Here is a 229,803-nt window from a genome sequence, read left to right as displayed (position 1 = left end):
CCTCGGTGCCCAGCGCCGCGATGCCGTTGCAGTCCGGGTGCTGCTGGTTCATGACGAACTGCAGGCCCGTGGGCTCCTCCTGGATCGCCGCGTCCTTGCAGTCGGCGCCGAGCGTGGTCAGGCAGATGCTGCGGTTGGAGCGCGCCTGGCTGAAGAAGCGCACCTCGTCGATGGCGCCCTGGAAGGAGCCCTCGCCATTGGCCGGGCACGCCTGCGTGTCCAGGTTGGGGCCCGCGCCGACGAACAGGTCCCCCGTGCCGAGCTTGAAGGTGCCCGGCGCCGTGGGCAGCGCGCGGCTCGTCTTCACGCCGTTGATGTACTCGCCGAACTCGCCCGACACCCCGTCCCAGGTGTAGGCCAGGTGCGTCCACTTGCCCTTGGGCAGGGCCTGGCTGAAGCCCATGCGCACCCGGGTGCCGTTGATGACGAAGGACATGTTCACCGCGCCGTTGGCCTCGTAGATGAGATCCAACGCGCCCGGCTTGGCCAGGAGGTAGCGGTAGGGATTGCCGCCGCAGCCCTGGTTGACGGTGGCGTCCGGCCGCAGGGCGAGCTGGACCGAGAAGCCCCGGACGGCGGCGCCCACGCCGGGCACGGTGTTGGACGCGTCCGCCAGGCCCACGCGCAGGGCACCCCCGCCGGGCAGCGTGAGCGCCTTGCCCTTGCCGTGCGGCTCCCACAGCGAGCCCGTGGTGGACTGGGTGACGGCGTTGCCCGGGGAGATGCTGGCGGTGCCCACGAGCGTGCCCGTGTAGAAGTGGCCCGAGGTGTCCGGCGTGCGCGTGAGATCGTACGTGCCCGCGCGCGTGACCAGCTCGTTCATGGGCAGGGTGAGCACCTGGAAGGGATGGCTCAACTCGCCCAGGTCCACCTCGTTGTAGTCCGACGTGTTGCTGCCGAAGAGCGACAGCACGTCATGCGTCTTGGTGACGGGCAGGTAGCGCGTCTCGTTGCTCGCGCCCGGGGGGAAGTTCTGCTTGGGCGAGCGCTCCTGCTCGAAGTTCCACATGGGCCCCGAGTAGAAGAGGTGCGCGAGGTCCTGCCGGTCCGTGTTGATGCTGCCGTCGACGTGGTGGGCCGTCCACCCGGTGTCCGCGCCCACGAGGCTCACGGCCTCGCGTCGGCCGCCGGCCGCGCCCGAGAAGCCCACGGCCATGAAGAGCACGTTGCGGCCCTCGTGGTCCACCCACGGGTAGGCGCCGCGCACGATGTCGCCGGTGAGCGTGTCCCCGAAGTCCTCGCCCGTGGCGGCCTTGAGCCGCTTCCAGGCCAGCGGGTAGCGTTTCACGCCCGAGGTGGTGTCGTTGTACATCATCGACAGCGGGCGCGGCGTGCTCCACCCCGTGGCCGCGCACGGCGTGGGGTTGTAGCTGTACATGATGCGGTCGATGGCGCCGTCGTTCTGGGGGCCGCCCTGGTAGAGCAGCAGCCGCCCGTCGGACGTCATCGTGGGCTCGATGCCAAAAATGCCCGCGCCCGTCACCGTCGTCAGCGTCTCCAGCGCGCCGGTGGTGAACGCGGCGACTTCCGCCTGGGTCGTGAAGGGCTGGCTGACGCGCGCCTCCATCGTGCGGCGACGGAAGCGGTTGGGCCCGTTGAACATCATCGAGTCGAAGACGTAGGGCTGGTAGACGGCCACGCCGCTCGCGAGCGTGTAGGGCTGGGCGGGGTTGGGAAAGCAGAGCGCCAGCGCGTTCTCGCCGTTCTTCACCTGGGTCGTCTTGCCCGGGGAGAAGGCCGCGCCGAAGCCCGGCTTGCCCTCGGTGTCATAGGTGACGGCCTCGGGCTTGAACACCCGGGCGCGCCAGGTGGTCGTCGTGGTGGCGTGATCCTCGCCCACGTTGCCGATGAACAGCCGCCCGTCGATGCTCGACGCGTGGCCGTTGGCGCCAAAGGGCGTGGCGATGCGCGTGTTGACCAGCGACGGGCGGGGCGTGGCCGCGTCCGCGCCGCCCGCGGCCAGGACACAGCCGAGCAGGGACGCCAGGGGCCAGGATCTCTCGGGGTGCGGCATGCATGCTCCTGAAATGAGGGAAAACGATGATAACCCGTTTTCCTGCTTCAGGGCAGGCCACCCGCGCGGCGGGCGTCAGCTCGCGACGGCGCGCACCTCGTCGCCCTCGAGCACGAGGCGCACGGTGGACACCTCGGGCGCGCCGAAGTGCTCGTAGGCCACGCGCTCCAGCTGGGGCACGAGCGCGGCGCGCAGGCCGCGGGCGCCCGTCTCGCGCTTGAGCGCCCGGGTCACCACCCACTCGCGCACGGAGGGCTCCACCACCAGCTCCAGCCCCTCGTGGGAGAACTCGCGCGCGTAGCCGCGCAGCACGTTGTCCTCGAGGATGTCCGCGAGCGTCACCGCGTCCAGGGGCGAGAAGGAGACGATGCGGTTGAAGCGGCCGATGAGCTCCGGGATGAAGCCGTAGCGCGCGAAGGCCGACGTCTGCTCGAGCTGCTCGTCCGTCACGCGCTCGGCGATGGCCACCTCGCGCTTGCGCACGTCGCGGCCGAAGCCCAGGCGCTCCTTCGGGCCGCCCGTCTCCTCCGCCGTGCCCTTGAGGCCGCTGAAGGCCCCGCACGCGATGAAGGTGAGCGTCGACAGCTCCATGGGCAGGGGCGGGGTGCGGCTGGTGAAGCCGAAGTCCGGGGGGAAGTCCGCGCGCGCGGCGCTCAAGAGGTTGAGCAGGCTTCGCTGCACGCCAAAGCCGCTCACGTCCTTGGTGGTCTGCTGCCCGGCGAAGCGCGCATCGGAGCGGCTGGTGGCGAGCTTGTCGAACTCGTCCATGCAGATGGCGCCACAGGCGGCCCACGCCGCGTCGCCGTCCGCGGCCTCGTACAGGCGCGAGAGCATGGTGCGCACGTCATCGCCCACGTAGCCCGTCTCGGAGAACTGCGTGGCGTCCACCACCACGGCGGGCACGCCCAGCACCTCGCGGAAGAGCAGCTCCACGAGGAACGTCTTGCCCGAGCCCGTGGGGCCCAGGAACAGACAGTTCTCGCGCGCGCCGGGCTCGGTCGCCAGGCCCTCCAGGTGCACGCGCCGCAGCCGCTGCACGTGGCGGTAGGCCAGCACCGCCGCCGCGCGCCGTGCCTCCGTCTGGCCCCGGTAGCCCAGCTCCGTGAGCCGCTGGTCGATCTGCCTCGGGGAGAGCACCTCCAACGCGGCGACCCGCTCGCGGATGGATTCACTGGGCTCGAAGGGAAGGGAGTGGAGCAGATCGGGACGTGGGCTCATGCGGTGCCCATCATCTTTCCGGTTTCGCGCCCCGGGCGACAAGCACCTCGTGTTTCCGGCTCCGGTGCCCGGCCGCTCTCGGAGGGGGCATCCCGTACCGGAGACCGGCTGACTGGTGAACATCTGCCGCGGGAGCGGAAGGCACGGTGCCCCCCACGCGCGGTGAGGGTGGCTAAGTAGGCGCCATGGAACAAGCCAAGACGGCGAGAGGTCAGGCCCCGCGGTTGGGCGCCTGGGTGGAAGAGGGCGTGGGTGTGCGCTGGCGGGTCTGGGCCCCCACCCATCAGAAGGTGGAGGTGGTGTTACACGGGCAGGACGGGCAGCCAGGCGACGTGGTGCCCTTGAAGGACGAGGGCCAGGGCTTCTTCACCGGCTCGCTCGCCGGCCGGGGCGCGGGGGTGCGCTACAAGCTGCGCGTGGATGGCGAGGGCCCCTTCCCGGACCCCTGGAGCCGCGCCCAGCCCGAGGGCGTGCACGGCCCGTCCGAGGTGGTGGTGGCGGACTTCGCCTGGACGGACAAGGACTGGAAGGGCGTGGACCCCAAGGCCCAGGTCATCTACGAGGTGCACGTGGGCACGGTCACGCCCGAGGGCACCTTCGACGCGCTCATCTCCCGGCTGGACGCCATCAAGGACCTGGGCGCCACCACGCTGGAACTGCTGCCGCTGTCGAGCTGGCCGGGCACGCGCAACTGGGGCTACGACGGCGTGGCGCTCTTCGCGCCGCCGGCCGTGTACGGCGGCCCCGAGGGCCTCAGGCGCCTCATCGACGCGGCGCACGCGCGGGGGCTCGGGGTGCTCATCGACGCCGTGTACAATCACTTCGGGCCGGACGGGAACTACCTGCGCTGCTTCTCGCCGCACTACTTCACCGGCAAGCACCACACGCCCTGGGGCGAGGCCATCAACTACGACGGCGAGGGCTCGGACGTGGTGCGCGAGCTGGTGCTCTCCAACGTGGACATGTGGATCCGCGACTACCACGCGGACGGCCTGCGCCTGGACGCGGCCCACGCCATCATCGACGACTCGCGGCCGCACCTGCTCACGCGGATCGCCGAGCGCGCCCGGGCCGCCGCCGGCGAGCGCACCGTCACCGTCATCGCCGAGGACGATCGCAACGACACGAAGCTCGTGGGCCCGCCCGAGCGCGACGGCCACGCGCTGGACGGCGTCTGGGCGGATGACCTGCACCACCAGCTGCGCCGCGCCTTCGCGGGCGACAGCGAGGGCTACTACGCCGACTACACGGGGAGCGTGGCGGACATCGCGCGCACGCTGCGCCAGGGCTGGTTCTACGAGGGCCAGCAGTCCCAGGTGCACAAGAAGCCGCGCGGCACGCCCGCCTCCTCGGTGGAGCCGTGGCACTTCGTGCACTGCATCCAGAACCACGATCAGATCGGCAACCGGGCCCAGGGCGAGCGCCTGGGCGCGGACGTCACCCCGGCGGCCTTCCGCGCCATGAGCACCGTGCTCCTGCTCTCCCCGTACACGCCCTTGCTCTTCCAGGGCCAGGAGTGGAACGCGAGCTCGCCCTTCATCTTCTTCACGGACCACAACGCGGAGCTGGGCAAGCTGGTGACGGAGGGCCGGCGCAAGGAGTTCGCGGGCTTCTCCAAGTTCTCCGGGGACACGGTGCCGGACCCGCAGGCGAGCGAGACGTTCGAGCGCTCCAAGCTCGACTGGAGCGAGGCGGACAAGCCCGAGCACGCCGGGGTGCGTGCCCTCTACAAGGAGCTGTTGCACCTGCGCGCCACCGAGCCCTCGCTACAGCCCCGGGGCCGCGGCTCCTACGACGCCCGGCCGCTGGGCGACAACGGCTTGCTGCTCGAGCGTCAGGGTCCCGAGGACTCCTTCCAGGTCATCGTGGCCGTGAAGGGCCCCCTGGAGTACCCGCTGCCCGAGACAGCCCGGCTGGTGCTCTGGAGCGAGGCGGCGCGTTTTGGCGGCGCGGACGAGAAGTCGCCCCTGACGGCGGGCGTGCTCAAGCTCCAGGGCCCGTCGGCCGTGGTCGTGCGACTGACGAAGTAGGGCGAGCCTCGGCGGGCGCCAAAGGCATACATGGGGAGGCATGGACTCAGGGCCATGCCCCCGTGGCTGGGATGAAACGAAAGGGAGAGGAATTGTCCTCTCCCTTTTGTGTTTCGAAAGCCACCCCATGGAAGGCGCTTCAGGCCTTCCCCTCCCCAAGGACCCCCGATTGAATCTCGTGTCTTCGCGCCGCGGACGGCTGTCCGCCCTGGGTGTTTGTTGTCTCGCTTCCCTCACCGCCGCGCCCGTGCTCGCCGCGGGAGGCTTCGTGTCCGCCACGGCGAGCGGGCATGACGGCAACACGCCCGCCCAGGCCATCGATGGGGTGCTCTCCACGCGCTGGTCCGCCGACGGCAAGGGCCAATGGCTGCAAGCGGATCTGGGCCGCGCGCAATCCCTCTCCGGCCTGGAGATCGCGTGGTACCGGGGGGACGAGCGCTCCTCGCGCTTCACCCTCGCGACGTCCACGGATGGCAAGTCCTTCACGACCGTCTACGCGGGCGCCTCCGTGAAGCAGAAGGCCGCCGAGCGCTACGCCTTCCCGGCCCACACCGCGCGCTACGTGCGGGTGACGGTGAACGGCAATACCCAGAACGCCTGGGCGAGCATCTCCGAGCTGGCCGCCATCCTGGGCGGCTCCACGCCCCCGCCCCCGGCGCCGGAGCCCACGCCCGAGCCGACGCCGGAACCCTCTCCGGACGCGGATGCGTTCGGCGTCACCCAGCTCTACCCCACGCGCGCGGGCGGCGAGGCGTGGGTGCTCTCCGAGGGGGTCCTGGCGGACAAGCGCTTCGATCCGCAAAACCCCATCAGCCGCAACACCGACGGCTCCTGGAAGATGAAGAGCGACAAGGTGCGCATGAGTGTCTTCACCTCCACGGGGTATGACTCCAAGCTCATCCCCACGTATGACCCGGACGTGCTCGCGAGCCGTGGCTACATGCAGGCGGCCAACGACTGGAAGAACGTGGAGATGACGGGCTTCGTCAAGGTGAACGCCGCCAAGGACATGAGCGACAACTTCTCCTGGTACGCGCGCGGGGGCCGGCACACCGACTCGCTCGCGTGCGAGGGCACCTCCTACAAGGGCAGCCTGCACTTCGACGGCCGCGTGCGCTGGCAGAAGGAGGCCTGGCACGTGAGCTACGAGCAGACGCCCTACAAGACGGGCACCGCCTCGCTCAAGGGCCGCTGGGTGGGCTTCAAGTCCGTCATGCGCAACACGACAGCGGGCGGCAAGCCCGCGGTGAAGCTCGAGCTGTGGCTCAACGAGAACGCGGACAAGGTCACCTGGAAGAAGGTGTACGACTACACCGACTCCGGGCAGATGGGCGGTGACACCCAACGCTGCGGCGGCGCCGTCAACGGCATGCCGCTGACCTGGGGCGGCCCCATCGCCACGTTCCGCTGGGACAGCGCCACGGACGTGGACTTCAAGTGGCTGAGCGTGCGGGAAATCTCCGAGTAGTCGCTCCCTCCCACCCCCGGTGAAACGCGGGGTGCCAGGAGTACGGCATCTCGCGTTTTCCCGGGAGAAGACGTTAGGCTGTGCACGTCGCCCGGGGGGACACGTCTTCGAGGTTTTTCATGTCCGCCGGAAACGAGCCCCGTCCTCCCCCCGCCTCGCGCCCCGAGGCGTTCACGGACGCATGGCGGGGGATGCTGACGGAGGTGGAGCTCACGAGTCCGGACGGGTGCGCGGTCCTGCGCGCCGTGCGCGACGCCGCCGGGACGCTCCTGGACTTCGAGTGGGTGTTCTTCAACGCCGCGTCCGCGCCCCTGGCGAGTCTGGTGGGCATGCCCATGGTGGGCCAGCGCTTCCTGGAGCGCTTCTCCTCGCCGCTCGCCCAGATGCACTTCGCCGTGTTGCGCCAGGTGGTGGAGACGGGGCAGCCCTGTATCCAGGAGGTGCTCCTGCGCGAGTCCATGTGGCTGCGGCTGGCGATGCACCGCTTCCGCGACGGCGTGGTGCTGCGCGCCCAGGACATCACCCCGAGCAAGCACGCCGAGCGCGAGCGCGACGCGCGGCTGTTGCTCGAACAGGTGGGCCGCCGGGACGCGGAGGCGCTCGCGCGGCAGCAGGCGGTGGAGCTGGACACGGCCCGGGTGCGGCTGGCGCGCACGGAGAAGCTGTCCATGGCGGGGCAGCTCGCGGCCAGCGTGGGCCATGAAATCAACAACCCCCTGGCCTTCGTCCTGGGCAACCTGCAGGTGGTGCTCGAGCAGCTCGCCGGGGTCGCGCGGGACGGGGAGCCCGCCCAGGCCGAGCGGCTGCGCGAGCCCCTGCGGGCCCTGGAAGACGCGCGCCGGGGCGCCGAGCGCATCCGCTCCATCGTGAAGGACTTGCGCACCCTGTCGCGCGTGGAGGACTCGGAGCTGAGCGCCGTGGACGTGCACGCGGCGCTGGAGTTCAGCCTGACCATGGCCATGCCCCAGGTGCGCCACCGGGCCCGCGTGGAGCGGCGCTACGGCGCGGTGCCCCGGGTGCTCGCCCATGAAGGCCGGCTCGGCCAGGTCTTCCTCAACCTGCTGGTCAACGCCGCCCAGGCCATGCCCGAGGGCCAGGCGGCCGAGCGCTGCATCACCCTGACGACCTGGCGGGAGGGGGCCCAGGTGGTGGTGGAGGTGCGCGACAACGGCCAGGGCATGACGCCCGAGGTGCTCGGCCGCGTCTTCGAGCCCTTCTTCACCACGAAGAAGGCCCGGGGCGAGGGCCTGGGCCTGGGGCTGTCCATCTGTCTGGGGCTCGTGCACGGCATGCAGGGGGACCTGAAGGCCGAGAGCGAGCCCGGGCGGGGCAGTGTCTTCCGGGTGAGCCTGGGGGTGTGCGAGGACGTGTCCATCCAGGCGCTGGAGTCGGCGCGCACGGTGGCGGACGTGCAGGCGCGCAAGCGCGTCCTGGTCATCGACGACGAGCCCGCCATTGGCACGGTGCTGCGGCGCATCCTCGGCCGCCTGCACGACGTGGTGGTGCTGCGCAGTGGCCGCGAGGCGCTCGCGCTCCTGGCCCAGGACGACGCGTTCGACCTGGTGCTGTGTGATTTGATGATGGTGGAGATGTCGGGAATGGAACTGCACGAGCGCCTGGCGCCGACGCACGGCGAGCTGCTCTCGCGCTTCGTTTATATGACGGGCGGCAGCTTCACCCCCCGAGCGCACGAGTTCCTCAAGACCGTGCCCGCGCGCCGCATCGACAAGCCCTTCGAGGCGGACGTCATCCGGGCCCTGGTGGCCCAGGCCCCCTCCCGGCGCGCCTGATCTCCACGGCGTGGATGGCGTCGGGGGCGGTCCGTGTTAGGAGCCTGGACGAACCCCTGGACCTCCACTGTCGAGGACGCACTGGATGACTGACTCCGAGACCGGGTCGCGGCTGTTTCCCACCGGTATCCCGAACCTGGACCGCGTCCTGGGGGGTGGCATCCCCCGACGTCAGTCCCTCATCGTCACGGGGGAGCCGGGCTGTGGCAAGACGATCCTGTGCAGCCACATCGCCTTCAGCGCCGCGGCGCGGGGGGTGCCCGTGGTGGTGGCCACCGTCACCTCCGAGCCGCACGACAAGCTCATGCAGTCGCTCTCCGACTTCGCCTTCTTCAAGAAGGAGCTGCTCGGGGAGGACTTCTTCCTGGTGAGCGCCTACGCGTCGCTGAAGAAGGGCGCCAAGGAGGCGCGGGACGTGCTGCTGCGCACGGTGCGCGAGCGGGGCGCGAAGCTGCTCTTCATCGACGGGCTGCGCTCCATCCGCGACCTGTGGCAGGACGAGGCCCGGCTGCGCGAGTTCCTGTACGAGCTGGGCATTGGCCTGGCCGCCATGGACTGCATCGGGCTGTTCACCACCGAGTACGGGCTCGACAAGCTGCTGGCCCTGCCAGAGGCCACCACGGTGGACGGCATCGTCTCCGTGAGCGTCCAGCGGAGGGGCGTGCGCCGGCTGCGGCGGCTGGAGATCGTCAAGCTGCGGGGCCAGCGCCACTTCACCGGCGAGCACCTGCTGGAGATTGGCGCCGGGGGCATGTCGGTCGTGCCGCGGCTGGAGTCCGAGACGCTGACGCCCCGGGACGAGGCGCCCCCGCCCCAGCGCATGGGCTTTGGCCTGCCCGAGTTCGATGCGTTGATGCTGGGCGGGCTGCCGGCGCACAGCACCACGCTGCTGGCGGGCAGCATCGGCATTGGCAAGACGCTGCTCGCCACGCACTTCGCCACGGAGGGCGCCCGGCATGGGCAGCGCACGCTGTTCGTCTCCTTCTTCGAGACGCCCGCGGTGCTCTTCCAGCGGGCCCATCGCGTGGGCCTGGAGGTGGAGGACGTCCTGAAAGGCGGCATGCTGCGCATGATCCACCTGCCCCCGTCCGAGTGGGAGGCGGACGCCATCGTGTACCGCATCCTGGCGGACGTGGACCGGCTGGGCATCCAGCGGCTCGTGCTGGATGGGCTGACGGAGCTGGAGCTGGCGGTGGCGGACGTGGAGCGGCGGCGCGTCTTCCTGGCCGCGTTCAGCAGTCACCTGCGCGAGCGCCGGGTGACGTCCCTGTTCACCAAGGAGGTGTCGAAGATCTCCGGCACGGAGCTGGACTTCAATGACTCGCCCGTCGCGCTGCTGGGCGAGAACGTCATCCTCCTGCGCTACGTGGAGCTGCGCGGCCGCATCCACCGCATCCTGTCCATCCTCAAGATGCGCGACAGCCGCTACGACGCGAACCTGCGGGAGTTCGACATCAGCGACACCGGCATCCGGGTGCTCGAGCCCCTGCGCTCGGCGGAGGGCCTGCTCACGGGCAAGGCCCAGCCCCTGGGCACGGCGATTGGTGGAGTGGATCAATGAGCCTCATCCTCATCGCGGAGGACGAGGAGGCGATGCTCGACATCTTCGGGCAGATCCTCGAGGACCTGGGCCACCGTGTCCTCCGGGCCCCCAACGGCGAAGAGGCGCTGATGCTCGCGCGCACGGAGCGGCCGGACCTGGTGGTGAGCGACCACATGATGCCCCGGCGCACGGGCATGGAGCTGCTGCGCGCGCTGCGCGCCGACGAGCGGCTGCGCGACGTGCCCTTCCTGCTGCTGAGCGCCGCGACGCCCGAGGGCCGGGGCGAGGCGGACCTGTTCCTGGCCAAGCCGGTGGACCTGAACACCTTCGAGAACGCCGTGCTCCGGATGCTGCGCGAGCACGCCTCCCCGGAGGCCACGCCCCCGTCCAAGGCCCGGGAGAAGCACGCCGAGTCCACCCTGGACGCCTCCCTGCGCGAGGAGATGCTCAACTGGGTGGCGCACGAGATCAAGACGCCCCTGAGCTCCGCGCGGCTCAACGCCCAGATGCTGCTGCGCCGGCAGGCCGAGGCCACCGACGACGAGCGCCGGTACACGGAGGCCATCCTGCTGCAGATCGACCGGATGAACTCCCTGGTGTCCTCCATCCTCGACGCGGCGCGGCTGTCCGAGGGCAAGATGGTGCTGCGCCCGGAGACCGGGGACCTGGCGGCGTTCCTGCGCGGCGTGGTGCGCGAGTGGGGGGAGTTGCAGCCCCAGGTGACCTTCTCGCTCAAGGGGGCGGGGGAGCGGGTGGAGCTGTCCTTCGACGCCGAGCGGGTGCGCCACATCCTCAACAACCTGCTGTCCAACGCGGTGAAGTACGGGGGCGAGTCGCGGCGCGTGGAGGTGGGGGTGACGCCGCACCCGGGCCTGGTCGTCATCGAGGTGCGCGACTGGGGTCAGGGCATCTCCGCCGCGGAGGTGCACCACATCTTCGAGCGCTTCCACCGCGCCTCGGGCTCCGAGGGGGCGGGACACGGGCTGGGGCTCTACATCGCCTCGGCGCTCGCGCGGCTGCACGGGGGCTCGCTGTCGGCCCAGTCCACGCTGGGCGAGGGCTCCACGTTCAGCCTCCGGCTGCCACGGGCGACGCGCGCCTAGCGGCCCATCTTGATGTCGAGCGCCGGCGGCGGACGCGGCGCCGGCGCCCGCCGGGGCGGCTTGTGGGCGGCGGGCTTGGGGTTGAGCCGCACGGAGACCTCGGGCGCGTCCTCGGGCGACACGCGCCGCGAGGCGGGCTCGTAGCCCTCCAGCCGCAGCGCCAGTGTCAGGGGCGGCGCGTTCGCGGCGAGCGGCATGTCCAGCGGCGTGCGTCCGGAGCTCTGGCCATTGACCTCCACCTGGGCCCCCGGCGGCTCCGAGCGCACCGTGAGCATGACGGGTCGCGGCGCGGGGGGCGGCGAAGGCGGCTCGGTGGGCGCGGGGGTTGGGGGCGGGGTGACGGCCACGGGGGGGGGCGGCGCCTGTTGCCGCAGGAGGATGACCGCGGCGCCGGCCATGAGCAGCATCAGCCCCAGCACCGTCCCCACCCGGCCCGCCGACAGCCGGCGCCGGGGCAGCTCCACCTGGACGCTGCGCGTGTGGTGGGTGTCCGGCGTCGGCCCGGAGCGCGAGGGTGTATGGCCGCCCCCCGACGCGGGCACGAGCGACTGGGACTGCGAGCGCTGGGTCGTGCTGCGCGAGGGGTTCGAGTGCGCATCCAGATCGCTGTCCTCGGTGAGCTGATCCAGATGGGCGGGGTTGGCCTCCAGCGCGATGCGCTCGGCGTACACCTCATGCAGCCAGGCGGACAGGTGCGCGGTGCTGGCGGGCATGCGCTGCTGCAACAGGAAGTCCTCGATGGCCAGGCGGAAGGCGCCACAGTCCGGGAAGCGCTGCTCGGGCACCGGCGCGAGCGCCTTGAGCACGAGCGCGTCGAGCTCCGGCGTCACCGCGGGCCGCAGCTGCGAGGGCGGGGGCACCTGACAGTCGCGCACCAGCCGCAGCGTCATCATGTCCGACTCGCCCTTGAAGAGGCGCCGGCCGGTGAGCAGCTCCCAGAGCACCACGCCCAGGGCGAACAGATCACTGCGCGGATCCACCGGCAGTCCGTTGGCCTGCTCCGGGGACATGTACGGGTACTTGCCCTTGAGCACGCCCGTCGCCGTGTGCGACGCGCTGCCCGCCGCCTTGGCCACGCCGAAGTCGATGACCTTCACGCCCCCGTCGAAGCCCACCAGGATGTTCTGGGGCGACACGTCCCGGTGCACCAACTGCAGCGCCTGGCCCTGCGGCCCACACGCCTGATGCGCGTAGTGCAGGCCCGCGGCCGCCTCGGCCACGATGCGCAGCGCCAGCCCCACCGGCAGGCTCTGACTCCGCGTGCGCGCGAACTTCTCCAGCCGCCGCAGATCCTCGCCCTGGACGTACTCCATGACCAGGCAGTGCCGGTCCTCCAGCTGCGTCCACTCGAGGATGGTGATGAGGTTGGGGTGGCGCAGGCCCGCCACCAGCTGCGCCTCCTCCTGGAACATCTCCAGGAAGTCCTCGTCCTGGCTCAGGTGCGGCAGCACACGCTTGAGGACCACGAGCCGCTCGATGCCCGCGTTGCGCTCCAGCGCGAGGAAGATCTGGCCCATTCCCCCGGCCGCGATCTTCCTCAGCAGCTGGTATTTCCCGAGCGACACCGACATGACGCACCACGATAACGCGGCTTCCAAGAATCCGCGAATAGTGGGCCGGACTCCTCGTCCCGCCGACCAGGCAGGCAGTCAGCCAGTGAGCCTTAGGCCTTGAGTTTGTATCCAGAGCGCAATGCCGCCCAGGCCAGGCCGGTGGAGACGAGCGCCACCCCCACCAGGATGGCGCTGCCCGTGCCGGCGGGGAACCCGCTCCGCCCGAGCATGCCGTAGCGCAGGCCCTCCACCATGTAGACCATGGGGTTGAACAGGCTCACGTGGTTCCACGGCGCCGGCAGCTCCCGCACCGAGTAGAAGATGCCGCCCAGGAAGGTCAGCGGCGTCATCACGAAGGTCGGAAAAAAGTTCACCTGCTCGAACTTGTCCGCCCACACGGCGGCGAGAATTCCGATCACGCTGAAGGTGTACGAGGACAGCACCAGGAAGAAGAGCGTGATGACGGGGTGCTCCACGTGCGCCCCGGTGAAGAAGCCGGCCACCACCCAGGTCAGCACGCCCACCATGAGCCCGCGCACCATGGCGCCGCCGATGAAGCCCGTCATCAGCTCGAAGGGGCCGAAGGGCGCCGCGAGCAGGTCCACCACCGTGCCCTGCATCTTGGTGATGAAGAGCGAGGAGGAGCTGTTGAGGAAGGCGTTGTTCGCCAGGCCCATGAAGACGAGCCCCGGCACGATGAAGCGCAGGTAGGGCACGCCGTCCACCTCGTGGACCCGCCCGGAGAGCGAGTAGCCGAACACCAGGAAGTAGAGCGAGGTGCTGATGAGCGGCGAGAGGATGGTCTGACCCGGCACGCGCATGAAGCGGCGGATCTCCTTCACCAGCAGGGTCTTCATCCCAAGCGTGTTCATGACGTCACCCCGGGGGTGGTGGAGGCGGGCGAGGCGGTGGGCGCGGCGGCGGGCCGACCCCGGAGGATCTCGATGAGGATGTCCTCCAGGCGGGAGTTGCGCGTCTCCACGGTGCCCACGGGCAGGCCCTGCACGTAGAGCGTGCGCAGGATGTCGCCGCCGGGCTGGCTGCCCTCGCGCTCGGGGTAGGTGAGCCGCAGGCCGTCCGGCGAGAGCGTGGCCCCCGCCTGGCGCACGCCCTCGGGCAGCGCGCTCACGGGCGCGGTGAACTGCACGAGCAGCCGCTTCTCCCCGAGCCGCTTGAGCAGCGTCACCTTGTCCTCCACGAGGAGCAGCCGCCCCTCGTTGATGACGCCCACCCGGTCGGCCAGCTCCTCGGCCTCCTCCAGGTAGTGCGTGGTGAGCACGATGGTGGTGCCCTCGGCGGCGAGCCGGCGCACGTACGTCCACAGGTCGCGCCGCAGCTCCACGTCCACGCCCGCGGTGGGCTCGTCCAGGAAGACGAGCTTGGGCCGGTGCACCAGCGCCTTGGCGATGAGCAGCCGGCGCTTCATGCCGCCCGACAACGCGCGGGTGATGGCGTTGGCCTTGCCCTGCAGGTTGAGCGCGGTGAGCACCTCCTTCACCCGCGCCTCGTCCCGGGGCTGTCCGTAGAAGCCCTGCTGGATGTAGAGCGACTCGGCCACCGTGAAGAAGGGGTCGAAGTTGATCTCCTGCGGGACGAGCCCCACCTGGAAGCGCGGCTTCACCGGGTCCACGTCCAGGTCCTGCCCGAACACGAACACCTTGCCGCGCGTCTTCTTCACCAGCCCACACACCGAGCCGATGAGCGTCGTCTTTCCGGCGCCGTTGGGGCCCAGCAGGGCGAAGATCTCCCCGGGGCGGATGCTCAGGGAGACCTCGGACAGGGCGGTGTGCTTGTCGCCATAGGTCTTGGTGAGACCCTGGAGCTCCAGCGCGGGGGGCGAGGACATGGTGGGAGGGCCTTTAGCACCCCCGCCGGACGCGGGCTCATCGTTTTGATGACGCTGGACGTCAGCGTCCGGGCAGACGGACGGGGAGCGTCTTGCGCCCGCCGTGGCTCCTTAGTATCCGCCCCCCTGCGTCCCCCTTCCCCCCCGCGTCGTCCCAGGAGCGAGAGAAAGCACGATGGCCCAGAACTTCATCTTCACCATGCAGGACCTGCGCAAGGTCAAGGGCGGCAAGGACATCCTCAAGGGCATCTACCTGTCCTTCTTCCCCGGCGCGAAGATTGGCGTCATCGGTCCGAACGGCTCCGGTAAGTCGACGCTCCTGCGCATCATGGCGGGCGAGGACAAGGAGTTCTTCGGCGTGGCCAAGCCGGACCCGGGCGCGCGCGTGGGCTACCTGCCCCAGGAGCCCCAGCTGGACAACTCGCTGGACGTGAAGGGCAACGTGGAGCTGGGCCTCAAGCCCATCCGCGTGCTGCTCGACCGCTTCAACGAGGTGAGCGCGAAGTTCGCCGAGCCCATGGACGACGCCGCCATGGAGAAGCTGCTCGCCGAACAGGGCCGGCTCCAGGACGCCATCGACGCGAGCAACGGCTGGGAGCTGGACCGCACCCTGGAGATGGCCATGGACGCGCTGCGCCTGCCGCCCGGCGACGCGGACGTGTCCAAGCTGTCCGGCGGTGAGAAGCGCCGCGTGGCGCTCTGCCGCATCCTCCTGGAGAAGCCGGACCTGCTGCTGCTCGACGAGCCGACCAACCACCTGGACGCCGAAAGCGTCGCGTGGCTCGAGCAGGCGCTCAAGGAGTACAAGGGCACCATCGTCTGCATCACCCACGACCGCTACTTCCTCGACAACGTGGCCGAGTGGATTCTGGAACTCGACCGCGGCGAGGGGGTGCCCTGGAAGGGCAACTACTCCAGCTGGCTGGAGCAGAAGCAGAAGCGCCTGGAGCTGGAGGAGAAGACCGAGAGCTCGCGGCAGAAGACGCTCAAGCGGGAGCTGGAGTGGGTGCGCGCGTCGCCCAAGGCCCGTCAGGCCAAGAGCAAGGCGCGCATCGCGGCCTACGAGCAGCTGCTCAACCAGACGCAGGAGAAGCGCGACCCCACGGGCGAGGTGACGATTCCGCCCGGGCCGCAGCTCGGCGGCCTGGTGGTGGAGGCCAAGGGCCTGCGCAAGGCGTTCGGCGACCGGCTGCTCATCGATGATTTGAACTTCAAGCTGCCGCCGGGCGGCATCGTGGGCATCATCGGGCCGAACGGCGCGGGCAAGACGACGCTGTTCCGGATGCTCACGGGCGTGGAGAAGCCGGACGGGGGCGAGCTGCGCATCGGCGAGACGGTGAAGCTCGCGTACGTGGACCAGAGCCGCGACGCGCTCGCCGGGGACAAGAGCGTGTTCGAGGAGGTGAGCGGGGGGTTGGATCACCTGGACCTGGGCCGGGCGGGGCAGATGCCGAGCCGCGCGTACCTGGCGGGCTTCGCCTTCAAGGGGCAGGACCAGCAGAAGCGGGTGAAGGACCTGTCGGGCGGCGAGCGCAACCGCGTGCATCTGGCGAAGATGCTCAAGAGCGGCGGCAACGTGCTCTTGCTCGACGAGCCGACGAACGACCTGGACGTGGAGACGCTGCGCAGCCTGGAGGACGCGCTGCTCAACTTCGCGGGCTGCGCGGTGGTCATCAGCCACGACCGCTGGTTCCTGGACCGCATCGCCACGCACATCCTGGCGTTCGAGGGAGACAGCCGGGTGTTCTTCTTCGAGGGCAACTTCGAGGACTACGAGGCGGACAAGAAGAAGCGCCTGGGGCCCGAGTCGCTGGAGCCGCACCGCATCCGCTACCGGCCGCTGCAGAAGAGCTGAGCCGAGCAGATTCCCACGGCCCCTCTCCCGAGTCCCGGGGGCGGGGCCGCGGTGTATTCAGGCACCTCGTGAGGGAGGGCAGTCGTGATCCAGAAGGTCTCGTTCCGCAACTTCAAGGCATACCGCACGCTCGACCTGGACCTGGAGCGGCTCACCGTGCTCGTGGGTCCCAACGCGTCTGGCAAGACGACGCTGTTGCAGGGCCTGCGGCTCGCAACGGGTTGGGCTGCATTTTCCGACCTCCTGCCAAGTGCATCAGAACTCTCCGCACTGAATTCGTACGGCACGAGTAGTCCGATAGAGTTGGCTTTGTCGGGCTCTTGGAAGGGCGTTCCTGGTTCTGTAAGCATCACCAGTGAGCCCGACAAACCGGATGCAGTGGTGAAGGGGCAATGGCAGGGGAGTGCATTTTCGTTCACCAACGGGATGGAAGTGCGTCCCCTGGTGAAGTTGCAGGTCGATATAGGTGAGTTCATGGGCCTGCTCCGTTCGACCTCGATCCTGCGCTTTGAATCGCATGCCCTGGCGGCGGCGGCGTACAGCGAGGATCCAGTCCCCGCCATTGCTGGCAACGGAGAAGGCCTTGCCTCCGTCCTCGCTTACTTGAAGCTGAGCCAGGATGAGGTGTTCGACGAAATCGAGCTGGCACTCAAACAAATTGTTCCCGCGGTCCGGCGCATTCGGATCGAGCGCGCGGAGGTCAAGCAAACCGCTCTCAGGACGCTCTCCTTTGAGCAACAGCAACATCGGACCTCCGAGCAGCGGACCTTGTGGGGGAACAAGGTGATCTTGGACATGAGGGGAGCCAAGGGGGTCGCCGCGGATTCGGCGGGTGAAGGCACCTTGATGGTCCTCGGACTCCTGACGGTCTTGATGGGTCCCCAAAAGCCGCGGTTGGTGCTGCTGGACGACATCGAACTGAACCTTCATCCCGTGGCGCAGGGAAAACTCGTCGAGACGCTGCGCAAGCTCCAAGAGCGTGACCCTGAGCTACAGATCGTCGCGACCAGCCATTCGCCCTTCATCCTGAACTACCTCAGGCCCGAGGAGGTCCGGATGGCCTTCCTTTCCGAGAACGGCTTCGCGCGTTGCGAGAAGCTCACGGCCCATCCCGAATTCGAGCGCTGGAAGGACATGATGAGCCCCGGTGAGTTCTGGAGCACCGTGGGCGAGTCGTGGGTGGAGAATGCGGAGGCGCCCAAGGGCCATGAGTGACGCCGCCTTCGAATTCGGAATCGTCTGCGAGGCTCCGGCAGACCAGAAAGCTGCGTGTGGACTCGCGGATCGGGTGCTCCTTGAAGAAGTAGATTGGATAACCCACAAGAACTTGGAGGATTACCGAAAGTGGCGAGGGGCCACGATGGGCGCGGACTTCTTGGGGTGGGGCTCTGTTGGTAAGGAATTCCAGACTGCGGGACTCAAGGGCGTTTTCGGCAGATTCGATGGTCGGCCCGGGGCTCCTGATGCACATGCCGCGCGACGCGCGCTTCTCCTCATGGCTGCGTCCGCACGATGCCCGGATGCCGTGGTCCTGATGCGAGACAGTGATGCCGAACCCGAGCGGCGCATCGGACTCGAACAGGCCCGGGATGAATGGAAAGGACCCTTCCCTGTCATCATTGGCTTGGCTGAGGCTAAGCGAGAGTGCTGGGTGCTGAATGGATTCGATCCGAGGAACAAGGAGGAAGAGAAGCGCTTGGACGGTGAGCGACAGCGACTTTCTCTCCACCCTGTTCTCGAGGCGCACCTCCTGGATCCAAGTACACGCGGCTCCAAGAAGGATGTGAAGCGGGTCTTGGAAGCGCTGATTCCGAAAGATGAAGATCCGAAGCGGGTGCGCGAGTGCGCCTGTCTCGAGGAAACACCTCTCGCGACCTTGTCCGCGCGTGGGGTCGACACAGGCCTCACTGCCTATATCCAGGAAGTCCGAGATCGGCTTGTTCCCATCTTCAAGGGCAATCCTGGGCCCGCGTCAGGACGACACGGTTCGTAGAAGACCCGCCTTCTCCAGCAGGGGATGCACTCGCTGGGCGAGATCGATGTGTTCGGGGTTGTCCGCAGTCAATTTCTCGGGCGTGAGGATCACGAGCGTTCCCTTGTCCTCCACGGGCTCGATGCGAACGGGGGCGGGCAGTGGCGGGACCGTGCCTTGCTCACGCGGGAAGTACATCACCCAACTCATGTACGTTCCCGCGACTCCCGTGGCGGAGATCGTGTCGCGGTGCATGGTCGAGGTGGCGATGGCGGTCTCCGGTTCCCAAGCAAGCGCCATGCTCCGGACGACTTCGGCGAGGACAGGCGCGGACAAGACTCGCTCCGCATTGGGTCCTCGGGTCGGAAGATTGAGCACGCAGCGGTTGGACCGCACCTCGCCATACCCGCCACAGCAGAAGTTGAACCCGCTCGCGTCGTAGTCGTCGAGTGCCCCATTCCACGCCCAGACCGAGTACCCAATCTCGTCGAAGAATCGATCCTTCCCCCGTCGGATCAGTTTCTCAAGGGATGGCAGCGATGGCTCGATGACGCGCTTCAACGCATCCTTGCGGGACTTGCCCTGCTGGAACCAGCGCGCGAAGGCCGGGTCAATGTTGATCATGGCCTTCAGAAACTTTTCCGCGCGGAGGGCGCACTCCTCTGGCGTCTCCTTTCGAGCACCCCAGTAAGCACCGGCGATGTATGAGTCGATTCTCTTGAACGTGTCGGGCATTTGCTGAGTGTCCTTAAATCGCGGGTGTATGGATGATTTCTATGCCGAACACTTGCTCTCTCCTGAAGAGGAACCGGATGGCCTCGGCGCTCTTCTCCTCCGCGATGTGCCATCGAATAGGCGTCTTGGTCGACCTGGCGGCATTGAGCTGTCGAATGGCTTGGTCGACGAGGGCTTTCGCGCCAGAAGACTTGAACCAGTTCTTGGGCTCAAGGTTCTCGAGGAACTTGTTGGCGTAGCCGGGCCCCTTGGCTTCAAGCAGCACGCCGTCCTTGAAGCCATCGAAGCGCACGCCCTTGCTCTTCCGGCCCACGCCGCCGACCCAGTAGGCCTCATGCGCCGAGTGTCCTGATATCTGCTCCTGGTAGGCCCGGGCTCGGGCGGACATGGACTCCTCGGCGGGGGCCCATTGTCCCGGACCCGCAGGCGGCGCGGATGCCTGTCCGGCCTCGTTCGCGCGATGGAGGATGAGCGCCGCGCCGGGCCCGCCGCTCAGGACCGTGGCTACCCTTCCCACGGGCACCGCGACTCGCTCCACCAGCAGCAGGCCCTCGGGTGAGAGCGACAGGATGGGCACAGTGGCCTCCCATCCGCTCACCGCGCGCGTCAGTGTCCGAGTCGTGCCCCCCGCCGTGCCGAAGGTGGCGAGGAGGTTCGTCGTCAGCCTCGCGAATGCCCTCGTCTGCTCGCCTCGGGTCATGTTCCGGAAGCGCTCGCGGTACTCGGGTGACGTGGCGATGAGCGCGCTCACTCCCGCCGGGAGGTGTCTCAGGCTTTCGAGGCTGTCCACCGGATGGACGACCCATTGACCGAGGGCGTGTACCAGTTCGATGAAGGCTTCCTGCGTGCCATCCATCGTCTGGTTGATGAGGTCGGCATCGTCATGGACCTCGGCGAGCGGTGGCCCCTCGATGGGACGCAGATGCACGTCCGCCTGCCGGAAGACCGAGCCATTGCTGACGTAGAAGTGGCCCAGTTTGAAAGGTCCCGCGAGGAAGGCGTCCTCCTTCCACTCCACGGGTCCGACTTTTTGCTGCGTGCGTCCATCGAGAGCCCAGGCCAAGCGTCCATCCGGCCGCAACACCGCCACGTGCTTGAATCGCTCCACACGGCGCAGCAGTTCCTCGCGTGTGACTTCACCGCTCTCCAGGATTTCTCGCAGCAGGTGGCCGAGCGCCAGTCGGGGCGGGAAGGCCCGTGTCGTCACGGGTTGGCGCGACAGGTCCGCCAGGAGTCGTGATGCTTCCTGGGGTGACAGGACATTCCCTCGCGGCATCGAGGCGCGAGTGGCGTCCAGCCCCGAGAGCGCGAGCAGGTACTCGAAGGCATCCCATCGGACCGCGCCACCCGACACCGCCCGCACGGTCATGGGCGATGGACTCGCCATGGCCATCACCTGGGTGGAGATGGGGTTCCAGTGGCGACCCCTCGACTCCAGGGTGCAGCCCATGAGCATCAGGGCCGTCCAGAGAATCAGAGCGGATCGCATCTAACGGGCCTGGTCCTTCCATTCCGCCGCCATCTCGCGCGCCACGGCCACGAAGGCCTTGAGCGCCCGCGAGACCTGCGTCCGGCTCGGGTAGTAGAGGTAGATGCCCGGCACCAGCGCCGCGTAGGGCTCGAGCACCACCCGCAGGCTGCCCCGCTTCAGCTCCGCCGCCACCTGCGACTCGAACGTGTAGAGCAGGCCCAGGCCCTCCTCGGCCAGCGAGCGCATCAGCCCCACGTCGTTGGTCACCACCGGGCCCTGCACCGGCACGCGCCAGGTCTTCTTCCCCCGCTCCAGTTCCCACACGTAGCGGCCCCCCGTCGTCGCCGAGCGGATGCCAATGCACTCGTGTTCGAGCAGGTCCTCGGGCTTCTCCGGCGTGCCCTTGCGCGCGAGGTAGCCCGGCGCGCCCACCACGATGAACCGCGCGGGCCCGGACAGCCGCACCTGCACCATGTCCCGCTCGATGGCGTCCGAGAAGCGGATGCCCGCGTCCAGGCCCTCCGTCACGATGTCCACGAAGCGGTCCTCCACCCGCACGTCCACCTCCACGTGGGGATGGCGCGCGAGGAAGCGCGGCAGGAGCGGCGCCACCACCTGCGGCACGGAGAAGGTCGGCACCGACAGCCGGATGCGCCCCGTCACTTCCTCCGTGCGCGCCGTGACCTTCTTGAGCGACTCGAGCGCCTGGTCCACCGCGGGCCCAGCGCTCTCCAACAGGCGCTGGCCCTCGTCGGTGAGCGACACGCTGCGCGAGGTCCTCATGAGCAGGGACACGCCCAGCCGCTTCTCCAACTGGCGCACCGACTGGCTCAAGGCCGAGGGGGACACGCCCAGATCGGCCGCGGCCGCCGCGAAGCTGCGGCGGCGCGCGACCGCGAGGTAGGCGTTCAGGGCATTGAGCGGGGTGAAGGCCATGAGGGCCTTCCTACAACGGCCCCTTACTGCTTGGACAGGCTCGCCATGTCGATGACGAACCGGTAGCGCACGTCGCTGCGCACCACGCGCTCGTACGCCTCGTTGATCTGCTGGATGGGGATGAGCTCGATGTCCGAGACGATGTTGTGCTTGGCGCAGAAGTCGAGCATCTCCTGCGTCTCGGCGATGCCGCCAATCATGGAGCCCACGAGCCGCTTGTTGCCCTGGATGAGCGAGAAGGCGTGCACCGGCTGCGCGGGCGGCACGCCCACGATCACCATGGTGCCCTGCTCACGCAGCAGGCGCAGGTACGCGTTGTAGTCGTGCTCGGCCGAGACCGTGTCGATCATCAGGTCGAACTGGCCCGCGAGCTTCTTGAAGGTGGACTTGTCCTTGGTGCTCGCGAAGTGCTGGGCGCCCAGCCGACGCGCATCCGCCTCCTTGGAGGGCGACGTGCTCAAGAGCGTCACCTCGGCGCCCATGGCCACGGCGAGCTTCACCGCCATGTGGCCCAGGCCGCCCAGGCCCACCACGGCCACCTTGTCGCCCTTCTTGCAGTTCCACTGGCGCAGGGGCGAGTACGTGGTGATGCCGGCGCACAAGAGCGGCGCCACGGCGGCGAGCTCCAGGTTCTCGGGGACCTTGAGCGCGAAGTGCTCGGTGACCACGAGGCGCGACGAGTAGCCGCCGTAGGTGGGCGTCTTCCGGTCCATCTCCGTGCCGTTGTAGGTGCCGGCCATGCCCTTCTCGCAGAACTGCTCGTGCTCCCGGCCGCACGGACCGCAGGCACGGCAGGAGTCGACCATGCAGCCCACGCCCGCCAGGTCGCCCACCTTGAACTTCGTCACCTGGGCGCCCACCTGGGCCACCCGCCCGACGATCTCGTGGCCGGGCACCATGGGGAAGATGCCGCCGCCCCACTCGTCCCGGGCCTGGTGGATGTCCGAGTGGCACACGCCGCAGTACTGCACGTCGATGAGGATGTCCTTGGGGCCGGGCTCCCGCCGCTCGATGGTGAGCGGCGCCAGGGGCTGGTTCGGAGCGGCGGCGGCGTAGGCAGGGGTCTTCAACATGGGGGACTCCTCGGCGATTGGGACCGAAACAGGTTCCGGCACGAGGAGAGATATGGTCCGTTCCCCCGGCGGGGGAAACAGGTTCGTTGCACATGGGCCATTCAGGAAATCTTCACGATCCGCGCCCCCGCCCGCCTGGACCGCCAGGGTGGGTGCGCTCGCACGAAACGTGAGCCGCGCAGACAAGTGCGCTAGGGTCCCCCGCCGCGTCGACGCCTTCTCCGCTCCAAGCCCGCCCATGAACGTCGTCTTCATCTCCCCCCACTTCCCGCCGCAGTTCATCCACTTCGTCCACGCCCTGCGTGCACGAGGCGTCAACGTCCTGGGGCTCGGCGACGCGCCCTTCGACACGCTCCACGCGGACCTGCGCAAATCCCTCTCCGAGTACTTCTTCACCCCGAGCCTCCACGACTACGACGCCGTGCTGCGCGCCGCGGGCTACTTCGCCTGGCGCCACGGCCGCATCGACCGCATCGACTCGCTCAACGAGACGTGGCTCGGCGTGGAGGCCCGGCTGCGCGAGGACTTCAACGTGCCGGGCTTGAGGCCGCACGACATCGACAGCCTGCGCAGCAAGCTCGGCATGCACGATGTCTTCAAGAAGGCGGGCGTGCCCCACCCGAGCTGCATCGCCGCGCGCGACGCCGCGACCGTGAAGGCCTTCGCCAAGGCCGAGGGCTATCCGCTCGTGCTCAAGCCGGACGTGGGCGTGGGCGCCGCGCGCACCTTCAAGGTCGGCTCGGACGCCGAGGTGGACGCCGCCTTCGCCGAGCCGCTGGTGGGCTACGTGGCCCAGGTGTTCGTGCGCGGCGCCATCGTCACCTACGACGGGCTGGTGGACCGCCAGGGCGACATCCTCTTCCGGCTCAGCCACGAGTACAGCGACGGGGTCATGGAGGTGGTGCTCGAGCAGCGCGACATCTCCTTCTGGAGCCTCAAGGAGATTCCCCCCGCGCTCGAGGCGATGGGCCGCAAGGCCGTGGCGGCGCTCGGCCTGCGCGAGCGCTGGTTCCACCTGGAGTTCTTCCGGCTGCCGGATGGCCAGTTCGTCGTGCTCGAGGCCAACCTGCGTCCGCCCGGCGCCTTCATGACGGACATGATGAACTACACGTGCGACACGGACGTGTACGCGCTCTGGGCGCGCCTGCTCACCGGCGATGACCTGAGCGGATTTACCTACAGCGCGCGCCACCATGTCTGTCACAGCTCGCGCCGGCCCCAACGCGCCTACCGCTACGCGCATCCGGAACTGGTGCAGAAGCTGGGGGGCTCGCTGCTGGTGCACCGGCAGATGCCCGCCGTGTTCCACGGCGCCATGGGCAGCGACATGTACCTCACGCGCCACGAGGACCTGGCGGCGGTGCACGAGGCGGTGCGGCTGGTGCAGGCACCGGCCTGAGCACGCGCTCGCGCCCGGGACCGTGGAGTCCCGGGCGGGGCCGCTCAGCCGCGGGCTAGTGGAGCAGCCACTGCATCGCGGAGGGCAGACGCCGCTGCCAGTCCTGCTCGTGGTGCTGGCCCTGGGGGTCGAGCACCAGCCGCAGCTCGTGGTCCGCGTACCCCAGCCGCTTGAGGTGCTGGTGGAAGTCGCGCGTGGCCTGGCCGTAGGGCAGCGGGTAGCCGCCCGGGTCGATCCACTCGTGCTCGCCCGCGTCCAGGTAGATGCGCGTCCAGCGCCGCGGGTGGGCGTTCCAGTGCTGGAACAGCCGGTACTCGCTCCACATCACCGAGGGAGACAGCGCGCCCACGCGGCCGAACACGTCCGGGTAGCGCATGCCCAGGTAGAGCGAGATGAGCCCGCCGAGCGACGAGCCCATGACGGCCGTCCACTCGGGTCCGGTGCGCGTGCGGTAGGTGTTGTCGATGTAGGGCTTGAGTGTCTCCACGAGGAAGCGCGCGTAGGCATCGCCGCGGCTCCACGGGGAGTACTCGTCCAGCCGGCCCATGCCCGAGTCCACGCCCACGATGAGCCAGGGCTCCGTCTGGCCCGCGCCCACCAGCTGCTCCTGGGCGGTGTTGGCGCACCAGGTGTCGAAGCGGGCGGACTCGGAATGCGCGAAGACGTTCTGCCCGTCGTGCATGTAGAGCACGGGGTAGCGGTGGGAGGAGTGCGGGTCATACCCGTCCGGCGTGTAGATGCGCACCGTGCGGGAGAAGCCCTCCTGGGGCGAATAGAAGTCGCGGATGATGTGCACGTGACCCATGCGGAGCGGGCACCATTCGGGAAAGCGGGGGGACGTCCACGATAAAGGTCCCCCCGACGGTGGCCAATACTTCTCGTCAAGTGTCCTCTACTCCACGCATGGGTTCCTGCTCGGTCGGTGGCCGGTCGCCTGGTGGGAGGAGATTGCCGGGGGGGAGGGGGACATCCACCTTTGCGCCATGTCCGTGCGTGAGCGTGTCGGGGATGGGAAATGGAAGCTGGGGCTGAAGCTGCTCGCCCCCATGTGTATCTCCGTGGGCATTCTCGTGGCCGTGCGTCTGCTGGGCCCGGAGCTATTGGACCAGAGGACACTGTCGACCTACTTGCGGCCGCTCGGGCATTGGGCGCCCCTGGCCTTCGTGCTCCTGTTGGGCGTGCGGCCCGTGGCGTTTCTGCCCGGACAGCTTTTCGCCGCCGTGGGTGGAATCCTCTTCGGGACCCTGTTGGGAACCGTCTACTCGCTGCTCGGCAGTCTCCTGTCCACGGCGCTCATCCACCTGCTGGCGAGCCGCTTTGGTCAGGGGCCCATGAAGCGTCTGGCGGGACAGCGCCATGAGGGGCTCCAGCGCGCCGCGCGTCAGCATGGCTTCCAGGTGGGGTTCCTCGCCTGCATCAACTCGGTCATCCCCGGGGACGTGATGCTGGCGGTGGCGTCGGCCTCCGGGGCGCGCTACCTGCCGCTCGCGCTGGGCGCCGCCGTGGGCAGCATCCCGGGCACGCTGCTCACCACCTTCTTCGGCAGCTCGCTGAGCCAGGGCAAGACGTGGACGACGGTGGCCTCCATCGTGGGTCTGGTGCTGAGCCTGGGCCTGGGCATCTTCCTGGGCCGCCGGCTCGCCCGGGAGATGAAGATCGAGCCCGTCTCCTGTCCGCCGCCCGAGAAGGCCGAGAAGCCCGCGGCGCATCCGCTGCTGGGCAAGATGCAACAGGGCAGCCCGAGCGTGGGCTGAGCGCGGGGTGCCGGGGCGGCGCGTCCTTCATTAGGGTGCGCGCCATGCACCCACTCTCCCGCTTCGCCTCGTTCCTCGTCCTGTCGTCGCTGTGTCTGCTGGGCCCCGCCTGTGACAGCACGCCGCCTCCCGCGAAGTCCGAGCGGGGCGTGCTGCTGGTGGGCAACACCCGGGCCCACAACGTGGTGCGCCTGGACGAGGAGACGGGCGAGTTCCTCGGCGACTTCATCCCCGCGGGCAGCGGTGGACTCGTGGCGCCCAACGCGCTCGTGTTCGGTCCGGATGGCGCCCTGTACGTGGCCAGCGGCGACACCCTGGCCAACTCCGCGGTGCTCCGCTACGACGGCCAGACGGGCCAGTTCCTCGGCACGTTCGCCTCGGGCAACGGCATGCTGCGGCCCTGCGGCCTGCTGTTCGGTCCGGACGGCCTGCTCTACGTGAGCAGCTTCCTGAGCGACCAGCTCCTGCGCTTCGACGGCAAGACGGGCGCCTTCGTGGACGTGTTCGCCACCGGCAACGGCCAGCCCGGCGGCCTCAACGGCCCCAGAGCCCTGGCGCTCGGCCCCGATGGCTTCCTGTACGTGAGCACCGAGGGCACCATCGCCGTCAACGGCGCGCCCACCTTCCCGGGCCTGCCCAGCCAGGTGCTGCGCTATGACCCGCGCACCCGCGCGGCCACCGTGTTCGTGGAGCAGCCCGAGCTGTCTCCCGCGGGCGCGGGCTACATCAGCCTGCTCGGGCTCGTGTTCGGCCCGGACTGCGTGAGCGCCTCCGGCGAGTGCGACCTGTTCGTCAGCGACTTCGCCAACGACATCCGCCGCTATGACCTGGCGACGGGGGCGCTCGAGGCCACGCTGTCCACGAACTACTCGGGCACGGTGCCCACGACGAACAACCTGGGCGGCCTGGTGATTGGCACCCAGCGGCGGCTGTACACGGTGGGCTTCGACTCCCGGGAGGGCTCGGGCGCGCCCGGCGCCGTGCTGCGCTTCGATGCCCGCACCAACGCGCCCCTGCCCGCGTCGGGCAAGCCGGGCGCCCTGCTGGTGTCGCCCGATCCGCGGCTCGTGCGTCCCGTGGGCATCACCTTCACCCTGCTGAAGAACTGAGTCCGCGCCCTCCCGCGCGTCCGCCGCCTGGATGGACGCGTGGGGGTCGGGACGCCCCGGCCCAGGCGCGCTCGGAGGAGGCCCCGGTGGTCTCCTTCGTGCAGAGCGCCGCCACGTGCGACGTGTCTGTCTATTGCTGTGGGGCGTGTGGGGGGCGGGGCTCGGGGCATCCCGGGCGCACGCGGAGCTTTACACCGTCGAGCGGCCCCTCGAGGACGAGGCGGACCTGCTCGCGCTGCGTGACGAGGGGCGCCTGCCCGAGGAAGAGGCCGAGGCGCTGCGGGAGTTGCTGCGCACGGGGGTGTCGCTCCGAACGGCCTCGCGCGAGGCCCTGTATGCCCTGCCGGGACTCACCTGGGCGCAGGTGGACGCGCTGATCGCCTTCCGGCGGACGCGGCCGGAGGGCTTCCCGGCGCGGGCGCTGGTCGAGGCGGGCGTGCTGTCCGCCGAGGGGCTGCGCCAGGTGCGGCCCTTCCTGGTGGACGAGGCGCCGCGGGCGTCGGGCACCTCCGGACGCCTTCGCGTGGGGAGCGCCTATGCGCTGGCGGACGCGGAGGTGCCGCCCCTGCTGCTCCAGGCGCGAGGCCAGGGGCCTTGGGGCCTGAGCGCGGGTCTCACGCTCGCGCTCACCCGGCGGCGGCTCGCGGGGGTGCGGTCCGTGCCCGGACGCCGGGCCCTGATGGCGACGCCGCCGGGAGTAGGGCTCCGGCCGCCTCGCTTCCACGTGCGCTGGGACTCGCCGGGGGCCTCGGTGCTGGTGGGGGCGTTCCGGGTGGGCTTCGGCCAGCGGTTGACGCTCGACACCACGGGCCGCCCGGCCCCGGATGGCTTCCTGGCCGACGAGAACGTCTCCTGGCCCGGCGCACCCGAGCGGCGGTGCCTGCTGTCGGGGACGGAGGCGTGCGGCCCCGAGGCGGCGCGCATCACGCCGGACTTCGGGTGGACGGAGGGCTTCCGGGGCATGGCGGCCACCGTGCGCGCGCGGGGCGGGGCGGTGTCCCTGTCCTTCACGGGCTTCGGCTCGTACCAGTCGCGGAGCCTCGCCCCGTCCGAGCTGTTCGACCGCACGCGCTGTGCCTCGGCGCGGGAGTGCGCGGCGCCCGAGGTGCTCGTGGGCCCCACGGGCCGGGCGCGCTTCGTCTCGCGCACCCTGCCGGATGTCTTCCGGGAGCTGGCGGGAGGCGGGCACGCGGCGGTGGGCTTCTCGCCGCGCGCGCGGCTGGGACTGACGGCCTGGGGGGCGCGGCCCGTGTGGACCCTGGAGGGCCTGACGCCCGACTTCCGGGTCGCGTCCCGCTTTCCGGCGGGCGGGGGCTATGGGGCGGTGGGCCTGGATGGGGCCTGGGGCCTGGGCCTGGTGGACGTCTTCGTGGAGGGGGCCCGGAGCCTCACCGCGGCGGGAGGCGGTTGGGGCGCGCTCCAGCGGGTCGTCGTGGGGGACCGGGCGCGGCAATGGGAGGGCTCGCTGCGCTACTACGGGCGCGGCTTCGACAATCCCCATGCGCGCCCGCTCGCGAGCGCCGACGAGTGGGAGGGCTCGCGCGCGCGCGACGAGAGGGGCGCCCGGCTGCGCTACCTGCACCGCACGGACGACGAGGCCTGGCGCTGGGTGGGGCAGGTGGACGTGTGGACCCAGGCGGAGGGCGCGCCCCGCGTCGTGAATCTGGCGGGCTCCCTGCGCGTGGAGGCCCTGGCGCTCGCCGCGTGGCGGCCCTCCGTGTGGGTGGAGCACCACAACAAGGACCTGGGCCGCAATGGCGCCGGCCTGTGCTTCGAGGGCGCGCGGGACGAGTGCTCCGGAGAGCGCCACGTCGTGGGCGGCCGGTTGCGGTTCGAGCCAGACCCGTCCTGGAGCGTGGCGGCGCAGTACCAGCAGGCGTGGGTCGGTCATGCGAAGAGCCCCGGGGGTCTGCGCCGACAAGGCCAGGCCTGGGGCGAGGTGGGGGCGCGGCCGGTGCCCGCGCTGCGGCTGAGCGGCCGGGTGGGGTGGCGGAACGACGCGCTCGCCGAGGACACCGCGCGGCCCACCGAGGCCCTGCGCACCGTGCTCCAAGGCGCCTGGTCACTCGCGAGCGGCGCCCGGGTTGGCGCGCGGTACGAGCTCGTCCTGGCCCGGGCCGCCGCCTCGCAGCACCTGTTCCGCTTGGAGCTGGAAGGGGCCGTGCCATGACGCGCGTGCTGGGGATGGGACTGTTCCTGGCGGCGGTGGCGTGCGAGCCGTCCTCGCTCTCGGACCTGCCCGCGTGCGAGGGGTGGCGTCCCGGCGACGTCGTCATCACCGAGGTCCTGCCGGATCCCGAGGGCACGGACACGGGCCGGGAGTGGCTGGAGCTGTACAACCCGGGGCGCGCGGCCGTGGACCTGCGGGGCCTGATGCTCTACGCGGCGCGCGCGGACGGGGCTCAGGAGCGGGCCTACTTCTTCGAGACGTCCGTGCCGGTGGAGCCGCGCGGCCACGTGGTGCTCGGGGACGTGCGGACCGGGACGCCAGCGCCCCCGGTGGACCATGCGTATGGCGATGCCCTGGGCGCGCTGGCGAACACGGGCGGGCGCCTCGGCCTGCGCTGCGGCGAGGTGGTGGTGGACGAGGTGCACTACGCCAAGGCGCGCTCGGGGGTCTCGCGCATCTTCGATGGCCAGCGCGTGCCCGACGCCGTCGACAACGACGTGCCCGAGCACTGGTGCGACTCGCCCGCGTCCGCGGAGGGGGGGCTCCGGATGAGTCCCGGGGCCGAGAACCCGCCGTGTCCGCCCGGGGCCGCGCCGGACGCGGGCCTCTCCGGGACGTGCCTGTCTCCGCGCACGGGGGAGACCCGGAGCCGGGTGCCGCCCCGTCCCGGAGATCTGCTGCTCACCGAGGTGATGGCCGACCCGAGGACCGTGCCGGATGCCCAGGGCGAGTGGGTGGAGGTGTATGCGCTGCGCGACGTGGACCTCAATGGCGTGACCCTGGCCAACGAGGGCACGGGCCGGACGGTGCTCGACGCGCCGCCGCGCTGTCTGGAGATGCGGGCCGGCACCCACGCGGTCCTCGCGCGGGAGGAGCACCCCGCGCGCAATGGCGGCCTGCCCTCGGTGCTCGCGCTCTTCTCCTTCGGGGTGAGCAACACCGCGGGCTTCCATCTGCTGCGCCTGTCGCTGGAGGGGCAGGTGCTCGACGAGGTGTCGTGGACCCGCGCGTCCGTCGCGGGCGTGTCCCTGCAACTGGACCCCCGCCACCGGACGGTGCCCCGCGCGGCGCCGGAGGTGGGCTGGTGCCTGGCGCCCGAGAGCGCCCGCTACGGGCCGGGCGTGGGGGAGCGGGGCACGCCGGGAGGGGAGAACCGTCCATGTGGACCGTGAGCGCGAGGGGGTGGGGAGGGCTCGTGGGCGCGCTCGTCCTGCTGGGCGGGTGTGGTCCGGAGTCGGCGTGTGGCCCGGGCGCGGGGGTGGTGGCGCGCGTGGTGGATGGCGACACGGTGGTGCTCCACAGCGGCGAGCGCGTGCGCTACCTGCTCGTGGACACCCCGGAGAGCACCGGGGGCAAGCGCGACTGCTTTGGCGCCGAGGCGCGCGAGTTCAACCGCTCCCTGGTGGAGGGCCGCGGGGTGCGGTTGAGCTACGGCGAGGCGTGCACGGACCGGTATGGGCGGCTGCTCGCGTACGTGAGCGTGGAGGGCCAGGAGGTGAACACGCGGCTCGTGCACGAGGGGTACGCGTGCACGCTCTACGTGCCCCCGGCGGGCGGCACGCGGCGCTCGGAGTTCCAGGCGCTCGAGTCATCGGCGCGGCGCGCCCGCAAGGGCATGTGGGGCGCGTGCGCCTCCGTGGCGTGTGACAAATGACGCGGGGCTCAGAACTTCACGCCGAGCGAGGTGCGCAGCTGGGTGTCCAGGCGGGACACCGTGGCGGGCGGCTCGGCGTCATAGGCGGCGATGAAGCCCATGCTGAAGGTGAAGCGCGCGTTGGGCGTCACCACGAGCAGGGTCTCGTTGAGGATGCGCAGGTCGCGCACGGAGGTCAGCCGGGGCTGCACGTACAGCGTTTCCACGAGGCTCATGTTCTGCGCGAGCTTCACCCGGCCGAGCATGTAGCTGCTCAGGCGCGGGTCCAACCGCTCCTGGCCCGCGTCCACCTCGCCATCCCGGCGCAACTGCTCGTACTCGCCCATGAGCGCCACGCCGAACACGAGCGAGGCCTCGTCCTGGCTGAAGAGCGTGAAGCGGGGGCCCGCGCCCACCAGGGCCCGCGCGCGCAGGCGCCGGAAGGCATCCAGCTCGTGCTGGGCGAAGGCCTCCACCGCCAGCCACGGCAGCAGCCGGTAGCGGTAGCGCACGTGCTCGAGGAAGCGGCTCACCAGCAGCTCGTCGCGGGCGAAGTTGTACTCGCCCCGCGCCACCACCAGCACCGTGTGCGGCGGCGTGCGCAACTGCGCCGAGGCGAGCAGCCGCGTGGCGATGAGGTGGGTGCTGCCCGTGCGCCAGTCCAGCGACAGGTCCGCCGTGCCGGAGAAGCCCATGGGCGCGGTGGCCTCGTCGAACAGCGCCTGCACGTTGACGATCTGCGCCGCCGCCTCGGGCCCGGGGACGAGCACGCCCACCACCACCGCCAGCACCACGCCCCAGCCACCACCGAGAGACCCGCCTGCCCACCGGGCGAGGAGCCGCTTCCAGACATCCGTCATTTAATTTGCACTCAAATCAGTTTATGGGGGAGACGTGGCCAGGGAAGGGGGCGCGGAGGTCGTGTCCCCCAAGGCCGTTGGCACCGTACCGGGAACCGTGATGCTCCGAAAACTCGCCGTCGTCCTGTCGCTGTGCATGCCCGCCATGGGGTGGGCGTTCAACGAGGGGTTGGGAGACCCTCCGTCGCAGGTGGAGCGCCAGACGCCCACCCTGGCCGTGGGGGGCTTCCTGGAGGCCGCGCACGCGAGGGACTTGCAGGCGCTGCCGCACTACCTGTCCTTGTCGCACCTGCCCGCCGAGCAGCAGCGGGCGGAGGGCGAGCGGCTCGGGCGCCGGTTGATGTTCGTGATGGATCGCACGCTGTGGCTGGACTTCACGCACATCAGCCAGCAGCCGGACGGGGGCGCGCCGGGCACGGAGTCGGTGACGCTGGGTCAGGTGCCGCTCGGGCGGGGGATGCGCGACATCCGCCTGCGCCGGGTGGTGGGGGCGGACGGGGCGGCGGCGTGGGTGTTCAGCGAGAAGACGGTGCGCGCCGTGGACGCGCTCTTCGAGGAGCATGGCTCGCCCCTGGTGGAGCGGCTGCCCACGTGGCTCTTCGTGCGGCCCGTGTGGGTGCTGGAATTGTGGCAGTGGCTGGGGCTGGGCGTGCTGCTCGCGGCGGCCCTGCTGGTGAGCCGGGGGGTGGAGGGCGTGGCGCGGCGGTTGGCCGAGCGCGCCACGAAGCTGACGAAGTCCGGGTGGGATGACCAGGTGCTCGCGGCGAGCCAGGGGCCCTTGCGCTACGTGCTGCTGGCGATGCTCGCCACGGCGGGCTCGCGCCTGTTGGCCATGCCCCCGCCGGCGCAGCATGCCCTGGACCTGGGCGCGCGCTCGCTGATGCTGGTGTCCGCGGCGTGGTTCGTGCTGCGCTTCGTGCGGCTGTCCGCCTCGTTCATCGAGGAGAAGGTGATCACCGGGGCGGGCGCGGACGTGGGGCGGGCGCGGGGGCTGCGCACCCAGCTCGTGGTGATGCGGCGCATCATCGAGGCGGCCACGTATGTCATCTCCGCGTCGCTCCTGCTCCTGCAGTTCGAGGGGGTGCGCAGCGTGGGCGTGTCGCTGCTCGCGTCCGCGGGTCTGGCGGGTCTGGTGATTGGCCTCGCGGCGCAGAAGTCCATCTCCACGCTGCTCGCGGGCATCCAGCTGTCCATCACCCAGCCGGTGCGCATCGGGGACACCGTCATCGTGGAGAACGAGTGGGGGTGGATCGAGGAGATCACCCTCACCTACGTGGTGGTGAAGGTGTGGGACCTGCGGCGGCTGGTGGTGCCGATGACGCACTTCCTCGAGAAGCCCTTCCAGAACTGGAGCAAGGTGTCGCCGGACATCCTCGGCACGGCGGAGGTCTACGCGGACTTCCGCACGGACGTGCCCGGGGTGCGCCAGGAGCTGTCGCGGGTGCTGCGCGAGGACGGCCAGCACCTGTGGGACGGCAAGGTGGAGGGCCTGCTGGTGACGGCGCTCAGCGAGCGGACGATGACGCTGCGCGCGCTGGTGAGCGCCTCGGACTCGGGCAAGGCGTTCGAGCTGCGCTGCATCGTGCGTGAGAAGCTCGTCGAGTACCTGGGCCGCCAGCCCCATGGCCTGCCCGTGGTCCGCGCCGAGGGACTGGTGCCCGCCGAGGCCGTTGGCTCGCGGACAGCTCCGGTCCTTCCCTCCACCGGCGGGCGCAACGTGGTGGTCCCGGGCGCGCGGGGGGATTAGAGGGAGCGGGGCCAGGGAGGGCACCGGGTGTTCCGACTCGAGCAGGTTTCCAAACGCTATGGGGACGCGTGGGCGCTGCACCCGCTCGACCTGGAGGTGCCCGAGGGGCGCACCACCGTGCTGCTCGGACCGAGCGGCTGCGGCAAGTCCACGCTCCTGCGCCTGATGAACGGGCTCATCCGTCCCGACTCGGGACGGGTCCTCTTCGGGGGACGGCCCCTGGCCGAGGAGGACCTGCTCGCGATGCGCCAGCGCATGGGCTACGCGCTCCAGGGCGGCGGGCTCTTTCCCCACCTCACCGCCGAGGGCAATGCCGCGCTCATGGCGCGCTACCTGCGCTGGCCCGAGGCCCGGGTGAAGGCGCGGCTCGACGAGCTCGTGGCGCTCACGCGCTTTCCCGCCGAGGCGCTGGGCCGCTACCCGGGCCAGTTGTCCGGCGGGCAGCGCCAGCGCGTGAGCCTCATGCGCGCGCTGATGCTCGAGCCGGACGTGCTGCTGTTGGACGAGCCGCTCGGCGCCCTGGATCCGATGATCCGCCACGAGTTGCAGGAGGACCTGCGCGACATCTTCGCCCGCCTGGGCAAGACGGTGGTGCTCGTCACGCACGACCTGGGGGAGGGCGCCTTCCTCGGCCATCACGTGGTGCTCCTGCGCGAGGGCCGGGTGGTGCAGCAGGGCCCGCTCGCCGAGCTGGAGCGCGCGCCCGCCGAGCCCTTCGTCACCCGCTTCTTCCAGGCCCAGCGCCCGCTCCTGGAGCCCCGTCCCGCATGAGAGCGCTCGCCATGTGTCTGCTCCTCGTGCTGGCCGCGTGCTCGGGCTCTGGAGACGAGGGGCCCCCCGTGCGCGTGGGCTCCAAGAAGTTCACCGAGTCCGTCATCCTCGGGGACATGGCGACGCAGCTCATGCGCGGCACGGGCACGCGCGTGGAGCACCGGCGCGAGGTGGGGGGCACCCAGGTGCTCTGGCAGGCCCTCAAGCGCGGCGACCTCGACGTCTACCCCGAGTACACCGGCACGCTGCGCCAGGAGGTCTTCGCCGGCCGCGCGCTGCCGGACGACGAGGCCCTGCGCCAGGCGCTCGCCGCCGAGGGCGTGGTGCTGGGCCCCGCCCTGGGCTTCAACGACACGTACGCGCTGGGCATGAAGGAAGCGGAGGCCGAGCGGCTCGGCATCCGGACCCTGTCCGACCTGCGCCAGCACCCGGACCTGCGCCTGGGCTTCAGCAGCGAGTTCATGGCCCGGGCGGATGGCTGGCCCGGGGTGCGCGCGCGCTACCGGCTGCCGCAGACGGACGTGCGGGGCCTGGACCATGACCTGGCCTACCGGGGCCTGGAGAGCGGCGCCCTCCAGGTCACCGACCTGTACTCCACCGACGCGGAGATCGCCTACTACGGCCTGCGGGTGCTGGTGGACGACCTGCGCCACTTCCCCGCGTACGAGGCGGTGTACCTCTACCGGGCGGACCTGGAGGCGCGGGCGCCCGAGGCCCTGGCGGCGCTCGGCCGGCTGGAGGGGCGCGTGTCCGAGGCGGAGATGGGGGCGCTCAACGCGCAGGCCAAGCTCGAGCGCGTGCCCGAGCGGCAGGTGGCCGCGGGTTTCCTCTCGCGCGAGCTGGGGCTCACGGTGAAGGTGCGCGGGGGCGGGGTGCTCGCGGGCTTGTGGGAGCACACGCGCGAGCACCTGTTCCTCGTGGGCGTGTCGCTGCTCGCGGCCATCGCGGTGGCGGTGCCGCTGGGGGTGCTGGTGGCGCGCCGGCCGAGGCTCGGGCGGGGCGTGCTCGGGCTCGCGAGCGTCATCCAGACGGTGCCCTCGCTGGCGCTGCTCGTGTTCATGATTCCGCTGCTCGGCATCGGCTCGCGGCCGGCCATCGTGGCGCTGTTCCTCTACAGCCTGCTGCCCATCCTGCGGAACACGGCGGCGGGGCTCACCGGCATCCCGCCCGAGGTGCGCGAGTCCGCCGAGGCGCTCGGCCTGCCCCCGGGGGCGCGGCTGTGGCGGGTGGAGCTGCCCATGGCGGCGCCCTCCATCCTCGCGGGCATCCAGACGTCCGCCGTCATCAACGTGGGCACCGCCACGCTCGGCGCGCTCATCGGCGCGGGCGGCTACGGGCAGCCCATCCTCACCGGCATCCGGTTGGACGACACCGCGCTCATCCTCCAGGGCGCGGTGCCCGCGGCGGTGCTCGCGCTGCTCGTGAGCGGCGTGTTCGAGCTCGTGGAGCGGCTCGTGGTGCCCCGGGGCCTGCGGCTGTAGTCGGCCCCCGAGCCCCGGGGCGGACTCAGTCGCGAGAGCGCCCGCGGCGGCGCGCGCGCAGCCACGCCCCGCCCACGAGCAGCCAGGACGCCAGGGCGCCCGGGCCCGCCGACTGGCAGCCGCAGCCCGCCTCGGGCACTTCTCCGCCGGGCAGGGGCGAGACGACGATCGGGCCGCCCTCGTCGCCACCCGCGTCCGGAGTCTCGCCCGCGTCCGGAGTCTCGCCCGCGTCCGGAGTCTCGCCCGGACCCGCGTCCGGCGCCTCGCCCGCGTCCGGAGTCTCGCCCGGACCCGCGTCCGGTGCCTCGCCCGCGTCCGGCTCGCCCGGGCCCGCGTCCGGCTCCCCGGTGCCCGCGTCCGGCTCGGCCGGCCACTCGGCGCGCGCCACGAAGATGCCCGTGCCCCACTCCACCTGATCGTCGTCCGGCGGCGTCACGCCCGCGACGAAGGTGATGTCGCCCCGGGCGTTGATGGTGGGCGAGCCGCCGAACACCGGCACCGAGGTCTTCTCCTGGTCCAGCCGCCCCGGGCCCAGGTCGGTGTCCACGAGGTCGTGCTCGGTGACCACGCGCCGGGCCACCTCGCCGTCGCTCACCCACACCGCGCGCAGGCCCGCGCTGTCGAAGGCGCGGAAGACGACCATGCCGCGGTCATTGATGTCCGGGGGGAAGATCTCCAGCTTCTGCACCTCGCCGACGCCGTCCTGGGCGAGCAGCCGCAGGCGCGTGCCGTCCCACAGGTAGAGCGCGGTGGCGTTCGCGCCGGAGGCGGTCTTCACCGTGGCGAGGAACGCGACCTGGCCGGTGCCGGACAGGGCCGGCTGCACCGAGGCGATGCGGAAGAGCGGCGAGGTGGCGTCGAGCGCCTGGGTGACGGCGATGCGCCGCGAGGCCTCGCCCGGCGTCCAGATGTGCAGCTCCTGCGAGCCCGCGCCCGGCGCCGCCACGTCCCCGGCCCCCGCCATCTGTCCCCGCTCGTTGAAGCCGGGCGAGTAGAGGAAGGTGAAGGGGCTCGCGGAGTCGAGGCCCTGCTCGCGCACGAGGTAGCGCGGGACGTAGTCCGAGCCCTGGGGCGTCAGCACCACGTGGGCCTGGCCCTGGCTGGAGAACGAGGCCCGGAAGGCGATCTGCCCGGCGTCGTTGAGGGCCAGGCTGGACCAGCTCGAGATGCCGTAGGGCTCCTTGAGGATGCGCACCGGGTCGGGCCGCTGGACGTTGAGGAGGTAGACGCCGTTGTCCCGCAGGCCGCCGCTCACGGCGAACGCCAGCGCGCCCGCCGCGTTGAGCTCCGGGTCGCCCGCGCTCACGTCCTCGCCCAGCTCCTTGGGCAACAGGTAGATGCGCTGGCCCACCCCGTCCTGGCCCCACCACACGGCGCGCTGGCCCTCGGGGGTGATGGACAGGCGGAAGGCGAGCTGGCGATCCGCGGTGAGGGGCACGCGGTAGCTGCCGGGCAGGAGGTTGCCGGGCTCCAGGTTGAAGGCCCCGGAGGCATTGCCGCGCAGGTTGGCCCGCGCCTGGAGCTGGTACGTGTAGGTGGGCAGCGCGGCCTGGGCGGACGTCGCGGCGAGCACGCCGCCGCCCAGGAGCGCGGAGAGGAAGGTCAGTCGCATCGGGACCCCGAAGGTTGGAGTCCCTCTCTATGCACGGACTACAAGCCCAGGTCACTCAGGGACGGGTGCGTGTCCGGTCTGCGCCCCAGGGGCCAGTGGAACAGGCGGGCGCTCTCGGGGATGGGCAGGTCGTTGATGCTGGCGTGGCGCTCCACCATGAGGCCCTGGGCGTCGAAGGCCCAGTTCTCGTTGCCGTAGGAGCGAAACCACTGGCCGCTGTCGTCGTGCCACTCGTAGGCGAAGCGCACCGCGATGCGCGGGCCGTCATGGGCCCAGAGCTCCTTGATGAGGCGGTAGTCGAGCTCACGGCGCCACTTGCGCTCGAGGAAGGCGACGATCGCCTCGCGGCCATGGAGGAACTCCGCGCGGTTGCGCCAGCGGCTGTCCGGGCTGTAGGCGAGCGAGACGCGGTGCGGGTCGCGGCTGTTCCAGCCGTCCTCGGCGGCGCGGACCTTCTGGCGGGCGGTGTCGGGGGTGAAGGGGGGCAGGGGCGGTCGGGTGTCCATGTGCGCCCTCAGGTGTCGCGGCCGTGCGCGGCGGCCTTGAGCTGGGCCGTGTCCACGCGCACGAAGACCGAGTCGCCCACCGCGGTGAGCGTGTCGCCCGCGTACACCTCGCAGACGACCCGGCTCTTGCGGCCCACCTCGCCCTCGACGCGGGCCTTGAGGGTGAGCGGCACCCCCATGGGCGTGGGCTTGATGTACTTCACGCCGAGCTGGCCCGTGACGCACTCGATCCGCGGCAGGGTGCCGGGCTCGCGGCCCTCGGCGCGGTAGTGGTAGGCCATGGCCGTCCAGTTGGAGTGGCAGTCGACGAGCATCGCGATGAGCCCGCCGTACACCAGGTCCGGCCAGCCCGTGTACTGGGGCTCGGGGACGTGCGTGGCCACGACGTGGGTGCCGTCCGCGTGCCACTGGCTCTGGATGCGCAGGCCGTGGGGGTTCTGGCCGCCACAGCCGTAGCAGATGCCGTCGGGCGCGGCGCGTTCTTGCAGCGAGGGGGTGTCCATGCGCCCGAGGCTAGCAAACCCGCGCTCAGCGCTCGCTGTCCAGGTGGTGCATCTGCGGGGCGGCGTAGCGCGTGCCGGCCACGGCCGAGGCGGGCACCGTGCGCTCCAGCGCCTGGAGCTCCTCGGCCGACAGCGTCACGTCCAGCGCGCCCAGGGACTCGGCGAACTGCGCGCGCGTGCGCGCCCCGATGACGGGCACCAGGTCCTTGCCCTTGGCCAGCACCCACGCCACCGCGAGCTGGGTGGCGCTCACGCCCTTGGCGCGCGCCAGGGTGTTGAGCCCCTCGACGAGCCGCTGGTTCTTCTCGCCGTTCTCCCCGGTGAAGCGCGGCAGGTGGGAGCGGAAGTCCTGGGCGCCCTGGGGCTTGGAGCCGCTGAGCAGCCCCCGCGAGAGCACGCCGTACGCCGTGACGCCGATGCCCAGCGCGCGGGTGGTGGGCAGGAGCTTCTCCTCGATGCCCCGGCTCACCAGCGAGTACTCGAGCTGCACGTCCACGATGGGGTGCACGGCGTGGGCGCGGCGGAGGGTGTCCTCCCCCACCTCGGACAGGCCGATGGCGCGCACGTAGCCCGCCTTCACCAGGTCCGCGATGGCGCCGATGGTGTCCTCGATGGGCACGGCGGGATCCAACCGCGCGGGCCGGTAGACGTCGATGTGGTCCACGCCCAGGCGCTGGAGCGTGTAGGCGAGCGCGCTCTTCACCGCCATGGGGCGCGTGTCGTAGCCGAGCCAGGCGCCGTCCGGCCCGCGCAGGGCGCCGAACTTCACCGACAGGAGCGCCTTGTCCCTGCGGCCCTGGAGCGCCCGGCCGAGCAACAGCTCGTTGTGGCCCATGCCGTAGAAGTCGCCGGTGTCGAAGAGCGTCACGCCCCGCTCCTGCGCTTCATGGATGGTGGCGATGCTCTCGGACTCGCTCGCCGGGCCGTACATGCCGGACATGCCCATGCAGCCGAGCGCGAGGGGGAAGACTTCGGGGCCGGTCTGACCGAGACGGCGCAGGGGGTAATCGTTCATGGGGGCGTCCTCGGGGCTGCGAGATGAGGGAGATGTACTGTTCATCCCGGTCGGGATAAACGGCCCGGTCTTGAACGCATTGTTCGCGGAGGTGGAATGAACCGGCTCGAGGCGATGGAGGTGTTCATCCGGGTGGCGGAGACGGGCTCGTTCACGGAGGCGGCGCGGCAGCTCGGGGTGCCCAAGGCGAGCGCCACCACGCGGGTGCAGGCGCTGGAGGCGCGGCTGGGGGTGAAGCTCCTGCACCGCACCACGCGCCGGGTGTCGCTCACGACCGAGGGGGCGCACTACCTGGAGGAGTGCACGCGGCTGTTGCGCGAGCTGGAGGACCTGGAGGGCACGCTGGGTCAGGAGACGGCGAGCGCCAAGGGGCGCCTGCGGGTGGACGTGCCCACGTCCGTGGGCCGCTACGTGCTGGCGCCCCGGGTGGAGGACTTCCTCGCGCGCTACCCGGGCATCACCCTGGAGTTGGGGTGCACCGACCGCGTCGTGGACCTGGTGGCCGAGGGCATCGACTGCGTCGTGCGAGGCGGCGAGGTGCACGACCCGGGGCTCGTGGCGCGCAAGCTGGGGGAGCTGCCCGTGCTCACCTGCGCGGCCCCGAGCTACCTGCGGCGCCACGGGCCGGTGCACTCGCCCGAGGCCCTGCAGGGGCACGTCTTCGTGAACTTCCTCTCCCGGCGCACCGGCAAGCCCTTCGAGGTGGACTTCCAGCGGGGCGAGGAGAGCCACGTGCTGCACCTGCCGCACCGCGTGGCGACCAATGACGCCTCCATCGCCCTGGCGCTGAGCCTGGCGGGGCAGGGGCTCCTGCAGGCGCCCGCCTCGGTCCCCGTGCGCCAGTTCCTGGAGAGCGGACAGCTCGTGCGGGTGCTGCCGGAGTGGAGCGCGCCGCCCCTGCCGTTCTTCGTGCTGTACGCGCCCACCCGGCGGTTGCCCCTGCGCGTGCGCGTCTTCGTGGACTGGGCCACCGAGGTCATCCGCGAGGAGCTCGCCCAGGCCCAGGCCTTCATGGCGCACCCCGGGGCCGCGGCCCCCACCCTGTCCCCGATTGTAGTCAGAGTGTGATTTTTTGACACGGCCACAGCCTTTTGGTGTAGAAGGAATCCGCGATTTGACGGTTTATCCCTGGAATCATCGGAAAAGGGGGTTGCGGATGCGGCTCGTGAAGAACTGGCTGGGACTGGCGCTGGTGGGGTTGTGGGGCGCGGGGTGTGGAGGGCCGCTGGAGGAGGCGGAGTGGGCGCTGAGCGAGGCGTCCGCGGCGGCCACGGCCGGGGTGTGCGGGGATGGCAACCGCAACGCGGGCGAGGGCTGTGACGACGGCAACCTGGTCAATGGCGACGGGTGCAGCAGCCAGTGCCAGGTGGAGGCGGGCCACGCGTGCGTGGACTCCAACTTCACGCTGGACTTCACGGACCACTGGAAGGGCAACGCGCCCAACCCCAACTGGACCATCAGCGCGGACAAGCTGACGGTGCGCCAGAGCACCAACTCCGATCCCACCATCTACATGAGCACGCTGCCGGCGGCGGGCACGTCGCTGTCGTTCGAGCTGGCGGTGGAGACGGCGGAGGACGACGACTTCATCGGCTGGGTGGTGGGCTTCGAGCGCGGGGACATCACCAACCCCAACGCCGACTTCCTGCTGTTCGACTGGAAGCAGGGCGACCAGACGCTGGACTCCAAGGAGGTGGGCAAGAAGGGCCTGGCCCTGAGCCGGGTCAAGGGCGTCATCGAGTCCAAGGGCCAGGACGGCCTGGGCAACTTCTGGGCGCACACCGGGGGCATCACCGAGCTGGCGCGCGCCAACACGCTGGGCAACACCGGCTGGGCGGACAAGAAGACGTACCTGGTGACGATGAAGTACTCGCCCTCGCGCATCCAGGTCTGGGTGGACGGCGTGCTCCAGTTCGACGTCGCGGGCAGCTTCCCCATCGGCCAGTTCGGCTTCTACACCTGCTCCCAGCCCCAGGGCCGCTTCACCCTGGTGAGCCCCGTCAATGGCAGCACCTGCGGCCTGGACCCGAACGCGGATCCGGACGGCGACGGCGTGCCCTCCAAGGATGACCCCGCGCCGTTCGATCCGGGCATCTGCGGCGACGCCAACCACGACGGCCGCGACGACTGCGCGCCCGTGCCCCCCGAGCCCGAGCCCTCGGGCAACTGGACGCTGACGGGCAGCATGGCGCTGCCGCGGCTGCTGCACACGGCCACGCTGCTGGACGACGGGCGGGTGCTGGTGGCCGGTGGCTTCAACGTCTCGGCGGAGGTGTACGACGCCCAGACGCGCGCCTGGAGCGCCACGGGCAGCACGCTCACCACCCACCGCGGCCACACCGCCACGAAGCTCACCGACGGCCGGGTGCTCATCGTCGGCGGCGGCGAGTGCCCCATCACCCGCATCACCGCGGAAGTGTACGAGCCGGCGCTCGGCCGCTGGAAGGGCGTGCGCAACACCCTGACGCAGCGCTACCACCACACGGCGAGCCTGCTGGCCAACGGCAAGGTGCTCGTCATCGGCGGCTTCGGCAGCGAGTACGGCTCGGACGCCCACGCCTCGGCGGAAATCTACGACCCGGCCACGGGCACCTGGACGTACACGGGCTCGCTCTCCCGGGCGCGCGGTCGCCACACGGCCACGACGCTGCCGGACGGCAAGGTGCTGGTGGCGGGCGGCTTCGACGCCTCGGGCGCGTCGCTGGCCTCGGCCGAGGTGTATGACCCGGCCACCGGGCGCTTCTCCTCCGCGGCGAGCATGGCGCTGGGCCGCGGCTACCACTCGGCCACGGCGCTGCCGGGCGGCAAGGTGCTGGTGGCGGGCGGCGCGGGCATCGACCCGGCCCAGGCGGCCACCGCGGAGCTGTACGACCCGGTCACGGGCACCTGGAGCGCCACGGGCAGCATGAAGCAGCCGCGCCGCGCCCACTCGGCCACGCTGCTGGCCAACGGGCAGGTGCTGGTGGCGGGCGGCTACCACCAGGCCACCGGCATCCAGACGGCGTCGGACCTGTACGACCCGGCCACGGGCACCTGGCGCACGACGTACGCCATGAACGTGGACCGCTACGGCCAGACGGCCACGCGGCTGCCCGACGGCACCGTGCTCGCCGCGGGCGGCGTGAGCAACCACGACCAGTCCTCCAGCGAGTTCTACACGCCGTAAGGACACGAGGCGCGCATGTCCCTCCACGGCTCCCGGGCAGGGTGGATCGCGGTGGGGCTGCTCGCCGCGAGCGGCGGGGCGGGAGGGACGGCGCGCGCCGGGCCCGTGGTGCGCGAGGAGGCGCGGGTCCGGGTGGACGGGGAAGTGGAGCGCTGGCGGCTCGTCTGGCGCGCCCCCCCGCGCCTCGCCTGCTTCGAGATGGAGGGCGTGACGTGTCCGTGCGAGGGCTTCGCCCAGGGCGAGGCCGGCGCGCTGGAGTGGGAGCGCGAGCGGCCGGGCACGGCCCCCGAGCGCCTGGACCTCACGCCCCTGTTTGGCCCCGCGGAGCCGGGCGCCGCTCCGGTGGAGGCCGTGCTGCGCGGCTGGGCGGTGTCGCCGCGAGACGCGGGGCTCGCGCCCGAGCGCCAGGCCGAGGCGCTCCGGGGCCGCCCTCGGGTCCGGGCGATGGTGCTCGGGGACTACGACCATGACGGGCAGGCGCGGGAGTTCGTCCTGCAGACGCAGGCCTCGGGGTGTGGGCTGCGCGAGGCGGTGCTGCTCGGCGTGGACAAGGCCGGGCGCATGCGCGCGCTCGGCACGGTGGCGCACCCCGGGCGGCCCCTGGTGCTCGCGCCCGGGACGTGGGCCCGGCTCTTGCGCGCGGCCTCCGTCACCGCCGTGCAGACGCCGTGTGGGGACCATGGGAGCCAGGGCGAGGAGGTGCTCCGGGTCCGGGCGGACGCGCGGGGTCTGCACGCCACGCGCGAGGTGTACGCGTGCACCGCGCGGGGCACCCGCGGCGCGTTGCAGTCGAGCGAGGTGCTGTGACCGGCTAGGATGGGCGGATGCACGAGGAACTGCAGCGGGCCGCCGACGTCCTGCGCTCGGCCAAGGCATTGCTCATCGGGGCCGGGGCCGGCATGGGCGTGGACTCGGGCCTGCCCGACTTCCGGGGCACCGAGGGCTTCTGGAAGGCCTACCCCGCCTATGCCCGGCTGGGGCTGGACTTCCCCGCCATGGCCAACCCCCAGTGGTTCGAGACGGATCCCGCGTTCGCCTGGGGCTTCTACGGCCACCGGCTGGGGCTCTACCGCGCCACCGCGCCCCACGCGGGCTTCGCGCTCTTGCGCGCCTGGGCCGAGCGCATGCCCCACGGCGCCTTCGTCTTCACCTCCAACGTGGACGGGCAGTTCCAGCGGGCGGGCTTCCCCGAGGAGCGCGTGCTGGAGATCCACGGCTCCATCCACCACACCCAGTGCCTGGGGCCGTGCGAGGAGGTGGGCTCGGCGGCGGCCTACAACGTGGACGTGGACCCGGAGGACTTCCGCGCGCGGGGGCCCTTGCCGGCGTGTCCCCGGTGCGGCTCGCTCGTGCGGCCCAACATCCTCATGTTCGGGGACGGCTACTGGGACGACTCGCGCAGCCAGGTGCAGGAGGGGCGGCTGGAAAAGTGGCTGTCCGAGGTGGAGCCCGGCGCGCTGGCGGTGGTGGAGTGCGGCGCGGGCACGGCCATTCCCTCGGTGCGGCGCTTCTGCGAGCACGCGGCGGCGCGGCTGGGCACGCTCATCCGCATCAACGTGCGCGAGCCCGAGGCGCCGCGCGGGGCCATCTCCCTGCCCCAGCGGGCGCTGGAGGCCCTGAGCGCCCTGGACGTCGCGCTCAGGTGAGCGCGGGCTGCACGCGCGGCTTCACGTCCGCGCGCGGCGCGCCCCGGGCGAGCCCCGCCGCGCTCAGGCGCACGAGGACGATCCACACCAGGTCGGCGAGCAACAGGTGCACGAGCTGCATCCACACGGGCGCGAGCAGCACCACGTTCACCGTGCCCGCCACGAGCTGCAGGCCATAGAGGATGCCCAGTTGCAGGGCCGCGCGTCGCACCGCGGGCGAGGGCCGCAGCCGCGCCACCATGGTCGCGGAGAACACCACGCCCGCGCCCACGAGCGCCGCGAGCACCGGGTGCAGCACCCGCAGGCGCAGGAGCACGTGCGCCGTGGGGGACACGTCCTGCGCCAGGCCATGCGCCAGGCTCTGGGCGGGGTAGAGCGTGTCGCCCAGGGCCGCGATGGCGCCGCTCACCCCCAGCACCAGCACTCCCGACAGGCTCCCCACGAGCAGCGCGCCCGTGAGCCCCTGGCGCCGCCAGCTCAGCCGCTCGTGGTCCCCCGCCCACCAGGCCGTCAGCGCCTGGGCGCCCACCAGCAGGAAGGTGTTGAACAGGTGCACCGCCATCCAGAAGGCCCGGGCGAGCGACTCGTTGCCCGCCACCATCTTGAAGAGCACCAGCCCCGCGCCCACCGCGGCCTCCGTCAGCATGAAGACGAGCGAGAACACCGCCGCCTTGCGCACCGGGTGGCCCTTGCCGTGTGCCCGCAGGGCCCACACGCACAGCACCACCGCGAACACCAGCGCCAGCCCGCTCGTGAGCCGGTGCGTGTACTCGATGAGCGTCTGCAGGGTGGGGGCGCGCGGCACCACCTCGCCGTTGCACACCGGCCAGTGGTCCCCACACCCGGCGCCCGAGCCCGTGGCGCGCACGAAGGCGCCCCACAGCACCACGGCCAGGGTGTAGGCGAGCGTGAACCAACTGAAGACGCGGAAGGCACGGGAGGACGGGGTGGCACTCATCGCGCCTTCCTCCCTAGCGCAAATCCCCTCGTCCCGCCCCCGTTCCGACCCGCCCGCCCCCTTGCTCGCCACTGACCGCTAGCGAACAGCCCCGTTGGAAAATTGTAATTGCCTTGGAAAGAAGACCGGTCTATAGGTGGCCGCCATCACGGCTTTCAAAGGCTGGACGCTTCGGCGTTCGGAGCGCCCGTGGGTCGGGGACCCCCCCAACTCGGCCCGCGGGCGTTTTTTTTCGCCCGTGCCCTCCTGGACGCTCCGGGAGCGGGTGACGTGGCGCGCACGGCCCCGGCGCACTAGGGTTTGCGGCAGACGCCATGGCTCCGACCCCCCCGCCCGACTCCCCCCTGCAGAAGCACCTGCAGCGCATGATGTCCGCGCTGGACGCGCTCGCCGAGTGGCCCGAGCAGCACGCCCGGCGGATGGAGGAGTGGGAGCGGCACGAGGCCCAGGAGCGCGCGCGCTGGGGGCCCCGCGAGGAGGCCCGGGCGGAGCGCGCGGCGCGGCGCGTCGAGGCCGAGGCGGAGCAGGCGGCCCGGCACTGGGAGCGCTGGGCGGAGAAGCGCGCGGGGGAGGTGGAGCACTGGATGCGCGGCCACATCCCCAAGGTGGAGAAGTGGGCCACGCGCGTGGAGCGCAAGCACCGGCGCAAGGAGCTGCGGCGCGAGCAGCGCGAGGCCCGGCGCGAGCGCGAGCGGCTGCGCAAGGAGCGGCTGCGCGAGGCGGCCGAGGCCAACCCCATCCAGGGCGCGGTGTTCGCCGTGACGGCGCTGGTGCTCGCGGGCATGGCGCTGCTCACCCCCCACTGGTGGCTCATCTTCGTGGCGCTCGGCATGGCCTCGTCGGCGGCGAGCACGTTCGGCAAGGCGAAGGCGCGGGCCCAGCTCGCCGCGCGCGAGGCCGCGTCCGCCGGGGCCCTCGCGTCCGGCGAGGCGCCGCGGGAGGCCGGGCCCGAGGCACGGGAGGCGGCCGGGCAGGCGCCGCGCGCGCCGGAGGATCCCCGCCGGGCCCGGGTGGACGCGCTGTGCGACAAGCTGCTCGCGGAGCTGCGCGCGGGCCCGGCCATCCTGCGGGACGTGGTGCACCAGCCGGAGCAGACGGTGGAGGGGCTGCGCCAGAGCTGCCACGAGCTGGCGCGGCGGGAGCGGGAGCTGCGCGCGCTGAGCCCCTCCGAGGAGGAGCGCCGCCTGGAGGAGGAGCGCGCGCGGCTGGCCGAGCGCGTGGCGTCCGAGCGGGACGAGGTGGTGCGCGAGCGGCTGGGCAAGGTGCTGCGGCTCTTGGACGAGCAGCGCGGCCAGCGCGCGGAGCTGGCCACGTCCGCCGCGCGGCTGGAGGCCGAGCACATGCGCCTGTACTACACGCTGGAGAGCCTCTACACCCAGGTGCTGCGGGTGCGCTCGGCGGACGCGGCCAGCGTGGACGTGGCGGGCGCCGGCCTGCGCCAGAGCGTGGAGCAGCTCGGCCTGGAGATGGAGGCGGTGGCCAGCGCCGTGGAGGAGGTCAACGGCGCGGGCCCCTCGCGCCAGCGCCCTACGCCGCCGTCACGCGTACCGTCTTGACGTTGACGAACTCGAGCAGGCCGTGGCGCGCGAGCTCGCGGCCATGGCCCGAGTGCTTCACCCCGCCGAAGGGCAGCCGCGGGTCGCTCGCCACCATGCCGTTGAGGGCCACCGTGCCCGTCTCCAGCCCCTCGATGAAGCGCCGCTGCTCGGCCCCGTCCCGCGTCCACACGCTCGCGCCCAGGCCGTAGGGCGTGTCGTTGGCCAGCCGCAGCGCGTCCTCGGTGTCCCGGGCCTGGAAGAGCACCGCCACCGGGCCGAACAGCTCCTCGCGGTGGGCGGGGCTGCCCGGGGGCGGCTGGGCGAGCACCGTGGGCGGGTACCAGAAGCCGGGCCCCTCGGGCTTCTCACCCCCGAGCAGCAGCCGCGCCCCGGCCGCCACGCTGCGCGCCACCTGGTCGTGCAGCCCGTCGCGGATGTGCGCGAGCGCCAGCGGCCCCAGCTCCGTGTCCGGCGCCGAGGGGTCTCCCACCACCACGCGCCGCATGCGCTCGACGAAGCGGCGCTCGAACTCGGGGTAGATGGCCGCGGGGGCGATGAAGCGCTTGGCGGCGATGCACGACTGGCCGTTGTTGAGCAGCCGCGCCTTCACCGCCGTCTCCACCGCCGCGTCCAGGTCGGCGCTCGGCAGCACCACGAAGGGATCGCTCCCGCCCAGCTCCAGCACCACCTTCTTGAGCTGGCCCCCCGCGCGCGCCCCCACGTCCCTCCCGGCCCCCTCGCTCCCGGTGAGCGTCACCGCCTTGACGCGCGGGTCCTCGATGAGCCGGCGCACCCCGTCCACCTCCACGAACAGCGTCTGGAAGGCCCCCTCGGGAAAGCCCGCGCGCAGGAACAGGTCCTCCAGGGCCAGCGCGCACCCGGGCACGCTGGGGGCGTGCTTGAGCAGGCCCACGTTGCCGGCCATGAGCGCCGGCGCGGCGAAGCGCACCACCTGCCAGAAGGGGAAGTTCCACGGCATGATGGCCAACACAGGCCCGAGCGGCTCGTGGCGCACCCAGCCCGTGTCCTCCCCCAGGTCCACCGGCTCGTCCGCCAGGAAGCGCTCGGCGTGGGTCGCGTAGTAGCGGCAGGTGGCGGCGCACTTCTGGGCCTCGGCGCGCGCGGCCCCGAGCGGCTTGCCCATCTCCCGCGTCATCAACCGCCCGAAGTGCTCGGCCTCCGCCTCCAGCAGCTCGCCCGCCCGCTCCATCCACCGGGCACGCTGGGCCACGGGCGTCCCCCGGAGCACCCGGAAGGTGTCCTCCGCACGCATGAGTCTTGCCTCCACGTCCTCCTGGGAATGCGGGGTCTGGGTGCTCAGGGTCTGTCCGGTACGGGGATCCACGGTGGCGAAGGGCATGGCGTCTCCTTCCCGCAGGGGGGGTGGGGCAATCTGGTCCGGGTGGCGGGGGACGACAAGCCAGGCGCTCCGTCCGCTGCTCGCCTTTTCCCGGGAATACAGGTCTTCTCCCCATTGTCCTGAGTGGCGGTTCCATGCTTCACTGGTGAAGCAGCGGGTTTCATTTTTGAACCATCAAAGCAGTTCCCTCTGAAAACCAGGATTTCTATTGTTTAGTGAGAGCACCCTGTTTCACCCGTGACGGTCGGATTCAGGGTGTTTTCCAATGATTTCCGCAGGTTGAGGAGTTGGCTCGAATCCTGCTTTGTTTTCACCCGGTTGGAACGAGGGGTTGGCAGTAGGCTTGCTTCTGGGTTCCAGCATCTCTTTTTCTAGAGGATTTCATGCGCTTCAACATCCGCCACCTCCTGCCCCTGGTCCTGATGACGTTTGGATGTGGTGCCGAGAGCCTGCCGCCGGAGACGCCCGTCGACGCGGCCGACGTGGGCACGCTGGGGGGGCAGCACCAGTCGATGCGGGAGGTGACGCAGGGCAGCCAGGCGCTCCTGTCGGGGCTCGCCGACGCGCGGCTGCTCACGGGCTTCGAGCGCGAGCAGATCATCGGGGACATCGCGCACTACAGCATCCGGGTGCAGGTGGGCCCCGGCGCCAACGACGTGGTGGTGCTGCACCGGGTGGTGCGCGAGTGGCTGCCGTGGCTGCCGGTGCGCGCGACGGACGGGGCGTTCTTCGTGCACGGCGACGCGTGGGACTTCCGCGGCGCGTTCATGGCCAGCACGCTCACCCAGACGGTGGCGCGCGATCACTCGGTGGCGGTGTACCTGGCGCAGCAGGGCATGGACGTGTGGGGCATCGACCTGCGCTGGACGCAGGTGCCCGAGGCCACCCAGGACTTCTCCTTCATGAAGAAGTGGAACCTGGGCACGCACGCGGCTGACGTGGGCGAGGGCCTGTCGCTGGCGCGCACCGTGCGCCAGCTCACGGGCAGCGGCAACGGGCAGCTCAACCTGGTGGGCTGGAGCCGCGGCGCGCAGGTGACGTACGCCTACATGAACGAGGAGGCGCGGCTGCCCAAGGGCCAGCGCCACGTGAGCGGCTTCATCCCGGTGGACCTGGGCGTGAAGTTCGGCCCCGAGGCGGCGCAGCAGCGCGAGTGGGCGTGCACGCGCGCCCAGGTGGGCGAGCTGCTCCTGGCCCAGGGCCAGTACGAGGGCAGCCTCTCCGGCCCCGGCGCGGGCGTCACCATCCGCTCGGTGGGTCAGGCCGCCATCAACCTGCCGGACATCACCGCCCCCACGCCGCTGCCGGCCCTGCCCTTCCGGCAGCTCGGCCGCCTGGTGGGTGCCGCCACGTTCTCCTTCCTCACGGACGCGGCGAACAACATCAACCCGAGCGTGCCCTTCTACCACTTCTCCGCCGGCCGCTTCGGCGCGGACGGGCTGCCCACGCTCCAGTACGTGAACGACCGGCAGTTCTTCGACTTCCTCGCCTCGGCGCACCCCTACCAGAGCTTCACGGAGATGGTGGAGGGCGAGCAGCTCCTGTGCGGCAAGAAGGACCTGCCCTACGACGACCACCTCAAGGACGTGAAGGTGCCCGTGCTGTACGTGGGCGCCGCGGGCGGCTTCGGCGCCTACGGGGTGCACTCGGTCAAGCAGGTGCTCGGCAGCAAGGACGTGTCCGTGCGGCTCGTGCAGCTCAACGCGGACGCGGGGCGCCTGGAGGACTTCGGCCACGCGGACCTGTGGCTGGGCAACAACGCCAAGGGCCTGGTCTGGGAGCCCATCTACAAGTGGATGAAGGCCCACTGAGCGGGCCCCACGCCGCTGGACACGGACATACATTGGCCCCGCGCTTCCGGGATGAGCCCGGACGACATCGAGGGCCGCCGTGGTCGACAACATCTGGAGTGACTTCGCCTGGAGCTATGACGCCATCTGCTCCCAGCTCAACTGCTACCGGCGGATGGCGGACAAGATCCTGCGCGACACCCAAGGGCTCGCGCACGTCATCGACGCCGGGTGTGGCACGGGGCTGGTGAGCCAGGCGCTGGTGCGGCGCGGCGCCCGCGTGACGGGCTTCGACAACAACCCGGGCATGCTCGCGGTGGCGCTGCGCAAGCAGGCCGAGTCCCCCGAGCCCGAGCGCGCGCGCTGGACGGTGCTCGAGGGGGACGTGCGCGTCTTTCCCGAGCGCGTCGAGGGCGGCGCGGATGCCGTGGTGCTCAACAACGTGCTCTTCTACGTGCGCGAGCCCGAGGCCGTGCTGCGCGAGAGCCTGGCTCACCTCAAGCCCGGCGGGCGCCTCATCTCCGCGGGGCCCCGGCGCCGGCCGGACCTCAAGAAGGTGATGGAGCAGTCCATCGAGGAGTGGAAGGCCGAGGGCCGCTGGGACGAGCCGCTGCAGAAGGCCACCGCCTACCACGTGGACCTCACGCGCCGGCTGGTGACGGACCCCAACGAGATGGTGACGTTCTTCGAGCCGGAGGCGCTCGTGGCGGAACTGCGGCGGCTGGGCTTCACGCGCGTGCTCGCGGCCGACCACGACGACTACTACGGCGAGAACTACTACGTCTGCATGGAGCGCTGACGCCTGGCGCGCGGGGGCGCGTGCTGTCTGCCCCCGCGTGCGCCATGTGGGTCGAGCCCGGGCGGCCTTAGTGGAACACGCCGAGCAGGCGCGCGTCATGGATGATGCGGTAGCCGTCCGCCTTGAGCCGGCTGGTGAGGAAGGGCGCGATGTCCTCGGGGGCCTTGTGCAGGCGCGCGTAGTTGCTGTCGTAGATGCGCGTGACGATGAGCTGCGCGGAGGCGATGATGCGCTGCAGGTTGTGCTGCAGCTCGTTGCCCTCCATGACCAGATGCAGCTCGCAGATGTACTTGCGGTGATCCTCCAGCATCTTGAAGAGCGCCTTGCGCTGCTCGCCGTTGGGCACGCGCGCCTTGGCGCCCGTGACGATGACCACGCACAGCTGCTGGCGGTGCGCCTCGTACGACTCGCGGAAGCGCAAGGTCACCATCTGGATCTCCTGGGGGCTGGGCGGCTGCTCCCAGCGGATGAAGAAGACCCGGTTGATGAGCGCCGTCTTGAAGTTGATCGGAGCGACGGGAACGGTGGTGGTGGTGGTAGCGGTGGCGAACATGTGACCCTCACTCCGGGACTGAGGCCGAGCGGAAGGCCCGACACACGGTGTCGAGCGGCTGGCGTGCCCGGCACGGCGACGACAGGCAGGGCCAATCTGGGGTGCCCCCCGTCCATCCCCAAGGCCTACACCCCTTCTCGGCGCCTCCAAGCCCGCGTCGCCCCCCCGTCGTGTTCGCTGGTGCACGCCCCGGCTGTCGCCTCCCCGACGCTTCCCACCCCCAGGCTTCCCCGCCAGGGGGGAGCGCCTAGGGTGCTGTGGGCATGCGACCCACGCCCCCCGAGTTCCTGGGCCGCCTCCGCACCCGCGAGGCCGGCGAGCTGCTGAGCCTGCTCTTCGTGCTGGGCGTGCTGGGCGTGGGCTTCCTCGTGCTGTCGGATGAGGTGCGCGAGCGCTCCACCCAGACGTTCGACGAGCAGGTGCTGCGCTCGCTGCGGGACCCCAACGCGCCGGGCCGGCCCCGGGGCCCCGCGTGGCTGGCGGAGGCGGCGCGGGACGTGACGGCGCTGGGCAGCATGACGGTGCTCGCGCTGGTGGTGGTGACGGTGGGGGGCTTCCTCGCGCTGGTGCGGCGCTGGCGCACCCTGGCGCTGGTGCTCGCCTCCACGCTGGGCGGCGTGGGGGTCAACACGCTGCTCAAGGACGTGGTGGCGCGGCCGAGGCCCTCGGTGGTGCCGCACCTCACCGAGGTGCTCTCGGCGAGCTTCCCCAGCGGCCACGCGATGCTCTCGGCCATCGTGTACCTGACGCTGGCGGCGCTCCTGTCGGAGCTGGTGTCCTCGCGCTGGCACAAGGCGTACCTGGTGACGGTGGGCCTCGGGCTCACGCTGCTCATCGGCCTCACGCGCATGTACCTGGGGGTGCACTACCCCACGGACGTGCTGGGCGGGTGGATGGCGGGCCTGGGCTGGGCGCTCCTGTCCGGCCTGGTGGCGCGCGTGGCCCGGCGCAAGAGCCCGGGCCTGCGCGAGGAGGCCCGGGGCGACACCGCGCCGCCCTGAGCGCGTCGGGTCTCTCGTCGGGTCTCTTATGGTAGGCAGGGGCGCGTGGACGACTCCCTGGACGCCCGTCGGCGTGAGCAGCACAAGCTGCGCCTCTCCTGGATGCCGTGGCTCTACTTCACCCTCAAGCCCCGCCACCGGGCCTGGGCCGAGGCCTGGCAGCGCGAGGTCCAGGCGAGCCTGGCCGAGCTGGAGACGGTGGAGCTGCACGAGGGGTGCTTCATCTCCCCGGACGCCCGCCTGTTCGCCGAGCCGGGCCGGGCCATCCGCCTCACCGGCCCCGGGGTGAGCATCGCCGCGCACGTCTTCATGCACGGGCCGGTGGTGCTCGAGGCCGGGGTGAGCCTCAACGCCCGCGCGAGCCTGGACGGGGGCGCGGGGGGCATCCACATCGGCGAGGGCAGTCGCATCGCCACGGGCGCCACCCTGTATGCCTTCGATCACGGCATGGCGCCGGATCGGCCCGTGCGCGCCCAGCCCGTCACCTCCCGGGGCATCGTGCTGGGCAAGGACGTGTGGGTGGGCGCCAACGCCGGCATCACCGACGGCGTGCGCCTGGGGGATCACGCCGTGGTGGGCATGGGCGCCATCGTCACCCGGGACGTGCCCGCCTGGGCCATCGTCGCCGGCTCGCCCGCGCGGGTCATCGGCGATCGCCGCGAGCGTCCAGACTCCGGCTGGCGTCCCCCGGGGTGCTCACCACCAGACGATTCCCCTGACTGAAAGTGTCCCCTCCGCCGGGGATAGTCATCAATTCGTGGGAAAGCGGTTCCAAGACGCGGTGCGCGGATTGACGCTCCGCGCACCCCAGTCCTTATCTTCTCCCAGGACACAGATGACGAGGGCCCCCCATGGCGGAGCGCGCAGGGGTGGGGGAGTGGGGCGCCTCCGGGGGAGAAAGAGCCCATGGGATATCCACCGCTGTCGCACGCCACTTGGACCCCGGAGCAGGACGAGGTCGCGTCCGTGCGCCGTCCCCGCAACCTCGCGGCCAGTCCACGGCCGGGGCTGTCCGCGGACGCGCTGCGCTACCACTTCCTGGCCGAGCGGCTCAACGAGGTGGTGTTCCACCTGGACAGGCTGGGCCAGTTCACCTTCCTGGGCCCCACGTGGACGCCGCTCACGGGCCTGACGGTGGAGGACGAGCTGGGCCAGGCGCTCGTGGCGCGCGTGCACCCGGAGGACCGCGCGGGCGTGCAGGGCATGCTGGAGTCCATTGGCGCGCGGCTGCAGGCCTCGTTCCGGCTGGAGCTGCGGCTGCTCACGGCGCGCGAGCCGGTCTGGGTGGAGCTGGCGGCGTTCAGCTCGCCCACGGGCCAGGGCGAGGTGCTGGGCACGCTCACCGACATCACCGAGCGGCGCCAGCTCCAGGAGCGCCTGCGGGAGGCGGATCGCATGGCCACCCTGGGCATGCTGGTGCCGGGCTTCGCGCACGAGATGAACAACCCGCTGGCCTTCATGTCCGCCAACCTCGAGTACCTGGTGGCCCAGATGGGTCAGGCGGCCCGGGGCCCCGGGGCGCAGGCCGGGCAGGTGTCCCAGTGGCTGGAGGCCGTGGAGGAGATCCGCGAGGGCGCCGAGCGGCTGCGCCAGACCATCGGCCACCTGAGGGGCTTTCGCATCGAGCCGGGCCAGGGCCCGGTGGACGTGAACGCGGCGCTCGACACGGTGGGGCAACTGGTGTCCAGCGCGCTGCGCTCGCGCGGGCGGTTGGTGCGTGACTACGGGTCCCACGCGCTGGTGGCCGGCGGGGATGGTGCCCTGCGCCAGGCGCTGCTCAACCTGGTGCTGCACGCGGTGCTGTCCCTGCCCGAGGACGCGGACCCCGAGGAGCACGCGGTGCGGCTCGTCACCCGGGACGACGGTCAGGGCCACGTGGTGATCGAGGTGCACGACACCGGCCCGGGCCTCACGCCGGACGCGCTGGCGCAGGCCTTCGCGCCGCTGCCCGCGCACGAGTCCCACCGGCCCGGCCCGGCGCTCTCGGTGTGCCGGGACATCGTGCATGGGCTGGGCGGGCAGGTGTCCGTCACGTCCTCGCCGGGCCGGGGCACCTGCTTCCGCATGTCCCTGCCCGTGCTGTCCTGAGCGGCGCCCGGGCGCGGCTCAGCCGCAGGTGCCGTCCGCGTTGCAGCGCTTGTTGCACTTGACGCAGGCGTCGCCCCGCGCGCCGCACTTGTCCGTGGCGGTGCCCGCCTCGCAGGTGTTGCCCGCGCAGCAGCCGCCGGGGCAGGACTCGGCGGTGCAGCGGCAGGTGCCGCTCACGCACGCCTGGCCCCGGCCACACGCGGCGGAGTTGCCGCAGCGGCACATGCCCAGGGTGCAGCGGTCCGCGGTGAGCGGCGAGCACGCGGGGTTGGCGCCGCACACGCACACGCCCCGCTGATCGCACCCCGAGGCCCGGGCGGCGTCGCACGCCACGCAGGCGATGCCCCCCGTGCCACAGGTGTTGAAGGTGGACGGCGCGCACTGCCCCTGCACGCAGCAGCCCGTGCAGTCCAGGCAGAAGCTGCCATCCCCTCCGTCCGTGCCGCCGTCCGGGGGCGGGGTGTGCGTGGGCTCCAGCCGCACGCTCACGTCCACCTCGTAGCCGTCGCGCACCTCGGTGGCGCCCTCGCCCCGCGCCACCACCAGGCCGTCGCGCAGGCCCTCCAGGCCCACCTGGATGGGCACCCCGTTGGGGATGTCCCCGAGCAGCACCCGCAGCGTCTCCCCGCTGTGCAGCACCCGCTGCTGCTGCTCGGGGAGCACCTCGGGCCCGAAGCGCGTCTGCCCCGCCACGTCTCCCCAGATGCGCACCTGGGTGAGCAGGAGCGTGGGATCGAACTCCACCGTCACGTAGAGCGCCGTCCCGGAGGCCTTGGCCGGATCCCGGCAGGCCACCAGGAACCCCACGGCTCCCAGCAGCAGCAATTTCGAGCCCCAACGAAGCAGGTCTGGCACCGTGCGCATCATGACGGTCCCAGCGTAGCCCCGGCCCCCCGGGTGCGTCCTGTCCGCGCCCCCTGGGCGTGTGTCGAGTGACGCTCGGGGGGAGGGCAGTGATGGATAGCGGACGAATGGGCCCGGGTGCCTAGTGGGGCGGCGGCGCGGCGCGCGCGGGGCCCAGGCGCTGCAGCAGCTCCTGGAGCCGGGCGGAGGGCCGCACGAAGCGCAGCGCCACCCCGGAGGGCAGGCTCTGGGCGCGGGCCTGCACGGCGTCCACGTGGCGCATCACCTCGCCCACGCACTCCACCGCCTCGCCCCCCATCTGCAGGGAGAACTCCAGGTGCGTGCCCGGCGGCGGCGCGGGCTCGGCGCAGCTCATGATGAGGCCCTGGGCGTCCAGGCCCCCGCAGTGCACCACCAGGGGCGCGCACCCCTCGGCGTGCCGCACCCGGGCCACCCACGTGGGCGGGGGCGTGGGATCGTTCGGCTCGAGCCGCACCGGGTGGGCGGGGCCGCGCGGGCGCGAAGGGCGGGCCTCCACCCCGGGCGTCACCCGGGGCTGGGCGCGCACCGCCTGACCCAGGGCCTGTTTGAAGTCCGCGGCGCTCGCGAAGCGCTCCCAGGGCTGGCGCGCCAGGGCCCGGAGCAGCACGTGCGACAGGCTCTCGGGCACCCCGGGGCACAGCTCGTGGGGCGCGCGCGGGGGCGGGGGGCCGTGGGGCGCGAACACCCGCTGGGCCTGCTGGCCCCGCGAGAAGGGCAGCTGGCCGGTGACGAGCAGGTAGCCCGTCACCCCCAGCGCGTACACGTCCGAGCGCCCATCCACGGGCTCGCCCGCCCACTGCTCCGGCGCCATGTAGGCCGGCGTGCCGAAGACCTGGCCGCCCGGACCGAGCTCCCGGCTCGACGCCTCCGGGTGGGTGCGCGCCACCCCGAAGTCGAGCACCTTGAGCAGGGGCGCCTCGCCGGGCCGCTCCACCAGGAGCAGGTTGTCCGGCTTGAGATCGCGGTGCACCACGCCCGCGCGGTGCACGGCCTCCAGCGCGTCGCACGCCTGCGACAAGAGCCACACGAGCAGCCCGGGCTCCATGGGGCGCGGCATGCACGACAGGGGCGTGCCCTGCAGGTACTCCATGACGAAGTAGATGGGGCCCTCGCGCGCGTCGTCGATGTCGAAGATGCGCACGATGTGGGGGTGGCCGATGAGGTTCACCGTGCGCGCCTCGGCCGAGAAGCGCGCGCGCAGCGCGGCGTCCTGGGACAGCTCCGGGTGCAGCACCTTCACCGCCACCTGCGGGCCCCCGAGCCGCGGCTCGGCCAGGTACACCGAGCCCATGCCTCCACTGCCCAGGTGCTTGATGAGCCGGTAGTGCCCGAGCATCCGCCCGCGCAGGTCCACCCGCACCGGCTGGCCCTCCGCCCAGCTCGCCAGGGGATCCGTGGGCTCGGCCATGCCCCAGGTATCCAATGTGGTTTCCTCGAAACGATGCTCGCGGTCCATGAGCGCCTGGCGGTGAGAGATGAACGCCAGTGAACGGCTTGCAAGGTTCGTGCTATCCCTGGAATTCCGGGGCATGCGCCGCCCGCCCCGAATGACGGGGACTTGGCGTGTCCACGGCAGGACCCTTGGCCCCGGCGCCGCGCCGAGGTGAACAATTCGTTCAGACGGGGGGGCCGGGAATTGCTCAAAACTTCGAGCTTCGTCGGGTTGGAATGGATCTCCCGCTCCAATCGTCCAGGGATGGGGGATGAGGACGGGGGTGGCGGCGCAGGGGCCGCGGGAGGAGCACACGCGTGGTGGTCATCGTGATGGGCGTATCCGGAGCGGGCAAGACGACGGTGGGCATGCACCTGGCGCAGGCGCTCGGGTGGACGTTCCGGGACGGGGACGACTACCACTCGCCGGAGAGCATCGAGAAGATGCGCGGCGGCACGGCGCTCACCGACGGGGACCGCGAGCCCTGGCTGGAGAAGATCCGCGCGTTCATCGCCGAGGCGCTCCAGGAGCAAAAGGGGCTCGTCCTGGCGTGCTCGGCGCTCAAGGAGTCCTACCGCCAGCGGCTGTCGGTGGATCCGGAGCACGAGCGGTGGGTGTTCCTGCACGCCTCGCGCGAGGTGCTGGCCGAGCGGCTGGCGAAGCGGCGCGGCCACTTCATGTCGGGCGGGCTGCTCGACAGCCAGTTGGCGACGCTGGAGGTGCCCGCGGTGGCGCTGTCGGTGGACGTGGCCGCCCCGCCAGACGAGGTGGTGGCCAGCATCGTCCAGGGGCTGGGCTTGAGCCCCCCGGCCTGACTCAGCCGCCGCCGGGGGCGCGCAAGGCGGGCCACACGAAGGGGGTGACGGTCCACCGCTCGCGCAGCCGCGCCTCCAGCCGGCCGAGGCTCGGGCCGAGCCCGGTGAAGGCGTCGAGCGGCTCGAGCGACTCGCGGCAGCGCGCCAGGTGGTGCAGGAGCGTGCCGCGCAGGGACGGGGCGCCCCCCGGGGGTGACTCCGCCTCCAGCTGACGCGGGGACAGGGCCTGCAGGAGCGTCACCGTGCGCGCGAGCACCACCGTGGCGCGGGCCCGGGCCCACTCGGCGTCCACCTGGGCCGTCGCGCAGCGCGAGGACAGGGCGAGCCGGTGGGTGATGTCCGCGCGGGCGCGCAGCTCCTCGGGCAGGGGCAGGGTGACGAGCCAGAGCAGGGCGTCATGCAGCGCGTGGCGCATGCCCGAGCCGCCGAGCCCCGGCAGCCGGGGGCCGCCGAGCGTGAGCAGCACGCCCGCGGGGGACAGCCCGCCCTGGGTGAAGGCGAGCAGGTCGCCCGGGTCCGCCAGGGCGCGCGCCACCGTCTCCAGGTCCGCGTGGGTGCCCGGGGCCACGGGCTCGTCCACCGCCTGGAGCCAGCGCTTGAGCCGGTCCTCGTGCTCGAGCAGCCAGCGCGCCTCCTCCATGCGCACGCGCTCGGGGCGGGGCGGCAGCGCCTGGCGCACCAGCTCGTAGTTGGCCTGGGCGCCCAGGGTGGAGGCGTGCAGCTGGCCGAGCATGCGCGCGGTGGCGAGCAGGCCCCCGGTGGCCGAGCGCGTGTCCCGGCCGCGCAACAGCTCCTCCAGGGTGCGGCCCGGGCCCGGGTCCTCCTGGAGGAAGAAGCGCGCGGCCACGTCGCCCGCGAGGAAGCGCGGCACCGCCTCCAGGCCGCGGTGGGTGAGGTACTGCGCGCCGGCCCAGTCGTCGAAGCCGCGCACGGGCTCCTCCGGGAAGTGCTTGAGCAGCACCCCGGGCACGGGGCCGCCGCGCACCTGGGCCCGCACCACGCCGCCCTCCAGCGTCTCGGGCGTGCCGAGCAGCACCGGACGGCCCCACGTGGCCGACAGGGCCCGTGCGGCCTGCACGAGCAGCGACGCCAGCTCCGGGGCGCTCAGGACCGCGGCTCCACCACCGCGCCCAGCCGCTCGAGCAGCTCCCGGTACCAGGCGAACGCCCGCGCGGCGTGTCCCGGCAGGGCGCGCGTGCCCCACACCACGGTGAGCGTGCGGCGCGTGTCCGCGTGGGTCTTGGTGCGCTGCGCGTCCTTCACCGCGTTGGCGCAGGGGCCCTCCGCGTCGAAGAGGCACAAGAGGCCCCCCAGGTCGATGCTCTGCCCGGAGGCGTTGAAGACATAGGTGCTGCCCGGCGGGGCCACGCCCACGCGCCAGGGCGCCCGGGCGCGCTCCGCGTCCACCACGCTGATGGGCAGGCCGCTGTGCAGCGACACCCCGTTGCACGCGTCCACCGCGGCGTTGATGGAGCCGAGCGCGCCCTCGCCCGCGGCGCGCACGAGGTACTCGGACGCCGGCTTGCCCCGGCCCGTGGGCTTGTAGCCCCCGTGGCGAAGCAAGTCCCTGACCGCGGTGCGCACCGCGTCGTCGGCGCGCAGGGGCGCGGGGAACTCGGAAGACAGCCCCGCGCGCAGCCACTCGGGCGAGGGGCTCTGGGCGAGCGGCGCGGGGAAGGTGGTCTCGAAGACCACCGCGTCCAGCAGGGGATGGGCGTCCAGGGTGAGCACGCCGGCCTCCTTACTCGAACAGGCGGCTGGCCAGCCGCACCATCTTCCGGCCCTTGCTCGTGTAGGGCGGGAAGAAGCGGTTGAGCAGGAAGAGCGGCCCCTGCTTGAGCACCGCGCGCTCGTGGCTGAACGTGCGGAAGCCGAACTCGCCGTGGTAGTTGCCCACGCCGCTCTCGCCCACGCCGCCAAAGGGCAATTCCGTGTTCGTCAGGTGCACCACCGTGGTGTTCACGCACGTGCCGCCCGCGCTCGTCTCCGCGAGCAGCCGCTCCACCGTGGGCGTCGCCTGGCTGAAGATGTAGAGCGCCAGCGGCTTGGTGCCCGCGCGGATGAGCCGGATGGCGTCGTCGAGCGACTCGTAGCGCAGCACCGGCAGCACCGGGCCGAAGATCTCCTCCTCCATGATGGCGGTGTCGGGCTTGACGTCCGCGAGCACCGTGGGCGCGATGTAGCGGCTGGCCGCGTCCACCTGGCCGCCCACCACCACGCGCACCCCTTGCGCCACCGAGCGCTCGAGCAGCCCGTTGACCCGGGCGAACTGCCCGTCATCCACCATGCGGCAGAAGTCCGCGCTCGCGCGGCGCGCCTCCTCGCTGCCTCCGTAGAAGCGCTCGATGGCCGCGCGCAGGTGGCCGAGCAGCGCCTCCTCGCGCGCCGCGGGCACCAGCACGTAGTCGGGCGCCACGCACGTCTGCCCGCCGTTGATGAACTTGCCGAAGACGATCCGCTCGGCGGTCGCCGCCAGGTCCGCCGTGTCGTCCACCACCACGGGCGACTTGCCGCCCAGCTCCAGCGTCACCCCGGCCAGGTGCCGCGCCGCCGCCTCCATCACCTTGCGCCCCACGCGCGCCCCGCCCGTGAAGAAGAAGTGGTCGAAGGGCAGCTCGAGCAGCGCCTGGCTCTCGCGCGCGCCCCCCTCCACCACCGCCACCTCGTTGACGGGGAACACGTCACGCATGAGCGCCGCCACGAAGGCGGACGTGTGGGGCGTCTTCTCGCTGGGCTTGAGGCACACGCAGTTGCCCGCGGCCACCGCGGCCACCAGCGGCGCCATCACCAGCTGGAAGGGGTAGTTCCACGGCGCCATGACGAGCACCACGCCCTTGGCCTCCGAGCGCACCTGGCTGCTCGTGCCGGTGAGCAACAGGGGCGTGCCCACCCGCCGCGGCTTCATCCACCCGCCCACGTGCTTGATGGCATGGTCGAGCTCCATGAGCACGAGCAGCATCTCCGTGGACTCCACCTCGGCCTCCGGCTTGCGGAAGTCCGCGTGCAGCGCCGCGTAGAGCGCCTCGCGCCGCGCCACCAGCGCCGCGCGCAGCTTCTTGAGCCGCTCCACCCGCTCCGCCGCGCTCGTGCGCGCCTGCTCCCAGCGCCGCGCGCGCAGCCGCTCGAACATCTCCTGGAAGGGGTTGGCTCGCGACTGCTCTTCCTTCGTGCTCACCACGCGCATCGCTTCCTCCTCGGGAAGAGTTCCCCCCGTCGTGTCTCAACCACTCCCAGGCTCTACGTCATCCTGACGGTTACCCCAATCCGCTCCGCCCCGGGGACTGTTGACGCCTGGACGCGCCCCGGCTCGATGTGCGAGCATGTAGGCATGCGTCCCATCCAGGCGGAGCTGCTCGCGGGCGGAGAGCTGTACCGGGAAGTGGTGCTCGAGCGGCTGGCGCACGCGCGCGAGTCGGTGTGGATCGCCACGGCGAACGTGAAGGCCATGTACGTGGAGCAGCGGGGCCGCTACGTGCCGCTCCTGGAGGTGCTGGACGGCCTGGCGGCGCGGGGCGTGGCGCTGCGGTTGCTCCACGCGGAGCTGCCCAGCCGGCCCTTCCGCGCGGAGTTCGATCGGCGCGCGCGGCTGGTGGCGGGGGGCCTCGGGCTCAAGGTGTGCCCGCGGGTGCACTTCAAGACGGTGCTGGTGGACGGGGCGTGGGCCTACCTGGGCAGCGCGAACCTCACCGGCGCGGGGCTCGGGGCCAAGGGCGAGGACGTGCGCAACTTCGAGCTGGGCTTCGTCACCGAGGACTTCGACGTCATCGACCGCACCACGGCGATGTTCGAGTCGGTGTGGAGCGGCGCGGAGTGCCAGGGCTGCCGGCTGCGCGCGGTGTGCCCGGACCCCATCCTCCCGCCGAGCGCCCGGGGGCAGCCCGCCCGCGCGCCCTCCGGCATCCGCCTGGGCAAGACGCGGCGCATCGTAAGAGCCCGCTAGAACGGGCCCGCTAGAACGGGCCCGCTGAAGCCGGGCGCGCTGGCTAAGAGGCGTGGGGTCGTGGAATAATCTGCCTACCCCGTATCTCGTGGGAACTCCCAGGGGGGTCCCTTCCGCGTCATGACGGCAGATTCGCTCACATCCAAGGCCCTGCTTCGGGTGAAGCGGAGGAACTACTTCGTCTGCGCGCTCTTCCTGGCGGCGGGCCTGGTGGTGCATTGCCTGGTGACGCGCACGGTCTCGCCGCCGCTCGTGATCATGCAGTGCCTCTGGGGAGCGAGCTACCTGCTGCTGGGCCTGGGGGTGGGGGCGGGGCTGTTCGCGCCGCAGGCGACGGCGGTGGTGGCGGGGTTCATCGCCCTGGTGGGGTCCGCGGCCTTCGTGACGCTGACGGGCGGGGTGCGGGGCCCCTACTTCCACGCCTTCGCCGCGCTGCCGCTCCTGGTGGCCATGTTCACGCCGGACGCGCGCCTCCCCACGGTGGTGAGCGGCGTGTCGACGATGGGCGCGGTGGCGCTCATGGGCCACTGGCACGAGATGCCGCTGACCACCGTGCTGCCGCAGGTGGCGGGCATCGGCCTGTTCGTGGGGCTGGCGCTCTTCAGCACGCGCACCTACCGGCGCATGGGCGAGGCGCAGCGCGTGGCCCACCGCGAGAAGCTGGAGATGCTCGAGCGGCTCGCCGAGAGCGAGCGCCGGCGGCGGCACGCGGAGCGCGAGCGCGCCGAGGTGGACCGGCTGGTGCTCGTGGGGCAGCTCGCCGCGGGCGTGGCGCACGAGGTGAACAACCCCCTGGCCTTCGTGAAGGCCAACCTCAACTACCTGGAGCACGAGGTGCGCGGCGAGGAGCTGCCGCGCGTGCGCGACGAGCTGCTCCAGGTCATCTCCGAGACGCAGCAGGGCGTCTTGCGCATCCAGCAGATCGTCATGGACCTGAGGGGCTTCTCGCGCGCGGGCGGCCCCTGCGAGGAGCGCGGCGGGGCGCTGGAGGTCGCGCTGCCGGAGGCCACGCGCATGGCCTCGGTGCGCCTGCGCGAGCGGGGCGAGGTGTCGCTGGCGCTCGAGCCGGGCCTGCCGCTCGTGCGCCTGGGGCACCGGCACATCGTGCAGGTGGTGCTCAACCTGCTCATCAACGCGGCGGACGCGGTGGAGATGTGCCAGACGCGCTGCCTGGCCCACATCGCCGTGCGCGCGTGGCGGGTGGAGGAGGGCGTGCGCCTGGAGGTGGACGACAACGGCCCGGGCATCCCCGCGGACGTGCTGCCCCGGCTCTTCGAGCCCTTCTTCACCACCAAGCCGCCCGGAAAGGGCACGGGCCTGGGGCTCGCGCTGTGCCGGGAGTTCGTCTCACGCAGCGGCGGCACGCTCCACGCGGAGAATCGCCCCGGCGGCGGCGCGCGCTTCGTCATCGTCCTGCCCGTGAGCGAGGAGTCCCGCCCCCTCGCCATGTGAGGCCCGTGGCACCCGCCCCTCCGCGTTCTTACCTTGAACGACGGTGTGGGTTCTGGACGGGTGAGGCGGGTGGCCGTGGAAAAACTTTTCTCAGACATGTCCCTCGACGCGGTCCTCGCGGGACTGGACACGGACCCGGGCGAGCACGGTCCGGGCCGGTGGCTCGGGCAGCTCGTCACGAGCGGGCTCGGTCGGCTGCCCCTGCCCGGTCACGGCCGGACCCTGAGCCGCTGGCGCGCGCTGGCCTCCGTGGCGGCCTTCGACCTGGGACTCGTGAAGCTCTATGAGGGCCACACGGATGCGCTGGCCATCCTCGCCGAGCTGGGCGCGGACGCGCCGCCCAAGGGCAGCACCTGGGGCGTGTGGGCGGCCGAGCCTCCCCAGGCGCGACTCCAGCTCACCGAGCGGCCAGACGGTGGCGTGACGCTGTCGGGGCGCAAGATGTGGTGCTCGGGCGCGGCGAGCGTCAGCCACGCGCTGGTGACGGCCTGGGACGAGGCGGGCCGGCAGTGCCTGGTGGCCGTGGCGCTCGAGCAGCCCGGGGTGCGGGTGACGCACGAGGGCTGGAACGCGGTGGGCATGGCCTCCACGGCGAGCGTGGACGTGCTCTTCGACAACGCTCCGGGCACGCGCGTGGGCGCGCCGGGGGGCTACGTGAAGCGGCCGGGCTTCTGGCAGGGCGGCGCGGGCATCGCGGCGTGCTGGTATGGCGCGGCCATGGCGGTGGGCGAGGCCCTGCGCGGCCACTGCCTGCGGCGCGAGGAGCCCCATGCGCGCGCGCACCTGGGCGCGGTGGACACGGCGCTCGTGTGCGCCCGGGCGGCCCTGCGCGAGGCGGCGGTGTGGATCGACGCCCACCCCCGGGATGACGCGGAGCTGGTGGCGCGGCGCGCGCGCGCGGGCGTGGAGGCCGCGGTGGAGGAGGTGCTGCACCACGCGGGCCGCGCGCTGGGCGCCGGGCCCTACTGCCGGGACGCGCGCATGGCCCGGCGACTGGCGGACCTGCCCGTCTTCGTGCGCCAGAGCCACGCGGAGCGGGACCTGGACGCGCAGGCGGGCCAGGTGGTGGTGCAGGGGGAGGGCCTATGGACGCTGTGAACTCGCGGCGCATCGTGGGCGAGGGCACCTCGGCGCGGGAGTGGGCGTCGTGGTCCGGCCTGGAGCTCTTGCCCGCGGTGGATCCCGCCACGCTCGTGCCCCGTGGACGCCGGGCCATCATCGTGGCGCCTCACCCGGACGACGAGGTGCTGGGCACGGGCGGCCTGCTCGCGCGGCTCGGCCGGCTCGGGCGGGAGGTGGTGCTCGTCGCCGTCACGGACGGCACGGCGAGCCATCCAGGCTCCTCGCTGTGGCCCGTGGACCGGCTCGCGACGGCGCGCCCCCGCGAGACCCAGGAGGCGCTGCTGCGCCTGGGGCTGGCCGGGGTTGACGTGGAGCGGCTGGAGATTCCCGACGGCGGCATCACGGCGCACGAGTCGCGGCTCATGGGGCTGCTCGGCGAGCGGCTCCAGCCGGGGGACGTGGTGTTCGCGACCTGGAGGCTGGACGGGCACCCGGACCACGAGGCGGTGGGGCGGGCCGCGTTCCGCGCGTGCGCGGCGCTGGAGGCGCACCTGGTGGAAGTGCCCATCTGGACCTGGCACTGGGCGAAGCCCGGGGACGCGCGGGTGCCCTGGTCGCGCGCGCGGCGCATCCTCCTGGACGAGCCCACGCTCACGCTCAAGCGCCGGGCCACGGCGGCCTACGTGAGCCAGTTGGACCCGGACCCGTCCACGGGCAAGGCCCCCATCCTGCCGCCCTACGTGCTGGCGCGGCTGCTGCGTCCTTTCGAGGTGGTCCTCACATGAGCGTGTCCATGCAGCACTTCGAGCGCATGTACGCGGCGAGCGAGGACCCGTGGGAGTACCGGCGGCGCTGGTACGAGCGGCGCAAGCGGGCGCTGACGCTCGCGGTGCTGCCGCACGCCCGTTATGCCCGCGCGTTCGAGCCGGGCTGCTCCATTGGCGAATCGAGCGGGGAGCTGGCGGAGCGGTGCGACGAATTGCTCGTGAGTGACGGGAGCGAGGCGGCGGTGCGCGTGGCGGCGCGGCGGCTCGCGCCCCTGTCGCACGTGCGCGTGGAGCGGCGGCTCCTGCCCGCGGAGTGGCCCGAGGGCCGCTTCGACCTGATTGTCATTGGCGAGTTCGGCTACTACCTGGACGCCGGGGAGCTGCGGCTCGTGCGCGAGCGCGCGGTGCAATCGCTGACGCCGGGCGGGGTGCTGGTGGCCTGCCATTGGCGGCACCGGATCGCCGAGGCCCCGCTCACGGGGGACGAGGTGCACGCGATGCTCGGGGAGGGCGAGGGGCTGCACCGCCTGTCGCGGCTCGCGGAGGAGGACTTCCTCCTGGAGACGTGGTCGTTGGACCCGGCGTCGGTGGCGAGGCGGGAGCACCTCGTATGATCGGGGTGGTGATTCCGGCGCACGACGAGGAGGAGCGGTTGGAGGCGTGCCTGGCCTCGGTCCTGTGCGCGTCCCGGCACCCGGCGCTCGGCGGCGAGCCGGTGCGGGTGATGGTCGTGCTGGATGACTGCTCGGACGGCTCCGCGCGCGTGGCGTGGGAGTGGGGCGTGCGCATCCTGTGCGTGGAGGCGCGCAACGTGGGCAAGACCCGCGCGGTGGGCTCCGAGTGGCTCTTGTCCCACGGCGCGCGGTGGCTGGCGCACACGGACGCGGACACGCAGGTGCATCCGGACTGGCTCGCGGTGCAGCTCGCGCTGGGGGCGGATGCGGTGTGCGGCGTGGTGGAAGTGGACGACTGGTCCGTGCACGCGGCGCGTGTGCGCCAGCGCTACGAGGCGGCGTACGTGGACGCGGATGGGCACTCCCACATCCACGGGGCGAACCTGGGGGTGAGCGCGGCGGCGTACGCGCGGGCGGGAGGGTTTCCGGCGCTGGCGGCGCACGAGGACGTGGCGCTCGTGCGGGCGCTGGAGCGCACGGGGGCGGACATCGCGTGGAGCGCGCGCTGCCGGGTGCGAACGAGTTCCCGGAAGGACGCCCGGGCCCGGGGAGGCTTTGGCGACTACCTGTGTGGCCTCGCGGCGGAATAGTCTTCCGCCACGATGCGCCTGCGCGAACCGTTGCTGCTCCTCGTCCTGGCTTCGGGCTGTGCGTCCACGGTGACGGGCCGGATACAGCCCGTGCATTTCCAGTTCACCACGATCGTTTCCCACTCGGGTGCGGGGTCGGGTGGATGGCGCGTGGCCTGTGTTCATGCGCGGATCAACAATGGCGGTACCCATGAGTCCTATACGTGCCCGATTGGCGTCGAGATGCCCGTGGCCAACACCGAACTCGGGCTCATGTCCACCGCTGTCGCTCAGCGCATCGCGGCGGACTGCGCCAACGAGGCTGCCTATGCGGTCCTCTCGTCAATGACACGGGTGATTCCACCTCCGCTCTACACCCTCTGCACCAGTGTCCGGACTGCGTACGACACGCGGCTGAGCGCCGCGGTCATAGGCTCGCGGGTCATGCGGACGTGTGACCCTCGGGCGAAGCCGGTGGTTTTTGGCATCCCCGCGCCTGGTGCCTGACGGACGGAGAATCACGTGAGCCCTTCGACCGAAGAATTGCTGGCGACCGTTCAGCGCTACTACGAATCAGGCAGTCAACTTCACTCCGCCTTGGCGATGAGCCCAGAAACCGAGCAGCGCCAGGCGAAGTGGACGCAGTGGCTGGAGGACATGGCGCCCTGGAGGCAGTTCAGGGCCCATTTGAGCCAGGCGCTTCCGTCGTTCCTCATCGGGGAGACATACTCGACGCACGACGGAGGTCCCCGCTGCATCGTCTACCCGCCGAAGGCCGCGCTGGCTCCCACTTCCAATTGGATTGTCGTGGGCTGTGTCAGCCTGCTGGCGCCTGTCTACGTCGTGCATGGTGTGGTGTGTGACGGCATCGACGGTCGCTTGCGGAACCCCGTCGTCAGCTTCGAGCCGCCTCCACCCGACATGGCGATTCCGGCGCGGATGGTCGCCAGGACGATCGAGACCGTGTTCGGCTACAGCGCGGTTCCTCGTGAAACCTTGGAAACGCCCGTGCCGCTTGTCGCGGGTTCGAGGGAGCCCCCGGACACCACGCTCTTCCATACGCTGTTCACCAACGAGCCCGCGCGCCTTCCTTGATGACCTGCGTGCTGGAAATTGGCTCGCACTGGTGGCGCACGAGGACGTGGCGCTCGTGCGGGCGCTGGATCGCACGGGGGCGGACATCGCGTGGAGCGCGCGCTGCCGGGTGCGCACAAGCTCCCGGGAGGATGCCCGGGCCCGAGGAGGCTTTGGCGACTACCTGTGTGGCCTCGCGGCGGACCCGGGCTGAAACACGCTCAAGGGCGCTGGACTGTTCGTGACCCGAGCGTGAGAGGGGTTCTCACCGGACAACTGTCCGGAGGCGGGCGGCCGAGTAAGACCCAGGGACGCTACGACACCCCGCTGTCGGGAGATCCTGCTGTCCTGTTTGTTGAACGGTCACGACGTGATTGCCGCTCCCCAGCTGAAGTGTCCGACGCATGGTCCACGGACACCACCAACCTGCGGTACTCGCGCCTGTTCCACACCCCACCATCACATCGCCATACGTAGGATCTCCATGAGCCACGTTGTCAACGAGAAAGCGAAAGCCGCAATGGGAGGCATTGCCATGGTTGCCTGCAAGCCCGCTGATGGAGCCATTGGCTTCGAAGTCAATCGTTGAGGCGCGGGGCAGCGTGAAGTTGATGGTCGTTCCAGGCACGGAGGTCCATTGCAATCCACGGGTCTCGACAACGCCAATCTGTTGCGCCGTATAGATGGCGGTGATGATGCCCGACACACCCTGCGGTCCAACAGGGCCTTGAGGGCCCACGTCACCCTTGGGCCCTTGGGGGCCTGTTGCTCCGGTCGCGCCTGTGGAGCCCATGGGCCCTGTCGGACCTGGGATACCTTGCGGGCCCGTGTCTCCCTTGGCGCCCTGCGGTCCCGTGGCACCGGTCGCCCCTGTGTGGCCCTGAGGCCCCTGGCTACCCGTGTTTCCCTTGAGGCCTTGGGGGCCCGGAGGGCCCACGGGCCCGCGAGGCCCTGTTGCTCCCAAGGTGATGACGAGCACATCGTTCTGGGTGGGGGTGTTCCCCGTGGTCACCTTCAGCTGGTACGAGCCCACGGCGCCGAGGAAGGTCGCCGGAAGCGAGGCGACGAGTTCCGTGTCCGAGATGGACAGCACGGTGGTATCGGTTCCCGCCAGCGTGACGGCGGTGTTCGAGCCGTTGGTGAAGTTCTCGCCATGGATGTAGAGCGTGGAGCCCACGTAATCCACATCCACGCCGAGGATGACCATCTGCGGAACGGTCTGGGCCTGCGCCGCGCCAGACGCGAGGAGGCTCACCGAGAGACCACCGGACACAAGGGTATTGAGAACCAGCGCCAGGGCTGGAGCGTGACGAGTCACTGGAATGGCTCACTTCTGGGTGTGGGCGCTCCATGTCTGAGCGCGTGAGAGGGGTTGCATTGTGGATAGGGGTTCACTCCCTGTCCAGGACGAGCGGACGCCAAGGCCCCCGAACGCCTGCCTGCCACCCTCAGTCGTGGGGCGGCCGGTCCCGCCGCGCCAATGCCCTGTCCCAGGCGCTCAACTGTGTGGCGACTGTGTATTTGTTCCCGCTGGAAACATCATCGAAGTCCGCTGTCGGGAGCGCGAGAAGGCGCTCACGCAGGACGCGCGGGTCACTGAGTTGTTCTCGGTGCCGGAGCCCGGTGTCCATCTTGACCAGGATCGGAATCAACCGGAGCAAGGCCTCCAGGCAGTCCTCTCGGGTCGCGCGCGCCATGCGCTCCACCATCAACGTCAGATGCTCGCGGACCGAAGCGGGACCTCCGGGGCACCAGGCATCCATCGTCTCCCGGTAGAGATAGGCGATGAGTTCATCAAGCGTGTGGTGGGTGTCGGCAACCCTGTACGCGTAACGCGGGAGCCGCAGGACGTCCCAGAAGCGCAGCAGCGCGGCGAGCCGCCTGGCCATGCGGTGCGCGCTTCGAAGTGGCAGCGGAGCGACGGCATGGTCGAGGGCACCCCACGGAGTGCTCAGACAGAAGGTCTCGAACGCCTCTTCCATGAGCGAACTCGCCTCGTCCGGGACGCCGTCATTCATGCTCGGGAAGACGCCATGGAGCAGGTGAGGACGCCAGCGCTCGTGGGGGTTGATGTCGAATTCCGCCCCCGAGTGCATGAGCAACAACCCACCCGGCGGTACCTGGATCATGCGCTTGGGCTGGGTGAAGCCACCCGTCTTGAGGTACTCCCGGGCCCACGCCTTGCCTTGCGCCCTCACGTCGCGGCGGATGGCGCCCAGATGTCCGTGGAGCATCGCGGGGAACTCGAGCACCAGGGCTGAAGGCGCGGGCATGCCCTTGGCCCTACCATGGCGCTCTCAAGAGCCTCAAGCGTCACGTCCCGCGCCTGCTCCGCTCCCGATGGGGCTCGGTGCATGGGGGCCCGCATCGGGTGTGGCGCCTGAACTTCAGCGCACGGTCATCCGGAGGCGCGTGGCGGAGTCGTCCTTGGCCTCGCTGCTGCATCCGGCGGTCGTGTTCGCCCAACCGGTCTGCTGAACCGTCACGACGTGGTTGCCGCTCTCCAGTTGAAGCGTCCGGCGCATCATCCAGGGGCACCACCACCCCGCGCTGGTCGCACCCGCTCCACACCCCACGAGCACGTCGCCGTACTGGGTCGTGCCATAGGTGACGTTGTCGACCATGAAGCGGAAGCCACAATGCGAGGCATTGCCTCGGTTGCCCTCAATGCCCTGAATCGAGCCATTGGCCTCGAAGTCGACCGTCGCGGCCTGGGGCAGGATGAAGTTGATGGTCGTGCCAGGGACGGACGTCCATCGATATCCCGTCACCCTGACGTCGCTGGTCTGCTGAGCTGTATAGATGGCGGTGATGATGCCCGAGGTGCCCTGCGGACCCACGGGGCCTTGCGGACCCACGGGCCCCTGCGCGCCCGTGTCTCCCTTGGCGCCCTGGAGCCCCGTGGCGCCCGTGAGGCCTGTCTGCCCGGTGGGGCCCGCGATACCTTGCGGCCCCGTGTCTCCCTTCAACCCCTGCGGCCCCGTGGCGCCCGTCTCGCCCTTGAGCCCTTGCGGCCCCTGGGAACCCGCGTTCCCCTGAGCACCCTGAGCACCCTGAGCACCCTGCGCACCCGGAGGTCCCACGGGTCCGCGAGGCCCCGAGGCGCCCAGGGTGAGGGCGAACACATCGTTCTGGGCGGGGATGCTCCCCGTGGTCACCTTGAGTTGATACGAGCCCACGGCTCCCATCAGGGTCGGAGGCAGCGAGACGACGAGCTCCGTGTCCGAGAGGGACAGCACGGGGGCGTGGGTTCCCGCCAGTGTGACGGCGGGGTTCGAGCCATACGTGAAGTTCTCCCCATGGACGTAGAGCGTGGAGCCCGCGTAGTCCACATCCACGCCGAGGATGACGAGTTGCGGAGCGGTCTGGGCGTGGACCGTGCTGGAAGCCAGGAGGCCCAGCGAGAGGCTTCCGGACACAAGGGTATTGAGGACCAGCACCAGCGCTGGAGTCGAATGATTCATCGAGAGGGCTCGCTTTGGAGGGCGCCACGTCTGGGCGCGGGGGGGCCTCTCAGTGTGGATGGATTTGACGCCCTGTCCAAAAGATCGTGAAGACAACCGCGCCCGGAGCGGCGTCCGGGCGCGGCATGTCCTCTCACCTCAGCTCGGGCAGTTCGCGGGCTTGTGCGACGCCACCACGGCGAGCTGGGCGACCACGAGCGTGCACTTGGCGACGATGAGGGCCTCCTCGGCGCCCGGCACCAGCAGGCCCACGAGCTCGATGATCACCTGCGCCACCATCCACAGGAAGTCCCACCAGGACACCCCGTCGAGCACCGCCTTCACGAAGGCGGTCAGTCCGCCGTTGTCGTAGATGGCCTTGACCAGCGCGACGATCGACTTGGAGGTGAGGGTGCCCTCGATGACCTTGCCCACCGCCTTCCAGATGGCGGCCTTGCCCAGCAGCTTCTGCAGTGCCTTGACCGCGACGCCGCGGCTGAGCGGGATGCCCATGATGCCGAGCAGGCCGAACAAGGCCGTGGCCGTGAAGTCGACCACCCAGTTCGTGCACGAGTCGAGTCGGGAGTTCGTGACGGCGCGCCGGTGGATGGCCTCGGGGCCGTTCTCCGCGTAGTAGAAGGTGATCCACTCGTTGCCCTGCTGCTCGGTGTGCACGATGCCCGTGAGGTCCGGGTTGCCCGCGCGGCCCCGGGCGAAGCGCGCCTTGAGCTGCGCCTCCAGATCGGGTCCCAGGGTCGCCACGCGCGGATCGTTGCCCGCCTGGGCCAGGGAGCCCCGGAGGCTCTGCAGCAGGTCGTTCTCCTTCTGCTGCGAGTAGAGGGCCGGGTCCGCCGTGGGCGGGTTCTGGGGACGCAGGTTCTTCAACGACTGACGCCGCTTGGGCTGGGCCACGAGCATCTGGGGCGCCGGCGTCGTGCTGGTCGCGGGCCAGAGCATGTCCTGGACGGAGGCGCCTCCCGCCAGGGTGAGCGTCGAGCCGCTGACGACGTCCAGGGGCGGGTTCTGCGTGAAATCACAGACGGCCACCGGGTCGATGTCCTGCATGGGGAACCAGGGCATCAGGCATGCCTGGATGTCCTCGCCCGGCAGCGCGATGGGCCAGAACGCCACGTTCTGCACCGAGCCGCGGAAGACCCCCGTGGCGCCGCCGCCCGACGCGGGCACGCCGCCCACGGTGAGCGAGGGCGTGCTCAGCGAGAACGTCACGCCCTGCATGCTGTGCTCGATGAGCGTGCCGTCCAGGTAGATGTAGGCATCGCCGCCGCTCACCCAGGTCGCGGCCAGGTTGTGCCAGCCCGCGAGCGTCAGGTTGCTCGTGCCGAAGGCGTAGTTCGCCATCGCCGCGCTGAGGGCCCACGTCCCGTTGCCCTGGGGGGTGACGGTGAGGCGGGTGTTGTTGGGCGTGCTCGTCACGAGCACGAGCGTCTGCTCCTGGCCGACCTGGGCGGACGAGACGCTCGGCGGGAAGTAGAACCAGCCCTGGAGCGTCACCGCGTTGGTACTCGTCTGGATGATGGGCGTCATGCTCGCCGTGCCAGAGGCACCCAGCACGAGGCCCGGGGTGGTGAGGCTCGGCGTGGCGCCGTTGATCGCCACGGGCGTGGGCGCGCCGATGATGGCCGCCGGCACCTGTCCCCAGTCCCAGGTGCTCTGGGTGGCGAAGGGGGCCGTGCCCGTGGTGCCAAAGCGCGTGTTGACGACCTGGTCCACGTCCACCGCGGTGTCCGTCAGCCAGACGCGGCGCACCGCCACCGCCTGGCTCACCGCTCCGACGACGAGGTGGGGCGGGGCGCCGCTGGCGGGCGTGGCGGGGCTGATCGACGCCTGCTCGACGCAGGCGCCATCCACATAGAACGCCAGGGTGCTGTTGGCGCCGTTCTGCCCGGGCGTGTAGATGGCCGCGAGCTGGTGGAACTGTCCGGCCGGCAGCGCCTGGGCCATGCGCAGGGCGACGGTGCCGCCGCGCATCGTCACGGTGGCGCGCCGCTCGTAGAAGGAGAAGCCGAACAGGTCGCCCTGGGACAGGACGGTGACGGTGTCCTGGGTGGTGGGCACCTGGAACCACCCGGAGACCGTGAAGGCACCGAGCCCATCGAGCGACTGGACGGGAACGCCGAGATCCATCTGCTGGCCGGCGGACATGGAGAGAACACCCGCGAAGTTCGCGGGAAGCTGGGTCTGGGGCATGGGGGCTTCCTGGGTCCTCGTCGGCGCGACGTGCACCGACGCGGAACGTCCGAATTGCAACGCCGGGGCCAGCCCGGCCGGGGCGGGGGCTCCGAGGGAGGCGGCCGCGCGCGGGCCCTGCACCCCGGGTCCGGCCCCGTTTTCACGCGTGGACGCGGGAGGATTCACGCGTGAATCCGGTCCCCCGCCGTGTCCCCCGGGCCGGGTATAGACTCGGGCGCGCGTGCCCCCCCTTCCGGACATCTCCACCGCGAACGCCCTCCCGGGCCGCGAGGGCGAGCCGACCCCCGTCCTCGTCCCCGCGCTGACCATTGCCTCGCACCCCGTGTCCCGCCGCGTGGGCGAGCGGCTCTTGCTGTCCGCCCTGGCCTCGGGCCGCGCGGTGGAGGTGTCGCGCAACGAGCCCTTCTTCCTGCGGCCGGGCCAGGCCCTGGGCGCGCACCTGTCCGACCCGTGCGTGAGCCGTCGGCCCCTGGTCTTCTCGCCGGGCGCGGACGGCGGGGTGCGGGTGGATCCCGGTCCCAGCCGGCAGACGGCCGTGGCGGGCCGGACGCTCGAGGCGCCGTGGGAGTTCTCCGCCGAGCAGGTGGCCGCGGGCGTACCGCTGGAGCTGGCCGGGCGCGTGGTGCTGATGTTGCACCAGGCGGACCCCACGATGCGGGACGCGGCCGAGGCCCTGGGCATGGTGGGCACCAGTGTGGGGTTGCAGCGCGTGCGCCGGCTCGTGGAGCAGGTGGCGGACCTGGACGTGCCGGTGCTCATCCGGGGTGAGACGGGCTCGGGCAAGGAGCTCATCGCGCGGGCGCTGCACGCGCGGAGTCCGCGCAAGGACAAGCCCTTCGTGAGCGTGAACCTGGGGGCCATTCCCCGGGAGCTGGCCGCCGCCGAGCTGTTCGGCGCGCGCAAGGGGGCCTTCACCGGCGCGGTGCGCGACCAGGAGGGCTTCATGCAGGCGGCGCACGGGGGCACGCTCTTCCTCGACGAGGTGGGCGAGGCGCCGCCCGAGGTGCAGGTCATGCTCCTGCGGGTGCTGGAGACGGGGGAGGTGTTCCGCGTGGGCGACCGCGCGCCCTTCTCCGTGGACGTGCGCCTGGTGGCGGCCACGGACGCGGCGCTCGAGCAGCGCATCCAGGACGGCCGCTTCAAGGCGCCCCTGTTGCACCGGCTGGCGGGCTTCTCCATCCGCGTGCCGCCGCTGCGCGAGCGGCGCGAGGACATCGGGCCGCTCTTCCACCACTTCGCGCGCAAGGAATTGGAGACGCTCGGCGAGGCCCGGCGCCTGGAGCCCGAGGACGCCCTGGCCGAGCCGTGGCTGCCCGTGGCGCTGGCGGTGCGGCTGCTGGGGCATGACTGGCCCGGCAACATCCGGCAGCTGCGCAACGTGGCGCGCCAGCTCGTGATTGGGGGCCGGGGTCGGGCGCGCCTGGAGATGGACGCCCAGCTCGAGCAGGAGCTGGCGCCCGTGGCGAGCGTGCTACCCGGAGGCCCGGCCCCCGCGGCCCCGTCCCCGCGGCGCAAGCCCGCCGACATCCCCGAGGAGGAGCTGCTCGCCACGCTGCGCGCCTGTGAGTGGGACTTCCAGGCCGCCGCGGACCGGCTGGGCATCCACCGCACGTCCATCTACCACCGGATCGAGCGCGGCACCCTGCTGCGCACCGCGGGGGAGCTGGGCGTGGAGGAGCTCACCCGGTGCCATCGGGAGTGCGGGGGGGATCTGGACGCGATGGTGCGGCGGCTCGAGGTGTCCAGGCGGGCGCTGGGCCGTCGCCTCAAGGAACTGGGGCTGCGCTCCACGTCGGAGTGAGCCCGTCGTCAAGGAGGAGCACGGTGCGCATGTCGAGAAGCGGGAGCGTGTTGGGATGGGCCCTGGTGGTCGGCGCGGGACTGGCGTGTCGGAGCACCGCGCCGGGCGGGCCCGCCGAGGGCTCGCGGGAGCGCCTGGAGTGCCCCGCGCGGCTGATGGCCCCCCAGACGTCGCTGACCTACACGCTGTCGTGTGAGGGCTTCGCGCCCAAGGACCAGCGCCTCCAATCGGGAGCCCAGGTGACGTTCGTGTCGGCGTGCGAGCGCCCGGTCTCGCTGCATGTGGGCGGCACCGGCTCGCCGTTCACCAGTGGGGCGACCACCATCCTGCTCAAGGACTCGGGCGCCACGCAGGTGGAGACGGTGGGCCCGACGGGCGGCTGTCACTCGCTGTGCTTCGGCGTCGCCGATTGCGAGGAGGATGGCCGGGACTCGAAGACCGGGAGCCTGGACGTGCACACGAGCGGAGGTCTGGAGCCCGCCCGGCCGTAGGCTTGGCGCTCAGGGCCCGGAGGACTGGCCGCGCCACCAGCGCGCCCGATGCGGGTTGGCCGCGAGCACCTTCGCGGTGAGCGCGGCGTCGGGCGTGCGCAGCGCCTCCAGCAGGCTGGCCTTGAGCCACAGCGCCTCCGTCCACGTGGGGCGCGCGGCGAGCAGCGCCTCGGCGAGGGTCAGGCCGCGCTGGAGCGTCGGGGCCGCGTCCTGGCCCGAGGCGCGCAGCCAGCGTCCCCGCTCGCGCTCCAGGTGCCCGAGCGCGAGCCGGTAGTCCGCGTTGCGCGGCGCGAGCTGGACCGCCTTCTCGTGCGCCCGGGTCGCCCGATCGAAGGCCTCGCCCGTGTCCGGGGCCCGACGCCGACCCTGTAAGCGCGCCTGGAGGGCATGGACCTCGCCCTGGTGGAACCAGGCCTGGGCCTCGTCGGCGTGGCGCTGGAAGGCCTGGGTGAGCGCCTCCTGGGCCTGGGCGAGCAGCGCCTGGGGGTCTCCGCCGTGCTCCAGGACGAAGGCCGCGCGCTGGACGCGGACCTTGGCCAGGTTGGCCCAGGGCGTCGCCTGACCGGGCAGCAGGGTCACGGCGCGCAGGTACTCCGCCTCGGCCGCCCGGGCCTCGGCGCTCGGGTCCTCCCCCTGGAGCAGCCGGTAGCCGGCGCGCGCGGCATGGACCTCGCCCGCGTTGTTCTGTCCCCAGCCCTGGCCGGGGGCCACCTCCACGGCCCGCGCGTACGCCGCCTGGGCCCGGGCGAGCAGGGGCTCGGGGTCCTCGCCGCGCTCCCACGCCTCGCGGCCCTGCTCCGCGAAGGCCATGCCCTGGCCGTTGTGCAGCGGGGCCACGCGGGGGTTGATGTCGAGGCCGCGCTGGAAGTGCGCCGCCGCGGTGACGAGCGCGGGCCGGGCATCCGCGCCGGTCTGGCGCAGCCAGGTGGCTCGCTCGAACTCCAGGGTGCCGCCGAGGAACCACGCCACGAAGTTGCGCGGGTTGAGGGCCTGGGCGCGCTCCAGGGCCCGCCGGGCCTGCTCCAAATCCTCCTCGGGCCGGGCCGTGCTCGCGAGCCCCGCGTGCTTGAGCCACGCCTGGCCCAGGTTGATCCACGCGTCCGGCAGCCGCTCGTCCAGCGCGATGGCCCGCTGGTACGCCGCGATGGCCTCGGTGAGAGGGGCGGAGGGATCGCCCCCCGTGGCCTCCGTGTGGTCCACCCAGACGCGGAACAGTAGACCGCGCAGGGCGTGGAACTCGTAGTCGCGCTCCGCTTCGGGAATGGGCTCGAGCACCTCGAGGGCCTGGCGCAGCACGGGTCCGGGCTCCAGTCCCCGGCCCTGGAGCGAGCGCGCGCGGCGCAACAGGCCCTGCGCCAGCTCGCGGCGGGAGGGCGTGTGGCCGGGGGCGAGGGCGAGGGCGGCGCGCGCGGCGGTGAGGGCCTGGTCGAGCGGGGCCTCCGCGTCGGCGCCCTGGTTGAGCCGGAACTCCGCCAGCCGGTTGTGGAAGCGCGCCTCGCGAAAGCGCGCCTCGGGCGAGTCCGGCGCCACCGCGGCCATGCGCGCCACGGCCTCCAGGCCGCGCGTATAGGCGGGGAGGATGTCGCCCCGGCTGTAGAGCTCCAGGACCAGCTCGGTGTACTCGAGCCGCGCCAGGGACTCGTGCACCGCAGGCAGGCTCTCGGCGGTGGCGGCGGCGGCGCGCAGGGCCTCCCGGCCGGCCGTGAGGTCCGCGCGGGCCCCGTCCGTGTCGCCCCGGTTCCAGCGGTGCCGGGCCCGGAGCATGAGCAGATCGCCCCGGAGCTGGAGCCCCTCGTGGAACCAGGGGCGTCCGGGGCCCTCCGCGTCGAGCCGGCGCAGGGCCTCGTCGAGCCGCTCCTCGTGGAAGTCCAACAGCGCCGCCATGTACCCGGCCGAGGGCACCTCGGCGCCCGCGCCGCGCCGTGACCACTCCAGGGCGGGCGCGCGGTAGCGCTCCTGGAGCGCGCGCCGGGCCGACTCGCGCCGCTCGGGCGAGGGGAGGTTCTCCGCCTCCAGGAGCTGTTCGCGGTAGAGCCCCCCGAGCACCAGGGCCAGGGTCCAGGCGACGCGCGGTTCGTGGAAGCCCTGGGCCCACGCGCGCTCCAGTCGCTCGCGGGCCTGGTGCGGGTCGCCGAGCGCCAGCGCGCCGCGTCCGAGCGCGTAGTGGCCCGCGGCCTGGACGGTGTCGTCCGCCCGGTGGATCTCCTCCTCCAGCGAGGCCATGGCGCGGCGCAGCTCGGCGCGATCGGCGCGCACGTCGTGCAGGCGCGACAGGGCGGAGTAACGGGCCTGGGCCTCGATGTGCTCCACGCGCTCGGTGAAGTGGCGGATGAGCCGCTCGCGCGCGGCGGCGCGCTGGCGAGCCACCGCGGTCCAGCCCAGGGCGCCCGTCACCGCCACGAGCGCCACCGCCGCCGCGCCCACGGCCACCCGGTGCCGGCGCACGTGCTTGCGCAGCCGGTAGGCCCAGCCAGGGGCGCGCGCACGGACGGGCTCGCCCACGAGGAAGCGCTCCAGGTCCTCGGCGAGCGCGTGGGCCGAGTCGTACCGGGCCGCGCGGTCCTTCTCCAGGCACGTGAGGACGATGGCCTCCAGGTCCTCGGGCAGGCCGGGCGCGAGCGCGCGGGGCGGGCGGGGCTCCACGGTGGGGATGCGGCTGAGCACCTCCAGCCCGTTGTCGCCGGAGATGGGGACGTGGCCGGTGAGCAGTTGGTAGAGCGTGGCGCCCAGGCTGTAGACGTCCGCGCGGCGATCCAGGCGGCCCACCTCGCCCCGGGCCTGCTCGGGGGACATGTACTGCGGCGTGCCCAGCACGGAGCCGGTGGCGGTGGCGCCGGTGGCCGTGCCGTCATGGGCCAGGCCGAAGTCCATGACGTAGGCCTTGAGCCGGCCGTCCTCGGTGCGCTCGACCAGGATGTTGCCCGGCTTGAGGTCGCGGTGGATGAGCCCGGCGCGGTGGGCGGCGTGCACGCCCCGGCAGGCGTCGCGCATCACCTGGACCGTCTGCTCCACGGTGAGCTGGCCCACGAGCTGCCCGAGCGGCACGCCGTCGATGAACTGCATGGCGATGTAGGGGCGGCCGTCCACCTCGGCCACCTCGTGCACCTGGCAGACGCTCTCGTGGGCGACGCGGGCCTGGGCGCGCGCCTCGGACAGGAAGCGGCGCGACAGGTCGCCGTCCTCGCCCTTGACGAACTTGATGGCCACGTGCCGGCGCAGGCGCGGATCGTAGGCGAGGAACACCTGGCCCATGCCACCCTGGCCCAGCAGGCGCAGGCCCTGGTAGCGCTCCCAGCCCGGCACGGGAAACACCGGCGTGGCGGAGGAGGAAGACGTACGGGGGGGCGAGTGGGGATCGACCGTGGGGGCGCCCGGTGGTCCCGAGTCATGCGTCCCGTCCACCGCGCTCAGGCCCCGGGCTTGTTCTTGGCGCGCCAGACGCTGGGGGACTCGCCGGTGTACTTGCGAAACAGGCTGCTGAAGTGTTGCAGCGAGGCGCAGCCCACCTCGGCGGCCACCGCCGTGAGCTTGGCGTCGCTCGCCAGCAGCAGGGACTGGGCGGTGCGCACCTGCACCATGTTGAACTCGGCCTGGAAGGACGTGCCCGTGTCGCGCAGGCGGCGCTGGAGCGTGCGCTCGGACATGCCCATCTCCCGCGCCACGTCCGCCAGGTTGAGCTCCTCGCACAGCTTGGGGCGCATCACCCGGTGCAGCTCGCCGATGAGCGGCGACTGGCCCTGTTGCTGGAGCACCAGCGCGTCCAGCTCCGAGAGCAGCCCGCGCGCCTCGGTCTCGGTGCGGCCCAGCCAGCTCAGGCCCTCCAGGGGGTCGGCGAAGGCACGGGTGGGATAGCTGGAACTCACCAGGCTGTAGAAGCCGCCCACCACCGCGCCCGCCAGCCCCTCGGGGCGCACCAGGGCCTGCTTGCGCACCGTCTGGGCGAAGCCGGAGATGCGCGGGGCCATGTACTTCACCAGCACGGACAGCCCGCTGGGGTCTGGCGCCTCGATGCGCCGCGCATCCACGAGCGACACGTGCGGCTGGGCCGGGGCCAGCTCCACGTCCAGCACCGAGGTGAGCCGGGAGATCTGCGCCTCGCCGGGCCGACCCCAGACCGTGAAGCCGCACAGCTCGGGTGAGGCGTACCAGTGGATGAAGTTCTCTCCGGCCAGATACCGGCCGAAGGGCTCTTGAAGGTAGTCGTCCAGTCCATCCGCGGGGCGCACGGACCGGAGCATAGCCTCCCCCGCGCCCTGGAGCCCTCCCTCCTGAGGGGGGAGGGCGACCCGGCGGCGGTTCACTCCTCCCGCCGCAGGGTGGCGGCCACGAGGGCCAGGGCCTTGAGTTGTTCAGCAGTGAGCTTGCGGACATGCCGCATCAGCCGCCGCATCTCGGGGCCCTCCTCCTCGGGCGGCGCGGGGGCCTCCGTCCACGCGGGCGGACGGGCCATGTCGAGCGACAGAAGCGCGTCCGCCGGCAGCCGCAGCGCCAGGCACAACCGGCGCAGCGTGGGCACGCTCGGCATGAGCAGGCCCCGCTCCAGTCGTCCATACACCTCGGTCGCCAGTCCAATGCGCTCGGCCACGTCGGCCTGGGTCAGCGCCTCGCGCTTGCGCGCGCCCCGGGCCGTGTCGCCCAGCGCTCGGGCCAGCTTCTGCTTGCTCTCGTGCTTCCCTCGGGGGGCCACCACCCTCTTCGGCACCATGCTGCTTCCACCTCCGGTCCAACCTCCGGAGTTATATGACTTCGGAGGTAATATGTCAGCGGGAAACTTCCGAAGTAGTCCCCGCGCGCGTGACTCGGCGAAAAACAATGCCCCCCAAGGGCTGCCAGGCACCTTGGAGGGCATCGCCGAGAGTGGGCGCCGCGCACGAGCACGGCACCCCGTTCTCAGGGGGGCACGGAGGGGCACCGCTGGCAGTCGGCGCGATCCGTGAATCTGACTTTAGAGGTCATCTCACCACGGAGGTCACATCGCCGCAAGGCGATGCCCGTCACGGGGTGAGGGACTGGGGCGGCCGGGGCTCGGCCTTGGAGGGCAGGTAACACTTGCCCGCGTGCTCCGTCGTCTTGCCGCAAGGCGGGCGCCTGGAGAGCTCCACCCAGCAGCCGCCCTGGATCTCCACCTCGGCCCACTCCGACTTGCAGGGGGGCTTCGCCTGGTCCGGATAGGGCTTGGAGGGCAGGGGGTCGGCGAGCTGTGTCCGAGCGAAGTGCCGCTCGGCGGTGAGGTGTTGCTCGTGTGAGGCGCTGCCCGGCCAGAAGAGCACCGCGAGCGCGAGGGCGCAGACGGCGTGGCCGAGTCGGCGCAGGCGGGGGCGCCAGCGGGCGAGGTGGCGCGCGTCGCGGGGCAGGGTGCCGGTGAGGTGGTGCAGGGCGTCCGGGCGGCCCTCGAAGGCGGCGAACACGCCCGCGAGCCGGTGGAACAGCAGCGTCAATTCCGCGGCGGACTCGGGGCTGGCCTCGGGGGCGCGCTCCACCTCGGCGGCGAGGAACGGGGGCGAGTGCGAGCCCTGGGCGCTCACCCGCCAGTCCCGGGTGGGGGCCCACGACTCGTCCTTGTCGGGCACGACCACGAGCGCCGAGGCGCCCGTCTCCACGTGGTGGGCCTCGTAGACGCGGCCCAGGTCAGGCGGCACGCGCCGGTAGCGGCGGCCCACGTGGTAGGGGCCGAGCTTGCCTCCATTCCACCGGGGCGTGTCGCCCATGGGACCTCTTAGAGGAAGCCGGCCGCGTCGAAGTCGTCCACGCGGATGGGCAGCAGCCGGGGCAGGGGACGCTGGAAGACCTTGGCGTCCATCTCCAGGTCGAGGATCTCCAGGCCCGCGGGCACGAACTCGCGGAAGCGCTGGCTCACGTACTCGCGCAGACCCAGCAGCGTCACCTTGCGCTTCTCGTCCAGGAGCGGGCGCAGGGCGGCGGCGAAGTCGCTGCCGTCGTGGCTGGCGAGCACCACGTGGGCGCCCGGCTTGGTGGTGCGGATGGCCTCCAGCAACTTCAGGATGCCGATGTCCACCACCTTCTGCTCGGGGCGGCCGTGCAGCAGCACGACCTCGCAGCCCGCGGTCTTGAGCGCGCGCACGAAGCCGATCATCACGTCCGGCAGCTGCTCGCCCCGGGCGTTGAGCACCACGATGCAGCGCGCGGGGGTGGGGAAGCGCGACTCGCAGAACGCCACCAGGCGATCGAACTGCACGCGATCCTGGGGCTCCGGCTTGCGTCCCACGACGTTGGACACGGCCCAATCGATGTTCTCCGCATCGATGAGGACGTAGGTGGAGGCGGAACGGCTCGGTTGCGTCATGGCGAGGACCATAGCCCCGTGGCCCGACGCGCGTGGGCTTTCTTGGAGTCCGAGCCCTGGGACCGCGCGCCAAGTGTCAGGGGAAAATGACTCCAGGTAGAACCCGAGACATCAAGATCGGGCGTCCAGCCGCTTCTGTAGCCAGAGGACCAGGGCGCTCGCGCGCTCCTCCAAGCCCCAGTCCACGATGGTTTCCTGGCGGGGCTCGCCGCGCTCGTCCAGGTAGGTGATCGTGGGCCGGTGGCGCGTGGAGGGGTGACCCTCGGCATCCCGGTGGATGTGTCGCTCCAGGGTGATGCGCTGGATGCGGGCGCAGTCGAGCTCCAGCCGGTGGCCCCGCTCGAAGATGCCCTCGGCGTTGCGGATGGGCGGCAGGGACAGCCGCCGGGTGTGCCCATCGAGGATGAGATCCAGGCCGCCCGAGCGCATGCGGGCCTCCGCCCGCCAGGTGAAGAGGGTTCCCGCGCCGAGCGTGACGAGCCAGCAGCCGAGCGCGAGGGGAAAGCCGGGCGCGAAGCCCGTGGCGGCGCCCACGAGGGAGTGCAGCACGAGCGCGCTGGTGCACGTGATGCTCCAGCCGATGACCGCGGGGCTCAGGTCGTTGAGCGTGACATGGGTCCGGCCGCGCACGGTGAACGCGGCCACGTGGGCCCGCTGTCCTCGCGCGTAATAGACGAGCACGTACCCGCCGAGCAGGACGAGCAGCGTGAGGCCCGCCACGAAGAGCAGCCGCAGCAGCGCCGGGCCGTCCGGGCCGTTCATGAGCGCGTACGCCAGGTCGCCGTTGAAGAACAGGATGAGGCGCAGCGTGAACGCCAGCCAGAGGGGCAGCGACAGGAGGAAGGCCAGGAGCCGGGGCGGGGTCATTCGAGTTGCAGGCCGCAGTCGGAGCAGGCGCCTTCCTGGAGGGGCGCGGCCGTGCCACAGGCGGGGCAGGGCAGCTCCCCCTCGTCGGGCACCGCGAGCAGCGCGGCCCCCGCGGGCACCAGGCCCTCGCGCGCGAGGCTGTCGCGCCAGTGGCGCTGGAGCAGGGCCTCCACCCGGGGCGCGTCCTCGGGGCGCACGAGCACCTGGAACTTCGGAGAGCAGGAGGGCTTGCTGCACGCCTCGCGGTGGACGAGCGCGGGCAGGCCCTCGGCGAGGCACGTGTCCACGAGGCGTCGGGCGTCGGCGAGGGGCAGCTCCCGGCACGGCACCACGTCCGTCTCGGAGAGGACCCGCTGGGCATCTTGAGGAGTCATGCCCCGCAGTGAAGCGCAGTCCCGGGGGGTCCGTCACCCGGAGGATGGGGACGCACGTCACCAGGCGATGACTGTTGTCACCACCCGGAGTGCGGGCCACCGCTTCGTAAACCCCCGGAATCACGAGGAGGACGCGGGGACCGAGGGGGCGGTGGGGCTGGCACGGGCGGTGCAGTCTCCCCTGTCATCGCAAGGGCGGAACCCCACCGCGCTTCCCGCAAAGGACACGACCATGAAGATCAAGGGCTTCTCCTCCTCGCCGATCTCCCCCAAGTCTGGTTCCTCCCTCGACGCCCCCAAGTCGCCCACGCAGACCCTGACGGCCCCCAAGGCCGACCTCCTCCCGACGAACAAGCCGGGCGGGTTCAGCCCCGGCGCCTCGTCCTTCTCGCCCCGGACGGTCAACCCGCACCTGGCCAACCCGTCGCTCGCCGGCCAGATGCGGCCGCAGATCTCCCAGCAGGCGCAGCAGAACCCGAGCTTCTACGGCTCGCTGGTGGGCGGCGTGAACAACGCCCTGCAGCGCACGGGCTTCGGCATCTCGCCCGCCTCGCACCACAGCGTGATGAACAACCTGCAGCAGGTGAGCTCGGGCCAGATGTCGCAGGGCACCGCGCACTTCAACGAGGCGGGCACCTTCGCCCAGGACGCCTTCCAGAGCTTCCGGCACGGCAAGGTGGGCCAGGGCATGATGGAGTCCTTCGGCGCGGGCGTGAACACCTTCGGCGGCACGGGCATGTCCCTGCTCCAGGGTCTGAGCAGCCCCAAGCTCTCCACGCCGACCCCGGCGGAGCTGAGCGGCAACAGCCCCTGGTAGTCCGCGCGGGACATGCGCCGAGGCCGAGAATTCGGCCCCGGCGCCGTTGTCAATCCCCCGTGGACCCTGGCTCGGGGGAAAGTCTCAACCATTTCAGGGGTTTACCTCGCTCGAAATTGTGGCATAGGGTGCGCCCTCCCGGGGGTTATCCGCTCGGGACCCGGCGCCGCGCGTGTTTCCCAGGCACGCACGGCCCACCGAGGGGCCCCGCAGTGACGAGGGAGGGCATTTCAGGCCGTGAGTGACGAGCGTCCGGACGCGCTGCTCAGAAGCGCACTCGAGAAGATTGTCTATTTCGAGGCCCGTGCGGAACAGCTCCATCACGAGCTGACGTCCACGCGCGCGGAGCTGGAGCACCTCAAGCGCGAGGTGGCGCTGTCCGAGCAGCGCGAGCTGGAGCTGCGCAGCGAGCTGGCGCAGATGGAGGTGCGCATGGGCCGCGTGGGCACCGAGCGCGAGGAGCTCACCCGCGTCAACCAGGCCTTGCGCACCGAGCGCGGCCAGCTGCTCGGCAAGCTCCTGGAGGCCAGCCGCATCCGCGCCTCGGGGCGGCCCGAGCGGGACGAAGACGACGAGGACGGGCTGGGGATCGACCTGGCGTCCTTCATCTCCCAGCTGCGCAGCGAGGTGCTCGAGCGGCCCGGACAGTCGGGGCCCGGGCCCAAGTACCCCTGGCCCTCGGCGGTGGAGGCGGCGCGCGCTCCGGCGGCGGCCGAGGGGGTCGCCGCGCCGGTGCCGGTGCCCGTCCCCGTGCCCGTGGCGGTGCCCGCGCTGGCCACGGTGGGCGCGCCGGCGGCCGGGGCGTCGGCCTCGTCCGTGGTGCAGCACGCGTGGCGGCTGCAGCAGGAGGGGCGGCTCGCGGTGAGCGCCGGGCAGCTCGCGGAGCTGTCCGGCACGGGCGCCGGGGACGAGTCGCTGTTCGGCTTCTCCGTGCGCGAGCTGTCCGCGCCGGACGCCACCTCGCGCGTGCGCGCCGCCGAGCGGCTCAAGGCCCTGGGCCAGCCGGCCGCCGCGCCCGCCCTGGCCAGCGCCCTGCACGCCGAGGACACGCCCAGCGTGCAGGTGGCGCTCCTGGCGGCCTTCGCCGAGGTGGGCAAGGAGCAGGGCGCCTCGGTGGTGTCCCCGCTGCTCTCCTCGCGGGTGCCCGAGGTGCGCATCGCCGCGCTCAAGGCGCTGCTGTCGCTCTCGCCCCAGGAGGCCGCGCCGCACCTGGCCCAGGCGGTGAAGGACCCGGACCGGGGCGTGCGCCGGCGCGCCTCGCTCCTGGCGCTCGGCCTGGAGGGGGAGAACTCGCGGCGCCTGGGCGAGGAGGCCATCCACGACCCGGACGTCGAGGTGCGCAGCCTCGCCGCCCTGGCGCTCGGCGCGGGCAGCGGCGAGTCCGCGCGCACCCTGCTGCTCGAGGCCCTCAAGGACTCCGAGGTGCGCGTGCGCCGCGCCGCCGCGCAGAGCCTGGGCCGCATCCTCGGCCAGGACGTGTCCGCGGTGGTGGAGCTGGACGAGGGCCGCCGCCGCCGGGAGATCCGCCGGCTCGCCACGCTGCCCGTGCACCCCGTGCGGGCCACGCTCACGCCCCGGGTGGCGCCCCCGCGCGCCGTCGCGCTCGCCCCGGCACCTGCACCGGCTCCGGTCGCCCCACCCAAGGCCGCCCCCGTGCCTACCCCGGCCGCCGCGGTCGCACCCCGTCCCACCGTGCGCGCCGCCCCCTCGCCCGTGGAAGCGTTGTGTGCTCCCCTGTTGGCGGAAATCCGCGTGGCCATCCGGGGGCGGTCCCTGGGAGAACTGGCCACCAGCATCCGGTCCACGCCCGAATTGGCCCAGGAGGCGCTCGCCCTGTTGGTGGCCAGGGGCTCGGTCGTGCGCAGAGGTCACAAATACTTCGCCTCTTGAGGCAAGGTATGACCCCCGTCCCAGGTTGGCGAAGGGTTCTTGAAGGGTTCTCATGGATGCGCCGACGTACAGTCCCAAGCAGGTCGCCGAGCTGCTCGGCCTGCCGCTGAAGTCCATCACTCCGGCGCTCAAGCAGGACAGCTACACGGGGGCCGAGGTGTGGGCGCTGCGCGAGCAGCACGGGCGCTTCCCGGAGCCCATGGGCCGCAGAAAGCAGCTCTTCCTCAACTTCAAGGGCGGCACGGGCAAGACGTCCCTGTCCACGTCCTACGCGTGGCGGCTGGCGGAGCTGGGCTACTCGGTGCTCATCATCGACCTGGACAGCCAGGGCCACGCCACCAAGTGCCTGGGCTACGAGGGCGAGGACTTCGACCAGACGCTGCTCAACGTCCTGGTGCGCAAGGCGCCCCTGTCCGAGGTCATCCAGAAGACGAGCCTGCCCAACCTGGACTTCGTGCCCTCCAACCTCACCATGTCCACGGTGGACCTGGCGCTCATGCCCATGGCGGGGCGCGAGTTCAAGCTGAGAAACGCCCTCAAGGAAGTGGAGGGCCGCTACGACGTCATCGTCTTCGACGCGCCGCCCTCCTTCGGCCTGCTCAACCTCAACGCCCTCATGGCGGCCAACGACCTGTTCGTCCCCGTGTTGGCCGACTTCCTGTCCTTTCACGGCCTCAAGCTGCTCTTCGAGACGGTGCAGGGCCTGGACGAGGACTTGAACCACGTGCTGGACCACGTGTTCATCGTGGTCAACTCCTTCAACGCCACCTTCCGGCTGGCCAAGGAGGCCCTGGAGGCGCTGCAGACGCACTACCCGGAGTTCCTGCTGCCCACCATCATCCGGCAGTGCACGAAGTTCGCCCAGGCCGCCAGCGAGGGCCGCCCCATCTTCGTGGCGGACCCCGGCTCCAAGGGGGCCACGGACATCGAGGCCCTCATCCAGCATGTGCTTCCGCGCTTGCGGGCGGGCGCGACACCCGGTAGCGGTACGGATGCGAAGCAGGCCGGTTGACGACCCCCACACCCCTTCCGCTATCAAGTCCGTCCAATGAAGAAGGCCTTCGAGCAGAACGTGTCCCGTGCCAAGCCGCGCCTGCGGCTGGGCGCCTTCACCGGTGTCGTGGACCCCGCGGCGTCCGAGGAGGCCTCGGAGGCCGAGTCGGCCCGGGAGCCGGAGGCCCTCGCCGAGCCGCGCCTCCCCGAGGCGGACGACGCCCCGAGCACGGCCGCCCAGGACCTGTCCGCCGAGGTGCGCGCCCGCATCGAGCGCTCGCGCGCCCCGCGGCCCACGGCCTCCGAGGTGCTGGACGCCGCCCTGCGCGCCTCCGCCGAGCAGCAGGCGCGTGACGCGGACGTGTCGGCCGTGGCCTCGGTCGCCTCGGTTCCGGCCGCCGCTCCGGCCGCCGCCCCCGTGGCCCGCGCCGAGCCCCCCGTGCACGAGGTGGAGGTGCAGACGCCCGCGCCGCCCGCCCCGGTCCCGGCCCGCGAGGAGATGGACACGCACGCCCGGCGCGAGCGCCTCAAGGAGCGCCTCAAGGCGGTGCGCGAGAACCCCCGCCCCGAGCCCCTGCCGGCCAGCGTCGCCGAGGCGGGCCTGCGCGCCGTGGAGCGCATCTCCACCCTCCAGGCCGAGCTCACCCGCTTCAAGGCCCTCAACCTCTCGCTCACCCAGGACCTGGAAGTCACTCGGCGCCAGTCGGAGAAGGCCACCGAGGAGGCCCGCCTGCGCATGGACGAGGCGCGGCGCCTGGCCAGCGAGGTGGAGGGCCGGGTGAAGCTCCTGGCCGACCTGGAGCGCGAATTGTCCTCGCTGGAGGGCGAGCGCGACGAGGCCCTCCTGTCCCTGCAGGAGGCGCGTCAGGCCATGCAGGCCGCCGCCGAGGAGCGCGCCACCCTGGAGAGCGCCGTGGTCGAGGCCAAGAAGGCCCTCGCCGACAGCCTCTCCGAGGAGGAGCGGCTCGCCGGGGAGCTGGAGATCGTGCAGGAGGAGACCGCCACCCTGCGCCGCACCGTGGACACCCTCCAGGGTGAGCGCGACGTGCTCGCCCAGCAGGTCGCCTCGCTGACCGCCGAGCGCGCCGAGCTGCTCGAGGCCCGCAAGGCGCTCGAGGCCGTGCACCGCGCCCTGAGCCACGCCGTCGCGCGCTAGGCCCGCCGTACCGGGCAGGCGGCCTGTCGTCATGGGTCCGGAGTCCACGTTGCCGGAGATGCTTGCTGTCCCGAATTTGTGCGGCGACACGCGCTCGGTGCGGGGGGCCCTTTCGGCCCTCCGTGGTGCCGGTGCGCGAAGGAGCCGGACGTGGGCTTGGATCTCTTGAGGGAGAAGGGCGTTCCGCTGGATCGCCAGAAGTTCACCTGGAAGGACCTCACCCGCCGGACCTACGGCAAGCTGGACGACGACGCCTTCACCCGGGTGCGCGTCATCCTCATGAACGGCATCGAGGCCGAGGCCGTGCGCTTCAGCCACTCGTTCGCGCGGATGAACCGCGAGCTGCGCGAGTCCCTGGCCCTCGTGCGCCGCGTGGAGCACCACCAGCAGACGCTCATCAACTGGATGAACCCCGGCAACCAGTCCCCGCTGGAGACCACCGTGGGCTTCGAGCAGGTGGCCATCGAGGTGACGGCCAGCGTGGCCATCCACGAGCCGGACCCCTACCTCGCCCAGGCCTACCGCTTCGGCATGCTGGAGGACTTCGACCACCTCTACCGCTACGCGGCCCTGTACGACCGCCTGGAGGGCAAGGATCCGAACCTGCTCGTGCAGAGCTACTCGGACATCATCCCGGGTCGGCCCACCTCCATCGAGCACCGCCACCCGCTGGACGACGTGCGCCGCCCGTATGACCGGCGCACCGCGGCCCCGCTGAGCAAGATCCACGCGCTGCTCATCACCGCGTCCGAGCACCAGACGCACGACTACTACATGAACATCGGGCCCACGTTCACGGACCCCGTGGCGCGCATGCTCTACGCGGAGATCGCCTCCATCGAGGAGCAGCACGTCACCCAGTACGAGTCGCTGAGCGATCCGGACGAGTCGTGGCTGGAGAAGTGGCTGCTGCACGAGGCCATGGAGGTGTACTGCTACTACAGCTGCCTCGCGTACGAGACCAACCCGCGCATCAAGGACGTGTGGCAGCGCTTCGTGGACTACGAGCTGGGCCACCTGCACTACGTGCGCGGCCTCTACGAGGAGCACACGCGGCGCGACGCGAGCGAGCTCCTGCCCGCGGAGCTGCCCGAGCCCATCCGCTTCGAGAGCCACCGCGAGTTCGTGCGCGACACGCTCCGGCGCGAGCTGGAGCTGAGCGCCAACGTCACCGAGTTCGTGCCGCGCGCCCAGGAGTCCGATCGCACGCGGCGCTACCGCGAGGAGCTCAACGCCGAGGGCTCGCCGAGCGAGACGGTGGCCGCGGGCTACCGGTGGCGCCCGGGCACGGAGCTGACCGAGCAGGCCGCGCGCCTGGACGACACCCTGGACGGCGGGAGGATCCAGTAATGGAACGCAAGACGAGTGAGCTGGGGTTGAACCGCACGGGCATCAAGACGTCGCCGGTGCAGGGCAAGGAGATCGTCGAGGCCTCGGAGCAATCCCTTCCGAGCAGTCCGGGGGACGCCTCGGCCATGGGCCAGGTGCGCGCGGAGTTCGCCGCCGAGGTGCCGGGCCTGGGCTCGGTGCCGCCGCCGGTGGGGCTCAAGGGCATGGCCAAGACGGCGGTGGACCTGCTCAAGGGGGGCCGCGCCTCGGTGTTCATCGACAAGCTGGCCGAGCGCGCCGGGTTCGAGCGCACGGGCGTGCGCATCTACGAGGCCGTCCTGTCCAAGCTGGACGTGTTCGGCACCTGGGAAGGCGGTCCGACGCGCGAGGAGCTGGAGAGCATCCGCCGCGACGAGCTGGCGCACTTCGCGCTGCTCGTGCGGACCATCGAGCAGCTCGGCGGGGACTCCACGGCGCTCACGCCCTCGGCGGAGCTGGCGTCCAACCTGTCCATGGGCGTGCCCCGCACGCTGTCGGATCCGCACGTCAACCTGCTGCAGTGCGTGCAGGGCCTGCTGATGATCGAGCTCACGGACAACGCGAGCTGGGACCTGCTCATCTCGCTGGCGCGTGAGCTGGGCCACGCCACCCTGGCGGAGGAGTTCCACGCCGCGCTGGTGGCCGAGGCGGACCACTTGGTGACCGTGCGCGGCTGGTTCGAGACGGGCACGATGCTGGAGGCGCGGGTGGGCGAGGAGGCCGCGGGCGCCCCCGCCTGAGCCCTAGAACGAGGAGTTCGGCTCCTGGAGGAAGGCCACTTCCTCCGGAGTCGACTCCCGGCCGAGCGCCCCGTTGCGGTGGGGAAAGCGTCCGAAGCGCTCGATGATGTCCCGGTGCCGCCGGGCATACGCCGCCGTCTGGGTGTGGACCGCGTCGCTCCGGCCGGGCAGCTCGAAGAGGGACACCGAGAGCCGCTGATCGTTCAGGTCCTCGCTGTGCTCGAAGGGCAGGTAGAAGAACCACCGCCACACGGGGGGCAGCGGCACGTCGAGTCCCCGCGCCAGCGCGTGCCGGGCCACCGCGCGCGCCTGGGCATCCGTGGCATAGGCCCGCGCCGTGTCGCGGTAGAGGTTGCGCGGCACCTGGTCCAACAGGAGCACCAGGGCCAGGGCACTCCGGGGCTCGTCCTTCCAGGTGTCGAGCTGGCCCTTGGCCGCCTGCTCGTGTGCCTCGGTGAGGCGCTGGGCGCACGCGGCATCGAAGGCCTCGTCGCGCTGGAACCAATGGTCCCGGGGCTGGTGGGCCTCGGGGTCCGACGCGGGGCCGAACCAGAAGGAGAGGACGTCATCCGGACGGATCATGGGCGCTCCTGGAAGAGAGGGCGTTCTAGCACCCGGGCGGGCCGGTGGGGGTGGCCGGCGGGCGGGCGCGTCCGCACCTTTGTGCGGCACTGTCCATTGGAGGGACGATGACGGATCGCTACGCACTCAACAGCCCATCGCTGACCACGCTTCGCAACCCGTCCCTACGGACCGAGTCCCTCGCGGCGCTGGGCGCCTTCGGAGCGCTCTCGGCGGGGGCGGCCGCGTGGGGCGCCAGCGTCACCAGCGCCAGCCAACCCTGGTACCGCAAGCTGCGCAAGCCACCCTTCCAGCCGCCCTCGTGGGTGTTCGCCCCGGTGTGGACGGTGCTCTACGGCCTCATGTCCGTGTCGGCGTGGCGCGTGTGGAACCGGCCCGCGGGCCCCAAGCGCTCCTGGGCGCTGGCGCTCTGGGGCGTGCAGTTGGGCTTCAACGCCCTGTGGTCGCCGCTCTTCTTCGGCGCGCACCGGCCCCGCACGGCGCTGGTGGACATCGCGGCCTTGGGGGCGAGCCTGGCCGCGTACACGGGCCTGGCGCGCAAGGTGGACCGGGGCGCCGCGTGGATGATGGTGCCCTACCTCGCGTGGGTGGGCTTCGCCAGCGCGCTCAACGAGGAGATCGTCCGCCGCAATCCCCGGAGCTAGCCGCCCCGGGAGCGAGCATCCAGGGGGCATGGGCCCGCGGTTCATGTCGCCGGGCCCCGCCCCTCCCTACTGTTGAAGAGCAGTCGACATCGATGAGATGGGGGTCAGGGACATGTCTGGAGTTCGCAAATCGAAGGCAGACAAGATGCAGAACGCCGCGTCCAAGGCGACCGACCGCAACGTCAAGGGCCGCAACAAGGTGCCCAAGGTCTCGCGGACGGACAAGAAGAAGGGCAGCGCGTCCAAGCCGCAGGCCAACCCGGCCAACAGCGCCCACCACGGCTAGGTCTGGCGCCTGGGCGCGTCGGGTTGCTTGGGAGCTGAGGCCTCGATCGCCAGGAGCACGCGGTCGGGGCCTTTTCGCTTTAGCCGACGGGGGAGGCCGCGCCGAGCTGGCCGCGCGCCGCGTCGATGGTCTCCAGCAGGGCGATGCTGCGCTCGAGCGGATGCAGGGGAGACTCGGTGAGCCCCTCCGCGATGTGCCGCGCGACGGCGGCGGCCTGATGGGCGAGACCCTCGCTGCCCTGGAGCCCGGACGTGTCCGTCCAACGCACGCGGTGCGCGCCATCCGGGGACGTCAGCGTGAGGCCACTGGGAGAGAAGAAGCGGCCGTCGATCTGGAGCCGCGCGTGGGTGCCCGTGATGGCGGCCTCCTGGGGGGTCTCGGCGAACAGGGTCGTGTGCAGCAGCGCCTGGGCGTCCGAGGCGTGGGTGAGCACGAGGGCGACCTGCCCATCGACTCCGGTCTGGGCGAGTGAGCCGGTGGCGAGCACGCGCTGGGGCGGGCCGAGCACGAAGTGTGCGAGCCAGATGGGGTAGATGCCGATGTCGAGCAGGGCGCCGCCGCCGAGCGCGGGGTTGAAGATGCGGCCCTGGGGATCGAAGTCGAAGCGGGCGCCGAAGTCCGCGGTGACGAGCCGGATGTCTCCGAGGATGCCCTCGCGCAGGAGCCGGTCGACGAGCAGGGTCTGCGGCAGGAAGCGCGACCAGAGGGCCTCCATGGCGAAGACGCCCGCGGCGCGCGCGGCGTGGGCGATGTCCCGCGCTTCGTGGGCGTTGAGCGCGAGGGGCTTCTCCACGAGCACGTGCTTGCCGGCGGCGATGGCGAGCAGGGCCTGGCGCTTGTGCTCGCTGTGGGGCGAGGCCACGTAGACGATGTCGATGTCCGGATCGGCGACGAGCTGCTCGTAGGAGGCGTGGACGCGGGGGACGCCGTAGGAGGAGGCGAACTGTCGGGCGCGCTCGGGGTCACGCGAGGCGACGGCGTGGACGCGCTGATCGGTGTGCTGGTGGAGCGCCCAGACGAACCCCCCGGCGATGCGACCAGGGGCGAGCACGCCCCAGCGCAGCACGGGACCGCCGCGCAAGGGGATGACATCGGGCGGGGGCAGGGTGGCGGGAAAGGGGCTCACGGCCCCGAATCTAGCCGCTGGTTTCCGGCGGGCGCGGCCTTTGTCTTCAGCCGAGGCGCGTCTACCGCGGGGACAGGCGGCCCATGGGCATGCGCAGCCCCGGGCGCTCGCGCCGGCGCAGGATGGAGCGCAGGCCAATCCACATGGCGCCCAGCGACATCACCATCCACACCGCCGCCCAGAAGGGCGCGGGCAGATAGGTGAGGCGCGCCATGTTGCTCGCGTCCGAGACGCCCGTCTCCAGGCCGAAGCCGAGCAGGCCCTTGATGTCCTGCAAGGCCATGAGGCACGAGAGCGTGGCGATCCACACGATGAAGCCCCGCCGCATCCACACCGGCCCCTTCCACGCCACCAGCGCCATCACCGAGCCCATCAGCGCGATGAAGCCGAGCGTGAACAGGCCATCGCCCTGCGACGAGCCCGTGAAGCGCGCGTGGACGGCCCCGGGGTCCGGCGGCAGCAGCGGCACCCAGATGACCGCCACGGTCACCATCCACGCCACCAGGCCCCACATCAGCAGCCGGCCACTGCGCATCCGCCCCGCCGCCACCAGCAGGAGCGCCCCGGCCACGGACGAGCCCATGTACCCGCCCGAGGAAATGAGCAGCTGCTTCCACAGCGTGGCGTACCCCACGTAGTGGGTGAGGCCTCCCGTCGCCGGGCTGATGGTGACGCTCGTGACGCTCATGCCCAGCGCCCAGCCCGTGATGGCATGCCCGCTCTCGTGCATCAGCGTGACGAGCAGCCGGAACGGATAGAGCCAGGGCGACTGCCAGAGGAACACGCTCACCACCCCGGCGAGCACGAGGCACGCCACCAGGGCGCGGGTCGACATGGGGGGCGGCTCGGGCAGCGGTCGCATGTCAGAGGGAATCTACCACGGCTCCGTCTATTCCCGGACAGGGGGGTAGACTCGGGCCCATGGCCCGTTCCCCCTCTCAAGCCGACGTCTACGCCTCCCAGCACCGGGGCAGCGCGGACGACTACGCCAGCTACTTCGCCGGCATGGATGCCTCCATGCAGCAGAAGGTGGCCCTCACCACCGCCCACTTCCCCACGCGCGGCCGGGTGGCGGACATGGGCAGCGGCTCGGGGCGGGGGACGCATGACCTCGCCTGCCTCTACCAGGGCCTGGAACTGGTGGGCGTGGACATCAATCCCGTGTCCGTGGACATGGCGGGCCAGACGTGGCGGCGGCCCAACCTGCGCTTCGTCGCCGGGGACATCGCCGACCCCGTCTTCCCACCCGAGTCCCTGGATGGCGTGCTCGACTCGTCCGTGCTCCACCACGTCACCAGCTTCAACGACTTCTCGCTCGCGCGGCTGGAGACGTGTCTGGACAACCAGGTGCGCGCCTTGCGCACCGGCGGCGTCATCATCATCCGCGACTTCGTCATCCCCGACGGGCCCGAGCACGTGTGGCTCGACCTGCCCGAGACGGACGGGGCCGCCGAGGGCGAGGTGCCCGCGCTGTCCACCGCCGCGCTCTTCGAGCGCTTCGCGCGCGACTTCCGTTGCAGTGTCCACCGCACCGGGCCCGTGCCCCATACGCGCCACGCCTCGCCCCACCCGGGCCACGCGCGCTATCGGCTCACCCTGCGCGCCGCCAACGAGTTCATCCTGCGCAAGGACTACCGCGAGCACTGGGACGTGGAGCTGCTCGAGGAGTACACCTACTTCTCCCAGGGCCAGTTCGAGGAGGCCTTCCGCTCGCGCGGCCTGCGCATCCTCAGCTCCATGCCCATCCGCAACCCGTGGATCCTCGCGAACCGGTACGAGGGGCGCTTCCACCTGTCGGACCTGGAGGGCCGGCCGCTGCCGTTTCCGCCCACCAACTACCTCATCGTGGGCGAGAAGGTGCCGCCGGGCGCGGGCGTGGTCCTGCGCGAGGAGCACGGCGAGCCGCTCACCACGCCGCGCTTCCTGTCGCTGAGCACCTGGCGGCACGAGGCCTCCGGTCAGCTCTACGAGCTGGTGGAGCGGCCCGGGCGGACGCTGGACGTGCTGCCCTGGTTCCAGGAGGACGGGCAGGTGTTCGTGCTCGCCAAGAAGGGCTTCCCCCGGCCCATCGTCAACGCGTGCGCGGACCGGCCGCACCTGGGTGGCGCCACGCTGTCCGGCTACATCACCGAGCCCCTGGCCGCCATCACCCAGGTGGGCGAGGCCCCGGCACGCGCCATCGCGCGCATCCTGCACGAGCGCGCGGGGCTCGGCCCGGAGCGGCTGTTGGAGGTGGGCGAGCCCGTGCGCTACTTCACCTCGCCCGGCGGCGTGAACGAGCGCGTGTCGGCCTACCTCGTGCGCGTGGCGCCCGCCTCGGGCCCGGAGAAGAACGCCGCCCTGCCCGCGCCCGACTACGGCCCCTTCACCAGCGCCGGCTCGGTGCGCGAGCTGGATGCGCGCCAGGTGCTGCGCGCCTGCCACGTGGGCGGCATGGTGGATGCGCGCCTGGAGCTCAACATCCACCGGCTGCTGCGTCGGCTCGGCGCCTCACCGGGGCCGTGGATCGGCGCGCCGCTCGTGTTCCCGGTCCAGGCGGAGGCGCCCCCGCGCGCCCCGGACGCGCTGACGCCCGCGCGCCGGGCCCCCTTCTCCGTGCACGAGGAGGGCGCCACGGGCTACCTGGAGCCGCGCACCGGGACGTTCTCCGAGCGCGCCGCGGACGGACGGGTGCTGGCGAGCGTGCCGCGCGAGTACCTGGTGCCGCGCGAGGCGGGCCGGGACACGGCGGTGGCGCTGCCCGTGGTGCGCACCGCCGAGGGCTACTGGGTGGGCCTGGAGCACCGGGAGCTGCCCGCAGTGCAGCACTTCACCGGAAGCGCGGGGCTCGTGGTGGTGCCCGCCTGGCGGCTGCCGCGGGCCTTCACCCACCCGGGGGAGGTGCCCGCGCTCATCGCCGAGCGGCTGCGCGAGGAGTTCGGCCTCACCTCGCGCCGGGCCTGGGAGCTGGGCGGCTCGTACCACACCACGCCGGGGGTGACGCCCGAGCTCGTCTGGCCCTTCGCCGTGGAGGTGGAGGCCTCCACGGCCCACGACGCCCGGCTGCGCTGGCTGCCCCTGACCGCGCTCCTCGAGGGGCTGGACACCGTGGCCGACGCGCACCTGCTGGTGGTGGCCTGGCGCCTGGCTCACGCCCTGGGCGTGCTGGGCTGAGCCGCGCGCCGTCTTCTCCCCCCGCGGAAGAGGGCCCCGAGGCCGAGCAGCACCCCGGCCCCCGTCGCGCCGGGAGCGGCGTGGCAGCCCGTGTCGTCGGGCGCCGCTGGAGCCACGTCGCGGGCACAGGGGTCGTCCGTGGCCGTGCCGGTGATGCACAGCCGGCCGTAGCGGCCCGTGCCCTCGAGGCGGCCGTCCACCAGCGCCACCACCACGTGCGTGGCGTCCCGGGCGGACACCCGCGTCACCCCCAGGCCCTCCGCGCGGGAGACCCGGAGCACCGCGTCCGGTGTCACCGCCGCCACGAGCAGGTGGGGCGGCGGGCCGGCGGGCGCGTCCTCGCGGGGCGTATAGGACACCGAGACGGTCTCCTGTCCGCCCTCCACCTGGAAGTAGCGCGTGGAGGCGGCCGTCACCCGCACGTTGGGCTCGTCCAGGGGCAACTCGCGCGCTGGGGGCGCGAGGCCCGTGTAGCCCGCGCCCCGCGCGTAGGCACCCGGGCCCGCGCGCGCCCCCGTGGACAGGTTCCACTGGGCGAAGCCGGTGAACGCGGCGTCGAAGTCCGTGCGCCGGTCGCGCTGGAGCACGGTGTCGAGCAGCTCCGGCCATGACTCGCCGGGCGCGCGCGCGGCCTGCTCCCACAGCGCGCGCACCACGTCCGGGCCGTAGCGCTCGTCGAGGTACTGGAAGAAGAGCCCCGCCCCGTAGGCGAAGGCCTGTGCCGGCCCGTCGGGGTCCAGCACCAGGCTCCGGTCCGTCTGCGTGAGGTACGCGCGCGAGAAGCGCTCCAGGTCGTCCAGCGCGGGCTGGAAGCGCTCCGTGGCCCAGACGGCGCTGCCCTCGGCCGCCACGCCGCCCAGCCCGGGGTGGTAGGCGGCCTGCACCGCGTGGAAGAACTCGTGGCTGGCCACGATGTCCACCGCCTGGGCATACGAGGCATACGCCAGGCCCGCGAAGTCGTTCTCCTGGAGCATGTAGCCCGCGCAGCGCGTCTCGCCGTCGAGGCAGCCCTGCAGGCGGTAGGCCCCGTCCGCCCGGCCCGCGAAGTCCAGGAGGTACACGTCGAAGCGCCCGTCCTCCCCGTGCTCGCCGGGCAGGACATCGTCCTCCGGAGGCAGGCGGTAGCCGAGCCCCGCGTAGACGTCGGCCACCGCGTCGTACGCGCGCGCCACGGTGTGCACGGCCTCCAGGTCCTTCACCGCGTTGGGGCCCTGGAGGGTGTAGTGGACGCGGAAGCGCCCGCCGGGCGACACCACGGACTCCACCCGCTCCTCGGGCGCGAAGCGGGGCAGGGGCGCGGCGGGCTCCGTGGGCCGCCCGCCCTGGACGAGCCCCCAGGCCCGCGTGTCCGGGGGCGCGTGGTGGGGCGCGCCGCCCAGGCTCCCGAGCAGCAGCCAGGCCGCCCAGCTCAAGGCAGGAACGTCCACCGCACCCGGAACTGCGCCGCGCCGCTGGGCTGGGTCACCTTGCCCGTCTCGTTGCACGCGCGCTGGGGCTCCGGCTCGTAGTACTCCGTCACCTGCAGCTTCACGTGCCGGCCATCCGCCAGCCGCAGCACGTAGACGTGGCCCGTCATGGCCAGGCAGCTCTGGTAGTCCCAGAACGAGCCCAGGCGCGTGGCCGGAGAGCCCAGGCCCCACGCGTCTCCCGTGAACGCGCAGCTCTCGGAGTAGTAGTCCTCGGCCTTGAACGCCCAGGCCCCGTCCACCGCCTTCACCGACTCGAACGTCGTGCCCTCGGGCGTCTGGGCCACCGTGGTGCAGGACGGGCCGGACACGCCGCCGTTGGTGCGGATGACGAAGCGGCGCAGCGCGATGTCCCAGTCCCCCGAGCCGAGCGCCGCCTGATCGTCCAGGTTCAGCCGCTCCAGGCCTTGGGGCGTGAAGCGCGCGTAGGTATAGGACTGGGGTGCGTCAGTGCCCCCGGCCCGGCCGTCCACGTACGTGTGGAACTCGCCCGCCGTCGTGCCCACCTCGCGCACCTCGCCCGCGGACGCCACCGTGCGCAGGCTCAGCCGGTCGATGCCCTGCTCCGCGCACGCCACCGTCTGTCGCTTCTCGCACCGCGCCGCGGGCACCGGCTCCTCCTGCTTCGGCTCCTCCGCCGGCCCACACGCGCCCAGCGCCAGCACGCCCACCAGCCGCAGTCCGCCCCGCCACACCCGCCGCTTCTCGTTGCCCTGCTTCATGTGTCACCCTCCGGGCGGTGGGTTGTAGTTGAGAATGAATATCAGAATCAAGAGCGCCATCCCCGGCGGGGGGACGGGGCTCACGGCGGGGGGAGGGGGAGCCACACGGTGGCCACGGCGCCGCCGCCCTCGCGCGAGCGCAGGGTGATGCGGCCCGAGTGCAGGCGGATGATCTCCCGCGAGACGTACAGCCCCACGCCCAGGCCGGAGATGCCCGTCACCTCGCGCCGGTCGCCGCGCTTGAAGCGGCCGAAGAGCTGCTCCTCGTCCTCCACGCGCAGGCCCAGGCCCCGGTCGGCCACGCTCAGCTCGGCCTGGCCGTCGCGCGCGCGGGTGTGCACCTCGATGAGGCCGCCGGTGGGGCTGTACTTGATGGCGTTGGAGACCAGGTTGTGCACCACCTGCTCCAGGCGCAGCTCGTCGAAGTCGCCCACCAGGGGCTCCAGGGTGAGCTGGAGCGTGTGCAGGGGCGAGGCGGCCACGAGCGTCTCGGCGACATGGCGCACCACCTCGCTCAGGTCCAGGCGGCTCATGTGCAGGGGCAACTGCTCCAGGCCCAGTTGCGAGGCGTCCAGCATCTGGTTCACCAGGCGCGTCACCCGGTCCACCTGCCGGCTCACGTTGTCCAGGCGCTCGCCGTGCGCGCCGTCCAGCTTGCGCCGCAGCATCTGCACGTGGGCCTTGAGCGCGGTGAGCGGCGTCTTGAGCTCGTGGCTGGCGATGGACAAAAAGGCGTCCTTCTCCCGGCTGGTGCGCTCGATGGCCTCCAGCTGCCGCGCGAGCTGGCCCGTCATCTGGTCGAACGTCTCGGCGAGCTGGCGCAGCTCGCGCGGCGCGTTGAGGGCGGCCTCGGTGGCGCGCGCCGCCCGGTCCCCCGCCACCTGCCGCGCCGCCGCGTGGGACACGCCCTGCACCGGGGCGACGATGGTGCGCGAGAAGGCGAACGCCAGCGCCACCGCGCACGCCGTGGCCAGCGCCATGGTGCCCAGGAGGCTGAAGTAGGCGTGCTCCACCTCGCTCTGCAGCCGCGCGCCGGGCTGCTCCACCAGCACGCGCCAGCCCAGCGAGGGCACCTCCACCACGGCGAAGTGGTGCAGCGTGCCCACGCGCACCGCGGTCACCGCGTCGTGCTCGGCCGCGTAGGTGCCCGTGGCGCCGCTGGGCACGCGCTTCTGCTCGCGCGCGAGCGCCGCGTCGATGACGGCCTGCCCCGAGGACGTGTCCTCCTTGAGCGCCGAGTCGAACACCACGCCGCCGCGCGAGTCGAGCACGCGGATGCGCTGCAGGGTGTCCGTCACCTGCGCGCGCGCGTACTGGCGCAGCCGCGGCAGGTCCATGGAGGCGAGCACGTAGCCCGCGTAGCGCTCCGCGTTGCGGATGGGGGCGAGCGCCACCACCAGCGTCCCCGCGAGGCGCCCGCGCCCCTCCTGCACGTCGCTCACCAGGGGCCGGGAGGCGTGGCGCACCCGGACCACGTAGGGCCGGTCCGAGAAGTCCTGGCCCGCGAGCGGCTGGCCCGCCAGGTCGTTGCGCGGGGAGAAGGCGAGCGCGATGCCCTCGGGGCTGCCCACGTAGGCGCTGAGCACCTCGGGCGAGTAGGTGACGAGCGCGTCCAGCTCGCCCTCGAGGTAGCGCGCGCCGGGCAGTTGCCCCGTGGCGGACAGGCCCGCGGTGAGCGTGCGCGCCAGCTGGTTCACCCCGTGGGTCACGTGCCCGACGCTGCTCTCCACCTCGTTGGCCACCAGGCGCGCGGTGTGCAGGTTGCCGTCGTCCATCTGCCGCAACTGGGACTCGTAGCGCTCGCGCCCCTCGGCCCCGCCGAGCACCAGCATGGGCACCACCGCGCCCAGGGTGAGCGCCGTGCCGAACGCGCGGCCCACGGACACCTCCGCGAGCGGCGGCGGCAAGAGGGGCCGCAGCCGGCCGCGCACGCCGGGCACGAGCAACACCACCTGGAGGGTGAGCACCGCCAGGAGCCCGTTGACCGCCTGCTTGAGCGCCGACACCAGCACGCCCCGCACGGGGATGTCCTCCACGAACCAGTAGGTGAGGGCGAAGTACAGGGGGCTGAGGGACCAGTAGAGCAGGTCCGCCATCAGCGGCGTGAGGCGCCGGCGCAGCGCCCCCACGAACATGCCCTCCAGACTGATGTTCAACCACCCCCAGGGGTGCTGCCAGAGGGCGAGCGTGCGCAGGCCGGACACCGCGCCCGCCACGCCTCCGGCCCAGGGGCCCAGCAGCACGGCCGCCGCGAGCACCATGAGCGGGCCGAGCAGCAGGTGCACGCCCGGCAGCACCTCGAGGGCCGCCAGGTTCACCGCCCACCCGAGCAGCCCGAGCGCCGCGCCGCACCCGATTCGCCCCGCGAGTTTCATCCGCGCCCAGGGTGCTCACCCCCGGCCCCCGCTGGCAACGATTCTTTTGCCTCCGCTTCTCCGGGGCATTAGGAGGTTGCAGCTGAGCGAATGAGCAGCCAGGCCCCATTCCCCCACGTTCCTCACGAGGTGTCTGCTTCCGGCCCTCGTCCTTCCGAGGGGCGGGAGAGCGGGCACGCCTCACCGTCGGTGCGCGGATTCTTCCGCCGCGCCCGGGTGTTGACGGCCCGCTTCTTCCGGGAACCGGGGCCGATTTCCCTTCCCAACTCCTTGCCCGTCGCGTCATGGGGGGATTCCGTCGTTGGGAATCCGTGGGCACCCCTTTCTGGAGAACACATGAGCCACACCAAGGCGTCTCCCTGCCGGGAGACGATGCGCAGCGCACGTATCTCGCGAGGAGCGATGGCCTGGAAAGGCCTGCTCGTCGCCGCTTCGACGCTGCTCGCCTCCACCGTCTCCGCCCAGCCCGCGGGCCTGGCCTCGTTCGAGCTGGAGCGATTGGACCTCAATCCAAACGGCCGGGGGTCCCTGGTGCTCGGCACGGGCGAGCTCCTGCCCCAGGGGAGCGTGAAGCTGTCCTTGCTCGGCCACTACGAGCGCAACCCCCTCTCCCTGTACCGCGACGACACGCGACTGGGCGGGGTGGTGTCCAACCGGGCCATGGCGCACCTGTTGGTGGCGTGGGCGCCCATGCGGTGGTTGGAGGTGGGCGCGCAGCTGCCGCTGGTCGCGTGGCAGCGCGGCGATGACCTGTCGGCGTACGGCGTGGGCCGGCCAGCCAGCTTCGGCCTGAGCACGCCCTCGGCGCACGTGCGGCTCGGCCTGCTGGCCCAGCGGCGCGACGCCCCGGTGGACCTGGCGCTCGAGTTGGGCGTGGGCCTGCCGGTGGGCAGCGCGGACGCGCTGTCGCGCGACGGCATCGTGCGCATCACCCCCAAGCTGATGGTGGGCCGCGGCTTCGGCTGGCTGCGCGCGGCGGCCGAGGCGGCCGTGCTGGTGCGCCCCTCGGTGGTGCTCGGGGACCCCACCACGGTGCAGGACGAGCTGGGCAACGAGCTGCGCCTGGGCGCGGTGCTCGCCACCCAGGGCGAGGGCCTGCGCGGGGAGCTCAACGTGCGCGGCTTCCTGCCGATGTCCGCGCGCGAGTCCAAGGCGCTCGAGGTGCTCGCGGGCCTGCGCCTGCCGCTGAGCCGCTCGGTGGAGGGCTTCGTCCTGGGCGGCCCCGGCTTCGGCAACGCGCCGGGCACCCCCACCTTCCGCCTGTTGCTGGGCGTGGCCGTGGGCGGCGCGGACGAGCGTCCGGCGAGCGCCGAGCGCGACACGGATGGCGACGGCGTCCTGGACAGCCAGGACACGTGCCCCACCGAGCCCGGCCCGGCCTCGCGCCAGGGCTGCCCGGTGAAGGACACGGACAAGGACGGCATCGCGGACGACGCGGACAAGTGCCCCACCGAGCCCGGCCCCGCCGAGCGTCTGGGCTGCCCGGTGAAGGACACGGACAAGGACGGCATCCCCGACGAGGCGGACAAGTGCCCCACCGAGCCCGGCCCGGCCGCGCGCCAGGGCTGCCCGGTGAAGGACACGGACAAGGACGGCATCCCCGACGAGGCGGACAAGTGCCCCACCGAGCCCGGCCCCGCCGAGCGTCAGGGCTGCCCGGTGAAGGACACGGACAAGGACGGCATCCCCGACGAGGCGGACAAGTGCCCCACCGAGCCCGGCGTGGCGGAGCTGCGCGGCTGCCCGGTGAAGGACTCGGATGGCGATGGCGTGGCGGACCACGTGGACAACTGCCCCGCGGAGAAGGGCGACGCGGCCAACCAGGGCTGCCCGGCGCAGAAGAAGCAGCTGGTGGCCATCCAGCTGGGCAAGCTGGAGATCAAGGAGCAGGTGTTCTTCGCCACCGGCAAGGCCGTCATCCAGCCGCGCTCCTTCAAGATGCTCGACCAGGTGGCGCAGATCCTCAACCAGCACACCGAGGTGGACCAGATGGTCATCGAGGGACACACCGATGACCGCGGCAACGCCGAGGCCAACCGCAAGCTGTCGCTGGCGCGCGCCGAGGCGGTGAAGACCTACCTCGTCGGCAAGGGCGTGACCCCCTCTCGCCTCAAGGCCGAGGGCTTCGGGCCCGACCGCCCCATCGAATCGAACAAGACGGAACAGGGCCGCGCGGCCAACCGGCGCGTGGATTTCATCATCGTGACCCCCGAGCGAGAGCTGAAGTAGGCCGGACGAGGAAATGAAGAACATGAAGATTGGACTCCTCAAGAAGTGGCTCGCGGCCGCGCTGTGCGTGCTGCTGGGCTCGACCGCGGCCCTGGCCGAGCCGGATTCCTTCGGCCTGGGCTCCGGGCGTGACCTCGCGCTGTCGGTCACCGCGTCTGGAACCGTCGTCAACAGCTACGCGCCGGTGACGGCGCCGCTGGCCACGGGTGACACGTCCCTCACGATCGGCACGGTCATCGGCAACGCCGCCGGCTTCAAGGTGGGCGACCTGGTGATGGTGCTGCAGACCACGGGCATCGTGCCGGTGCCCGGCTCGGGCGGCACCACGCCCATCGACCTCTCCAATGACGCCGTGGGCCGCTGGGAGTTCGCGCGGCTGTCGGCGGTGTCGAGCTCCTCGCTGACGTTGACGGCGGCGCTCGTGAACTCCTACGCGGCGAACGTGACCCAGGTCATCCGCGTGCCGGAGTACACCACGGTGACCATCACGGGCCCGGCGGGTCGGATCGTCCCCGCGGCGTGGAACGGCGGCGCGGGTGGCGTGGTCGCCTTCCTGGCCACGGGCGCGGTGAGCAACGCCGGGCAGATCAACGCCGGCTCGCTGGGCTTCCGGGGCGGTGCGTTCCTGGATGACGACAGCGGCAACCTCGGCTGCACGGGCCTGGACGAGGCGCCGCCCTCGGGTAGCCAGAAGGGCGAGGGCATCGCCAACGTGCGCTTTGGCGCGACGTTTGGTGGCCGCGGCAACGTGGCCAACGGCGGTGGCGGCGGCGTCTGCTACAAGTCGGGCGGCGGCGGCGGCGGTAACTTCGGCGCGGGCGGCCTGGGTGGCCTCTCGGATGCTGGAGATGGCGGCCGGAACGTGGGCGGCCAAGGCGGCTCGGCGCTGACCTACTCACTGCTGCGTCGCCTGTCCCTGGGCGGTGGCGGTGGCGCGGGCCACAGCGCGGACGGCACGGGTCAGGCGGGCGGGCGGGGCGGTGGTGCCATCTTCATCCGCGCCAGCCAGCTCACGGGCACGGGCTCCATTAATGCCTCGGGCGCCCTGGCGTCTAGCACCTCCCTGGACGCGGGCAGCGGCGGCGGCGCGGGTGGTTCCATCTACCTGCGCCTGGTGGGCACGGCCGCGTGCGGTTCCGTGAACGTCGCCGGTGGCGTGGGTGGCAGCTCCAACGGTGATCAGGTGGGCCCGGGCGGTGGTGGTGGTGGCGGCCGGGTGCTGTACCAGGCGGCCACGGGCGGCACCTGCCCGGTGACCTCGGGCGGCGGCAACCCAGGAACGCAGCAGAACTCCGGCATCCCCGATCCTTCCTACGGCGCGAAGGCGGGTGCCATCGGCAACGTCACCACGGTGACGGGCGGCTTGGTGATTCCCGCCGCGCCCACGGTGACCACGCCGGCCAACGGCTCGTTCACCAACAATCCCCTGCCCAACATCACGGGCACGGCCGCGCCCAACACCCCGGTGGTCATCTACATCGACGGCGTGGAAGTGGGTCGCACCACCTCCAATGGGGCGGGCAACTACCTGCTGCTGCTCTCCTCGCCCCTGGCCCAGGGGCCGCACACCGTGTACGCGGTGGCGGAAGTGGAGGCCATCCAGAGCCCCAAGAGCGCGACCAACACCTTCACCGTCGACACGACGCCTCCGGCGGCGCCGGTGGTGGTGGCTCCGGCCAACGGCTCGTACGTGACGGTGGTGCGGCCTCCCATCACGGGCACCGCCGAGCCGGGCAGCACGGTGACGGTGTACATCGATGGCGTGGCTCAGCCGACCACGGTCACGGCCAATGCCTCGGGCAACTGGACCTTCACGCCCGCGGCGGATCTCTCGCAGGGCTCGCACACGGTGAAGGCCACGTCGCGTGACGCGGCGGGCAACGTGAGCGTGGACTCCAACACCAACACGTTCATCCTGGACTCCATCGCGCCCCCGGCGCCGGTGGTGGTGGCGCCGGCCAATGGCTCGTACGTGACGGTGGTGCGGCCTCCCATCACGGGCACGGCCGAGGCCAACAGCACGGTGACGGTCTACCTCGACGGCGTGGCCCAGCCGACCACGGTCAAGGCCGATGCCGCGGGCAACTGGACCTTCACGCCCGCGACGGACCTCTCCCAGGGCTCGCACACGGTGAAGGCCCGCTCGGCGGATGCCGCGGGCAACGTGAGCGTGGACTCCAACACCAACACCTTCATCGTGGACACCATCGCGCCCCCCGCGCCGGTGGTGGTGGCGCCCGCCAACGGCTCGTACGTGACGGTGGTGCGCCCGGCCATCACGGGCACGGCCGAGGCCAACAGCACAGTGACGGTTTACATCGACGGCGTGGCCCAGCCGACCACGGTCACGGCCAACGCCGCGGGCAACTGGACCTTCACGCCCTCGGCGGACCTGACCCAGGGCTCGCACACGGTGAAGGCCACGTCGCGTGACGCGGCGGGCAACGTGAGCGTGGACTCCAACACCAACACCTTCATCATCGACTCCATCGCGCCCCCCGCGCCGGTGGTGGTGACGCCCGCCAACGGCTCGTACGTGACCACGGTGCGTCCGGTCATCACCGGCACCGCCGAGGCCAACAGCACGGTGACGGTCTACCTCGACGGCGTGGCCCAGCCGACCACGGTCACGGCCAACGCCGCGGGCAACTGGACCTTCACGCCCTCGGCGGACCTGACCCAGGGCTCGCACACGGTGAAGGCCACGTCGCGTGACGCGGCGGGCAACGTGAGCGTGGACTCCAACACCAACACGTTCATCATCGACTCCATCGCGCCCCCGGCGCCGGTGGTGGTGACGCCCGCCAACGGCTCGTACGTGACCACGGTGCGTCCGGTCATCACCGGTACGGCCGAGGCCAACAGCACGGTGACGGTGTACATCGATGGCGCGGCCCAGCCGACCACGGTCACGGCCGACGCCTCGGGCAACTGGACCTTCACGCCCTCGGCGGACCTGACCCAGGGCTCGCACACGGTGAAGGTCACGTCGCGTGACGCTGCGGGCAACGTGAGCGTGGACTCCAACACCAACACGTTCATCATCGACTCCATCGCACCCCCCGCGCCGGTGGTGGTGGCGCCCGCCAACGGCTCGTACGTGACCACGACGCTGCGTCCGGTCATCACCGGTACGGCCGAGGCCAACAGCCGCGTGACGGTCTACATCGATGGCGTGGCCCAGCCGACCACGGTCACGGCCGATGCCTCGGGCAACTGGTCCTTCACGCCCTCGGCGGACCTGACCCAGGGCTCGCACACGGTGAAGGCCACGTCGCGCGACGCGGCGGGCAACGTGAGCGTGGACTCCAACACCAACACGTTCATCATCGACACCATCGCCCCGTTGGCTCCGGTGGTGGTGGCCCCGGCCGACGGCTCCTACGCGACGACGCCGCGTCCGGTCATCACCGGCACGGGTGAGCCGGGCAGCACGGTGACGGTGTACATCGATGGCGTGGCCCAGCCGGATCCGGTCATGGTCGACGCCTCGGGCAACTGGAGCTACACGCCCCAGACGGACCTCACCCAGGGCTCGCACACGGTGTCGGCCTCGGCCACGGACGCCGCGGGCAACCCGAGCCCCGCGTCCAACACCAATACGTTCACCGTGGACTCCATCCGCCCGGTGGCCCCGGTGGTGGTGACGCCCGCCAACAACACGTACGTGACGACGGCGCGTCCGGTCATCACGGGCACCGCCGAGGCCAACACCACGGTGACGGTGTACCTCGACGGCGTGGCCCAGCCGGTCACGGTCACGGCCGATGCCTCGGGCAACTGGACCTTCACGCCCGCGACGGACCTCACCCAGGGCTCGCACACGGTGAAGGTCACGTCCACGGACGTGGCGGGCAACGTGAGCGTGGACTCCAACACGAACACGTTCATCATCGACTCCCTCGCCCCGGCGCCGCCGGTGGTGACGGCGCCCGCCAATGGCGCCACGGAGTCCGCCCGGCCGACCTTCCGCGGCACGGCGGAGCCTGGCGCGACGGTGACGGTCTTCGTGGATGGTGTCGCCGTGGGAACCGTGGTGGCCGATGCCGCGGGCAACTGGAGCCTCCCGCTCCCCTTGGGCGTCGCCGATCTGGTGGCGGGCACGCATGATGTCCGCGCGAGCCAGGTGGACCTGGCGGGCAACACCAGCACCGTGTCCGTGGCCAACACGTTCACGGTGGACACCTCGCTGCCGACCACCGTCATCGTGACCAAGCCGCCGGTGCTCACCAACAGCGACAAGGCCACCTTCACCTTTGACGCCATCACCGACTGGAAGCCCGTGACGTACGAGTGCACGCTCGACACCCAGCCCCTGGCTATCTGCCCGGACACGCTGGTGCTCGACAACCTGTCCGAGGGCTCGCACACGCTCACGGTGGTCGCGGTGGACTCGCGGGGCCGGAAGGATCCCTCGCCCGAGGTCCACACCTGGGTGGTGGACCGCACGCCTCCGGCGGCCCCGGTGGTGGTGTCGCCCGTCAAGGACGAGGAGACGTCCTCCACGCCCGTCATCAGCGGCACCGCCGAGCCGGGCAGCACCGTGACGGTCATCATCGACGGCACGGTGGTGGGCACCACGGTGACGGACGCCGCGGGCAACTGGACGTTCCCGACCACCACGGAGCTCACGCCCGGCGCCCACTCGGTGTCGGCGCGGGCCACGGACGCGGCGGGCAACACGGGCGCGGACTCGCCCTCCACGGGCTTCACCGTGCCGGGCGGCCCCACGACGGTGGTCCCCGCGCCCGTCATCACCTCGGGCCCCGAGGGCACCACGACGAGCCGCGACGCGCGGTTCGAGTTCGGCACCACCCAGCCGGGCGTGACGTACGAGTGCAGCCTGGACGGGGCCCCGTTCACCGCGTGTACCTCGCCTCAGGACTACACGGGCCTGGCGCCGGGTGAGCACACCTTCCAGGTGCGCACGCGGGACTCGGCGGGGAACGTGTCCGAGCCGGCCACCCGCACGTGGGTGGTGGGCTCGCCCACGGGCGACGAGGCGGATGTCGCCTTCCTGGGCGGTGGCTTCGGCTGCGCGGCCACGGGGGGGGACGCCTCGCTCGTGCTGCTGAGCCTGGGCACGCTGATGACGCTGGCGCGTCGCCGCCGCCGGAGCTGATTCCGGAGCGGTGAGGCGGTAGGCGGTCGAGAGGGCCGGGTCTTCCTCCCCACGTGGGGAGGGAGGCCCGGCCCTCGCCGTTTCAGTGCATGTGCTGGGACAGGACGTGGGGCTCGGGCGGCCGGGGGTTCACTGCGGACAGCAGGGGCAGGGCCACGTAGAAGGTGGCGCCCCGGCCCAGCTCGCTCTCCACCCAGATGCGGCCCCCGTGCCGCTCCACGATGTCGCGGCTGATGTAGAGCCCCAGGCCGAGCCCCCCGTAAGACGTGACGGAGACGTTGCGCGCGCGGAAGTAGCGCTCGAAGAGCTGCTCCTGTTGGTCCCTCGGGATGCCGATGCCCTCGTCCGCCACGGACAGCAGGGCGAAGTCCCCGCGCACGTCCAGGGTGACGCGCACGGTGCTCGTGCCCGGGCTGTACTTGAGGGCGTTCTCCAGCAGGTTGGCGATGACCTGCTCGAGCCGGTAGGCGTCGCCCCGAATGCGCACGGGCTCGAGCGGGTGGGTGTAGTCGATGCGGTGCTGGCCCTTCTCGGCGTCCATGCCCGCGAGCGCCCGCTCCACCAGCGAGTCCACGCGCGTGGGCTCGAAGTGCAGGGCGAGTCGCCCGGCCTCGATGCGCGAGGCGTCCAGCAAGTCATTGATGAGCGCGGTGAGCCGCAGCAGGTGCTGGCGGGCGTGGCGCAGCAGGGTGGGATCCACGGGCTCCTGGCGCTCCAGCCGGCGCTCGAGGCTGGCCAGGCGCAGGGACAGGGGCGTGAGGGGCGTCTTGAGCTCGTGCGAGGCGATGGTGAGGAAGTCGTCGCGCACGCGGATGGCCTCCTGGGCCTCGCGGAACAGGCGCGAGCGCTCGGCCTCGGCGGTGCGCTGCTCGGTGATGTCCTCGACGATGCCCACGCCGCCCTGCACGTCGCCGTTCTCCGCGATGCAGGGCGCGAAGTGCACGCGCACGGGCACCGTCTTGCCCGAGGCGAGCGGCTGGTAGTCGCCCTCGTAGTAGGCGTGACGGCCCTCGAGCACGTCGCGCACGCACCGGGCGATGGCGTCGTCGCGCAGGGTCAGCAGGTTGAGCCCCACCAGGCGCCGCCGGGACACGCCGACCAGGCGCACGAAGGAGTCGTTGCAGGCGAGCAGCGTGGGCGTGGCGTCGAAGTGGAGCAGGCCCAGGGGCGCGTTCTCGAAGACGAGCCGGTAGGCGCGCTCCCCCACGCCGGGCGGGGCCGCGGGCGGCTCGGCCTGGGCCTCGTCCACCTCGGTGCGCCGCAGCACCACGGTGAGCCGCTCCTCGCCCGGAGCGCCCGAGGCCCCCACCGTCACCTCCACCTCGCGCTCGGCGCCCTCGCGGGGCTGCACCCGGGTGCGCACGGCCGCGCCGCCCCGCTCCCAGACGCGCGAGCGCAGGTGGCCCAGGAAGGACGCCTCGCCCCAGGTGCGCAGACGCACCGGGAGCAGCAGCGCGAAGGGGCGCCCCAGCAGTTGCTCCCGCGTCCAGCCGAGCAGGCGCTCCGCCGCGGGATTCACATAGCGGATGGACTCGGTGGCATCACAGGCCACGAGCGCATCCACCATGGCATCCATCCATTGTCTCGATTCGTCTCCAGACATGCCACCTCCTCTGGAGTGACGGCCTCCGGCACCCGAATCTGGTACCCGACAACGTTGGCGATGCCGGGGCCAACCCGTGAGCCCTCGGGAGGGCGTGAGGGGAGGGTCGAGTCCTCGTCCGAGGAGCGGGCGGGCAGGCTAGGAGCGCCCCGCCGAGGCCTGCACGGGCCGGGGCCCGGTGAGCGGCAGGGAGGGCGGCAGGTGGAAGCGCGCGATGAGGGGCATGTGGTCCGACAGGCCGTGAAAGAGGCTGCGGGTGTCGCCGAAGGCGAGGGTGCCCTCGGTGTCCAGCCACTGGATGCCCGGGCTGGAGAAGATGTGGTCCAGGTGCATGCGCAGGTGCATGAAGCCCGCGGTGGAGAAGCCCCGGGAGGCGCTCGGGTCGATCTGCCCCACGGCCACCTGGGCGCTGGTGAAGCGGGCCTCGTCGCAGAAGAACTGGAAGACGGGCGAGGCGGGCGGTGAGTTGAAGTCCCCGCAGATGACGAAGGGCTCCTCGGGGCAGTGCTTGCGCACCATGTCCGCGAGCGTGCGCGCCTCGTGCAGCTGGTTGATGCCGTTGCCCATCTTGTCGCGGGTGTTCCAGAAGGCGCGGGCGAAGGGCGTGGGCAGGCTCAGGTGCGTGTTGAACACGTGCAGCGCGCGCCCGTCGTCCTTGCGCACCAGGCGCATGTGGGCGCAGATGCGGCTCTGCTTGCGCTCGCGCAGCAGCCGCACGTGGTGGTGGGTGATGGGGTGGGGCGCGTCCACGTTGTGCGTGTCCACGGTGAGCCGCTGGGTGTTCACCAGGATGGCGAGCCCCGTGGTGTACAGGGAGAAGTCCCCCACGGCGTAGCGGTGGGCGCGGAAGTAGAAGGCCTCGTAGGGCATGGGCCGCTTGAGCAGCGCGAACGTCTCCTCCATGCGGCCCATGAAGGCCTCCAGCTGGGTCTCGCCGGGGTGGGCGCGCCGGTGGGCCACGTTGCTGCGAAACGACTGCGTCTCCACCTCTTGCAGGCAGAGGATGTCCGGCAGGGGCTCCAGCGCGGCGAGGGCGGCGGCGACGCGGCGCTTGGGGCCGAGCGTGCTGGCGAGCCCGCGCAGGGCGTGTCCGAAGTAGCGGACGTTGTAACTGACGATTCTCAGAGGGTTCGCGTCCATAGTCGTCATCCCTCGGGCCGCGAGAAAGGCGAGAGGTCGGGGCAAAGGTAAGGAGGGGGCCGGACGGCGGGGAGGGGGGACGGGCGGGGAAGTGTCACGGGCGCGGGGAATTTCAAGCCCTCGCGGGCCGCCCGGCCGGGGGGGTGTTAAAGGAGGAGGCACATCATGACGTCCACCGCCCCCCGTTTCCACGGAACCGAAAGCTACCTCTCCAGTGAAGGCCTCCAGGCCGCCGTCAACTGCGCGCTGACGCTGCAGCGTCCGCTCCTGGTGCGCGGTGAGCCGGGCACGGGCAAGACCCTGCTGGCCGAGGCCGTCGCGCAGAGCCTGGGCCTGCGCCTGCTCACCTGGCACGTGAAGAGCACCACGCGCGCCCAGGACGGGCTGTACGTCTACGACACCGTGCAGCGCTTGTACGACTCGCGCTTTGGCGAGGGGGACGTGCGCGACATCCGCCACTACATCCGCCTGGGGCCGCTGGGCGAGGCGTTCGCCGCGAAGGAGCGCGTGGTGCTCCTGCTCGACGAGGTGGACAAGGCGGACGTGGAGTTCCCCAATGACTTGCTCCACGAGCTGGACCGGATGCGCTTTCGCATCACGGAGACCAACGAGGACGTGGTGGCCACGCACCGCCCGGTGGTCATCATCACCAGCAACAACGAGAAGGAGCTGCCGGACGCGTTCCTGCGCCGGTGCGTCTTCCACTTCATCGACTTCCCGGACGCGGAGCTCATGCGGCGCATCGTGGAGGTGCACCACCCGGGGCTGGACACGGCGCTCACGGAGCAGGCGCTCCGGGTCTTCTACGAGCTGCGCAACTTCACCCGCCTGCGCAAGCGCCCCTCCACGAGCGAGCTGGTGGATTGGATCGCCGTGCTCAAGGCCAACGGCGTCGCCCAGGTGAAGCTCGACGAGCAGCTGCCCTTCCTGGGCGCCCTGCTCAAGCGCGAGCAGGACCTGATGGCGGTGGCGGAGGCCTTCGGGCGCGGCCGTCGGAACAAGGCCTGAGGGACGAGGGCGCGCCATGTTCCTGCCCTTCCTCTATGAATTGCGGCGGCGCGGGGTGCCCGTGGGGGCCCAGGAGGCCATCGCGCTCGCGGGCGCGCTCAAGGCCGGCCTGCACGACAGCTCGCTGGATGGCTTCTACCACGTGGCGCGCGCGCTGCTCGTGCACGCGGAGACGCACCTGGACGCCTTCGACCAGGCCTTCCTCGCGCACTTCAAGGGCGTGGAGGCCGCGGGCCAGCAGCTCACCGACGAGCTGCTCGAATGGCTCCGGGACGCGCGCGAGCGGCGCGAGCTCACCCCCGAGGAGCGGGCGCTGCTCGAGCGCTTCAACGCGGAGGAGCTGGAGACGCTCTTCCAGAAGCGCCTGGAGGAGCAGCGCGAGCGCCACGATGGCGGCGCGAAGTGGGTGGGCACGGGGGGCGCGTCGCCCTTCGGGCACTCGGGCCTGCCGCGCGAGGGCTTCCGCGTGGGTGGCGAGGGCGGGGGCGGCAAGAGCGCGATGAAGCTCGCGGGGGGGCGCGCGTACCAGGGCTACCGGGGCGACGTGGTGCTGGACACGCGGCAGATGGCGGTGGCGCTGCGCAAGCTCCGGGCCTTCTCGCGCGAGGGCGCCGAGGAGGAGCTGGACGTGGAGGGCTCCATCGCCGCCACGGCGAAGAACGCGGGCGAGCTGGAGGTGGTGACGCGTCCGCCGCGCCGCTCCAACACGCGCGTGGTGCTGCTCATGGACGTGGGCGGCTCCATGGACCCCTACGCCCACCTGGTCAGCCGGCTGTTCTCCGTGGCCAGGCAGGCCACGCACTTCAAGGAGCTGCGCACCTACTACTTCCACAACTGCGTCTACGGCCGCGTGTTCGAGTCGTCGCTGCTCAAGGGCGGCATCAGCGTGCCGGACCTCGTCGGGCAGGTGGGCCGGCACTACAAGCTCGTGCTGGTGGGGGACGCCTTGATGGCGCCCTACGAGCTGACGATGCGCACCAACACCGAGGGCTACTACGCGGGCGAGGACGGCAAGGAGGGCCTGTCGTGGCTCATGGACCTGGCGCGCCACTTCGAGCGCAGCGCCTGGCTCAACCCCGAGCCCATGCAGACGTGGCGGGGCAACACCATCGAGGCCGTTCGTCGGGTGTTCGACATGTTTCCCCTGACGCTGGAGGGGCTGGGGGAGGCGGTGGCGCACCTCACCAAGGGCCGTCAGGCGCGCGGGCGCGGCTAGCGGGACGGTTTCAGGCTAGCGTCGGCGCCCGGGTTCCATTCGCGGTCGCGGGAGCGCAGACGATGACGACGGTTCTGGTGACGGGTGCCACGGGCACCATCGGTTCGCAGGTGGTGGCCGCCCTCAAGGGGCGCGAGGACGTGAAGGTGCGCGCGGCCGTGCGCAGCGCCGCCAAGGCGGATGCCCTGCGCGGCGGCGGCGTGGTGCCGGTGGACTTCGAGTTCACCAAGCCCGAGCTCATCAAGAAGGCCCTCACCGGCGTGGAGAAGGTCTTCCTGGTGGTGCCCTTCACGGCCGAGCAGGTGGAGCACGCCACGAAGTTCATCGACCTGGCCAAGGAGGCCGGGGTGCGGCACGTGGTGAAGCTGTCGGCGCTCGGGTGCGAGTACGTGCCGGGCATCGACCTGGGGCGCTGGCACCGCATCGTCGAGCGCTACCTGGAGGGCTCGGGCCTCGCGCACACGTTCCTGCGGCCCACCAACTTCATGGAGAACTTCATCCACTTCAACCCCCCGGGCAAGGACGGCAACATCTACCTGCCGTTCGGTCAGGCGGGATGCAGCTTCATCGCGGGCGCGGACATCGCCGCGGTGGCCGCCGCCGCGCTGACCACGCCGGGCCACGAGGGCCAGGCGTATGACCTGGTGGGGCCCGAGGCGCTCACCGTCGCCCAGGTGGCCGAGCAGATCGCGAGCGTCGCGGGCCGTCCGGTGAAGTACGTGGACGTGCCCGAGGAGGCCGCGCGCCAGGGCATGGTCGGCGCGGGCATGCCCGGGTGGTCGGCGGACGCGATGCTGCAGCTCTACGGCCTCATCAAGGCGGGCCACGCGGCCCGGGTGACGGACACCGTCCAGAAGATCACCGGCCGCGCGCCCACGACCTTCGCCGAGTTCGCGAAGAAGCACGCCGCGAGCTGGAAGTAGCGCGCGCGACTTCGCGCCGGTGGGCGAGGGTCACTTCGCCCCGTCGAGCCAGGTGCCCCAGCGCACGAGCCGCGAGCCGCCCTCGGGCTGGTTCTTGCCGCCGGGGCCCACGCGCTCGGTGCCCTCGGCGAGCGGCTGGAAGCGGGCCTCGCGGGCGAGCCCCGACAGGGTGGGGCCCCAGGGGTCCGCCGCCACCGTCTCCGTGTAGACGCGCTCGGCGCCCTCCTCCTTCTGCGTGCGCCGCACGGTGAGCGCGGGCACCTCCTGCTTCTCCACGCGGAAGGTGTCCTGGGTGCCGCCCTGCACCGAGGGGGGCGGCCAGTCGCCCGTCGTCAGCGCCTCCCACGCCAGGCCCATGAGCACCTCCTCGAGCGGCTCGGCCTCGGCCTCGGCCAGGTCCGCGCACGGCGCCGCCTGGGTGTCGATGGGGCGCTCGGTGCGCAGGAGGTAGCCGCGCTCGGCGCCGAAGCACACCCGCTGCAGCGTGGGCGCGGGCTCCAGATCCACGCGCCGGTCGTACCAGGTGCCGGGCCCCAGGGGCCGATCCAGCGCGGGCACCTCGCCCGCCCCGTCCTTGCCCTCGGCGGAGTCCACCAGGTCCAGCGTGAGGCCGCCCGGCACGCGGAAGCCCGCGGACTCGGTGATGGCCTGCAGCAGGCCGCGCGTGAGGTAGAGGGGCCCCGGCTGCTTCGCGTACAGCCGGTTGACGAGGTTGCCATCCACCGGCCGGTCGTCCTTCACGTAGCGCAGGGCCTCCCAGTCCTTCTGCGCCAGCGACACGCGCTCGGCCTGGGGCTCGCCCAGGGGCGCCACCTCGATGGGGTGCGTCTCCTCGGCGCGCACGGGCAGCACCAGCTCGCGCGCGAGCCGCGCCTGGGGCAGGGGCTGGCCGGAGGCGTCCTGGAAGGCGAGGGTGAGCCACACCCAGGGCTGCTTCACCGCCGTCACGCTGAGCGTCACGCGGCCGGAGAGCGTGCGCGGGGTGCCGCGCTCGGCCGAGCCCTGCCGCGCGGAGAAGGCATAGGTGACGCGGTCGCCCACGCGGGCGCGGCGCCAGCCGTTGTCCGTGTTCTTCGCCGACTGCGCGGAGCCGCTCGGGGACGGGCCACTGGCGGTGGAGGCCGTGCAACCGGGCAGCAGGAACAACAGGGCCGCGCCGAACAGCGCGCGAGGGAGGGGCATCGGAGGGCGCATTCGCATGGGGGACTTGATACACCGGGAGTGTCGGCCGTCCCATCTTTCGCTGGAGCCCCGCGCATGCCCTCCTCCCTGCCCATCCGCCGCGTCGTCCTCTACAAGCACGGGGTGGGCTACTTCGAGCGTCAAGGAAAGGTGGAGGGCCACGACACCCTGCACCTGGACTTCAAGGCCCGGGACATGAACGACGTGCTCAAGTCCATGACGGTGCTGGACCTGTCGGGCGGCTCGGTGTCCGCGGTGAGCTACGACTCCACCAAACCCTTGGAGCAACTGCTCCAGGAGGCCACCGTGCGCATCCCCGAGGACGGGGGCCTCACGGCGCTGCTCGCCCAGGTGCGCGGCGCGCGGGTGCGGGTGCGCGTGGGCAAGGAGCAGCACGTGGAGGGCGCCATCGTGGGCCTGGAGCGCCTGCCGCTCACCGAGGGCAAGGTGGCCGTGGAGCGGCCCTTCCTCACGCTGCTCGTGGGCGCGAGCCTGCGCACCTTCGACGTGCTGGACGTGGCCGAGCTCACCTTCCTGGATGACGCGGTGCGCGCGGACCTGGAGTTCTACCTGGCCACGGTGCTCTCCTCGTACAAGAAGGACACCAAGCGGGTGTCGGTGCTCACCTCGGGCGAGGGCCCGCGCGACCTGTTCGTCTCCTACGTGCTGGAGGCGCCGGTGTGGAAGACGAGCTACCGCATCCTCCTGGAGGAGGGGGAGAAGCCCCTGCTGCAGGGCTGGGCGGTGGTGGACAACACCGGGGACGAGGACTGGGAGCAGGTGGACCTGGCGCTCATCGCCGGGCTGCCGGTGTCCTTCGTGCACGACCTGTACAGCCCGCGCTACCTCCGGCGCCCCGTGGTGGAGGTGCGCACCGAGGCCGCCGCCGCCCCCGTCATCCCCGAGGAGAGCTTCGGCGCCCTGGCCGAGGCGCCCCCGGCCGAGCCGATGATGGACGATGGGATGGAGGCGGAGATGGCGGCGGCGCCCGTGATGGCGGCCCCCGCGGCCATGCCCATGCGCGCCATGGGGGGCGGGGGCCTCGTGCGGCGCGAGGCGCTCGGGCGCAGCGCGGACGTGAAGACGGTGACCAAGGAGGTGGGGGACCTGTTCGAGTACCGCGTGGACCACCCGGTGACGGTGCACCGCAACCAGAGCGCGCTGGTGCCCATCCTCCACCGCCCCTTCGAGGGCCGGCGCGTGCTGCTCTACAACCGCGCCACGCGCGAGAAGAACCCCATGGCGTGCATCGAGCTGAAGAACACCACGGGCCTCACGCTGGAGGGCGGCCCGGTGACGGTGATGGACGCGGACACCTACGTGGGCGAGGCCATGCTGGACACCCTCAAGCCCGAGGACCGGCGATTCGTGCCCTACGCGGTGGAGCTCGGGTGCGCGGTGTCCGTGGACGACACGTCCGAGCAGGGCCCGGTGACGCGCGCCGTGGTGGCCCGGGGCCTGCTGACGGTGGAGTTCTTCTTCCTGCGCCGCACCCACTACGTGCTGCGCAACAAGTCCCGGCGCGCGCAGACGCTCTACCTGGAGCACCCGCGCACGGACTGGCGCCTGCGCGACACGCGCGCCCCCGACGAGACCACGGACAACTTCTGGCGCTTCCTGCACGAGCTGGAGCCCGGCGCCCACGTGGACTTCACCGTCACGGAGACCTCGCCCGGCCAGCAGACGTACATGCTCGACGCCTCGCTCGACCAGGTGGGCTACTTCCTCAGCTCGGGCTTCATCGACGAGCGCGTCGCCCAGGGCCTGCGCGAGGTGGCGGCGCTCCGGGGCAAGCTGCACCAGCTCATGGACGAGGAGCGGCGCTTCCACGAGGAGCGCGCGCGGCTCTTCGAGGATCAGAAGCGCATCCGCGCCAACATCGACTCGCTCAAGAGCGGCGGCCCCCAGCGCGAGCTGTCCGACCGCTTCGTGGCCCGGCTCAACGAGCAGGAGGACCGGCTGGAGGTCATCACCCGGGAGCTCGGGCGGGTGGAGCAGGGCAAGCGCGAGGCGCAGGAGGCGCTGCACCAGACCCTGCAGACCCTGTCCTTCCGCGCGGAGCTGGACGCGCCCCGCGGCTGAGGCTCACGAGCGCTCGAGCACGAGCGGCGTCCAGCCGTCGCTCATGCGCAGCCGGGGGATGGTGACGCCCCCGTCCGGCGCGGCGATGACGGTGCCGTGGGCCGAGCCGAAGCTCCACCGCACGCGCTCGCCCGGCAGGCACTGGAAGCGCTGCACGCGCCGGGGCGTCACGTCCACCACGGGCGCGCCCACCACGCCCGCGCCCCGCACCGCGCGCAAGGGCATCACCAGGCGCCGGGTCGAGTCCACCAGCCGCGTCGCGTCCCAGCGCAAGGAGCGGTTGATCATCCCCGCCACGTCCCCGTCCCAGCCGGTGTCCCCCGCCACCTTGGGGTCCCCCGCGAAGCCGGAGTCCAGGCGCCGCGCCTGCCGGCCATTGCCGCCCCGGCCCGGGTCGCCGTCCCACGACGAGCGGCTGAACGCGGGGAAGGCCTGGTCGCGCCGCAGGAAGGAGCGGCTGTCCGTGCGCGGATTCCAGCCCCGGTCCCACCAGCGCGCGCCGAGCCAGGGGTCCGGCTCGGTGTGGCCGCCCTCGTCCCACACCGCCACGTGGCCGATGTGGCGCAATTGCAGCGTCTCGTAGAAGGACGCGCCCGTCAGGGTGCTGGGCCACACCACCGAGCCGAAGTGGATGATGGGGTCGTCCTTGCCGTGCTCCAGGAAGAGGAACTGCGAGCGCGCGCCGGTGTCGTCGCGCAGGGCCCGCGTCATGTCCAGGCGGCTCCACACCCCCAGGCCGTCCTCCTCGGGCACCTCCTCCTCGGGCATGCCCCAGAGCGAGGCGAGCTGGGCCAGGCGCCACGGCCGGTGCGCGCGCGCCACCGGCTGCGCGTGCCGGGCGAACACCCCCGCGAAGTGCCGCGCGTCCAGCAGCCCCAGCGTCAGCGCGCCCGCGCCGCCCATGGAGTCGCCCTCCACGAACACCCGGTCCGGGTCCGCGTTGGGGTAGCTGCGCAGCACCCACTCGAGCAGCGCCAGCACCCGCCGCGCGGTGTAGGGCGGGATGCTGCCCTCCACGGCCGGGCCCTTGGGCAGGTTCTCCGAGTAGCCCCACCAGTAGGTGAGGTGCGGGTCACTCGGCTCGATGACGAAGCGCTCCGAGGACGTCTGGGTCGCGGGCGGCCAGTTGCCCACGCCGTGCAGCCGCACCGTCACCGGCAGCCGGCCCGCGGAGGGCGCCGCCAAGGGCACCGTCACCACCGCCGGGAAGGTGCGCCCCGCGTAACCCGGGCTGTCCAGCCACGCGTCCGTCACCTGCTCCAGCGTCAGCCGGATGCTGCCGGGCAGCTCCTCGCGCAGCACCACGCGCGGCTCGGGCGTCTGCCGGGTGTCCTGGATGGTGAGCGTCATGCGCTCGCGCGCGGTGAACTCGCCGTCCGTCGCGGTGAACGTCACGTCGTGCCGGCTGCCGCCCTGGATGAAGTCCGGCTGGAAGGTGAGGGTGCGCGCGAGCTCGTCCCAGCGCGCCCCGGGCGGCATGTTCTCCGCGAACACCCGCGTGCCCGCGCGCCCCCCCTCCACCTGCACGGTGATGCGTAGCAGCTCGCCCTCGTCCACGCTCTGCGCCGGCGGCACCCGCAGCACCAGCGGGCCCGGTTGGTTGGGGGTCAACGGTTCCATCTCCGAGCGCGCCTGCGCGGCGCGCGGAGAGTCCCACAGCCACAAGGCGCACAGCCCCAGCACCACCCACCGGTGCCGCGCAATGCAAGAGCGGACCTGTCTTCCCCAACGCATCGTGCAACGTCCTCGTGCGCGGTCTTCGAGGAGCCGCGAGGCTCCCGGACCGCCATCAGCTTTCAGTGAGCAAAGGCCATGCCCTGGCGCGTGCGCGAAACAGACGATGCCCGCGTCTCGTTCCGGACGCCACTGTCGCTCGTCCTCACGGATGCTCGGGATGCAGGCGGTGCCGCCAGCCCGAGCGCCGCGACGTGAGCCGGGGATTCTCGAACAGCTTCACCAGCACCACCCCGGCGACGAAGCCCCCCACGTGGGCCCACACCGCCACACCGCTGCCTCCCTCGGCGCTCAGGGAGTTGAGCTGGGGCAGGCCGGCGAGCACCTGGACGCCGAACCACCACAGCAACACCAGCCAGGCGGGCAGGGGCACCAGGAAGAACAGGAAGAGCATGTTCACCCGGACCCGCGGGTAGAGCACGAGGTAGGCGCCCATGATGCCGGAGATGGCGCCCGAGGCCCCCACCATGGGCACGGGCGAGGCGGGGTCCACCATCACCTGGGCCAGGGCCGCGGCGAGGCCACACACCAGGTAGAAGACGACGAAGCGCCCGCGCCCCATGCTGTCCTCCACGTTGTTGCCGAAGACCCAGAAGAACAGGCAGTTGCCGAGGAGGTGGCCCCAGCTGCCGTGCAGGAACATGGAGGTGAGCGGGGTGAGGACGTTGATGGGCTCGCGGTCCACCACGCAGGCGAGCCCCGCGCCAATGGGCACGGCGAGCCCCACCGGCGCCAGCCGCGTCAGCTCCCCGGGCACGAGCCCCAGGTTGCACACACTGGCCGCCAGGGCCACCTCGCTCAGGCCCGCCCCTTGAATCCACACCCACACGGCCGCGATGGCGGCCAGCAGCAGGTAGGTGATGACGGGGGTGCGCAGCGTGGGGTTGTCGTCACTGAGGGGAATCATCGCGAGCCTCCATCATGCGCACGCGGGGCCGCCCGGCCACGGGTTTCGTCGCGCCCGCCCGGGGATGTCCGGCGCGAGACGGAGCGCTGGCTTGGCGTCCGGGGGCGGCCGTGATTCAAATCGGCCCCTCATTCAACCGTTGGAGGGGGTTCATGAAGGCGAACAAGTGGTCGGTCCCGCTGCTCCTGGTCACCACGCTGGCCCTGGGCTCCGGATGCGCGTCCGGACGCCGCGAGATGTACATCCAGGAGAAGGCGAGCGACTACGTGTACCGCAAGCCCATCGCCGAGGTGTGGCCCCAGGTGCGCGCGATGCTCGCGGAGAAGGAACTGCCCGTGCGCGAGGCGCAAGGGGCCTATGAAATCAGCACCGACTGGCACCAGCAGGGCGCCGCGTCCAACCTGGGCACCAGCTACGTGCGCTACCTCGTGCGCGGCCACCAGCCCAGCCCCGCCCTGACCCAGGTGGAGATCCTCCGGCAGAACCGGGTGGAGTCCGGCCAGGGCGCCATGGCCACGGCGAACAACCGCACCACGGGCACCGACTCCGTCAACCGCACGCGCGACCGGGAGATGGAGTGGGAGCTGCTGCAGCGCGTGGACCCCGAGGGCGCCAAGGCGCTCAAGGCCGAGGCCGAGGCCACCATCAAGTAGCGGGCGGCTCGTCGCGCAGGGGCAGCTCCACGCTCAGCCCGTCGTAGGCCACCTCCACGGGCCCCTTGTACTCCTCGCGCGCCTGGGTGAGCAGCCGCGAGGGGTCCGTGTCGTGGCGGCTGGACAGGTGGGTGAGGATGAGCCGCCGCGCGCCCGCCTCGCGCGCCACCTGGGCCGCCTCGCGCGCCGTCGAGTGCCGCGTCTCCAGGGCACGCGCCTGCTCGTCATCCGAGAACGTGGACTCGTGGATGAGCAGGTCCGCGTCCTGGGCGGCGCGCACCAGCGCGGAGCACGGCCGGGTGTCCCCGGAGATGACCAGGCGACGGCCGGGCCGGGGCTCGCCCACCACCTCCTCGGGGCGCACCACGCGGCCGTCCGGCAGCTCCACGGGCTCGCCGCGCTGCAACTGGCCGTAGAGCGGCCCCGCCGGCACCCCGAGCGCCTTCACCTTCTCCAGGTTGAACTTCCCGGGGCGCTCCTCCTCCTGGAGCACGTAGCCGAGCGCGTTGATGCGGTGGTCCACCGCCACCGCCCGCACGGAGTAGCCGCGCCGGGGCACGGTGTCCCCATCGCGCAGCTCGTGGATTTCCACCGGGAAGGACAGCGACTCCACGCCCAGGTGCACGGCCTGGTGCAGCAGCCGGCGCGCGGTGGGCGGGCCGTAGAGGCGCACGGGGTTGTCCCGGCCCATCATCCCGAGCGTGCGCAGGAAGCCGATGATGCCCAGGTAGTGATCCGCGTGGAAGTGGGTGAAGAAGACGGCGTCCACGGTGAAGCCGGTGCCATAGCGCACCATCTGCCGCTGACTGCCCTCGCCGCAGTCGAACAGGAGCAGGTCGGCGTTGGCCTTCACCGCGAGCCCGGAGAGGTTGCGGTGCAGGGTGGGCTGGGCGGCCGAGGTGCCGAGGAAGGTGAGCCTGAGGATGGACATGCCGGCGCTGCCCATGGGTGGACTCCTTCGCGCGAGACCGGGGAGGGCCCTCATGTATCACGGGTTTCCCCTCCGCCGTGGGGTGCGGTATGAGGCGCGCCGTTCCCATGAACGATTCCCTGACGGTGTCCCCCACGAGCGACCCGCGCCGCGTGCGCGCGGCCGATGGCTCCATCCTCTCCGTGCCCGCGGGCTGGGCGCTGCTCCCTCCGGGTGACGCGGGGCTCACGCGCCGGGTGAAGGCGGCGGGGCCGAGCTGGACGGTGGTGGAGAAGAAGGGCCGGAAGACCTTTTCCCAGGGCGTGTGGGCGCCGGCGGCCCACATCACCGCGGCCCAGGCGGCGCTGGAGTCCGAGCGCTCGACCCCGGCCTATGCCAAACGCCGCGTGGCGGACGTGCGCCGGCGCGAGCGCGAGCAGGCCGAGTACGAGGTGGACTTCGCCAACGCGGTGCTCCAGTTCCTGCGCTTCTCGCCGTCCTACACGGCCCACGGCAAGCTGATGGCGGTGGCGGTGGCGGCGCACGCGACGCCGGTGGGCAGCGGCACGGTGGCGCGCACGGAGCGCATCCCCATCGAGCGCCGGGCGGAGGCGGCGGTGATCGCGTGGATGCGGCACCAGACCACGGCGTACGACGACATGAGCATCGCGCGGGTGAAGGGCGCCCGGCGCGAGGTGCGGCGGGAACTCGCCGAGGTGTCGCGCGCGGTGCTGGACCTGCACCGGCGCGAGGGCGGCCATGCCGTGGCGGCCTGTCCGCTGTGCACGGCCCTGGCGCGCCTGCTCCCGAAGTCCTGAGCGTGGATGTCAGGGTTGTCCGGCGGCGGGCAGGAGCCGGCAGCCCTCGCGGGCGCTCACCCAGACGGCCGTGCTGGACTGACCCAGCCCCCGCGCGGTGACCCGGCGGCTCGGAGTGTCCTCCGTGAGCCCGCTGTGCGGGATGTACTGCTTCGCGTAGCCCTGGCAGTACGCCTCCGAGAAGCCCATCACGAACCGGCACGAGCAGTACTCCTTGGCCGTGTACGCGCTCAGCACGCCCTGGAACGCGCTCACGTGCTCGCGGTTCGCCGCGTACCACGTGCCGCCGCCGAGCAGCAGCAAGGCCCCCACCGCCAGGAGGCTCCGCTTCACCGCGCGGCTCACTGTCCACCTCCCGCCGGCAGGAACGCCGCCCGCGCCCGCGCGAGGAACTCGTTCTGGCGGAAGCTCCTGTCCCGGTCATCCGCGAAGCGGACGATCACCATCTTCTCCGAGGGAATCACGAACAGGCCCTGCCCCCAGTGGCCCAGCGCCGCGAGCGTATCCTCGGGCGCGTCCTTCCACGGCCGGGGCGCGCCCTTGAAGGCGCGGTTGAGCCACCAGTGGCCGCCGGGGATCGCCTCGGCGACGGGGGCCCGCGGGTCGGGCACGTAGTGCGCGAAGGGCGTGAGGCTCACCTCCATCCACGCGGGCGGCAGGAACTGCTGGTCCTTCCACCGTCCCCCGCGCGCCATGAGCAGGCCCACCCGCGCCAGGTCGCGCGCCGTCATGTACGCGTACGAGGAGCCGACATAGGTGCCGCTCGCGTCGCGCTCCCACACGGCGCTGGTGATGCCGAGCGGCTCGAACACCGCCGTCCACGGGTAGTCCGCGTAGGCCTCGCCCACCATGGACTTGAGGCTGGCCGACAGCACGTTGCTGTCCCCGCTGGAGTAGACGTGGCGCGTGCCCGGGGGCACCACCGCGGGGCGCGAGGCGGTGTAGACCGCCATGTCGTCGCGCCCCCGCGTGTAGAGCATGGCGATGACCGAGGACTTGAGCGGCGAGGCCTCGTAGCCCTCGCTCCAGTCCAGCCCCGAGGCCCAGTGCAGCAGGTGCCGCAGGTGGATGTCCGGATGCCGGGCGAAGGGCGGGTAGTGGCGCGCCACCGCGTCGTCGGGCTGGAAGTGCCCCTCCCGGAATGCGACCCCGAGCACCGTCGCCATCACGCTCTTGCTGATGGACCAGGTGAGGTGGGGCGTCTCCGGGCGGTTCTCCCCCGCGTAGCGCTCGTAGACGAGGTGGCCGTCCACGATGACCACCACGCTGTCCGTGCGCACCCCCTTGGATTGGGCGTCATCCCGGGGCGGAAAGGCGTAGGCCTCGAAGGCCCGCAGGGCCTCCGCGGGCGCGGCGATCTCCCCGCGAGGCCAGTCGGTACCGGGCCACTCCTCGGCGCCCGCGGCCAGCGGCGCCACCAGGGCGAGGAGGGCGAGGGCGCGGCGCCCGCGAGACAGGAACATGCGTTGGCAACTCCCACGAGAAGAAGGGGCCCACGCTAGCAGGGGCCGACCGCGAACCGGGGCCTTCCCCCACCCCGAATCCAGGATTAGGAAAATAAGTGGATATCATTAATAGATTGAATGGGGTGTTGACCCGGGGTTCAGGAACCAGATTGGCTGTTTCTGACCAGCGGGTTAGAAATGGCGCCTCATGGCCCGCCCCGCAGACCCCCACGCTCGCGCCTCGCTGCTGTCCGCCGCCCGGGCGGAGTTCATGAAGAAGGGCCTCAAGGGGGCGCGCATCGAGGACATCACCGCCGCGTGCGGCCTGTCCAAGGGCGCCTTCTACCTGCACTTCGAGTCCAAGGAGGCGCTCTTCGGCGAGGTGCTGGGGGTCTTCTCCGCGGAGCTGCAGACCATCATCGAGCAGCGGCGCGGCGAGACGGAATGCTTCTTCCTGGAGCATGGCCCGGTGGAGATCCACGACGTGGCCGAGGGCTCCGAGCGCTACGAGCAGCTCCTGCGCGTGAGCACCGAGGGCGACCTGCGCACGCTCGAGCTCATGTGGAGCTACCGCGACGTGATGCACGTGCTCATCCGCGGCAGCCAGGGCACGGAGTTCGAGTCGGTGATGTGGAGCTACGTGGACCGCGAGGTGGAGCACGTGTCGCAGGAGTTCCAGCGCCTGCAGTCGCGCGGCGCGCTGCGCACGGACGTGCCCTCGGAGGTCATCGGCTCGCTCATCGTGGGCACCTACGTGCTGCTCGCCCAGCGCATGTGCCAGACGGAGGAGAAGCCGGACCTGGCCGCGTGGGCGCGCTCCATCCACCGGCTCATCCGCGAGGGCTGCGTGCCCCGTGACGCTTCTTCCCGCCCCGCCGTCGCCCCGCGCGCCGCGGAGGCGACCCCTTCCCGCCGGGCCCCGGCCCGCGCGCTTTCCCGTACCCGCAGCACCCCGAGGTCAGGACCGTGAAACTCACCAGGACGCCGTTCGTCGCCGGGCTCGCGGCCGTGGGCATCGCCGCCACCGCGCTTCCCCTCTCCGGCTGCCGCGCGGAAGCCGCGCCCACCCAGGCCCCCGCCGCCGCCGCTCAGCAGGGCGCCCCCGTGGTGTCGCTCGCCGCGCCGCGGGCCGTGCGCAGCGTGCCGCGCGAGGAGGTGACGGGCACGCTCTTTCCCGCCCAGTCGCTCCAGGTGGGCTTCGAGGTGGGCGGCCGGCTGGAGAAGGTGCGCGTGACGAAGGGCCAGGAGGTCCAGGCGGGCCAGGTGCTCGCCCAGCTCAACCCGGAGATCTCCGACGCCCAGCTCGCCCAGGCCCAGGCCGCGGTGGCCGCCGCCGAGGTGAGCGCCGCCATGGCCACCGACGTGGCCGGCCGCAACGCGAAGCTCCAGGAACAGGGCAACGTGAGTGACCTGGCCAACCGCACCGCCAGCACCCAGGCGCGTCAGGCCGAGGCCCAGCTGCTCGCGGCCAAGGCGCAGCTCGCCCAGGCCCAGGCGGGCCGGCGCCGGCACGAGCTCAAGGCGCCCTTCGCGGGCACCATCATCGACGCGCCCGAGCAGGTGGGTGCCATCGTGGGCCCGGGCGTGTCGCTCTTCACCGTGGAGAACCTGGGCGCGCTCCTGCTCAAGACGACGGTGGCCGAGTCCTCGCGCTCGCGCCTCAAGCCGGGCACCCGCGTGCGCGTGGAGATGGTGGGCGGCGGTGTCTTCACCGACGAGGCCGTCATCCGCACGGTGATTCCCTCGGCGGACGCGGCCACGCGCCGCATCCCGGTGGACATCCTCGTGCCCAACAAGGACGGGCGCTTCACGGCCAACACCCTGGCGCGTGTGGTGCTGCCGCTCGGCGAGGCCCAGGAGGCGCAGGCCCTGCCGGTGAGCGCCCTGGGCAGCACGGGGGGAGACCACGTGCTCGTGGTGGCCGCTTCCGGCGAGGTGCGCCGCGTGGACGTGCAGGTGCTCGAGCGCGGCCTGCGTGAGGTCGTCGTCAAGGCCGCCGCGCCCCTGGACAAGGTCGTCGAGTACCCCATGCCCTCGCTCACCGACGGCACCCGCGTCTCCGTGAAGTAGTCCTTCCCGCCGCCCCCTTCCGAGCGCCTTCCTCCATGCTCCTCAGCGACGTCTCCATTCGCCGGCCGATCTTCACGGCCATGATGTCCCTCTGCCTCATCGTCCTCGGGGTGATGGGGTTCGGCCGCCTGGGCACGGACCTCTTCCCGGACGTGGCCATCCCCGTGGTGGTGGTCAACACCGTGTACAAGGGCGCGGGCCCCGGAGAGCTCGAGACCCAGGTCATCAAGCCCCTCGAGGATGCCGTGGCCGGCATCAGCGGCGTGGAGAAGATCCACTCCTTCAGCCGCGAGAACGTGGGCACGGTGGTGGTGCAGTTCAAGCTCTCGGCGAACCTGGACCGGGCGGTGCAGGAGGTGCGCGACAAGGTGTCCGGCGTGGCCAACAAGCTGCCCCAGGACGCGGACGCGCCGGTGGTCAGCCGCGTGGACATCTCGGCGGTGGCGGTGCTGACGTACGCGGCGAGCGCCCAGGCCGACTCGCGCACGGTGCGCAAGCTCATCGAGGACAAGCTCAAGCCGGCGCTCGCGCAGCTCGAGGGCGTGGCGGACGTGCGCATCAACGGCGGTGACGTGCGGGAGATCCAGGTGGACATCGACCTGGACAAGGCGCGCGCGGTGGGCGTGTCCGCCTCCGAGGTGGGCCAGCGCATCGGCATGGAGAACCTGGACCTGCCCGCGGGCCGGCTGCAGCTGGGCTCCACGGAGCTCACGGTGCGCTCGCTCGGCCAGTTCAAGAGCGTGGAGGAGCTGCGCCAGCTGCCGGTGGCCCAGAGCCGCACGGGCGCCCAGGTGCGGCTGGAGGAGATCGCCACCGTGACGGACGGCGCGGCCGAGCGGCGAACCACCACGCGCCTCAACGGCAACGACGCGGTCATCCTGGAGGTGGTCAAGCAGCCCGGCTCCAACACGGTGGCCGTGAGCGACGCGGTGAAGAAGGCCATGGCGACGCTCGGGCCCACGCTGGGCCACGACTTCCAGGCCACGCTGCTCATCGACCAGTCGGTGCCCATCAAGGAGAACGCGCACGAGGTGTGGGTGGCGCTCATCTTCGGCGGCGCCATGGCGGTGCTCATCATCCTCGTGTTCCTGCTGGATCCGCGCGGCACGTTCATCTCGTCGCTCGCGCTGCCCACGTCCGTGGTGGGCACGTTCTTCGTGATGTACGCCCTGGACTACTCGCTCAACCAGATGACGCTCCTGGCGTTGTCGCTCGCCATCGGTCTGCTCATCGACGACGCGGTGGTGGTGCGCGAGGCCATCACCCACCGCCTGGAGAACGGCGAGGATCCGGTGTCCGCGGCCTCCAAGGGCACGAGTGACGTGGGCCTGGCGGTGCTCGCCACCACGCTGGCCCTGGTGGCGGTGTTCGTGCCGGTGGCCTTCATGCCCGGCATGGTGGGCAAGTTCCTCCAGCAGTTCGGCATCACCATCTCGGTGGCGGTGCTCATCTCGCTCTTCATCTCCTTCACGCTCGACCCGATGCTCTCCGCGCGTCTGGCCAAGCAGCGCAAGCCCGGCGAGCACCACCAGGAGAACGCCCTGGCGCGCTCCATCCGCGGCTTCCTGGATGGCAGCGAGCGCGTCTACGCCCGCATCCTGCGCGCGACGCTCAACCACAAGTGGCTCACCATGGGCGTCACCGTGGCGGTGCTGGTGATGTCCTTCGGCGTGGCCAGCCGCATGGGCGTGGAGTTCATGTCCCCCGAGGATCGCTCCCAGTTCCTCGTGCAGCTCATCCTCCCGGATGCCTCCAACCTGGAGCAGACGGGGGCGCGCGTGGCCCAGGCGGAGAAGCTCTTGCGCGGCATCCCCGAGGTGACGGACATCTACTCCATCGTGGGGGAGAACGGCGACGTCAACAAGGCGCGCATCCGGGTGCTCACCACGCAGAAGCACGAGCGCACCCGGGGCATCCAGGCCATCAAGGAGGAGGCGCGTGAGCGGCTCGCGCCGGAGCTGGTGGCCACGCGCCTGATGATGATGGATCCCCCCGTCATCGACGGCCTGGGTGGGGACTTCTACCCCATCATCGTGCGCGTCACGGGCCCGGACCTGGCGAAGATCCACGAGGAGTCCGAGCGGCTCGCGGGCTACCTGCGCGACATCAAGGGCACCTCGGACGTGCGCGTGGACTTCAACCCGCCCAAGCCCGAGCTGGCGATCGAGATCGACCGGGCGCGCGCCAAGGACCTGGGCGTGAGCGCCGCGGCGCTGGCCATGCAGCTGCGCCTGGCCATCGGCGGTGACGTGAGCGCCAAGCTGCGCGAGGGCGTGGACGAGACGGACATCCGCGTGCGCCTGTCGGCCAAGGACCGGGACACGCCCGAGCGCGTGGGCCAGCTGCTGGTGGCCACGCCCAAGGGCATGGTGCCGGTGTCGGACGTGGCCCGGGTGGAGCTGCGCGATGGCCCGAGCGTCATCGAGCACGAGAACCGCCAGCGGCAGATCGCCATCTACTCGCAGCTCAAGGACGCGCCGCTGGGGGACGTGGCCAACCAGTTCCGCGCCCAGGTGGCGGCCCACCCGCTGCCGCCCGGCTACTCGCTCATCTACGACGGGCAGATGAAGATGCTCACCGAGCAGAACGACGCCTTCGGCGTGGCGTTCCTCATGGCCTTCGTCTTCATCTACATGGTGCTCGCCAGCCAGTTCGAGTCGCTGCTGCACCCCTTCACCATCATGGTGTCCCTGCCGCTGGCGCTCGTGGGCGCGCTGTTGGGCCTGGCCCTGGGCGGCTTCCACGTCTCCATGGGCGCGATGATCGGCATCATCCTGCTCATGGGCCTGGTGACGAAGAACGCCATCCTCCTGGTGGACGGCGCGCTGCAGTACCTGCGCGAGGGCGCCACGGTGGACGAGGCGCTCATGAAGGCGGGTCCGCGCCGCTTGCGCCCCATCCTCATGACGAGCGCCGCCATGGCGATCGGCATGGTGCCCACCGCCATCGGTCAGGGCGTGGGCAGCGAGTTCCGCGCCCCCATGGCCATCGCCGTCATCGGCGGGGTCATCACCTCCACCTTCCTCACGCTGCTGGTGGTGCCGGTGGTGTTCGCGGGCGTCGAGCACCTGTCCTTGAGCCGGCTGTTCGGCAAGGCCGCGCCCGCCGCTCCCGCCGGGTCCGCTCCGGTGCACCTGCCCGCCTCCGACGACGTGTCCCCGTCCCAGTCCTCCGACCGCGCCGCCTAGCCGCGCGTCGGGGGCCCCCCCACCGCCTCCCGGACCGTTCCCATGTCGCCTCGCCGCTCCCTCACCCTGTTGCTCCTCGCCGCCCTGTCGCCCGCCGCTGGGTTCGCCCAGGCGCCCGAGGCCCCCGCGCCCGGCACGCGTCGCACGGCGACGCTCCAGGAGACGCTGTCCCTGGCCGCGAAGCAGAGCCCGGACGTGGCCGCCGCGCGCGCCCAGGCCGCCATCGCCGCCGCGGGCGTGCGCCGCGCCTGGACGGCGTGGCAGCCGGACCTGTCCCTGGGGGCCCAGTTCGTCCACACCAACGCCCCGGCCACGTTCGACCTGGGCGCCATCACCGGCCTGGTGGGCGGGGTGTTCGGCCTGGCCCCCGTCAACCCGGGCGCCATCCCCGGCCCCGTCGTCATCACCGGGCAGAACTCGCGCTACGCCACGGTGCAGGTGTCCCAGCCGCTCTTCACCCCCGCGGGCGTCTTCCTCATCGGCCCGGCCAAGGACGGGGCGCGGGCGGCGGAGTTTGGCGCCCTGGAGGCGCGCGAGCAGGTGCTGCTGGGCGTGGCGCGCACGTACCTGGGCTTGCAGGGCATTCTGCAGCTCATGGACGCGGCGCGCGAGGCGGAGACGGTGGCGCTGCAGCGCGAGGGCGAGGCCAAGGCCCAGCTCGCGGTGGGCATGACGGTGGAGGCGGCGCTCCTGCGCGCCCAGACGGAGACGGCCCAGGCGCGCGTGCAGCTCGCGCAGCTGTCCGGCCAGTACACCCAACTGCTCGCGCTGCTCGGGGCGCTGGTGGGCGAGCCCGTGCAGCCCACGGTCTTCGAGGAGGCGGGCACGCCCCGCTGGGTGATTCCCCCCGAGGACCAGACGCCCTGGGAGGACACCTTCGCGGTGCGCGCGGCGGCCCTGGCGGTGAAGGCCAGCGAGGGCAAGGTGCGCTTCGACCGCTTCTCCTGGCTGCCGAGCCTCGTGGCGCAGGGCAAGGGCCTCTACAACTCCAACACGGGCTTCACCGGGCGCAACACCTCCTACGAGCTGGCGGTGGCGGCGAGCCTGCCCCTGTATGACCGGGGCCAGCGCTACGCGGCGCTGCGCGAGGACGAGGCGCGGCTGGAGCAGTCCCGGGCGCAGTTCGCGTCCACGCGCGCCAAGGCCCACGCCAACTGGGTGGCGGCCCAGGCCAACCTGGAGGCGGCGCGCGCGGCCCTGACGCAGGCCGAGGCCCAGGCGCAGCTCGCCGCCCGGGTGCAGCAGCAGGTGGCGGCCGGCTACAAGGCCGGCGTGGCCACGAGCCTGGAGATGTCGGACGCGGACAACCGGCGCTTCCTCGCCGCGAGCAACGCCGCCCAGGCCCGGGCTTCCCTGGAAGTGCGCCGCGTGGAGCTGGCCGCGTCGGCGGGCCGCATCGCCGCGTCGCTCGAGCCCGCGGGCGAGCAGTCCACGCCCCGGTGAGTGACGTGCCGGCCGAGGCGCCGGGCCTGCTCGCGGTGGACCTCGGTCTGCGCGCGGGGCTGGCCCGCTATGGCGCCGACGGCCGGCTGCGCTGGTACCGCTCGCAGAACTTCGGCACCCAGTCGCGGCTCAAGCGCGCGGTGCCCGCGGTGCTGCACGCCGCCGCGCCGCTCGCGTGGCTGGTGGTGGAGGGCGGCGGCGCCATCGCCGAGGTGTGGGAGCGCGAGGCGGCGCGGCGGGCCCTGCCCGTGCTGCGCGTGTCCGCCCAGGACTGGCGCGCGCGGCTCTTGTATGCCCGGGAGCAGCGCACGGGAGGCCTCGCCAAGGAGGCGGCCGACGGGCTCGCGCGCCGGGTCATCGACTGGTCCGACGCGCCCCGGCCCACCTCGCTCAAGCACGACGCCGCCGAGGCGGTGCTCCTGGGGCTCTGGGCCGTCCTGGAAGTGGGCTGGCTCGCCCAGGTACCGCCCGAGGTGCGCCGCTAGCCCCAGCGCGCGTCAGGGCGGCGAGAGGTCGCGCAGCAGGCGCGCCAGCTCCTCCAGGTTGACGGGCTTGGTGAGGTGCACGTCGAAGCCCGCGTCGAGCGCGCGCCGCTTGGCCTCGGGCGTGCCGTAGCCCGTGAGCGCGATGAGGCGGATGTCCTTGCCCCGTTGGGCGCGCAGGCGCTCGGCCACCGCGTAGCCGTCCAGTCCGGGCAGGCCAATGTCCACCACCGCCAGCCGCACCGTGCGCTGCAGGGCCTTGGTCACGCCCTCCAGTCCGTCGCTCGCCACCTCGACGTCATGGCCCCACAACTCCAGCATCTCGCTGAGCGTGAGCCGGGCGTCCGCGTTGTCCTCCACCAGGAGGATGCGCCGGGGCTCGGCGTCCGGGGCGGCGGCGTCCGGGGCGGGGAGGGCGGACTCCGCCCGCGCCTCGTCCCCGGCGTCCACGGGCAGGCGCACGCTGAAGGCGCTGCCCTTGTCCAGGCCCTCGCTCGCGGCGGTGACCTCGCCGCCATGCAGGCCCACGAACTGGCGCACCAGCATCAGCCCGATGCCCAGTCCGCCCAGCTCCCGGTCCAGGGAGCGGTCCGCCTGGACGAAGGGCTCGAAGACGCGCGCCAGCAGGTCGCGCTCCATGCCCACGCCGCTGTCCTTCACCGTCACCCGGGCCCAGCGCCGGCCCTCGGCCACCTCGGTGTCCAGCGTCACCGCCACGGTCCCGGACGCGCGCGTGTACTTGAGCGCGTTGTCGAGCAGGTTGCCGAAGATCTGCTCCAGCCGGTGCGCATCACCCTCCATCCACAGCGGGGCCCGGGGGGGCGGCACGTGCAGGGCGAGGCCCCGGCGCTCCATCACCGGCCGGGTGTGCTCGAGCACCTGCTGGAGCAGGGCGGCCAGGTCCACGCGGGTGCGGCGCAGCTCCACGTGCCCGCGGGTGATGCGGCTGACCTCCAGCAGGTCGTCCACCATGCGCACCAGGTGGCGCGTCTGGCGCTGGATGATGTCGTGCATGCGCGCGGGCTGGGTGTCGGGCGTGTCGCCCTGGCGGACCAGGGCCACGGCGGTGTTGATGGCGGCCAGGGGGTTGCGCAGCTCGTGGGCGAGCATGGCGAGGAACTCGTCCTTGCGCCGGTCCAGCTCCTCGAGCTGCCGGGCCCGGCGGCGCGCCTCCTGCTCCAGCACGCGCATCCGGAGCACGGAGGCCACCGTGGCCGTGAGCTCCTCGGGATCGAAGGGCTGGGTGAGGTACACGTCCGCGCCGCTCTTGAGGCCCCGGACCTTCTTGTCCGCGGTGACGTACGTGGCGGACGTGTGGATGACGGCGATGTGCGCGGTGCGGGGGTTGGCCTTGATGCGCTCGCACACCGTGTAGCCATCCAGGTCCGGCAGCTTGATGTCGAGCAGGACGATGTCGGGCTGGTCCGCCTCCGCGCGCTCGAGGGCCTCGCGGCCACCCGTGGCCTCGATGACCTGATGGCCGGCGAGGCGCAGCGTCGCGGTGGAGAGGTACCGGCTGGCTTCGGTGTCGTTGACGTTGAGGACGGTGCCCGTGGCAGGCGATCGCAAAGCGGGGACTCCGGAGGGTCATCCGGGCTCCGGTCGCTCAAGAGCCCGAGCCGAAGAATGCTCCAGTGACACCGCTCTTGGAATCCCCAAGCCCTCGTCCGCCTGGCCGTATTCCAGGCGAGCAGGGGGGCCCAGGAAGAACGAAGGGCCCGACCCCGGAAGGTCAGGCCCTTGGCGCACCCAAAACGGGGTGTCTTACGTGGGGCGCACGTTCTGGGCCTGCAGGCCCTTGGGGCCCTTGGCCACTTCGAACGAGACGCGCTGGCCCTCCTGGAGGGTCCGGAAGCCGTCCGCCTGGATGGCGGTGTGGTGGCAGAACACGTCCTCGCCACCGCCGTCCTGGGTGATGAAGCCAAAGCCCTTCGCGTCATTGAACCACTTGACAGTACCGGTTGCCATGAGTCGGTCTTCTTTCGTTACCAGGGGAGTCTTACCCCTGTTCGGCCCTGATTCGAGCCGGACCTCTGACCTAGTCCGGCCCGGGGGCGGAAGTCGAGGGCCTCGTCGGACGAAGTGTTCAAGGGTGGTCACCTCGCCGGGGACGGGGGACGTGGCTAGTTTGGCGGTGGGAGGTGGCGCATGACGCAGCAGCACCCGATTCCCCCCAGCCGCACGAGCACCGTGCGGGGCGCGCTGGAGGCGGAGCTGGCCTCGGCGCCGGAGGAGGGGCTCACCGCGCGGGAGCTGTCCGCGCGCGTGGGCATCTCCGAGAAGGACGTGGCGGGGCACCTCACGCACCTGGCGAAGTCCCTGCGCGCCGGAGGCGCGGCGCTCACGGTGATTCCCTCCGAGTGTCTGGCGTGCGGCTTCGTCTTCCGCGACCGCGAGCGCCTCACCCGGCCCGGCGCCTGCCCCGCGTGCCGCTCCACGCGCATCGAGCCGCCCGCCTTCCGCATCCGCTGAAAAGACGAACGGCGGGAAGCCCGTGAGGGGCCTCCCGCCGTCAGGCACTCCGTCCCCCCGGAAAGGAGGGGGGGCGGAGGGCTCAGGCCGCCTTGCTCTCGGCCTTGGAGTCGCCCGTCAGCACGGACATGGGCGTCTCGATGCGCATGCCGTAGAAGGAGCGGTAGACGAACACGAAGGACACCAGGAAGAGCACCAGCGCGATGCCCTGGGTGAGCGCGCCCTGGCCGGCCGCCTTGAGCTCCACCGCCAGCTCCACGGCCAGCAGGCCGAAGAGGGTGGTGAACTTGATGACGGGGTTGAGCGCCACCGAGGACGTGTCCTTGAAGGGATCGCCCACCGTGTCACCCACCACCGTGGCCGCGTGCAGCTCCGAGCCCTTGGCCTTGAGCTCCACTTCCACCAGCTTCTTGGCGTTGTCCCACGCGCCACCGGCGTTGGCCATGAAGAGCGCCTGGTACAGGCCGAAGATGGCGATGGAGATGAGGTAGCCCACGAAGAAGAAGGACTCGAAGCAGGCGAACGCCAGCGTGCTGCAGAACACGCCGAGGAAGATGTTGATCATGCCCTTCTGCGCGTACTGGGTGCAGATGGCCACCACGCGCTTGGAGTCCTCCACGCTCGCCTTCTCCACGCCCTCCAGCCGGATGTTGGCCTTGATGAACTCCACCGCGCGGTAGGCGCCCGTGGACACCGCCTGCATGGAGGCGCCCGAGAACCAGTACACGATGGCGCCGCCGGCGATGAGGCCCAGGAGGAAGGGCGCGTGCAAGAGCGACAGCTTGTCCGTGTTGGCCGGGTTGAGCATGGGCAGGCCGTTGGGGCCCTGCACGATGCCGACCAGCAGCACGATGATGGAGAAGATGAGCGTCGTGGCGCCCACCACCGCGGTGCCGATGAGCACCGGCTTGCTCGTGGCCTTGAACGTGTTGCCCGCGCCGTCGTTCTGCTCGAGGTAGTCCTTGCCCTTGTCGAAGTCCGGGGTGAAGCCGAAGTCCTTCTGGATCTCCGCCTTCACGTTGGGGATGTTCTCGATGAGCGACAGCTCGTACACGCTCTGCGCGTTGTCCGTCACCGGGCCGTACGAGTCCACCGCGATGGTGACCGGCGCCATGCTCAGGAAGCCGAAGGCCACCAGGCCGAAGGCGAACACCGCCGGGGCGATCATCAGCGTCTCCGGGATGCCCAGGCTCAGGTAGTACGCGCTGCCCATGAGCACCATGATGATGATGCCCATCCAGTAGGCGGAGAAGTTGCCGGCGACGAGGCCCGAGATGACGTTGAGGGACGCGCCACCCTCGCGCGACGCCGTCACCACCTCGCGCACGTGGCGGCTCTCGGTGGAGGTGAAGACCTTGATGGCCTCGGGGATGATGGCGCCCGCCAGCGTGCCGCACGTCACGATGCCGCTCAGCCGCAGCCACAGCGTGTTGTCACCCGCCAGGTCCGGGATGAGCAGCGCGGAGACCAGGAACGTCACCGCCACGGAGACCAGCGACGTGAGCCACACGAGCACCGTCAGCGGCTTCTCGAAGTTCATCTGGTCGGCGTTCTTGTACATGCCGCCCTGGATGAGCCCGTTGATGAAGTACGAGCCCAGGCTCGCGATCACCATGGCGCTGCTCATCATGAAGATCCAGATGAGCAACTGCGCCTGGAACTGCATGGGCACCGCCAGGAGGATGAACGTGATGAGCGCCACGCTCGTCACGCCGTAGGTCTCGAAGCCGTCCGCGGACGGGCCCACCGAGTCACCCGCGTTGTCACCCGCGCAGTCCGCGATGACGCCGGGGTTGCGCGCGTCGTCTTCCTTGATCTTGAAGACGATCTTCATCAGGTCCGAGCCGATGTCGGCGATCTTCGTGAAGATGCCGCCCGCGATGCGCAGCACGCTGGCGCCCAGCGACTCACCCACCGCGAAGCCGATGAACACCGAGCCCGCGTAGTCCGCCGGCACCAGCAGGAGGATGAGCAGGATGAGCAGGAGCTCCGTGGACACGAGCACCATGCCGATGGAGATGCCCGCCTGCAGGGGGATGGCGTAGGTGGGGTAGGGCTTGCCGCGCAGCGACGCGAACGACGTGCGGCTGTTGGCGAACGTGTTCACCCGGATGCCGAACCAGGCCACGCCGTAGCTGCCCGCGATGCCCAACAGGCTCGCCGCCAGGATGGCGATGACCTTGAGCGGCTCCAGATGACGCAGGAAGCCGAAGTAGACGACCATCACCGCGCCGATGAGCACCTCGAGGATGAGGATGAGCTTGCCCTGGGTGACGAGGTACGTCTGACACGTCGCGTAGATGAGCTCGGAGATCTCGAGCATCGCCTTGTGCACGGGCAGCTTGCGCAGGGCCGCGAACTGCAGGAAGCCGAAGACCAGGCCCACCACGCAGATGGCGATGCCGGCCATGAGCAGCTGGGTGCCGGTGACCGCGCCGCCCATGAAGGTGACCTGCCGGAAGTCCGGCAGGACGAGGTCCGCCTCGCTCGCGCGGGCGGTGGAGCTGGCCAGGAGCGCCAGGAATCCGAGGACCCTGGCCGCCTTGCCGGTGATGGAAGCGGGAATCATGTGGTGCAACTCCTCGGGTGACTCATCATCTCGTGGCGCGCGGTGCTCTCGCCCTCGCGCACAGAACGGATAGAAGCTGAGGGTGTGTCGAGGGGTTGGCCGCCCGCGAACAAAACCCCGCTCGCGAACGCTTCAGCTCGGCCTCGCCCTTCAAGGACGGAGAGCACGCTTCTTGAAGGCGGCCCGCGTGTACCACGTCCCCACCGGGGAAGTCGAATTCCCCGGAAGGGGTCTCGCGGGCCCTGGGGTTGTCCAGGGGCTCTTTCGAGGGCCTTTAGAGAACCTTCACGTTGAACGTCTTGAGGACCTTGTCCCCGCGCAGGATGCTCACCGTCCACTCGCCCGCCTTGCCCAGGCGCACGCCCGTCCACTGCCGGGTGCGCCAGCCCTCGCCCTTGAGCTTGACGTCCTTGGTCTCGCGCACGACGTTGCCCTGCTTCGTCTGAATCATCACGTCCTCGGCCGAGTCCCCCTGGGGCAAGAGGTAGGCCTGCCACACCATCACCTGGGTGTTGGCCTTGATGCCCTCGGCGGGCACCTCCATGGTGCACTCGAACTTGTTGGCGCCCTCCTTGCCCACCTCCGTGCACAGCTTGGCGTCCACCAGCACCGGGCCCTGGCCCTGGCCCTTGTAGAAGTAGTTCCAGGTGTCCTTGATGCCCTCGGCGTCCGGCACCTTCTGGGGCTCGTGGGCCGGGGCCTCCGCCTCCTGCGCCATCGCGTTGCCGCCCACCACCATCGCCGCGCACAGCATCAGCTTCGTCAGACCGTTCTTCATGTTCGTCCGCCCCCTCGTCTTGGGTATGCCGGCGCTGTCTAGCACAAGACAGACCCCTCGGACGGCGGGGCACTTCGCTCCCGGCACTCCGGCGCTCAGCCCCACACGAGGAAGGCGAGGGTCACCAGCGGCAGGTACAGGAGGAAGGCCACCAGCAGGAATCCCAGGATGTCCTTGAATTCCAGACGGGCCACGGCGAGCAGCGGCAGGGCCCAGAAGGGCTGGATGAGGTCGGTGGCCATGTCGCCCCAGGCGTACGCGAGCACGACCTTCTCCGGGGCGACCCCGAGCGTGCGCGCGGCCTCCAGGAGGTAGGGCGCCTCGATGGCCCACTTGGAGCCGCCCGAGGGCACGAAGTAGTTCACCACGCCGCTGTAGAGGTAGACGATGGCGGGGAAGGTCTGGGCGGTGGACAGCGACACGAAGAGCTGGCCGATGCGCTCGGTGAGGCCCGTGGCCTTGAAGATGCCGTAGATGCCCGCGTACAGGGGGAACTGCAGCACGATGCCGTGCAGCACGCTCGCGGCCTCCTCGCTCGCCTTGAGCAGGCGCGCCGGGGTGGTGTGCAGGAGCACCGCCAGCGTGAGGAAGAGGAAGTTCACCGCGTTGAGGTTGAGCGCCCGGTAGCCGCCGTGCAGCCACAGCAGGCGCGCGAACCACACGAGCCCCAAGCCCCCGAACACCACGTTGAGCCACGGGGCATGGTCCAGCCACAGCGCGGGGCTCCTCTCCGCGGGGCGCGCGGGCGGCTCGAAGTCGCGGAACTGCTCCAGGAGCGCCGGGTCCACGCGCACGGTGTGCTCGGGGCGCGGGTGCAGGGCCCAGGCGAGCAGCGTGAGGCCCCCCACCACCGCGAGCGTGAGCGTCAGGTTGAAGGGCGAGAAGAGGGTGCGATCGATGGGGATGACGCCCAGCTGCTTCTCCAGGAAGTGGCCCGGGGTGGCCACCAGGAGCGGCGCCGAGGCGGACAGGCCCGCGTGCCACGTGGCCCCCAGCCCGAAGTAGGCGCACGCCACCAGGAGCCGGTAGTCCACGTCCGGCCGCCGCCGCGCCACGAAGCGCACCAGCATGGCGCTGGCCACGAGCGACAGGCCCCAGTTCACGTACGCCAAGCCCATGGACACCGCCGCCATGAGCACCACCGCGCTCCGGGGGCCCTGGGCCCGCGCCGCCAGCCACTCGAGCAGCGCGCGCACCGGCCGGGTGAGCGCGAGCAGGTAGCCGGAGAACATCACCAGCGCCATCTGCATGGAGAAGCCGAGCAGCTCCCAGAAGCCCGCGCCCCACGCGTCCAGCACGGCGGGGGCCGGGGTGTCCGTCCACCCCACCGCGAGCCCGAGCGTGAAGAGCGACAGCAGCACCGCGATGGCGAACGAGCTGGGCACGAAGCGCGCGGAGAAGCGTCCGAGCGCCTCCGCGATGCGAACGAGGGTTTCCACGGTGCGGAGGGCTCCAGGGACGGGGGAGGGCGTCTGTCCACCCTGGAGCACATCTGAACACGGACTAAGGCCCCTTCCCAGAAAACCCGAGCGCCGCCCGCCGTACATTTCCCCCTGCCGGGTGCACGAAAATCGACGGCTCCGGGCGCGGAAGCGTTGGCCACCGGACGCGCCGGACGGGTGGGATGTCTCCACATGTCAGGCAATGCGCAGGCCCCCCCTTGGCGGGCTCGGGGACAATGGCCACCTGATGGCCAATGGCCTACCGCGTCCAGATTCCCGTGGAGTTGTGGAGCACCCTCAAGGCGCTGCCGCCGGTGCTCGTCGACAAGCTGCATCGGAGACTGGACGGCATCGCTCAACTGGCCGAGGTGGCCCCGCCGCTCAACCCGCTCTGGCTGAAGCTGGGCGCCACGGACCGGCCGCTGCTGCGCTGCCTGGTGGACGGCTACGTGCTGCTCTACGAGGTGGACGAGACGTGCCGCACCGTGCTCGTGCTCGACGTGGAGCAGGAAGAGCACGACGCGCCCTTCTATTTCGAGGAGGCCATGGGCGCGAACGATCCGCACTGAGCGCGCCCACCAGGCCCGAGGTTCCCCGGGGCTCCCCTTCGTCCTCTCCAGGACGAGGCGGGGCCCCGCGTCGCGTTCGGGCTCCCCGGGTCGGCCGGCACCTGGACGGCAGGATTTTCAGCCCGGGTCCGGCGTTCTTTACACGCTCGGCCCCTCGCTGGGGACACTCCGTGGACGTGCAACGGGCCGGGTTCGGGGGGGGACTGCCACGCGGTGTGTGGGCGGGGTGATCCGGCACGAACCTCGCAAGGGGAAGCGTTGCCTTGGAATCCACCACCTCACAGTCCTGCGCCTGTTCCACGCCCCATGAGAGCTGGGGCACGTGTCCCACGCTCGTGCATGCCGCGAGCACGCTGCCGCCCGCGACCGCGCGGGAGAACGAATTCGTGGGGCAGCGCTTCGGCAGCTTCCGCGTGCTGCGCGAGTTGGGCCGCGGCGGCATGGGCACGGTGCTGCTCGCCGAGCACGTGCTCATCCCCAAGCGCGTCGCGGTGAAGGTGCTCCACCGCCACCTGGCCCAGACGCCGGAGCTGCTCTCGCGCCTGGTCGCCGAGGCGCGCGCCATGTGCCTCGTCCAGCACGAGAACGTCGCCACGCTCTATGACCTGGAGCTGCGAGACGGGCTGCCCTACTTCGTCATGGAGTACCTGGAGGGCCAGAGCCTGGCGGACTTCGCGCGCGGCCCGCTCCCGCCCGCGCTGGTGGTGGAGCTGCTCGGCCAGGTGTGTGACGCGCTCGGCGCGGCGCACGCGCGGGGCATCGTCCACCGCGACCTCAAGCCCGCCAACGTCTTCCTGGTGCCCGGCGCGCACGGGCGCCAGCGCGTGAAGCTGCTCGACTTCGGCATCGCCAAGCGGCTGGTGCCCCAGGCCGGGGACACGCCCACGCGCACCGGCGTCATCATGGGCACCCCGGAGTTCATGGCCCCCGAGCAGTGCGCCGGGGGCGAGGTGGACGCGCGCACGGACCTGTACGCGGTGGGGGTCCTGGGCCACCTGCTGCTCACCGGCCGGGCCCCCTTCCGCGGGGAGAGCGCCGCGGCGGTGCTGGTGGCGCACCTGCAACAGGCGCCGCGCCCCGCGCACGAGGCGCAGCCCGGGGTGCCGCCCGCGCTGTCCGCCGTGCTGCTGCGCGCCCTGGCCAAGCGCCCCGAGGAGCGCTTCGCCTCCGCCGCCGAGCTGCGCGCCGCCCTGGAGGCCGCGCTCACCCGCGCGCCGCCCCGGCCCACGCCCATCACCTTCTCCGCGTGCCTCGTGTCTCCCAAGGGCAGCGTCTCGCGCGAGTACCTCTGCGAGCCCATGGGCCGCGCGGGCCTCTTCCTGCGCACCCTGGACACGCCGCCCGCGCTGCTGTCCGACGTGCCCCTGCGGCTCGCGCTGCCCGGCGGCGAGCTCGCCTGCGTGGGCCAGGTGGTGCGCCACGTGACGCCCGCGCAGGCGCGCGCCTGGAACATGTCGCCCGGCTTCGGCGTGGAGCTGCGCGACAACTCGCCCGCCTTCCAGAAGACCTTCGCCCGGCTGCTCGAGGGCCAGCCCGCCGCGGAGCCCCCGCCCGCGCCCGCCGAGGACGCCCGGGTGGCCGCGGTGGTGGCCGAGTTCCGCCAGCGCCTGACGGGGGACCGCTACTGCGTGCTGGGCGTGCCCCGGGACGCGGACCTGGAGCGCATCCGCCGGCGGGCCCGCGAGGCCCGCGAGCAGCTCGAGCCCTTGCTCGCGCTCCCGCTCCCCCCCGCGCAGCGCGCCTTCCTGCAGCGCGCGCTCGGCCGGGTGACGGAGAGCCTGGGCATCCTCGGCCACCCCGAGCGGCGCGTGGAGTACGACGCCGAGCTGGGCAACCTCCGGGGCGTCATGCGCTGCCTGGCCTCGGGGCTCACCGTGACGGCGATGGAGGCCGCGCGCCAGCGCTACTTCGCCCGCCACCCCCAGACGGAGGGGCACGCGGTGCTGCACATGGCCTCGGCCGAGTCCTTCGTGTCCGCCAGCCGCTTTCCCGAGGCGCTCGCCTGCTACGAGGCCGCGCTCCGGGCGGACCCCCTCCATCTGGAGGCCCTCAAACGCTGGCATGCCCTGCGGGCGAGGATGCGGGGCGATGCGGTGGGCGTCTCCCCTCGTTAGGATGACGGGGCTCTCATGGCCTCCGACTCCGACGACGACAAGCTCCCCACCCAGGGCCGTTTCACCCGCTTCCGCAAGCTCGCGGGGCTGTCCGCCCAGCTCGGCGCGGACGTGCTCAAGAGCGGCGCGAGGAAACTCGTGGGCCAGGAGGCGGACCTCATGAGCCTGTCCGCCGCGGAGAAGCTGGTGTCCACGCTCGGCGAGCTCAAGGGCGCGGCCATGAAGTTCGGCCAGGTCGTCTCCATGGACCCGGAGCTGTTCTCCCCCGAGGTGCGCCAGGTCATCGCGCGGCTGCAGAACGAGGCCCCACCCATGCCCTACGCCCAGGTGGCGGGGGTCATCCGCGCGGACCTGGGCGACGCCCCGGAGAAGGTCTTCCGCGAGTTCTCCCAGACGCCGCTGGCCGCCGCGTCGCTCGGCCAGGTGCACCGCGCGGTGCTCCACGACGGGCGGGAAGTGGCCGTCAAGGTCCAGTACCCCGGCATCGAGCAGACGCTCGTGGGGGACATGGAGAACCTGGGCCTCGTGGTGAAGACGGTCTCCAAGGCCTCGCGCCTGGCCGACGGCACCGCCTACTTCCAGGAGATGCGCGACGAGATGCTCCTGGAGACGGACTACCTGCGCGAGGCCGCGCTGTGCACCGCCTTCGGCCGGGCCGTGGCCGGGCTGCCGGACCTGAAGGTCCCCGAGGTCATCGCCGAGCGCACCACCAGGCGCGTGCTCACGCTGGAGCTCCTGCGCGGCCGCACCCTCAAGGACTGGGTCGTCTCCCAGCCGTCCGCCGAGGAGCGCTACCGCGTGGCGCGCCAGCTCATCCTCGCCATCTACGGGCCCCTGTTCACCACGGGGGACATCCACGCGGACCCCCACCCGGGCAACTTCATGGTGCTGGAGGACGGCCGGCTCGGGGTGCTCGACTTCGGCTCCATCAAGCGCTTCAGCCCCGCGTTCGTGGCCACCAACCGGCGCATGTTCCTGCACGCCGTGCGGCTCGAGCCCATGAACGTGCTCGCCCTGTGCCGCGAGGTGGGCTTCACGTGCGAGCTGCCGGACGCGGAGGGCGAGGCGCTCATCCAGGAGATCTTCGCCATCGCCGGGCGGCCCATGCGCCAGGACTTCTACGACTTCTCCACCTGCGGCATCGCCCGGGAGATGCGCACGCTGTTCACCAAGAACGCGCCGCGCATGTTGAAGATCCGCCCGCCCGCCGAGGGGGTGCTCTTCTTCCGCTCCACCGGAGGCCTCATCCAGAACCTCAGGCTCATCGGCGCCGAGGGCAACTTCCGCCGCGTGTACCAGGAGGTCGCGGCGCTGCTGTGAGACTCCGGGGGGCGCTCGGTGCCCTAGCGCGCGCCCGCCACCGGCAGCCGACTCTTCTTGTAGATGCTGATGAGCTTGCGCGCGAGCGACTCGCCCTGGACGCTCTTGGAGATGTAGCCGTCGGCGCCCGAGGCGAGCGCCAGCGAGCGCAGCTTGGCCTCGTCCGAGGCCGAGTAGAGGATGAAGCGCGTGGTGGAGGGCGCCTGGTTGCGCGCGAGCGCCAGCACCTTGTCCCCGCTGAGCGCCGGGATGTTCACGTCCAACAGCACCAGGTCCGGCATCACGGTGCGCACCAGGTTGGACACGCCCAGGGACGAGCGGTGCGTGCGCACCTCGAAGCCGTAGGCGTGCAGGGTGCGTTCCACCAGCATGAGCAGATCCACATCGTCGTCCACCACCAGGACGCGGATCTTCGTTTCGATCTCAGACATGGGCTCCCCTTTGGAGCGGAGAGGGTTGGCGCGTTGGAGGATACCGCTCCCGCATCCGGGCGGCAGCCCTTCCCCCACGGGAACAGGCGACGGAGGCCAGAAATCCAACGCCCGTAGAGCCGCGAGGCAGGCAAACCCGGCCAGAAGTTCGGGGACTGAACCCAGCCAGGGACGGAAAGCCAGGAAGGGGGAGGGGCAGGCGGGCGAGCGACGGATGGGCGGGGCCCATGGGCGCCAAGGACGGTGCCCCGGTGAGAGGGGCGCTCCTACCTTGAGTGGAAGGATCCACGGCTGAACCCACCGACAGGACGCGCATGGCACACCACCGGGACATCGTCGTCATTGGTGCCTCCGCGGGGGGCGTGGAGGCGCTCTCGACGCTGGTCACGCAATTGCCCGCGGACTTCCCCGCGGCGGTGCTGATCGTGCTGCACGTGGCGTCGGGCCACCGCAGCATGCTGCCGCAGATCCTCTCGCGCGTGGGCCCCTTGACGGCGGTGCACCCCCAGGATGGGGAGCCCCTGGAGCCGGGCCGCATCTACGTGGCGCCCAATGACCGCCACCTGGTGGTGGAGCCGGGCCGCGTGCGCTTGCTGCATGGGCCGCGGGAGAACAACCACCGGCCCGCCGTGGACACGCTCTTCCGCTCGGCGGCGGTGGCGTACGGCCCCCGGGTGGTGGGGGTGGTGCTCACGGGCGCGCTGGACTGTGGCACCGCGGGGCTGATGGCGGTGAAGCACCGGGGGGGCCTGGCCGTGGTGCAGGATCCCCGGGATGCGTTCTGCCCGGACATGCCCCGGAGCGCGATGGAGTTCGTGAAGGTGGACCACTGCGTGCCCCTGGCGGAGCTGGGCGCGCTGCTCGTGCGGCTGGCCGCCACGAAGGTCGTCCCCAGCGAGGCGCCGCCGCCCTCGCCCCGCTTGAAGGAGGAGGTCAAGGCCATGGCTGGAGGAGAGAACGTCGGCTCGGACCCGAAAGCGGTGGGGTCGCCCTCCTACTACTCGTGTCCGGACTGCGGGGGCGTGCTCTTCGAGATGGACGAGGCGGGGTGGCTGCACTACCGCTGCCGGGTGGGCCATGGCTACACGGCGCGGTCGCTGTCCGTGCAGCAGCAGACGGCGCTGGACGGGGCCATGTGGGCCGCGCTGCGCGCCCTGGAGGAGAGCGCCTCGCTGTCGCGCCGCATGGCGCGCAATGCCCGGGAGCGCCACCACGAGCTCACCGCCCAGCGCTACGAGGAGCGGGCGAAGGCCGCCGAGGAGCAGGCCGAGCTCGTGCGTCAGGTGGTGTTGGCCCTGCCCACCGCGCCCCTGCCGGAGTCGGGGACGGTCGAGCCGGAGAAGCCAGGGCGAGGCGAGGCCGACTAGCCGGGTTCACCGCTTCCGGGCGCGCTTCGCCGCGCGCGGGCGGCGGACGGGCGTGGGCTTGGGCGGGGCGGCGGAGGGCCCCGTGATGGGCAGGCTCAGGGTGAAGCGGGCGCCGCCCTCGGGTCGGTTGGTGGCGGTGAGGGTCCCCCCCGCGCGCGTGAGCACGCCGTAGGCCATGGACAGCCCGAGCCCCGTGCCGTGCTTGCCCTTGGTCGTGAAGAAGGGACGGAAGAGCTTGGGCAGGTGCTCCTCGGGGATGCCCGTGCCCTCGTCCTCCACGGTGAGCCAGGCCTGGGTCTCGCTCTGTCCCCCGCGCACGTGGATGGTGCCGCCCCGGGGCATGGCGTCGCGCGCGTTGAGCAGCAGGTTGATGACCACGTAGCGCAGGTCCGAGGCCGAGCCGCGCACGAGCGGCAGGGGCGACATGTCCTGACGCACGCGCAGGCGCAGGCCTTCCTGGGCGGCGCGGTGCTCGATGTCCGCCCGGGCGATCTCCACCGCCTCGTGCGCCACGTCGGCCAGCTGCACATCCTCGGTGGGGGCCTGCTCGGGCTGCTGGCGGGAGAAGTCGCGCAGGTGGCCCAGGCGCTTGTTCGCGTCGGTGACGATGCGCACGAGCGCGTCCATGTTGCCCCGCTGGCGCTCGGCGAACGCGCGATCGCTCTGCATGAGCTCCAGGCGCAGGGTCATGGCGTTGAGCGTGTTGTTGAGGTCGTGCGCGATGCCGGACACCAGCTCGCCCAGGGCGCGCAGGTGCTCGCGCTGGAGGAGCTCCTGGCGCACCTGCCGCAGCTCCTCCTCGGCGCGGACGCGCTCGGTGATGTCCAGCGCCATGACCAGCACCCGCGCGTGGGGCTGTCCAGCGAGCCACTCCGCGCGCAGCTCCACCACCTGCGTGTCGCCGCGCGTGTAGTGGGTGGTCAGGGGCGCCGCGCCGCCGGTGGCGAGCACGCGGCGCACCTCGTGCTGGGCCACCTGGTGCATGCTCATGGGCGCCAGGGACTCGTCCTGGGCCCGCCAGTACCCCGGGGCATCGGCCAGCTGGCGCCAGCGCTTGTTGGACAGCCGCAGCCCATCGCCCTGGAAGAGCGCCAGGCCGCTCGCCGCCGTCTCCAGTCCCCACGAGGACAGCGTCCAGGTGGAGATGTGCTCCTCGGTGCGGGCCTCCAGCTTGTGCACCAGGGTCTGATGCTTGCGCATCAGCTCCTGGTACTTGAGCAGCAGCGCGTCGTAGGAGAGGACGGGGCGGCGGTGGGGGCTCATTTCTTCACGAGTCCCTTGAGCTTGCGGTTCTCCTGCTCGATCGCCACCGCGCGGGTGTTGTCCTCGAAGAGGATGACGGCGCCCAGCCCGCTGCCATTCTGGGTCAGGGGGGTGACCACCAGGGTGGCGAAGCCCCGGCCGCCGTGGGGCAGCTGGTAGGGCACCGCCTCCTGGCGCGTGGCGCGGTTCTCGGCCACGCCGCGACGAAGGCGCTGCAGCAGGGGGCGCTTGAGGGCGGGGATGCGCAGGGTCCACAGCACCTGGCCCATGGCCTCGCGCTCGGTGAGGCTCAGCAGCCGCTCGGCCGACAGGTTCCAGGTGGAGATCTTCCCCTCGACGTCGATGACGATGACGGCCGCGGTGAGCGTGCGGATGATGGTGCGCTGGTTGAGCGCGAGCGCGTCCAGCTCCTCGCTGCGGTGGGCGAGCTCCCGGTTGATGGCGTCCATCTCCGCGTTGGCGCTCTGCAGCTCCTCGTTCGTCGTCTCCAGCTCCTCGTTGGTGCTCTGCAGCTCCTCGTTGGTCGTCTGCAGCTCCTCGTTGGCGCTCTGCAGCTCCTCGTTGGTCGTCTCCAGCTCCTCGTTGGAGGCGCGCAGCTCCTCGTTGAAGTTCTGCAGCCGCAGGTTGACGTTCTGCAGCTCCTCGTTGGCGCGCTTCAGGTTGAGCTCCAGGTTGCGCAGGGCGGTGTTGTCGTGCGGCGTGTAGAGCAGGCCGTGGATCTCCCCCCGCGCGCCCTTGTAGGGGACCACGACGGTGCGCAGCGTGATGGGCTCCTGGCCGCTCACCTCCATGAGGCCGTCGGCCGTCTCGCGCTCCACGCGGCCGGCGCGCACCCGGGCGCTCTGCTCGATGAGCAGCTCCTGGGGCAGGCCCGGCAGCCCCAGCGACAAGAGCTTGCGGCCCAGCACCTCGCTGTCCCGCCGGTTCCACAGCCGCGCGGCCGCGTGGTTCCAGAGGATGACGCCGCCGTTGAGATCCGTGACGATGAGCGCACAGGGCAGCGAGTTGATGGCCTCGCGCAGGTGGCGCTGCAGTTCGCGCGCCGCTTCCTCTTCGGGAGTGAGCACGGGCTCCTGGGTCAGTTCGAGGGCGGGCGGCTCGCGCAGGGACGCGGCCGACTCCTGCCGGCCGTCCTTGCGGTAGATGCGCCGGGACAGGTCGATGGGCTCGAAGAGCCGGGCCGCGAAGGGGATGAGCTCGGAGCGGCCGAGCACGAGCACGCTCTCCGCGCGCAGGGCGAAGTGGAAGCGCGCGAGCACGCGCTTTTGCAGGGCGGCGTCCAGGTAGATGAAGACATTGCGGCACAGGATGAGATCGATGCGCGAGACGGGCGCGTCGGACACGAGGTTGTTCAGACCGAACACCACCGAGCGTCGCAGCTCCTTGCGCACGGTGTACGTGTCCCCGGTCCGCGTGAACCAGCGCTCCAGCCGGTCCTTGGACACGCCCTCGACCTGGGCCGCGGCGTAGACGCCCCGGCGCCCATGGGCGATGGCGGCCTCGTCCAGGTCCGTGCCGAACACCTTGAGCTCCACGCCGGGGTAGGTGGGGCCGAGCGCCTCGGCGGCGGCGATGGCGACGGAGTAGGCTTCCTCACCGGTGGCGCAGCCCGCGCTCCAGATGCGCAGTTCCTGGTCCGCCCGCCGCCGCTGCACCAGCTCCTTGAGCACCTTCTCCAGCTCCACCCAGACCTCGGGGTCGCGAAAGAAGGTCGTCAGCTTGATGAGCATGGAGGACACGAGGATGCTGACCTCGTTGGGGTCTCGATCCAGCAGCGACAGGTAGGCCGCGCGGCTGGCGCAACCGGTGGCGACGATGCGCCGCTCGATGCGCCGCTGGAGGGTGGCGCGCTTGTAGTTGCGGAAGTCGAAGTTCCGCGTCTGCCGGACCTTCTCCAGGATGGCCTCGAGTTCGTTGTCCCGGGACTGTCGCGTGTTCGCCATGTCAAGAGGGCTGTACCCCAGGGCACTTGCGCCTACAAGGACCGAGGGGCGACCTGAGAAGTCCTCCGCACATGAGGCGAAAGACGGCCTTGTCCTCCGGTACAATGGCCTTTCAATCCCTCCTCAGGAATAGTCGGAAACTTTTGGCTGAAACCATTGCCCTCGGACGTGTCAGGGATTGGCCAGGGTTGTCTGATTTGAAGACTAGACAAACTCTGTGCCAACGTGAAGCGCCTCCGCCGATCCGAGGGAGACCCACCGATGACTGGTGAACGAGGGGGGCCCTGCAATGATGGTTGGATGACGGGAACCGTGCGTCCTGCACAGACGTGATGAAAATTTAGATGCTAATCTCCTCGTCAATCGTTCGTTCAGGTGGGGGGGGCGATTATCACTCGGACATCATCCAATGGAGGGGGCATATGGGAGAACGTATCCGGTTGGGCATCCTGGAGGACCAGCAGGTTTTTCGTGAGAGCCTGATGGCGCTTTTCGAGGACTCGGGCATGCAGGTGGTGGCGGCCGGGGGCACGGTGGACGAGCTGCTCGGTCAGCTCGGCACGGAGTCCCTGGACGTGGCGGTGGTGGACCTGCGCCTGGAGCGGGCGGAGTCCTGGGCGGTGGACAGCGGCCTGCGTCTGGTGGAGCTGCTGCGCGAGCGCAACTCGGGCACCCGGGCCCTGGTGCTGTCGGCGCACCGGGAAGTCGCGGTGCTCGAGCGCTGCTTCCAGGCCGGGGCCGTGGGCTACCTGTGCAAGCTCAACGTGAGCAGCGCCCGCCTGGTGTCCGCCGTGCAGCAGGTGGCCCGGGGCGAGTGGCTCGTGCCTCCGGAGCTCGTGGTGCCGGGGCGCCCCGCGTCGGCGGAGCACGCCTCGCCCCTGGACAAGCTCACCCAGCGCGAGCGGGAGGTCCTGAGCATGGTGGCCAGTGGCGCGGACAACCTGCAGATCGCCGCGCGGCTGGGCATCACCGAGCGCACGGTGAAGGCCCACGTCTCCAACCTCTACCGCAAGCTGGAGGTCCAGAACCGGGTGGAGATGGCCATGGTGATGTACCAGTCCCAGCCGTCCCTGCGTGCCCTGGACCCCAACGCGCCCAGTGTTTGAATGGAACCCGGGGACACTGACCTGGCGTCCAATTCCTCCGAGTGTTGTCCAAGCGGCATGCTTCGACTCGCACGCCACGGTCGCATGGCGGTGTGGGTACCCGAGCAGGAGCGCTTGATCTTCCCCCCGGCACTCGTGTGGGACTCGAGGTTGGTTCATCCCTGAGAGACCAGGGTGGAGTCTCCCCCAACTCCATCCTGGTCCCCGGCTTGAGCCTCAGGCTCGCCGCGCGGTGACGAGCTCGAAGGGACCGGGAAACACCTCCACGTCGCGGAAGCCGAGCCCCGTGAGCTCCCGGGTATAGAAGTCCAGGTCGCGCAGGGCGCTCGCGCACGAGTCCACCCCCATGAGGAAGTAGGACCAGAAGAACTGGGCGGCGAGCCGCGCCGGGGTGCGGAACTCCTCGCAGATGAGGACGCGGCCTCCGGGGGGCAGGGCGTCCCGGGCGGCGGCGAGCAGGTGCCGGGCGGTGTCCTCGGGCCAGTCATGCAGCACCCGCACGAAGGCGAGCGTGTCATGCCCGCGGGGCAGGGGCTCGCGCAGGAAGTCTCCCGCCACGAAGCCCAGGCGCTCCTCCACTCCCCGCTCCCGTCCGGTACGCTCCACCAGCGGGCCACAGGCCGGCAGGTTGAAGACGTCCACGCGCAGCCCGGGCAGCGCCTCCAGGAGCGACGCGCCCAGGGTGCCATCCCCGCCCCCCACGTCGAGCAGGCGGCTCCCCGGGGGCAGCAGCGTGGCCGCGTGGGCGAGGAAGGTTTCCCGGATGGGGCCCAGGCCCGCCGCCATGCTCGCCTCGAAGGCGGCCACCTGTTCGGGCGTGCGCGGAGGCCAGTCGAAGGACTCGGGAGCGATGCTCCGCTCGCCTCGCAGCACCTCCGGCAGGTGGCCGTGCAGGGCGCGCCAGTCATAGGTCTCGCGGTCACGCTCCTGGGACCGGGGGCCGAGCACCGCCCGCACCGCCGCGCCCAGGCCGGACACCGCCGTGTACTGCGTCTCCCCGGGCGGGGGAGCCGGCGTGCGCCGCACGAGGCCCGCGCTCTCCAGGCAGTCGAGGAACTTCTGGAGGCGCGCGGGCACGAAGCCGTGGGCCGCGGCCAGGGTGCCCACCGTGGTGGGGCCCGGCTCCAGGGCGTCCAGCAGGCCCAGCCGCTGCGCCGTCTCCACCACGTCCAGCACCCGCGCGCCGTTGAAGAGCAGGTGCAGGAAGGCGCGGGGCTCCAGGGCGGGGGCGCTCACGACGCCTCGCCCTTCGCGGGGGCGCGGGGCTCGCCGGGCGCGTGGCCTCCCTCGCGCCGCCAGTGGGCGGTCATCTCCACCCGCACGCTCCAGAGCACCGGGAAGAGCGGCTTCATCATCCGTCCGGGCAACACGCGCGTGGGGATGCCGTCCAGCGCCTTCACCGAGGCATCCACGCCGATGGTGCGGCGCACGAGCTGGTAGTGGGTGTAGAGCCAGAGCTGGTAGGACTCGTCGTAGTCGAGCAGCTGCTCGCACAGGCGTTTGAGATCCGCCAGGCCCGGCCGCGAGTAGAGCACCGCGGGCTCCACGCCGCGCCGCCACAACAGCCGCGTGAGCGCCTCCTCCAGGCCCTGGGCCGCGAGCCCCACCGCGTTGTAGCCCGGCGATTCCTGGCCACTGCCATTGCCCAGGCTGCGGCGGATGATTTGATAGGTCTCCGGGGTGAGCGTCTCCAGCACGCCGAGCTGCGAGGTGAGGGTGCGCGCCATGCGGTTGACGCGCTCCAGCCGCGCCGAGGCCTCCCAGAGCTGGTCCTGATCCAACTCCCCCACCGTCTCCACGCACTCGTGCGCGAGCAGCTTGAGCCACAGCTCCTGGGACTGGTGCACCGCCTGGAACATCAGCTCGTCGGGACTGACGCGGTGTTCGGGAGGTGTCTGGAGCGCGAGCAGTTCCGGCGTGCGCACGTACTTCTCGTAGTCCAGCTCTCCCCGACCCACCCACTTGTCCAGCAGCATGTTGTGCCAGGGGCCGCGCAGCTGGCGGCGCAGCAATTCGACATGACTCGGCTCGGCGATGTCTTCCATGGTGTTCCTCCCTGAGTGAAGGGCTGGCGAGTCAGGGGCCCTTCGCGGGGAGGACGTGGCACCGGCTCAACCGGGAGTCACACGGCCCTGACTGCGAAAGGCGGTGAGCTTGCGCACCAGCTCCGCCCCCTGAACGCTTTTGGAGAGATAACCATCCGCGCCCGCGGCCAAAGCCAGGGAGCGCAGCCGGGACTCATCCGTTGCCGAGTAGAGGATGAACTGGGTGCCTCGGGGAGCGTGCCGCCGCGCGAGACCCAATACTTGATCACCCTTGAGGGCCGGGAAGTTCACGTCGAGCAGGACGAGGTCCGGCTCGCTCTGGCGCACGAGGTTGGTGACGCCGAGGGCGGAATCGTGGGTCTTCACGTCGAAGTGGGGCGTCAGGGTGCGACGCACGAGTTCCAGTTGATCCGGATCATCGTCGACCACGAGGACACGCGTCCTGCCGGGCAAGTCCGCCTCAGCCATGATTCCTGCCCAGGTGCTTTCGGATGGTTTCGAGCAACACTTCACGATCCAGGGGTTTGGTGAGATAGGCGTCGCATCCGGCGGCCGAGGCCTTCTCCTGGTATTCGCGTCCCGCGTGGGCGGTGACGGCGATGACGGGGGTGTGGGCCACCGCGGGCACCTGGCGCAGCCGCCGGGTGGCCTCCCAGCCATCCACGCGCGGCAGGGACAGGTCCATGAGGATGAGGTCCGGCGTCTCGCGCGTGGCGCGCTCCACGCCCAGCTCCCCGTCCTCGGCCTCCAGCACCTCGAAGAGGCCGCCGAGGTAGCGGCGCACGATGTCGCGGTTCTGCGGGTTGTCCTCCACGTAGAGGATGCGCGGCAGGCGGTGGGTGCGCTGCGCGTTCTGCTTGATGAGCAGACCCTTGGCCTGGCCGATGACCTCCTCGAGCGCGTGGCCCCCCTTCTGCACGAAGCCGGCGAAGCCATCGCGCAGGGTGGCCTGCTCCTCGGCGGACAGCACCTTGCCGGTGAGCACCACCACGGGCGTCTGGAGCTTGTCGGCCCGCATGCGGCGGATGACCTCGAAGCCGTCCAGGTTGGGCATCATCAGGTCGAGCACCACGAGCGTGGGCGGGGAGACGCGCGCCTTGAGCAGGGCGTCCTCGCCGTTGTGGGCCTCGTGGGTGGAGAAGCCCGCGCGGCGCAAGCTGCGGCTGACGAGCTCGCGCGTGGAGGCGTCGTCGTCCACCACCAGCACCTCGCCCGCGCCCGCGGCGGTGCCGATGCTGCGGCGCACCACGTCCACCAGGTGGTCCGGCTCCACGGGCTTGACCAGGTACTCGCACGCGCCGAGCGAGAAGCCCCGCGCGCGCTGCTCCTCCACGGAGATGATGACGACGGGGATGCGCGAGAGGTCCGGCTCGCTCTTGAGCGTGGACAGCACGCTCCAGCCGTCCAGGCGCGGCAGGTAGATGTCCAGCACGATGGCCTGGGGGCGCAGGTCGCGCGCCTTGCGCAGGGCGTCCAGCCCGTCCGAGGCCGTCACCACGATGAAGCCAGCGGGCTCCAGCTGCCCGACGATGAGCTGCTGCACGAGCACGTCGTCGTCCACCACGAGCACGGTGCTGCCGCGGGCGATGGGCGCGAGCGCGGCGCCCACGTCCTCGGGGGCCACGGGCCGGGTCAGCTCGCGCGAGGCGCCCAGGGTGTCCCCCTCCAGCACGCCCGCGAGCCGCACGGTGAAGGTGGTGCCGCGGCCCAGCGTGCTCTCCACCTCCACGCCGCCGCCGAGCACCTTGCTCAGCTCGCGCACGATGGCCAGCCCCAGTCCCGTGCCGCCCACCTTGCGCGTGGTGGAGCCGTCCACCTGACGGAACTTCTCGAAGATGAAGGGCAGCTGCTCGGTGGGGATGCCCTGGCCCGTGTCCTCCACGACGAAGACGGCCTCGTTGCCCTCGGCGCGCGCGGTGAGGCAGATCTCCCCGGAGTCGGTGAACTTGGCCGCGTTGCTGAGCAGGTTGAGGAGGATCTGCCGCAGCTTGAGCGCGTCCGTGCGCACGTGGGCCACGCGCTCGTCGATGTCCGTGCGCAGCTCCACGTCCTTGCCCTTGAGGTACTCCTTCACCGTGGCGGTGCAGTCCTCGGCCAGCTCCGCCATGTCCACGCGCTCGACGACCACTTCCAGCCGCCCCGCCTCGATCTTCGACAGGTCCAGGATGTCGTTGATGAGGGCGAGCAGCGTCTGCGCGTTCTTCTTCACCACGTTGAGGTCGCGCCGGCCGTGGGCCGTGAGCCGGCTGCCCTCCTCGCGCATGAGCAGGTCGCAGTAGCCGATGATGCCGTTGAGCGGCGTGCGGATTTCGTGGCTGAAGTTGGCGAGGAACTCGCTGCGCAGCCGGAAGGCGGCCTCGGCCTCGCGCGCGCGCTCCTCCTCGTTGCGCTTGGCGCAGGCGAGCTCCGTGGCCAGCCGGTCCAGGTCCTCGTTCTGCTGACGGATGATCTCCATCTGCAGCGCGCGCTGCTGGTAGCTGGCGAGCGTGCGCGCGGACACGGCGCGGCTCTTCTTGAGCTCCTCCAGGTTGTCCGCCAGGCGCTGGTTGGCCGCCTCCAGCTCCGCCTTGGAGCGGCGCAGGGTCTCCTCGGCCGCCTTGCGCTCGGTGATGTCCTCGGTGATGCCGAGCACGTAGCGCGCCCGGCCGCTGTCATCCAACAAGGGCAGCTTGCGCGTGGCGTAGACGCGGTCCACGCCGCCCGTGCGCGCCAGCTCCTCGAACGTCTTGAGCTTGCCCGTCTCGAGGATCTCCGTGTCGACGGCGACGAAGGAGTCGGCCTGCTCCGGGGGGAAGTAGTCGTGATCCAGCTTGCCGAGCAGCCACTCCTTGGTGACCCCGAAGGCCTCGGCGAACGTCTTGTTGGCCACGCGCACGCGCCGCTCCTCGGCGTCCTTCACGAAGAGCACGAAGGGCAGGCTGTCCACGATGCGCTCGAGCAACCAGCTCGAGTGCTCCTGCTCGCGCTCCACCGCGCGGCGCTCCTGGGTGCGCTTGAGCTCGCGGCGCACCACCGGCCCCAGCATCGCCAGGCGATCCATCTCGATGAAGCTGTTGACCTCGGCGTCCATGGCCGCGGTCATCTCGGCCTCGTCCCAGTGCGCCGCCACGACGAGGAAGGGCGCCTGGGCCCGGCGCTGGCGCCACGCGGGCGCGAGTTCGCGGAAGTCGAGCGCGGGCGCGCCCGGGGCCCAGATGCCCAGCGACCACGGCTCCTCGAGCGCCGCCTGGAACGCCTCGCGCGACACCACCCGCCGTGTGTGCAAGCTCAGGCCCGCGCGCTCGAGCACCTCCACCACGCGCGCGCCCTCGGACTCGCCCGCCACCAGGAGCAGCCGCAAGGGCTCCTGGTCCGACACCGCCGGAGTGCTCATGGGTCAGTTTTCCCCGAACGCCAGGACCGTCAGCGTCGTGTTGATGTGGAAGCCCGAGTAGACTTCGAAGTACACGTTCATTCCAGCCGCAGTGGGTGCGTGACGCAAGCTGTCCGCCAACGCGGGAACCGTCTCGGTGGCGTGCGCGTACCACATGCGCCCACTGCAATGGAACAACAGCGCCGCCTGGGGTTTCTGCACGCGGCGGGGCAATTCCTCCTGGAAGAACGTGCGCGTGAGGCCCGCCAGGTCGCCGGCCTTCATGAGCTCCAGCTCACTGCCTTCCTCGAGGAGGTTGGCGAAGAGGATGGAGCCATCCGGGAGGACCTTCCACGGGGCGCGGATGAAGTACTCGCGGCCCACCTTGAGCGCGGTGGGGTGCGCGGCGAAGCCCCGGGGTTTGCCGAACTCCAGGTCGTCCACCGCCACACCGAGCATGTCGGCGTAGCGCTGGGCCGCTGGCTTGCCGTCGATCTCCAGGGCGCGCGTGGCGCTGTCGTCCACGCGGGTGATGGTGAGGCGCTCGCCCAGGGGCTGGTACCAGTGCGAGCGCAGGGCGCCCCAGGGGGCGTGGGTCTTGAAGAGCGCCACGAGCACGCTGTCGGTGGTGACCTCGCCGTCCACGTGCAACTGGGCGGACTGGCGCTCGGGGTTCGTCTCGTGGTCCGCGGCCCCGCCGCCCACGAGCATCAGCGCCTGGTTCTTCTCGAGGATGCCGAGGAGGAACTCCTCTTTCTTGTAGCGAAAGCCGTCGTCGATGACGAGGCCCACGTACCGGCGCGCGTCCAGGTCGGACTGGCGCACGCCCAGCTCCTGGGCCGCGCGCCGCATGGCGGTGGCGCCCGCGTTCACCGCGTCCGCGGACAGGCCCGTGCCCAGGCCCAGGCCCACCTCGAAGTCGCCGAACAGCGCGCCCAGCACCACGCTGCCCGAGTGGATGCCCCGGTTGTCCAGCTCCCCGGCGGTGGTGGCGCCCACCAGGCGCGTGCCCTTGGGCAGCCGCTCGCGCACGGCGCGGTTGAGCGCGTGCTGGTCCCGCTCCCGCGAGGCGAAGAGGGTGACGAGCTTGGGCTCCTCCCGTCCCTCCAACTGTCTCAAGAGGTCCTCGGCCGCGGCGATGGGATCCGCCTGCGTGGTGCGCGCCGTCTGCATCGTCACTCGAGCCAAGGCGAAGACCTCCTGGAAGGGGTGTTTCCGAGGGCCTAGAGCCTACTGCCCGGGTGCGTTTTGTGACAGCTGCCCGTGCACTGCTGGAAGGACTCCGGTCCGCCGCCCACGTACATGCTCTCGATGGCGCCGAACTGCTTCACGTGCGAGTCCGGGTAGCTCTTGTGGCAGGACATGCACGCGGCCTTGCTCGTGCGCTGGATGCTTTCGGCCGTCAGGTGGCAGCTGTTGCACTGCTGGGTGGGGGCGTCGAAGCGGTCCGAGCGCGAGTGGATGAAGTGGGTGCGCACGAAGATGGGGCCTTCCAGCTCGAAGCCCAGCGGCGCGTGGCACCCGGCGCACGCGGCGCGGTTGTCATTGGCGTGCAGGACCTTGGACAGCTCGCCGCCCTCGCTGTGGCACGTGGTGCACGGGCCCGTGGTGAGCGGCGCCTGGGTGGGCTTGGGGCTGTCCACCTGGATGGGGACGGTGCGGCTGTAGGGGATGTCCTCGCCCAGGTAGGTGCGGCGGCCCTTCACCGTCACCAGGTAGGTGCCCGGCGTGGCCTTGGGGGGAATCGTGTACGTCCAGGTGTCGCTCACCGGCGCCGCCCAGCCGGCGTGCGCGGGATCGAACGCGCCGCCGAACAGGTCATTGGCGGGCGGGAAGGTCTGGAACTGCGAGTACACCCCGTCGCGCTCGAACGTGGCCACCGTCTGCACGTCCTCGGGCGTGAGGAAGTCGTCCAGGGGCACCACGGTGCGCACGGGCTGGATCTTCTGCGCCGGGCCGATGATCTGCGTCATCATCATCCGCTCGCGGTGCTTGCGGCGGTAGTAGGTGGTGGTCGGATCGAAGAACGCCCGGTAGTACTGCAGGCCCGTCTCGTTGGTGCCGAAGACGACCTCGTTGTACGTGGGCAGCGAGCCCTCGGGGTGCAGGCGCTTGCCGTTGCCGTCCTTGAGCGTCACCTGGAAGGTGATCTTGGAGCCGGCCGGGTAGGTGCCGTTGAAGCGCGGCGCGGTCAGCGCCTTGATGTCCACGGAGATGCCGTAGCCGTACGCGGGCTTGTCCACCTGCACCACGGGGATGGTGTAGGGCAGGCCCGCGCGCGCCGACCAGAGCACCTTGAGCTGGGTGGTGTCGCGCGAGAGCGTGAACGGGGTGGCGCCCGAGCGCGCGTGGCGCAGCTCCACGAGCGCCTCCTCCTGGAACGAGCGCGCGCGGGTGCAGTCGGTGGCGGTGCGGCAGTCGCCGATGGTCTGGATGGCGCGCAGGCGGCGCACGAAGAAGTCGTCGCTCGGGCGGCGCTGATCATTGCCCCCGATGTTGAGCACCAGGGGCAGGCCGGTGATGCGGTTGCGCGCGTCCATGGGCCACACGGTGATGAGGCTCGTGTCGTCCATCCACTTCGCCTTGCGGTAGAAGCGGCGGCGCGTGAAGGTGCCGTCGGCGTTGGCCAGCAGCACGGGCTCCTGATCCGCCAGCTCCAGCCCCTTCCAGTTGAGCGTGGCGAAGTCGCCCTGGCGGCGCAGGCCGTCCACGCCCTCGTCCTGGGTGATGGACGTGAGGGCGGCGCGCAGGTCGATCTGGTTGATGACGAAGACCTGGCCCGCCTTCACCGTGAGCGGCACACCCTCGCCGTCCTCCACCTCGAGCGCCAGGAGCACCGGCGTGGCGGTGGCGCGCTCGTCCTCGGCGCCCGGTGCCGCGGCCGCGCTCGGGGGCGCGGGGAGCTCCGTGGGGGTCGTCTCGGCGCGCGCCTCCCGCCCTCCCACCAGGGTGAGCAGCACGGTGAGCCAGGCGGCCGACCAACGAACAGACTTGTGCGACCGCACGTCGAGTGCATCCCCACCGCGCATAGCGGACCTCTTTTCCGTGAGGACCCGACGGGAAAGCACCCGTCCGGCCCGGGTTGTCGCGCCAGCCGTCGCCCCTACCTCCCAGGCTGGCACCGCGAGGAAATCGACCTCTGCCCAGAGACTCCAGGGAGAGCCGTTTTCTCGTGCAGAACGGATTAGAGGGGAGATTTTCTCAGATTTCAACCATCGTGGGAATTATCCGTGTCACCTAGAAGGTGACTTTTCAACATGAGTGGAACTTGGAGGGCGGTTCCGTCCGGGACGCGACTGGGGGCGCCTGGAGCGCGGCCTGGTTGAGCCGCTCCAGCTCCTGGTACAGCTGTTCGGTGGTGAACCGGGACAGGTCCACGGTCTCGGGGGCGGGCGGGGGCGCGGGGACGGGGCGGGGCCGGGACAGCCACCCGACCGCGTAGCCCAGCGCGAGCCAGACGCCGCCGGTCATCCCCCACAGGGCCCAGGGGACTTCCCGGGCCAGGGGCGTCGCGGCGAGGGGGTCCAGGCGCCAGAGGAGTCCCGCCACGCCCAGGAGGGCCAGCGTGAGGGCCAGCGGGAGGGCGAGCGCGCCCTGGGCGGCGAGTCGCGAGCGGAGTGTCGGCATGGTTGGTGGTGTCCCCCCCTCGCGGTCCCATTGGGGGTCCACGAGCGGGCTTCACCTTGCCCGGGGGTCGGCGAACGGGAAATCGCCCCCACGGCTGGTGGGGTGTCGGGTGGGCGACAGCGGCAGTGGCTCGCGGGCGCACGACACCCCGTCTTTCCAGGCTTCCCCGCCCATCCCCCGAGGGCGGGGCCGGGCCTCCAAGGAGTGGCCCCGCGCGCGATCCGCGGTTATGAGCCACGCCCCCTCTCTCGCTCGTGAGGATTGGTTTCCCACAATGTCTTTCGTCCCCGGCAACAAGGTCCGCTATCTCCCCCAGCCCGAGTGGGGCGTGGGGCATCTGCTCGAGTTGCAGGACGAGGGCGCCAAGGCGCTCGTCCTCTTCCCCGCCCGGGAGGGTGACCCGGTGCTGGTGTCCACGAAGGGCGGCACCCTGGCCCCGTACGCGTTCACGCGGGGCGAGCCGGTGCGCACCACCCGGGGCCGACGCGCCTCCGTGCTGGGCGAGGAGGAGGGCGGCCGGGGCCTGCGCCGCTACGTCATCCGCTACACGGACACGGACGAGGAGGACGAGCTGCCCGAGTCCGAGGTGCACGCGCTCGCGCCCCGCTCGGACGTGCTGTCCACGCTGCGCGAGGGCCGCGTGGGCGAGGCGCGCGCCTTCACCCTGCGCAAGCAGGCCCTGGTGCTCGACGACGAGCGGCGCTGTGACGCGCTGGGCGCGCTCCTGGCCAGCCGGGTGATGGTCAAGCCCCACCAGGTGGGCGTGGTGCAGCGCGTGCTCAGCGCGCGCCGGCCCCGCTTCGTGCTCGCCGACGAGGTGGGCCTGGGCAAGACGATCGAAGCGGGCATGGTGTTCAGCGCCCTGCGCCTGTCGGGGCTCGCGCGACGCGTGCTGGTGGTGGCCCCGAGCCACCTCACCGTGCAGTGGCTCGTGGAGCTGTTCCACAAGTTCAACCAGCTCTTCACGCTGATGGACTCGGACCGCTACGCGAGCTCGCTCAAGGAGCAGCCCGAGGTGTCCCCCTGGGCGCGCTTCCCCCTGGTGGTGACGAGCCTGGAGATGCTCGCGCGCACCGAGGAGCACCGCCGCGCCGTGGCGGACGAGGACGCCTTCTGGGACCTGGTCATCATCGACGAGGCGCACCACCTCAAGGGCGAGAAGGCCTTCGCCGCCGCCGAGGGCCTGGCGGCCAACAGCTGGGGCCTCTTGCTGCTCACCGCCACGCCCATGCAGCTCGACCCGGCCGAGTACCACGGCCTGCTCACCCTCATCGACGCGGCCACCGCGCCCACGGTGGAGGGCTTCGAGCGGCGGCTCGCGCGGCAGGAGGAGCTGAGCCGCGCGGTGCGCGGGCTGCTCGAGGGCGAGGACGCGGGCGGCGCGGTGAAGGCCCTGGCCGCGCGCTTCCCGGATGACGCCGTGCTCGGCACGCTGAAGGATCGCGACGCGCTCCTGCAGCACCTGGCGGAGACGTACAGCCTGTCGGACCGGCTGGTGCGCAACCGGCGCGCCGTGGTGGGCGGCTTCTCCACGCGCCGCCTGCACCGCCACCCGGTGACGCTGTCCGCCGAGGAGATTCAAACGCGCGACGCCGCGCTCGCCGCGCTCGCCACGTCCTCCCTGCGCGGCGCGCCCCTGGGCAACCTCTTGCGCCGCCTGGAGTCGAGCCCCGCCGCGTTCGGCGAGGCCCTGCGCGGCAACAAGGCGCTCGCGGGCGTGGCCGGCACGCTCACGCTGCCCGCGCGCGATGCGAAGTTCAGCGCCTTCCTCAGTGTGCTGCGCGACGTCTGGAGCGCCGAGCGCGCGGCCAAGGTGCTCGTCTTCACCGAGAGCCGCGACACCCTGGAGGCCCTGCGCGCGGAGCTGGGGCGCGAGGGCATCGAGGCGCTCGCCTACCATGGCGACCTGCCCCTGGTGGAGCGCGACCGGCAGGTGGCGCGCTTCCGCGACCCCGAGGGCCCCAAGGTGCTCCTGTGCACGGAGGTGGGCGGCGAGGGCCGCAACTTCCAGTTCGCCCACCACCTGGTGCACTACGACCTGCCCTGGAGCCCGGCCACGGTGGAGCAGCGCATCGGCCGCCTGGACCGCATCGGGCAGAACCACCCGGTGGAGATCCACGTCTTCGACCCGGCGGGCACGCTGGCCTCGGACGTGTTGATGCTGCTGGCGGACGCGGTGGGCGTGTTCGGCGAGACGGTGGGCGGCCTGGACGCGGTGCTCGAGGAGGTGGAGGACCGGCTCACCGAGCTGGCGCTGCTGCCGCGCGAGTCGCGCGTGGCGTACGCCTCGGAGCTCAAGACGAAGGTGGAGGCGGCGCGGGCGCAGGTGAAGCGCGCGTATGACCCGCTGCTCGACATCCGCTCGTTCGACAAGGACGCCGTGGCGCGGCTGGTGAAGCGGGCCCAGGAGCGCATGGGCGTGGAGGACGAGGAGGAGGACGGCGCGCCGCCGCTCGAGGAGGGCTTGTGGAGCGTGGCGCGCGACCTGGACGAGCGCCTGGAGGAGGCGGTGACGGAGCTGGCGCGCCGGGTGGGCATCGGCGTGGACACGGACGAGCAGGTGGACGCCTTCCAGTGCGCCTTCCAGTTCGGCCACGCGCTCAAGGTGGAGGGCCTGCCGGGCATCGACATCAACGAGGACCGCACGGTGCTGGGCACCTTCTGGCGCGACACGGCGGTGGAGGCCGAGGAGCTGGAGTACTACGCCACGGGCCACGCCATCGTGGAGGCGCTGTTCGGCTTCCTGCGCGACGGGCCGTATGGCCGCAGCGCGGCGCGCTTCATCGAGCGGCGCGGGCCGCTCAAGGCGCGGGGCGTGGAGCTGCTCTACCACGTGCAGCTGCCCGAGCCCGAGGACACCTCGCCGGGCGCGCGGGTGCCGAGCCGTCAGCTCGCGCGCTTCCTGGAGCGCACGCTCGTGCACGTGGCGGTGGTGGAGGGCCCCTCGGGGCCGGTGATGGACACGAAGGTGCTGTCCGCGCTGGAGACCGATGGCCGCTCGCTCAAGGGCGACGAGGTGGCGCGCGCCTTCCCGGGCTTCGCGGCCTTCGTGGACGCGGGCGTGCCGGTGGCGCAGAAGGCCGCCGAGGCGGAGATGGGCACGCTCCAGGCGCGCGCGCGGGAGGCCGTGGAGGCCGAGCGGGACGGGGCCCTCGCGCGCATGAAGCTGTCGCTCACGCACCAGGGGCTCGGGGCCGAGGCCGTGCAGGCGCAGCTCGATGCCGAGTACGCCCACTACGAACGGCTGCTCACCGCGCTCCGGGGCGCCAAGGTGGTGCTCGACTCCGCCTGCGGCTTCGTCATCAACCGCTGACGGCGCACTGGCGCGCCCAGCGGCGGAGCGGGCGCCTCAGTACACCATGCGGTCGAACGTCTCGATGAGGGGCCTGAGCGCCTCGGGCGTGGTCTCCAGTTGTCGGGCGACCGTGGGGGCGTGGAGCGTGAGGGCGCGGGTGCGAGGCGGATGGGTGTGAAGCTGCTGGATGATGACTCGGGTAAACAAGTCAGGCCATGCCGCGCTGGACAGCTCGGGTGCCCGGTGGAGCGGATCCAAGATGGAGAAGCAGGGCCAGCGAGGCAGCTTCAAGGTGTGGGGGTCGCACGCGATGAAGCGGCAGGCGTGGAGCTGCGCCTCGGTGAAGTCGCAGTCCGAGATGGCACCGCACTGGTACTCGGGCTCGTTTCCGTACTCGGGCCAGTGTCCGAAGTCGCAGCCGCGCAAGCGTCCCTTGAATCGGCACCCCTCGAGGCTGGCCCCGAGCCAGTCCTGATGGTTCTTCAGCTCCTGAGTCACCTCAAAGGTGCAGCCGTGGAAGCGCACTTCGCGCATGAGCAGGTTCCTCGCGGCCACCTTCAAGTGGAGGGTGCAATCGCGCAGGACCAGGTTGGGACCCAGGAAGTAGATCGCGTTCTTGTCCGTCAGTTCCAACCGCTCGTTCGCGAGTTCCTGATCCTTGTAGAAGATCTTGGTGACGGACATGCCTCGCCCTTCAAAAGGGTTTCTGCTGGTTCCCTCGGCGTGCCCAACAGGACGTGAGCTGGTCTTAATGGATGGAGGATCAAGAACTCGCTCTTCGTGAGGCTGCGGAGCCAAGATCAGAGGGCATTGTGGCTCATCTTCGGTTCAGATTTCGTGAAGCCGGAGGTTCCAGAGAAGGACGGTCGTCTCTTTCGCGGAGGGTCGAATCAGACAGCGAAGCGGTCCGTCATGCGAGACCAGGAAAGCCACTCCCCCGGGATTCTCGAAGGCGAACCACGTGGCGGCTCGATGACGGGAACCATGCTGATTGATGTCGTAGACAGGGCCCGGCGTTCCTTGGAGATCCTGTGCGAGATGTACCGTGGGTGTGGCCAACTTGGGAGTTGGCACCGAGAAACCCGCTCCGATGACTTTGAGGTCGGGACCCAGGAGCAGTGCATTGTCCAGGGCCGTCAATTGGCCAACGTTCTCGATGAGCGAGTTCAATGACTCCTTGGTCGTTCGAACCTCTTCATGAAAGCCCCTTTCTTCTTCGGACTGCGAATGGTCGTCTGCACGTCGTGCGAAGGCTAGACGGTACGCATTCGTTTGTGTCTGCGTGGACTGCAGTAGGAGTTCGCCGAATCGCGAGTGATGGTGGGAGATGGCGTAGAAAGGATTCTCCTCGTGCTCTGCTGGGAGGAGGGTGATGAGCCCCCCGTGGCGTTTTGAAGCCATGGTGTTGATGAGGTCGAAAAGCAGAGAAGCGACAGGCCAAACACCAGAGTTTGGCCATCGGAAGAAAGAAGCCTCTGCCAAGGTCTGAACGAGATTCTGGCAGATCGATTCAATCGTCTGCCGGACAATCCCTTCATTATGGAGGAGGCCCCATAAAGGAAACTTCTGTTCTGGAGAGAGCCGTTGACCTCGCTCGTAACGGAAAAGCTCTTCCCCCGCTTGGTACAAAACGACGGAACCGGGTTCTGGTGCGGAGAGCACAGTAACCATTCCGCCATCAGTGGCTTTGTTTCGTCTCGCCAATCCCAGGATGTAGAGCCGCCCGTCATCACGTGGGCCCACGATGAGCGCTGTTCGCTCCATATCGGCGGCAGGCGTGAGCTTCGCCAGGGACTTGGCCGTGAGCAGGATGGGACGGAATGGGGTGACATTCCAGGCGAGTGCCGGACCTTGCGAACTATCGTAGTCCGTGTGCTCCCGCGTTTCTTTCAGCCCTTGAGTTCCATCATGGTGATAGACGATGCGCGCGAGCGCAGGCCGACCTTCCTCTTTGGCCAAACTGGCGAAGAACAAGGTGTCAACGAGGGTTTCAAGGAGGCCGAGTTCGTCCTCCGTTAAAGGAGGGCGTCCCTCACGCCCTTGTAACCATTCTCGCAATGCTTCACGCGGGTACTTCAAGGCGGGCTCGCTCATGGTCGACCCATTCTAGGAGGGTCGAGGTAGAGAGTGCGAACCACGCCCCTTACTGAATTCAGGCCCGGAGCTTCGCGCGCAGCGCCTTGGCGCGCTCCTGGGTCTCGGAGTCCGAGTGGGTCATCTCGATGCCCTTGAGCCGCTGGTCCAGGCTCTTGGGCAGCTTGGTCTTCACCAGCTTGCCCTCGGCCTCCATGGCCTCCAGCTTGCCGAGCGCCTTGTCGGAGATGCGCTCGCGCGGATGGCCCAGCAGGCTGTCGAGGAAGTAGGGGTCCTCGGGCAGCTCGGGGTACTTCTCCAGGTAGTCCAGCACGCCCTGGGCCCAGGCGCGCGGGTCCTCGGCCGACTCCATCAGCTTCTGCATGGCCTGCTTCTGGGCCTTGCGCTTGCCTTCCGGATCGAACGTCTTGGCGAGGCCCTCGGGCAGCTCCCCGCCCGTGAAGAGCGCGTCCGCCGCCGCCTTGTACTTCTCGTAGGAGGCGCTGCGCTCGATGCGCTGCTGGGCCGGGTCATCCTGCCGCGAGGTGTGGCCCCGGCCCTTGCCGCGCGAGGCGTCCAGCTCCCGCCACGTCTTGGTCCGCTTGCCGGAAAAACCCCCGCCGCCCCGATCGTCGTCGTCACGTGCCATCGCGTCACTTCCCCTTGCGGGCTCCCCATAGCGCCGCCAGGCCGCGCTTCACCAGGGAACGGACACGCGTCAGCTCCTCGGGTGCCAAGGGGTGCTCCTCGTCCTGCTCCGCCTCGAACAGGGCCTCGTCCGCGTATGCGGCGAGGGCCATGGGCACCGGCGAAGCCTCCATGCCCGGGCTCCCGAGTGCTTCGGGCGCCACACTCGCCACGCCTTGCGGCCAACCGAGCTCCAGCATCGCGTGCAGCTCGAACAGCAGGTGGCGGGCGACAGCATATCCTTCGTCCGTGAGACCCGCCGCGTCAAGCTCCCCCAGGAGCGCGTCCTGACGGTTCTCGAACACATCGTGCTGGCGCGCGCGGCCCTTGTCGTCGTCCTCCAGGTAGCGCCAGGCGGCCTCCACGAAGGCGGTGTCCGGCTCGCCGGGGGCGAAGGGCCGCGGGGGGTCCACCTTCTCCTTCTTGGGGCGGGGCGGGCGCGGGCCGTCCTCCAGGCGGATGGCCTTGCCCTCCACGACCAGGTCCCAGAGGCCCAGGAGGTTCTGGAAGAAGCGCCGGGCGAGGTCCGGCGAGCCGAAGCGCGGCTCGCGCTCGAACAGGTGGGGAATCACGTCCTGGGACGAGCGGCCCTCGGCGTGGGCCTGGCGCATGTGGGCGAGCACCGTGAAGCTGTCGTGCGAGGTGCCCGCGAGCGCGAGCAGCTCGTCGAGCACCGGCGCGCCCTCGAACTGGTGGACGAATTCCATCTTGGGGGTACGGGAACGGCTCATGGCGCTCAACGTAGCGCCCGGACGGCCCGGAGGCACGGGTCGCCTGTCCTCCTCCGGGCCTTTCCCCCGGGCTTTCCCCCGGCTTTCCCCAACGTGCGCCTTCCGTTTCCGCTCGGGGGACCCTAGGCTCCGCCCTCGCCCATGACCGAACCGTCGCCCGAGAGAGTCAAGAGCGCCATCCAGGCGCTGTCCCAGGCCCGCCCCGTGGAGGGGCCCCCCGGGGATGATGGGCAGCGCTCCGTGTGGCACCTGTCTCCCCAGGGCGCCGAGCTGCTGTCCTTCGTGGACTCCGACGGCCGGGTGCAGCGCCAGGAGCTCACGCTGCTCGGCGAGCACTGCGTGTGGACGAGCGGCGTGGGGCTGCGCACCGGCCGCGTGGAGCAGGAGGGCGCCTCGCGCGCCGAGACCAGCGTCGTGCACCCGGACCTGGAGCCCGTGCCCGCGCGGCTGTTGCGCGCCGCGGTCGCCCTGGAGGACTACCAGGGCGAGGATCGCTACATCCTCCACATGCAGCGCGTGCTCGCGCTCGCGCGGCAGGGGCTCGTGATGGCGGGGGGCCCGGCGCCCGTGGCCGTCGCCGCGCCCGTCGTCCAGGAGCCGCCCGCTCCGGGCGTGTCCCGGGTGCCGTCCGGAGGGACGCCCCTGGCCACCCCCAAGCACGAGGGCCTCACCATGCTGCTCGTGCTCGGCGTGGGGCTCATCGTGGGCGTGGGCTTGATGCTCTGGCTGCTCTAGGCCCGGGCCGTCTTCCGGCCCCGGCCTCCACTTCCCGTCCCCGCCCCGGCCCGCTCAGGGCTTGGGGGTCAGCGTGGGCGCGGGCAGGTGGCCCGTGGGCGGAACGGCCTCCAGGGCGTCCGCCAGCACGCCGCGGATGAGCGAGGACAGGGGCGTGCCCGGCGCTTGCGCCCGGGAGGCCTCCTCGGCCGCCAGCCGCAGGGGTCGCCCATCGAGGATGACCACCAGGGCGACGATGGCCCCGAGCATCAGGCTGCCGGCCCACTGCCCCACGGCGTCCGGGTGCAGGAAGAACTGCCAGCACACGAGCGCGAGCGAGAGGATGGCCATGAGCCCCATGAGCGCCATGCGGCACGCCTGCAGCCGCGCGAGCGTGCCGGTGCTCGCGGTGATGAGCAGGGCGCGCGTCTCGGGGGCCCGCTCGCCGAGCGAGGTGAACAGGGCGAAGAGCTGGTGCGCCTCGAGCGCCACCACCAGCGCCATGCCGCCCAGGGCCAGCCCCAGGGCCGCGCCCAGCAGCCGGCCCGAGGGCTCGCCCCCGTGGGCCGCGCGCTTGTGCTGCAGCACGAGCCCCAGCGCCACCGCGCCGAGCAGCGCCGCGCTCATCCACGCGCCCACCAGCCGCGTCACCATGGCCTCGCCGGTGCCCGACACCCACTGGGCCAGCGCCTCGCCGTGGTGGCCCTCGGGCAGCGTCGCGAGCACGCGCTCCATGGACTCCTGCGAGCCGGCGATGCCCAGCATCCACGGCAGCGTGGCCAGGCCCACCAGCACCACCAGCGGGGCGTGCTTGCCCGCCGGGCCCATGCCCAGGAGCGCCGAGAGCACACACGTCACGCCCACCACGCCCGTCACCATCAACAGGCTGTAGGCGCCCGAGGCGCCCGCCATGCGCCACACCTGGGCGCCTCCGCCCACCAGCGACAGCAGGGCGAGTCCAAAACCCGCGACCGCCATCGGCGGAAGCGCGGCCACGAGCAGCCCGGGAAGGGAATTCAGCCTGAATGGGACCAGCATGGTGTCAGGAGTATAATGCGACTTCGGGGAAAACGGGAATTTGCCCCAGAGTCTGAAATCCCTGAACACATGTCAACGCTCCGTGCGTGGGGTGTCACACGGAGGGGCGGTGGGTCTGTCTAGGCGGCGACAGCGCCCTGGCCGAGCAGCCGCGCGTAGGCGCCCCCGCGGGCGGCCAGTTGGGTGTGGGTGCCCGCCTCCACCACCCGGCCGGCCTCCAGCACGACGATGAGGTCCGCGTCGCGCACCGTGGACAGACGGTGGGCGATGACGAGCACCGTGCGCCCCTTCATGAGCGAGGCGAGCCCCGCGCCCACCGCCGCCTCGCTCTGGGCGTCCAGGGCGCTCGTCGGCTCGTCCAGGAGCAGCAGCGAGGGCTGGCGCAGGAAGGCGCGCGCCAGGGCCAGGCGCTGGCGCTGGCCTCCCGACAGCCGCGCGCCCCGCTCGCCCACGGGCTCGTCGAGCCCGCCGGGCAGGGCCCGCACGAAGTCCTCCGCGTGCGCCAGGCGCAGCGCCTCCCATACCTCGGCGTCCGAGGCCTGGGGGCCGCCGAGCCGCACGTTGTGCCGCACGCTGCCGGAGAAGAGCACCGGCTCCTGGGGCACCCACGCCAGGCGCTCGCGCACCCGGGAGGGCTTGAGCGCGCCCAGGGGCACGCCGTCCCACGTCACCGTGCCGCCGCTCGGGGGCACGAAGCCCAGGAGCACCGAGAAGAGCGTCGTCTTGCCCGCCCCCGAGGCGCCCACCAGCGCCACGCGCGCCCCCGCGGGCACCGTCAGGTCCACGCCCTGGAGCGCCTGGCGGCCATCCGGGTAGGTGGCGCACAGCCCCGAGAGCACCAGGGCCTGGGTGAGCGGCGGGGCGTCGGCGCCCTCGTCCGCGGGCACCGGCGTGTCCGCGAGCGCGAAGAGGCGCTCGGCGCCCACCAAGCCCGTGAGCACCTGGGAGAAGGTGCCGCTCAGCGACTTCACCGGCTGGTAGAGCAGCAGCGTGGCGGCGATGAAGGACAGGAGCCGGCCGGCCAGCGCCGGGTCCCCCGAGATGGCGCGCGCGCCCCAGGCCACCGCGATCGCCACGCCCCCGACGCCCATCACCTCCACCGTGGGGCTGTACGCGCCGCGCAGGAAGAGCGAGCGGCGCATCTCCCCGAGGTAGCGCGTGGACTCCTCCTGGAAGCGCGCGAGCGCCCGGCCCTCGGCCCCGTAGGCGCGCACCACGGGCAGCGCCTGGAGCTGCTCGGCGGTGAGGGTGGTGAGCGCGCCGAGGCTCGACTGCGAGCGGTGGGCCACCTTCTTGAGCGAGCGCGCGAACGCGCGCACCGGCAGCACCGTGAGCGGCACCACCACGAAGGTGAGCAGGAAGAGCTTCGCGTCGATGACGAGGCAGGTGACGAGCAGCGCGAGCAGCTGCATCCCGTCCTTCACGTAGGACGAGAGCGCCTGCGTCACCGAGAACTCCACGAGCGGGACGTCCGAGGCGAAGTGGGTGAAGACCTCGCCCGAGTGGCGCCGCTCGAGCGCCGCGGGCGGCCAGGCGAGCAGCCGCGTGTACAGGTCCGCCCGCAGGTCCGCCATCACCCGCTGGCCGAGCCGCTGCATCCAGCCGCCCTGCAGGTAGCTCGCGCCCGCCTTCACCACCGCCACGCCCACCACCATCAGCGGCAACACGCCCAGCAGCCGCTCCCCGGGCAGGGACAGGCCGGCGAGCTCCACCGCGCCCCCCGTGAGCACCGCGCGCAACAGCGGCCCCACCAGCCAGGCGTAGGCGGACGTGGCGACCGCGGCCACCAGCGACGCCCCCAGCCCCGCGAGGAGCAGGCGGCGATAGGGCCGCACATACCCGAGCAGGCGGCGGTAGATGTCAGGTGAAGGACGAGGGGCCACGCGAGGGGGCGCACCATGTCATCGCGCGCCCTTCCAGGCAAAGGACCGTGCTCCGTCGGCAGGGCGGCGAGCAGGCAGGTGCACCATGTAGGTGCCTTCATTGCTCCTACAGCCAACTGCGGACAGCTTTCGGTCAGCCATGGACACGAACAACACCGAAAAAGAAGCGATGCTCAGCAGCCCGGGCTGTGAGCCCGTGGTCGAGGATGAGGAACGCCGCCGCCTGCTGTGGCTGATGGCGGAGTTCTTCCGCACCGTGGGTTACACGGACCTCAAGGCGCGTCTGCCGGGCTTCATGCCGCCACCCGTCCTGTCCGGGACCATCGAGGATCACCGGCCGGACTTCACCTGCCGCCAGTCCGACTCGGCGCGCACGCCCATCATCCTGGAGATCGTCACCCCCAGCATGGTGGAGGACCCCGCGGCGGAGAACCGCTGGAGCCTGTTGTCGAGCGCCGCCAAGCTCTACAACGCCGAGCTGCACTTCGTGGTTCCCAAGTGGTCCGCCACCCGGGGCGCCATCGATCCCGTGCTCAAGCGTCGGCTCGCCCGCATGGAGCTCGTCGCCAACCGCGTCTGGACGGTCTAGTCGGCCCGCCCCGGGCCGCCGTCGACCCGAGGCGCCCGCCCCCTGGACCGGGGCGGGCGCGGATTGCTGGGACCTCCACGTGCGTTATAGTGGCCACGAAGCCTCCGCGCGCGGAGAAAGTCCAATAAATCCAGGGGTTTGATAGCGATGCCAGCGGTGTCGGGGCAGAAACGTGATTATTATGAGGTCCTGGGAGTTCAGAAGAACGTCTCCGCGCAGGACCTGAAGAGCGCCTTTCGCAAGGTGGCTCTGCAGTACCACCCGGACCGAAACCCCGGGAACCACGAGGCCGAGGAGAAGTTCAAGGAGGCCTCGGAAGCCTACGAGGTCCTGAGCGATCCCGAGCGGCGAGGCCGCTATGACCGGTTCGGTCACGCGGGCGTGGGTGGCGCGGCCGGAGGAGACCCGTTCGGCGGGGGCTTCCAGGGCGTCAACATCAACGACATCTTCGGGGAAATCTTCGGCGACATCTTCGGGGGCCGGGGCGGCCGGGGCCGGGTGAGCAACCGCGGCGCGGACCTGCGCTTCAACCTGGAGATCTCCTTCGAGGAGGCGGCGTTCGGCTGCCGGCCCAAGGTGCCGATTCCGCGGCCCAAGAAGTGCGACACGTGCTCGGGCTCGGGCAGCAAGAGCGGCGCGCCGCCCAAGACGTGCGGCACGTGCGGCGGCGCGGGCGAGGTGCGCTTCACCCAGGGCTTCTTCGCCGTGTCCCGGCCGTGCACCGAGTGTGGGGGCACGGGCGCGGTGGTGCCGGACGCCTGCGGCAAGTGCAAGGGCTCGGGCAAGGTGCCCAGCGAAGAGGTCATCGAGGTCAACATCCCGCCGGGCGTGGACAACGGCACGCGGGTGCGGCTCACGGGCCTGGGCGAGCCGGGAGACCGGGGCGGGCCCGCGGGCGACCTGTACGTGACGGTCATCGTGCGCGAGCACCCGCTCTTCCAGCGCGAGGACTACGACGTCTTCTGCGAGGTGCCCATCTCCTTCACCCAGGCGGCGCTCGGCGCGAAGATCGACGTGCCCACGCTGGACGGCAAGGTGAAGATGACCATCCCCGAGGGCGCCCAGTCCGGCAAGGTGTTCCGCCTCAAGGGCAAGGGCGTGCCCCACCTGCACAGCGGCCAGCGGGGAGATCAGCACGTGCGCGTCATCGTCGAGACGCCCACCAACCTCACCGGCAAGCAGCGCGAGCTGCTCGAGAAGTTCGCCGAGTCGAGCGGGGCGGAAGCCCACCCGCAGTCGAAGAACTTCTTCGAGAAGGTGCGCGAGCTGTTCGGCTGAGTCCGCCCGCGCGCGGGCCGACATGTCGGCCCCGCGCGCCCCTTGCCGGGCCCTGTCCCACCGTCCCGGGGGGATGGGTCGCTGGCCATGGGTGAACGGCGGGGCAAGCCACCCGCGAAAAGGAGTGCCCGGGGGTGGACGTTCATGGCGTCCCACGGCCAAGGGCACTCACCAACGCCTCCGTGCATGGCCATACCGAGCATGCAACCTCGGGGAGAGGGGAGGTGTCGGCATGGCCACGTATCGACTCATCCGGAAGCTGGCCGCGGGCGGCATGGCCGAAGTGTTCCTCGCCAAGGTGATGGGGGCCGAGGGCTTCGAGAAGCCCGTGGCCGTCAAGCGCATCCTGCCCTCCATGGCGCAGGACCAGGAGTTCGTGGAGCTCTTCCTGCGCGAGGCGAAGCTCACGGTCTGCCTGCAGCACGCCAACGTGGTGCAGGTGTTCGACCTGGGCGCGCTCGAGGGCCAGTACTACATGGTGATGGAGTTCGTGGAGGGCGAGAACCTCCGGGCGCTCCAGCGCGGAGGGGCGGCGCACGGCGTGCCGTTGGGCCTGCGCGAGGTGTGCTTCATGGTCCAGCAGGTCACCGAGGGCCTGGCGTACGCGCACGGCCGCGTGGACGCGGCGGGCCGCCCGCTCAACATCATCCACCGGGACGTCAACCCGTCCAACGTGATGGTGGCCAGCAGCGGCGAGGTGAAGCTCGCCGACTTCGGCATCGCCAAGGCGGCCAACGCCCAGAGCGGCACCCAGGTGGGCGTGGTCAAGGGCAAGGCGGGCTACCTCGCGCCCGAGCAGGTCAAGGGCGCGGAGGTGGACCAGCGCGCGGACCTCTTCCTCATCGGGTTGATGCTCTACGAGCTGCTCGCGGGCCGGCAGCTCTTCCACGGCGCGGACTACTTCCAGACCCTGCGCGCCATCGCCCAGTTCGACGTGAAGAGCCTGGCGCCGGTGCCGGGCGTGCCCGCGGCGCTCTGGGGCATCGTCACCCGGGCGCTCGCGCCGGACCCCACCGCGCGCTACCACCGGGCGCGCGACATCTCGGACGCGCTGCAGAACTTCCTCTTCGACAACCGCCTGCGCGTGGGTCCCCAGGACGTGGCGGCGCTCTTCCAGCGCTGCTTTCCCAACCGCCGCTCGCCCCTGGAGGGCAGCAACGAGACGCGCGGCGAGGAGATCCGCCTGGGCTCGGACGCGGGGCTGCAGCGCCCGCCGCCGCTCACCTCGGTGCGCTCGCGCCCGCCCTTCCTCGGCGGCCCCCGCCCGGGCACGCCCGCGCCCCTGCGCCCGGCGGTGGAGCCGTCCCTGCGGTCCGCGCCGCCGCCCGCCGCCGTGTCGCCTCCGCCGGTGGGCGGACGCACCGGGGCCATGCCCCTGGCGGGGGGCACCGGCCGCATGCCGCTGGGCGCGGGCACGGGCGTGCTCGCGGTGCCCACGCGGGTGATGCGGCCCACGCGCCGCAAGCTGGGCGAGATGCTGCTCGTGGTGGGCAAGCTGTCCGAGCCCCAGCTCAAGGGCGCCCTGGAGCGGCAGCGGCGCACCGGAGGCCGCATCGGCGAGCTGCTCGTGGCCGAGGGGCTCCTGTCCCAGGAGGACGTCATGCGCGCCTTGAGCGAGCAGGGCGGCATCCCGTTCATCTCGGACCGGGTGTTGCGCACCATGCCGGTGCCGCGCGCGCTCCTGTCCCTGCTGCCCCTGGAGAAGGCGGAGCGGCTGGAGGCGGTGCCCGTCACCCAGCAGGCCAAGGAGCTGGTGTGCGCCATGCGCGAGCCGCGCGACCTGGCGCGCCTGGACGAGCTCAAGTTCATCACCGGCTGCACCGTGCGGGGCATCTACGCCACGGAGGGCGGGCTGCGCCGGGCCATCGGCCGCTTCTACCGGGGCGAGGCGTCCGAGCCGCACGAGGAGTGGTCGCGGATGATGTCGGTGGGCTCGGAGTCCCAGCCGGGCGTGACGCCCTTCGCGGACAAGCTCACGCGCACCCGCGAGCGGCTGTTGGACGAGTCGGCCTTCATGGACATCTCCGTGGCGGCGCCCGTGTCCGCCGCGGCCCTGGCGGCGCTGCCCCCGCCCGTGCCGCCCGTGCCCACCCCCGCGCCGGTGCCGACCGTGGCCGCGCCCGCGGTGAAGGCCCCGGTGTCGCTCGCGCGCACCATGCTGGTGGTGTCCGAGGACGCGGAGCTGCGTGACCTGGCGGTGCGGCTGCTCACCCGTCAGGGCGTGGCGGCCTCGGGCACGGGCGCGGCGGACGTGGACAAGGCCGTGGCCCTGGGCGGCACCGAGGTGGCCCTGGTGGCGGCCGACACCGTGAAGGACGCGCCCGCGGTGGTGGCGCGGCTGATGGCGGCGGCGCCCTCCATGGAGGTGCGCGTGCTGCCCTCGCTCGCCGAGGCGCTGGGCGGCGAGGCGGGGCCCTTGGGCCTCGCGGCGCGCTGGCACGCGCGGGTGGTGGACGCGGCGCTGGCCACGCTCGGGGGCGTGGGCGTGCAGGGCCCGGCGCTCGCCAAGCTGGCCCGGCGCGTGGCCCAGCGGCTCGGGGCGGGGCGGGCGGAGGCCGAGCGCGCCTCGGCGGTGGCCTATGCCCTGGCGCTCGCGGCCTTCCAGGAGTCGAGCGCGCCGGGCGACGCCTTCACCCGGCCCTCGTGCGAGTCGGTGCGGGCCATCCTCGGGCGGGATTCGGGGGAGCTGGCGGGCCTCATCGGCGCCTGCACCCGGGACGCGCCCCCCCTCGCGGCGAGCGCGCCCAAGGCCGTGCTGGCGCTGGCGGCGGCCGTGTCGCTGCTCGAGGCGATGAAGACGGCCACGCTCGTGGCCTCGGCCGCGTCCCAGGCGCTCACCGCGCTGCGCGCCTCGGGGCGGCTGCCCGCGCCGGCGCTGGAGGCGCTCGCCGCGGAGGTGACGGAGCTGGTGCTCGGGGACAAGGCCTGGCACACCGTGGTGCTCGCCGAGCCCAACGTCGCGCGGGCCTCGGCGCTCCAGGCGCGCTTCCTCGCGGATGGGGTGCGGGTGGTGCTGGCCGACTCGGTGGCCCGGGCGCGGGTGCTCCTGGCCGAGGGCAGTCAGGCGCTGGTGGTGGCCGCGTGCCTGCCGGACGGTGACGGCGCGGGGCTCACCCGCTCCCTGCGCTCCACGGAGCAGATGGCCTCGCTGCCCATCTTCGTGCTCGCGCCGCCCGAGGATCCCCGATGGGTGGAGGCCGGACTCGACGCGGGCGCGGACGACGTGCTCACCTATCCGGTCAACCCGGACGTGCTCGTGGCCAAGCTGCGGCGGGCCATGCAGCCGCGCCGCTCCACGCCCGTGCCCGTGTCCCCGCCGGAGGTGGCCCCCGCGGCCCGGGGGGTGAGCTAGTCCTCCGAGGGCTCGCGGCGCGCGTGGGGCAGCAGCTCCAGGTGCTCCACCTGGTGGCCGTCCTCCTCCGGGGAGCCGCGGGCCGCCGCGATCTCCTCGGGCGTCTGGGGCTCGCGCTCCTCGAAATTGTCGCCCCCGAGTTCACGCTGCCGCTGCTCGCTCGTGCCGCCGTACTCCGCGCGGGGCTTGGTGGTGTGGGCCATGACGTCCTCCTGATTCGTTGGAAACTTCCTGTCTGGGAGGTTGGGTCGGGGGGCCCGGCGCGGCAACCGAGCGCCGCCTCCCTCCTCGCCCTCCCGTCAGGCGAGTCCCGAGGGCCACGGCCCGTGGGCCCGAAGCCGCGCTCCCGCGCTCCGCCCGAGGGAGACCCGCTCGGCACGTCGGATGCAGAACCCGGCCCTTCCCTGGGGAATCTTCCCCCCGCTCGGTTGTCGACGCGGCCCACGCCCCACTGCTATGCACGCCTCCACCATGGACGTCCGCCTCTCTCCGTGCCGCGCCCTGTTGCTCGCGCTGACGCTGTTGATGACCGCCTGCAAGACCCCCGCGAGCTCGGGCTCCGGCGCCGAGACCTCGGGAGGCTCCTCGCGCTCGCCCGTCAAGGCGCGCCAGGACGACACCGCCGACGCGGCGCTCGCCCGGGCCGTGCAGCAGGCCCAGACGGCCTCGCCCCAGCAGGCCGCCGAGAGCTACCTCGCCGTGCGCAAGGCCTACCCCGAGACGACCGCGGGCCAGGACGCCCTCTACCGCGCGGGCGTGGTCTTCTACGACTCGCGCGACTACGTCAACGCGCGCAAGTCCTTCAACGAGCTGCTCTTCGAGAACCCGCTCCACCCCCAGGCGGTGGACGCCAAGCGCCGGCTGGGCCGCGCCGCCCTGGAGGTGGGGGCCTACCGCGACGCCTACCAGACGCTCTCCAGCCTCGCCGAGCGCGCCGAGGGCGCCGAGCGCGCCCAGTTGATGGAGGACGCGGCCCGGGCCGCGGAGAAGGCGGGGCTGTTCGGCCCGTCGCTGCAGATGGCGGTGGACGCGGCCGGTCAGGCGCGCACCCCCGAGGAGCAGCAGGCCGCGGTGGCGCGGGTGCAGCAACTGGTGGAGGGCCGCGCGGGCTTCGTGGACGTGGCCCGGGTGGCCGAGGGCCTGTCCTCGTCCAACCCCGCCTGGCCGGTGCTCACCTTCAAGCTGGCGCGCATCTACTACCACCTGCGCGAGTGGAACCGGCTGGAGGAGACGCTCAACCGCTTCCTCGCCGAGGCGCCCTCGAGCCCCTATGCGTCCCAGGCCCGCGACCTGCTCGCGCGCGCCACGCGGCGCGTGGAGGTGCAGCCGCGCACGGTGGGGGTGCTCCTGCCGATGACGGGCAAGTACAAGGCCGTGGGCGAGGCGGTGATGCGCGGCATCAAGCTGGCCCTGTCCGGCAGCGACGTGGAGCTCGTCGTCAAGGACACCCAGGGGGACGTGAACCTCACGGGGCAGGGCATGGAGCAGCTGGCGTTCGACAGTGGCGCCATCGCGGTGCTCGGCCCCATCGTGGCGGACGACGCCCGGCGCGCGGCGCTGGTGGCCGAGGAGCTGCAACTGCCCCTGCTCACGCTCACGCGCCAGGAGGACATCACCGACATCGGTCCGTATGTCTTCCGCAACATGCTGACCAACTCGGCGCAGGCGCGCGCCATCGCCGACTACGCGATGAAGCAGAAGGGCTTCAAGAGCTTCGCCATGCTCTACCCGAACCTGCCCTACGGCGTGGAGCTGGCCAACGACTTCTGGGACCAGGTGAACGCCAACGGCGGCCAGGTGCGTGGCGCCGAGACGTACGCGCACGACCAGACGACCTTCACCTCCGAGGCCAAGAAGCTCGTGGGCCGCTACTACCTGGAGGATCGCGGCGACTACATCCAGGGCGTGCGCGAGGTGCAGGAGCAGACGACGGGCCAGGACGCGTTCCGCAAGCGCAAGGCCATGGAGAAGATGCGCGGCGCGGTGGAGCCCGTCATCGACTTCGAGGCCATCTTCATCCCGGACGAGTGGCGGCGGGTGAGCCTGGTGGCGCCGGCGCTCGCCGTGGAGGACATCGTCACCAACGCGTGTGACGCGCGCGACCTGGAGCGCATCCGCAAGACGACGGGCAAGAAGACGCTCAAGACGGTGATGCTCCTGGGCACCAACGCGTGGAGCAGCGGCAAGGGCGCCAGTGGCCTGCCGGAGCTCGTCGAGCGCGGCGGCAAGTTCGTCACCTGCTCGGTGTACGTGGACGGCTTCTTCGTGGACTCGCAGCGCCCGGCCACGCGCCGCTTCGTGCAGGCCTACCGCCAGGCGTACTCGGGGGACCCGAGCCTCCTGGAGGCCTACGGGTACGACTCGGCGCGCATGGTGCGCCAGCTGCTCGAGTCCAAGCAGGCGCCCACCAGCCGCGCGGCCTTCCGCGAGGCGCTGGCCACGCTCAAGGACTTCGACGGCGCCACGGGCAAGACGTCCTTCGACGACAAGCGCGAGGCGCGCAAGCCCCTGTTCCTGCTGTCCGTGAGCAACAAGGGCGTCACCGAGGTGTCTCCGGAGGAGACGGCGGCCCTGGAGGCCCTGTGAGTCCTCGGGCCGTTTGGGCTCGGGCCGGCTGGGCTCGGGCGCGGTGGGCTCGGGCGGGCTGGGTCGCGGGCGCGCTGGCCCTGGCGGCTTGTGGCCATGGGGCGGGCGCGCTCGCCCCGGACGTGCGCGAGCGCCTCGCCGCCGCGCCGGGCGGCTACCTCGCCGGGGACGTGGTGGGGTTCCAGGAAGGGGACGTGCTCGAGCGCCGCTTCTTCGTGTGGACGCTCGCCTTCGCGCCGGACGCCTCGCGCGTGGCGTACACGCAACTGGACGGGCGCGACTACGCGCTGGCGCTCTGGCGCGTGGGGTCTCCGCCCCAGCACGTGACGACGCAGCCGCTCAACGTGTCCGAGTTCGACGTGGAGGCCCTGGCCTTCTCGCCCGACGGCGCGCTCCTGGCGAGCGCCGGGTGGGATGGCACGGTGCGCCTCTTCGACGCCGCCACCGGCGCGCCCCGGGCGAGCGTGCGCACCGAGGAGCCGCTCACGGCGGTGGCCTTCCACCCCTCGGGCCGGATGCTCGTGGTGGGCGGGGCCGCGGGGCTCGTCACGGTGCTGCGCGTGGAGGACCTGGGCTTCGACTCCGAGTCGCGGCCCCACCGCGAGCGGGTGAGCGCGCTCGCCTTCGCGCCGGACGGCACGCTGTACTCGGGCAGCTGGGACAGGCACGTGCGCGTGTTCGAGCCGCGCGAGGAGACGTCGCGGCCCACCGAGGCCCGGGTGCGCTTCTCCCGCGTCTCGGGACAGGCGGTGGTGACGGGGCTGCTCAATGGCCGGGCGCCCCTGACGCTCGCCCTGGACGCGCGCTCGCCCGCGATCGTCATCGGCACCCAGGCGGCGACGGCGGCCGGCATCGACACGCCCTTCCTGAAGGAGACGCTGTCGCTGCCCACGGCGCTTGGCGCCACGCTGGCACGGCTCGCCCGGAACCAGACGCTGCGCTTCAAGGGCCTCACGCTCGAGGGCGTGGACGTGGCGGTGTGCGACGCGTGCCTGCCGCCGGGCGTGTCCGGGGTGCTGGGCGCGCCGTTCACCGCGCGCGTGGAGGTGGCCTTCGACGAGGCCACCACGGAGGCCGTGCTCGCGCTCAAGGCGCCCGCGGCCGGGTCCGCTGGCGAGGCGTCCCGGACCTGGGTGCTCGCGCCGCGCGCCGACTTCGCCTTCCCCGCGCACGTCAACGACGTCACCGTGGACGCCGCCGGCCAGCGGCTGGGCGTGGCCTTCTCCCAGGCGACCGCCGAGCGCACCCGCGCCGTCTACGAGCGCGAGCGCAAGGGCGTCGTCGAGCCGGAGGCCGCGGGCAACGCCGCGGCGCTGGTGGACGCGGGCTCGGGCCGGGTACTCCAGCAGTGGACGGGCCACCGGGGCGTGGTGGCCACCGCGGGCATCTCCCCGGACGGGCACGCGCTCGTCAGTGGGGGCTGGGACAAGCGGCTGGTGCTCTGGCGCGAGGGCCAGGCCGCCGCCGTGGCGGAGCGCGAGTTCGGCTGGTCGGTGCGCCGGGTGCGCTTCTCGCCGGACGGACAGCGGGTGGGCGTGGCCGCGTGGACGCCGCAGAAGGCCGTGGGCAACCAGGAGAGCGAGCCCTCCGCGGTGCTCTTCTCCGTGGGCTACGCGGCGCCGCGTGTCCAGCCGCGTCAGTAGTTGAGGTGGATGTGCTCGCGCGCGAGTCCCCGCGCGAGCAGGGCGTCGATGACCCCGCGCACCATGGCGGACTGGCCACAGAGGAAGGCCTGGTGGCCCTCCACGGGCAGCTCGCCCAGGTGGGCCTGCACGTAGCCGGTGAGCCCCTGCCAGTCACTCGCCCCCGGCTGGCTCACCGTGCGCACCACGCGGATGCCGGCCTCTTCCCAGTGGCGCAGCTCGCGCTCGTAGGCGAAGGCCCGCGGCGTGCGCGCCCCGAAGAAGAGCGTCACCGGCCCGTAGGCGCCGCGCTCCTGGCGGATGCTCTCGATGACGGAGCGGATGGGGGAGATGCCCGAGCCCGTGGCGAACAGCAGCACCCCGTGGCCGCGCGCCTGGGCGAGCGGGAAGCCCCGGCCCTCGGGGCGCGAGCTCATCACCCGCTCCCCCGGGGTCAGCGTCATGAGCCGGTCCGCCAGCGCGCTGCCCCCCTTGAGCAGGAACTCCCAGCGGTGGCCGGCGGGCCCGGGGGCGGAGGCGATGGCGAAGATGCCCTCCCCCAGCTCCGGCAGGCACAGGCGCACATACTGCCCCGGCGTCTGGTGCTGCCCCACCAGGGGGGTGCCGCCAATCTCCAGGACGAGCTCGATGAGCTCCTCGGCGGCGGGGAACACATCCGCGACGGTGGTGGGGTGCCAGTCGGTCATGGTCTGGAGGATCTAACCTGGACCCGTCCCGGCGTCGCGCCTTGATAAGCTGGGGGCGTGAAGACCGTATTCTGGTTTGTGTTGTTCCTCATCGGACTGGCGGGCGTGGTGCTGCCGGCCGCCTATTTCCACGCGGCCAGCAAGCTGCCCCAGCTCGAGTCGGAGTTCGACCTGGAGAAGCAGCTGCGCCACACCATCGAGGGCGAGCGCATGAGCCTGCGCGCGGGCACCTTCGATCGCTCGCGCGACATCCGCTTCGCCAAGCCGGACTTCGGGCGGCTGCCCAAGGACTTGGTGGCGCTCTACATCTCCCAGCTCGGCTGTCCCACCTACTTCCAGACGCCGCGCGAGGACGGGCCCCGGTGGGCCTGGCGCCTGATGTCGCGCCTGTGGTTCGGCACGGAGCCCGGGGGGGATGGCCGGTGTGAGCGGTGGCTCGCCACGCAGCTGGCGGGGATGCTGGGCATCGAGGGGCAGGTGCCGCTGGCGGTGGCGGCGCACCGGCTGCACGGCTTCCTGCAGAAGGATCAGCTCCTGGCCTACAACATGGCCACGCTCTACTTCGAGCGCGGCATCGTCGGCGTGGAGGACGCGGCGTTCAAGGTCTTCGGGCGCGAGCTGGACACGCTGCAGTTGCCGGAGCTGGCCGAGATGGCGCTCACCCTGCCGCCCTACGAGTTCTACGACGACGCCCTGGAGTGCCGGAACGAGGCGCGCATCCGGGAGAACCGGGACGTGGTGCTCGGCGAACTGGCGGCCTACAAGCTCGTGACGGACGAGCGGGCGCGCAACGCCATGGCCCAGCCCATCAGCTGCCACAAGGACTGAGCCGCCAGTGCGAGGCCCCCTCCTCGCGAGAGGCGGGGGCGCCGCGGCTCACTTGCGGCGCAGGAACATCCGCTCCCAGTCGTCCAGCTCCTTGCTCACCTGGCGCAGCTCGTCGGCCGAGGCCGTCGGCGTGGTCCGGCCCCGGAGGGCCTCCAGGGTGGTGCGCGAGGCGGGGCTGATGCTCTCGCCCGCCTCCATGCGCGTGAGCACGGCGCGATCCAGCTTGCGGATGCGGCCCTGGAGCACGAACGGGGTGGGCGCCGCGGGACGCTTGGGCGCGGCGGCGGGCTCCTCGGTCGGCGTCGGCGCGGGGGTCGGCTCGGGCCGCGTGGCGACGAGCGGCTCGATCTCCGGCTCCACGGGGGCGGGCTTGGGCTCGGGCTCGGTCTTGGCGGGCGGCGTCGCCTGGACGGGCGGCGCCACGGCCACCGGGGGCGGCGCCACCGGCTGCACCGGCGCGGCGGGCGGCGGAGTCGGCATGCCCAGCACGGCCACCGCGGCGCCCAGGGCCAGCAGCCCGAGCGCGCCCAGCCCCAGCGGCCACAGCTTGCGGCGCGGGGGCTCGTCGGCGGGCACCACCGGCTCGGGCGGCTCCTCGATGTCGAGCACGCTCGGCGCGGGTGGGGTGCTGCCCTGGAAGGAGTCCGGGTTGAGCGGCTCGAGCGCCGGCAGGGCCTCCAGCCCCGTCATGGACGGCAGCTGGGGCGGCTCGGGCGTCTGCGGACGGACGGGCACGGGCGCGGGCGGCTCGGCCTGGGCCAGGAGGCTCTCGCGCAGCCGGTGCAACTGGCGGCGCAGCTGCTCGGCCGCGCCGGGACGCGCCTCGGGATCCTTGGTGAGCATCTGCAGGATGAAGGCGTCGAGCGCGGCGGGCAGGCCGGGCAGGAACTCGGACGGCCGGGGCGGCTTGGCGTCCACGTGCTTCATCAGCAGATCCACCGGCGAGGAGCCCGTGAAGGGCAGCCGGCCGGTGATCATCTCGAAGGCCACCACGCCCAGCGAGTACAGGTCCGTCATGGGGCCCACGGGCTGGCCGCGGGCCTGCTCGGGCGCCATGTACTCGGGGGTGCCCACCACCATGTCCGTGCGCGTCTGCGCGGTGCGCCCGGCGGGCAGGCCCATCTTGGCGAGGCCGAAGTCCAACAGCTTCACGTAGCGCGAGCCGTCCGGCTGCCGCACCAGGAAGACGTTGCTCGGCTTGAGGTCGCGGTGCACCACGCCCGCGCCGTGCGCGGCGCCCAGGGCGCTGAGCACCTCGTCGAGGATGTCGAGCACCTCGTGCACGGCGAGCCGACCGCGCTCGGCCAGGTGCGCGTCGAGCGCCACGCCCTCGAGGAACTCCATGATGATGTACTGGCGGCCGTCGGGCACCTGGCCGAAGCCGAAGATGTCCACGATGCCCCGGTGGCGGATGGCGTTGACGGCGCGGGCCTCGGCGAGCAGCCGCGCCACCTGCTCCTCGGCGGCGGCGAGCTCCGGGCGCAGCACCTTGACCGCCACGCGCTTGCCGATGAGCGGCTGGATGCCGTCATAGACCAGACCCATGCCGCCCACGCCGATGCGCTGGCCCAGCTCGTATTCTCCGACCTTCAGGCCGACGAGCGGATCCTGCGTGGAGAGGTCTTCCATGACGTGCACGTTTTTTCCGGGCGAGGTGCGAGGGGTGCCACTGGGAGCGGTCACGGAAGGCTCGGCCGTGAAGTTGAGCAGGACGGTGCCGTCGCGGGGACAGATGTCCGTGTCCACGGGCACGGCGAGTCCACAGGTTTCGCAGGTACGAGGGTCAGACATCGGCGCAGTGGCCCCAGATTAGCAGAGATGGCCAGTGCTCTCACAAGCGGCCGGGCAGCCGAGGCCTGCCCTGGTGTGGACTGGCCATCACCTCACGGTGAGAGTGAAGGAGTACAGCCGTACTCTTCCTGCTTGAGCTGGGTGGGGTCTTCCTTGCCGGGACCGTCGCCGACCGCGCCCGCGGAGCCGAGGGTGAAGCGGCTGCCGGTCGCGGTGACGGAACTGTTGGCACACCACACGCCCACGCTGGGCCCCGAGGCGCCGTTGCCCCCGTGTCCGCCATCGCCGCCCTTGCCGCCCTTGCCGCCCTTGCCGCCATCGCCGCCGCTCGCGGTGCTCTGGGGCTCGGGTTTGTAGCTGGTGGAGGTGCCTCCCGCGCCGCCCTCGCCCCCCGCGCCGCCCTCGCCCCCCGTGCCGCCACGCCCGCCCGCGCCGCCGCCCTCGGTGAAGACCTGGCTGGCGTCGAGCGTGAGCTGGGAGTCGATGAGCAGCAGGGCGATGGACGCGCCGCCGCTCTGGCCGCCGCGGCCCGCCAGGCCCGGACAGCCACCCGCGCCGCCCCCGCCGCCGCCCGCGCCGTACACGTAGAAGGTATCGTAGAGGTTGGACGAGCCGCCGCCGCCGCCGCCGCCGCCCGCGCCGCCGCTCTCGCCGTTGCGGCCATCGGTGCCGGACAGGGCGACCCAGGTGTCGTTCTGGATGCGGCCCAGGGCATTGCCGGCCTCGCCCCCCGGGCCTCCCGCGCCTTCCAGGCCGTCGCCGCCCGGCATGCCCACCTCGCCCCGGCGATCGCCCGGAGCGCCCACGATTTCGCTCCTGCCGCCCGTGCCGCCCGCGGCGGTGGGTTGGCCCTGCCCGCCCGCGAATCCATTGATGTCGTTCTTCATGGCGCCCTGGCCACCCCGGCCGCCCGCGTTGCCCGGAGTGCAGGTGGCGCCGCCCGGGTTCCCGCCGTTGTTCGCGGGCGTGCCCGCGGGGACACGGACGCTGTCACCCGCGCCGCCAGCGCCACCCGCCGCGCCGCTGTCGCCCTGGTTGCCCGGAGTTCCCGCCGTGCCCGCCGCCGCGACGATGCGCAGGTTGTTCAGCCGCACGCGCGGGGTGCTCAGCACGCGCAGGCCAATGGAGGGCGCGCCCGTGCTCGCGCTCTGCTCCGATTCGATGTTCAGCCACTCCAGGGTGGGCACCTGCTCCGTGCCGCTGTCCCGGACGCTCACGGTGAACCCGATGCTGCCCTTGCGCAGGGTGGTGGTGGCGGTCTTGAGGCGCTTCCAGCCGCCCGCCACGCCCGTATAGCCGCCCTGCAAGGACAGAGGCCGCGTGAGGCGCAGGTTGTCCTCCGCGTAGACGCCCTGGGCGATGAAGACATAGGGCTTGTCCGAGGTCGCGTGCTCCAGGGCGTATTTCAGGGTCTTGTAGGGTTTATTGATCGTCCCCGCGGTGACCGAGTCCTCCGCGGACGCGTCGCCGTTGTCGACGAAGACGCCCTGGGCGGCGACACCGTCGATGCCATCGCAGTCGTTGTCCTGGAAGTCCCCCGGCGTGTCCGCCGCCGAGGTGTCGCAGACGACGGGACAACGCCCGCTGTCCAGGCAGTCCTCATACGCCTGGCCGAAGTCGTAACACCCGATGAAGGTCACCAGCGCGGAACCCGCGCCCATCAGGGCCAGCTTCTTCATCTCTCGCATGTGTCCTCTCACGGCTGCGTCGGCCATCCCCGCGCAGGAAGCGCGCATCGGCGCGCGGCCGTATTCGTTCGTCTGGCGAGCGGGGCAGGGGGCACGGTGGCCGCACTTTCCCCGCATGTGCCGCTCGCCGCAAGGACACGGCGGGCTCCCGCCCCGCCAACCCGACACGCCTTGGGGCCCGGAGGGCCGGGGCCGGGGCCGCTCGGACGCAGCGCGGAGGGATGTCTTCTCGGAGTGCTCGTGCGCCGCGTCAGGCTCACGGCGCGGACGCGCAGCCGTACTGGTCCACCTGGAGCCTGGTGGCGTCCTTGTTCCCCGGGCCCTCACCGGGCTCGCCCGCCGGGCCCGTGGCGAAGCGCGTGCTGTCCACGCGGAGCGAGCCGTTGGCGCACCACACGCCCACGCTGGGCCCGCCGCCGCCATTGCCGCCGTGTCCGCCCTCGCCGCCGTCGCCGCCCCGGCCGCCGTCGCCGCCCCGGCCGCCCGCGACGGTCTCCCGGCCCTCGGGCTGGTAGCTCGGCGCGCTCCCTCCGCTGCCGCCTTCGCCCGCCGCGCCGCCCCGCCCCCCCGTGCCGCCCCGCCCGCCCTTGCCACCCCCCAGGGTGGTCACCTGGCTCTGGTGCAGCTCCACGTTCCCGTCGATGACGAGGATGCCAATGGACGCGCCTCCGCTCAGGCCGGAGTTCCCCCCCGAGCCGGGGCAGCCCCCGCCGCCGCCGCCGCCGCCCCCGCCGCCGTACACGGCGTAGGTGTCCTTGAGCACGCCACTGCCCCCGCCGCCGCCGCCCCCGCCGCCCTGGCCCATGGCGCCGGAGGCCCCTGGGGTGCCCTCGCTGGCCACCCAGGTGTTGAGCCCGATGTGGCCCACGGAGTCGCTGGCCTTGCCCCACGCGCCGGACGCGCCCGGCGCACCGGAGGTGCCCGGCTGGCCCGGCTCGCCCCGGCAGTCACCGGCGGTGGCGAGACAGCTCCGCCCGCCCTGGCCGCCGCTGTTGCCGGGCTGGCCCTTCGCGCCCGCGTTCCCGGAGGCCTCCGTGCGGGCGCCCCGGCCCCCCGTCCCGCCCGGGTTGCACTGGGAGTCGCCCCACCGGCCGCCATCGCCCGGGCCTTTTCCCCCGGGGGTGAAGACGATGCCGCCTCCGTCGCCGTGGCCGCCCACCGCGCCCGTCGTTCCATCCCGACCGGCGTCGCCTGGCCGGCCCTGGGTCGCGAGCACCCGGACGTGGTCGAGGATCACGCGCGGGGTCTTCCAGACGCGCAGGCCGATGGAAGCCCCACCCGCGCTGTAGCCCGTGGCCGGCCGGGACTCGATGTTCAGCCAGGCCAGCTCCACGCTCGTGTCGCGCGCCTCCACCTCCACCGCCACGCCGATGCCGTTGGTGTCGTTGTTCTTCAAGGTGACGGTGGCCTGCTTGCGGCGCGTCCAGCCGCCCGCCACGCCCGTGTAGCCGCCCTGCAGCGACACGGGCCGGTTGAGCCACCGGAAGGACTCGAGGTACTCGCCCTGGGCGATGAAGACGTAGCGCGTGCCCGCGGGCGCGGTGCGCAGGGTGTAGCCCAGGGTCTTGTAGGGCCGCTCGCGCGTGCCCGCGGAGGGCTCGTCCACGCCGGCGGCGCCATCCACGAAGACGCCCCGCGCCGCCTGGCCATCCAACCCGTCACAGTCCGTGTCCAGGAAGTCCCCGGGGGCGTCCGGCGCGCCGGGCTGGCACTCGCCCTCGCACTCGCCGGTCTCCTGGCAGCGCGTCTGGGGCGGCTCCTGCACGGGCGGCTCCTCGCGCGGCGGCTCCTCGCGGGGTGGCGGCTCCACGCACCCCGAGAGGGCGAACAGCGCCATGCCCAGGCCCACCCGGATGCTGCGCCTCCACACCTTCATGTCGTCCCCCACTTCAGGTCAGGTCAGTGCCACGTCCCGGCGAGGCCCACCATGCCGCCCGAGCCGCTCACGCTGGCCACGGGGTGGACCTCGGTCTTGGACTCGCCCTTGCCGGACAGGCCGTAGATGAGGCCCGTGGTCACCACGCCCACGGCGCCCAGGGCGAAGGACGCCGCGCCCAGCAGCTGCTTGCGCTCGCCACGCTCCTTCACGGCCAGGGCGGCCTTGGGGTCCTCGTAGTCCCCGGTCGTCAGCGCGCGGTAGTCCTGGCGGGCCTGGAGGACGAACACCGTGCCCACGCCCGCGAGCACCACGCCCCCGGCGGCGGGCAGCCACGCCAGGCCCGGTCCCCCCGAGCGGCGCGCCGTGTCCACTCCGGGCGGGGGCGCGAGCGGCGCGGCCGGCGTGTTCGGGGTCAGCGTGGGCGCCTGGGCCACGGGCGTCTTGGGCGTCTGTGCGGGCGTCTGGCTCCCGGGACGCAGCGCCTTGCGCACCGGCCCCATCACCTTCTCGCTCGCCTGGGTGAAGGCGTCGAGCAACTGGTCCTCCTTCACGCCCGGCACGTAGTGCTCGGCGATGAGCTCGCCGGTCTGGGTGCCGTAGGCCTTGAGGCCCACGCGGTAGCCGCTGAGGAACTGCACCAGCTCGGCGATCATCACCACGTCGGCCACGGCGGCCTCGCCGAGCAGCACGCGGCAGGAGGCCTCCAGGCGGTTGCACCCGAGCACCTGCTTGCGCTGGGCGGGAGGCAGGCCCTGGGACAGCTCCGAGGCGCGAATCACCTGGACGCCGTCGGCCTTGAGCTGCTCGGCCACGTGTTCCTGGGCGAAGGAGACGATGTGCGAGGGCACGCCCGCGGCTTCGGGCGGGGCGATCAACACCGTCAGGGGCGCGCCCGCGGGGACGGGCGCTTGACCGAGCAGGGCGAGGGTGGCGAGCAGGGGAAGGAACACGGTGGCTCCACTTTCCCCGCATGTGCCGCTTGCCGCAAGGACACGACCGTCCCCGACCTCGTTACCCGACACGTCCCGGGCTCCGGGGCGGTTCAGCGGCGGGGCTTCTCGGGCGGAGCGCGGATGGCCGTCTTCTCGGAGTTGTCGTGCGTCGCGTCATCGCCATCCATGTCGTCGTCCGGCACGGGGGGCGGCGGGCGCGAGGGCGTGGCGGGACGGCGCACGGGCACGCTTCCGGGCCGGGCACTGGCGCCCAGGCCGGGACGCGGGGTGGAAGCCGCCGGACGCACCGTCCGGGGTGGGGGCTGGCTCACGACGTTGCGGCCCGTGGCCACCAGCTCGTCCTCCAGCAGCTCCGCGGCCACGTGCACCTTGGAGTCGCTCTCGGGCGGGTCGAAGGGGTTGCGCGTGGGCGGGGGCGTCTTGTCGTCGTCGCCCAGCGCGTCCTGCATGTCCGGCGGCGGCGGGCGCGGGGGCGGGGTGGAGAGGTTGGGCCTCAACGGAGTCCGGGCGGGCGCGGCGACGGCGGGCGTGGCGGGCGGCGTGGGGGTGGGGGGCGTGGGCGGCGGCGTCAGGGCGACGGGCACCTGCACCTGCACGGCGGGGGCGGGCTTGTCGCCGCCCTTGGCGGCGTCATGGGCCTCGTCCTTGAGCCGCTCCTCGAAGGCCAGCCAGTCCTTCTTGAAGGAGGAGGGGTCGGGCTCGCCGCGCTCGCGGTGCTTGAGCGAGGGCACCCAGCGCACGTTGTACGTCTCGCCCAGGCGGAAGGAGGGCGGCGGGGGCACGCCGTAGGTGGCCGGGTCGAAGAAGGAGTCGTCCAGGTCGGCGAAGCCGTAGGCGCGCGCCTTGTCGATGAAGGTGGGGATGATGCCCGTGGGCGCGTGGTAGCCGAGGATGTGGCCTTCCTCGTCCTTGGTGACGGGCGTGAAGACGAAGATGTCCTGGGTGCGGTACTCGCCCTTCTCGCTGAGCGGCAGCACCTCCGACAGGGCGATCGTCTTGCGGCTGCCGTCGTGCAAGCGCTCGCAGCAGATGACGAAGTTGATGGCGCTGGCCACCTGGGCGCGGATGGCCACCATGGGCAGGTCGATGCCCGACATGAGGCAGAGCGACTCGATGCGGCGCAGCGTGTCCGTGGGCGTGTTGGCGTGCGTGGTGGCCAGCGAGCCGCCGTGGCCCGTGTTCATCGCCTGCACCAGGTAGAAGGCCTCGCCGCCACGCACCTCGCCCACCACGATGCGGTCCGGGCGCAAGCGCAGCGCCGAGTTGAGCAGGTCTCCCATGTCCACGCCGCCCTTGCCGAACTTGTCCGGCGGCCGGCTCTCGAAGGGCACCAGGTGCGACTGGTTGAGCTGCAGCTCGGCCGAGTCCTCGATGGTGAGGATGCGCTCCTCGTCGGGGATGAGCGAGGAGACGATGTTGAGCAGCGTCGTCTTGCCCGAGCCCGTACCGCCGGACACCAGCATGTTGAGCTTGGTGTGGATGCCCGCGTCGATGAGCCGCGCCATCTGCGGCGTCATGGACTTGAACTTGATGAGCGAGTCGATCGTCAGCTTGTCCTTGAAGAACTTGCGGATCGAGATGGTGGTGCCCTTGCGCGCGATGGGCGGAATCACCACGTGGATACGGCTGCCGTCGGGCAGACGCGCATCCAGGCGCGGGCGCTCCTCGTTGAGCAGACGGCCCACGAATTGCGCCATGTTGCGCGCGGCGCCAATGAGTCCTTCCTCGGTGAACGTGGAGTCGGTCTTGGAGACCTTTCCCTTGCGTTCAATCCAGACGTCGGTGGGCCCGTTGATCATGATCTCGCTGACCGTGGGGTCGTCGAGATAGGCGATGACGGGCTTGAGGAAGGCGCGGAGCGACTCGTTGTACATCGACATGGCGCCGCAGAGGCTAGCCCGAGTCGGGGCCCGGGCCCAAACAAAGGCCTTGTCTGGTCGGCCGCCCGGGAGGCGGAAGGGCCCCGCCCCGGGCTCAGGCCCCGAGCCGCTCCTGGGCCACGTGCACCCCGAGCGACGCCTCCACCCAGGCCCGGGTGAGCGCCGCCTCCTGGACCAGGCTCCCCGAGGCCCGCGCCTCGCCCAGCCGCGCGGCCAGGGCCTCCAGGTCCTCGCCCAGGTGCTTCATGCCCAGGGCCCGGGCCCGGAGCGCCACCGCGCGCAGCCGCGCCGTCCAGCCCGGCGGCACGTGGCGCAGCCCCTGGTGGACCGCGTCCGCGAGGCACGCCTCCCCCTCGGCGAGCACCGCCTGGAGCGGAGGCAGGGGCGGCGTGGTGCCCGAGACCCTCGAGGCCTGGGCCTTCTGGGGCGGTTGCAGGTCGAGCACGAGCACGCCCGCGTCCGCGCACACCACGGCCAGCGGCTCCACCACGAGCCCCCGGGCCGTGCGGCGCGCCTCGCCCGACACGTAGCGCGGCGCGCCCCGTGCGCCCGTCAGGGCCTCGACGAGCGCGTCCAGGGCGCCCGGCGCCACGCCCCGGTGCGCTAGCTCCACGCGGAAGGCCGTGCCCGCCGCGTCCTCCACGTCCGCGTGCACCTCCTGCGCCCCCGGCACGTACGTCACGTCCACCACCCGCGACAGCGCGAAGGCGTGCACGTTCTCCGCGAGCTGGCGCGGCCGGAGGAAGCGCGGGGGACGTCCGCGCCACGCCTCCTCCAGGGCCCGCACGTCCTCGACCAGCAGGGGGGCGGGCAGCCGGCTCCAGTCCCCGGACTGCGGCAGCACCGAGTGGCCCTTGAGCGTGCCCCGGGTGGCGAACTCCACCAGCCGGTTGGGCAGGCGCCGCGCGCCCTCGCTCACCACCACGCCCCGGGCGAGCAGCTCGAGCGGCGTGCCGGCGATGGCCTGAAGGCCCCCCAACTGGTGGCCGTCCCGCGGGGCCTCGTCGTCCCGGGGCGGGGCGAAGTCGCGGCGCAGCACGAGCAGGCCCCGGGCGCTCGCGTCCGCGAAGATGACCTCCACGCGGCGCTCGCGCCCCTCGGCGAAGAGCCGCGCGCCCAGGGACAGCAGATCGATCCGGCCCAGCCGGGTCTCGGAGGCCTCGTCCAGGCCCAGCACGGCGCGGGGGGGCACGTGGGTCTGCCGTCGGGCGGCCCGGGGGCGCGCGAACAGCTCGGTGAGCACGGTGGCCAGGTGCGTGGCGGTATAGCGGGCGCTCCGGTTGAGGTAGGCGCCGAGCAGCGCCTCCACGTCGTCGAGCGCCGTGAGCGGCCAGGCGAGGCCCGCCTCCTCCAGGCCCGCGCGCGCCACGGCGAAGCGCGCCGTGAGGCCCTGGCTCGTGTGCTGCGCGCCTTCCAGCAGCAGGTGCCGCCCGAGCGCCTCCGCCGTGTCCAGCGCCGCGCCGCCCGGCGTGTCGTCCACCCCCGTGCGCGCCACCTCCACGGAGACCTCGAGGCCCGTGGCGTCCTTGGCGTCCGCGGCGCGAAAGGCCCACACGGCCAGGGGCAGGTGCTCGCAGCGGGGGCTGTCCGGACAATCACAGCGCGCCAGGCCCAGGTTGCGCGGCGCCTGGAAGCTGACCGTGCACGTGGCGAGCGCGACCTGGGGCACGGCGGTGTCCTTGCCCGCGCGCCGCACCCGCGCGAGGAAGCCCCGCGCCCGGGTGGCGTGCGCGCGCTCCATCACCCGTGGGGGCAGGGCGCGCTCCAGCTCCGCGTCCTCCACCTCGGCGGGAGACCAGGGCGGCTCGGGCGCGGAGGCCGGGGGCGCGGCCGACGCGTGGAACGCGCCATACGCGAGCGCCGTGGCCAGGCGGTGGCGGCAGGGCAGGGTGGCGTTGCACGAGCACGGGCTGTCCTTGATGCCCCGGCCGGGCAACAGCCGCGCGGTGACGCCGTCCTCGAACGTGCCCACCACGGTGCCGTCCGGCAGCTCCTCCACGCGCGGCCCCTTGCCCTGCTCCAGCTCCTTCTGGGCCCGCTTGACCAGACCCACGTTGGACAGGGCCGCGAGGGCCTGGGGCGTGAGCGCGAGCAGGTCCGGCCGGCTCATGCGTGCACCTTCTCGGCGATCCACGTGGCCAGCTCGCCCGGCGTCATCGCCCCCACGTGGGCACCCACGTCCACCAGCCGTCGCGCCAGCTCCCGGTCGTAGTTGGGGGTGGCGTCCGGCTCCAGCGCCGCGAGCCCCAGGACCTTGGTGCCCTGCTCGCACAGCCCCTTCACCCGTCGCACCAGCATGCCCTCGGAGCCGCCCTCGTAGAAGTCGGTGATGAGCACGACGATGGCGCGCCGGGGCGCCTCGACGAGGCCCGCGGCGTAGGCCACCGCGCGCTCGATGTCCGTGCCGCCGCCCAGCTGCACCTTCATGAGCAGCTCCACCGGGTCCGTCACGTCCTGGGTCAGGTCCACCACCGCCGTGTCGAAGGCCACCAGGTGCGTCTGGATGCCGGGCAGCCCCCAGAGGCACGCCGCGGTGACGGCCGAGTGGATGACCGAGGACGTCATGCTGCCGGACTGGTCCACCAGCAGGATGACCTGCCAGCGCTCGGTGTGGCGCCGGGTGCGCGCGAAGAACGCCGCGCGCTCGAGGGTCAGGCGCTTGTGCTCGGGCGAGTAGCGGTGGAGGTTCTGGCGCAGCGTGCGCCGGAAGTCGAAGTTGCGCGCGACCTTCAGGGGCGAGCGGCGCCGTCGGTCGAGCGTCCCGGAGAACGTGCGGCGCACCTCCCGCTGCAGCTTCTCCATCAGGTCGCGCACCACCTTGGCCACGATGCGGCGCGCCACCGCCAGCACCTCGGGATTCATCAGGTGCTTGGTGCGCAACACCGCGCGCAGCAGCGTCGCGTTCGGCTCCACGCGCTCGAGCACGTCCGGGCGCGTCACCACCTCGTCGATCTTGTAGCGCTCGACGGCGTCCTGTTCGAGCCGCTCGATGGTCTCCTGGGGGAAGAGCGTGTGGATGCCGTTGATCCACTCGGGCACGGAGAGCACGGAGCCTCCCTGGCCCCCCGAGCGCTCGCGCACCTCGCGCTGGGCGAGCTCCTCCTCGCGGCCGTAGAGCCACGCGAGCGCCGTGTCCATGGCCTGGCCCCGTGCATCCAGGCGGCCCGGCATGGCGCCCTCCGCCGCTTCTCCGAGCACGAGGCGCCAGCGCGCCAGGGGTTCAAGGGGCATCGCCCGGCTCCTTCTCCGTGAGGCCGAAGTGTCGCAGCACGCGCCGCACCTCGTCGTCCAGCGCCGCGCCCGCGAGCACGTCCGCGGGGTTCTCGTCCATGCGCAGCAGGGCCCGCGCCTCGGTGGCCTCGCGGCCATGCCGGGGCAGCACCGCCCGGGCGATGGCCTCCTTCTCCCGGGGAGGGAAGAAGCCGAAGGCCAGCCGCAGCGCGGGCAGCGCGACGAGGAAGTCCTCCTCGCTCATGGCGCCCAGCCACTCGTCCAGCATGAGCGTGAGGTTCGGGGCGCGCACCACCTGCTCGCGCGCGAGCCGGAACAGGCCCGCGAGGAAGTCGCCCTGGGCCGAGGGCCGCGCGGTGGCGCGGGTGGCGCGCACCGCCGCCGCCTCGGCGCTCGCCTCGTCGGGGAAGTGCGCGAGCGACCACAGCGCCCCGAGCGCCGCGCCGCGCAGCGCGGGCGGGGCCTGGAGCGAGCCCAGCCGGCGCTCGAAGACGGCGCGGGCCTGGGCCTCGTCGAGTTGGAGCACGGGCGCGGCGAAGCGCAGGGTGTCGCGCAGCGCCACCACGGCCCGGAGTTGCTCGGCGTCCGCGGCCTGGGTGGGGCCATCCAACTGCTCGAGCAGCCACAGCCCCCGCTCGAACGCCGCGGCGATGAGCCCGCCCACCTCGGCGGAACCCTGGGCCCCGAGCAGCACGTCATGCCGCCAGAGCAACAGCATCCGCTCCAGGGCCTGGCCCAGGCGGGTGAGGTCGGGCTCGTGGCGGGCCTGCGCCGCCATGGCGCTCAGCACGCGTTCGGCCAGGGTGCTCGCGCCGAGGAAGAAGCTCTCGGTCAGCAGCAGGGCGAGCCGCGACAGGTCCGGCCCCGCCTGGAGCAGGGCCTCCTCCAGCCGTCCCCGCGCGGCCTCCTCCAGCGTGGGGCCCCAGCCCGAGGCCTCGATGACCTCGGCGAGGAACGTCTCCGCGGGCGCCACCGTCCACGTCTCCTGGAGCACGGACTCGGTGGGGAGCGTGGGCCCCGTGTCCCGCTGGAAGCCGGAGATGCCGAGCACCCGCAGGCGGTGCAGCACGCGGCTCTTCTCCCGCTGCGCGGGGACGTGCAGCTCCAGGCGCACCTGGCGCGCCTTCACTCCGGGCTCCAGTCCTTGCGCGCGCAGGTGGTGCTCGGTGTCGCGCAGCAGGGGGGGGCGGGGGGTGCTCGTGTGCAGCCGCCCGGTGCGCTCGCCGGAGAAGGCCCGCAGCACCTCGCCGATGAGCGGATCCGTGTCCGGCGAGGGCACGCCCCGGCCCGTCCACGGCAGGGCCACGTCCAGCGCGTCCTTCACCAGGGCGGAGGCCAGGCCATCCAGCAGGTCCGTGCGCGTGAGCGCCGTGTGGCCGCGCAGCCGCGCGAGGCCCTCGGCCATGACGGTGGCGGCGATGAGGTCCGCCGAGGACACGTGCTGGCCCCGCTCGCGCAGCCGCGTCACGGTCGCGCGCAGCATGCGCTCGGGGGCTTGGCGCGGGCCCTCGTCCCAGAGCGCCTGGTAGAAGGCGGGCGAGGGCATGCCGGAGTCGTAGCCGGAGAACGCGTCCAGTCGGCGGAAGCTGTAGGGCACCAGGTACGTGCGCGCCGAGGCGTCCTCCGGGGCGGGTGGGAAGACGGCGTCCGGCCGCGTCCCGGCCCGGGCGAGCACCGGCGCGTGGAAGCCGCCGCACACCACCACCACCGGGCCGTCTCCCCGGGCCAGCGCCGCCTCCACGTGCGCGAGCATGAAGGCCTCGCGTTGGGTGTCCTCGCCGTCCGCGGGGGACTCACCGCGCAGGGCCTCGAAGTAGACGCGCAGCCGCTCGGCCAGGGGCTCCGGCTCCAGCGGCTGCTCGAAGAGGTGGTCCCACAAGGCGTCCATGCCCTCCAGGCCGAGCCGGGCGCACAGGCGCTGGATGGCGAGGCCGTGGCGCCGCTCGCCATCGCCGTAGCGGTTGCGCACGCCCTGGAAGGCCGGGTGCCAGGCGGGCAGGTCCATGAAGCGCACCTCGGCCCCGGCCGCGTGGCCCTCGGTGAGCGCCACCCACTCGGGCGAGTAGGCGCAGAAGGGCGTCCACGAGGCATGAGCGCGGCCCTCGCCCCGGTAGCTGCTGAAGAGCGCCAGGGGCGGCTCGTGCGCGAGCAGCAACTCCCCGAGCCGCGCGTTCATGTCCGCCGGGCCCTCGATGAGCACGTGGCGGGGCCGCACCGCGCGCAGGGTGTGGGACACCAGCCGGGCGCACGCGGGGCTGTGGTGGCGCACGCCGACGATGTGGAGCGAGGCGCCCACGCGGCTTACCCGGGCAGGAGGTGACGGGCCTCGAACAGGGCGCGCCACTGGGCGCCCTTGCGGCGCGACACCCGCTGCTCCAGGTAGCCGCGCAGCCGCTTGAGGTCCTCGGCGTTGTCCTTGGCCGCGGTGCCGGCCAGACACTCCACCAGGTCCGCCGCCGTGCCCCCGTCCCCGCGCAGGTAGTAGCCGCGCACCCCCACCGCGTGCGCCACGCTCACCGCCTCCGCGGTGGACAGCACGGCGCTCATCCGCTCCATGCCCTGGCCCTCGGCCGTCTCGCCCGAGCGCAGCTCGCGGAACGTGGTGACGAGCACCTCCAGCAGCTCCTCGGACGGCAGCACCGGCACCCCCGAGCGCTGCAGCAGCCGCGCCGTCTCGTCGCGCACCAGCCGCAGCTCGGTGTCGAAGTCGCCAATGGGAAAGACGGTCTCGAAGTTGAAGCGCCGCTTGAGCGCCGCGCTCATCTCGTTGACGCCCCGGTCGCGCGTGTTCGCCGTGGCGATGATGTTGAAGCCCTCGCGGGCGAACACCATGCCCTCCTCGTCCTTGAGCTCGGGCACCGCGAGCACCCGGTCGGACAGCATGGACAGGAGCGCGTCCTGGACCTCCAGCGGGCAGCGGGTGATCTCCTCGAAGCGGACCACCTTGCCCTCCTTCATGCCCGTGTAGAGCGGGGCGGGCACGAGCGCGCGGGGCGTGGGGCCCTCGGACACGAGCAGCGCGTAGTTCCACGAGTATTTGATCTGATCCTCCGTGACGGACGCGCCGCCCTGGATGGTCAGCGTGGAGGTGCCGGAGATGGCCGCCGCGAGCAGCTCGGACAGGAGGCTCTTGGCCGTGCCGGGCTCGCCCACGAGCATGAGGCCGCGGCTGGTGGCGAGCGTCACCATGGCCCGGTCCACCAGGCTCGGGTGGCCCACGAACTTGCGCCGCACCCCGAGCGCGTCGTCCCCGAGGATGAAGCGGCGCACCGCGTGCAGGGACAGGCTCCAGCCCGGAGGGCGGGGGGCGTCATCGGCGTCCTTGAGCCGCGCCAGCTCCTCCGCGTGGAGCACTTCCGCGGGAGGCCGCTGGACGTCCGTCACGGGTGCCGCCGTCGCCGCCGAGGTCTTCTTCCGGGTGGTCGCCATGGAAGGGGCAACTTACATGGACACCCCCGGGGCACGGCCACTAGAAGTCCAACCCCATGTCCGAGTCCTCTGCCCCCCCGGAGCGCTGGCTGAAGTGGGTGGGGCCCCTGTTCTTCCTGACGCTCGCGTGGATTCCCCTGTTCAACCAGAGCCGGTTCGGGGACCTGTCCAATTGGTACACGGACCATCTGCACCACTCGTATGCGACGTGGGTGTCCTTCTCCCGGGGCGTGGAGATCTACACCCGCCCCTTCGGGGAGATCCGCGACGGCACGAGCTGGCCCTACCCCATCGACGTCTGGAAGGACATGCCGGGCTTCGCCTACCCCCCGGGCGTGGTGGGGGTGTTCCTGCCCCTCACGCTCCTGGGCCGCTATGGCGGGCTGTCCTTCCACGCGTTCGCCGTGGTGTCGGTGCTGGTGATGCTGGCGTGGGCGGCCTGGGCCTTCCACCAGGCGGCCCGGGCGATGGCGCTGCTGCCCCCGGGCTCGCGCGCCGCGCTGCTCGGCTTCACCTGGCTCTTGTTCGCGCAGTGCGCCCTGCAGGGCTTCTACGACACGGCCTTCCTGGGCGCGGCCTTCGCGGGCCTCGCGGCGGGGCTGCGCGACAAGCCCGACCGGGCGCTGCTCTGGCTGTCGCTCGCCGCGTTCCTGCACTTCCGGGCCGCTGTCTTCGCTCCGCTCGGGGTGTGGGTCCTGTGGCGCTTCTGGACAGAGCGCGCCCGCATCCCCGCGTGGCGCGCCAAGCTGGCGCTGGCCGTGGGGATGATCGCCCTGGCGCTGGTGACCTTCGCCCTGATGTACCCCACCACCCGGGCCTTCCAGGCGCGCGCGGTGACGCTGCTCTCGGTGCCGCGGGCCCTGGGGGTGGTGCTCGTGGTCTCGGGGGTGTTCGCGCTGCTCCTGGCCTGGCGGCGCGAGTGGCTCGCCCTGGCCTCCCTGGGACTCGTGGTGGCCGTGGCGGCGGTGGAGCCCCAGCAATACTGGTGGCACGCCCTCATCGTCCTGGCCGTCCCGTATGCCATCGGTGCCCTCACGCCCGCGCGGCGCGACTGGGGCACGTCGATGCTCCGCGGCGTCTCGTTGATCTGGATCCTCGCCCTCAACCCGCTCGTCTGGCGGGACAACCTGGGCCTCGTCTTCGGGGACTTCGTGAAGGTCGTCCGGTTCGGCTTGTAGGCGCGGCGCGAACCGTGACGTGTCAATTCAATCCCTGACACGTCTGTTTGACGTGTCTGGCCTTCGAGCGCGTGCCGTTCGTTGAAAAACACAGACACCGGGTGACAACCCATTGGGGGGTGCTGTATCCAATCGGACAGCAATCGTGACCTCAGCGGGGACGGCATGAGTTCGAGCCCGGTGTTCAAGATCCATCCTGCCATTGGCGTCGCACGCGTCGGAAACAGCCAGGACTACTACCTGGCGCCCGAAGCAGCGGGAGGCCTGCCCCTCGAAAAGGATGGTCAGACGCCCGTCACCGAGTTCCGCGACAAGGAAGGCGCACGCGGCATTCGCAGGCAGGCGGCTCGCTTCCAGGTCTATGTCTACGACGAGAAGAGCCCCCAGGGCAGGCCGGTCCGCCCGGGCGAGGCCGGAGTCCTGGACATCCGCTGGACGGTGCACCTGGCCAACAAGAAGGCCTCCTGGTACGAGTTCCGGCAACTGGCGGGCGCGGATGGCAACCATCAGCTCGTCGAGAACGACCAGGGGCAGCGGCGCACCGTGGCGCAGCCGTTGCGCAATCCCAGGGCCCTGGGCGCGGAGCGCAACCAATACATCATCGATGCCGGCCCCCGGGTCGTCTCCTGTCTGGGCATGGACGCCACGCCCCAGGAGGCGGACTTCGCCCAGGGCACGGCGCGGGACGGCTACCCGGAGACCTTTCCACCCGCGGGGTTGATCCCCGAGGGCAATGACATCACCACCCTGGGGCAGATCTCCGCGGACCGTGACGGCTTCCTCACGGTCCGCGGCGGCCTGGGCCATTCGGGGTGCTCCGTGGCGTATGACCTCACGGACGCGCTGATCACCAATCTGGTGGGAGACGGCACGATCACCGAGGACACCGCCCACACGCTGGCGCCCATCGTGAACAAGGGCTACGGAGATCAGGCGTCCTTCAAGGCCGCCCTCCAGGGCGTGCTCGGGTCCGATGACGCGACCGTCCAGACGCTCCTGGGGGCCGCGTATGCCCAGCCCCGGCTCGACGACTACGCCAACAACAACTTCTGGTGGGACGACACGTCCGACGGGCCCGTCACGGCGACCCTCCTGCTGGAGGGCGGCGGCACGCCCGTGGAGGCGACGTCCTCCTGGGTGCTGGTCGCCCCTCCGGCCTACGCCCCGCAGATCCTCAACATGGTCACGCTGTACGACACCCTCTACGACCTGTTCGTCCGCGAGTGGAAGTACAACACGGCCCTCTACGATCCGACCGTCCATCCCGCTCCCGGCTGGAATCCGACGTACATCCCCCACTTCGCCGCGGAGATCCAACCCATCACGGATCGGCCCGCCGCCTATCAATGGGTGTTCCCCGTCGACCGGGAGGGAGGCCGGGCCCACAAGGGGTTGGTGCTGGCCCATCAGCGTCCCGGGGCGTTCTTCGCGAAGCTCCGGCACCCGGAGGCGAGCAACACGCTCTCGCCCACGCTGATGCCGATGCTGGCGGGCGATGACCCCATCAGTGATTACCCCCAGAGCAAGTACCTGACGCTGACCCGCACCCAGTACTTCCTCATGGGCCGGTTCAGCCAGAACGTCTGTGACACCTCGCCGGTGGAGGACCCGTCGGGGCCGGGCGTGCGGTGGGACCGCGCCGTCCTGGAGAACTGCGTCGGCGGGCCGTTCTGTCCTGGCATCGAGATGACCTGGTTGTGCCGCGACAGCCGGATCTACCAGGAGCCGTTCCGCATCAAGCCCAAGCGCCCGGGGTCCTCGGGCTTGCAGTGGAACAGCGAGCCCACCGCGGGGCTGGGCCTCGAGCCCGGCGACATCACCAAGTACATGGCCCTGCCCTGGCAGGCGGACTTCAACGAGTGCGCGGGCCAGACGATCGACAACACCACGCTCTGGTGGTGGCCCGCGCAGCGCCCCTACTTCGTGCAGACCCTGGGCGAGGACGGTCAGACGACGCCGGGCTACTGGTCCCCCGGAGCGGAGAACCCCCTGTTCGGCTTCGAGAAGGACGAGCTCATGGTCTACAACTGGAAGGACCTGGGCTTCATCCTCCAGCGCGAGCAGGACGGGGAGCCCCGGTTCCTGGAAGTGCAGCGGCTTCCCCTCACGCGGCCCCACGCGGACGGCTGACCGTGCCACCGCTCCCGCACGATGTCGTCATCCTCGGCGGAGGCCCCGCGGGCGCGGCGCTGGCGCTGGCGCTGGGGGCCCAGGGCCGCTCCGTGGCGCTGCTCGAGCGCTCGGACTACACGGCGCCCCGGTGGGGGGAGACCCTTCCGCCCGAGGGCCGGACGCTCCTGGCGCGGCTCGGGGTCTGGGAGGCGTTCAGCCAGCAGGGCCATCAACGCTCCGCGGGGTCGTGCTCCAGCTGGGGCAGCGAGACCCTGGGCTACAACGACGCGCTCTACTCGCCGTGGGGCTGCGGGTGGCACCTGGACCGCGGGTGCTTCGATCGGATGCTGGCCGAGCAGGCCGTCGCGCGGGGCGTGGTGCTCCACACCGCCACGGAGCTGACGGGCTGGGCGCGGCGCGACGGGGGCGGCTACCGGCTGCGGGTGCGCCGGGCGGGAGACGCGGAGCGCTGGCTCGAGGCCCGCTTCGTGGTGGACGCGACGGGGCGGCGCGCGGCGTTCGCGACGGCCCAGGGCGCCCGGTGGCACACCCTCGATCGGACCTTCTGTGTGGCGGGCGTCTTCCAGCTCACGCCCGGGAGGACCTTCGATGCCTTCACGCTCGTGGAGGCCCGGGAAGAGGGGTGGTGGTACTCGGCCCTGCTGCCCCGGGGCCGGGTGGTGGTCGGGCTGGTGGGGGACGGGGCGTCGCTGCCGGGGGTGAGGCCCGGACGGCCGGAGGCGTGGCGGGCCCTGCTCGCGCGGACGGGCGCGACGCGGCGCAAGCTGGCCGCCTGCGACTTCACCGGAGAGCCCCTGCTCGCGCGGCCGGCCCCCGTCGCCCGGTTGGATCGGCCGTGGGGCGAGGACTGGCTGGCGGTGGGGGACGCGGCGTGTACGTTGGATCCACTCTCCTCGCAGGGCATCTCCCAGGCACTGCGCTCCGCGCTGCTCGCCGCCGAGGCCCTGCGCCGCCACTTCCGGGGCGTGCCGGACGCGCTGCCCGCGTACGCGGCCACCCTGACGAGACAATTCGAGGGGCACCTCCAGGGGCGCGCCGCCTACTACGGGCTGGAGCGGCGCTGGCCCACGGCCCCCTTCTGGAGTCACCGCGCGCGGGTGCACGAAACGCCCCTCGCCCGGGCGAGCTGAAGCCGCTTCACGATCGAGCAGGAAGGACACATGCACTCAGGACGCCATGGAAGGCCGCGGCTCATCGTCGCCGCGAGCGCGCTCTCGTTGACCCTCGGGCTGGTGGCGGGGGCTTGCTCCTCCCTGCGCAAGAGCACCCTGGAGACACTGCCGACGCAGGCGGCGGCGAGCGCGCCCACGGGGCTCGTGTCTCCGCCCTATCCGGTGTTCCCGCGCGGCAACAGGCTGATGCAATCCCTGCCGGACGGGGATGACCAGGTGGCGGCGTTCATCGGCTTCTACAACAAGGTGGGCGGGGTGCGGATCCCCGACCTGACGCGCGACTCGCTCCTGGCGCTGCCCAACCGCAATCTGGACATCGCGCACAACGGGCTGAACGTGTCGTCCGGCGACTTCAACTCCTCGCTGGTGTGCCAGTCCTGTCATGACGGGGACTGGACGGCGACGGGCACGCAGGTGGGCAACATGATGTTCTGGGCGCAGGACGCGGTGGACGCGCCCACGTTCCAGACACCGGGCGCCCTGGCCGCCAACTGGTCGCTCTTCGGGGACTGGAGCGCTTCCATCAAGGCCCTGGCCGGACGAGACCCCGTCTTCCTCGCGCAGGTGGAGAACACCCGCGGCCTGTCTCCCCATCAGCCCGAGCAGATCGACAACCTCTGTCTGCGCTGCCACTCCCCCATGGGTCAGCGCCAGGCGGAGAAGAACGGGCTGCTCTTCAGCCACGACATGCTGTACGCGACGCCGTCCGGCTCCGGCTACACCTACCCGTTTCCCAATCACCCCTACACGAAGCCCGAGTACGCGGTGTACGGCGCGCTGGGCCGGGATGGCGTCTCCTGCAGCGGCTGCCACGCCACCTCCCCCGAGGGCGGCCTGCCGTGGAATGGCACGGACTACTCCGTCTTCTATGGCAGTGACACCCAGAGCGTGTACGGCGGGGGGCTGTCCCAGCGCCTCAAGGACGTGAACGACGAGGCCGCCCTGGTGCCGCCTCCCTTCCCCTTCACGTCCTCGATGAACACCCGGCCCGGCACGGTCGTGGCGCCCGACACGGGGCTGAACCTCGCGCCCATGGCCGCCGCGGGGCTGAGCCTGGAGACGGCCTCCACACCGGATCCGGACCACAACTACCTGGATGACGGGACGCTCTGTGGCTCGTGCCACGTGGTGGTGCTGCCCAAGGTGCCCGACAACTACAGCGCCTCGCTGACCATTCAGGAGGCCCTGGGCCGTGGGGGCTACACCCGGCCCGCGAGCTGCCCGCCCTCCCAGAAGACCTTCACGGGGGACTTCCTGAAGGATCCCTGCGTGGGGCTCGCCTACGAGCAGACGACCTACTTCGAGTGGCTCAACAGTGGCTTCGCTCCGACCAGCGCCACCTGCCTGACGTGTCACATGCAGTTGGGGCTCCAGCCGGCCGCGGAGAACGGCCTCGACGTGGCCCAGGTGAATGCCGGGGTGTCGAAGTTCTACGGGGACAACACCGAGCTCACGCCGCGCCAGTACAACCGCCACACGCTGCTGGGCATCAACCTCTTCGTCCACGAGATGTTCCAGCAGTTCCCGGACGTCCTGGGCCTCGAGTACTACCTGAAGGACGACTCGCTCATCCCCCCGTACCTCCAGGATCCCTCCATCCTGAACCAGACGGCCAACCTCGTCGCCAATCCCGGCGGAGAGACGGGGAGCACCCCGGGCTGGGAGGGACAGGGCATCCAGGCGGTGCGGCGGGCCCCGGGCGCGCGGATCACCCCGAACCACGGCCAGTACTACTTCACGGTGGCGGGAGGGCAGGGCACGGGACGCGCGACCCTGCGCCTCGACGTGTCCCGCTACGGCGACCTCATCGATCAGGGGGCGGGCAACGTGACGGTGACCTGGGGCGCGGCGTCCTTCTGCGCCACCCAGGACGCCTGCCCGCCGCTGCTGCTCTCCCAGGACCGGGGAGACGGCGCCCGGCTCGTGAACACCACGCCGGGCCAATGGACCGCGCTGAGCGGCGCGCTGTCCCTGGCGCCGGGGACCCGGACGCTGACGCTCTCCCTGGAGGCGGGCAGCACGGTGGATGACCTCTTCCTGGCGCTGCGGTTGCCCGAGGGGTCGGTGCGACCGCTCGAGGACGCCTCCCGGCAGTACCTCGTGGCCCAGAACCTGCTGAACGCCGAGCAGTCCATCCTGGACCTGGCCGTCAACACCTCGCAGGGCACGTTCAACAAGGACGCGCCCGCGACCCAGGTGACGGTGAGCCCGCCGGTGGTGTCCGGCGCGGACTTGAAGGTCGACGTCACCGTCACCAGCAACGTGGGCCACAAGTTCCCCAGCGGCGCGGGCTTCCGGCGGGCCTTCCTCCAGCTCGAGGTGCTCGATGCCGAGGGCAAGGTCCTCTGGGCCTCCGGGCAACCCAACCCCTGGGGCGCCATCTGCGAGGGGCCGTGCGCGCCCGACGGGAACAACCTGCTCAAGAGCGAGTTCACGTCCGACTACACCCAGCTCCAGCCCCACCATCAGGTCATCACGCGCCAGGACCAGGCGCAGATCTACGAGCTGCGGGTGGTGGACGACCGCAACACGCTGACGTCCACGGAGCTGCAGCAGTTCAAGGCGGTGAAGGACAACCGGCTGCTGCCCCGGGGCTGGCTGCCTCCGTCCAGCCGCTACCCGGATGAGCAGCTGTTGGGGCTCAACCTCCAGCAGCTCGCCCGGCTCACCGCGCCCCTGAGCCTGGTGTTGGGTGACAAGGACACGAGCCTCTCGAGCGATCCGGACTACAGCGCGAAATCGGCGCCCGGCGTCGATCACCTCACCTACCAGCTTCCCCTGTCCCAGGTGAGCGGCTGGCGGTCGGTGCGGGCCCGCATGAACTACCAGACCATTCCCCCCTTCTACCTGGCCGCGCGCTTCAAGGAGTCGCTGCGGGATGCGAAGGGGCAGCCCACCGCCCCCGCGCCCGCCATGGCCCGGCTGCTCTACATGACCAGCCGTCTCAACACGAACACGGGGCTTCGCTACACGCCCACCCAACAGCAGCGGCCGGTCGACCTCGTGAGCAACTGGACGATGGTGCTGGGCGAGGGCGCCTACCCGGCCGCGCCCTGAGCCTGGCGGTCTTCCCCCCGAGCCTTTCCTGGAGGAACAACATGGCAGACACCAATGAGAACGTGGACATCCTGGTGGTCATCGACGCGGCGAGCATCATCCAGCAGTACGGCGCGCAGGCCAGCATGGACGCGAGCAAGCCGACGTCCATCGGGCGTGACTCCAAGTTCATCTACATGTTCGTGAAGCGCGACAACGTGGTGAGTGGAGACTACTCCTCGAACCTGACCGTCAGCGTCCGGCCCAATGACGTCGTGAGCTGGCGGGCCACGTCCCTGTCGATGAACACCGAGTACAGCATCATGCTCGCCGCGTGTGACATCGCCCAGGGCGCGAACCTGCTCGAGTCTCCTCCGAAGCACCTCGCGGTCCAGCGCTACGTCGAGGTTCCCCACGTCGAGAACGGCGCCATCCAAGGCGAGCCGGACAAGCAGGTCATCAAGGACTTCCTCTTCCGGGCCACGGTCACGGGGACGGGACGGATCGTCTACACGTACACCTTCGCCATCACCAACATCGACGGCGCGCCGCGTGGGTTCTTCACGTGGGATCCCTCCCTGACGAGTTCTTGAGTTCCGCCCCAGGCCCCGCGCTTCGCAGACACAGGAAAGACATCCCCATGGCCATTATCGACATCCTCACGGTGATTGATGCGCAGAGCCTCATGAGCGACTACGGCTCGAATCGAGGCACGCAGTCCTCCCCGGTGTTCCTCGGAGACAACGCCCGGAAATACATCTTCATGCTCGTGAAGCGAGACCGTGTGGAGGGACTCGAGGCGAACTACGAGCTGCGGGTCAAGGTGTCCACGGAAGACACCCTGCGCTGGCGGGCCACCTCGCTGACGCTGAACACACACAACAGCGCGCTGCTCTACCGCTGGAACGCCTCGCAGAACGGCGCCCTCACCGACGGCATCACCCCCGTCGAGGCCTGGGTGAAGGCGCCCCTGCCGACGTTCAATGACAAGGGCCAGCTGTCGTTTCCCCCGGACACACAGCGCTACCCGGAGTTCTATTTCGAGACGGATGCCCAGGCGACGGGCACGGTCACCTACCAGCTCTATTTCAAGCTCCTGGACGAGCAGGGCAACACCTTTGGCTACTACTACTGGGATCCCTACATCGACATCACCCTGCGCTGAGAGACCCTGTCGGTGGGACTGGGGCGGTGACCTCCGGGGCTTGGCGGGCGGTCGCGAATTCAGGCGCGATCGTGGAGGGTGATCTGGTAGCCGTCGGGGTCCGCGAAGGTGAACGTGCGGCCGAAGGGGCCGTCGACCGGAGCCCGGACGATCGTGTGCCCATCGGCCGCGAGCGTGTCGTGAATGGCCTGGACGTCCGTGGCGTGCAGCCAGATCGCGGCTCCGATGCCGGGCTGAGCCACGGACGCCAGATCCGTGCCGGGCATGATGTCTCGCAGCGCGAACGCGATGGGCTTCGTCTGGAAGACGACGGCATGGGGCGGGCCCGCCGGAGAGCGCACGAGGCCGAGGTAGCGCTCGTAGAACGCCCGCGACGCGTCGAGGTCGCGCGCCTGGAGGGAGATGAAGTCGGGGCCGGTCACGGGCATGGGGCTGCTCCTTTGGGGGGATGTCAGTTTGCTGACACGGCTCAAGGTATGTCAGGATGCCTGACATGAGTCAAGATGGAGACGGCATCGACCTGAAGACGTCACTGGGCTACCTGCTCAAGGAGGCGTCGAGCGCCTTGCGCGCGGCGATGGAGGCCGCGCTGGAGCCGCTCGGATTGACCGTGACGCAGTACTCCTGCCTGGAGCTGCTGGCGCAGCGTCCGGGCCTGTCGAACTCCGAGCTCGCGCGAGGCGCGTTCGTGACCCGGCAATCGATGAACGTGCTGCTGCAAGGTTTGGAACGAGACGACTACGTGACCCGGCCCGAGGAGGCCCCTGTCGGGAAAGTCCTGCCCACGCGGCTCACCGCGCGGGGTCGACGGCTCCTCGAGAAGGCGACCGTCGCGGTGCGCTCCGTGGAGGTGCGGATGCTGGGGGGCATGACGCAGGAGGAGCAGGCGATGGCGCTCAAGCTCCTGCGCGGCATGGTCCAGTCCCTGCGCGACGGCGACGGCGGGGCGTGAGGCGGAGTCGGCGCCCCCACCGCGTCACCCCGGACGCAGGCCCTCCAGGTCGCGCACCAGCTCGGAGAAGAGGATGGGGTCGAGCGGGCCCAGGCGTTGGGGCTCTCCCTGCTCCCAGCCCTGACGCGTCCGGAGCACCACGCTCCCGAGCGTCTGCTCGGGCGACTCGGAGATCATGCCCGTGTAGAGGCCTTCATCGAGCTCGAGCTCGGCCTGGAGCGCCCCGCCCAGCGGTTTCTCCATCCACTCCACCACGCCCGCGTCCTGGGGCGCTCCCCGGCGCCAGCCGCGCTTCTCCAGGCCGAGCACCTTGCCCGCGGGCAGCTTGAGGCCCTTCACGCGCTCCAGGCTCGTGGCGGTCTTCTCCGCGGGCGTCATCGCGTAGGTGGGGCGGCCAAGCTGGGGGAAGGGCTGGAGCAACTGGTAGTCGGCGAGGACCTGGCCCCAGAGCCCGGCGGTCCGGGCGTCCAGCTCCAGGGCATGGGGCAGGCCCACGCGCGCGTCCTCGGGCAGCGACCACGTGTCGTCGTTCGCGTCCGCCAGCGAGCGGTCCTCGGCCACGCGGAAGGTGGCGGTGAGCGCGCCCTCGGGGGAGTAGGTGCCCCAGACGAGGCGGCGCACCACGTGGATGAGCAGCGGGTGCTCGACGAAGAACTGACGGAACACGTCCGCGCTCCAGCGGCGCCGGGCGCACATGGCCAACTCCATCCGCAGGATTTGCAGGCTGGCCGCCGTCTTCGCGTCCTTCTTGAGCGCCGTCCATTGCGCGGCGGCGGCCTGGGCCTTGTCGGCGTCGTCCTTCTGGGTGGGCTTGGGCAGGTCCTTGAGCGGGCTGCCATCGGCGCCGCGCACGAAGGGCTTGAGTTGCTCGTCGAAGCCCACCGTGAAGGCACGTGGCCCGAAGTCCAGGGTGAGTGAACCCTGTGCATCGAGTCCCAGGTCCGGTACCAATCGGTCGCCCAACTCTTCCCGTGTCAGTCCCCGGGCCTCGGCGATCTGGGCGATCTTCTCCTGGGCCTTCTGCTGGAGGCCCTTGAACTTGACCTTCTCGGCGATGCCGTTGAGGTAGATGAGGGTGACGTCGGTGCCGATGGTGGCGAGCACGTCCAGGCCGGTGACGGCGCGGGCGTGGGCGGTTTCTCCAGGCCACTGGCGGATGAGGGGCGCGAGCTTGCGCGCGGTGTCGTCATCGCCCAGGTGGCCGAGCGCCAGGAGGCACCAGCCCTCCTTGCTGGGAGCGCCAGCCAGCAGCCACGCCTCGAAGAGGGCCCAGGCGAAGCGGGCGAGGCTCGGGCGGTCACAGGTGGCCTTGACCTGGGCGAGGCCGGCGTAGGGCTCGTCGAGGGGCGAGAAGGCCAGCAGGGTGGCGAGGGCCTCGACGGCGGCCGGAGGCAGCTTCGCGGAGCGGTCGGCGAGCAGGGGCGCGGGCAGCGCGCCGATGCCGAGCGCGGCGGGAAGCTGGGGCAGCCTGGCCGGGAAGAGCTGGAGCGGATCGAAGTCGAGCACCCGCTGGACGGCCGCGAGCACCTCGGGGGACGTCTTCCGGGCCACGTCCAGGACCGTGGTCCTCTGTCCCTGGGCGGCGAGCAGGCGCAGGGCGGCGAGGGCGGCGTCCCGGGCCTTGCCCGGCTTGCCGAGCGCGGGCGCGAGCAGACCGGTGGTGGCGTGCGCGGGGTGGCGCAGGAGCCAGTCCTGGGCCTCGCTCCGCGACTTCTTGCCACCCAGGGCCTCGGCCATGCGCGGCGCGAGCGAGCTGGCGCCCAAGGGCATCAGCAGCGAGAGGGTGTTGCCGCCCTTCTCGGCGACGCCGCGCTCCACGGCGGGGAGCGTGGCCAGGCCCAGGTGGGCGATGATGCGGGGCATCCAGCGCAGGGTGTCGTAGTCGAACCCGAGCGTGTCCAGGTACTTCGACGCGAGGGCCTCGGGGGCGTGGGCGAAGAACTCGCCATCCAGCATTTGCTCGCGGACCTTGGGCTTGGCCTGGGCGAGCTTCTTCTCCAGGGCGCTCCACTGGGACGCGGTGAAGGACGGGTAGGACTCGTAGGACGGGCCCCCGCGTCCCAGCCATGCCTCGCGCTCACCCTCCCGCCAGACCAGGGCGTCGGCGAGGGCCGGGGGCGAGACGCCGCTGAGCACGGGCGGGGCCTCGGGAGGCCGGCCGGAGCGCCAGGGCGGGGTGGCGAGCACCGGGGGCAAACGCGCGGCGGGCGCCTCGGGGACTTCCTGGGCCGCCTGGCCTTGGAGCCGGAGGAGGACGGCGCGCTCCGGCTCGGACAACTCGGGGAGCGCGGTCTGGAGGGCCTCGGGGTGGCGCGCGGCCAGCAGTCCGAGCAGCTCCCGGGGCCCGGCACCGTCCTTGCCCGGCAGCAGCGCCCAGCGGGGCAGCAGGCGCGCGGCGCGCGAGGGCACACGCAGGCACTGCTCGCGCAGCAGGGGGAGCATCTCCTTCTCCGACCGCTCGAGCAGCAGGGTCATCGCCTCGTCCGAGTCGATGCGGGAGACGAGCCCGGCCCAGAGGCGCAGGGCCGCGCGCTCGAGGGGCTCCTCTTTCTCCTGGGTCTGGGTCAACAGGGCGCCGAGGAAGCCGGCGAGCCGCGGGCCCACGCCATCGAGCAGCGAGGCCAGGGGGCTGTCCTCGAACGTCAGCAGCAGCTCCAGATCGACGTGGGGCGCGACCGTGTCGAGCGCGCGGGGGTCCGAGAGGCTGTACAGGATGAAGGGCTCGCCCTTCTTCTGGGCGAAGACCTGGGCCTCGGCGTGCACCCAGGCGGCCTCCGTGGGGAAGAGGTAGGCGGCGGCGGAGCGGAGCTCCTCCTCGGTCTCGCGCAGGGAGGCGGCGAGGTCCCGGGCGGCCCGGTAGTCCTTGTCCGTGGTCTGGGTGGCGAGCAGGGCGCGCAGCCGGGGCAGTCCCCCGAGGTTCCCGTGCTGCATGCCGTTGTAATACGTGTCCCGGGGCGGACCTTGACGCACGGCCTTGCGCTGCTGGGCGAGCTCCACGACGTGGAGGTCCATCGACAGGAGCGCGGCGTGGGTCGCGTGGACGGGCCCGCCCAGCGCGAAGAGCAGGTCGATGGCGGGATCCACCCGGGTCTTCTCGCGCCACTGGGTCCGATGCTGGAGGCACCCGAGCAGCAGGGCGTCTTCCTCGGGCGTGCCGAGGCGCGGGGTGTCTTCCTGGAGGCGCGCGAGGACGGCCCGGGAGCGGGCCATGAGGTTGTGTTTGTGTTTGTCCTTGGCCTCCGGGTCGGGTCCCTTCTTCTTGAAGTCCTGGCGCACCAGGGCCCAGGCCTTCTTGGGCTCGAGCGGCGCGCGGACGGACACGGGGACGCCCCCGCGCCGGGGGTGCACGGCGTCGAGCAGCTCGGGCGTCCAGGCGATGGGCCCGGAGGGTGGCGCGGCGGGCGGCGGGGCCGGCGCGGGCGGAGGCGCGGGGGTCTTCGTCCGGGGCGGCTTCGGGGCGGCGCTGGCGGGCGTGCCCTCGGTGTAGCCCTTCTTCTGCTTCTCGGCGACGAGCTTGTCGTGCTCGGCCTGGGCCTTGGCGGCGGAGGGGAAGGACTTGTGCTGCGTCTGGCCCTCGGTGCCGATGCGGCCCCAGCGCACCGTGAAGTCCGTGCCCGCGAGGGAGATCTCCCAGAACTTCTGCGAGGAGCCGTCGATGAACTCGAAGCGACGCATGGCTGTCTCCAATGGAATGGAGAGGGTTCTACTTCACTCGGAGTCCCTCCGGGGGCGGGGCGTGGAGGACCAGCCGCTCGCCGGTGAGGGGGTGCTCGAAGCCCAGGCGCTCGGCGTGCAGCAGATAGCCACTGTCCCCGAGCCGTCCCGGGTGCTCGGCATGGGGCACGCCCCCGGCGACGTAGACGGGGTCTCCCTCCAGGGGGTGGCCGATGAAGGCCAGGTGGATGCGGATCTGCTGGGAGCGGCCCGTCTGGATGTCCACCTCGAAGAGGGTGCTCGCCGCGTGCCGCTGGAGCACCCGGGCGAGGCTGCGCGAGGCCTTGCCGGTGGGCGAGGCCATGGGCACGCGGCCCATGACGGGGTGGGGCCCCTCGCCGATGGGCGCGGTGATGTCGTAGGTGTCCTGGGCGGCCACGCCGTGGGAGAGCGCCCGGTAGCGCTTGTCCACCGTGTGCTCGCGCCAGGCCCGGGACAGCTTGGAGGCCGCGTCGTGCGTGCGCGCGAACAGCACCAGGCCCGAGGTGCCCCGTCCCAGGCGGTGCAGGGGACTGGCCTCGGGGAAGCGCTCGCGCACGACGCCGAGCAGCGTGTTCACGAGGAAGCCGCCTCCGGGCACCGTGGGCAGGCCCCCCGGCTTGTCCACCGCGAGCAGCGACGCGTCCTCGTACACGAGCGTGTAGTCGCGCGGCGCGGGCTTCTCCTCCCACGGGGGCCGGTTCCACACGAGCCACTGGCCGGACTCCAGCCGCTCCTCGCCCGTCGCGGTCACGCCGTCGAGCAGGACCTCGCCCCGGGCCAGCCGCTCGCGCCACACCTCGGGCGTGGAGTGGGCATAGGTCCGCACGAGGTAGTCGAGCGTGCTGCCGCCCCGGGCCTCGGGACCGAGCTGCTCGCGGTAGGCATGGCCCTGGTTGGTCGTCACGGGCCGGGCCGCTCCGCGAACACGGGGAAGAAGACGCGGGGGGTGTGCTTCTTGCGCAGGCAGCGCGTGGTGGCGCTCATGTAACAGATGGAGAAGCCGCGCCGACGCTGGCCCTCGCGGCTCGGCCCCGAGCGGTGCCAGAGCTGGTTGTGCAGCAGCACCACCTCGCCGGCCTGGACGGGCAGGGCCACGGCCCGCTCCTCGGCCCGCTCCGCCACCAGTCGCTCGTCCGGAATGACGCCGCCCATGGGCCGCGCGAGCCCCTGACGGTGGGTGCCCGGAATCACCTCCAGACAGCCGCCGTCCACCGGGGCGTCATCCAGCGCGGTCCAGATCTGCAGCTCCGGCTCCTGGCTCAGGCCCCAGAGCGTCCCGCCGTCCTGGTGCCAGCGGATGGCGCCGCCGCCCGGCTCGCCCTTGTTGAAGAGGATGGCGCGGTAGAGCACGACGCCCCCGGCGATGCGCGCGCGCGCCACGCGCTCGAACAGGGGGTTGGAGATCCACGCGAGGAAACGCTCGTCCTTCTCCAGCCGCTCGATCTTCCGGTACGCGAGCGAGGGGCCCCGCCAGCCGAGCCCCGTGTCGTCGTACTGGCCCGTGCGGGCATCCATCTGGAAGAAGAGCCCGGGGTCGGGGACGCGCCCGAGCATCAGGTCCTCCGAGCGCTCGCGCAGCGCGGCGAGCCCCTCGTCCGAGAGCACCCGCCCGAGCCGCGCGTAGCCGTCCGTCTCCAACTGAGCGAGCGGCTCCTGGATGTCCATCCGCTCGGCTTCCGCGCGCACCCTCATGCGGGGCGCAGCCCTTCCAGGTCGCGCACCAGCTCGGAGAAGAGGATGGGGTCGAGGATGCCGAAGGGCTGGGCGCCCTCGGTGTTCCAGAAGGACTGCGAGTTGAGCATCACCTCGCCGAGCGTCTGCTCGGGTGACTCGGAGAGCATGCCGGTGAAGAGACCGGGGTCCAGGTCGAGGTAGGCCACGCGCTCGGGGCCGAGGGGCTTCTCCATCCAGCACGCCACGCCTCCGTCTTGTGGCGCTCCCCGGCGCCAGCCCCGCGCCTCCAGGCCGAGCACCTTGCCCGTGGGCAGCTTGACGCCCTTCACGCGGTCCAGCTTCTTGGCGTCCTTGTCGGCCGGGGTCATGGCGTAGATGGGGCGGCCGAGCTGGGAGAAGGGCTGGAGCAACTGGTAGTCGGCGAAGACCTGGCCCCAGGCGCCCGCGGTCGCGGTGTCCAACTCCAGGGCGTGGGGCAGACCCACCAGCGCACCCTCGGGCAGCGACCACGTGTCGTCGTTCGCGTCCGCCAGCGAGCGGTCCTCGGCCACGCGGAAGGTGGCGGTGAGCGCGCCCTCGGGCGAGTAGGTGCCCCAGACGAGGCGGCGCACCACGTGGATGAGCAGCGGGTGCTCGACGAAGAACTGGCGGAACACGTCCGCGCTCCAGCGGCGGCGCGCGCACATGGCCAATTCCAGCCGGAGGATTTGCAGACTGGCCGCCGTCTTCGCGTCCTTCTTGAGCGCCTTCCACGACTCGCTGGCGGCGGTGGCCTTCTCCGCGTCGTCCTTCTGGGTGGGCTTGGGCAGGTCCTTGAGCGGGGTGCCATCGGCGTCGCGCACGAAGGGCTTGAGCTGCTCGTCGAAGCCCACCGTGAAGGCGCGTGGCCCGAAGTCCAGCGCGAGCGAGCCTGTCTCGTCCAGGCCCAGGTCCGGCACCAGCCGGTCGGCCAGCTCCTCGCGGGTGAGGCCACGCGTCTCGGCGATCTGGGCGATCTTCTCCTGGGCCTTCTGCTGGAGGCCCTTGAACTTGACCTTCTCGGCGATGCCGTTGAGGTAGATGAGGGTGACGTCGGTGCCGATGGTGGCGAGCACGTCCAGGCCGGTGACGGCGCGGGCGTGGGCGGCCTCGCCAGGCCACTGGCGGATGAGGGGCGCGAGCTTGCGCGCGGTGTCGTCATCGCCCAGGTGACCGAGTGCCAGGAGGCACCAGCCCTCCTTGCTGGGGGCGCCGGCCAGCAGCCACGCCTCGAAGAGGGCCCAGGCGAAGCGGGCGAGGCTCGGGCGGTCACAGGCGGCCTTGACCTGGGCGAGGCCAGCATAGGGCTCGTCGAGGGGCGAGAAGGCCAGCAGGGTGGCGAGGGCCTCGACGGCGCTGGGAGGCAGCTTCGCGGAGCGGTCGGCGAGCAGGGGCGCGGGCAGCGAGCCGATGCCGAGCGTGGCGGGCGGCTTGGGGAGCTTCGCCGGGTAGAGCTGGAGCGGATCCTGGGCGAGGACGCGGACGAGGGCCTCGCGGGCCTGGGGCGAGGCGCGCGCGGCGATGTCGAGCACGGTGGCCTCGTGGCCCTCGGCGGCGAGCAGGCGCAGGACGGCGCCGGCGGTGTCCCGGGCCTTGCCCGGCTTGCCGAGCGCGGGCACGAGCAGGCCGGCGGTGGCGTGCGCGGGGTGGCGCAGCAGCCATTCGCGCGCGGAGGCGCGGAACTTCTTGGAGGCGTAGGCCTCGGCGATGGACGGCGCGAGCCCCTGGAGGGCGAGGGGCATGACCAGCGGGAAGAGGTCGTTCTTGTTCTGCTCGAACTCCTTCAGGAAGACGGGCAGCGCGGCGAGCCCCAGGTTCGCGAGGATGCGGGGCATCCAGTTGTTGAGCAGCCCCGATTGCGACGTGAACAGGTACTCGAGATGCGGGCGCGCGAGGGACTCGGGCGCGAGGGCGAAGAAGATGGGGTCGTGGTAGCCCGCGTACCGCTCCGTCCGGGGCTTGCCCGAGAAGTTCTGCTGGGCGAAGTCCCGCCACTGCGCCTCGGTGTGGTGCTCGTATTGCTGGGCCGCGTAGCCCTTGTGCCGCTGCCACGCCTCGCGCTCGCGCTCGTTCCACGCGAGGGCATCCGGCAGGGCGGGGGGCACCACGTCGGTGAGGACGGGCGGGGGCTCCGTGGGGCGGCCGGACGCCCAGGGCGGACGGGCGAGGACGGGCGGCAGTTGCTCGGGCGTGGCGTCGGGCGCGTCCGGTCCTCCCGCCTGTTCCTGGAGGCGGGTGACGAGCTGGACCACGTCCGCGGACTGGCCGACGAGCAGCGCGGGCAAGGCGTCGCCCTGGCGGCGCAGCACGTGGGTGAGGACGCTGCGCGCGGCCTCACCCTCCTTGCCCCGCGTGCTGGCCCGGGGCGCGAGCAGTCGCAGCGCGCGGTGGGGGGCGCGCGCGGTCGCCTCGAGCAGCGAGGCCATCATCTCCTTGCCGTGCTCCACGGACCGCTCGAGCAGGAGCGAGAAGGCCTCGTCGGAGTCGAGGCGCGCGAGGTGGTCCGCCCACTCCCGGAGGAACTCCGTGCTGAGGTAGCTGCGCTGGATGATGTCTTGGAAGAAAGCGAAGCTCGCCAGGCCCATGCCGTCGAGCAGCGAGGGGAGGAGGCCGGTGTCGCCCTGCATCAGATGGTAGGGCTTCACGCCGGGGAGGAAGGGGGTGAGGGCCTCGAGCGTGGAGACACTGGCCACCAGGTAGGTGGGGAGCTCGTCGTGGGTGCCCTGGGCCTCGGTGAGCACCCAGTCGGCCTCGGTGGGGAAGAGGAAGGCCGAGGCGGCGCGCTGCTCGGAGGTGAGACGGAGCGCGGAGGCGGCCTCGCGCGCGGCCTGGTAGCCGGCGTCGTCGGCCTGGGTGGCGAGCAGGGCGCGCAGGCGAGGCAGGCCGTGCAGACCGCCGTAGGCGAGGCGTTGGAGTCGTGCCGACCGCGAATTGGAGGACGTGCCTCGGCGGACCCGGGGGGGCGTGTCCTCCGTCACGTGCATGTCCAGGGACAGCAGCGTGGCGCGTGTGGTGTGCGCGGGGCCCGCGAGCGCGAACAGCAGGTCGATGCCGGGCTCGCCGCGGGGGTGGTGGTTCCAGTCGTCCCGGTGCTGCAGGACGGTGAGCAGGACGGCGTCCTCCTCGGGCGTGCCCGGGGTGGGCTCGGCGCGCTTGAGCCGCTCGGCGAGGGCCTGGGTCTCGGCGGTGAGGAGGCCGGGCTCGGTGTCCGGGACGACGTCCTTGATGCGCGCCTGGAAGTCCTCGCGCGCCTGGGCCCAGGCCTTCTTGGGGCTCGCGAGGGCGCGCACGGGCACGGCCACGCCGCCGCGCCGGGGGTGCACGCGGCGCAGCAGGTCCTCGGTCCAGAAGATGGGGCCCGTGGGCGTGGGCTCCGGGGACGGCGCGACGGGCGCGGGTGCGACGGGCTTGGGCTTTGGAGCGGCGGCCGTCACCGGGGCGGGCGTCGGGGTGGGCGCCGGGGCGCTGCCGGCCTCCGCGTAGCCCTTCTTGACCTTCTCGGCGATGAGCTTGTCGTGTTCGGTCTGGGCCTTCTGCGCGGAGGGGAAGGTCTTCTGTTGGGTCTGGCCGTCGGTGCCCAGGCGACCCCAGCGGACGGTGAAGCCCGTGCCCTCCAGCGCGATCTCCCAGAACTTCCGCGAGCTACCCTCGGCGAACTCGAAACGACGCATGCTCGGCTCCGTGAAAGGAGGCCCCACCCTAGCGCACCCGCGCTTTGCAATCCGCCGGGGGGTTGGGCTAGCAAGACGGAAGCGCCCGAGGTCCCCGGGTTTCCCTGGAGAGTCCGCCCCATGTCCGATGCCCCCAGCCCCTCCGAGGGCAAGAAGCTGCGCCGTCCCGTGGAAGAGGTTCGCGCCGAGCTGCTGGCCGACGCGGACGTGAAGGAGCAGGCGCGTCTGCTCAAGCTGCCGGTGGAGAAGTACGTGGAGAAGATCCTCGACTACGCCCTCCACCCGGAGAAGCCCCCGGCGATCATGATCGTCCCGGACGAGGCGCTCAAGCAGCAGGATCCCCAGGCCCCCACGGTGGCGGAGATCGAGACCTACCTGCAGAAGGTGGTCAGCGGCGAGGTCGTGGTCAATCCGGCGCACCAGCCCGATGGCTTCCACGCGAAGGAGCCGGCGGATCGCTACGGCGCGGCGCTCGGCAGCGCGGACGACCTCCAGGGCGCGAAGGCCAAACCCGCCGAGCAGGACCTGGGCCTCAAGAAGGACTCGAACTTCAAGGGCTGAGCCCGGGGGGCGACCACCGGTGGGCAACCAAGGGAGCGCACGGGGCGTGCGGCCTTTTTCGCGGGATCAGGAAACTAATAACCCCGCCGCCCGAGAATCCTTTTGTCAGCAGCACACAGGGCCGCACAGCGGACCCCTCACGAAAAGGATTTCACCATGGGTTTCCTCAAGGGTCTCGGCAAGGCCATCGGCAAGATCGCGAGCATCGCGGCTCCCATCGTCTCGATGATCAACCCCCTGGCCGGCGCGGCCGTCAAGCTCGCGGGCGACCTGGCCAGCGGCAAGAATCCCCTGCAGTCGCTCATGGGCGCGGCCACCAGCTTCATCCCCGGGGGCGGCATCTTCAAGAACCTGCTGGGCAAGTTCGGCGGCGGCGCCCTGGGCGGCCTGCTGGATGGCGCGGGCGGCAACAGCCTGCTGAGCGGCGCGCTGAACCTGGCCAAGGGCAAGGGCGGCATCACCAACGTGCTCGGCGACCTCTTCAAGAGCGTGGCCGGCAAGAACCTGAGCCAGCTGGGCCTGAACAACGCCGCGGAGCTCGCCGCCCAGCGCATGGCGCAGACCCTGGTGCGCTAGTCCCCACCGTCTCACACAGGACGTCGTCACGCGGGCCCGGGAGGGAGTTCCTCCTCGGGCCCGTGGTGTTTTGGACGACCTGGGAAGAAACCCCTGGGGCATGACCGCGAAAGTAGGGTAGGAGCCGGGACCTCTCTGGACACATGCGTGGAGACGAGATGAGCCCGTGGAAGGACCAATTGCCGGCCGGATGGCGCCGGGTGCTTCAGGACGCGCTGGCCAACCCGGCGTTCACCCGGTTGCAGGCGTACGTGGAGCAGGAGCGGCGGCGGCACACGGTGTACCCGCCCGAGGAGGACCTGTTCTCCGCCTTCCGGCTGACGCCCTACGAGCAGGTGAAGGTGCTCGTGCTCGGGCAGGACCCGTACCACGGGGCGGGACAGGCCCACGGGCTGGCGTTCTCGGTGCGCCCGGGAGTCCGGCCGCCGCCCTCGCTGGTGAACATGTTCAAGGAGCTGCACGACGACCTGGGCCTGCCCGTGCCCAGGGACGGCTCGCTGGTGCCCTGGGCCGAGCAGGGCGTGTTGCTGCTCAACGCGGTGCTGACGGTGCGCGAGGCCACGCCCAACTCGCACGCGGGGCAGGGCTGGGAGGCCTTCACCGACGCGGTCATCCGAGCGGTGAGCGACAAGCCGGAGCCCGTGGTCTTCGTGCTCTGGGGGGCCTACGCCCAGAAGAAGCAGAAGCTCATCGACCCCCGGCGGCACGTGGTGCTCGCGGGGCCGCACCCCTCGCCCCTGTCGGCTTCCCGGGGGTTCTTCGGCAGCAAGCCCTTCAGCCGCGCCAACGCGGAGCTCCAGAAGCGGGGCCAGGCGCCCGTCGATTGGCGCCTGCCCGCCTGACGCGCCCCGCGCGCGCCGCCGCGTGACTGGGTAGAGTCGCGGCACCATGGCGAAGAAGAAGGCCGTCCGCGCGGCGCCCCCGAAGAAGAGCGCCGCCTCCCCGAAGAAGAAGGCCCCGCCGCCCGCGCCCCCCCCGCGGGCCGCACGCTCGCGCCCGCGCCCCGCCGCGCCCGTGGACCTTCCCCTGCGCGAGCCGAGCGGGCCCCTGGCCCCGGATCCGCTCGACGAGGCCACTCCTCCCCCGCTCAAGGCCCTGCCCGCGGGCGAGCCCCAGCCGGAGATGGCCTTCCCCTTCGAGATCGATCCCAAGCGCATCGAGGAAGGGCTGCAGAAGCTGCGTCAGGAGGCGATGCACTGGGCGAACAAGGGCCGCTACACCAAGGTGCGCTTCAAGTTCCGGGGCAAGCAGCTGCTGCCGGACCTGCCCGTGGCCGCCGTGGCCGCCGCCGAGGGCCTGACGTTCTACTGGGGCGGCATCCTGCGCGCGCTCGTCTTCACCGTGGCCGGCGGCAGCCTGCTCCAGGTGGAGTTCGTCAACGACGCGGACAAGCGCGTGCAGGCGGGCAAGGAGGCCCTGCTCAACGGGGACCTGGACGAGGCCCTGGGCCTCTTCCGCGAGGCGCTCACCATGGACCGGGACAACGTGGGGGCGCACCTCAACGTGGGCGTGGCGCTCAAGCTCAAGGGCGAGAAGGAAGCCGCGCTGGCCGCCTTCGAGAAGGCCAAGGCGTTGGACCCGGAGGGCCCCCTGGGCTCCGAGGCCGAGCGGCTCGCCACGCCGCTGCGGCCCAAGGGCACCGCGTCCCAGACCGGGTAGGGGCCCTCGCCGTGGGTGACGACTTCCCGGCGCTGCTCGGCCCCGCGCGCGAGCGTTACTACCGGCTGGTGCTCGTCCTCTCCGAGTCCCGCTGGCAGGAGCGGCTGCGGCGCGAGCTGCCGCTCTTGCGCGAGGTGCGCGCGCACCAGTCCGCCCTGGACGCGCTGCTCGAGGCCGAGGCCTGGCCGGAGGGCCACCCGCTGCCGCGGGACGTGCTCGAGGTGGAGTCCCTGCGCGAGCAGCTCGTCCGGGACGTGGCGCGCAAGCTCGGGCGCGACCCTCACGAGTCCCTGCCGCGGCTGATGGAGGCCCTGGAGGACTGGCTCATCACCCTGCCGCGCGAGGTGCCCGCCCACCTGCGCGAGGAGACCGCGCGCGAGCTGCTGCCGGACACCCTGCCCGCGCTCCACGAGGCCCGGCGCTTCGGCGAGCGGCTGGAGTCCCTGTTCGGCCCGCCCCTGCTGCTCTCGGGGCGACTGCCCTTCTCCCTGGCGCGGCGCGAGGAGCTGGCCCTGGGTTGGCCCCGAGGGGAGGCCGCCCTGGCCTCGCTCTGGCGCCGCCTGTCGGACGTGGACGCCCGGGGCCTCATGGTGGCCGAGCTGCGCGCGCGCGCCACCCAGGCCCCGCCCCGGGCGCCCACCACGGGGCCCGAGCGGCTGGTGCACACGGCGTTCTGGTACCGCGAGGCGCTCGAGCGGCTCACGCGCATGGCGCGGCTGCGGCTCGTGCCCCTGGAGCCCTCGTCCGTCGAGTGCCTGACGGTGATGTGGTGGCTCTTCGAGCGCGAGTACGCCCCCCAGGTGCGGCTCCTGCCCACGGTGGGCCTCACCGAGGCGCGCGCGGCCGTGCTGGAGGTGGCCTACGAGCTGTGGGATGCCCAGCGCGCGGACCTGCCCGAGGACGAGCGCTGGAACACCCCGCGCTGGGTGCGGCTGGAGCGGCTGGCGGAGCGCGCCGAGGAGCCCCGCAACACTCCCGGCGTCGAGGCCCTGCGCGAGGCCCTGCGCCAGTTGCTCGCGCGGCACGGTGGGGGCACGGGCTCCCCGCGCACCTGGTGGTCGACGCCCCGTCTGGTGGAGCTCGTCCAGCGGCTGCGCGGCGTGCTCGGCTGAAAACCCCGGCGCACGGATTCGAGACCTGGGGTGATGGTTGTCATCACTCACCGTGAGGTAGAATCGAGGGCCTGCTCGCACTGAAAGGTCTTCCGATGCGCACTCTCGCGCTGTTGGGTCGTGGTCTGCTCCTGCTCGCGGCCGTGGGTTGTTCCGAGCCGCCCGCCGAGGGAGGGGAAGGGCCCTCCGGTGAAGGGCCCCCCAGCGACAAGCCCACCGAGACGCGGGAGTTCACGCTCACCCTGTCCGATCCCCAGACGACGAATGCCCGCATGGGCACGCATCGGATGAATGTCGGCTCGGGCCAGTATGCTCCGGGGCTGAGCCTCCTGAGCACCAGCTCCCATCCCGCGTCGGGCTCCGCGGCCTGCCTGACCGTGATCCTCACCGTCAGCGCCCGACCCGAGGCGGGCAAGGCGTGGCCCATCCTGCCGAGGGATTTCGACGCCAAGAGCCTCCCCCCGGAGACCGCCAGCCTCCTGCTCCAGGACGTGTGCACGAGCGCTGGAACGCACGGGCAGTGGGTCTCCACCTCCGGCACGGTCCGGATCGACACGATGGCCGATGCCGAACCCGGTACGGGGCCGGGAAACCTCCCCCCGGGCGCGGTGAAAGCGCTGCGGTTGCGCCTGGTGGACGTGGCGATGACGCCGTCCCCCAAGGGCGCCCCCGCGACGGGCTCCTTCCTGGTCAACGGCGGGGGGCTGATCGAGCCGTTGTTCTTCTACGAAGCCCCCTGAGACTCCGAGGGGAAGGGGGCCGGACCGAACGTCCAGAACCCCCCGTCCGGGTGCCCCTCGGGTCGCCTTCCTGGCCGCCCCCCGACGCCCCCGCGACAGCATTGTTGACGCTGGAAAATCCGGGGGTTACGTACCCCTATCCTCATGAGAGAGGTCCCCTCGGGTGGGCCTCTCCCCCGACCCCAAGATCATGGCCGACGACACCACCGACAAGCCGGCAACGCCCCCCGCGCCTCCTCCAGGCAGCGTGGGAGAACTCATCCCCGTCAACATCGAAGACGAGATGCGCCGCTCGTATCTCGACTACTCGATGTCCGTCATCGTCGGACGCGCCCTGCCCGATGTGCGTGACGGCCTCAAACCCGTGCACCGCCGCGTGCTCTTCGCGATGAACGACCTGGGCAACCTGCACAACCGCGCCTACAAGAAGAGCGCGCGTGTGGTGGGTGACGTCATCGGTAAGTACCACCCGCACGGCGACAGCGCCGTCTACGAGGCCATGGTGCGGCTCGCGCAGGAGTGGTCGCTGCGCTACCTGCTCGTGGATGGCCAGGGCAACTTCGGCTCGGTGGACGGCGACTCGCCCGCGGCCATGCGCTACACGGAAGTGCGCATGGATCGGCTGGCCGAGGAGATGCTCGCCGACATCGACAAGGAGACCGTCGACTTCGGTCCCAACTACGACGACTCGCTCACCGAGCCGCTCGTGCTGCCCAACAAGTTCCCCAACCTGCTCGTCAACGGCAGCACGGGCATCGCCGTGGGCATGACCACCAACATCCCGCCCCACAACATGGGCGAGGTGATCGACGGCACGCTCCACCTCATCGACCATCCCGAGTCCACCGTCCGGGACTTGATGCAGTTCATCCCCGGGCCGGACTTCCCCACCGCGGGCATCATCACCGGGCGCGAGGGCATCGTGCGCGCCTACGAGACGGGCCGCGGGCAGATCTCCCTCCGGGCGCGCACGGAGATTGAAACATCCAAGAAGGGTGACCGCGAGAGCATCATCGTCACCGAGATTCCCTACCAGGTGAACAAGGCGCGGCTCATCGAGAAGATCGCCGACCTGGTGCGCGACAAGAAGCTCGAGGGCATCAGCGACCTGCGTGACGAGAGCGACCGGCAGGGCATGCGCATCGTCATCGAGCTCAAGCGCGATGCCATGAGCGCCGTGGTGCTCAACAACCTGTACGCCAACACGCCCATGGAGACGACGTTCGGCGCGGTGATGCTCGCCATCGACGGAGGCCAGCCGCGCACGCTCTCGCTCAAGGAGCTGCTCGACCGCTTCATCTCCCACCGCCGCGACGTCGTCACCCGCCGCAGCCGCTACGAGCTGCGCAAGGCGCGCGCCCGGCGCCACATCGTCGAGGGCTTGCTCGTCGCGCAGGACCTCATCGACCTGGTGGTGAGCCTCATTCGCGCCTCGCGCGACCCGGACGAGGCGCGCTGGGGCCTCATGCACATCCTCTCGCCCGAGCTCTACGAGCGCGAGCGCTTCGCCAACCTGCAGCGCATCGACTACGAGAAGGCCAAGGCGCAGATGGCCCTGCTCGAGTCGCGCGCGCGCAACGAGGAGCCCAACTACTCGGGCCTGGAGCACCGCTACGAGGGCGCGGGCTTCAGCGAGGAGCAGGCCAAGAACATCCTCGAGATGCGCCTGCAGCGGCTCACCGGCCTGCAGCGCGAGGAGCTGTTCCGCGAGCTCATCGACCTGGTGCGGGAGATCGCCCGCCTGGAGGACATCCTCGGCCACGAGTCCAGCCTGCTCAACGTCATCAAGACGGAGCTCAAGGAGATCCGCGAGCGCTACGCGGACAAGCGCCGCACGGAGATCACCGGCGCGGCCGAGGAGATCACCAGCGAGGACCTCATCGCCGAGGAGACCATGGTGGTGACGCTCTCGCACACGGGCTACGTGAAGCGCTCGCCGCTCAGCGAGTACCGGGCGCAGAAGCGCGGCGGCCGCGGCAAGACGGGGGCCACGACGAAGGAGGACGACTTCGTCACGGACCTGTTCGTGGCGAGCACCCACGCCTACCTCATGCCCATCAGCAACAAGGGCCGGCTCTACTCGCTCAAGGTCCACGAGCTGCCGCTCGCGGGCCGCACCTCGCGCGGCAAGGCCATCATCAACCTGGTGCAGTTCGGCGAGGGCGAGCGCCTGGCCCAGGTGCTGGTGACGCGCGAGTTCGTGGAGAACCAGTTCGTCTTCTTCGTGACCAAGCGCGGCGTGGTCAAGCGCACCGACCTGAGCTCGTTCGCCAACGTGCGCGCCAGCGGCATCATCGCGCTGGGCATCGACGAGGGCGATGAGCTGGTGGCGGTGAAGATCACCGACGGCACCAAGGACATCCTCCTGTCCACGGCGAGCGGCATGAGCATCCGCTTCCCCGAGGAGGAGGTGCGCTCCATGGGCCGCCAGGCCTACGGCGTCAAGGGCATCACCCTGGATGACGGCGACGAGGTGGTGGGCGCCGACGTGGTGGAGAAGGACACCACCATCCTCACGGTGACGGAGAACGGCTACGGCAAGCGCACGCTGGAGACCGAGTACCGGCAGCAGGGCCGTGGCGGCAAGGGCATCATCGACATCAAGACCACCGACCGCAACGGCAAGGTGGTGGGCCTGGTGCCGGTGACGGACAAGGCCGAGGTGATGCTGGTGACCAACGGCGGCATGCTCATCCGCATGAAGGCCAAGGAGATCTCCGTCATCGGCCGCAACACGCAGGGCGTGCGGCTCATCGCCCTGGAGAGCGCCGACGAGAAGGTGACGGGCATCTCCATCCTCCCGGAGTCCGAGCAGGGCGAGGAGGAGACGGAGTCGCCCGCCGAGTCCGTGCCGGTCGAGGCGTCCGCCGCCGCGCCCGAGGCCGCCGCGCCCGAGGCCGCGCCGGAGCCCTCCGCGCCGACCGATGCACCGGAGGCGTCCGAGCCGGAGCCCGAGCCGAGCTGAGCCGACGGACGTCTCGCTTCGTGGGAACGAGGGCCGGAGCCGGAGCGTGATGCTCCCTCCGGCCCTCGCCGCGTCCGGAGACCCGGGTGCCCTCGCGGGAGGCGTGTCTGCCCGATATCCGTTCTCCGGCGCGCCGCGGGCGTCGGGCGTTGGACGCTCCCACCGCACTTGCTTGGATTCTTAGGTTGTGGGTCCAAGGCGGAGAGTGGCCGCCATCGATGGCCCACGGAGGGGGGGCCTTTCTCATGCGTGTCTCGTGTCTTCTGGCCGTGGCGGGTGCCGCGGTGCTCAGCGCTTGTCTGGATCCCGAGGTGTTGCTGTCCGAGTCCGCGCCGGCGGAGGTGTCCCATCCGGAGCGCCGGGGGCTCGGGCTCCTGCCGCTGGAGGTGTCGGCCCCGGAGGAGGCGGCGAAGACCTATGTGGTGGATGCCCGACGCTCGCTGGTGGTGACGGACGAGGTCATCCTGGCGCGCTTCACGTTCGCGGAGGTGATGAACCGGCTGGTGGAGCAGGCCAACCTGGCCAAGCTCACGCCCCTGCGGCTCTATCAGGAGTGGTGGGACACGCAGCGGCGCTCCCCGGGGCTGGGGCTCGGGGGGCTGCACTGTGACGAGCAGCCGCTCGCGGACGGCACGCCGGGCCTCAATGGCTTCGCGTACGCCTGCCCGCGCGCCGAGGGCAACCAGGCCCTGGAGGACCCCTTCGCCTCGTCCGACACGAGCCTCGCGGCGTACGTGCCCATCGCGATCGTCAACCGCTTCGACCTGGCGGCGAGCGATGGGAGCGATTGCGGCGAGTACCGGCTCATCTTCGCGCGCCGCTCGGGGATGACCCAGGACACGAGCCGCAACCTCATCTCCTTCGAGAGCGTGCTGCCCAACCCCCAACCCAAGAAGGGGCTCAAGGGCTGTCAGGACGTGGCGCTCTTCTGGGCCAACCTGTCCAAGGAGGCGGATCCGCTCGAGCGCGCGGACGACCTGCACGACTTCTACTTCAAGGGGCTCACGGGCTTTCCGCCCGCCCTGCACATCGACAACCTGGGCAATGGCGTGAACCGCCCCACGGGGCAGGTGCGCACCAACCAGTTCATGCAGGCGTTGTGGACGCTGCGCGAGTTCCGCGTGCGCAAGGCGTGCGTGGGCAAGACGTGCCAGCTGCGCTTCGAGCCCGCCCCGGTCAATGGCAGCCCCGCCGGCGTCCTCTTCAGCAGCAAGATGGGGCACGCGCTCCAGGAGGACTTCGCCCAGCAGCTCACGTCGCAGGTGGGCAGGCTCTCCACCAACGACGTCTTCGGCTTCAACTTCGTGACGGCCGAGCGCTTCCGGGGCGGCCAGAGCCGCTCGAGTGGCACGGACGACCTCTACACCTACCAGCTCGGCAAGGGCGAGAGCCCCCTGCGCACGCGGCTCCAGGACGCGCTGAACACCGCGGGCAGCGCGCTCACGCCCACGCACCTGGCGGCCCGGGTGCAGGCGCTCTCGTGCGCGGGCTGCCACCAGTTCAGCACCGGGGTGAACATGGGCGGCGGGGTGACGTGGCCGCGCAAGTCCTCCGCGTTCGAGTTCGTCCACGTGAGCGAGCGCATCCATGAAATCGGGCCGCACGGGCGCCGTTATGCCCTCTCGGAGGCCCTGGAAGGCGTCTTCCTGCCCCGGCGCAAGCTGGTGCTGGAGGCCTACCTCAACGGGGCCCCGGGCTTCACGGACGCCCCGGAGTGGGACGCGCACTGAGCCCCGAGGGCCGCCTGGCGGGCGGGCGGCCAGACGGCCCCGGGCGCCCCGCGCAATGGGGTGGGGCGCCCCGCGTAGACAGGGGCATGAACGTCTCCGGTCTTCGAGTCCTCGGCACGCGCTTCTTCCGGTATGTGCGCGACCCGCGCATTCCCCGCTGGCGGCGGTTCGCGGGTCTGTTCGCGGTGGCCTACTTCTTCTTCCCGCTGGACGTGATTCCGGACTTCCTGCCGCTGGTGGGCTGGCTGGATGACCTGGGCGTGGTGTCCGCGGCGGCCTGGTTCATGATGCGCGAGTTGGAGCACTACCAGCCGGGCCCCTCGGGGTGGCCCACGCCGGTGTCCGAGCCCCTGTCGGGAGGACGGACCCCGCTCCGCGGCCGCTGAGCGGGGCCCTCGCCGTGCGCCTCAGCGCGTGGCGAGCCCTTCCACGTGCTGGCGCAGCGCGTCCTCGTTCTCCAGCCGCGAGGACACGCCGGCCAGGGGCTGGGCGGCCTGGGTGATGCGCCCCCGGGTGCGCGGCCCCGAGGACACGAGCCACGCCACGCCCAGGGCCAGCTCCGCCACCTCGGACGCCCCGCCCAGCGTGGGCACGAGCGCGAGCAGCGCCTCCACCGCCTTCTTCACCTGCGCGCCGTGCAGCGCGTGCGTGCTGGTGATGCCCTGGCGCAGCAGCTCCAGCAGGGCGAGCGCGGTGCCACGGGCCTGCCGCACGGGCTCGGGGCCCGCGCCCTGGCCGGCCCACAGGCCGCTGGCGAGCTGCTGGCCGAGCAGGTCCACGCCGCTCGCGCCCATACCGCCCTCGGCCACCTCGGCCATCTCGGCCTCGAACGCCTCGTCCTTGACGCGATCGACGGACGACTCGCGCCTCGACCGGACGTTCTTCGTCTGCTCCAGCGCCGGCGCCGGCGCGGGGGCCGCCGCGCCGGGCGGGGCCGGGGGCGGCAGGGGCGCGGCGGACTTCTTGAACATCCCACCGAGCAGTGAGCCCTTGGCTTTCGCGGACGCGGGCGCCGCGGCGGGTGCCGGGGCGGGAGGAGGCGGCGGCGCGCCTGCGCTGGCCATGGGCACGCCCCGGCGCTTGGGCGCGACGGCGGTGTCGGCCATCTCCTTCTCGGCGGCGGACGCGCCGAACATCGCCCAGCCGGCGGGCGCGTTGACGGGGATGACGCGGGTCTGCGGCTGGCCCGAGGCGCGGCGCTCCCCGGTGCGCTCCTCCACCACCACGAACGAGGTGTGGGGCGTGACCAGGCCATGCGCGAGCGCGAGCTGGACGATGCGCGTCTGGAGCGACTCGGCGCGCCGGCCCACGAGCGCGGCGCCCTGCCAGCTCCGGATGCGCTCGGCGGCCCACAGCTTCTCCACCGCGGGGCGATCGCTCGCCGCGGGGAAGGTCACGGGGATGGTGAGCGAGAACGTCTCCGCGCCCGAGCGGCCCTTGAGCACCACCCGGCCGGTGCCGGGCGTGGCGTAGCGGCCCATGAGGCTCCACGGCGTGCCGTCCACGAGCGACGGCGGCTCGGCGGGCGCCAGCTCCTGGGCCTCCACGCCCTCGAAGCGCACCTCCACGTCCGTCACGCGCGGCGCGAGCGCCCGGGAGAACTGGGCCACCACCTTGTCGTCGATGCGCTCGCCGGGGTGGATGAACTCCACCGCGCCGCCCGTCTGCCGCGCCAAGTCCTTGAGCAGCACGTCGCTCACGTTGGTGCCGATGCCAAAGGAATACATGCGCGCCGTGCGGCGCTCGGCCAGCACCGCCTGGAGGATCTCCGACTCGTTGCCCACCTGCCCGTCGGTGAGCAGCACCACCACGCCGTCGGGCATCGCCCGCGTCGCGGCGCGCAGGGGCTCGAGCAGCTCCGTGCCCCCGTTGGCGCGCAGGGCCGCCACCCAGCGGTCCGCGCGCTCCAGCGTCTGCTGGGTGAAGACGACCGGCTCGGGGGAGAAGAGCGTGAAGGTGGTGGAGAAGGCGATGACGTTGAAGCGGTCCCCCTCGCGCAGGTGGCGCAGACACAGCCTGAGCGCGCCCTGGGCCTGGGGCAGGCTCTCTCCGTCCATGGAGCCCGAGACGTCCACCACGAACACCACCTCCTGGCGCTTGCCCGCGTGCGCCATGCCCAGCAGGTCCGGCACCACGGTGAGGGCGAAGGTGCCCGGCTCCTCGCCCCGGCGGTGGGTGACGAGCGGCGTGAAGGGCACGTCCAGGTCGGCGCCGCGGATGGAGAGCACGAGGTCGCGGTCCAGCGCCACGTGGGGCCGGGCGAGCCGCACGCGCAGGCCCCCCGGCTCACGGCTCAGGGCGATCGCGTGCGAGGGGCTCTCCACCACCACCTCGCGGCCGAGCGCGATGAGCAGGTCCAGGGTGAGGCCATAGCGTGCGTCCCCCACGGGCGGGGTGATGCGGTCCGCGTCGGGCACGCGGTCGGTGGGCCCGGCGTGGCCGTGCGCGGTGCGGTCGCCCGAGGGAGTGCCGGGGATGTAGCGGGGCGCCACGAGCGTGGGCAGGGCCCAGCGCACACAGCCCTCCTCCACCTGGATGGCCTGGAGGAACTCCACCTCCACGAGCGTCTCCTCGTCGGGCAGCAGGTTGCCCACCTGGGCGGTGAAGACATTGGGCCGCTCCTGGTCGAGCAGCGCCGCGCCATGGCCCGCCGTCACCGCGTCGTCGTACGTCTGGAAGGCCTTGTCGCGCTCCTGGATCACGGCCTGCACGCGCCGCCCGGCGCACGTGAGCGAGAACGCGGTGAGCGTGGCCTCGGAGGGCAGGGGAAAGACATACACGGCCTCGACGGGGACCCGCTCGGTGTTGCGATAGCGCTGGCTCACGCGCACGCGGGCATGGCCTCCCAACAGCTCTCCGGAGACCTCCACCCCCTGCAGGGGGACCTGGGCACCGCCGCGCGTATACAGACCACTCTTCTCGTCGTGCATGGCTCTACCTTTCCTCGGTCTTCTGGATGAGGGCCCGCAGGTGCTCCGCGAGGTCCCGGGTCTTCGTGTCCGCCGTGTCCGCCAGGTGCAGCTCCAGGCCGGGGGCCAGCTCCCAGCGCCGCCAGCGCGTCGGCTCGGGCGGCGCGACGGGCGCGGCCGACGCGGGGGGGCCCGGCACGGGGGCCGGCGGCGCCGCGTCGCTCTCGGCGAGCGCGCGCAGGGCGGGCTCGTCCAGCCGCGCCAGCTCCGCCTGGATGGCGTCGAGCGGCAGGAACCGGGCCTGGAGCACCCGGATGGCCTTGAGCCGCAGCAAGTGCTCCTCCCCGTACACCGTGTCCGGCCCCTTGAAGGGAGGGGCTGGCAAGAGCCCCCGCTGCACGTAGTAGCGCACGGTCCGCGCGCTCACGCCCACCGCCTCGGCCAGCTCCGAGAGCTTCCATCCCACCTGTGTCTTCGCCGTGCTCACGAACCTGACAGTAGGTTGTGACAGTTCAGGTGTCAAGAAGCCGCTGTCGAATCGTCACTGTCATGTTGCCGGGGCCTGCATCCGATGTCGGACGAAGCCGGACAGGGCGCGGGGGGCCATGCGTTGCGAGGGGCGGGGGGCGTTCCTACGGTGGGACGAGGTCCTTTCCAGAGGAGAACGCATGCGCCGTGGGCTGCTCGTCGTGGTGGGAGTGGTGGTGGGGCTGGTGGCGTGCCGGACGACGCAGCCGCCCGGCACGGAGTACGCGACCCCCATCCAGGGCGCGGGGGACGTGAACCCCGGCAACATCGTGCCGGCGGATCCCCCCGGGCCCACGGGTCCCCTGACGTTCGGGGACGGGGGCACGCCGGTGGCGCCCGTGGACTGAGGGCGCGGGTGACAGACGCGGGCCACTCGCGCACAGTGGCGCCCGCCGATGTGGCGCCTTTCAGCCCAACCCCCTCCGTCCGCCCGGTCCCGAGGCGTGGCACGGCTCGCCCTCCTGGGGCTGGCGGTGCTGGCGCTCGGGCCGTCGTGTGTCCGGAGAGTGCCCGAGGATGTGAGCATGGAGACGACGGTCTACCTGGCGCGGAGGATCCGGACGTTGGACCCGGAGCGGCCCGAGGCCCAGGCCCTGGCGGTGCGCCGGGGGCGGCTCGTGGCGGTGGGCGCGGAGAAGGACGTGCGCGAGGCCGCGGGGAACGAGGCCCGGGTGGTGGACCTGGGCGCCGCGGTGGTGGTGCCCGGGCTGGTGGACGCGCACGCGCACCTGGGCGGCCTGGGCAAGAGCCTGACGGTGGCGCGGCTGGAGGGGGCGCGCTCGGTGGCGGAGGTCCTCGAGCGGCTGGGCGCGGCGCCCGCCACGAGCTTCCAGGGCGACTGGCTCATGGGCAAGGGCTGGGACCAGAACGGCTGGCCGGGCGGGGCGTTCCCGGGCCGCTCGGAGCTGGACGCGCGCTTTCCCACCACGCCGGTGTACCTCACGCGGGTGGACCACCACGCCGCCTGGGTGAATGGCGAGGCCCTGCGGCGCGCGGGCATCACCCGGGACACGCCGGACCCGGCGGGCGGCCGCATCCTCCGGGACGCGAAGGGCGAGCCCACGGGCGTGCTGGTGGACAACGCCATGGACGCGGTGGCGGGGGTGGTGCCGCCGCCCACGGACGAGCAGCTCCAGGTGCGCCTGTCGGCGGCGCTCGAGCGCTGCGCGCAGGTGGGGCTCACGGGCGTGCACGACGCGGGCATGGACCTGCGCACGTTCCGGCTCCTGCAGACGTGGGACATGTTGGGTCGGCTGCCGGTGCGCGTGTACGCCATGGCGGACGGCCAGGGCGCGGAGCGCCACGAGTACCTGGAGCGGGGGCCCTACAGCGGGCGGCTCCTGGAGATGAAGGCGGTGAAGCTGCTGCTGGACGGGGCGCTGGGCTCGCGAGGCGCCGCCATGCACGCGCCCTACAGTGACGCGCCGGGCGAGACGGGCCTGCTCCTGATGGCGCCCGAGGAGTTGTCGGCGCGCGTGCATGCCTTCATGGAGCGGGGCTTCCAGGTGGGGGTGCACGCCATCGGGGACCGGGCGAACACGCTGGTGGTGGACACGCTGATCGCCGCCGCGAAGGCGACGGGCACCGAGGCGCTGCGCCACCGGGTGGAGCACGCGCAGATCCTCCGGCCCGAGGACATCGAGAAGCTGGGCGCGGCGCAGCTGGTGGCGAGCGTGCAGCCCACCCACGCCACGAGCGACATGGGCTGGGCCGAGGCGCGGCTGGGCGCCGAGCGGCTCGTGGGCGCGTATGCCTGGGAGAGCCTGCGCCGGGCGGGCGCGGTGCTGGCGCTGGGCAGCGACTTTCCCATCGAGAACCCGGACGTGCTGGCGGGGCTGTACGCGGCGCGCACGCGGCAGGACGCGGCGGGTCGGCCCGAGGGCGGCTGGCGGCCCGAGGAGCGGCTGACGGCCGAGCGGGCGCTGGAGGGCTTCACCGGAGGGCCGGCGTGGGCGTCCTTCGCGGAGGAGCGGCGCGGGCGGCTCGCGGTGGGGCGGGACGCGGACTTCACGGCGCTGTCGGTGGACCCGGTGGAGGACGACGCCCGGGCGTTGGTGGACGCGCGGGTGGTGGCCACGGTGGTGGACGGCCGCGAGGTGTACCGGGCGCCCTAGCCCGGGCGTTATCCGAAGAGGTGCGAGCGGGCGCGCTCGGCGATGGCGACGACGGCGGGGTGGCGCAGGCGCCGCTCCACGGAGATGGCGTAGAAGCCCGTCTCGATGTCGCCGGTGCGCCCGAGGACGGACACGTTGAACTGGCGGCAGACCTCGGCCTCGATGACGGACGGAGCGGCGAAGACGCCGTGGCCGCGCTGCCCGAAGGCGCTGAGCAGCGCGCTGTCATCGAAGCCTCCGACGATGAGGGGGCGCACGCCCCGGGCCTCGAACCAGGCGGTGAGGGCGCGGTGGGCCGAGGACCCCTCGGAGGGCAGGAGCATGGGCGCGCCCTCGAGCGAGCGGGGAAAACCCCGGGCGAGGGGCGCCAGGCGCGGGGCGGCGAAGAAGGACACGCCGCAGGTGCCCAGCAGGTGGTTGAAGGAGCGGACGCTGACGGGCTCGGAGGAGGGCGTGTCCGAGAGGACGACGTCGAGCTCGTGCAGGGCCAGCGAGGCGAGGAGCTGGGGGAGGGGGCCCTCGCGGCAGGTGATGTGGATGTCGGGAAAGGCCTCGAAGGCGGGGTGGAGCAGGCTCTCGGCGACGAGCTTGGGCACCACGTCGGTGACGCCCACGGCGAAGCGCAGGCGCTGGCCGGAGGGCAGACCGTTGACGGCGTGGGTGAGCTCGTTGCCCAGGCGGAAGATGTCGTCGGCGTAGCGCAGCACGGTGCGGCCCACGTCGGTGAGGACCAGGCGGCGGCCCTGGCGCTCGAACAGCTTGTGGCCGAGCGAGTCCTCGAGCAGCTTGAGCTGGGCGCTGATGGTGGGCTGGGCGAGGCGCAGCTCCTGGCTGGCCTTGGCGATGGAGCCGGCGCGGGCCACGGTCCAGAAGTAGAGGAGGTGGTGGTAGTTGAGCCAGCTCACGGGACGCCCTCCAGGGGGGCGACCGGGATAACGGAGGCGGGCGGGGGAGGGAAGGGGCGGGGCGAAGAAGATGCTTGACGCGAGGACCCAGCCGCCGTAAACCGTCTCTCGCTTCAAGCGGTCGCGAGGCACGCCTAGGTAGCTCAGTTGGTAGAGCAGGGGATTGAAAATCCCCGTGTCGGTGGTTCGATTCCGCCCCTGGGCACACAGCAGGAAGAATTCGAGGGCGTCAGACTCCGGTCTGACGCCCTTTTCTTTTGCCCGCGCGACGCCTCAATACATCTTGCAGCAGATGCCCTCGGCGCGGACCTTGGCGGTAGTGGACGAGGGGCCCGCCAGGACGCACGCATAGACGACGCTGCCACTCACCGTCGTGATCGTGCCCTCCGCGCCAATCGTCTGGGAGCCAGACGGCACGGTGCACGCCCCACCCGTCAGGAACTCTCCGGGAAGACAGCCCACGTAGGAGCCGGGGTAGCTGTAGCTGTTCACCGTGGCACCGGTGGGATAGCGGCAGGAGAAGGACCGCGGCGTTCCCGCGGGCCCCTGCGCCCCCGTGTCCCCCTTGAGCCCCTGAATGCCCTGGACGCCCTGCGGGCCTTGCGCTCCGGTGTCTCCCTTGGGTCCCTGGAGGCCCTGCGGACCTTGCGCTCCGGTGTCTCCCTTGAAGCCCTGCGGCCCGGTGTCTCCCTTGGGGCCCTGCGGACCCTGTGCCCCCGTGTCTCCCTTTGGACCGGTCGTTCCGATGGTCACGTCGAAGGCGTCGTTCTGATCCAGGTTGGGACCGGTCGACAGCGTCAGCAGATAGGAGCCGGGCTGCAGGAACGCGGGGGGCAGTTCGACCACAACGGTCGAGGAGCCGTAGGTCTTGACCGTCAGGCCAATCTCCGCGACCCGGACGACGGGGGCGGCGCCCGTGGTGGTCGAGAACTGACGGCCATGGATGAACATCAGGCGCTGGGTGGTGTCCACGTCCACGTTCGTGATGAGCGTCCGGCTCTGGTTGTCCTGGGCCCGGGCCTGGGTCTGGAGCGAGAGCCCTCCCGCCACACTGGCGAGAATCCCCAGGCCGGTGGCCATGGAAGACATGCGCAACCGAACCGCCAACGTCTTGCCCGCGAAGAACTTCGTCATGTGAATGCGACTCCTGTGGATTGGGGGCGCGGACGAGGCCAATGGCATCCGCGACGGGGCTTCCAACCCTGGAGTGAATCCCTTTCATTTCCCCGGGTGAATGAATGGGAATTTCGGTGGTTTGAGGGGCAATGTTTAACTTTGTGGGCGGTCACAAATCGATACCCAGGCTCTGGGACCTATGCGGGAGTGGGATGTTTTTCTCGTCATCGGCCGCCCGCTCGCTCGCTCTCCGGGAGACTTCCGTCGGGCGCTGGACGTCGTGACGTCGTTGGCCCTGGAGACGATGCGCCTGGCGACCGACCCTGTCTTCCTTCCGTGAGGCTCCATGACTTCTCCCCATGTTCCTTCCGCGACCGTGGCTCCTGAACTCCAGGCCTATGCGGCGCACGTCGTCGCGCGCCTCCAATCTCTGTTGGATGAGGCCCTCCTGGGTGTCTATCTCATCGGCTCGGCGAGTCTGGGCGGCTACGAGTCCGACCTCAGTGACATCGATGTCATCGCCGTCTGCGCGGCCCCGCTTCCATTGGAGACGAAGCAGGCCATCGCGGCGGCCTTGGACCACCGCGTGCTGCCCTGTCCCGCGCGGGGGTTGGAGTTCGTGCTCTATGCCCGTGACGCCGTGGCCTCACCCACGCGCGAGCCGCGCTTCGAGCTGAACTTCAATACGGGCGCGGGCATGAGCCACCGCTTCAGCCCAGGACCCGAGGGCGAGCCGGGCCACTGGTTCGTGCTCGACCTGGCCGTCGCGCGTGAGAACGCGATCGCGCTCCTCGGTCCTCCGGCGCGGGAAATGCTCGCGCCCCAGCCTCGGGCGTGGATCCTCGAGGCCCTGAGCGCGTTGCTCGCCTGGCATGCCCGCGAGGAGCCCGTGAGCCCCAACAACGTGCTCAATGCCTGTCGCGCCTGGCGCCACGTGGAGGCGGGCGACTGGTGCACCAAGCGTCAAGCGGCGCTCTGGGCCCGCACGCGGCTGGAGGATCCCTCCCTCATCGATGCCGCGCTCGCGCGGCGCGAGGGTCTACCGGGCCCCGCCCTGGAGGCCGAGGCCGTGCGCGCCCTGGTGCGGCGCGTCCAGGACGCCCTCGCGCGCGCGCGGGCCTGACGGGTTTCAGCCCGCGAAGGGCAGACCCTCGGTCTTCTGTTCCAACTCCGCCTGCGTCGTCCAGCCGAGCAGGCCCGTCGTGGACTTGATGAGGAAGGCGGGCGCCTTGCCTTTCTGGGGGGACGGCGCGGCGAGCAGCACCTGGATGCGCGAGTCCTTGGCCAGCAGGGCGACCTGGGTCGTCTCCTTTGCGCCCGCGCCTCGGCCGAAGGTGAGCGGGAAGGACTGCTTCACCGTGGCCTCCACGCCCACGGCGTAGAACTCCTGCGGCACCTCGCGCAGCTTCCACTGCTTGCGGTCCAGCACGTACTTGTTGCGCCGGGTCCAGAATCCCTCCCACGTGTCCGAGAGGACGATGCCGTTGCCGCCGAGCTTCTCGGGGTCGAAGGTGTGGATGTCGCCCAGGCGCTTGAGCGCCTTGCCGTCGTAGCCGAAGAAGTAGACGCGGTGCTCGCTGTCGACCTCGCCCGTGGCCGAGACGACGAGCTCCTTCCACGTGTCCCCCTTGTCCAGGTCCACCACCTCCACCTCGAAGCGGGTGCCCGTCCCCGTGTCCACCGGCAGGGAGGCGCCCCCCACCTGGAGGGTGAAGCGGGGATTGTCCGCGGTCCACCGCAGGGCGATGGTCTCCGGCTTGCCATCGCCATCCAGGTCGGCGGAGAGCGGCGAGGGGGGGGGAGCGGCCAGGGCGGGCGCGGACAGCAGCGCCGCGGCGGCGAGCGGAGCGAGGGGCCAGTC

General features: G+C 71.7%; 184 protein-coding genes and 1 tRNA gene (2 of these 185 only partly in view). 95 read left to right on the top strand and 90 right to left on the bottom strand.

The annotated features are described in order from the left end of the window. Together I3V78_RS38635 and I3V78_RS38630 are read right to left on the bottom strand one after the other, a co-directional pair. Positions 1–2,014, bottom strand: partial view of a LamG domain-containing protein gene (locus tag I3V78_RS38635; protein WP_204496235.1) — the 5' portion only. It extends 572 nt beyond the left edge of the window; 2,014 of the gene's 2,586 nt are visible here — the first part of the coding sequence; the start codon lies at positions 2,012–2,014; the stop codon falls past the left edge of the window. 75 nt (positions 2,015–2,089) lie between these two features. Then, on the bottom strand, positions 2,090–3,232 hold the full coding sequence (locus tag I3V78_RS38630) for an AAA family ATPase (RefSeq protein ID WP_204496233.1): 1,143 nt from the start codon (positions 3,230–3,232) through the stop codon (positions 2,090–2,092). 185 nt (positions 3,233–3,417) lie between these two features. Here I3V78_RS38630 and treZ point away from each other — a divergent pair, with 185 nt between their 5' ends. The 5 genes from treZ to I3V78_RS38605 all read left to right on the top strand — a co-directional run bounded on the left by treZ (position 3,418) and on the right by I3V78_RS38605 (position 11,166). Further along, positions 3,418–5,262 carry a malto-oligosyltrehalose trehalohydrolase gene (gene treZ / locus I3V78_RS38625; protein ID WP_204496225.1) on the top strand — a complete coding sequence of 615 codons (1,845 nt, stop codon included), beginning with the start codon at positions 3,418–3,420 and terminating at the stop codon, positions 5,260–5,262. A 178-nt stretch (positions 5,263–5,440) separates the two neighbouring features. Continuing rightward, on the top strand, positions 5,441–6,730 hold the full coding sequence (locus I3V78_RS38620; RefSeq protein WP_338023866.1) for a discoidin domain-containing protein: 1,290 nt from the start codon (positions 5,441–5,443) through the stop codon (positions 6,728–6,730). 119 nt (positions 6,731–6,849) lie between these two features. Then, positions 6,850–8,520 carry an ATP-binding protein gene (locus I3V78_RS38615; RefSeq protein WP_204496220.1) on the top strand — a complete coding sequence of 557 codons (1,671 nt, stop codon included), beginning with the start codon at positions 6,850–6,852 and terminating at the stop codon, positions 8,518–8,520. A gap of 85 nt (positions 8,521–8,605) precedes the next feature. Beyond that, a complete protein-coding gene (locus I3V78_RS38610; protein ID WP_204496218.1) occupies positions 8,606–10,081 on the top strand; it encodes an ATPase domain-containing protein in 1,476 nt (491 codons plus the stop codon). After that, complete coding sequence (locus I3V78_RS38605) at positions 10,078–11,166, top strand: ATP-binding response regulator (RefSeq protein ID WP_204496216.1); 1,089 nt, start codon at positions 10,078–10,080, stop codon at positions 11,164–11,166. The genes I3V78_RS38610 and I3V78_RS38605 overlap by 4 nt, the downstream gene beginning before the upstream one ends. Here the strand turns inward: I3V78_RS38605 and I3V78_RS38600 are convergent. From I3V78_RS38600 to I3V78_RS38590, 3 genes are all read right to left on the bottom strand, one after another. Further along, complete coding sequence (locus tag I3V78_RS38600) at positions 11,163–12,737, bottom strand: serine/threonine protein kinase (RefSeq protein WP_204496213.1); 1,575 nt, start codon at positions 12,735–12,737, stop codon at positions 11,163–11,165. The genes I3V78_RS38605 and I3V78_RS38600 overlap by 4 nt on opposite strands. A gap of 92 nt (positions 12,738–12,829) precedes the next feature. After that, a complete protein-coding gene (locus I3V78_RS38595; RefSeq protein ID WP_239577011.1) occupies positions 12,830–13,576 on the bottom strand; it encodes an ABC transporter permease in 747 nt (248 codons plus the stop codon). 11 nt (positions 13,577–13,587) lie between these two features. Then, a complete protein-coding gene (locus tag I3V78_RS38590) occupies positions 13,588–14,565 on the bottom strand; it encodes an ABC transporter ATP-binding protein (protein ID WP_204496209.1) in 978 nt (325 codons plus the stop codon). 175 nt (positions 14,566–14,740) lie between these two features. On the opposite strand from I3V78_RS38590, the gene ettA reads away from it, so the two are divergent. The 3 genes from ettA (at position 14,741) to I3V78_RS38575 (ending at position 18,413) form a co-directional block, all read left to right on the top strand. Beyond that, positions 14,741–16,420, top strand: a complete 1,680-nt coding sequence (gene ettA / locus I3V78_RS38585) for an energy-dependent translational throttle protein EttA (protein WP_204496207.1) — start codon at positions 14,741–14,743, stop codon at positions 16,418–16,420. 84 nt (positions 16,421–16,504) lie between these two features. Next, positions 16,505–17,635, top strand: a complete 1,131-nt coding sequence (locus tag I3V78_RS38580; RefSeq protein ID WP_204496204.1) for an AAA family ATPase — start codon at positions 16,505–16,507, stop codon at positions 17,633–17,635. Then, positions 17,628–18,413, top strand: coding sequence for a hypothetical protein (locus I3V78_RS38575; RefSeq protein WP_239577008.1), 786 nt, complete (start codon positions 17,628–17,630; stop codon positions 18,411–18,413). Before I3V78_RS38580 ends, I3V78_RS38575 begins: the two co-directional genes overlap by 8 nt. Here the strand turns inward: I3V78_RS38575 and I3V78_RS38570 are convergent. The 4 genes from I3V78_RS38570 to I3V78_RS38555 all read right to left on the bottom strand — a co-directional run bounded on the left by I3V78_RS38570 (position 18,393) and on the right by I3V78_RS38555 (position 22,607). Beyond that, positions 18,393–19,127 (bottom strand): immunity 52 family protein, encoded by a 735-nt coding sequence (locus I3V78_RS38570; RefSeq protein WP_204496202.1) that lies wholly within the window; start codon positions 19,125–19,127, stop codon positions 18,393–18,395. The genes I3V78_RS38575 and I3V78_RS38570 overlap by 21 nt on opposite strands. A 13-nt stretch (positions 19,128–19,140) precedes the next feature. Further along, positions 19,141–20,496, bottom strand: a complete 1,356-nt coding sequence (locus I3V78_RS38565; RefSeq protein ID WP_239577006.1) for a Tox-REase-5 domain-containing protein — start codon at positions 20,494–20,496, stop codon at positions 19,141–19,143. A gap of 120 nt (positions 20,497–20,616) precedes the next feature. Further along, entirely contained in the window at positions 20,617–21,534 is a 918-nt protein-coding gene (locus I3V78_RS38560; protein ID WP_204496199.1) for a LysR family transcriptional regulator, read from the bottom strand. A gap of 23 nt (positions 21,535–21,557) precedes the next feature. Further along, entirely contained in the window at positions 21,558–22,607 is a 1,050-nt protein-coding gene (locus I3V78_RS38555) for an NAD(P)-dependent alcohol dehydrogenase (RefSeq protein ID WP_204496197.1), read from the bottom strand. Positions 22,608–22,845: 238 nt separating this feature from the next. Between I3V78_RS38555 and I3V78_RS38550 the strand changes: the two genes are divergently transcribed. Beyond that, positions 22,846–24,006, top strand: a complete 1,161-nt coding sequence (locus I3V78_RS38550; protein ID WP_204496195.1) for an ATP-grasp domain-containing protein — start codon at positions 22,846–22,848, stop codon at positions 24,004–24,006. Positions 24,007–24,061: 55 nt separating this feature from the next. Here I3V78_RS38550 and I3V78_RS38545 read toward each other — a convergent pair whose 3' ends face one another. After that, the gene (locus tag I3V78_RS38545) at positions 24,062–24,811 is read right to left on the bottom strand and encodes an alpha/beta hydrolase (protein WP_204496193.1); all 750 of its coding nucleotides are present in this window, start codon (positions 24,809–24,811) and stop codon (positions 24,062–24,064) included. A gap of 178 nt (positions 24,812–24,989) precedes the next feature. Here I3V78_RS38545 and I3V78_RS38540 point away from each other — a divergent pair, with 178 nt between their 5' ends. The 5 genes from I3V78_RS38540 (at position 24,990) to I3V78_RS38520 (ending at position 30,693) form a co-directional block, all read left to right on the top strand. Continuing rightward, a complete protein-coding gene (locus I3V78_RS38540; protein WP_204496190.1) occupies positions 24,990–25,760 on the top strand; it encodes a TVP38/TMEM64 family protein in 771 nt (256 codons plus the stop codon). Between the two features lie 44 nt (positions 25,761–25,804). Continuing rightward, positions 25,805–26,869 carry a Vgb family protein gene (locus I3V78_RS38535; protein WP_204496188.1) on the top strand — a complete coding sequence of 355 codons (1,065 nt, stop codon included), beginning with the start codon at positions 25,805–25,807 and terminating at the stop codon, positions 26,867–26,869. A gap of 115 nt (positions 26,870–26,984) precedes the next feature. Continuing rightward, positions 26,985–29,039 carry a hypothetical protein gene (locus tag I3V78_RS38530; RefSeq protein WP_204496186.1) on the top strand — a complete coding sequence of 685 codons (2,055 nt, stop codon included), beginning with the start codon at positions 26,985–26,987 and terminating at the stop codon, positions 29,037–29,039. Then, entirely contained in the window at positions 29,036–30,211 is a 1,176-nt protein-coding gene (locus I3V78_RS38525) for a lamin tail domain-containing protein (RefSeq protein ID WP_239577003.1), read from the top strand. Before I3V78_RS38530 ends, I3V78_RS38525 begins: the two co-directional genes overlap by 4 nt. Then, a complete protein-coding gene (locus I3V78_RS38520; protein ID WP_204496183.1) occupies positions 30,199–30,693 on the top strand; it encodes a thermonuclease family protein in 495 nt (164 codons plus the stop codon). The genes I3V78_RS38525 and I3V78_RS38520 overlap by 13 nt, the downstream gene beginning before the upstream one ends. A gap of 8 nt (positions 30,694–30,701) precedes the next feature. Here I3V78_RS38520 and I3V78_RS38515 read toward each other — a convergent pair whose 3' ends face one another. Beyond that, on the bottom strand, positions 30,702–31,532 hold the full coding sequence (locus I3V78_RS38515; RefSeq protein WP_204496180.1) for a DUF481 domain-containing protein: 831 nt from the start codon (positions 31,530–31,532) through the stop codon (positions 30,702–30,704). Positions 31,533–31,632: 100 nt separating this feature from the next. Between I3V78_RS38515 and I3V78_RS38510 the strand changes: the two genes are divergently transcribed. Genes I3V78_RS38510 through I3V78_RS38500 form a run of 3 tightly spaced genes read left to right on the top strand, consistent with a single transcriptional unit; the run spans position 31,633 to position 35,531 of the window. Continuing rightward, complete coding sequence (locus I3V78_RS38510) at positions 31,633–33,279, top strand: mechanosensitive ion channel family protein (RefSeq protein WP_204496178.1); 1,647 nt, start codon at positions 31,633–31,635, stop codon at positions 33,277–33,279. 27 nt (positions 33,280–33,306) lie between these two features. After that, the gene (locus I3V78_RS38505) at positions 33,307–34,050 is read left to right on the top strand and encodes an ATP-binding cassette domain-containing protein (RefSeq protein WP_204496175.1); all 744 of its coding nucleotides are present in this window, start codon (positions 33,307–33,309) and stop codon (positions 34,048–34,050) included. Next, entirely contained in the window at positions 34,047–35,531 is a 1,485-nt protein-coding gene (locus I3V78_RS38500) for an ABC transporter permease/substrate-binding protein (protein ID WP_204496167.1), read from the top strand. The genes I3V78_RS38505 and I3V78_RS38500 overlap by 4 nt, the downstream gene beginning before the upstream one ends. A gap of 25 nt (positions 35,532–35,556) precedes the next feature. Here I3V78_RS38500 and I3V78_RS38495 read toward each other — a convergent pair whose 3' ends face one another. From I3V78_RS38495 to I3V78_RS38480, 4 genes are read right to left on the bottom strand one after another with little or no spacing between them, the layout of a single operon-like run. Next, entirely contained in the window at positions 35,557–37,143 is a 1,587-nt protein-coding gene (locus tag I3V78_RS38495) for an MXAN_5453 family MXYO-CTERM-anchored protein (protein ID WP_204496165.1), read from the bottom strand. Positions 37,144–37,181: 38 nt separating this feature from the next. Next, on the bottom strand, positions 37,182–37,649 hold the full coding sequence (locus tag I3V78_RS38490) for a nuclear transport factor 2 family protein (protein ID WP_204496163.1): 468 nt from the start codon (positions 37,647–37,649) through the stop codon (positions 37,182–37,184). A gap of 8 nt (positions 37,650–37,657) precedes the next feature. Further along, positions 37,658–38,152 carry a PaaI family thioesterase gene (locus tag I3V78_RS38485; RefSeq protein ID WP_204496161.1) on the bottom strand — a complete coding sequence of 165 codons (495 nt, stop codon included), beginning with the start codon at positions 38,150–38,152 and terminating at the stop codon, positions 37,658–37,660. A gap of 25 nt (positions 38,153–38,177) precedes the next feature. Further along, complete coding sequence (locus tag I3V78_RS38480) at positions 38,178–39,167, bottom strand: aldo/keto reductase (RefSeq protein ID WP_204496158.1); 990 nt, start codon at positions 39,165–39,167, stop codon at positions 38,178–38,180. A 96-nt stretch (positions 39,168–39,263) separates the two neighbouring features. Here I3V78_RS38480 and I3V78_RS38475 point away from each other — a divergent pair, with 96 nt between their 5' ends. The 4 genes from I3V78_RS38475 (at position 39,264) to I3V78_RS38460 (ending at position 43,979) form a co-directional block, all read left to right on the top strand. Continuing rightward, complete coding sequence (locus I3V78_RS38475; protein ID WP_204496149.1) at positions 39,264–40,235, top strand: LysR family transcriptional regulator; 972 nt, start codon at positions 39,264–39,266, stop codon at positions 40,233–40,235. A gap of 88 nt (positions 40,236–40,323) precedes the next feature. Further along, on the top strand, positions 40,324–42,333 hold the full coding sequence (locus I3V78_RS38470) for a Kelch repeat-containing protein (RefSeq protein WP_204496147.1): 2,010 nt from the start codon (positions 40,324–40,326) through the stop codon (positions 42,331–42,333). Positions 42,334–42,348: 15 nt separating this feature from the next. After that, positions 42,349–43,140, top strand: a complete 792-nt coding sequence (locus tag I3V78_RS38465) for a hypothetical protein (RefSeq protein WP_204496145.1) — start codon at positions 42,349–42,351, stop codon at positions 43,138–43,140. A gap of 17 nt (positions 43,141–43,157) precedes the next feature. Beyond that, positions 43,158–43,979, top strand: a complete 822-nt coding sequence (locus I3V78_RS38460) for an SIR2 family NAD-dependent protein deacylase (protein WP_204496143.1) — start codon at positions 43,158–43,160, stop codon at positions 43,977–43,979. Here the strand turns inward: I3V78_RS38460 and I3V78_RS38455 are convergent. After that, the gene (locus I3V78_RS38455) at positions 43,972–44,937 is read right to left on the bottom strand and encodes a COX15/CtaA family protein (RefSeq protein WP_204496141.1); all 966 of its coding nucleotides are present in this window, start codon (positions 44,935–44,937) and stop codon (positions 43,972–43,974) included. The genes I3V78_RS38460 and I3V78_RS38455 overlap by 8 nt on opposite strands. A 314-nt stretch (positions 44,938–45,251) precedes the next feature. On the opposite strand from I3V78_RS38455, the gene I3V78_RS38450 reads away from it, so the two are divergent. Then, positions 45,252–46,493: a hypothetical protein gene (locus tag I3V78_RS38450; protein ID WP_204496138.1), complete on the top strand. Its 1,242-nt coding sequence runs from the start codon at positions 45,252–45,254 to the stop codon at positions 46,491–46,493. Here I3V78_RS38450 and I3V78_RS38445 read toward each other — a convergent pair. Further along, positions 46,465–47,835 (bottom strand): NAD-dependent succinate-semialdehyde dehydrogenase, encoded by a 1,371-nt coding sequence (locus I3V78_RS38445; RefSeq protein WP_204496136.1) that lies wholly within the window; start codon positions 47,833–47,835, stop codon positions 46,465–46,467. The genes I3V78_RS38450 and I3V78_RS38445 overlap by 29 nt on opposite strands. Positions 47,836–48,218: 383 nt before the next feature. On the opposite strand from I3V78_RS38445, the gene I3V78_RS38440 reads away from it, so the two are divergent. Then, complete coding sequence (locus I3V78_RS38440; protein WP_204496131.1) at positions 48,219–49,646, top strand: hypothetical protein; 1,428 nt, start codon at positions 48,219–48,221, stop codon at positions 49,644–49,646. A gap of 79 nt (positions 49,647–49,725) precedes the next feature. Further along, on the top strand, positions 49,726–50,424 hold the full coding sequence (locus tag I3V78_RS38435; protein WP_204496130.1) for a methyltransferase domain-containing protein: 699 nt from the start codon (positions 49,726–49,728) through the stop codon (positions 50,422–50,424). 67 nt (positions 50,425–50,491) lie between these two features. On the opposite strand, the gene I3V78_RS38430 is transcribed toward I3V78_RS38435, so the two are convergent. Continuing rightward, the gene (locus I3V78_RS38430) at positions 50,492–50,977 is read right to left on the bottom strand and encodes a DofA protein (protein ID WP_239577001.1); all 486 of its coding nucleotides are present in this window, start codon (positions 50,975–50,977) and stop codon (positions 50,492–50,494) included. A 263-nt stretch (positions 50,978–51,240) separates the two neighbouring features. Here I3V78_RS38430 and I3V78_RS38425 point away from each other — a divergent pair, with 263 nt between their 5' ends. From I3V78_RS38425 to I3V78_RS38415, 3 genes are all read left to right on the top strand, one after another. After that, entirely contained in the window at positions 51,241–51,978 is a 738-nt protein-coding gene (locus tag I3V78_RS38425) for a phosphatase PAP2 family protein (RefSeq protein ID WP_204496129.1), read from the top strand. Positions 51,979–52,080: 102 nt separating this feature from the next. Further along, on the top strand, positions 52,081–52,701 hold the full coding sequence (locus I3V78_RS38420) for an acyltransferase (RefSeq protein ID WP_204496955.1): 621 nt from the start codon (positions 52,081–52,083) through the stop codon (positions 52,699–52,701). A 183-nt stretch (positions 52,702–52,884) separates the two neighbouring features. Then, a complete protein-coding gene (locus I3V78_RS38415; protein WP_204496128.1) occupies positions 52,885–54,066 on the top strand; it encodes a two-component system sensor histidine kinase NtrB in 1,182 nt (393 codons plus the stop codon). Positions 54,067–54,084: 18 nt separating this feature from the next. On the opposite strand, the gene I3V78_RS38410 is transcribed toward I3V78_RS38415, so the two are convergent. Beyond that, positions 54,085–54,930 carry a hypothetical protein gene (locus I3V78_RS38410; protein ID WP_239576999.1) on the bottom strand — a complete coding sequence of 282 codons (846 nt, stop codon included), beginning with the start codon at positions 54,928–54,930 and terminating at the stop codon, positions 54,085–54,087. 121 nt (positions 54,931–55,051) lie between these two features. Then, entirely contained in the window at positions 55,052–56,359 is a 1,308-nt protein-coding gene (locus I3V78_RS38405) for a serine/threonine-protein kinase (protein WP_204496127.1), read from the bottom strand. A 341-nt stretch (positions 56,360–56,700) separates the two neighbouring features. Here I3V78_RS38405 and I3V78_RS38400 point away from each other — a divergent pair, with 341 nt between their 5' ends. Further along, positions 56,701–57,198, top strand: a complete 498-nt coding sequence (locus tag I3V78_RS38400; protein ID WP_204496126.1) for a gluconokinase, GntK/IdnK-type — start codon at positions 56,701–56,703, stop codon at positions 57,196–57,198. A gap of 1 nt (position 57,199) precedes the next feature. On the opposite strand, the gene I3V78_RS38395 is transcribed toward I3V78_RS38400, so the two are convergent. From I3V78_RS38395 to I3V78_RS38385, 3 genes are read right to left on the bottom strand one after another with little or no spacing between them, the layout of a single operon-like run. Continuing rightward, complete coding sequence (locus I3V78_RS38395; protein ID WP_204496125.1) at positions 57,200–58,276, bottom strand: hypothetical protein; 1,077 nt, start codon at positions 58,274–58,276, stop codon at positions 57,200–57,202. A 26-nt stretch (positions 58,277–58,302) separates the two neighbouring features. Next, entirely contained in the window at positions 58,303–58,929 is a 627-nt protein-coding gene (locus I3V78_RS38390) for a hypothetical protein (protein WP_204496124.1), read from the bottom strand. A gap of 10 nt (positions 58,930–58,939) precedes the next feature. After that, positions 58,940–60,382, bottom strand: coding sequence for an aldehyde dehydrogenase family protein (locus I3V78_RS38385; RefSeq protein WP_204496122.1), 1,443 nt, complete (start codon positions 60,380–60,382; stop codon positions 58,940–58,942). A gap of 144 nt (positions 60,383–60,526) precedes the next feature. Here I3V78_RS38385 and I3V78_RS38380 point away from each other — a divergent pair, with 144 nt between their 5' ends. From I3V78_RS38380 to I3V78_RS38340, 9 genes are all read left to right on the top strand, one after another. Then, positions 60,527–61,138, top strand: a complete 612-nt coding sequence (locus I3V78_RS38380; RefSeq protein ID WP_204496121.1) for a phospholipase D-like domain-containing protein — start codon at positions 60,527–60,529, stop codon at positions 61,136–61,138. Between the two features lie 120 nt (positions 61,139–61,258). Next, positions 61,259–62,590, top strand: a complete 1,332-nt coding sequence (locus I3V78_RS38375; protein WP_204496119.1) for a sensor histidine kinase — start codon at positions 61,259–61,261, stop codon at positions 62,588–62,590. A gap of 96 nt (positions 62,591–62,686) precedes the next feature. Continuing rightward, complete coding sequence (locus I3V78_RS38370; protein WP_204496117.1) at positions 62,687–63,688, top strand: acyl-CoA dehydrogenase family protein; 1,002 nt, start codon at positions 62,687–62,689, stop codon at positions 63,686–63,688. Continuing rightward, the gene (locus I3V78_RS38365; protein ID WP_204496116.1) at positions 63,676–64,437 is read left to right on the top strand and encodes a PIG-L deacetylase family protein; all 762 of its coding nucleotides are present in this window, start codon (positions 63,676–63,678) and stop codon (positions 64,435–64,437) included. The genes I3V78_RS38370 and I3V78_RS38365 overlap by 13 nt, the downstream gene beginning before the upstream one ends. Further along, positions 64,434–65,033 carry a class I SAM-dependent methyltransferase gene (locus tag I3V78_RS38360; protein WP_204496114.1) on the top strand — a complete coding sequence of 200 codons (600 nt, stop codon included), beginning with the start codon at positions 64,434–64,436 and terminating at the stop codon, positions 65,031–65,033. The genes I3V78_RS38365 and I3V78_RS38360 overlap by 4 nt, the downstream gene beginning before the upstream one ends. After that, on the top strand, positions 65,030–65,683 hold the full coding sequence (locus tag I3V78_RS38355; protein ID WP_204496113.1) for a glycosyltransferase family 2 protein: 654 nt from the start codon (positions 65,030–65,032) through the stop codon (positions 65,681–65,683). The genes I3V78_RS38360 and I3V78_RS38355 overlap by 4 nt, the downstream gene beginning before the upstream one ends. Before the next feature lie 12 nt (positions 65,684–65,695). Continuing rightward, on the top strand, positions 65,696–66,169 hold the full coding sequence (locus I3V78_RS38350) for a hypothetical protein (RefSeq protein WP_204496112.1): 474 nt from the start codon (positions 65,696–65,698) through the stop codon (positions 66,167–66,169). Positions 66,170–66,184: 15 nt separating this feature from the next. Beyond that, entirely contained in the window at positions 66,185–66,757 is a 573-nt protein-coding gene (locus tag I3V78_RS38345; RefSeq protein ID WP_204496977.1) for a hypothetical protein, read from the top strand. A gap of 31 nt (positions 66,758–66,788) precedes the next feature. Further along, positions 66,789–66,950 (top strand): hypothetical protein, encoded by a 162-nt coding sequence (locus tag I3V78_RS38340; RefSeq protein WP_204496111.1) that lies wholly within the window; start codon positions 66,789–66,791, stop codon positions 66,948–66,950. A gap of 51 nt (positions 66,951–67,001) precedes the next feature. Here I3V78_RS38340 and I3V78_RS40425 read toward each other — a convergent pair whose 3' ends face one another. The 4 genes from I3V78_RS40425 to I3V78_RS38320 form a co-directional block, all read right to left on the bottom strand. After that, complete coding sequence (locus I3V78_RS40425; RefSeq protein WP_420840466.1) at positions 67,002–67,943, bottom strand: IPT/TIG domain-containing protein; 942 nt, start codon at positions 67,941–67,943, stop codon at positions 67,002–67,004. A 241-nt stretch (positions 67,944–68,184) separates the two neighbouring features. Then, positions 68,185–69,009, bottom strand: a complete 825-nt coding sequence (locus I3V78_RS38330) for a hypothetical protein (protein ID WP_204496110.1) — start codon at positions 69,007–69,009, stop codon at positions 68,185–68,187. 114 nt (positions 69,010–69,123) lie between these two features. Next, entirely contained in the window at positions 69,124–70,200 is a 1,077-nt protein-coding gene (locus I3V78_RS38325) for an IPT/TIG domain-containing protein (RefSeq protein WP_204496109.1), read from the bottom strand. A 138-nt stretch (positions 70,201–70,338) separates the two neighbouring features. Further along, positions 70,339–72,387: a LamG-like jellyroll fold domain-containing protein gene (locus I3V78_RS38320; RefSeq protein WP_204496107.1), complete on the bottom strand. Its 2,049-nt coding sequence runs from the start codon at positions 72,385–72,387 to the stop codon at positions 70,339–70,341. A gap of 223 nt (positions 72,388–72,610) precedes the next feature. Between I3V78_RS38320 and I3V78_RS38315 the strand changes: the two genes are divergently transcribed. Then, positions 72,611–74,191 (top strand): sigma 54-interacting transcriptional regulator, encoded by a 1,581-nt coding sequence (locus tag I3V78_RS38315; protein WP_204496105.1) that lies wholly within the window; start codon positions 72,611–72,613, stop codon positions 74,189–74,191. A gap of 29 nt (positions 74,192–74,220) precedes the next feature. Beyond that, on the top strand, positions 74,221–74,682 hold the full coding sequence (locus I3V78_RS38310; RefSeq protein WP_204496097.1) for a hypothetical protein: 462 nt from the start codon (positions 74,221–74,223) through the stop codon (positions 74,680–74,682). 9 nt (positions 74,683–74,691) lie between these two features. Here I3V78_RS38310 and I3V78_RS38305 read toward each other — a convergent pair whose 3' ends face one another. From I3V78_RS38305 to I3V78_RS38275, 7 genes are all read right to left on the bottom strand, one after another. After that, complete coding sequence (locus tag I3V78_RS38305) at positions 74,692–77,985, bottom strand: protein kinase domain-containing protein (RefSeq protein ID WP_204496095.1); 3,294 nt, start codon at positions 77,983–77,985, stop codon at positions 74,692–74,694. A gap of 104 nt (positions 77,986–78,089) precedes the next feature. Further along, positions 78,090–78,770, bottom strand: coding sequence for a helix-turn-helix transcriptional regulator (locus I3V78_RS38300; RefSeq protein ID WP_338023865.1), 681 nt, complete (start codon positions 78,768–78,770; stop codon positions 78,090–78,092). A gap of 209 nt (positions 78,771–78,979) precedes the next feature. Continuing rightward, positions 78,980–79,387, bottom strand: coding sequence for a helix-turn-helix domain-containing protein (locus tag I3V78_RS38295; protein WP_204496084.1), 408 nt, complete (start codon positions 79,385–79,387; stop codon positions 78,980–78,982). A gap of 289 nt (positions 79,388–79,676) precedes the next feature. Beyond that, positions 79,677–80,390, bottom strand: coding sequence for a hypothetical protein (locus tag I3V78_RS38290; RefSeq protein ID WP_204496082.1), 714 nt, complete (start codon positions 80,388–80,390; stop codon positions 79,677–79,679). An 8-nt stretch (positions 80,391–80,398) separates the two neighbouring features. Further along, on the bottom strand, positions 80,399–80,986 hold the full coding sequence (locus I3V78_RS38285) for an NYN domain-containing protein (RefSeq protein ID WP_204496080.1): 588 nt from the start codon (positions 80,984–80,986) through the stop codon (positions 80,399–80,401). A 111-nt stretch (positions 80,987–81,097) separates the two neighbouring features. Continuing rightward, positions 81,098–81,853, bottom strand: coding sequence for a hypothetical protein (locus I3V78_RS38280; protein ID WP_204496078.1), 756 nt, complete (start codon positions 81,851–81,853; stop codon positions 81,098–81,100). Then, positions 81,850–82,227 carry a hypothetical protein gene (locus I3V78_RS38275; RefSeq protein ID WP_204496075.1) on the bottom strand — a complete coding sequence of 126 codons (378 nt, stop codon included), beginning with the start codon at positions 82,225–82,227 and terminating at the stop codon, positions 81,850–81,852. Before I3V78_RS38275 ends, I3V78_RS38280 begins: the two co-directional genes overlap by 4 nt. 232 nt (positions 82,228–82,459) lie before the next feature. Between I3V78_RS38275 and I3V78_RS38270 the strand changes: the two genes are divergently transcribed. The 6 genes from I3V78_RS38270 (at position 82,460) to I3V78_RS38245 (ending at position 89,191) form a co-directional block, all read left to right on the top strand. Next, positions 82,460–83,044 carry a hypothetical protein gene (locus tag I3V78_RS38270; protein ID WP_204496073.1) on the top strand — a complete coding sequence of 195 codons (585 nt, stop codon included), beginning with the start codon at positions 82,460–82,462 and terminating at the stop codon, positions 83,042–83,044. A 237-nt stretch (positions 83,045–83,281) separates the two neighbouring features. Continuing rightward, positions 83,282–84,934 carry a HEAT repeat domain-containing protein gene (locus I3V78_RS38265; RefSeq protein ID WP_204496071.1) on the top strand — a complete coding sequence of 551 codons (1,653 nt, stop codon included), beginning with the start codon at positions 83,282–83,284 and terminating at the stop codon, positions 84,932–84,934. Between the two features lie 52 nt (positions 84,935–84,986). Beyond that, on the top strand, positions 84,987–85,946 hold the full coding sequence (locus I3V78_RS38260) for a ParA family protein (RefSeq protein ID WP_204496069.1): 960 nt from the start codon (positions 84,987–84,989) through the stop codon (positions 85,944–85,946). A 36-nt stretch (positions 85,947–85,982) separates the two neighbouring features. Then, positions 85,983–87,083, top strand: coding sequence for an extensin-like protein (locus I3V78_RS38255; RefSeq protein ID WP_204496067.1), 1,101 nt, complete (start codon positions 85,983–85,985; stop codon positions 87,081–87,083). A gap of 150 nt (positions 87,084–87,233) precedes the next feature. Continuing rightward, positions 87,234–88,433 (top strand): hypothetical protein, encoded by a 1,200-nt coding sequence (locus tag I3V78_RS38250; protein ID WP_204496064.1) that lies wholly within the window; start codon positions 87,234–87,236, stop codon positions 88,431–88,433. Then, complete coding sequence (locus tag I3V78_RS38245; RefSeq protein ID WP_204496062.1) at positions 88,433–89,191, top strand: ferritin-like domain-containing protein; 759 nt, start codon at positions 88,433–88,435, stop codon at positions 89,189–89,191. Before I3V78_RS38250 ends, I3V78_RS38245 begins: the two co-directional genes overlap by 1 nt. A 3-nt stretch (positions 89,192–89,194) precedes the next feature. Here the strand turns inward: I3V78_RS38245 and I3V78_RS38240 are convergent, their stop codons facing one another. After that, the gene (locus I3V78_RS38240; RefSeq protein ID WP_204496060.1) at positions 89,195–89,773 is read right to left on the bottom strand and encodes a DUF924 family protein; all 579 of its coding nucleotides are present in this window, start codon (positions 89,771–89,773) and stop codon (positions 89,195–89,197) included. A gap of 107 nt (positions 89,774–89,880) precedes the next feature. Here I3V78_RS38240 and I3V78_RS38235 point away from each other — a divergent pair, with 107 nt between their 5' ends. Together I3V78_RS38235 and I3V78_RS38230 are read left to right on the top strand one after the other, a co-directional pair. Continuing rightward, positions 89,881–90,417 carry a TspO/MBR family protein gene (locus tag I3V78_RS38235; RefSeq protein WP_204496058.1) on the top strand — a complete coding sequence of 179 codons (537 nt, stop codon included), beginning with the start codon at positions 89,881–89,883 and terminating at the stop codon, positions 90,415–90,417. A gap of 145 nt (positions 90,418–90,562) precedes the next feature. Next, on the top strand, positions 90,563–90,703 hold the full coding sequence (locus tag I3V78_RS38230; RefSeq protein ID WP_204496055.1) for a hypothetical protein: 141 nt from the start codon (positions 90,563–90,565) through the stop codon (positions 90,701–90,703). A 79-nt stretch (positions 90,704–90,782) separates the two neighbouring features. Here I3V78_RS38230 and I3V78_RS38225 read toward each other — a convergent pair whose 3' ends face one another. Beyond that, entirely contained in the window at positions 90,783–91,829 is a 1,047-nt protein-coding gene (locus tag I3V78_RS38225; RefSeq protein ID WP_338023840.1) for a Gfo/Idh/MocA family protein, read from the bottom strand. Positions 91,830–91,890: 61 nt separating this feature from the next. Further along, positions 91,891–92,691 (bottom strand): M50 family metallopeptidase, encoded by an 801-nt coding sequence (locus tag I3V78_RS38220; RefSeq protein ID WP_204496053.1) that lies wholly within the window; start codon positions 92,689–92,691, stop codon positions 91,891–91,893. 59 nt (positions 92,692–92,750) lie between these two features. Here I3V78_RS38220 and I3V78_RS38215 point away from each other — a divergent pair, with 59 nt between their 5' ends. Next, on the top strand, positions 92,751–94,982 hold the full coding sequence (locus I3V78_RS38215; RefSeq protein WP_204496051.1) for a class I SAM-dependent methyltransferase: 2,232 nt from the start codon (positions 92,751–92,753) through the stop codon (positions 94,980–94,982). Here I3V78_RS38215 and I3V78_RS38210 read toward each other — a convergent pair. From I3V78_RS38210 to I3V78_RS38200, 3 genes are all read right to left on the bottom strand, one after another. Then, positions 94,958–96,394 (bottom strand): MXAN_6640 family putative metalloprotease, encoded by a 1,437-nt coding sequence (locus tag I3V78_RS38210; RefSeq protein ID WP_204496049.1) that lies wholly within the window; start codon positions 96,392–96,394, stop codon positions 94,958–94,960. The genes I3V78_RS38215 and I3V78_RS38210 overlap by 25 nt on opposite strands. Next, positions 96,391–97,170 (bottom strand): HmuY family protein, encoded by a 780-nt coding sequence (locus I3V78_RS38205; protein ID WP_204496047.1) that lies wholly within the window; start codon positions 97,168–97,170, stop codon positions 96,391–96,393. Before I3V78_RS38205 ends, I3V78_RS38210 begins: the two co-directional genes overlap by 4 nt. Before the next feature lie 80 nt (positions 97,171–97,250). Continuing rightward, positions 97,251–99,545 (bottom strand): ATP-binding protein, encoded by a 2,295-nt coding sequence (locus I3V78_RS38200; protein WP_204496044.1) that lies wholly within the window; start codon positions 99,543–99,545, stop codon positions 97,251–97,253. Between the two features lie 336 nt (positions 99,546–99,881). Here I3V78_RS38200 and I3V78_RS38195 point away from each other — a divergent pair, with 336 nt between their 5' ends. Beyond that, a complete protein-coding gene (locus tag I3V78_RS38195; RefSeq protein ID WP_204496042.1) occupies positions 99,882–101,774 on the top strand; it encodes a thrombospondin type 3 repeat-containing protein in 1,893 nt (630 codons plus the stop codon). A 22-nt stretch (positions 101,775–101,796) separates the two neighbouring features. Beyond that, on the top strand, positions 101,797–106,896 hold the full coding sequence (gene agmC / locus I3V78_RS38190; RefSeq protein WP_204496034.1) for an adventurous gliding motility protein AgmC: 5,100 nt from the start codon (positions 101,797–101,799) through the stop codon (positions 106,894–106,896). Between the two features lie 82 nt (positions 106,897–106,978). Here agmC and I3V78_RS38185 read toward each other — a convergent pair whose 3' ends face one another. Continuing rightward, positions 106,979–108,499: a sensor histidine kinase gene (locus I3V78_RS38185; RefSeq protein ID WP_239576996.1), complete on the bottom strand. Its 1,521-nt coding sequence runs from the start codon at positions 108,497–108,499 to the stop codon at positions 106,979–106,981. A gap of 138 nt (positions 108,500–108,637) precedes the next feature. Further along, positions 108,638–109,639 (bottom strand): endonuclease/exonuclease/phosphatase family protein, encoded by a 1,002-nt coding sequence (locus tag I3V78_RS38180; protein WP_204496031.1) that lies wholly within the window; start codon positions 109,637–109,639, stop codon positions 108,638–108,640. Positions 109,640–109,804: 165 nt separating this feature from the next. Between I3V78_RS38180 and I3V78_RS38175 the strand changes: the two genes are divergently transcribed. The 3 genes from I3V78_RS38175 to I3V78_RS38165 all read left to right on the top strand — a co-directional run bounded on the left by I3V78_RS38175 (position 109,805) and on the right by I3V78_RS38165 (position 112,786). Then, positions 109,805–110,647 (top strand): AAA family ATPase, encoded by an 843-nt coding sequence (locus tag I3V78_RS38175; protein WP_204496022.1) that lies wholly within the window; start codon positions 109,805–109,807, stop codon positions 110,645–110,647. A 16-nt stretch (positions 110,648–110,663) separates the two neighbouring features. Then, on the top strand, positions 110,664–111,863 hold the full coding sequence (locus I3V78_RS38170) for a vWA domain-containing protein (RefSeq protein WP_204496020.1): 1,200 nt from the start codon (positions 110,664–110,666) through the stop codon (positions 111,861–111,863). Between the two features lie 62 nt (positions 111,864–111,925). After that, positions 111,926–112,786, top strand: coding sequence for an SDR family oxidoreductase (locus tag I3V78_RS38165; protein WP_204496018.1), 861 nt, complete (start codon positions 111,926–111,928; stop codon positions 112,784–112,786). A 30-nt stretch (positions 112,787–112,816) separates the two neighbouring features. Here the strand turns inward: I3V78_RS38165 and I3V78_RS38160 are convergent, their stop codons facing one another. Then, on the bottom strand, positions 112,817–113,968 hold the full coding sequence (locus I3V78_RS38160; RefSeq protein WP_239576992.1) for a DUF6068 family protein: 1,152 nt from the start codon (positions 113,966–113,968) through the stop codon (positions 112,817–112,819). 75 nt (positions 113,969–114,043) lie between these two features. Between I3V78_RS38160 and I3V78_RS38155 the strand changes: the two genes are divergently transcribed. After that, the gene (locus I3V78_RS38155) at positions 114,044–116,050 is read left to right on the top strand and encodes a hypothetical protein (protein WP_204496014.1); all 2,007 of its coding nucleotides are present in this window, start codon (positions 114,044–114,046) and stop codon (positions 116,048–116,050) included. 3 nt (positions 116,051–116,053) lie between these two features. On the opposite strand, the gene I3V78_RS38150 is transcribed toward I3V78_RS38155, so the two are convergent. Both I3V78_RS38150 and I3V78_RS38145 read right to left on the bottom strand, forming a co-directional pair. Further along, positions 116,054–117,670: an alpha/beta hydrolase gene (locus I3V78_RS38150; RefSeq protein WP_204496012.1), complete on the bottom strand. Its 1,617-nt coding sequence runs from the start codon at positions 117,668–117,670 to the stop codon at positions 116,054–116,056. Positions 117,671–117,929: 259 nt separating this feature from the next. After that, a complete protein-coding gene (locus I3V78_RS38145) occupies positions 117,930–118,691 on the bottom strand; it encodes a rhomboid family intramembrane serine protease (RefSeq protein WP_204496010.1) in 762 nt (253 codons plus the stop codon). Between the two features lie 152 nt (positions 118,692–118,843). Between I3V78_RS38145 and I3V78_RS38140 the strand changes: the two genes are divergently transcribed. After that, the gene (locus tag I3V78_RS38140) at positions 118,844–119,344 is read left to right on the top strand and encodes a hypothetical protein (RefSeq protein WP_204496008.1); all 501 of its coding nucleotides are present in this window, start codon (positions 118,844–118,846) and stop codon (positions 119,342–119,344) included. Here the strand turns inward: I3V78_RS38140 and rnz are convergent. Then, a complete protein-coding gene (rnz, locus tag I3V78_RS38135; RefSeq protein WP_204496950.1) occupies positions 119,337–120,275 on the bottom strand; it encodes a ribonuclease Z in 939 nt (312 codons plus the stop codon). The genes I3V78_RS38140 and rnz overlap by 8 nt on opposite strands. 107 nt (positions 120,276–120,382) lie before the next feature. On the opposite strand from rnz, the gene I3V78_RS38130 reads away from it, so the two are divergent. Continuing rightward, positions 120,383–121,072: a DUF2293 domain-containing protein gene (locus tag I3V78_RS38130; protein ID WP_204496005.1), complete on the top strand. Its 690-nt coding sequence runs from the start codon at positions 120,383–120,385 to the stop codon at positions 121,070–121,072. Positions 121,073–121,081: 9 nt separating this feature from the next. On the opposite strand, the gene I3V78_RS38125 is transcribed toward I3V78_RS38130, so the two are convergent. Together I3V78_RS38125 and I3V78_RS38120 are read right to left on the bottom strand one after the other, a co-directional pair. Continuing rightward, positions 121,082–121,417, bottom strand: a complete 336-nt coding sequence (locus tag I3V78_RS38125; RefSeq protein ID WP_204496003.1) for a hypothetical protein — start codon at positions 121,415–121,417, stop codon at positions 121,082–121,084. Beyond that, complete coding sequence (locus tag I3V78_RS38120; protein WP_204496000.1) at positions 121,414–122,535, bottom strand: serine hydrolase domain-containing protein; 1,122 nt, start codon at positions 122,533–122,535, stop codon at positions 121,414–121,416. The genes I3V78_RS38125 and I3V78_RS38120 overlap by 4 nt, the downstream gene beginning before the upstream one ends. Before the next feature lie 190 nt (positions 122,536–122,725). Here I3V78_RS38120 and I3V78_RS38115 point away from each other — a divergent pair, with 190 nt between their 5' ends. The 5 genes from I3V78_RS38115 to I3V78_RS38095 are packed head-to-tail and all read left to right on the top strand — an operon-like array spanning position 122,726 to position 129,703. Continuing rightward, positions 122,726–123,487 (top strand): TetR/AcrR family transcriptional regulator, encoded by a 762-nt coding sequence (locus I3V78_RS38115; RefSeq protein ID WP_204495998.1) that lies wholly within the window; start codon positions 122,726–122,728, stop codon positions 123,485–123,487. Beyond that, the gene (locus I3V78_RS38110) at positions 123,484–124,587 is read left to right on the top strand and encodes an efflux RND transporter periplasmic adaptor subunit (protein WP_204495996.1); all 1,104 of its coding nucleotides are present in this window, start codon (positions 123,484–123,486) and stop codon (positions 124,585–124,587) included. The genes I3V78_RS38115 and I3V78_RS38110 overlap by 4 nt, the downstream gene beginning before the upstream one ends. Positions 124,588–124,622: 35 nt before the next feature. Continuing rightward, a complete protein-coding gene (locus I3V78_RS38105) occupies positions 124,623–127,775 on the top strand; it encodes an efflux RND transporter permease subunit (RefSeq protein ID WP_204495993.1) in 3,153 nt (1,050 codons plus the stop codon). 42 nt (positions 127,776–127,817) lie between these two features. Then, complete coding sequence (locus I3V78_RS38100; RefSeq protein ID WP_204495991.1) at positions 127,818–129,218, top strand: TolC family protein; 1,401 nt, start codon at positions 127,818–127,820, stop codon at positions 129,216–129,218. Continuing rightward, entirely contained in the window at positions 129,215–129,703 is a 489-nt protein-coding gene (locus tag I3V78_RS38095; RefSeq protein WP_338023839.1) for a hypothetical protein, read from the top strand. The genes I3V78_RS38100 and I3V78_RS38095 overlap by 4 nt, the downstream gene beginning before the upstream one ends. A gap of 12 nt (positions 129,704–129,715) precedes the next feature. Here I3V78_RS38095 and I3V78_RS38090 read toward each other — a convergent pair whose 3' ends face one another. Beyond that, a complete protein-coding gene (locus I3V78_RS38090; protein WP_204495989.1) occupies positions 129,716–131,269 on the bottom strand; it encodes a response regulator in 1,554 nt (517 codons plus the stop codon). 195 nt (positions 131,270–131,464) lie between these two features. Continuing rightward, positions 131,465–131,668, bottom strand: a complete 204-nt coding sequence (locus I3V78_RS38085; protein WP_204495987.1) for a cold-shock protein — start codon at positions 131,666–131,668, stop codon at positions 131,465–131,467. A 180-nt stretch (positions 131,669–131,848) separates the two neighbouring features. Here I3V78_RS38085 and I3V78_RS38080 point away from each other — a divergent pair, with 180 nt between their 5' ends. Then, positions 131,849–132,172, top strand: a complete 324-nt coding sequence (locus I3V78_RS38080) for a transcriptional regulator (protein ID WP_204495985.1) — start codon at positions 131,849–131,851, stop codon at positions 132,170–132,172. Positions 132,173–132,254: 82 nt separating this feature from the next. Here the strand turns inward: I3V78_RS38080 and I3V78_RS38075 are convergent, their stop codons facing one another. The 3 genes from I3V78_RS38075 to I3V78_RS38065 form a co-directional block, all read right to left on the bottom strand. Further along, positions 132,255–134,741, bottom strand: coding sequence for a sodium-translocating pyrophosphatase (locus tag I3V78_RS38075; RefSeq protein WP_204495983.1), 2,487 nt, complete (start codon positions 134,739–134,741; stop codon positions 132,255–132,257). A gap of 274 nt (positions 134,742–135,015) precedes the next feature. Continuing rightward, entirely contained in the window at positions 135,016–135,519 is a 504-nt protein-coding gene (locus tag I3V78_RS38070) for a hypothetical protein (protein WP_204495980.1), read from the bottom strand. 95 nt (positions 135,520–135,614) lie between these two features. Beyond that, on the bottom strand, positions 135,615–136,958 hold the full coding sequence (locus I3V78_RS38065; RefSeq protein ID WP_204495978.1) for a TIGR00366 family protein: 1,344 nt from the start codon (positions 136,956–136,958) through the stop codon (positions 135,615–135,617). A 257-nt stretch (positions 136,959–137,215) separates the two neighbouring features. Here I3V78_RS38065 and I3V78_RS38060 point away from each other — a divergent pair, with 257 nt between their 5' ends. The 3 genes from I3V78_RS38060 to I3V78_RS38050 all read left to right on the top strand — a co-directional run bounded on the left by I3V78_RS38060 (position 137,216) and on the right by I3V78_RS38050 (position 140,964). Further along, positions 137,216–137,530 carry a type II toxin-antitoxin system RelE family toxin gene (locus I3V78_RS38060; protein ID WP_204495975.1) on the top strand — a complete coding sequence of 105 codons (315 nt, stop codon included), beginning with the start codon at positions 137,216–137,218 and terminating at the stop codon, positions 137,528–137,530. Between the two features lie 263 nt (positions 137,531–137,793). Further along, positions 137,794–139,644, top strand: a complete 1,851-nt coding sequence (locus I3V78_RS38055; RefSeq protein WP_204495973.1) for a serine/threonine-protein kinase — start codon at positions 137,794–137,796, stop codon at positions 139,642–139,644. 15 nt (positions 139,645–139,659) lie between these two features. Beyond that, entirely contained in the window at positions 139,660–140,964 is a 1,305-nt protein-coding gene (locus I3V78_RS38050; RefSeq protein WP_204495965.1) for an ABC1 kinase family protein, read from the top strand. A gap of 23 nt (positions 140,965–140,987) precedes the next feature. Here I3V78_RS38050 and I3V78_RS38045 read toward each other — a convergent pair whose 3' ends face one another. After that, complete coding sequence (locus tag I3V78_RS38045; protein WP_204495963.1) at positions 140,988–141,395, bottom strand: response regulator; 408 nt, start codon at positions 141,393–141,395, stop codon at positions 140,988–140,990. Between the two features lie 314 nt (positions 141,396–141,709). On the opposite strand from I3V78_RS38045, the gene I3V78_RS38040 reads away from it, so the two are divergent. Beyond that, on the top strand, positions 141,710–142,762 hold the full coding sequence (locus tag I3V78_RS38040; RefSeq protein ID WP_204495960.1) for a chemotaxis protein CheB: 1,053 nt from the start codon (positions 141,710–141,712) through the stop codon (positions 142,760–142,762). A gap of 6 nt (positions 142,763–142,768) precedes the next feature. On the opposite strand, the gene I3V78_RS38035 is transcribed toward I3V78_RS38040, so the two are convergent. After that, a complete protein-coding gene (locus tag I3V78_RS38035) occupies positions 142,769–144,025 on the bottom strand; it encodes a sensor histidine kinase (protein WP_204495958.1) in 1,257 nt (418 codons plus the stop codon). Then, complete coding sequence (locus I3V78_RS38030) at positions 144,022–145,968, bottom strand: CheR family methyltransferase (RefSeq protein WP_204495955.1); 1,947 nt, start codon at positions 145,966–145,968, stop codon at positions 144,022–144,024. The genes I3V78_RS38035 and I3V78_RS38030 overlap by 4 nt, the downstream gene beginning before the upstream one ends. Positions 145,969–146,390: 422 nt before the next feature. Here I3V78_RS38030 and I3V78_RS38025 point away from each other — a divergent pair, with 422 nt between their 5' ends. After that, positions 146,391–147,074, top strand: coding sequence for a response regulator transcription factor (locus tag I3V78_RS38025; protein WP_204495947.1), 684 nt, complete (start codon positions 146,391–146,393; stop codon positions 147,072–147,074). Positions 147,075–147,290: 216 nt separating this feature from the next. Here the strand turns inward: I3V78_RS38025 and I3V78_RS38020 are convergent, their stop codons facing one another. The 7 genes from I3V78_RS38020 to I3V78_RS37990 all read right to left on the bottom strand — a co-directional run bounded on the left by I3V78_RS38020 (position 147,291) and on the right by I3V78_RS37990 (position 156,098). Then, positions 147,291–148,310 carry a methyltransferase gene (locus I3V78_RS38020; protein WP_204495945.1) on the bottom strand — a complete coding sequence of 340 codons (1,020 nt, stop codon included), beginning with the start codon at positions 148,308–148,310 and terminating at the stop codon, positions 147,291–147,293. Then, a complete protein-coding gene (locus I3V78_RS38015) occupies positions 148,307–149,119 on the bottom strand; it encodes a tryptophan 2,3-dioxygenase family protein (RefSeq protein ID WP_204495943.1) in 813 nt (270 codons plus the stop codon). Before I3V78_RS38015 ends, I3V78_RS38020 begins: the two co-directional genes overlap by 4 nt. Positions 149,120–149,185: 66 nt before the next feature. After that, positions 149,186–149,587, bottom strand: a complete 402-nt coding sequence (locus I3V78_RS38010; RefSeq protein WP_204495940.1) for a response regulator — start codon at positions 149,585–149,587, stop codon at positions 149,186–149,188. Then, on the bottom strand, positions 149,580–152,492 hold the full coding sequence (locus tag I3V78_RS38005; RefSeq protein ID WP_204495938.1) for a response regulator: 2,913 nt from the start codon (positions 152,490–152,492) through the stop codon (positions 149,580–149,582). Before I3V78_RS38005 ends, I3V78_RS38010 begins: the two co-directional genes overlap by 8 nt. 3 nt (positions 152,493–152,495) lie before the next feature. After that, complete coding sequence (locus I3V78_RS38000; protein WP_204495936.1) at positions 152,496–153,659, bottom strand: FIST signal transduction protein; 1,164 nt, start codon at positions 153,657–153,659, stop codon at positions 152,496–152,498. Between the two features lie 35 nt (positions 153,660–153,694). After that, positions 153,695–155,476, bottom strand: a complete 1,782-nt coding sequence (locus I3V78_RS37995; RefSeq protein ID WP_420840445.1) for a cytochrome c3 family protein — start codon at positions 155,474–155,476, stop codon at positions 153,695–153,697. A 247-nt stretch (positions 155,477–155,723) separates the two neighbouring features. Next, positions 155,724–156,098 (bottom strand): hypothetical protein, encoded by a 375-nt coding sequence (locus tag I3V78_RS37990; RefSeq protein WP_204495932.1) that lies wholly within the window; start codon positions 156,096–156,098, stop codon positions 155,724–155,726. Positions 156,099–156,372: 274 nt separating this feature from the next. Between I3V78_RS37990 and I3V78_RS37985 the strand changes: the two genes are divergently transcribed. Further along, a complete protein-coding gene (locus tag I3V78_RS37985) occupies positions 156,373–159,411 on the top strand; it encodes a helicase-related protein (RefSeq protein ID WP_204495930.1) in 3,039 nt (1,012 codons plus the stop codon). A 36-nt stretch (positions 159,412–159,447) separates the two neighbouring features. Here I3V78_RS37985 and I3V78_RS37980 read toward each other — a convergent pair whose 3' ends face one another. The 4 genes from I3V78_RS37980 to I3V78_RS37965 all read right to left on the bottom strand — a co-directional run bounded on the left by I3V78_RS37980 (position 159,448) and on the right by I3V78_RS37965 (position 162,884). Further along, the gene (locus tag I3V78_RS37980; RefSeq protein ID WP_204495929.1) at positions 159,448–160,077 is read right to left on the bottom strand and encodes a hypothetical protein; all 630 of its coding nucleotides are present in this window, start codon (positions 160,075–160,077) and stop codon (positions 159,448–159,450) included. 144 nt (positions 160,078–160,221) lie between these two features. Further along, positions 160,222–161,487, bottom strand: a complete 1,266-nt coding sequence (locus I3V78_RS37975; protein WP_204495928.1) for a putative sensor domain DACNV-containing protein — start codon at positions 161,485–161,487, stop codon at positions 160,222–160,224. Positions 161,488–161,545: 58 nt separating this feature from the next. After that, on the bottom strand, positions 161,546–162,115 hold the full coding sequence (locus tag I3V78_RS37970) for a hypothetical protein (protein WP_204495926.1): 570 nt from the start codon (positions 162,113–162,115) through the stop codon (positions 161,546–161,548). Between the two features lie 4 nt (positions 162,116–162,119). Then, the gene (locus I3V78_RS37965) at positions 162,120–162,884 is read right to left on the bottom strand and encodes a hypothetical protein (RefSeq protein ID WP_204495924.1); all 765 of its coding nucleotides are present in this window, start codon (positions 162,882–162,884) and stop codon (positions 162,120–162,122) included. A 141-nt stretch (positions 162,885–163,025) separates the two neighbouring features. On the opposite strand from I3V78_RS37965, the gene I3V78_RS37960 reads away from it, so the two are divergent. After that, a complete protein-coding gene (locus tag I3V78_RS37960; RefSeq protein ID WP_204495922.1) occupies positions 163,026–163,619 on the top strand; it encodes a hypothetical protein in 594 nt (197 codons plus the stop codon). Between the two features lie 54 nt (positions 163,620–163,673). Here the strand turns inward: I3V78_RS37960 and I3V78_RS37955 are convergent, their stop codons facing one another. Together I3V78_RS37955 and I3V78_RS37950 are read right to left on the bottom strand one after the other, a co-directional pair. Continuing rightward, positions 163,674–164,636, bottom strand: a complete 963-nt coding sequence (locus tag I3V78_RS37955) for a hypothetical protein (protein WP_204495921.1) — start codon at positions 164,634–164,636, stop codon at positions 163,674–163,676. A 119-nt stretch (positions 164,637–164,755) separates the two neighbouring features. Then, on the bottom strand, positions 164,756–166,519 hold the full coding sequence (locus tag I3V78_RS37950; protein WP_204495919.1) for an ABC transporter transmembrane domain-containing protein: 1,764 nt from the start codon (positions 166,517–166,519) through the stop codon (positions 164,756–164,758). Between the two features lie 139 nt (positions 166,520–166,658). Here I3V78_RS37950 and I3V78_RS37945 point away from each other — a divergent pair, with 139 nt between their 5' ends. The 3 genes from I3V78_RS37945 to I3V78_RS37935 all read left to right on the top strand — a co-directional run bounded on the left by I3V78_RS37945 (position 166,659) and on the right by I3V78_RS37935 (position 171,738). Further along, a complete protein-coding gene (locus tag I3V78_RS37945; RefSeq protein ID WP_204495918.1) occupies positions 166,659–167,108 on the top strand; it encodes a hypothetical protein in 450 nt (149 codons plus the stop codon). A 147-nt stretch (positions 167,109–167,255) separates the two neighbouring features. After that, positions 167,256–168,386, top strand: a complete 1,131-nt coding sequence (dnaJ, locus tag I3V78_RS37940) for a molecular chaperone DnaJ (protein WP_204495915.1) — start codon at positions 167,256–167,258, stop codon at positions 168,384–168,386. A 232-nt stretch (positions 168,387–168,618) separates the two neighbouring features. Then, on the top strand, positions 168,619–171,738 hold the full coding sequence (locus I3V78_RS37935) for a protein kinase domain-containing protein (protein ID WP_204495912.1): 3,120 nt from the start codon (positions 168,619–168,621) through the stop codon (positions 171,736–171,738). On the opposite strand, the gene I3V78_RS37930 is transcribed toward I3V78_RS37935, so the two are convergent. After that, a complete protein-coding gene (locus I3V78_RS37930; RefSeq protein ID WP_204495904.1) occupies positions 171,735–171,941 on the bottom strand; it encodes a hypothetical protein in 207 nt (68 codons plus the stop codon). The genes I3V78_RS37935 and I3V78_RS37930 overlap by 4 nt on opposite strands. A gap of 268 nt (positions 171,942–172,209) precedes the next feature. Between I3V78_RS37930 and I3V78_RS37925 the strand changes: the two genes are divergently transcribed. Continuing rightward, entirely contained in the window at positions 172,210–174,324 is a 2,115-nt protein-coding gene (locus I3V78_RS37925; RefSeq protein ID WP_204495902.1) for a penicillin-binding protein activator, read from the top strand. Further along, positions 174,321–175,967, top strand: a complete 1,647-nt coding sequence (locus tag I3V78_RS37920) for a WD40 domain-containing protein (RefSeq protein WP_204495899.1) — start codon at positions 174,321–174,323, stop codon at positions 175,965–175,967. Before I3V78_RS37925 ends, I3V78_RS37920 begins: the two co-directional genes overlap by 4 nt. Here I3V78_RS37920 and I3V78_RS37915 read toward each other — a convergent pair. Further along, positions 175,961–176,653 carry a ferredoxin reductase domain-containing protein gene (locus tag I3V78_RS37915; RefSeq protein WP_204495894.1) on the bottom strand — a complete coding sequence of 231 codons (693 nt, stop codon included), beginning with the start codon at positions 176,651–176,653 and terminating at the stop codon, positions 175,961–175,963. The genes I3V78_RS37920 and I3V78_RS37915 overlap by 7 nt on opposite strands. Before the next feature lie 57 nt (positions 176,654–176,710). Between I3V78_RS37915 and I3V78_RS37910 the strand changes: the two genes are divergently transcribed. After that, positions 176,711–177,481, top strand: coding sequence for a transglycosylase domain-containing protein (locus tag I3V78_RS37910; RefSeq protein ID WP_204495891.1), 771 nt, complete (start codon positions 176,711–176,713; stop codon positions 177,479–177,481). Between the two features lie 48 nt (positions 177,482–177,529). Here I3V78_RS37910 and I3V78_RS37905 read toward each other — a convergent pair whose 3' ends face one another. The 9 genes from I3V78_RS37905 to I3V78_RS37865 all read right to left on the bottom strand — a co-directional run bounded on the left by I3V78_RS37905 (position 177,530) and on the right by I3V78_RS37865 (position 192,332). After that, positions 177,530–179,272, bottom strand: a complete 1,743-nt coding sequence (locus I3V78_RS37905; protein WP_204495883.1) for a serine/threonine-protein kinase — start codon at positions 179,270–179,272, stop codon at positions 177,530–177,532. Between the two features lie 92 nt (positions 179,273–179,364). Next, positions 179,365–180,960, bottom strand: a complete 1,596-nt coding sequence (locus I3V78_RS40050) for a PE-PGRS family protein (protein WP_204495873.1) — start codon at positions 180,958–180,960, stop codon at positions 179,365–179,367. Between the two features lie 256 nt (positions 180,961–181,216). Next, entirely contained in the window at positions 181,217–182,836 is a 1,620-nt protein-coding gene (locus tag I3V78_RS40045) for a hypothetical protein (protein ID WP_275583521.1), read from the bottom strand. A gap of 23 nt (positions 182,837–182,859) precedes the next feature. Further along, positions 182,860–183,789, bottom strand: a complete 930-nt coding sequence (locus tag I3V78_RS37890) for a hypothetical protein (RefSeq protein ID WP_204495871.1) — start codon at positions 183,787–183,789, stop codon at positions 182,860–182,862. Between the two features lie 92 nt (positions 183,790–183,881). After that, a complete protein-coding gene (locus tag I3V78_RS37885; RefSeq protein WP_204495869.1) occupies positions 183,882–185,672 on the bottom strand; it encodes a TadA family conjugal transfer-associated ATPase in 1,791 nt (596 codons plus the stop codon). Positions 185,673–185,766: 94 nt separating this feature from the next. Next, positions 185,767–187,782 (bottom strand): SWIM zinc finger family protein, encoded by a 2,016-nt coding sequence (locus I3V78_RS37880; protein WP_204495867.1) that lies wholly within the window; start codon positions 187,780–187,782, stop codon positions 185,767–185,769. After that, positions 187,779–188,903: a VWA domain-containing protein gene (locus I3V78_RS37875; protein WP_204495865.1), complete on the bottom strand. Its 1,125-nt coding sequence runs from the start codon at positions 188,901–188,903 to the stop codon at positions 187,779–187,781. The genes I3V78_RS37880 and I3V78_RS37875 overlap by 4 nt, the downstream gene beginning before the upstream one ends. Continuing rightward, complete coding sequence (locus I3V78_RS37870) at positions 188,893–191,199, bottom strand: DUF5682 family protein (protein ID WP_204495863.1); 2,307 nt, start codon at positions 191,197–191,199, stop codon at positions 188,893–188,895. Before I3V78_RS37870 ends, I3V78_RS37875 begins: the two co-directional genes overlap by 11 nt. Positions 191,200–191,204: 5 nt before the next feature. Then, entirely contained in the window at positions 191,205–192,332 is a 1,128-nt protein-coding gene (locus I3V78_RS37865; protein WP_204495861.1) for an ATP-binding protein, read from the bottom strand. Positions 192,333–192,388: 56 nt separating this feature from the next. Here I3V78_RS37865 and I3V78_RS37860 point away from each other — a divergent pair, with 56 nt between their 5' ends. The 6 genes from I3V78_RS37860 to I3V78_RS37835 all read left to right on the top strand — a co-directional run bounded on the left by I3V78_RS37860 (position 192,389) and on the right by I3V78_RS37835 (position 201,016). Further along, positions 192,389–193,510: a hypothetical protein gene (locus I3V78_RS37860; RefSeq protein ID WP_204495859.1), complete on the top strand. Its 1,122-nt coding sequence runs from the start codon at positions 192,389–192,391 to the stop codon at positions 193,508–193,510. A gap of 165 nt (positions 193,511–193,675) precedes the next feature. Further along, a complete protein-coding gene (locus tag I3V78_RS37855; RefSeq protein ID WP_204495857.1) occupies positions 193,676–195,640 on the top strand; it encodes a LodA/GoxA family CTQ-dependent oxidase in 1,965 nt (654 codons plus the stop codon). A gap of 2 nt (positions 195,641–195,642) precedes the next feature. Beyond that, complete coding sequence (locus I3V78_RS37850; RefSeq protein WP_204495849.1) at positions 195,643–196,773, top strand: tryptophan 7-halogenase; 1,131 nt, start codon at positions 195,643–195,645, stop codon at positions 196,771–196,773. Positions 196,774–196,803: 30 nt separating this feature from the next. Further along, positions 196,804–199,872 (top strand): hypothetical protein, encoded by a 3,069-nt coding sequence (locus I3V78_RS37845; protein ID WP_204495847.1) that lies wholly within the window; start codon positions 196,804–196,806, stop codon positions 199,870–199,872. 41 nt (positions 199,873–199,913) lie between these two features. Beyond that, positions 199,914–200,444 carry an AidA/PixA family protein gene (locus I3V78_RS37840; RefSeq protein WP_204495845.1) on the top strand — a complete coding sequence of 177 codons (531 nt, stop codon included), beginning with the start codon at positions 199,914–199,916 and terminating at the stop codon, positions 200,442–200,444. A 47-nt stretch (positions 200,445–200,491) separates the two neighbouring features. After that, entirely contained in the window at positions 200,492–201,016 is a 525-nt protein-coding gene (locus tag I3V78_RS37835) for an AidA/PixA family protein (RefSeq protein WP_204495843.1), read from the top strand. Positions 201,017–201,075: 59 nt separating this feature from the next. Here I3V78_RS37835 and I3V78_RS37830 read toward each other — a convergent pair whose 3' ends face one another. Next, positions 201,076–201,444 carry a VOC family protein gene (locus I3V78_RS37830; RefSeq protein WP_204495840.1) on the bottom strand — a complete coding sequence of 123 codons (369 nt, stop codon included), beginning with the start codon at positions 201,442–201,444 and terminating at the stop codon, positions 201,076–201,078. Positions 201,445–201,509: 65 nt separating this feature from the next. On the opposite strand from I3V78_RS37830, the gene I3V78_RS37825 reads away from it, so the two are divergent. Continuing rightward, on the top strand, positions 201,510–201,968 hold the full coding sequence (locus tag I3V78_RS37825; RefSeq protein WP_204495833.1) for a MarR family winged helix-turn-helix transcriptional regulator: 459 nt from the start codon (positions 201,510–201,512) through the stop codon (positions 201,966–201,968). A 24-nt stretch (positions 201,969–201,992) separates the two neighbouring features. Here the strand turns inward: I3V78_RS37825 and I3V78_RS40040 are convergent, their stop codons facing one another. Genes I3V78_RS40040 through I3V78_RS37805 form a run of 4 tightly spaced genes read right to left on the bottom strand, consistent with a single transcriptional unit; the run spans position 201,993 to position 211,027 of the window. Continuing rightward, positions 201,993–205,643, bottom strand: a complete 3,651-nt coding sequence (locus tag I3V78_RS40040) for a DUF4132 domain-containing protein (RefSeq protein WP_204495824.1) — start codon at positions 205,641–205,643, stop codon at positions 201,993–201,995. Positions 205,644–205,671: 28 nt separating this feature from the next. Next, on the bottom strand, positions 205,672–206,568 hold the full coding sequence (locus tag I3V78_RS37815) for a pseudouridine synthase (RefSeq protein ID WP_204495822.1): 897 nt from the start codon (positions 206,566–206,568) through the stop codon (positions 205,672–205,674). Continuing rightward, a complete protein-coding gene (locus tag I3V78_RS37810; RefSeq protein WP_204495820.1) occupies positions 206,565–207,356 on the bottom strand; it encodes a phytanoyl-CoA dioxygenase family protein in 792 nt (263 codons plus the stop codon). The genes I3V78_RS37815 and I3V78_RS37810 overlap by 4 nt, the downstream gene beginning before the upstream one ends. After that, positions 207,353–211,027, bottom strand: a complete 3,675-nt coding sequence (locus I3V78_RS37805; RefSeq protein ID WP_204495818.1) for a WGR and DUF4132 domain-containing protein — start codon at positions 211,025–211,027, stop codon at positions 207,353–207,355. Before I3V78_RS37805 ends, I3V78_RS37810 begins: the two co-directional genes overlap by 4 nt. Before the next feature lie 120 nt (positions 211,028–211,147). Here I3V78_RS37805 and I3V78_RS37800 point away from each other — a divergent pair, with 120 nt between their 5' ends. The 9 genes from I3V78_RS37800 (at position 211,148) to I3V78_RS37760 (ending at position 220,756) form a co-directional block, all read left to right on the top strand. Then, positions 211,148–211,588 (top strand): hypothetical protein, encoded by a 441-nt coding sequence (locus tag I3V78_RS37800; protein ID WP_239576988.1) that lies wholly within the window; start codon positions 211,148–211,150, stop codon positions 211,586–211,588. A gap of 156 nt (positions 211,589–211,744) precedes the next feature. Further along, complete coding sequence (locus I3V78_RS37795; RefSeq protein WP_204495816.1) at positions 211,745–212,164, top strand: hypothetical protein; 420 nt, start codon at positions 211,745–211,747, stop codon at positions 212,162–212,164. Between the two features lie 158 nt (positions 212,165–212,322). After that, a complete protein-coding gene (gene ung / locus I3V78_RS37790; protein WP_204495814.1) occupies positions 212,323–213,006 on the top strand; it encodes a uracil-DNA glycosylase in 684 nt (227 codons plus the stop codon). A gap of 46 nt (positions 213,007–213,052) precedes the next feature. Continuing rightward, positions 213,053–213,823 (top strand): tetratricopeptide repeat protein, encoded by a 771-nt coding sequence (locus I3V78_RS37785; protein ID WP_204495812.1) that lies wholly within the window; start codon positions 213,053–213,055, stop codon positions 213,821–213,823. Between the two features lie 11 nt (positions 213,824–213,834). Further along, positions 213,835–214,935: a hypothetical protein gene (locus I3V78_RS37780; protein ID WP_204495810.1), complete on the top strand. Its 1,101-nt coding sequence runs from the start codon at positions 213,835–213,837 to the stop codon at positions 214,933–214,935. 95 nt (positions 214,936–215,030) lie between these two features. Further along, entirely contained in the window at positions 215,031–215,675 is a 645-nt protein-coding gene (locus I3V78_RS37775; RefSeq protein ID WP_204495808.1) for a hypothetical protein, read from the top strand. 190 nt (positions 215,676–215,865) lie between these two features. Further along, on the top strand, positions 215,866–218,640 hold the full coding sequence (gene gyrA, locus I3V78_RS37770) for a DNA gyrase subunit A (protein WP_204496948.1): 2,775 nt from the start codon (positions 215,866–215,868) through the stop codon (positions 218,638–218,640). 245 nt (positions 218,641–218,885) lie between these two features. Beyond that, positions 218,886–220,370: a hypothetical protein gene (locus tag I3V78_RS37765; RefSeq protein WP_204495806.1), complete on the top strand. Its 1,485-nt coding sequence runs from the start codon at positions 218,886–218,888 to the stop codon at positions 220,368–220,370. 86 nt (positions 220,371–220,456) lie between these two features. After that, complete coding sequence (locus I3V78_RS37760) at positions 220,457–220,756, top strand: YkvA family protein (protein ID WP_204495803.1); 300 nt, start codon at positions 220,457–220,459, stop codon at positions 220,754–220,756. A gap of 21 nt (positions 220,757–220,777) precedes the next feature. Here the strand turns inward: I3V78_RS37760 and I3V78_RS37755 are convergent, their stop codons facing one another. After that, positions 220,778–223,300 carry a VIT domain-containing protein gene (locus I3V78_RS37755; RefSeq protein WP_204495801.1) on the bottom strand — a complete coding sequence of 841 codons (2,523 nt, stop codon included), beginning with the start codon at positions 223,298–223,300 and terminating at the stop codon, positions 220,778–220,780. Positions 223,301–223,304: 4 nt separating this feature from the next. Beyond that, on the bottom strand, positions 223,305–223,766 hold the full coding sequence (locus I3V78_RS37750; RefSeq protein WP_204495799.1) for a MerR family transcriptional regulator: 462 nt from the start codon (positions 223,764–223,766) through the stop codon (positions 223,305–223,307). A 181-nt stretch (positions 223,767–223,947) separates the two neighbouring features. On the opposite strand from I3V78_RS37750, the gene I3V78_RS37745 reads away from it, so the two are divergent. Next, positions 223,948–224,154: a hypothetical protein gene (locus I3V78_RS37745; RefSeq protein ID WP_204495797.1), complete on the top strand. Its 207-nt coding sequence runs from the start codon at positions 223,948–223,950 to the stop codon at positions 224,152–224,154. Positions 224,155–224,331: 177 nt separating this feature from the next. Beyond that, positions 224,332–225,921 (top strand): amidohydrolase, encoded by a 1,590-nt coding sequence (locus tag I3V78_RS37740; RefSeq protein WP_204495795.1) that lies wholly within the window; start codon positions 224,332–224,334, stop codon positions 225,919–225,921. Positions 225,922–225,929: 8 nt separating this feature from the next. On the opposite strand, the gene nhaR is transcribed toward I3V78_RS37740, so the two are convergent. After that, positions 225,930–226,826 carry a transcriptional activator NhaR gene (nhaR, locus tag I3V78_RS37735; RefSeq protein WP_204495793.1) on the bottom strand — a complete coding sequence of 299 codons (897 nt, stop codon included), beginning with the start codon at positions 226,824–226,826 and terminating at the stop codon, positions 225,930–225,932. Positions 226,827–226,958: 132 nt separating this feature from the next. Between nhaR and I3V78_RS37730 the strand changes: the two genes are divergently transcribed. After that, a tRNA-Phe gene (locus tag I3V78_RS37730) sits at positions 226,959–227,031 on the top strand. Positions 227,032–227,099: 68 nt separating this feature from the next. Here I3V78_RS37730 and I3V78_RS39675 read toward each other — a convergent pair. Beyond that, positions 227,100–227,960 (bottom strand): collagen-like domain-containing protein, encoded by an 861-nt coding sequence (locus I3V78_RS39675; protein ID WP_239576981.1) that lies wholly within the window; start codon positions 227,958–227,960, stop codon positions 227,100–227,102. Between the two features lie 328 nt (positions 227,961–228,288). On the opposite strand from I3V78_RS39675, the gene I3V78_RS37720 reads away from it, so the two are divergent. Next, positions 228,289–229,065 carry an aminoglycoside adenylyltransferase domain-containing protein gene (locus I3V78_RS37720; protein WP_204495791.1) on the top strand — a complete coding sequence of 259 codons (777 nt, stop codon included), beginning with the start codon at positions 228,289–228,291 and terminating at the stop codon, positions 229,063–229,065. Positions 229,066–229,071: 6 nt separating this feature from the next. On the opposite strand, the gene I3V78_RS37715 is transcribed toward I3V78_RS37720, so the two are convergent. Beyond that, positions 229,072–229,803, bottom strand: partial view of a hypothetical protein gene (locus I3V78_RS37715; RefSeq protein ID WP_204495789.1) — the 3' portion only. The gene runs 6 nt beyond the window's last position; only the last 732 of its 738 coding nucleotides appear in the window; its start codon lies beyond the right edge, outside the window; it ends in the stop codon at positions 229,072–229,074.

Origin of the sequence: Archangium primigenium, assembly GCF_016904885.1 — a bacterium.
Taxonomy (GTDB): Bacteria; Myxococcota; Myxococcia; order Myxococcales; family Myxococcaceae; genus Cystobacter; species Cystobacter primigenius.
This window is presented reverse-complemented; position numbering and strand designations above follow the sequence as displayed.

Bases quoted from the DNA above. Each gene is read 5' to 3' on its own strand.
- I3V78_RS38630 (WP_204496233.1), bottom strand. From the start codon at position 3,232: ATGAGCCCACGTCCCGATCTGCTCCACTCCCTTCCCTTCGAGCCCAGT.
- treZ (WP_204496225.1), top strand. From the start codon at position 3,418: ATGGAACAAGCCAAGACGGCGAGAGGTCAGGCCCCGCGGTTGGGCGCC.
- I3V78_RS38615 (WP_204496220.1), top strand. From the start codon at position 6,850: ATGTCCGCCGGAAACGAGCCCCGTCCTCCCCCCGCCTCGCGCCCCGAG.
- I3V78_RS38610 (WP_204496218.1), top strand. From the start codon at position 8,606: ATGACTGACTCCGAGACCGGGTCGCGGCTGTTTCCCACCGGTATCCCG.
- I3V78_RS38605 (WP_204496216.1), top strand. From the start codon at position 10,078: ATGAGCCTCATCCTCATCGCGGAGGACGAGGAGGCGATGCTCGACATC.
- I3V78_RS38600 (WP_204496213.1), bottom strand. From the start codon at position 12,737: ATGTCGGTGTCGCTCGGGAAATACCAGCTGCTGAGGAAGATCGCGGCC.
- I3V78_RS38595 (WP_239577011.1), bottom strand. From the start codon at position 13,576: ATGAAGACCCTGCTGGTGAAGGAGATCCGCCGCTTCATGCGCGTGCCG.
- I3V78_RS38590 (WP_204496209.1), bottom strand. From the start codon at position 14,565: ATGTCCTCGCCCCCCGCGCTGGAGCTCCAGGGTCTCACCAAGACCTAT.
- ettA (WP_204496207.1), top strand. From the start codon at position 14,741: ATGGCCCAGAACTTCATCTTCACCATGCAGGACCTGCGCAAGGTCAAG.
- I3V78_RS38575 (WP_239577008.1), top strand. From the start codon at position 17,628: ATGAGTGACGCCGCCTTCGAATTCGGAATCGTCTGCGAGGCTCCGGCA.
- I3V78_RS38570 (WP_204496202.1), bottom strand. From the start codon at position 19,127: ATGCCCGACACGTTCAAGAGAATCGACTCATACATCGCCGGTGCTTAC.
- I3V78_RS38565 (WP_239577006.1), bottom strand. From the start codon at position 20,496: ATGACCGTGCGGGCGGTGTCGGGTGGCGCGGTCCGATGGGATGCCTTC.
- I3V78_RS38560 (WP_204496199.1), bottom strand. From the start codon at position 21,534: ATGGCCTTCACCCCGCTCAATGCCCTGAACGCCTACCTCGCGGTCGCG.
- I3V78_RS38555 (WP_204496197.1), bottom strand. From the start codon at position 22,607: ATGTTGAAGACCCCTGCCTACGCCGCCGCCGCTCCGAACCAGCCCCTG.
- I3V78_RS38550 (WP_204496195.1), top strand. From the start codon at position 22,846: ATGAACGTCGTCTTCATCTCCCCCCACTTCCCGCCGCAGTTCATCCAC.
- I3V78_RS38545 (WP_204496193.1), bottom strand. From the start codon at position 24,811: ATGGGTCACGTGCACATCATCCGCGACTTCTATTCGCCCCAGGAGGGC.
- I3V78_RS38540 (WP_204496190.1), top strand. From the start codon at position 24,990: ATGTCCGTGCGTGAGCGTGTCGGGGATGGGAAATGGAAGCTGGGGCTG.
- I3V78_RS38535 (WP_204496188.1), top strand. From the start codon at position 25,805: ATGCACCCACTCTCCCGCTTCGCCTCGTTCCTCGTCCTGTCGTCGCTG.
- I3V78_RS38525 (WP_239577003.1), top strand. From the start codon at position 29,036: ATGACGCGCGTGCTGGGGATGGGACTGTTCCTGGCGGCGGTGGCGTGC.
- I3V78_RS38520 (WP_204496183.1), top strand. From the start codon at position 30,199: ATGTGGACCGTGAGCGCGAGGGGGTGGGGAGGGCTCGTGGGCGCGCTC.
- I3V78_RS38515 (WP_204496180.1), bottom strand. From the start codon at position 31,532: ATGACGGATGTCTGGAAGCGGCTCCTCGCCCGGTGGGCAGGCGGGTCT.
- I3V78_RS38510 (WP_204496178.1), top strand. From the start codon at position 31,633: ATGCTCCGAAAACTCGCCGTCGTCCTGTCGCTGTGCATGCCCGCCATG.
- I3V78_RS38500 (WP_204496167.1), top strand. From the start codon at position 34,047: ATGAGAGCGCTCGCCATGTGTCTGCTCCTCGTGCTGGCCGCGTGCTCG.
- I3V78_RS38495 (WP_204496165.1), bottom strand. From the start codon at position 37,143: ATGCGACTGACCTTCCTCTCCGCGCTCCTGGGCGGCGGCGTGCTCGCC.
- I3V78_RS38490 (WP_204496163.1), bottom strand. From the start codon at position 37,649: ATGGACACCCGACCGCCCCTGCCCCCCTTCACCCCCGACACCGCCCGC.
- I3V78_RS38485 (WP_204496161.1), bottom strand. From the start codon at position 38,152: ATGGACACCCCCTCGCTGCAAGAACGCGCCGCGCCCGACGGCATCTGC.
- I3V78_RS38480 (WP_204496158.1), bottom strand. From the start codon at position 39,167: ATGAACGATTACCCCCTGCGCCGTCTCGGTCAGACCGGCCCCGAAGTC.
- I3V78_RS38475 (WP_204496149.1), top strand. From the start codon at position 39,264: ATGAACCGGCTCGAGGCGATGGAGGTGTTCATCCGGGTGGCGGAGACG.
- I3V78_RS38470 (WP_204496147.1), top strand. From the start codon at position 40,324: ATGCGGCTCGTGAAGAACTGGCTGGGACTGGCGCTGGTGGGGTTGTGG.
- I3V78_RS38465 (WP_204496145.1), top strand. From the start codon at position 42,349: ATGTCCCTCCACGGCTCCCGGGCAGGGTGGATCGCGGTGGGGCTGCTC.
- I3V78_RS38460 (WP_204496143.1), top strand. From the start codon at position 43,158: ATGCACGAGGAACTGCAGCGGGCCGCCGACGTCCTGCGCTCGGCCAAG.
- I3V78_RS38455 (WP_204496141.1), bottom strand. From the start codon at position 44,937: ATGAGTGCCACCCCGTCCTCCCGTGCCTTCCGCGTCTTCAGTTGGTTC.
- I3V78_RS38450 (WP_204496138.1), top strand. From the start codon at position 45,252: ATGGCTCCGACCCCCCCGCCCGACTCCCCCCTGCAGAAGCACCTGCAG.
- I3V78_RS38445 (WP_204496136.1), bottom strand. From the start codon at position 47,835: ATGCCCTTCGCCACCGTGGATCCCCGTACCGGACAGACCCTGAGCACC.
- I3V78_RS38440 (WP_204496131.1), top strand. From the start codon at position 48,219: ATGCGCTTCAACATCCGCCACCTCCTGCCCCTGGTCCTGATGACGTTT.
- I3V78_RS38430 (WP_239577001.1), bottom strand. From the start codon at position 50,977: ATGTTCGCCACCGCTACCACCACCACCACCGTTCCCGTCGCTCCGATC.
- I3V78_RS38425 (WP_204496129.1), top strand. From the start codon at position 51,241: ATGCGACCCACGCCCCCCGAGTTCCTGGGCCGCCTCCGCACCCGCGAG.
- I3V78_RS38420 (WP_204496955.1), top strand. From the start codon at position 52,081: ATGCCGTGGCTCTACTTCACCCTCAAGCCCCGCCACCGGGCCTGGGCC.
- I3V78_RS38415 (WP_204496128.1), top strand. From the start codon at position 52,885: ATGGGATATCCACCGCTGTCGCACGCCACTTGGACCCCGGAGCAGGAC.
- I3V78_RS38410 (WP_239576999.1), bottom strand. From the start codon at position 54,930: ATGCGCACGGTGCCAGACCTGCTTCGTTGGGGCTCGAAATTGCTGCTG.
- I3V78_RS38405 (WP_204496127.1), bottom strand. From the start codon at position 56,359: ATGGCCGAGCCCACGGATCCCCTGGCGAGCTGGGCGGAGGGCCAGCCG.
- I3V78_RS38385 (WP_204496122.1), bottom strand. From the start codon at position 60,382: ATGCGCGTGGTGAGCACGAAGGAAGAGCAGTCGCGAGCCAACCCCTTC.
- I3V78_RS38380 (WP_204496121.1), top strand. From the start codon at position 60,527: ATGCGTCCCATCCAGGCGGAGCTGCTCGCGGGCGGAGAGCTGTACCGG.
- I3V78_RS38375 (WP_204496119.1), top strand. From the start codon at position 61,259: ATGACGGCAGATTCGCTCACATCCAAGGCCCTGCTTCGGGTGAAGCGG.
- I3V78_RS38370 (WP_204496117.1), top strand. From the start codon at position 62,687: ATGTCCCTCGACGCGGTCCTCGCGGGACTGGACACGGACCCGGGCGAG.
- I3V78_RS38365 (WP_204496116.1), top strand. From the start codon at position 63,676: ATGGACGCTGTGAACTCGCGGCGCATCGTGGGCGAGGGCACCTCGGCG.
- I3V78_RS38360 (WP_204496114.1), top strand. From the start codon at position 64,434: ATGAGCGTGTCCATGCAGCACTTCGAGCGCATGTACGCGGCGAGCGAG.
- I3V78_RS38355 (WP_204496113.1), top strand. From the start codon at position 65,030: ATGATCGGGGTGGTGATTCCGGCGCACGACGAGGAGGAGCGGTTGGAG.
- I3V78_RS38350 (WP_204496112.1), top strand. From the start codon at position 65,696: ATGCGCCTGCGCGAACCGTTGCTGCTCCTCGTCCTGGCTTCGGGCTGT.
- I3V78_RS40425 (WP_420840466.1), bottom strand. From the start codon at position 67,943: ATGGTCATCCTCGGCGTGGATGTGGATTACGTGGGCTCCACGCTCTAC.
- I3V78_RS38330 (WP_204496110.1), bottom strand. From the start codon at position 69,009: ATGCCCGCGCCTTCAGCCCTGGTGCTCGAGTTCCCCGCGATGCTCCAC.
- I3V78_RS38325 (WP_204496109.1), bottom strand. From the start codon at position 70,200: ATGAATCATTCGACTCCAGCGCTGGTGCTGGTCCTCAATACCCTTGTG.
- I3V78_RS38320 (WP_204496107.1), bottom strand. From the start codon at position 72,387: ATGCCCCAGACCCAGCTTCCCGCGAACTTCGCGGGTGTTCTCTCCATG.
- I3V78_RS38310 (WP_204496097.1), top strand. From the start codon at position 74,221: ATGTCGAGAAGCGGGAGCGTGTTGGGATGGGCCCTGGTGGTCGGCGCG.
- I3V78_RS38295 (WP_204496084.1), bottom strand. From the start codon at position 79,387: ATGGTGCCGAAGAGGGTGGTGGCCCCCCGAGGGAAGCACGAGAGCAAG.
- I3V78_RS38290 (WP_204496082.1), bottom strand. From the start codon at position 80,390: ATGGGCGACACGCCCCGGTGGAATGGAGGCAAGCTCGGCCCCTACCAC.
- I3V78_RS38285 (WP_204496080.1), bottom strand. From the start codon at position 80,986: ATGACGCAACCGAGCCGTTCCGCCTCCACCTACGTCCTCATCGATGCG.
- I3V78_RS38280 (WP_204496078.1), bottom strand. From the start codon at position 81,853: ATGACCCCGCCCCGGCTCCTGGCCTTCCTCCTGTCGCTGCCCCTCTGG.
- I3V78_RS38275 (WP_204496075.1), bottom strand. From the start codon at position 82,227: ATGACTCCTCAAGATGCCCAGCGGGTCCTCTCCGAGACGGACGTGGTG.
- I3V78_RS38270 (WP_204496073.1), top strand. From the start codon at position 82,460: ATGAAGATCAAGGGCTTCTCCTCCTCGCCGATCTCCCCCAAGTCTGGT.
- I3V78_RS38260 (WP_204496069.1), top strand. From the start codon at position 84,987: ATGGATGCGCCGACGTACAGTCCCAAGCAGGTCGCCGAGCTGCTCGGC.
- I3V78_RS38255 (WP_204496067.1), top strand. From the start codon at position 85,983: ATGAAGAAGGCCTTCGAGCAGAACGTGTCCCGTGCCAAGCCGCGCCTG.
- I3V78_RS38245 (WP_204496062.1), top strand. From the start codon at position 88,433: ATGGAACGCAAGACGAGTGAGCTGGGGTTGAACCGCACGGGCATCAAG.
- I3V78_RS38240 (WP_204496060.1), bottom strand. From the start codon at position 89,773: ATGATCCGTCCGGATGACGTCCTCTCCTTCTGGTTCGGCCCCGCGTCG.
- I3V78_RS38235 (WP_204496058.1), top strand. From the start codon at position 89,881: ATGACGGATCGCTACGCACTCAACAGCCCATCGCTGACCACGCTTCGC.
- I3V78_RS38230 (WP_204496055.1), top strand. From the start codon at position 90,563: ATGCAGAACGCCGCGTCCAAGGCGACCGACCGCAACGTCAAGGGCCGC.
- I3V78_RS38220 (WP_204496053.1), bottom strand. From the start codon at position 92,691: ATGCGACCGCTGCCCGAGCCGCCCCCCATGTCGACCCGCGCCCTGGTG.
- I3V78_RS38215 (WP_204496051.1), top strand. From the start codon at position 92,751: ATGGCCCGTTCCCCCTCTCAAGCCGACGTCTACGCCTCCCAGCACCGG.
- I3V78_RS38205 (WP_204496047.1), bottom strand. From the start codon at position 97,170: ATGAAGCAGGGCAACGAGAAGCGGCGGGTGTGGCGGGGCGGACTGCGG.
- I3V78_RS38200 (WP_204496044.1), bottom strand. From the start codon at position 99,545: ATGAAACTCGCGGGGCGAATCGGGTGCGGCGCGGCGCTCGGGCTGCTC.
- I3V78_RS38195 (WP_204496042.1), top strand. From the start codon at position 99,882: ATGAGCCACACCAAGGCGTCTCCCTGCCGGGAGACGATGCGCAGCGCA.
- agmC (WP_204496034.1), top strand. From the start codon at position 101,797: ATGAAGATTGGACTCCTCAAGAAGTGGCTCGCGGCCGCGCTGTGCGTG.
- I3V78_RS38185 (WP_239576996.1), bottom strand. From the start codon at position 108,499: ATGTCTGGAGACGAATCGAGACAATGGATGGATGCCATGGTGGATGCG.
- I3V78_RS38180 (WP_204496031.1), bottom strand. From the start codon at position 109,639: ATGGACGCGAACCCTCTGAGAATCGTCAGTTACAACGTCCGCTACTTC.
- I3V78_RS38175 (WP_204496022.1), top strand. From the start codon at position 109,805: ATGACGTCCACCGCCCCCCGTTTCCACGGAACCGAAAGCTACCTCTCC.
- I3V78_RS38170 (WP_204496020.1), top strand. From the start codon at position 110,664: ATGTTCCTGCCCTTCCTCTATGAATTGCGGCGGCGCGGGGTGCCCGTG.
- I3V78_RS38165 (WP_204496018.1), top strand. From the start codon at position 111,926: ATGACGACGGTTCTGGTGACGGGTGCCACGGGCACCATCGGTTCGCAG.
- I3V78_RS38160 (WP_239576992.1), bottom strand. From the start codon at position 113,968: ATGCCCCTCCCTCGCGCGCTGTTCGGCGCGGCCCTGTTGTTCCTGCTG.
- I3V78_RS38155 (WP_204496014.1), top strand. From the start codon at position 114,044: ATGCCCTCCTCCCTGCCCATCCGCCGCGTCGTCCTCTACAAGCACGGG.
- I3V78_RS38150 (WP_204496012.1), bottom strand. From the start codon at position 117,670: ATGGAACCGTTGACCCCCAACCAACCGGGCCCGCTGGTGCTGCGGGTG.
- I3V78_RS38145 (WP_204496010.1), bottom strand. From the start codon at position 118,691: ATGATTCCCCTCAGTGACGACAACCCCACGCTGCGCACCCCCGTCATC.
- I3V78_RS38140 (WP_204496008.1), top strand. From the start codon at position 118,844: ATGAAGGCGAACAAGTGGTCGGTCCCGCTGCTCCTGGTCACCACGCTG.
- rnz (WP_204496950.1), bottom strand. From the start codon at position 120,275: ATGTCCATCCTCAGGCTCACCTTCCTCGGCACCTCGGCCGCCCAGCCC.
- I3V78_RS38130 (WP_204496005.1), top strand. From the start codon at position 120,383: ATGAACGATTCCCTGACGGTGTCCCCCACGAGCGACCCGCGCCGCGTG.
- I3V78_RS38120 (WP_204496000.1), bottom strand. From the start codon at position 122,535: ATGTTCCTGTCTCGCGGGCGCCGCGCCCTCGCCCTCCTCGCCCTGGTG.
- I3V78_RS38115 (WP_204495998.1), top strand. From the start codon at position 122,726: ATGGCCCGCCCCGCAGACCCCCACGCTCGCGCCTCGCTGCTGTCCGCC.
- I3V78_RS38105 (WP_204495993.1), top strand. From the start codon at position 124,623: ATGCTCCTCAGCGACGTCTCCATTCGCCGGCCGATCTTCACGGCCATG.
- I3V78_RS38100 (WP_204495991.1), top strand. From the start codon at position 127,818: ATGTCGCCTCGCCGCTCCCTCACCCTGTTGCTCCTCGCCGCCCTGTCG.
- I3V78_RS38085 (WP_204495987.1), bottom strand. From the start codon at position 131,668: ATGGCAACCGGTACTGTCAAGTGGTTCAATGACGCGAAGGGCTTTGGC.
- I3V78_RS38080 (WP_204495985.1), top strand. From the start codon at position 131,849: ATGACGCAGCAGCACCCGATTCCCCCCAGCCGCACGAGCACCGTGCGG.
- I3V78_RS38075 (WP_204495983.1), bottom strand. From the start codon at position 134,741: ATGATTCCCGCTTCCATCACCGGCAAGGCGGCCAGGGTCCTCGGATTC.
- I3V78_RS38070 (WP_204495980.1), bottom strand. From the start codon at position 135,519: ATGAAGAACGGTCTGACGAAGCTGATGCTGTGCGCGGCGATGGTGGTG.
- I3V78_RS38060 (WP_204495975.1), top strand. From the start codon at position 137,216: ATGGCCTACCGCGTCCAGATTCCCGTGGAGTTGTGGAGCACCCTCAAG.
- I3V78_RS38050 (WP_204495965.1), top strand. From the start codon at position 139,660: ATGGCCTCCGACTCCGACGACGACAAGCTCCCCACCCAGGGCCGTTTC.
- I3V78_RS38045 (WP_204495963.1), bottom strand. From the start codon at position 141,395: ATGTCTGAGATCGAAACGAAGATCCGCGTCCTGGTGGTGGACGACGAT.
- I3V78_RS38040 (WP_204495960.1), top strand. From the start codon at position 141,710: ATGGCACACCACCGGGACATCGTCGTCATTGGTGCCTCCGCGGGGGGC.
- I3V78_RS38035 (WP_204495958.1), bottom strand. From the start codon at position 144,025: ATGAGCCCCCACCGCCGCCCCGTCCTCTCCTACGACGCGCTGCTGCTC.
- I3V78_RS38030 (WP_204495955.1), bottom strand. From the start codon at position 145,968: ATGGCGAACACGCGACAGTCCCGGGACAACGAACTCGAGGCCATCCTG.
- I3V78_RS38025 (WP_204495947.1), top strand. From the start codon at position 146,391: ATGGGAGAACGTATCCGGTTGGGCATCCTGGAGGACCAGCAGGTTTTT.
- I3V78_RS38015 (WP_204495943.1), bottom strand. From the start codon at position 149,119: ATGGAAGACATCGCCGAGCCGAGTCATGTCGAATTGCTGCGCCGCCAG.
- I3V78_RS38010 (WP_204495940.1), bottom strand. From the start codon at position 149,587: ATGGCTGAGGCGGACTTGCCCGGCAGGACGCGTGTCCTCGTGGTCGAC.
- I3V78_RS38005 (WP_204495938.1), bottom strand. From the start codon at position 152,492: ATGAGCACTCCGGCGGTGTCGGACCAGGAGCCCTTGCGGCTGCTCCTG.
- I3V78_RS37990 (WP_204495932.1), bottom strand. From the start codon at position 156,098: ATGCCGACACTCCGCTCGCGACTCGCCGCCCAGGGCGCGCTCGCCCTC.
- I3V78_RS37985 (WP_204495930.1), top strand. From the start codon at position 156,373: ATGTCTTTCGTCCCCGGCAACAAGGTCCGCTATCTCCCCCAGCCCGAG.
- I3V78_RS37980 (WP_204495929.1), bottom strand. From the start codon at position 160,077: ATGTCCGTCACCAAGATCTTCTACAAGGATCAGGAACTCGCGAACGAG.
- I3V78_RS37975 (WP_204495928.1), bottom strand. From the start codon at position 161,487: ATGAGCGAGCCCGCCTTGAAGTACCCGCGTGAAGCATTGCGAGAATGG.
- I3V78_RS37970 (WP_204495926.1), bottom strand. From the start codon at position 162,115: ATGGCACGTGACGACGACGATCGGGGCGGCGGGGGTTTTTCCGGCAAG.
- I3V78_RS37965 (WP_204495924.1), bottom strand. From the start codon at position 162,884: ATGAGCCGTTCCCGTACCCCCAAGATGGAATTCGTCCACCAGTTCGAG.
- I3V78_RS37960 (WP_204495922.1), top strand. From the start codon at position 163,026: ATGACCGAACCGTCGCCCGAGAGAGTCAAGAGCGCCATCCAGGCGCTG.
- I3V78_RS37955 (WP_204495921.1), bottom strand. From the start codon at position 164,636: ATGCTGGTCCCATTCAGGCTGAATTCCCTTCCCGGGCTGCTCGTGGCC.
- I3V78_RS37945 (WP_204495918.1), top strand. From the start codon at position 166,659: ATGGACACGAACAACACCGAAAAAGAAGCGATGCTCAGCAGCCCGGGC.
- dnaJ (WP_204495915.1), top strand. From the start codon at position 167,256: ATGCCAGCGGTGTCGGGGCAGAAACGTGATTATTATGAGGTCCTGGGA.
- I3V78_RS37935 (WP_204495912.1), top strand. From the start codon at position 168,619: ATGGCCACGTATCGACTCATCCGGAAGCTGGCCGCGGGCGGCATGGCC.
- I3V78_RS37930 (WP_204495904.1), bottom strand. From the start codon at position 171,941: ATGGCCCACACCACCAAGCCCCGCGCGGAGTACGGCGGCACGAGCGAG.
- I3V78_RS37925 (WP_204495902.1), top strand. From the start codon at position 172,210: ATGGACGTCCGCCTCTCTCCGTGCCGCGCCCTGTTGCTCGCGCTGACG.
- I3V78_RS37915 (WP_204495894.1), bottom strand. From the start codon at position 176,653: ATGACCGACTGGCACCCCACCACCGTCGCGGATGTGTTCCCCGCCGCC.
- I3V78_RS37905 (WP_204495883.1), bottom strand. From the start codon at position 179,272: ATGTCTGACCCTCGTACCTGCGAAACCTGTGGACTCGCCGTGCCCGTG.
- I3V78_RS40050 (WP_204495873.1), bottom strand. From the start codon at position 180,960: ATGCGAGAGATGAAGAAGCTGGCCCTGATGGGCGCGGGTTCCGCGCTG.
- I3V78_RS40045 (WP_275583521.1), bottom strand. From the start codon at position 182,836: ATGAAGGTGTGGAGGCGCAGCATCCGGGTGGGCCTGGGCATGGCGCTG.
- I3V78_RS37885 (WP_204495869.1), bottom strand. From the start codon at position 185,672: ATGTCGATGTACAACGAGTCGCTCCGCGCCTTCCTCAAGCCCGTCATC.
- I3V78_RS37880 (WP_204495867.1), bottom strand. From the start codon at position 187,782: ATGAGCCGGCCGGACCTGCTCGCGCTCACGCCCCAGGCCCTCGCGGCC.
- I3V78_RS37875 (WP_204495865.1), bottom strand. From the start codon at position 188,903: ATGCCCCTTGAACCCCTGGCGCGCTGGCGCCTCGTGCTCGGAGAAGCG.
- I3V78_RS37865 (WP_204495861.1), bottom strand. From the start codon at position 192,332: ATGGCGACCACCCGGAAGAAGACCTCGGCGGCGACGGCGGCACCCGTG.
- I3V78_RS37860 (WP_204495859.1), top strand. From the start codon at position 192,389: ATGTCCGAGTCCTCTGCCCCCCCGGAGCGCTGGCTGAAGTGGGTGGGG.
- I3V78_RS37855 (WP_204495857.1), top strand. From the start codon at position 193,676: ATGAGTTCGAGCCCGGTGTTCAAGATCCATCCTGCCATTGGCGTCGCA.
- I3V78_RS37845 (WP_204495847.1), top strand. From the start codon at position 196,804: ATGCACTCAGGACGCCATGGAAGGCCGCGGCTCATCGTCGCCGCGAGC.
- I3V78_RS37840 (WP_204495845.1), top strand. From the start codon at position 199,914: ATGGCAGACACCAATGAGAACGTGGACATCCTGGTGGTCATCGACGCG.
- I3V78_RS37835 (WP_204495843.1), top strand. From the start codon at position 200,492: ATGGCCATTATCGACATCCTCACGGTGATTGATGCGCAGAGCCTCATG.
- I3V78_RS37830 (WP_204495840.1), bottom strand. From the start codon at position 201,444: ATGCCCGTGACCGGCCCCGACTTCATCTCCCTCCAGGCGCGCGACCTC.
- I3V78_RS37825 (WP_204495833.1), top strand. From the start codon at position 201,510: ATGAGTCAAGATGGAGACGGCATCGACCTGAAGACGTCACTGGGCTAC.
- I3V78_RS40040 (WP_204495824.1), bottom strand. From the start codon at position 205,643: ATGCGTCGCTTCGAGTTCATCGACGGCTCCTCGCAGAAGTTCTGGGAG.
- I3V78_RS37810 (WP_204495820.1), bottom strand. From the start codon at position 207,356: ATGAGGGTGCGCGCGGAAGCCGAGCGGATGGACATCCAGGAGCCGCTC.
- I3V78_RS37805 (WP_204495818.1), bottom strand. From the start codon at position 211,027: ATGCGTCGTTTCGAGTTCGCCGAGGGTAGCTCGCGGAAGTTCTGGGAG.
- I3V78_RS37800 (WP_239576988.1), top strand. From the start codon at position 211,148: ATGTCCGATGCCCCCAGCCCCTCCGAGGGCAAGAAGCTGCGCCGTCCC.
- I3V78_RS37795 (WP_204495816.1), top strand. From the start codon at position 211,745: ATGGGTTTCCTCAAGGGTCTCGGCAAGGCCATCGGCAAGATCGCGAGC.
- ung (WP_204495814.1), top strand. From the start codon at position 212,323: ATGAGCCCGTGGAAGGACCAATTGCCGGCCGGATGGCGCCGGGTGCTT.
- I3V78_RS37785 (WP_204495812.1), top strand. From the start codon at position 213,053: ATGGCGAAGAAGAAGGCCGTCCGCGCGGCGCCCCCGAAGAAGAGCGCC.
- I3V78_RS37775 (WP_204495808.1), top strand. From the start codon at position 215,031: ATGCGCACTCTCGCGCTGTTGGGTCGTGGTCTGCTCCTGCTCGCGGCC.
- gyrA (WP_204496948.1), top strand. From the start codon at position 215,866: ATGGCCGACGACACCACCGACAAGCCGGCAACGCCCCCCGCGCCTCCT.
- I3V78_RS37765 (WP_204495806.1), top strand. From the start codon at position 218,886: ATGCGTGTCTCGTGTCTTCTGGCCGTGGCGGGTGCCGCGGTGCTCAGC.
- I3V78_RS37760 (WP_204495803.1), top strand. From the start codon at position 220,457: ATGAACGTCTCCGGTCTTCGAGTCCTCGGCACGCGCTTCTTCCGGTAT.
- I3V78_RS37755 (WP_204495801.1), bottom strand. From the start codon at position 223,300: ATGCACGACGAGAAGAGTGGTCTGTATACGCGCGGCGGTGCCCAGGTC.
- I3V78_RS37745 (WP_204495797.1), top strand. From the start codon at position 223,948: ATGCGCCGTGGGCTGCTCGTCGTGGTGGGAGTGGTGGTGGGGCTGGTG.
- I3V78_RS37740 (WP_204495795.1), top strand. From the start codon at position 224,332: ATGGAGACGACGGTCTACCTGGCGCGGAGGATCCGGACGTTGGACCCG.
- I3V78_RS39675 (WP_239576981.1), bottom strand. From the start codon at position 227,960: ATGACGAAGTTCTTCGCGGGCAAGACGTTGGCGGTTCGGTTGCGCATG.
- I3V78_RS37720 (WP_204495791.1), top strand. From the start codon at position 228,289: ATGACTTCTCCCCATGTTCCTTCCGCGACCGTGGCTCCTGAACTCCAG.